The following is a 222,352-nucleotide window of genomic DNA, read 5'->3' as shown; positions in this document are numbered from 1 at the left end:
CGTGGTGCTCGCGCACCGCGCGGATCAGCTCGCGCGGGTATTCATGGTGGCGCTCCAGCAGCAGCGCGGAAATCAGCGGGTGCGAATACAGCTGGCGCCGCTGCTCGGGCGTGAGTTCCCCCTTGGGCTGCAGCAGCACGTGGTCGATGTGCATCATGCCCAGGTCCTGCAGCAGCCCGGCCGCCATCGGCATGATGGTGTCGTAGCGCACCATGCCGGGCCGCAGCACCAGCCAGCCGGCGAGCAAGGCCGTGCACAAGGCGTACTGGAACAGGGGAGGGTGCACGTCGCGTGCCACGCTGAGCTGGAACGCCACGGGCGCAGGCAACGGAATGGCTTCCAGCGCATCGAGCAACTGGGCCTGGTGGCCCCCGTGCTGCAGCAGCGCGGCCAGCACGGGCCGGCGCTCGATCAGGTCCTCGGCCGCGCCGCGCAGGGCCTTGCCGTTGATGCTGTCCTGGGCTTGCAGGGCATCTTCGAGCGGGGCAGACAGCTGGTGGCGCATCAGGCGCTCGTACAGGCGGGGGTCCACCTTGGCACCGCGCTCGATCAGCTTGATGCCCTGCGAACTGTAGATGGCGTTGACAGCCGTCGGTGGCCGGTCGTCCACGAGTTGCTGGACGGCTTCCTGGAAGTTTGACGACATTGGTGAGAGATTTGTGTCAGATCGCAACCAAGACTTGTAGCACAGCCCGACCTTTTGTGCCCTTACGCGGGCAGGAAGATGGCGCTCCCGCCTAAAATCGCGCCTTCCCCCGCCTGCCGTCCCGCTCCGAGGACAACCCCCACCTGATGAACGCCCCCGTCGACGTTTCCTTTTTCGCGCGCGCCGCCAAGCCGCTGACCAGCTACCGCAAGTACTGGGCGGCCCGCTTCGGCACGGCGAAATTCCTGCCGACCTCGCGCGAGGAGATGGCGGCCCTGGGCTGGGACAGCTGCGATATCGTGCTGGTGACGGGCGACGCCTATGTCGACCACCCCAGCTTCGGCATGGCCGTGATCGGCCGCATGCTGGAAGCGCAGGGCTTTCGCGTGGGCATCATCGCCCAGCCCGACTGGACCAGCGCCGAGCCGTTCCGCGCACTCGGGAAGCCGAACCTGTTCTGGGGCGTGACGGCCGGGAACATGGATTCCATGATCAACCGCTACACGGCGGACCGCAAGATCCGCAGCGACGACGCCTACACCCCGGGCGACGTGGGCGGTGCGCGGCCCGACCGCGCGGCCATCGTCTACTCGCAGCGCTGCCGCGAGGCCTTTCCCGAGGTGCCCATCGTGCTGGGCGGCATCGAGGGCAGCCTGCGCCGCATCGCCCACTACGACTACTGGAGCGACAAGGTGCGCCGCTCCATCGTGGTGGACGCCAAGTGCGACCTGCTGCTGTACGGCAACGCCGAGCGCGCCATCGTCGAGGTGGCGCACCGGCTGGCCGCGCGCCAGCCCGTGGCCGAGATCACCGATGTGCGGGGCACCGCTTTCGTGCGCCGCCATGGCGACGAGTCAGCCCAGGGCTGGTTCGAGATCGATTCGACCAGCGTGGACCTGCCAGGCCGCGTGGACGCGCACGTGAACCCCTACCTGATGGTGTCCGAGCAGGCCAAGGCCAACGGCGCCACCTGCGCCAAGGAAGACGAGGCCCAGGCCGTGGCCGACCAGGCCAACGCCGGTGCGCCGGTCAACCCGCCGATCCAGACCATCCAGTTCGTCGCCAATCCCAGCGTCAAGCTCAAGGTTCCGCCGCGCGACAGGAGCGTGATCCGCCTGCCGAGCTACGAGCAGGTGAAGTCGGACCCCATCCTCTACGCCCATGCCAACCGCGTGCTGCACCTGGAGACCAACCCCGGCAACGCGCGGGCGCTGGTGCAGGCGCACGGCGAGGGCCACACGGCGCGCGATGTGTGGATCAACCCGCCGCCGATCCCGTTGACCACGGCCGAGATGGACCACGTGTTCGACCTGCCGTATGCGCGCAGCCCGCACCCGCGTTACGCGGACGAGCAGGGCAGCCACGATGGCGCGACCAAGATCCCGGCGTGGGAGATGATCCGCTTCAGCGTGAACATCATGCGCGGCTGCTTCGGCGGCTGCACCTTCTGCTCGATCACCGAGCACGAGGGCCGCATCATCCAGAGCCGCTCGGAGGAATCGATCATCAAGGAGGTCGAGGCCATCCGCGACAGCGTGAGCGGCTTCACCGGCACCATCTCCGACCTGGGCGGCCCCACGGCCAACATGTACCGGCTGGGCTGCAAGAGCCCCGAGATCGAGGCCGCCTGCCGCAAGCCCAGCTGCGTCTACCCGGGCATCTGCTCCAACCTCACCACCAACCACGACCCGCTCATCAAGATCTACCGCCGGGCGCGCGCGCTCAAGGGCATCAAGAAGATCCTGATCGGCTCGGGCCTGCGCTACGACCTGGCGGTGCAGTCGCCCGAGTACGTCAAGGAGCTGGTGCAGCACCACGTGGGCGGGTATTTGAAGATTGCGCCCGAGCACACCGAACAGGGCCCCTTGTCGAAGATGATGAAGCCGGGCATCGGCAGCTACGACAAGTTCAAGCAGATGTTCGAGAAGTACTCGGAAGAAGCAGGCAAGAAGCAGTACCTGATCCCGTACTTCATCGCTGCGCACCCGGGCACCAGCGATTCGGACATGATGAACCTGGCCATCTGGCTGAAGAAGAACGGCTTTCGCGCCGACCAGGTGCAGACCTTCTACCCGAGCCCCATGGCCACGGCCACGGCGATGTACCACAGCAACCGGAACCCGCTGCGCAAGATCACCCGCGCCGGCCTGGGCGAGCACGAGGGCGTGGACATCGTGCGCGGCGAGAAGCGCCGCCGGCTGCACAAGGCCTTCCTGCGCTACCACGATCCCAACAACTGGCCGCTGCTGCGCGATGCGCTCAAGGCCATGGGCCGGGCCGACCTGATCGGCAACGGCAAGCACCACCTGATCCCGACCTGGCAACCGCTGAACGACTGCGGCTACCAGAGCGCGCGGCGCAAGAATTCCACGCCGGCGCCGCAGGCCAAGGCGGTGGCAGGCAAGACCGTGTCGGACAAGGTGGTCAAGGGCCGGCTGCTGACGCAGCACACCGGCCTGCCACCCCGCGCTGGCACCGCGTCACGCGCGTCCGGCAAGCCCGGCAAGCCGCGCTGAGTTTCCTGCCCCGTCAGCCCTGGCGGCGGGTGACCTTCACGGCCACGTCCATGCCTTCGTAGGCGTCGGGCTCGCCGAACCAGCTGCCGCTGATCGGCGTGGCCAGGGCTGGGTCGCGCGCCACGCCCACGCGCAGCAGGTGGCCGCTGCCCATGAGGTCGTTGGTCGGGTCGAAGGCCACCCAACCGGCGCCGGGCAGGTAGGCCTGCAGCCAGGCGTGCGTGGCGCCGGCGCCCACCATGCTGTCGCCGGCCTGCTGGCCCGCGGCGTCCAGCGCCGGGTCGTACAGGTAGCCGGAGACGAAGCGCGTGGCGATGCCCAGGCGGCGCACGGCCTCCATCATGAGCAGCGCGTAGTCGCGGCAGCTGCCGCCTTGCGCGGCCAGGGTCTGCAGCGGCGTCTGCGTGCCTTCCTCGTCGCGCGACTGGTAGCTGAACTCGGTGTGGATGTGCGCGTTCATGCGCTGGAGCGTCTCGCGCGTGCTGACCGGCGCGTCGCTTTGCAGGAACTGGTGGGCCCAGCGCAGTAGCGCGCCGTCGGGGTCTTCGTGGTGCGGACGCAGGTAGTGCTCCAGGTCCAGCCGGTCCTGCAGCGAATAGGCGAACGGCAGGAACTCGGCCGCCGGTGCCAGGGCCAGCAGATCGCCAGGGGAGGGCACATGCTCGACCGTGAACGCGCAGACGATGGTCAGCTCGGTCGCCTCATCGCCGGGCTGCACCAGCGCCACGGAGTTGGAGTGCGGGTCCTGGATCAGGCGCACGGTGGAGGCGGGGCTGACCTGCAGGTCGGTCGCCAGCACACGCAGGTCGTGGCTGTCGCGCGGACGGAACATCACGCGGTGCAGGCCGAAGCGGACCGGCGAGCGGTAGCGGTAGGTGGTGGTGTGGTGGATGTCGTATTGCGTGGCCATGGCGGGATGCCTCAACGAGGTGGTGGCACGCAGGCGGCCCGCGTTGCACGGGCCGCTTGAGGGGCGGTCAACTGCCGATCAGCCGCCTTTGTGCGGGCGCTTGCCCGGGTTCTTCTTGCTGCGCGTGGCGACACCGCGCTCCAGGCTCACGCGCTGGCCGTTGCCGGCACGGCGGGCGCTCAGGCCGCCTGCGGGCGTGGGTGCGGGGGTGGCGCGGCGGTCGGCTTCGGTAACGAGTTTGTTGCCCATGGTGTTCTCCAGATCGGACGTTGACAAACCCGGGATGATCGCACATCGGCCAGGCTGGCCGTCCTGCGGGCTGGTCAGGCGGCCGTCAGCCTCGCCAATTTGATAATCAGTCGCATCTAGAATCGCAGCTTGCCTGCAACTCCGAAAAGCACCGACGTGAAGCACACCACCATTGCCTGGATTCTTGCCGCCTCCGCCGCGGCCTGCGCACCGGCTTGGGCCCAGAGCCCTGCCGCCAAGCCGGCCGCCGCCAGCAAGACCGTCGCTGCCGACGTGGGGCCGGCCGTGCGCCACCACGCCGTGCTCGTGAGCGCTGCTTACGACGACGCATTGGCCGGCGCACAGGCACTGCAGGCCGCCATCCACGCCTTCCTCGGCAAGCCCTCGCAGGAGGGCCTGGACGCCGCGCGCAAGGCCTGGCTCCAGGCGCGCGAGTTCTACGGCCAGACCGAGGCATTCCGCTTCTACGGCGGCCCGATCGACAGCGACGATGGCCCCGAAGGCCGCATCAACGCCTGGCCCATGGACGAGTCGTATGTCGACTACGTGGTCGACGCGCCCGACGCCGGCATCATCAACAACCGCAAGGTGCAGATCGGCAAGAAGCAGTTGTCCTCGCTCAACGAGCGCGACGGCGAAGAAAACATCGCCACCGGCTGGCACGCGATCGAATTCCTGCTCTGGGGCCAGGACCTGTCGGAAACCGGCCCGGGCGCACGCCCGTTCTCCGACTTCGTCGATGGCGGCAAGCCCAACGCCGACCGCCGCCGCCAGTACCTGCGCGTGGTGACCGATCTGCTGGTCGACGACCTGGGGTCCGTGGCCCGCGCCTGGGCGCCGAACCAGGCCAGGAACTACCGCGCGCGCTTCGAGCGTGGCGGCATGGAGTCGGTGCGCAAGATGCTCGTGGGCCTGGGCTCGCTGTCGCGCGGCGAACTGGCCGGCGAGCGGCTCGAGGTGGCGCTCGCCAGCCAGGACCAGGAGGACGAGCACTCCTGTTTCTCCGACAACACCAACCGCGACGCCGTGGCCAACGCCACGGGCATCCAGAACGTCTGGCTCGGCCAGTTCAAGCGCCGCGACGGCAGCCAGTTGCAGGGCCCCGGCCTGCGCGACCTGGTGGCCGCGCGCGACGCCGCCGTTGCGGAGCGCACCACCAAGCAGATCGCGACCTCCGTGGCCGCGGCCGAGGCCATCCCCGCGCCGTTCGACCAGGCCATCAAGGTCGGCAACCCGGGCCGCGCCAAGATCCAGGCGACCATCGACAGCCTGACGCAGCAGTCCAAGGACATCGTGGACGCCGCCAGCGCGCTGGGCATCACCAAACTGACCCTGGTGCAACCTTGACCCCGCTTCGCTTTGCAGGCGCAGCGGCCGGCATCACCCTGGCCTCGCTGGGCCTGGCCTGGGCCGCCAGCGACCCCGCGCCCGGCGACGACGTCGCCGTCGGCGGCGCGACCACCGTCTACGCCACCGGCCAGAACGCCTTCTCGTTTCCCGCTGCCAACCTCAGCGATCCGGAGCGCACGCGCTTCGTGATCGGCAATTCCTTCTTCAAGCGCAACTGGGTGCAGGCACCGGCCTCGACCAAGGCGCGCGACGGGCTGGGCCCGCACTTCATCGCGCGCTCCTGCGGCGGCTGCCACACGCAGGACGGCCGCGGCCAGCCGCCCGACTTCACGAAGGGCCTGTCGGACCAGCCCGTGGGCCTGCTGCTGCGCCTGTCGGTGCCGGGCCGGGACAAGGCGGGCGGCCCCTTGCCGGACCCGGTCTACGGCGACCAGTTCTCCAACTTCGCGGTGAACGGCGTCCAGCCCGAGGGCAGCATCACGATCCGCTACGAGCCCCAGCACGGCCGCTTCGCCGATGGCACGCGCTACACGCTGCAAAAACCCCTCTACGGCTTCAAGGGCCTCCACTACGGCCCCATGGCCAAGGACGTGATGGTCAGCCCGCGGCTGGCGCCGCAGGTGATCGGCATGGGCCTGCTCGAAGCCATCCCCGAAGACGAGATCCGTGGCAATGCGCGCGCCCAGGCGGCGGCCGGCGGCCCCATCCGCGGCCAGGCCAACGAGGTCTGGGACCAGCCCTCGCAAAAGACGATGCTGGGCCGCTTCGGCTGGAAGGCCAACGTGGCCACCGTGGCGCACCAGACGGCCGGCGCCTTCCACGGCGACATGGGCATCACGTCCAGCCTGTTCCCGGACGAAACCTGCATGCCGGCGCAAAAGGACTGCCTGGCGGCCCCGCGCGGTGCCCAGGGCAAGCAGCCCGAGGTGGACGACAAGACTTTCGACGAGGTGGTCTTCTACACCGCCACGCTGGCACCGCCCGCACGCCGCAACGCCGGCGACGCGCAGGTGCTGCGCGGCCAGCAGCTGTTCGCGCAAGCGCAGTGCGCGGTCTGCCACCGGCCCAGCTACACCACGGCCGAGGGCCCGTTCCCGCGGCTGACCAGCAAGGCGCTGTCGGGCCAGACCATCCATCCCTACACCGACCTGCTGCTGCACGACATGGGCGAGGGCCTGGCCGACGGCCGGCCCGACTTCCTGGCCAATGGCCGCCAGTGGCGCACGCCGCCGCTGTGGGGCATCGGCCTCATCAAGGACGTCAACGGCCACACCCGGCTGCTGCACGACGGCCGCGCCAATGGCGTGCTCGAGGCCGTGCTCTGGCATGGTGGCGAGGCCCAGGCCAGCCGCGATGCGGTGCTCAAATTCACGGCCGAAGAGCGCACGGCGCTGGCCAAGTTCGTGGAGTCGCTGTGATGCATTGCAATGTGGCGCGCAGGCGCCTCGTCCTGAGCGGCCTGGCGGCGCTGGCGCTGCCTGCCGCAGCCCAGCATGTGCCGGGCAACGTGGCGCTGCCGTTCTACGCCCCGCCGGATTTCATGCAGGGCGCCTGGCGCCGCTGGTACGCGCCGCGCGCGCAGGAATTCGTGCAGTGCGCGCAGGCGCTGGTGGCGGCGCTGTCGGCCCAGTGCGCGGCACCCGCCGGCGACAGCGCCGCGCTGGCTGCGGCGCGCAATGCCTGGGGCGAGGCCGCACTCGCGCTCGGCCGGCTGTCGTCGGTCTCGGTCGGCCCGCTGCTGCAACGGCGCACGCTGCGCCAGATCGATTTCGCGCCCACGCGGCCCGAGCTGATCCGCCGCGCCATCGCCGCTGCGCCGCTCGACGCCGCCGCGCTGGAGCGCATCGGCACGCCGGCCAAGGGCTTGCCCGCGCTCGAATGGCTGCTCTGGACGCAGCCTCCAGCGCCGGGCACGCCGGCCTGCCGCTATGCCCAGCTGCTGGCCGAGAACGTGCTTGCTGAGGGCCAGGCCTTGGCCCAGGCGTTCACCGCGCTGGCCAGCGCCCAGCCCGGCCCCGACGACGAGGATGCCGACGAGGCCGCCGCCGTCGCCATGGCCGAGCTCGTGAACCAATGGGTCGGCGGCGTCGAGCGCCTGCGCTGGCCGTTCATGGACAAGCCGCTCAAGAGCGCGCCCAAGGGCAAGCCACCGGCGTACCCGCGCGCGGCCAGCGGCCTGTCGCGCGAAGCCTGGGCCGCGCAATGGCAGGGCCTGCGCACGCTGGCCGTGGCGCCCGACGACAGCGTCGCGCAACCGGGCCAGGACCTCGTGGCGCTGGAGACCTACATGCGCGGCCGCGGCCTCAACCCGCTGGCCGACCGCTGGGCCGCCACGGTGCGCAAGGTCGACGCGGCCGTGGCCGCCGCGCGGCCCGACGCGCCGGCCAGCGTGCAGGCGGCGTCCAAGGCCGTGGCCGGGCTGAAGCAACTCGCCGAGGCCGAACTGGCACCGGCACTGAACATCCGGATTGGGTTCTCCGATGCCGATGGCGATTGAGTCCGTGCTCTCACGCCGGCACTGGCTGGCCCTGGGCGCCGCCGCGCTGGCCGGCCCTGCCTGGTCTGCCCTTCCACCCGCTGCGCGCCTGCTCGCCGCCTGGCAGTGCGCGCCGCGCGACACCGCCGAAGCCGCGCGCTACCAGATCGGCCTGCTGGCCGCCCAGGCGGACGCGTTGGTCGTGGCCCGCGCGCTCGACGTGCCCACGCGCGCCCACGGCCTGCTGGTCGAAGCCGGCGGCACGGTGCTGGCCGTGGCGCGCCGCCCCGGCGACTGGCTGCTGCGCTGGAAGCCCGGCGAAGACGAGCCGCAGACCGCCTGGATCGAGCCCGACCGCGCCTTCAACGGCCATGTGATCGCCAGCCGCGACGGCCAGCGCCTGTACACCACCGAGACCGACCTGGAGACAGGCGCCGGCCTCATCGGCGTGCGCGACGCCACCACGCTCGAAAAACTGGCGGAGTGGCCGACCCGCGGCATGGACCCGCACGAGCTGCTGCTCGATGCCGATGGCAGCCTGATCGTGGCCAACGGCGGCATCCCCACACTGCCCGAGACCGGGCGCCTGAAGATCGGCCTGGAGCGCATGGACGCGTCGCTGGTCCGGCTGGACACAGGCGATGGTGCCGTGCGCGGCCAGTGGCGCCTGCCCGATCCGCGGCTGAGCCTGCGCCACATCGCCTGGGGTGGCCAGGGCGGCCGCCTGCTCGGCATCGCGCTGCAGGCCGAGCACAGCGACCCGGCCGCCAAGCGCGCCGCGCCGCTGCTGGCCCTGTTCGATGGCCAGTCGTTGCGCGCTGTACCAGCGCCCCAGCCGCTGGGCGGCTACGGCGGCGACATCGCCTGGGCCAATGGCGCCTTCGCCGTCAGCACGCCCAAGGTGGACGGCTTTGCGCGCTATGGCGCGGACGGCCGCTGGCAGGGCTTCACGCCGCTGGCCGAGGCCTGCGCGCTGGCGGGCGAGCCAGGCCGGCTGTGGGCCGGCGGGCGCGACGCGGCCTTGGTGTCGGAGGCGGGTGCCGTCGCCTCCCGGCCCGTGCCGGCGCTGCGGCTGGACAACCATTGGTTGCGGCTGGGCTGACAAGCCCTGGACGGCTTCCCGGCTGCAGCAGCACCGGCGCGCAGCGCTTCCAGCGGCGCTGGGTGCAGCAGCGCGGCTGAGCGGCCGCGGAAAGTGGTTGGACAGGGCAGGGGCGCGGTCTACAATGCGAACGGTTCTCGTTTATATGGCCAGGCCCAGGCCGTTCGATGCCCTTCGCTCCACCGCTGCCCATGCCCGCCGAGCCTGCTCCGCACAGCCCAATCCACGCGCTCTACGCCGACCACCACGGCTGGCTGCAATCGTGGCTGCGCAAGAAGCTGGGCAACACCTTCGACGCCGCCGACCTGGCGCACGACACCTTCGTGCGCATGCTGGCCGGGCAGCACCCGCCCACCATCGCCCAGCCGCGCGCCTACCTGACGCGCATCGCCCAGAACCTGCTGGCCAACTGGTGCCAGCGCCAGGCGCTGGAACGTGCCTACCTGCAAGCCCTGGCCGCCATGCCCGAGGCGCTGTCGCCATCGCCCGAGCAGCGGCTGCTGATCCTGCAGACGCTGCACGAGGTCGACGCCATGCTGGACGCGCTCAAGCCGCAGGCCCGCCGCGCCTTCCTGCTGTCGCAGATCGACGGCCTGAAGTACGAAGACATCGCGCGTGAATTGGGCGTGTCGCTGGTCACGGTCAAGCGCTACATGCAGCAGGGCTTCCGCGGCTGCCTGGCCTTGATGACCGACTGATGCAGCCCGTCGCCTTCCACACTGCGGCGCAGGCGCTGGACCCGCACGTGCTCGACGCCGCAGCCGCCTGGCTGGTGCGCCTGCACGACAGCGCCGCCACTGACGACGACCGCCGTGCCTGCGAACGCTGGCGCCAGAGCGACCCGGCCCACGCCCGTGCCTGGGCCCGCGCCGAGGCGCTGGTGCACAAGCTGGGCGGGCTGCCGCCCGGCCTGGCGCTGCCGGCACTCGGCCGGCCCGTGCGCGCAACACGCCGCGCCACCCTCGCCAAGACCGCGGCGCTGCTGGCACTCGGGCCTTCCCTGTGGCTCGGCTGGCGCGCCACCGACGCGCAGGGCTGGCTGGCCGAGCACCGCACCGCGAACGGCGAGCAACGCGCGCTGCGCTTGCCCGATGGCACGCGCGTGACGCTGAACACCGCCAGCGCGCTCGACCTGCGTTTCGACGCGGCACAGCGGCTGCTGTGGCTGCGCGCCGGCGAGATGCTGGTGGAGACCGCGCCCGACCCCGCGGCCACGCCGCGCCCACTGCGCGTGGCCACGCGCGAGGGCGTGGCCCAGGCCCTCGGCACGCGCTTCACGGTGCGCCAGGACGATGGCCGCACGCGCATCGCCGTGCTGGAGGGCGCGGTGCGCATCGTGCCGGCGCAGGGCGGCGAGGCCGTGGTGCTGGACGCAGGCCGGCAGACGCGTTTCGGCGCGCAGCAGGTCGACGTGCCGGTCGCCCTCGACGCGGCCGGCACGGCCTGGACCCGCGGCATGCTGCTGGCCGACGGCATGCGCCTGGCGGATGTGGTGGCCGAACTGGCGCGCTACCGGCCCGGTGTGCTGCGCTGCGATCCGGCCGTGGCCGAGCTGCGCGTCTCGGGCGCGTTCCCCGCCACCGACACGGACCGCGCGCTGGGCATGCTGGTCTCCACCTACCGGGTCGATGCCGTGATGCGGCTGCGCGGGCATTGGGTCACGCTGGTGCCGCGCAGCGATGGCTGAAAAGAATTTCGCGCGGCGCTGATACCTTTTTCGGTTTCGGCTGGCAACAGGGGTGAACGCACTTCTGCTTGTCCATCCGAAAGGCCCGTCTCTCCCATGTCCGCACGTTTCCCCCGCGCCGCCTTCCGGCGCAGCCTGCTGGTGCTCGCACTGGCCGCCGCCACGCCGGCCTTCGCCGCCGACCCGGTGGCGCTGGACGCCATTCCCGCGCGCAGCTACGACATTCCCGCCGGCCCGCTGGGCCGCACGCTGTCTGCCTTCGCGGTCGAAGCCGGCGTGGCGCTGTCCTTCGATCCGGTGCTGACCGAGGGCCGCAGCAGCCCGCCCGTGAAGGGCCGCCACACCGGCCGCGAGGCCATGGCCGCGCTGCTGGCCGGCAGCGGGCTGGAAGCCGTGCCGCGCAGCGACGGCAGCTACGCGCTGCGCCAGCGCGCAGCGGCCGCGCCCGCGTCGGCCAGGCCTGCGGCGGACGTGCTGCCTACGGTCACGGTCAGCGCCGACGCCGACCGCAGCGGCACCACCGAAGACACGGGCACCTACACCACGCGCGCCACCGCGGCCGCCACCGGTTTGGCGCTGTCGCTGCGCGACACGCCGCAATCGGTCAGCGTGCTCACGCGCCAGCAGATCGAGGACCAGGCCCTGGTGTCGCTGGACCAGGCCATGCGCAGCGTCACCGGCATCTATGTCGCCAGTTCGGACAGCGACCGCTCCGACTTCTACGCGCGCGGCTTCTACATCGACAACCTCCAGTACGACGGCGTGCCGACCTCGCTCGGCCTGTCCTTCTACGGCGACTCGGGCAACGACACCACCATCTACGACCGGGTCGAGGTGGTGCGCGGCGCCACGGGGCTGCTGACCGGTGCGGGCAATCCCTCGGCATCGATCAACCTCGTGCGCAAGCACGCCGACAGCAAGGTGTTCACGGGCGCGGCCTCGGTCGGCATCGGCTCCTGGAACCAGCACCGCGCGACCGTCGACCTGAGCACGCCGCTGACCGCCGATGGCCGCATCCGCGGCCGGTTCGCGGCCATGGCCGAAGAGCGCGATTCGCATGTCGACCTGTACCACACGCGCAAGCAGGTGCTCTACGGCGTGGTCGATGCCGACCTCACGCCATCCACCCGGCTCAGCGTGGGGGCGGACTACCAGTCCAACCGGCCCACCGGCTCGACCTGGGGCGGGCTGCCGCTGGTGTACAGCGATGGCTCGCCGACCGACTGGGACACCTCCAAGACCACGGCCGCCCGCTGGACGCGCTGGAACAGCAGCAACCGCACCGTGTTCGCCAGCCTGGCGCACCGCTTCGACAGCGACTGGGCGCTCAAGGGCAACCTGTCGCACCGCCAGAGCGACTACGACGCCAAGCTGCTGTACCTGTACCGCCAGCCCGACCGCACCACGGGAACGGGCATGGCGGCGCTGCCCAACTACTCCGAGTACGACTTCCAGCAGAACAGCGCCGACCTGCAGGCCACCGGCCCCTTCGCGCTGCTCGGGCGCCGGCACGAAGCGGTGCTCGGGTTCAGCAGCAGCCGCGCCCGCGAGGTGCAGGGCGGGCACGGCCGCACCAGCGCGCTGCAGGACACGGGCGACTTCAACCAATGGGACGGCAGCTACGCCGAGCCGACCTGGGGGCCGCTGGCCATCCACACGGCGAACCGCACGCGGCAGGACGGCCTGTACGGCGCGCTGCGGCTGTCGCTGGCCGAGCCGCTCAAGCTCATCGTCGGCGGCCGCCAGAGCCGCTGGCAGCTGAAAGGGCTGGAGGATCCGCGCGACCACGAGGTGTTCACACCCTATGCCGGCCTGGTCTTCACGCTGAGCGACAGCCTCTCGGCCTACGCCAGCTACACCGACATCTTCCAGCCGCAGAACTACCGCGACCGCACGGGGGCCACGCTGGACCCGGTGACCGGCAAGAGCTACGAGCTCGGCCTCAAGGGCGAGCACCTGAATGGCCGCCTGCACAGTTCGCTGGCGGTGTTCCGCATCGCGCAGGACAACGTGGCGCAGCAGGACGGCCAGAACGTGGTGCCGGGCTCCACGGACTTCGCCTACGTCGGCGCGAAGGGCGTCACCAGCAAGGGATTCGAGGCGCAGCTGACCGGCGAGATCGCCAGCGGCTGGATGCTCTCGGCCGGCATCTCGCACACCATCGCGGACGACGCGCAGGGCGTTGCCATCAACACCTGGGCGCCGCGCACGCAGGCCCAGCTGTTCAGCGCCTACCGGCTGCAGGGCGCCTGGAGCCAGCTCACCGTGGGCGGCGGGCTGAACTGGCAATCGCGCACGTCGGCGGCGTTTTCGACGGGCACCGCCGACGTGGCCTACGTGCAGCAGTCCCTGGCCCTGGTGCAGCTGATGGCCCGCTATGCGTTCAGCCCGCAGCTGTCGCTGCAGGTCAACCTGAACAACGTGACCGACAAGAAATACTACGTCAACATCGATGGACAGGGCCAGTTCGGCACGCCGCGCACCGCGCTGGCCACGCTCAACTACAAGTTCTGACGCGGACCCACCGGCGTGATGCGGTACACGCAGCGCGCGGCGCCGGCCAGCAGGTGCTGCTCGCGTGCGACCGTCGCGCCGGGGCCTGCGACCTCCTGGAACAGCTGCAGCTCGGAACGGCAAAAGCCCTGGCAGCTGCGGGCTGCGGCGCTGATGGGGCAGTGGTCCTCGGCCAGCAGCCAGGCTCCGCCGTCGCGCTCCACGCGTGCCATGTAGCCCTCGTCGCTGCGCACTGCGGCCAGCTGCTGCAGCCGCTGGCCCAGCGTCTTGCCGGTGCAGGCGCGGCGGTAGGCCGCGCGCGCCTCGTCCTCGCGCTGCGCGATCAGGCGGTCCAGCCCGTCTTCGCCGAACAGCTGGCGGATCGAGCCGATCAGCTGCACGCTGAGCTGCGCATGCGTGTCCGGAAACCGGCGGTGGCCGGCCTCGGTCAGCACCCAGTTCTGGCGCGGCCGGCCGACGCCCGCGGCAGCCTCCTGCTGGCCCGCGATGAGACCGGCCGCCAGCAGCTTGTGCACCTGCTGGCGCGCGGCTTCGGGCGTCATGTCCAGGGCCTGGGCGAGCTGCGCCGTCGACACCGGGCCGCGGGTCTTGACCTGGAACAGCATGCGCTCGCCGGCCGAGCTGGTCGCCGGGTTATCCAAGTCATTGCTAGGAGAAGTCATGGGGTTCCGCTAATATCCAAACAACTACTTGGATATTAAGGCGTGCCTGCCGCGCTGTCGAGAACCCCCATGTCTGCTGTTGCATCTCCCGTTTCGTCGCCTGTTCCGCCGCCCGCCACCGCGTCCTGGGGCGATCTGCTGCGCGGGCGCAATGGCCTGCTCGCCGTCGCGTTGACCGGCGGCGTGGCGCTGCACGCCATCAACGTGCACATCGTCACCACCGTGTTGCCCTCGGTCGTGCAGGACATCGGCGGACTGGCCTGGTACGCCTGGAACACCACGCTGTTCGTCGTGGCGTCCATCGTGGGCGCTGCGGTGTCGGTGCGGCTGCTCGCCGCATTGGGGCCGCGCGGCGCCTGCCTCGCGGCATTGGGTGTGTTCGCGCTCGGCTCGGCCGCGTGTGCCAGCGCCATGTCCATGCCCTGGATGCTGGCCGGGCGCAGCGTGCAGGGCCTGGGCGGCGGCATGCTGGCCGCGCTGAGCTACGCGCTGATCCGCGTGGTGTTCGCGCCGCCACTGTGGCCGCGTGCCGTGGCGCTGGTCTCGGGCATGTGGGGCGTGGCCACGCTGTGCGGGCCGGCCGTGGGCGGGCTGTTCGCGCAGGCCGGGCATTGGCGCTGGGCGTTCTGGACCTTGTTGCCCGTCTCGGCTCTGCAGGCGCTGCTGGTCGCGGTGCAGTTGCGCCCAGCGGCGTCCCAGGAAGCCAGCCCGGCCATTCCGGTGCGCCAGATCGCGCTGCTGGCGGCCTCGGTGCTCGCGGTCGCGGCTGCCAGCCTTTCGCCGAAGCTGGCCTGGCAGGGCGCAGGTGTGCTGCTGGGGTTGGCACTGGGCGCCGCGGCCATCGCGCTGGACCGGCGCGCGACCGTGCGCCTGTTGCCGCATGGAGCGACGGCGCTGGCATCGCCACTGGGTGCGGTCTACGGCTGCGTGGCGCTGCTGCTGGTCGGCACCACGACCGAGATCTACGTGCCGTACTTCCTGCAGACCCTGAACGGCTACGAGCCGCTGGCGGCCGGCTACCTGACGGCGGCGATGGCGGCCGGCTGGAGCGCGGGCTCGCTGCTGTCCTCGGGCCGCGCCGGCGTCGGCGCGGCGCGCTTGCTGCGCGCCGGCCCCGTGCTGTGCGCGCTCGGCCTGGTCGCCCTGGCCGTGCTGATCGCGCTGGGCGAAGGCCTTGCCGCAGGCGCGCACATGCTGCTGTGCGGCCTCGCGCTGGCCAGCGTGGGGGCAGGCGTGGGGGTGGGCTGGCCACATTTGCTCACGCGCGTGCTGCGCCTGGCCCCCCCCGGCGAGGGCGGCCTGGCTTCGGCCGCCATCACCACCGTGCAGTTGTACGGCATGGCCATCGGCGCGGCGGTGGCCGGCCTGGTCGCCAATGCCGCGGGGCTCACGGTACCGGGAGGCGTGGCGGGTGCGCAATCGGCCGCGGTCTGGCTGTTCGCGAGCTTTGCCCTGGCGCCGGCGCTGGCCGCGTGGCTGGCGCGGCGCGCGAGCCGGGCCTGAGCTTCAGTCGCGCCCGAAGCGCCGCTCGGGCAGCCCGGCGACATCGACATCGATGGCCAGCAGCGAGCCGGCCCATGGCTGCTCGCGCAACTGCGCGCGCGTGAGAAAGCGCTGCGCCGTGGTGATGAACAGCGTGCGCAGCTCCGGGCCGCCGAAGCACACGCAGGTCGGGTTGCTCACGGGCAACTGCAGCACCCGGTCGACCGTGCCGTCCGGTGCGTAGCGCACCACGCGCCCGCCGCCGAAGATGGCGTTCCATACATAGCCTTCGCTGTCGGTGCAGGCACCGTCCGGGCGGTCGCGCTGCGCCGTGTAGTCGACGAACACCTCGCGTGGCCTCAGCGTGCCGGCGGCCACGTCCAGCCCGAAGCGCCAGGTGGTGTAGCGGCGCGTGTCGGAAAAATACAGCGTGTCTTCCAATGGCGAGAACGCCACCGTGTTGGCGACGATCACGTCGCCGAACTGGTGGTGCACGCTGCCATCCGGGTCCACGCGGTACAGCGCGCCGTTGCCGCGCGACAGCTGGTTGTCCATGGTGCCCACCCAGAAGCGGCCCCGGCTGTCGCAGCGCCCGTCGTTGAGCCGGTTGTCGGTGCCGGCGGGTTCCACCTGGCACAGCTTCTCGCGCGCGCCGGTGCCAAGGTCGAAGATCTCCAGCGCCAGGTCGATGCCCAGCAGCACGCGGCCCGGCTGGCGCAGCAGCGCGAGCGATCCGACATGGCGTTCGTCGAACTGGTAGACGTCATGGCGGCCGCTGGCCGGGTGGAAGCGCTGCAGCTTCGCCTCCTCGATGTCCAGCCACAGCACGCTCTGGGTCTGTTCGCACCACAGCGGCGTTTCGCCCAACACATCGCTGCCGGGCACGACGCAGCGCAGCCCTTCGGTTGTTTGCATGGAATCTCCTGGAAAATGTTTTCTGATCTGAAAGACGTTCAATTCTGCCGCCTAGAATCGCCGCCGAACCTTTTGGAGGAGACCGTTTTGAACGTGAAGAAGCACATCGTGTCGCTCGCGCTGCTGGCCGCCTGCGCCGCGGCCACGGCGCAGGACATCCAGGAACGCGTGATCAAGTTCGGCCACGTGAATCCGCAGGGCCACCACCTGTCCATGGGCGTGCAGAAGTTCGCCGAGATCGTGGCGGCCCGCAGCGGCGGCAAGATCACGGTGAAGGAATTCGCCGCCAGTGCGCTGGGCGGCGAGCAGCAGCAGTTCAGCGCCACGCAGGGCGGCGTGCAAGAGATGACGGTGCTGTCGGCCACCGTCACCGGGGCCACGGTCAAGGAATTCACGCTGCTGGACATCCCGTTCTCGTTCGCGCGCGGCGAGCAGGTCGATGCGCTGCTGCAGGGCCCGTTCGGGCAGGCTTTGCTCAAGCGGCTGCCCGACAAGGGCCTGGTCGGCCTGGGTTTCTGGGAGGCCGGTTTCCGCCAGTTCACCAACAGCCGCCGGCCGATCCAGACGGTGGACGATCTCAAGGGCCTGAAGGTCCGCGTGATCCCGAACCCCATGTTCGTCGAGAGCTTCGCCGCGCTCGGCACCAACCCCGTGCCCATGGCGTTCCCGGAGCTGTACGGCGCGCTCGAGTCCAAGGCCATGGACGCGCAGGAGAACCCGTTCGCGATCACGCTGAGCGCCAAGCTGTACGAGGTGCAGAAGTACCTGAGCGTGACCAACCATGTCTACACCGCCAGCCCGGTGCTGGTCAGCAAGCGCTTGTGGGACAAGCTCAGCACCACCGAGCAGAAGATCCTGCAGGACGCCGCTGCCGAAGCCGGCGCCTACCAGCGCAAGCTGAGCCGCGACACCTCGGTCGCCGCGCGCAAGGAGCTGGAGGGCAAGATGCAGGTCAACGACGTGCCGCCCGCCGTGCTGACGCGCATGCGCGAGTTGACGGCGCCGGTGGCCGAGAAGTTCGCGGCGAGTTATGACCCGGCGATGGTCAAGCTGTACCGGGAGGAGCTGGAGAAGGCGCGGGCGACTACGCGCTGAGCGTCCGTCTACTCTGTTGCTGTGTACCAATGGATGCGATCCATTGGTAGCATGTCGCCTCTAACCGCACGGAGGACCGCCATGACCAGAAACACATCCATCTCGCTGGGCGACCACTTCGGCGACTTCATCGACGCGCAGATCGTTCAGGGCCGCTACGGTTCGGCCAGCGAGGTCGTGCGGGCGGGTCTGCGCCTGTTGGAAGAGCAGGAAACCCGCCTCAAAGCGTTGCGGCAAGCGCTGGAGGCCGGCGAACGCAGCGGGCCGTCCAAGGCGTTCGACTTCGACGAGTTTCTGGCGGGAAAGCACCAGGCCCTGCGGGAATCCGAATCGCCATGACGACCGCACCCCGCCGCCCTGCGCGTCCGCGCGGCACGAAGGGCGGCGCGGAGAGCTCAGCAGGTGCGTATCTGCTGTCGCCCCAAGCGATCGCCGATCTCTCGGAGATCTGGGACTACTCGGCGCGCGAATGGGGCACGGCGCAAGCGGACCGCTATGTGATGGCTTTGCGCGATGCCTGTGGTGCGCTGGCCAGCGGGCCGATGCGTGGGCAGAGTGCGGAACACATCCGCGCCGGATACCGCCGGCAGATCGTCGGCACGCATGTGATGTTCTTTCGCGTCGGGGTGAACGGCGTGATCGACGTGGTGCGCATCCTGCACCAGCGGATGGACGTGGGCGCGCAGTTGGCACTTGTCCCGCCCGGGCCCCGACGCTGACCGTCTTCGAGCCCGCGAGGCGCCCGAGCCCAGCCGGCTCAGCGTTGCATCAGCGCGGCAAGCCGTGCAGCGGAATGTCCTGTTCGTGGCCGAGCTTCTCCAGCTGCTTGCGCGTGCGCGTGGCGAAGAAAGCGGCCACGGCAGCGTGCGTGGACGCGGACAGCATGCCCTTGCGCGACGCATCGGCCACGCCAGCGGCCGTGCACAGCGCCTTGGCGAAATGCGGCTCCAGCGCAGCCACGGCCACGCGGCCGTCCTTGCAGGGATAGACGCGGTAGCCCGCATGCGCGCCGCCGACCGAGCCCTGCGGCGTGGTGAGGCCCCAGGCGCGCGGCAGCGCGAGGTAGGCCGCCGCATCGGCCAGCGCGACCTCCAGGAACACCCCTGAGCCCTTGGCCGCGCGCAGCAGCTGGGCCTGCAGCACGGCCTCGCTGGCAGCCAGCGAGCCGCCCATGTCGGCGTACAGCGTGGGCGGCAGCTCCAGGCCGTTGACCAGGCCGTGCTCGGCCACGTAGGTCAGGTCGTGGCCGGGCTCCTCGGCGCGCGCGCCGGTGGCGCCGACGATGGCCGCTTGCGACAGCTGCGGGTACAGCTTGTGCAGCCTGCGCCAGCCGAGGTCGAGCTTGGCCAGCGCCGAGGGGCGGAACGAGGTCAGCAGCACATCGGTGCGTGCCAGTTCGCGGTGCAGCGCCTTCTGGCCCGGCTCGGTTTTCAGGTTGGCCTGTAGCACCCGCACTCCCTCGTGCAGGGTGGCGTAGGCGCCGGGTGCGTAGGTGGCCATGGGGTCGCCCGGGCCGCCGTCGGGCCCGGGCGGCTCCAGCTTGACGCAGGTCGCACCCATCGTGCGGCAGCGCATCAGCGCTGCAGGACCGGGCAGGTTGAGCGCCAGGCTCAGGATGCGCACGCCGGCCAGGGGGCGCGGCGCGCGGGCGGAACGGGTGGTCGTGCTGGTCATGCGGGTGAAGGCGGCCGAAAGGGCCGCAATCTACCGCACGGTGGGCAGCAGATCCTCGCGCGTGTGTCGCTCACGCGGCTCGGTGTGCGTCTGCACGGCACGGTGGTTCAACAGCTTGGCGTAGGTCAGCAACTGCTGGTCCGCCTGCTCGGACTCTGCGCGCACGAGCCGGCCCTGGACGGTCGCCACCGTGGTCGCGCCGCGGCTCTGGTCGTCGATGTCGGTGCGGTGGTAGTTGCCGCCCTTGAGATCGATCTCGGCCTCGCCGAGCGCCCGCAGGACTTGCGCCTGCAGCACGGCGCTGCGCGTCTGCGTGACGGTGATGTCGCCCGTGGGGCCAGTGTTGCCCGTGCGCTGCACGCTGGTCTGCTGCGCGACCTCGTAGCGGGCCTGGCTGACCTCGGTCAGGTAGCCGTCGTCGTTGGTCTTGCGGAATTCGCCCGCGATGCGCAGTTCGAAATCGGCCAGCCCGCTCAGCAGCGGTGCCACCTGGTTCTGCAGCGCCTGCGGCGTGCCGTCCAGCGCCTGCGCCTGGCCGCCGCTCGTGTTGTGCGCACCGTGCAGCTGCGCGAAGGCCTGGCGCAGCTGGTCCACGAGTTCGGCGCCGATGTGGCCGCGTTGGCCGGCCGCCTCGAACTGCGCGAGGTACTGCGCGATGCTGGCCTGTCGCACCTCCTCGCGCGCGGTGGCCAGCGGCTGGGCGTTGTCCAGGCGCAGCGACAGCGTGCCGGCCACGCCCTGCATGTCGATGCGTTTCTCGCGCGCGCTGGCCTGCAGGCTGAAGCTGCGCAGCGGATCGTCCGCCCGGGGGCTGCGCACCGTGAGTTCGATGGACGACAGCTGCTTGTCGTCATAGGCCAGCAGGCCCGACAGGTCCAGCTGCGGCTGGTCCGCACGGCCGAGGCCCGCGAGTGCCTTGTCCAGGCCCTCGGCCAGCGCGCCCAGGGCCTTGCGCTCGGCATCGGTCAGAGCGCCGCTGCTGCGCATGTCGACCTGCAGCGCGCCCTGGATCTGCCCCGATCCGCGGCTGACGGCGATGGACAGCTCCACCGTCGCACCCGACTGCGTGCGGATGCGCAGCTGCAGCGTCACCGCGCTGTCGCGTGCGCTGGCCAGCGCGTCGCTGGCGGCCACGCCGCTGGCGTGCTGCACCAGGGTCTGCCGGTAGTCGCCGCCTTGCTCGGCCAGGCGCGTGAGCAGTGCGCCGCCCAGGCCGCGCCATTGGGACGCCAGGCTGCCCGTGCCGTTGGCGGCGTTGCGCTGCATCAGGCTGCTGATCGCATCGCCGGGCGCGCTGGCCCAGCTGCGGGTCGGACCGGTCGGGCGTTCGTAGACCGTCGGCGCGGGTGCAGTGCGCGCGAGCTCCAGCACGGTGGACGGGGGTGCGGCGGTGGCCTCGGCCACGGGCGTGCGCGCCAGGGCCGTGCTGGCGGTCCATGCCGTGCTGCCGATGGCGGATACGGTGGTCATGCGGGTCGGGCGCCTCGGTGGGAGAGGGCGCCCGGATGGCGCGCCCGTTCACGCCGTATCGGCATTTCCCGCGGTTTCTGTAGCCTGCAGTTCGGCCCATTCCGCATCCGTGAACAGCCGCGAGCGCGTCAGGAAGCGCTGCCCTGTCGGACCCTCCAGCGAGAACATGCCGCCACGGCCCGGCACCACGTCGATGATGAGCTGCGTGTGCTGCCAATATTCGAACTGCGGCCCGCTGATGTAGAACGGCATGCCGCCGATATGGCCTAGCAGCCGGTCGTAGTCGCCCACGATGAACTCGCCCTGCGCGTAGCACATGGGCGCGCTGCCGTCGCAGCAGCCGCCCGACTGGTGGAACATCAGCGGGCCGTGCTGCGCGCGCAGTTGCGCGATCAGCACCAGCGCGGCGGACGTGGCGGTGACGCGGTCGACCGTCATCCGAACACCAGCTTGCCCTTCATCACCGACCAGTGGCCGGGGAAGGAGCAGAAGAAGCTGTAGTCGCCGCCCTTGGCGAGCTTGGCGGTCGAGAAGCTGATCTTGGTGCTGCCACCGCCGCCGACCACGGGCGTGGCGGCCAGCACGCGCTCGTCGCCAGGCTTGACGTAGTTCGCCGCGGCGCCGGCGTTCATGCCGGCCAGCGCGACCGAGCGCATCGCGGCGGTCGCGGTCAGCACCCAGTTGTGGCCCATGGCCGTGGCCGGCAAGCTGCCGGTGTGCTTGAGCGTGAGCTCGACCGTGGTGCAGTCGCCCGCGACCTTGAGCTCGGCCTGGTCGAACTGCATCTGGTCGTTGGAGGCGATGGTGAGCGCGCAGGTCTTGGCCTGCGCGGCGCCGGCCAGCAGCAGCCCGGCGAATGCGATGAGTGTGTGTTGCATGGAGGCCATTTCTTACCAATCGACAGGGCAGCCGGTGCAGCCCTCGAAGTCCACATCGGAGAACACCGCGAAGCGCAGCTTGGTGCCGCGCATCGAGGCATTGCGGAAGGTCGACGTGCTGAACTTGGTCTCCTGCACGTCGGCGCTGTCCAGCCGCGCGCCCTCGTAGCGCGTGCCGATGGACCAGGCGCCCGAGAGGTTGGCGGCCGTGAGGTCGGCCTGCGCGAAGTCGGACTTGCTCATGCGTGCCGATTCGAAGTCCGCGCCAATGAGCTTGGCGCGCACGAAGCGCGATTGCGCCAGGTAGGCCTTGCCGAACTGCGCGGCCAGCGCGCTGGCGTCGGTGAAGTCGGCGCCGACCAGGTTGGCCGCGCGCAGGTCGGCGCGGTCCAGGTTGGCGCCGCGGAAGTTCGCGCCCTGCAGGTCGCGGCCCACGAGGTTGGCGAAGCGCAGGTCGGCGCCGGCGCACTGCGCGCGCGGGCCGGGGGTGCAGGCGGAGGCTATCGTGGTGGTGGTCTGCGCCGCGGCACCCAGGGATGCCGCGAGCGCCGCCACGCCGATCAGGGTGCGCAGCGCGTGCATGGTCAGACCTTCGGCAGCTTGAACACCCAGAACGAGCCGCCCTGCGTGACGGTCTTGGTCAGGTCGGCCATGTCGCCGCCCCACAGCGGCACGGCGCCGCCGTAGCCCGAAGCGATGCCGATGTACTGCTCGCCGTCCTGCTCCCAGGTGGTCGGGATCGCAATGATCCCCGAGCCGGTCTGGAACTTCCACAGTTCGGTGCCGTCCTTGGCGTCGAAGATCTTCACGTAGCCGTTGGAGGTGCCTGTCACCACCAGGCCGCCGGCCGTCGCCAGCGTGCCGGCCCACAGCGGATAGACCTCCTTCTTCTCCCAGGCGATCTTGCCGGTCTGCGGGTCGAGCGCGCGCAGCGTGCCCACGTGGTCGTCGTGCAGGCGCTTGATGCGAAAGCCCATGCCCAGGTAGGCCGAGCCGGGCTTGTAGGCCAGGTGCTCGGCCCAGTAGTCCATGCCCCAGTGGTTGGCCGCGATGTAGAACAGGCCGGTCTCCGGGCTGTAGCTCATCGGGTTCCAGTTCTTGCCGCCCAGGAAAGGGGGCGAGACGAACACCGACTCGCCCTTGTCCTGTCCCTCGGGCGGCTGCTTGGGCCGCTGGTTCGGGTTCTCGATCGGCCGGCCGGTCTTCAGGTCGAAGCCCTTGGCCCAGGTCACGCCATCGACGAACGGGAACGCGGCCAGCAGCGCCGTGGGCTTGTTGGGGTAGCCCGCGCCCGTGGCCAGCTTGTTCACGTCGGTCACGAAGAAGAAGCCGTTGCGGTCGGCGTGTCCGCCGGCCTTGATGGTCTTGCCGTTCTTGTCCTTGTAGTCGAACAGCACGATCTCGTTGTTGCCCGAGAAGTCCCAGGTGTCGTTCGGCGTGTGCTGGAAGAAGCCCTTGAGCTCGCCCGTCGTCGCATCGACATACGCCTGGCCCGAGGTGAACAGGCTGTCGTACTTGGCCGGGTCGCCGCCCTGCGGCGTGCGCAGGTTGCCGTTCCAGGGCGCGGGGTTGCCCGCGCCGATCACGATGGTGTTGGTTTCGGGGTCGAAGGTGGCACTCTGCCATGGCGCGCCGCCGCCCTGGCTCCAGGGCTGGACCTTGCCGGTGGCGCTCTTGGGGTCGCTGGGCCAGGACGGCGCCTTGGGGTCGCCGGTGTGGGTCCCGGGCTTGCCATCCAGCCGGCCCTGGTGGCCCTCGACCAGCGGCCGGGCCCAGACCTCCTCCCCGGTCTCCGGGTCGCGGGCGAACAGCCAGCCGACCACGCCGAATTCGTCGCCCGAGCTGCCGTGGATCAGCAGCACGCGGCCGTTCTTCTCCTTCACCAGCGTGGGAGCGCCGGTCATGGTGTAGCCCACCTTGTGGTCGCCGAACTTCTTGTTCCAGACCACCTTGCCGGTGTCCTTGTTGAGCGCCACCACGCGCGCATCCAGCGTGCCGAAGTAGACCTTGTCGCCGTAGATGGCGGCGCCGCGGTTGACCACGTCGCAGCACGGCCGAATGTCGTCGGGCAGGCGGTGCTCGTAGGCCCAGAGCTGCTTGCCGGTCTTGGCGTCGAGCGCAAAGATGCGCGAGTACGAGGCCGTCACGTAGACCACGCCGTTGTGCACCAGCGCCTGCGTCTCCTGGCCACGCTGCTTCTCGCCACCGAACGAGAAGCTCCAGGCCGGCGCCAGCTTGGCCACGTTGCTGCGGTCGATCTGCTTGAGCGTGGAGAAGCGCTGGCCCTTCAGGCCCATGCCGTAGCTCAGCACGTCCTTGGGGCTGGCGTGGTCGTTGGCGATCTCGTCCCAGCTGACGCCGGGGCTGTCGGTCTGCGCGTGGGCCGCCGTGGCCAGCAGCAGGGCTGCGGCGATGGCGATGGTGGTCTTGTGCATGGGTGGTCTCCTCGGTGGTTGGATGGGTGCCGTGTCAATCGGGCTTCTTGCTGTCGACGTAGCTGCGGATGGCCCAGATGGCCTCCTGCGTGAAGATCTCCTTGAACGGCGGCATGTACACGCGCCCGTCGCGCGTGCGGCCCTGCATCACGGTGGTGAAGAAGTACTGGTCCATCTCCACCATGCAGGCCTTGTCTGGCTTCTTCGCGTCGCCGCAGTCGGCGTTGAGCTTGCGCAGGTCGGGCGCGATGCCGCCCGACTTGGCCTCCAGCCCATGGCAGCGTGCGCAGTTGGCGTTGTAGGCCGAGCTGCCGATGCGCACGGCCTCGCCATTGGCTGCGGCCTTGCTGCCGACCACGCTGTAGGGGTTGTCCTCCAGCGGCTTGTCGCCGAGGGGCGGCAGGGTGTGGGTGTCCACGGCCTGCGGGGCCATGTCGCCGTGGGCGAAGGCGGGCCCGGCCTGGCCCAGTGCCAGGGCCAGCGCTGCGATCAGGGTGCGTACGGTTTTCATGGGGTGTGTCTCGTCGTTCGGGCATGCAGCGGCCCGGCCTGCTGCGTTGCGCAGCAGGCGAGGGCGTCGTCGTGGGGGTACTAGCGGCTCAGAAGAAGCCCAGCTTGTTCTCGCTGTAGCTGACCAACAGGTTCTTGGTCTGCTGGTAGTGGTCCAGCATCATCTTGTGGTTCTCGCGGCCGATGCCCGATTGCTTGTAGCCACCGAAGGCGGCGTGCGCCGGGTACTGGTGGTAGCAGTTGGTCCACACGCGGCCGGCCTGGATGCCCTTGCCCATGCGGAAGGCGCGGTTCATGTCGCGGCTCCAGACGCCGGCGCCCAGGCCGTACAGCGTGTCGTTGGCGATGGCCAGCGCTTCGTCCTCGTCCTTGAAGGTGGTGACCGAGACCACCGGGCCGAAGATCTCTTCCTGGAAGATGCGCATCTTGTTGTGGCCCAGGAACACGGTGGGTTGCACGTAGTAGCCGCCGGCCAGCTCGCCCTCGAGGTGGCTGCGCGCGCCACCGGTCAGCACGGCCGCGCCCTCCTGGCGACCGATGTCCAGGTAAGACAGGATCTTCTCGAGCTGCTCGCCCGAAGCCTGCGCGCCGATCATGGTCGACATGTCCAGCGGGTTGCCTTGCTTGATGGCATTGACGCGCTGCAGCGCGCGTTCCATGAAGCGGTCGTAGATGGATTCCTGGACCAGCGCACGGCTCGGGCAGGTGCAGACCTCGCCCTGGTTCAGCGCGAACATCGCAAAGCCCTCGAGCGCCTTGTCGAAGAAGCCGTCGTCCTGGTCCAGCACGTCGGCGAAGAAGATGTTGGGGCTCTTGCCGCCGAGCTCCAGCGTGACCGGGATCAGGTTCTGGCTCGCGTACTGCGAGATCAGCCGGCCCGTGGTGGTCTCGCCCGTGAAGGCGATCTTGCCGATGCGGTTGGACGAGGCCAGCGGCTTGCCGGCTTCCACGCCGAAGCCGTTCACGATGTTCAGCACGCCGGGCGGCAGCAGGTCGCCGATGATCTCGGCCAGCACCAGGATGGAGACAGGCGTCTGTTCGGCGGGTTTGAGCACCACGCAGTTGCCGGCGGCCAGCGCGGGCGCCAGCTTCCAGATCGCCATCAGCAGCGGGAAGTTCCAGGGAATGATCTGGCCCACGACGCCGATGGGCTCGTGGAAGTGGTAGGCGTAGGTCTCGTGGTCGATCTGGCTGATACCGCCTTCCTGGGCGCGCACGCAGGCCGCGAAGTAGCGGAAGTGGTCGATGCCCAGCGGCAGGTCGGCGGCCATGGTCTCGCGGATCGGCTTGCCGTTGTCCCAGGTCTCGGCCGTGGCCAGCAGTTCGATGTTCTCCTGCATGCGGTCGGCGATCTTGTTCAGGATGTTGGCGCGCTCGGTGGTGGAGGTCTTGCCCCACGCGGCCTTGGCCTTGTGGGCGGCATCCAGTGCCAGCTCGATGTCGGCCGCCTGGGAGCGCGGCACTTCGCAGAACGGCTTGCCCGTGATCGGCGTGACGTTCTCGAAGTACTGGCCGTCCACCGGTTCCACCCAGGTGCCGCCGATGAAGTTGCCATAGCGCTTCTTGAAAGGCACTGCTGTGGCGAATTTGCCGGGTTCGAGCATGTCCATTGTTGACTCCGTCTGTGTGTGATCCGCCCCGCGACATGCGGTGGCTGGCCTGGACCAGTGCAAGCGGCAGGCCCGCCGGCATGGACACAAACACCGGGGGGGTGTTCAGAGGGAGACGGTGCTGACGCGGGCTGGCATGCCGCGAATTGCGACAGCCGCGGCGTGCAGGCGGCGACGCGCTTGTCGCGCCTTGCGACAGGCGCGGGTTTGCCTAGTACAGCCGGATCGCGATGTCGAAGTGCCAGGTGCGGCGGATCTCCACCACATCGAAGTCGCGCGCCAGCCGCGGCGGAAACGCCGGGTAGTTGGCCTGGCCCTGCACGATGCCGCGCACCGCATCGTCGATGGCCGCAACGCCGCTGGAGCGCACGAAGGTGATCGATTCGACCGAGCCGTCGCGGCGCACGGCGACCGTCACGACGGGTGGCTGGTGCGGCTGTCGGAGCAGTTCACGCACCGGCTCGATCGTCATGTTGAGTTCGATCTTGCGGCTCCAGGCGTCGCCGTACAGGCGCAACTCCTCGTTCGGATCGCCGCGCGCGAGGTTGCGGCCGCGCCTGGCATTGCTCCACGACGAGGGCAGGTCGGGCGCCGCGCGCGCCGCGGCTTCGGCGGCGGCACGCTGGTCGGCCTCGGCGTTCAACTGCCGGCCGATCGCACGCAGCCGCTCTTCGCGCTGCGCCTCGTAGGCGCGGGCGGCCTCGCGTTTGGCGGCCTCGGCCAGGGCGGCCGCCGGGCGCTGCTCTGCAGCCTGCGGTGCAGCCGCGTCCTGGGCTGTGGCGCGCCGGGCGCTGTCCTGCTCCGCGGCCTGCTGGGCTGCGGCCCGCTGGGCGGCTTCCGCTTGGGCTTGTGCCTGGGCTGCGGCCTGGCGGTCGGCCGCCTCCCGTGCGGCTGCGGCTTGCGCAGCTTGTTGCCGCTCAGCCTCCTGGCGGGCTGCTGCGGCCTGGGCGGCCTCGCGGCGCGCGGTCTCCTGTTGCGCAGCGGCCTGGCGTTCCGCGTCCTGCCGGGCGGCCTCCCGGCGTGCAGCCTCTTCCTGGCGTGCAGCCTCTTCCTGACGTGCGGCCTCTTCCTGGCGCGCAGTCTCTTCCTGGCGTGCCGCGGCTTGGCGCCTTGCTTCCTGGCGCTCGGCCTCGCGCCTGGCCGCTTCGGCGAGCGCAGCTTCTTCGCTGGCCGCTAGCTGGCGTGCTGCCTCCTGCCGCTGCGCGGCCTGGCGTTCCGCCTCTTGCCGGGCGGCATCCCGCCGCGCAGCCTCTTCCTGCCGTGCCGCGGCCTGGCGCGTTGCTTCCTGCAGCCGGGCCTCGCGCTCGGCGGCTTCGGCGCGCACGGCTTCTTCGCGGGCGACGCGTTGGGCTGCCTCCTGCTGTGTGGCCTCGCGGCGCAAGGCTTCGGTGCGCTCGGCTTCCTGTTGCGCCGCCGCCTGTTGCACCTGCACCTGCGCCTGCACCTGCGCTTGCCGTTCAGCTTCGGCGCGGACGGCTGCCCTGCGAGCGGCCTCCTGGCGCGCCGCCTGTTCCTGTGCCGCAGCGTCCGCGGCGGCCTCGCGGCGCTCCAGCGCCAGCCGCGCAGCCTCGGCCTGCGCCGCCTGCTGGCGCGCCATGTCCTGCTGTGCTGCCTCTTCCCGTTCGGCTTGCGCATGCAGGGCCTCGCGCTGCAGGACTTGCTGGCGTTCGACCTCGCGCTCGGCGGCCTGGGCCTGCGATGGCTGCTGTTGTGCGGCATCGCGCTGCGCCTGTTCGGCCTGCAGGATGGCCTGGCGTTCAGCCTCGATGCGGGCCGCTTCGGCCTGCGCGGCCCGGGCGCGTGCCGCGTCCCGAGCGGCTTGCTGCACGGCCTGTGCGCGTTGCTCGGCCTGCTGCTGCTCCTCGGCCTGCCGGGCAGCGGCTTCACGGTCTGCCTCTCGCTGTGCCAGGGCCGCCCGTGCGGCGTCCTGCTCGGCGGTGTCGGCGGCGGGTGTGCCCGCGTCGGCGGATGGCATGGCCAGCACGGCAGGCTTCGGGCTCGGCGCTGGCGCAGGTGTCGGCGCAGGTAGAGGTTGAGGCGCGGGAACCCTGACGGGTGCCACGACAGCAGGTGCCGGGGCCGCTGCCGTTGCGGGCGCCGGCGGCGTCTGCGCTGCGGGTGCGGCGGCGGCCGGGGCCTCTGCTTGCAGCACCACGCGCAGTTCCGGCAGCGCACCGCGCCGTTCCTGCCACGGAAAGACCAGGCCCGGCAGGCCGTACTCCGCGCTGCCGAAGGTCAGGCTCAGCACCAGCGCATGCACCAGCAGCGAGCCCAGCACGCCGCGCAGCAGCCCGGCACCCGGACGCAGCCTGGGCCGCCGCAGCCACTGGTTCTCGATGGAAAGGGAATCCGCTGGGACCGGCACGTGCTCTGGTTGCGCCACCGTGCGAGGCTCGCCGGGGCTTGTGGATCAGGCCGCGACTGTAGTGCAGCGCGCGCCCCGTCCAGCGCTTCAGGCCACGGCGCCGATCTGCTGGAGCGTCGCCAGCGCAGCGGCAGGCAGCACCAGCGACGCCGCCGCCAGGTTCTCGTGCAGGTGTGCCACCGACGAGGTGCCCGGGATCAGCAGCAGGTTGGGCGAGCGCTGCAGCAGCCAGGCCAGTGCCACCTGCATGGGCGTGGCACCGAGTGCGCTGGCGACGTCGGACAGCGCCGTCGACTGCAGCGGCGTGAACCCGCCCAGCGGGAAGAAGGGCACGTAGGCGATGCCCGCGGCCGCCAGTTCGTCGATCAGCGCATCGTCGCCGCGGTGCGCCAGGTTGTACTGGTTCTGCACGCAGACGATGGGGGCGATGCTGCGGCCCTGCGCGACCTGGGTGCGCGTGACGTTGGACAGACCGATGTGGCGCACCAGACCCTGGCGTTGCAGCTCGGCCAAGACCGTCAGCGGCGGCTCGAGGGATCCCTCGGCAGGCCCGTGCACGTCGAACATGGCCCGAAGGTTGACCACCTCGAGCACGTCCAGGCCGAGATGGCGCAGGTTGTCGTGCACCGCGGCCTTCAGCGCTTCGGCCGAGAACGCGGGCTGCCACGAGGCGTCCGCGCCGCGCACGGCGCCGATCTTCGTGACGATGGTCAGCGCCTGCGTGTAGGGCTGCAGCGCCTCGCGGATCAGCTGGTTGGTGGTGTGCGGGCCGTAGAAGTCGCTGGTGTCGATGTGGTCCACGCCCGCGTCGACGGCTGCGCGCAACACCGCCAGCGCGGCCGCCCGGTCCTTCGGCGGTCCGAACACGCCGGGCCCGGCCAGCTGCATGGCGCCGTAGCCGAGCCGGCCGACGCGGCGGTCGCCAAGAAGATAAGTGCCTGCTGCGGCAAGGTTCGAAGAGGTCATGCAAGTGCTCGATGGGTTGGGTTGAAGGCCAATGTAGGCGGCCGGTCGGCGTTCGACAATCCGTGCAATCGGCACAGGTTGTGCGGAATCGTGAACAATCAACCGCATGACCACCGAGCTTGCCGACATCCACGCCTTCGTCGCCGTGGCGCGCGCCGCGGGCTTTCGCGAGGCCGCCCGCGCCACGGGCAGCAGCGCCTCGCGCCTCAGCGAGGCCGTGCGGCGCCTGGAAGACCGGCTGGGCGTGCGGCTGCTCAACCGCACCACGCGCAGCGTGGCGCCGACCGAGGCCGGCGCGCAGCTGCTGGAGCGGCTGGAACCTGCACTGAAGGAGGTGCACGCCGCGCTCGACCTGGCCAACGGATTCCGCGGCAAGCCCGCCGGCACGCTGCGGCTCAATGTGCCCGTCAGCGCATCGCGGCTCGTGCTGCCGCGCATCGTCCCGGCGTTTCTCGCGGCCTATCCGGACATCCGGCTCGAAGTGGTCGCCGAAGACGGCTTCGTCGACGTGCTGGCCGCCGGCTGCGATGCCGGCATCCGCTACGACGAGCGGCTGGAGCAGGACATGATCGCCATCCCCATCGGACCGCGCGAGCAGCGCTTCGCCGCGGCCGCTTCGCCGGCCTACCTGGCGCAGCGCGGGCGGCCCAGGCACCCGCGCGACCTGCTGGCCCACGCCTGCCTGCGCGGCCAGTTCGCCAGCGGGGCCAAGCCGGCGTGGGAGTTCGAGCGCAGGGGCGAGCAAGTCAAGATCGAGCCCACCGGGCCTTTGCTGGTGCGCATCGGCGCGGCGGCCGACCTCGCCGTGGATGCGGCCGTGGCCGGCGTCGGCGTGATCTACCTGTTCGAGGACTGGCTGCGGCCCTACATCGCACGCGGCGAACTCGAGCCCGTGCTGGAGCCCTGGTGGCCGCGTTTCTCCGGGCCCTTCCTCTACTACCCTGGCCGGCGCCACCAGCCGGCCCCGCTGCGGGCCTTCGTGGACTTCGTCAAGGCGCTGCCGCCTTGGCAGGTGGGCTGAGCGCTGCCTGGGGGAAAGCGACAGGAAGATTCGCAACTTGCGACAAACCGGCCGGCGCGCTGCCCGCTACGATCCTGGCCAGCACCCCGCACTACGGAGACAAGCCATGACGGAGGCCCCCGCCCCGGCCCACCCGCTCGACGGGTGCGATCCGATCGACCTGGCCCGCGACCTGTTCTTCCGCCAGGGCCGCGAGGCCACCGGCATTGCCGAGCCCATCGCGCGCTCCTGGCTGCGCAGCCGGCACCTGCCCTGGCAGCACCACCAGCTGGAGCCGATCACACTGGGTGAACTGGACGAGCGGCGCGAGCAGTCGCTGCGCCTTCTGGCCTGCGCCCAGCCGGAGCTCGACGGCCTGGCCGAGCATGCGGCGGGCAACGGCTGCGTGGTGATCCTGACCGATCCGAGGGGGCTGATCCTGCACGAGATCGGCAGCCCCGATTTCCTGCCCAAGGCCGAGCGCATCGCGCTCAAGCCCGGCGTGGAGTGGTCCGAAGGCCTGCGCGGCACCAATGCCATCGGCATGGCGCTCGTCGAGCGCCATGCCGTCATGGTGCTGGGCGGCGAGCACTACCTGGCCCCCTATGCGCAGCTCGGCTGCGCCGCCGCGCCCATCCTGGACGGCCGCGGCGCGGTGGCCGGCGTGCTGGACATCTCGGGCGACACGCAGCGCGTGAACCAGCATGCGCTGGGCCTGGTGCGCATGTCGGCCCAGCAGGTCGAGCACCGCATGCTGCTGGCCGGTGCCCAGGGCCATGTGCTGCGCTTCCATGCCCGCCCCAGCCTGATCGGCACGCCGCGCGAGGCCATGCTGGTGATCACCGATGGCCGCATCGCCGCGGCCAACCGGCTCGCGCTGGAGCTGTTCGACAGCGACTGGCTCGGCCTGCTGGACCGCGACATCCGCAGCCTGCTGGGCCGCGACTGGGGCCGGCTGGAGCACCAGCGCGGCCTGCTCACGCTGCCGGGCGGCCGCCAGATCGCCGGCGTGGTCGAGCGCCTGGGCGCACCCCTGCATGCCGCGCCGCGCCGCCGTGCCGACGAGGTGCAGGACATCGGGCCCGACGCCGATCCGCTGGCACCGCTGCTGGCCAAGGCGGCGCGCGTGCTCGACCAGGGCGTGCCCGTGCTCGTGACCGGCGAGACCGGCAGCGGCAAGGACGTGTTCGCGCGGCGGCTGCATGCGGCCAGCCGGCGCAGCGCCGGCCCCTTCGTGGCGCTGGACTGTGCCTCGCTGCCCGAGAACCTGATCGAGGCCGAACTGTTCGGCTACGAGGACGGCGCCTTCACCGGCGCGCGCAAGCGCGGCAGCCCGGGCCGCGTGCGCGAGGCCGATGGCGGCATCCTGTTCCTGGACGAGATCGGCGAGATGCCGCTCGGCCTGCAGAGCCGGCTGCTGCGCGTGCTGGAGAACCGCGTGGTGGTGCCGCTGGGTGGCGGGCGTCCCGTGCCGGTGGATTTCGACCTGGTCTGCGCCACGCACCAGAGCCTGGAGGCCATGGTGCAGGCCGGCCGCTTCCGTGCCGACCTCATGTACCGCCTGGCCGGCTTCACGGCGAGCCTGCCGGCGCTGCGCGAGCGTGCCGACCGGCGCGCCCTCATCGCACGCTTGTTCGATGAGCTGGGCGGCCGGCAGCGCCGCCTGCGGCTCTGCGCAGAAGCGCTGGACAGGCTGGCCGCGCACAGCTGGCCCGGCAATGTGCGCGAACTGCGCAGCGTGCTGAAGTCGCTGGTTGCACTGGCGGAGGAGGGCGACGCGCTGGGGCTGGACGCATTGCCGGCGGCCCTGTGCGCTGCCATGCCGGCGGCTGCTGCGCCCGCGGTGCCTGCCGGCGCGGTGGGCCGGCCGGCCGCTGCCACCGAGTCGCTGCGCGATGCAACCCGGTCGGCCATCGCGCAGGCGCTGGAGGCCACGGGCAACGACGTGGCGCAGGCGGCCCGGCTGCTGGGCGTGCACCGCAGCACCGTCTACAGGCACCTGGCACGGCAGCAGCCGTAGAAAGCGCGGAAGAGGGCGGGCAAGGGCAGGACGAGGGCGGCGCGCTGTGCCTGCCTCAAACGCCGAATGTTGGAGGGTCTGGGGGACGTTTCCGAGGGCGGTGCCTCAAACCACGACTGCCGCCTCGTGGTTTGAAGCAGAGGCGGCTCAGGCCGCGAGCGGGGCTTCGACCACCGGCATGTGCGGGCGGCGCAGCACGTGCACAGTTTTGGTCTTGGTGTCGTAGATGAAGTCGGAGATCAGCCGGCGTTCCTTGAGCACGTCCAGCGCCTCCAGCAGGTTGCGGCGAAAGCCCGACAGGCAGGTGGCCGTCGAGCCGCTGAGGCCGAACAGGGTCTCGACCTTGTACGGAAACGGCGTCTCGTGCGTGCTGAAGAAGCCGTAGATCCACTGCGCCAGCGGCGTCAGGCCCAGGCGTTCTTCGCCATTGAGCAAGGTGAAGGCATCGGGCTGGAACAACTCCAGGATGTTGGGGTCGAGGTAGAGCCGCCACTTCTCGCGCGACTTGGAGCCTGCATCGGACCACTCCAGCCGCATGATCAGGTTGCCCGAGAAGCCCTTGCCATTGGGCTTGTCGACCCAGACGGAGCCTTCTCGCATGCGGGCGATGGAGTCGCGCAGGCGCTTGTAGGTGTCGCCGCTGTTGCCCCAGCCGATGGCCACGCCGAGCGAACTCGCAGACACCTCCACCTGGTCGCCGATGGGCTGCATGCGGGCCAGGTGGACGACCTGCAGCCACACGGTCAGGTCGTCCTGGCGCAGTTCCTTGCCGGTGTAGCGGATCTCCTGGCCGGCCACGGAGACGATGACCTGGCGGTCGAAGCTGCGGCGCGGCTTGCGCTTGTCGGCGCAGGTGAACAGGGCCGAGCGGGCCAGCGCGTTGGGCGCGCCACGCACGCGTTCGCCCCACAGCGGCAGCTGGGTGGGCCCGGCGAGCAGCATGCCGTGGGACTTGCGTTTGGACTTGGGAAGGGTGGCGAGGTCGGTCATCGGGCCGCGACGATATCAGCCGCCTGTCGTCGCTTGACGCAGGAGTCTCGTGGTTTGAATCAAGCTGTTCGTGCCTTGATGCAGCCGGCGGGTTGGCTGGCCAGCGTGTGCAGCGCCCTGGAAACGGCATCTGTCGTCGTTTGAGGCAATGATCGGGGCGTTGCAGGCCTGCAGACCCGCTGGATCGTGGTTTGAAGCAGGCCTGTTTGTCGTGGTTTGACACCGATGCGGCGACCAGCGGGATTCGTGGTTTGAGACAGCTTCTTGCGCACCCGGTCGCGCGGGCCCATGCGCCAGGAACCACCCGGGGCCAGCCCCGGACCCCTTCCGCCATCGATTCCGGCAAGCCGGAATCGACGGCGGCTGCGTTCACTGATTAAGAATTTGATTAATCAACAAGGATTAGAGACGGATTAGAGAGTGATTAGTGGGGCGCCAATGTCCATGCAAGTCGTTGATCTGCATGGAACTTTTCGAAACCCCTCCGATTCATTCGCCGAGTGGTGGCGCCTCATCAGACGAGTGCAGCGGCTTCATCCCGCGATGCGGCCGGCGTCATCCCACGACACGGGCTGATTCATGTCCCGATGGGCGGCCTGTGCCTCGGCGTGATTCAAACCCCGACAGAGGCGCGTCGGTACCGTGCCTCAAACCACGATGGGCTTGTCGCCAACGCGTGCGTCATGCCACGAGAAGCGTTCCGCGGCAGCGTGCGTCAAACCACGACGATGGGTTGCTCCAGCCGTGCATGCGGCGATTCGTGGTTTGAGACAGCTGCGGCCCGCGGCATGGCAGCCCCTACCATGGCTGCATGAGACAGCCCATCGGAAAGCGCGTGCACTCCACGCCGGTGCAGCGGTGCCGCAACTGAACGCCGGCGCAAGGCTGCAGGGCACGCGCACGACGACGGTGCTGCTGGGCCTGGCGCAGACGCTGGCCTGGGCCTCGTCGTACTACCTGCCGGCCATTCTTGCGGGTGCCATCGGCCAGGACCTGGGCATGTCGCGCGCCACCGTGTTCGGTGCGTTCTCGGTGGCCTTGCTGGTGGCTGCGGCCACGGGGCCGTTCGCAGGCCGGCTGATCGACCGGCACGGCGGCCGGCCGGTGCTCGTGGCCAGCAACCTGGTGTTCGCCGCGGGGCTGGGGGCCCTGGGCCTCGCGCAGCAGCCACTGCAGGTGTTCGGGGCCTGGGCCGTGATGGGCCTGGCGATGGGCAGCGGCCTCTACGAAGCCGCGTTCGCCACCGCGGTGCGGCTGCATGGAGCGCAGGCCAGGCGCACGATCACGGGGATCACCTTGTTCGCCGGCTTCGCCAGCACCGTGGGCTGGCCGCTCACGGCCTGGCTGGAAAGCAGCCTGGGCTGGCGTGGTGCCTGCCTGGTGTGGGCAGGCCTGCACCTGCTGGTGGGCCTGCCGCTCAATGCCATGCTGCCTGCGGCTGCGCGCGCGCCTGCCGCCCCTGCAGAGGCCGCAAGCCCGGCCAGCCCACCGGCCGCCCTGGCCCCGCCGCAGCAACGCGCTGCGGCCCTGCTGCTGGCCTTCGTGTTCGCCGTGACCTGGTTCATCAGCACGGCCATGGCGGCGCATCTGCCGCAACTGCTGCTGGCCGCGGGGGCCGGCATGGCGGCAGCGGTCGGCACGGCCGCGCTGGTGGGGCCGGCGCAGGTCGCTGGGCGTCTGATCGAATTCGCATTCCTGGCCCGGGCGCATCCGCTGCTGTCGGCGCGCCTGGCCACGCTCGGCCATCCGCTGGGCGTGCTGTGCATCGTGCTCATCGGCAGCCCCGCGGCGGCGGCCTTCGCGGTACTGCATGGGCTGGGCAACGGCATCCTGACCATCGCCATCGGAACGCTGCCGCTGCTGCTGTTCGGCGCCAGGGGCTATGGCGAGCGGCAGGGCCTGCTGATGGTGCCGGCCCGCATCGTGCAGGCCGGCGCGCCCTTCCTCTTCGGGCTGGCGGTGCAGCGGCTGGGTGCGGGCGCGCTGTGGCTGTCGGCCGGGCTGGGCCTGGCCGCCTGCCTCGCACTGGGCCGGCTGGCGCGCGAGCTGCGCCGCTGAAGCCCGGTGTGCCCGCTCAGCGCATGCGCGCGGTGTAGCCGCTGTCGATCCAGGCCTGCGCCTTGTCCGTGTTGAGCTTGAAATCGGCCGCCACGCGGGCCTGGCCCAGCGTCTCGCCCGCTTCGTCCTGCGCCGTGAGCACCGCATAGGGGTACTCCTCGTCCGGCACGATGGTCAAGGCGACGCGGATGCGCTCGGAGCCTGCGCCCACGCTGACCTCCTTGTGCAGCCGCGCATGCAGTTGCTGCTCGTGCCGGCGCAGCACTTCATTGGCGGTCTTCACCAGCGTGTGGAAGGCGGGTGCGTCCAGCGGCTTGGGGTTCTTCTTGTCGCGGCCCATGGTCCAGGGGCCTGTCAGTGCGGGTTCGGATTCGCCGTGCAACGTCATCGACACGGCCCAGCCGTCGTCGTCCTCGTTCTTGATCACGCGGGCCGTCCAGCGTTCATCGCGCCACAGGCGGGGCTCCTGGATGGCAGTGTCGGCAGCTTCGCCGTGAGGTGCATCGTCGGGAATGTCGGTCATCGCGCCATTGTCCGGCACGCGTGCGGCCGCGGGCCCCGGCAGTTCCCTTCGCCGCGGGCGCAGCCGCTGCTGCGCCCGTCATCGATGTGGCGGGGCCGCCCACTCCCGCTTGAGGTAGTGCACTTTCGGATGCTCTCGCAGGAACACGCAACACTGCACCCAGGTCGATGCGTCCCGGTGGGTGTCCGCCGCGCGGCCAAGATGGTCGGACACCGTCTGCATCATGGCCGCGCACATCTCGGGCGGCCGCGGGTTGGTGAGCCAGAGGGTCGCGACGAGTTGCTGCGCGTGCGGATCGGTGCCGCTGAGCGCGACGGCAATCGGTGTCACGCGTGACTTGAGGTCCGCCAGCGCAGCCCAGCCGGGCTCCGCCAGCGCCAGGTGGAGCGACTGCAGGACCGGCGCCCAGGGGATCGCGGCCAGCAAGGGCGGCGAAGCCTCGATGACGATGTGCGGCATGGGCCTCGTCCCTCAATCGGGCTTGATGCCGACGTCGCGGATCAACTTCTGCCAGCGCGAACGCTCGCTCGCCATGAGGCTGGCGAAGGCCTGCGGCGAGTTGTCGATGCGCACGGACCCGAGTTCGGCCAGCTTGTCCTGCGTGGCCTGCTGCGCCAGCGCCGCGCGCATCTGCTGGACCAGCCAAGCGGTGCGGTCGGCCGGTGTTGCGGCCGGTGCGAGAAAGCCGTACCACCCGCCGATCACCGCGTCCACGCCGGCGGCCTTGAGCGTGGGCACCTGCGGCAGCGCCGGGATGCGTTCGGCCGACGTGACGGCCAGCGCCTTGAGCCGCCCGCCCTGCACATGCTGCAGGATTGCCGGTGACGCCTCGAACACCATCTGCACCGTGCCGCCCAGCACGTCGTTGAGCGCAGGGGCCGAGCCGCGGTAGGGGATGTGCAGGATGGACGTGCCGGTCTGCCGCTTGACGAGTTCGCCCGCCAGGTGTTGCGGCGTGCCGTTGCCGGCCGAGGCGTACGAGAACTTGCCGGGCTGCGCGCGCAGCAGTGCCAGCGCCTCCTGCACCGTCGTGGCGGGAAACGAGGGGTGCACGGCCCAGACCAGCGGCACGGAGGCGGCCAGCGCCAGCGGCGTGAAGTCCTTGGCCGGGTCGAAGTTCAGCTTGGGATACAGCGCCGGGTTGGCGGCCATCGGGCCGAGCGCGCCCAGCAGCAGCGTGTGGCCGTCGGCCTCGCCGCGTGCGACCGATTCGGTGCCGATGTTGCCGCCGGCGCCGCTGCGGTTGTCGACGATGACGGTGGCGCCGCTCTGCGTTTGCAGCGCATTCGCCATCAGGCGGGAGACGGCGTCGGTGGTCGCTCCCGCCGGATACGGGCAGACGATGCGGATCGGCCTGGACGGAAAGGCCTGGGCGTGTGCGGAAGGCGCGGCACCGAGTGCCGGGGCGGCGGCCGCGGCGCTGGTGTACTGCAGGAAATGGCGTCGTTGCATCGGGGTTCTCGCTGGAAGTTGTCTCGCGAAGAGCAGTGTCGGACCGTCCCTGCGCCGCCACAATCCGCTTTTTCTGGGCGGTGCTATCGGACAATCCGATCACCATGACCCGACGCCAGCGCGACCCGCTCGATCTCGTTTCGCTGCGCCAGCTGCGCTACTTCACGGCCGCCATGCGCGCCCGCAGCTTCAACGCCGCATCGCGCGATGCGGCGATCTCGCAGGCGGCCCTGTCGGAGCAGATCGCACTGCTGGAGGCGACGCTCGACGTGCAGTTGTTCGACCGCGCGAGCGGGCGCGCCGTGGCCACCGCGTCGGGCCACGAACTGGACCGGCGCGTCGCGGCCTGCCTCGGTGAACTGCAGGCCGCGCTGCGCGACGCGCAGGCGCGCGCCAACACCGTGGCAGGGCTGGTGCGGGTCGGGCTCGTGCAGTCCTATGCGGGTTGCTGGGTGCTGCCCGTGGTGCGCACGGCACAGGCCCTGGTCGAGGGCGTGTTGCGCGGCGACTTCGACCTGGCGGTCAGTTTCGACCCGGAGCCGCATGCGGACCTGGAGATCCTGCCGTGCTTCGTCGAGCCGGTGGTGGCCGTCGGCGCGGTGCCCGGGAAGGGGCGCGCGCTGCGGCTGGCCCAGCTCGCTCCGTGCCGCCTGGCCTTGTTGCCCAGCGAGTACGCGATGCGGCGCCAGCTCGATGGGGCGTTCGCCGCGCTCGGCCTCAAACCCCAGGTCCGCCTGGAGTCCGATGTGCTGGAGGATCTGGTGCGCGCCACGCAGGACGGCGGCACGGTGGCCCTGCTGAACGGCGCTGCTGCGTTGAGCCTGGGGGTCGACGGCGCCATTCCGATCCTGGACAAGACCCTGCGCCGCCAAGCCTGCCTCGTCCGCTCGCGCACGCGCCACCATACGCTGGCGGTCCGCCAGGTGTGGGACGCGCTGGTGGCCGCCACACCCAGATTTCCGAAGCCCTGGATGCGCTCCGCGCAGGCTGCTTAGGTCCGCGTCGACGCAGGGGCGGCGATGCCGCCTGGCGACATCTGCACGTTCTCCTGCGGGACCGACCATGCTTGCCACCGGATTTCAGCGGCGGGACCGGTTTGCACCTGCGTGGCACGCACCTGCTGTCGGCCGCGGGCCAGCACCTGCGTGTCGCCACGGGCGCCGCGGGTGCCGACCAGGTCCTGCAGGTCGGACGCCGCTCAACGGCCCTGGGCCGCCAGCAGGGCATCGAGCCGCGGATAGACGCGGCGCGCATTCAGTTCGAACACCTTGTGCAGGTCCGGCGCCGCCAGTCCGTGCACCGCATCGACATAGCGCCGCGTGTCGTCGAAGTGGAAGCCGGTCTGCGGATCGACGCCCTTCACGGCACCGTGGATCTCCGAGGCGAAGAGCACGTTCTCCACCGGGATCACGTCCAGCAGCAGGTTGATGCCGCTCTGGTGGTACACGCAGGTGTCGAAGAACACGTTGCGCAGCAGCTCGGGCATCGGCGGGCGGCCCAGTTGCTGCGCCAGGCCGCGGTACCGGCCCCAGTGGTAGGGCACGGCGCCGCCGCCGTGCGGGATGACCAGGCGCAGGGTGGGGAAGTCCTTGAACAGGTCCGACAGCACGAGCTGCATGAACACCGCCGTGTCGCCGTTCAGGTAGTGGGCGCCCGTGTGGTGGAAGTTCGGATTGCAGGAGCAACTGACATGCACCATGCCGGGCACATCGAGTTCCACCATCTTCTCGTACAGCGGATACCAGTGGCGGTCTGTCATCGGCGGGTCGGTCCAGTAGCCGTCCGACGGGTCCGGATTGATGTTGCAGCCGACGAAACCCAGTCCGGTCACGCAGCGTTCGAGTTCCGCGACACAGTTCGCCAGGCTGGCGCGCGGCGACTGCGGCAGCTGGCACACGCCCGCATATTCCAGCGGGTACAGCTGCGTCACGCGGTGCACCAGGTCGTTGCAGGCCTGGGCCCAATGCGCGCTGGTCTCGGCGTTGCCGACGTGGTGCGCCATGGCGCCGGCAGTCGGCGAGAACACGGTCATGTCCACACCGCGCTGGCGCTGCGTGGCCAGCTGGTGCGGCTCCAGGCTGTCGCGGATCTCGTCATCGCCGATGCGAAAGTCCAGGCGCAGCGCGGGCGCACCCGGCTCGCCAAGGCGCGCGGTCTGCCGCTGGCGGTAGTCGCCCAGGGCCTTGGGCGCGGTGGTGTAGTGGCCGTGGCAGTCGATGATCATGGGCGTTGGCCGCCAAGTGGATGGGCCGGCATCAGTTCAAGTGGATGCCGGAGTCGCGGATCACCTTGTCCCAGGCGGCCGTTTCCTTGCGCGTGCGATCCGCCAGCTCCTCGGGCGTGCTGACGTGCAGGTCGACGCCCTGTTCGCGCAGGCGCCCCTCGAAGCCCTTGTCCGCCGCCAGCTTGGACAGCGCGCCACCCAGCCGCTGGACCACCGCCGGCGGCAAGCCGGCGGGGCCGTAGACCCCGTACCAGGTCATGTACTCGAAGCCGGGAACCCCGGCCTCCTTGATCAGCGGGATGCCCTTGTAGGCGGGGGAGGACGATGCCGACGTGAGGCCGATGACGCGCAGCAGCCCCTTGTCGATCATTCCCTTCATCGAGGGCTGGCTGCTGAACATGGCCTGCACCTGGCCCGAGACCAGGTCCGTCATCGCCTGCGAAGAGCCCTTGTAGGCCAGGTGGCGGGCGTCGATGCCGGCGTCCCGCATGAACAGCTCGGATGCCAGGTGCGCCAGGCCGCCCACGCCTGCCGAGGCGAAGTTCACGCTGCCGGGGTGGGCCTTGGCGTAGTCCGTGAACTCCTTCACCGTGCGCACCGGCAGCTTGCTCGACACCACCAGCACGTGGGGGCTGCTGGTGACCATCGCCACCGGCGACAGCTGGCTCAGGATGTCCACCCGCTTCTTCGCCAGCAGGGGCTGGATGACGACGTTGCCCGAGGCCGCGAACAGCAGCGTGTAGCCATCGGCGAGTGCCCGCGACACCGTGTTGGTGGCGGGCACGCCGGCACCGCCGCCCATGTTCTCGACCACCACCGTCTGGCCGAGATCCTGGCCGAGCGCGATGGACATTTCGCGGGCGACGACGTCGGCAGGCCCACCGGCGGCGAACGGAACGATGAGGCGGATGGTCTTGTCGGGATAGCTGGCCGGTTGGGCGAATGCCAGTGGCACGGTGAGGGTGGCACAGGCGCACAGGGCGGCGCGGAGCAGGGCTCGCTTGCTGGTCATGGATGCCTCCGAAGGCTGGAACCCTCAACACGGGGTTGCCGGCTCCATGGTAGGAACCATTGCCACCTGGGGGGAAGACCGTTACGGCTGGCGTAACGGCCGCGCCTCAGCCCGGATGCCAGCTGGAGCGCAGCGCCGCCACGGACACGCCGCCCAGCTTCCAGGAAATCTGTGCCGCGGCCTGCACGGTGGCCGGCGCGTAGGAGTGCAGCAGTGCCTGCGTGAGCCGCTCGATGGGACCGGACACGCCGACCGAGCCCAGCACCGCCCGGTTGGCGCCGTGCACCGCTGCCGAGATGCTGGCGGCACCGGCGCTGCGTTCACCGCGCGTGACGCTGAAGCCTTCGCGGCGGATGTCGTCGTACGCCGCGCCGGGTGCGCCGAGCGCCGCCAGGATCACGCGCCCCGCGGAGCCCCTGTCCAGGGGCAGCAGCTCCCCGGAACGCACATGGCGGCGGATGCCGCGCGGTCCCTCGCAGCGCAGCAGGCAGCTGCGGATGTTGTCCTCGTAGACATAGAAGGAGGCGCTTTCGCCCGTCGCAGCCGACAGTGCCATGAGCTGCGGCTCGATGATGTCGTTGACGTCGAACTGCGCCTGGTAGCGCGCGCCGAGGGAGCCGGCGCTCGGTCCCAGGCGCCATGCGCCATCGGCCCGGTAGACCAGGAAGCCTTCGGCTGCCAGCGTGCGCGCCAGCCGGAGCACCGTGGGCTTGTGCATGCCGGTGCGGCGTGCCAGCTCGGCCAGCGAAACGAAGCTCTCGTCGCCCGAGAACGCCTTGAGCACCCCCAGCGCGCGCGCCACCGACGCGACCTGCGGCGCCTGCTCCGCAGGAACCTTTGTCATCGCCGCGGCCAGCGCCGTGCGCGCAGGACCGAACCGTCCGCGGCCCGCTGCGCAGGCAAGGCTGCTGCCTGGGCCGCGGCGTTGGCCGAAGACGGCGCGCGCATCGACGGCATCGCCAGAGGGTGGCCGTCACGCCGCCATCCACGTACAGGAGGTGCCCGTTGACAAAGCGCGAGGCATCGCTGGCCAGCCAGATCGAATGGCGCCGGCGCGCTACGGCTGGGGTCGGCAGTCACGGGGCAGGTTCCTTCAAAGTCGGGATGGGGGCGGCCGCCAGCTGCTGCAGTACCGCGTCGCGCTGGGCGTCGATGTCCAGCAGGGCGTCGACACGGAACACGCCCGGCTCGCCCAGCGGCGGCTGCAGCGCCGCGAACTGGTCGGCCACCAGTTGCGCCGGGAAGAAGTGGCCTTGGCGTGCACCCACGCGCGCACGTGCCTCGGCCTCGTTGATGTCGATGAAGACGAACTGCAGGCCGGGCGCCAGCATGCGCAGCCGGTCGCGGTAGCTGCGCTTGAGCGCGGAGCAGGTCAGTACCACGCTGCGCGCAGTCTCGCTGTGCACCATGGCGCCGAGCTGGTCGAGCCAGGGCCAGCGGTCGGCATCGGTCAGCGCGACACCCTGCTGCATCTTGTCCTGGTTGGCCTGCGGGTGGTAGTCGTCGCCCTCGATCAGCCGGCTGCCCAGCGCCTGCGCCAGCGCGGCGCCCAGCGACGACTTGCCGCAGCCCGACACGCCCATCACCACCAGTTTGCTGCCCATTGCCATCTCCCGTTGATGGGCGCGATCTTGGCACGGCGCCGGCCCGGTCAGACTCAGACGAAGGCCCAGGTCTTCCCGTTGAAGCGCTGCAGCTTCATGTACTCCACCACGCGGAAGTCGGTCGGGCTGGTGCTGATCAGGCTGCCCGGCAGCAGCGCGGGGTTGCGCCACTCCTTGAGGTTGGCGGCCTGGCGCATGATGTTCTCGCGCGTGAGATCGTCGCCGCACTGGCGCAGCACCTGCTCCAGCGTCAGCGCGATGGCCCAGCCCATGATGTAGAGCGCGTCGTCCAGGTTGGCGTCAGGCTGGTACTTCTTCATCGTGGCGATGAAGGGGGCCAGGTCCGGGTCCTTGGCCCATTGCGGGTCGGTGATGTCCTTGATGAAGCCCGCGGTGCGCACCTTGGTCGCGTTCTCCAGCCCGGCCGGCGCCAGCGTGGCGCTGACCGAGGCCGAGCCCAGGTGCAGGTAGATGTCGGGCTGCCAGCGCAGGTCCGCCGCCTTGCGGATGCTCTGCGCGGAGTGCCGCGCGTAGGCGAACAGCATCAGCGTGTCGGCGCCCTTGTCCTTGAGCGTGATGAGCTGCGAGTCCACCGTCGGGTCGGTGGCCTGGAAGCTTTGCGCGGAGACGATCTGCTTGGCCTTGTCGCCCAGGCCATCGGTCAGGCCGGCCAGGAGTTCCTTGCCGAAGTCGTCGTCCTGGTAGAGCACGCCGATCTTGGCGTCGGGCCGCTCGGCGAGGATGCTGCGCGCGTAGAAGCGCGCCTCGGCCCGCAACGTGGGCTGCCAGCCCATGGTCCAGGGGAACTGCTCGGGCTGGGCGAAGGTGTCCGAGCCGGCAGAGATGAAGAGCTGCGGCACCTTCTTCTGGTTCAGATAGCGGCGCGTGCCGACGTTCACGGCCGTGCCCAGCACGCCGAAGATCAGCGCCACCTCGTCCTGCTCGACCAGCTTGCGCGTGAGCTCTACCGCCTTGGGCGGCGCGTAGCCGTCATCGAGCGACATGAAGTTGATCTTGCGGCCGTTGATGCCGCCGTTGTCGTTCAGGAACTTGAAGTGCGCGGCCTCGGCCCGGCCCAGTTGCGCGTAGGCGGAGGCCGGGCCGCTGTAGGGCAGGGTCTGGCCGATGCGGATCTCGGTGTCGCTGGTGCCGGGGCCGTACTTCTTGGCCTGGGTACGGCCTGCGAGCGGTGCGGCAGCCAGCGCGAGCACCAGGGCACGGCGCTGAATGGGGTGGTGCATGTCGTCTCCTTCGTTGTTGGAGCGGCCACGGTAGTGACCGCTCCCGGGAGGCGGCATCGTCGGAAGCGACTATTTCGGGCGGTGCATACCCGGGCAAACTGAATGCCTTGCACTGGACCGCCGTGGCCAGGCCCGTTCTATGCGGGCCTCACAGCTGGCGCCGCAGCGCCTCGAAGAACAGTTCGGACTGCAGTCTCTCGCCCAGTGTCTGCGCGCAGACGCGCGCTGCCAGCGCCGGGTCGGCGCTGCGCAGCGGCCGGCCGCTGGACTGGGCCAGCACCTGGGCCATGCAGGCGCGCTCCAGATAGTAGAGGTCGTCGTAGGCGTGGTCGATGCGCGCGCCGCAGACCACCACGCCGTGGTTGGCGAGGAAGGCCACGTCCGCGCCCTGCATGGCATCGGCGATGCGTTCGCCCTCGGCCGCGTCGAGCGCCAGGCCGTTGTAGCGGTGGTCGACCGCCACCCGGCCGTGGTAGCGCATGGCGTTCTGCGACAGGCAGGTGTCCAGCGCGCCATCCGTCGTCAGAGCCAGTGCAGTCGCGTAGGGCATGTGCGAATGCAGCACCACGCGGTGGCCGCACAGGCGATGGATTGCGGCGTGGATGAACATGGCGGTGGGCTCCACCGCGTGTCGCCCAGCCAGGCGCTCGCCATGGGCGTCGATCAACACCACATCGTCGGCCTGCACCTCCGACCAGAGCAGCCCGCGCGGGTTCAGCAGGAAGCGGCCGCTGCCGTCGGGCACCTCCACGCTGAAATGGTTGCACACACCTTCTCCCAATCCGTGGTGCGCGGCAGCGCGCAGGGCCAGTGCCAGATCGGTGCGCAGGGCGGTGACGGTGGGATTGTCGAAGTCGTCGGAACTCATGGGGGATCTCACGGGTTGGGGAGCGTACAGGCGCGGCCGGCCCGGCGGGCTGGCTGCACCCGTGCGCAAGCAGTTGTTGGATGGTGTGCGTTTGCGCAGCTTGCGCCGGCCAGGCCGGCCGGCACCGCAGTCCGCGCAGCCTGCGGCGCCGCTTCAGGCCGTGGACTTGCGCCGCAGCCAGTCGAGCAGGCGCTTGCCTTCGCTTTCGCTGTGCTGCCAGGCCTCGTGCGCGGCGCGCTCGGCATCGCCTGCCAGCAGCGCCTCCGCCATCGGCCGGTGCTGCTGCACGATGTCGTCCGGGCCTTCGGCCACGTTGTTGCTGGTGACGATGTACAGCCGCACCTGCTGCTCAACCAGCTGGTACTGGCGTTCCAACCGGGAGTGGCCTGCCGACTCCACGATCGCGCGGTGCAGGGCAAAGTCGCAGTCGCCGATCTTCTTCATGTTGCCGCGCCGGCAGGCGGCGAGCAGGTTCTCGTAGGCCTCGGCGATGTGCTCGCGCACGCCCGGCTCGGTGCTCTGCGCGGCCAGCTTGGCGGCCAGGCTTTCCAGGCTGGCGCGCAGGGTCCAGAGTTCCCACACATCGTTGGCGCTGAGGTCGGCCACCTGCCAGCCGGTGTAGGGTATCTGCACCACGATGCCTTCGCTGGCCAGGCGCTGCAGGCCGGTGCGCAGCGTGGCGCGGGCCACGCCCATCTGGTCGGCCAGCGCGACTTCCGTGAGGCGCGTGCCGGGTCGCACCGCGCCGGACAGGATGAACTCGCGCAGGTTGTCGGTCGTCTGGTTCTCCACGGACTGCTTGGCAACAGGACGTGGCTGGGAGGAGGGTTTCATGTTGGAGTGCTTGCGTGGTGACGCCGAAATTCGGTTGATTGTCGACAATCGGCGGGTGTTGTCAATGCGCCTTGCCGAGATAGGCTTCGCGCACGGCGGGGTCGCCCTTGAGCTGGCGCGCCGGGCCATGCAGCGCGATGCGGCCGTTCTCCATGACGTAGGCATAGTCCGCCAGCTCGAGCGCGGTGGCCGCGAACTGCTCGACCAGCAGCATGGTCATGCCGGCGCCGCGCAGTTCGGCGATGGCACCGAACACGTCGTCCACCAGCTTGGGCGACAGGCCCATGGAAGGCTCGTCCAGCAGCAGCATGCGCGGGCGGCCCATAAGGGCGCGACCCATCGCCAGCATCTGCTGCTCGCCGCCCGACAACGTGCCGGCCAGCTGCTGGCGCCGCTCCTTGAGCCGCGGGAAGTAGCCGAACACGCGTTCCAGGTCGTCGTGCACGTCCGGCCGCAGGCCGAACCGCGCGCGGCGGTAGGCGCCGACCTCCAGGTTGTCCAGCACGGACAGCGAGGGGAACACGCGGCGGCCCTCCGGCACGTGCGAGACGCCCAGGCGTTGCACGTGGTGCGCGGCCAGGCCGTCCAGCGGCTGGGCGTCGAGCGCGAGGCGGCCAGCGCGTGGCGCCAGCATGCCGGAGGCCACGCGCATGGTGGTGGTCTTGCCGGCGCCGTTGGAGCCGATCAGGCAGACCAGTTGGCCGCGCGGCACATCGATCGAGACGCCGTGGAGCACGCTGGTGCGGTTGTAGCCGGCATGGATATCGGTGAGTTGGAGCATGTCGGTTCCTCAGGCTGCGGCCGTGCCCAGGTAGGCGGAAATCACGCGCGGATCGTTGCGCACCGTGTGCGCCTGGCCCTCGGAGATCTTCTGGCCGAAGTCCAGCACGGTGACCGCATCGCACAGCGCCATCACTATGTCCATGTGGTGCTCGATCAGGACCATCGTCACGCCGAAGCCCTTGACTTTGCGCAGCACCTGCATGAGCGCCGCCACATCGGGTGCGGTCAGCCCCGCGGCCGGCTCGTCCAGCAGCAGCACGGCGGGCTGCAGCGCCAATGCCCGGGCGATCTCCAGCAGTCGCTGCTTGCCGTAGGGCAGGTCGCGCGCGTCGGTGGCGGCGTCGCCGGCCAGGCCGACCAGCTCCAGCAGCGCCATGGCCTGCGCGTCGGCACCGGCCTCGTGCTCGCGCGCGGCCCGTGTGTCCAGCGCCAGGGCCAGCAGGCCGCTGCGCATGCCGCGGTGCAGGCCCACCTTCACGTTCTGCAGGGCCGTCATTTCCCAGAACAGCTGCACATTCTGGAACGTGCGCGCGATGCCCTGGCTGGCGATGCGCGCGGGGCTGGTCCCCTGAATCGGCCGGCCGGCCAGCAGAACGCGGCCGGCGGTCGGCGTGTACACGCCGGTCAGCACGTTCATCATGGTGCTCTTGCCCGAGCCGTTGGGCCCGATCAGCCCGTGGATGGTGCCGGGCTGCACGTCCAGGCTCACGCTATCGAGCGCCGTCAGGCCGCCGAAGCGCATGGTGACATCGCGAATGCCCAGCGCCTTGGGTTCGGATGCGATACGCAGTAGCGCACTGCTCGGCGCGGTCGTCGCGCGGCCCTGCGGCCGGGCCTTGAACAGCCCCATCAGCCCGTCGGGCAGGTAGAACACCGCCAGCAGGATCAGAAGGCCGAAGATGCTCAGGCGGTGCTCGTTGAGGTTTTGCACCTGGTACGAGAACACCAGCATGCCGGCCGTCACCAGCAAGGGAGGGCCGGCGCGCCGCAGCGCGGCGGCACCGTCGCCACGCAGGCTGCGCACGGCGAAGTACAGCGCCGCCGCCGTGGCGCCGGCGGCCAGCCAGCGGAACATGGCCATGCTGTCCAGCAGCGTGGGCAGCATCACGACCACCGTGGCGCCCAGCAGCGAGCCCGCGCGCGACTTGCGGCCGCCGAAGATCACGCCCAGCAGGAACAGCAGGCTCAGCTCGAAGTTGTAGGTGTTGGGCGAGATGTATTCCTCCGACACCGCGTACAGCGCGCCGCCGATGCCGGCCATGGCCGCGCTGAGCGCGAAGGCGATGGCCTTGTAGCGCGCCACGCCGATGCCCATGCACTCGGTGGCGATCGGGCTGTCGCGCAGGGCCTCGAAGGCGCGGCCCAGGTGGCTGCTGGCCCAGCGGCCGGTGCACACCAGCGCCAGCGCGACGAAGCCCCAGACCACGTAGTAGTACTGCGTGGTCGTCAGCTTCTCGCCGAACCAGCGGGGCTTGTCGACCGCCAGCCCGATGGGGCCCAGGGTCAGCCAGTCCATCTCGTTGATGAGGATCTGCACGATGGTGCCGAACGCCAGCGTGACCATGGCCAGGTAGGGGCCGGACACGCGCAGCGCCGCCGCCGCCAGCAGCACGCCGAAGCCGGCTGCAATGGCTGCCGCGGCCAGCAGCGCCAGGCCGAACGGCAAGCCCAGCCGGGTCATCAGCAGCCCGGCGGCATAGGCGCCGATCCCGAAGAACGCGGCGTGGCCGAGCGACACCTGGCCGGTGTAGCCCACGAGCAGGTCCATGCCCAGCAGCACGATGGCGTAGATGCCGACGATGATGGCCAGGTGCAAGTAGTAGGGGAGCGGCACGGCCAGCGGCAGCGCCACGGCGCTGAGCGCCAGCATCGCCCAGGGCAGACGGGTTCTCTGGAACATGGTGGTTTCCTAGACTTTCTTGATCGCGGTCTTGCCGAACAGGCCGGTGGGCCGGATCGCCAGCACCGCCAGCAGCATGAGCAGGCCGGGCACGTCCTTGTAGCCCGTGGAGATGTAGAAGGCGGTGAACTGCTCGACCACACCCAGCAGCACGCCGCCCACGATGACGCCCAGGCCGCTGTTGAGCCCGCCGATGATGGCCACGGCGAAGGCCTTGAGCGCCAGCGAGACGCCCATGGAGGCACCGGTGAGCGTGAGCGGCGCGACGAGCACGCCGGCCAGCGCGGCGACGGCCGAGCTCAGACCGTACGACAGCGTGATCATGGAGCCGGTGTGGATGCCCATGAGACTGGCGGCCTCGCGGTCGTCGGCGGTGGCCACGACCGCCTTGCCGACCAGGGTGCGCCGGCTCAGGAACTCGATGAGCAGCATCATCGACAGCGCGCCGGCCAGCACCAGGATCTCCATCGGCATGACGCGCAGCCCGTCGCCGAAGACGATGGGCGTCTCGGGCAGCGGCGACGGGAACTTGAGGTCGTCCTTGCCCCAGATGGTCTCGGCAAGGTTCTTGCCGATGATGCCGATGGCGATGGTGGCCATGATCCAGCCGAACTCAGAACGGGTCTGGAGCGCGGGCCGCACGCCCAGCCGCTCGACCAGCGCGCCGTGCGCCAGGCCGAACAGCAGGACCAGGGGCAGCATGGCCCAGTAGCCGACCCAGGCGGACAGCGACAGGCCGACCAGCGCGCCGAGCGCCAGGGCTTCCCCCTGGCCGAAGTTCAGCGTCTTGGAGGTGACGTAGGTCAGTTGGTAGCCGAAGGCGATGACCGCGTAGATCATGCCGAGCGACACCCCGCTGATGCACAGCTGTAGAGCGATTTGCACGTGGACTCCTGGTGCGCGGCGCGCCGTCCGGGCAGGGCTGCGCCGGGCGTGCCGCGGGGGCGCGCCTTGGTGCAGTGCCGGGGGGGGGCGCGTTGCCGCGGGGGGATGGTTACTTGGACGAGGCAGCCGTGCTGCCCGCGTTGCCCGCACTGCGTTCGTGTGCGTAGGCATAGACGACGCGGCCGTCGCGGACCTCGCCCCAGACGATCATGCCGGCCGGCGTGGCATCGCGTTCGTTGGCGTCGAAGGGCCGCGTGTAGGTGCCGATCACGCCGGCCACGGGCTGGCGCAACTGCTCCAGCGCCTCGCGGACCTTCACGCCGTCGGTGGAGCCGGCCTGCTGCAGCGCCGCCGCGAGCAGCAGCACGGCGTCGTAGGCCTGGGCGGCCGAACTCGGCGAGGGAATGCGCTCGAGCTGGTAGTCGCGCGCATAGCTGGCGATGAAGGCCTGTTTGCGCTGATCGGTCGCCTCCTGGATGAAGGTCTGCGGCATGCGCACGCCGTTGCCATTGGCCTGGGCCGTGTCGATGAAGTTGCTCATTGCCGAGTTCCAGCTCGTCACCAGCGGCACCTTCCAGCCCAGCTTGGCCATGCTGTTGGCGATCTGCGCCAGTTCGGGGCCGATTCCGTAGGCGACGATGATGTCGGCACCGGCCTGGCGGGCCTTGAGCAGCTGCGGCGTCATGTCGACGTCGCGCACGTTGAACTTCTCGACCGCCACCGGCTTCATGCCTTTGGCGATGAGCGCTTTTTCCACGTCCGCGCGGCCGAGCTGGCCGTAGTTCGTCGAGTCGGCCAGGATGGCCACGCGTGCCTTGCTCTGCCGCAGCGTCTCGTCCACGAGCATGCGGGCCTGCAGTTCGTCGCGCGGGCCGACGCGAAAGACGTAGGAGGGCGCGGGGAACTGGCGCGTGACTGCCGTGCCCGTGGCGACCGGATCGAACACCGGGATGCGGGCTTCCTGGAAGTACTTTTGCGCGGCCAACGACACGCCGGTGTTGCAAAAGCCGATGCCGGCCGCGACCTTCTCCGTCTGGATCAGTTCCTGCGCCAACTGCACGCCGCGCTCGTTCTTCGATTCGGTGTCGCGCTCGGCCAAAACCAGCTTGCGACCGAGCACGCCGCCCCGGGCGTTGATTTCCTTGACGGCGAGGCTTGCACCGTCGCGCGCCGAGACGCCGAACGGTGCCGAGCCACCGGTCAGCGGGCACATGAAGCCCAGCTTGATGTCCTGGGCGAGCGCGGTGCCGGCGGCGGTGGCCAGCAGCGCCGCGGCGATGAGTTTGGATGCGTTCATGAATGGACTCCTGCGATGGGGTTCAGCCTACCAGCCGAGGTTCTTGAAAAGGACCGGCACGCGGTCCAGGCGGGACAGGATGGCGTCGGGCGTGTAGTCGGGCAGGGGCCGGCGCGCAGTGGCGCGGTCGATCCATACGCAGCGAAAGCCGATGTCCCGCGCGGCCTGCAGGTCCAGGTGCGGGCTGGCGCAGATGTGGACGACATCTGCGTGTGTCACCCCCAGGGCCTGGTGCGCGTGGGCGAAGATCTCGCGCGTCGGCTTGTAGGCCTGGGACTGCTGGGCGGTGATCACGTGATCGATGTGGCCGCCGAGCTGGGCGACATTGCCCGCGATGATGTCGTCGTCGGTGTTGGAGACGACGCACAACCGAAAGCCCATGCGCTTGAGCTGCGCCAGCGCCGGCACCACTTCCTGGAAAGGCGGCATGGCGGCGATGCGACCGGTCAGCAGTTCGATGTCGGCCGGCGTGTAGGGCAGGCCCAGGTCGCGCAGGGCCAGGCCCAGGGCGGCGCCGGCCACGTCGCGGAAGTTGCGATGGGGACGCTCGGCTTCCAGCGCGTGTTCATGCGTGTCGTAGGCGGTGATGAGCTGCTGCGGCGTGACACCGGCGGCGCCGGGCTTGGTGGCGAGGATCTGGCGCACGGCCTCCACCAGCCCCTCGTCCCACTGGATCAGCGTGCCATAGCAGTCGAAGGTCAGCCACTGGGGCTTGCTGCCGAAGTTGCTTGCGAACATCTGGGTACTTCCTTTCTCGATCATTAAGATTGATTGTCGACAATCAATCATTATCAAGCAGGGAGCGTGCCAGAGGAAGCGTCCCTCGATGCCAGGGAAATCTTGGTGGAGGGAATGAAAAACCTCGGCTGCAGAGCGCCGGGTTGGTGCGCCGTGAAGTGGGCTCCCCGCATTGGCGCACGGCGGGGAGCGTCTTTGGTGCGAGCTGTTGCTGTTAACAGTCAGCCCGCTTGCGTGGGGCTCACCACTCGGTCGGCAGCCCCACGTAGTTCTCGGCCAGCGCGGTCGAGGCCGCGTGCGACTTCACCAGGTAGTCGAGCTCGGCCTCCTGGATCTTCTGGCCGAAGGCGCCGGTGTCCGGGAACCTGTGCATGAGCGAGGTGAACCACCACGAGAAGCGCTCGGCCTTCCAGACGCGGCGCAGGCAGGTGGCCGAGTAGTGGTCGATGCCCGCGGTGCTCCTGTCGGCATAGAACTCGCGCAGCGCATGCCAGAGGTAGCCCACGTCCGAGGCCGCCAGGTTCAGGCCCTTGGCGCCCGTGGGCGGCACGATGTGGGCCGCATCGCCGGCCAGGAACAGCCGGCCGAAGCGCATGGGCTCGGCCACGAAGCTGCGCAGGGGCGCGATGCTCTTCTCCAGTGAAGGGCCGGTGATGAGCCGCTCGGCGGCCTCGGGGTCGAGCCGGCTGCGCAACTCGTTCCAGAAGGCCTCGTCGCTCCAGTCCTCCACCTTTTCATCCAGGCTGCACTGCACGTAGTAGCGGCTGCGCGTGGCACTGCGCTGGCTGCACAGCGCGAAGCCGCGCGCGGTGTTGGCGTAGATCAGCTCGTGCGAGACGGGCGGCACATCGGCCAGGATGCCGAGCCAGCCGAACGGGTAGACCTTCTCGTACTCGGTGATGGCGCCGGCCGGCACGCTCTGGCGGCTGATGCCGTGGTAGCCGTCGCAGCCGGCGATGAAGTCGCATTGCAGCGTCTGGCGCTGGCCGTCCTGCGTCCAGCTGACGCTGGGACTGGCGCCGTCGAAGTCGTGCAGCTGCACGTCGCCGGCCTGGTAGATGGTGGCGAGGCCGGCGGCGGCCCGCGCTTCCATGAGGTCGCGCGTGACCTCGGTCTGGCCGTACACCGTCACGCGCTTGCCGCCCGACAGGCCATGCAGGTCGATGCGGTGCCGCTGGCCCTTGAACAACAGCTCGATGCCGTCGTGCGGCAGGCCTTCGGCGCGCGCGCGCTGGTCCACGCCGGCGGCCGCCAGCAGGTCCATGGTGGTCTGCTCCAGCACGCCGGCGCGGATGCGGCCCAGCACGTAGTCGCCGCTTTGGCGCTCCACGATGACGTTGTCGATGCCGGCCTGGTGCAGCAGCTGGCCGAGCAGGAGGCCCGAGGGGCCGGCGCCGATGATGGCGACTTGGGTGCGCATGGGATGTCTCCGCGGGTCCGAAAAAGGATGCCGTGAGCGTAGGGCGGCAGCCTCCTGCGCGGGGCGGTTGGTGTGCGCCGTTGTGCGATCATCGGCCTGGCTGCGCGATGATCGCGCAGTTCTGCAGAACTCTGGAGGGATCGCATGACCATCGCCAAGGCGGACCTCATCGAGGGCATGGCCAAGGGCATGGCCGTGCTGGAGAGCTTCGACACCGAGCGCCAGCGCCTGAACGCCACCTTGGCGGCCCAGCGCGCCGGCATCACGCGCGCCGCGGCGCGGCGCCACCTGCTCACCCTCGCGCACCTGGGCTACCTGGAGACGGATGGCAGCCACTTCTGGCTGGCGCCCAAGGTGCTGCGCTTCTCGGGCAGCTACCTGGCCTCGGCGCGGCTGCCGCGGGCGATCCAGCCGACGCTGAACCGGCTCGCGGCGCAGACCGGCGAATCCTTCTCGGCGGTGGTGCGCGATGGCGACGAGGTGGTGATCGTGGCCCGCAGCGGCACCCTGCGCATGCTGGCCTACGGCCTGCACCTGGGGGCGCGGCTGCCGCTGCACGCCACCTCCACTGGCCGGGTGCTGCTGGCCGCTGAGACGCGCACGGCGTTCGGGGCGTGGATGAAGGGCAGGGCGCTGCAGCGCCTGACCATGCACACCGTGACCGAGGCCAAGCGCTTCCGTGAACTCATCGCCGAGGTGCGCCGGCTCGACCACTGCGTGGCCATCGAGGAGCACGAGCTGGGCGTGCACGCGCTGGCCGTGCCGCTGCGCAACATGCAGGGCCGCACGGTGGCGGCGCTCAACGTGGTGGCCTCGCCCGCGCGGACGGGCCGCGAGGCGATGGAGCGCGAACTGCTGCCGCCCATGCTGGACGCGGCGCGGGAGTTGCGCGGGCTGTTGTAGCGCAGCGTGTTGGCTTGATCCGGGTCAAGCTACGATGGGTGCCGCCTGGATCCCGGGCGGACGCGCCATGACAACCACAAGATCGCTCCTACTTGCCTGCCTGCTCGCATGCGCAGCCTGGCTCACTGGCTGTGCTGCACTGCCCGACCGCCAGCAGCCACCGCCGACCCATGCCCTGGCCGACGTGGGCGGCACCACCCTGGCCCGCCTGGCCGCCGCCAGCACGCCCGCGGAGGCGGGTGGCAAATCGGGCCTGCGCATGCTGCCCGAGGGGCCGTTCTCGCTCGACGCGCGGCTGGCGCTGGCCGCTGCGGCGCAGAAGTCGCTGGACGTGCAGTACTACCAGCTGCAGAGCGACAGCGTGGGCTTTCGCCTGCTGCAGGCGCTGCGCGATGCGGCCGCGCGGGGCGTGCGCGTGCGCCTGCTGGTCGACGACTTCTACACCGCAGGGCAGGACGAGCTCTTCAGCACACTGAACGCGAACCCCAACGTGGAGGTGCGGCTCTTCAATCCGCTGCCCGAACGCAAGGGCAGCTTCGTCGGCCGGTTCATCGGCTCGGCAGGGGCGTTCAAGCGCATCAACCACCGCATGCACAACAAGCTGTTCGTGGCCGACAACAGCATCTCGGTGTCCGGTGGGCGCAACATCGGCGACGAATACTTCATGCAGAGCGAGACGGCCAACTTCATCGACGCCGATGTGCTGGCCACCGGGCCGGTGGTGCGCGAGCAGTCTGCCGCGTTCGACCTGTACTGGAACAGCGCGCACGTCTGGCCCATCGCGCAGGTGGTGCCGCCGTTCCTGGCCCCGGCGCAGTTGCGCGCGCGCTTCGACGAGATCGTCGGCCCGACGCAGCCCGACATCGTGCTGCGCCCGCACGACGCGCTGGGCAAGACGGCGGTGAGCAAGCAGCTGGCCGACGGCCGGCTCGACCTGATGTTCGCCAAGGCCAGCGTGCTGGTGGACGACCCCGACAAGATCACGCGCACCGATCCCGATGCGCGGCTGGCCGGCAGCGTCACGCTGCGGGTGATGGAGCTGATGGATTCGGCGCGTTCGCAGGTGCTGATCATCTCGCCGTACTTCATCCCGGGCCGGCTCGGCATGCAGCGCCTGGGCCGTGCCGTGGGCAACGGCGTCAAGGTGACGATCTACACCAATTCGCTGGCATCGACCGACGAGCCGCTGGTGTACCTGGGCTATGCGCGCTACCGCGACGACCTGCTCAAGCTGGGCTTCGAGATCTACGAGGTGGCACCGCACCGTGGCGGCGCCACGAACCTGGGCGCGTTCGGCACCTCGATCTCTCGGCTGCACGCCAAGATCGCCGTGATCGACGACGACCGCATCTTCGTCGGCTCGATGAACTCGGACAGCCGCTCCGCCCGCATCAACACCGAGATCGGCCTGGTGGTGGAAAGCGCCGAAGTGGTGCGCGAGTTCCGCCGGCTGATCCCGGCACGCGGCTTCCAGTCGGCCTACCGGCTGCGGCTGTCCGACAGCGGCCGCGTGGAGTGGCTGGAGCCGCGCGATGACGGCGGCTTCACCGTGCACCACGACAACCCCGGCACCAACTGGATGGCCGAGATCTGGAACTGGTTCAGTTCGCTGTTCGTCGGCGAAGAACAGCTCTAGCCGTTCAGCGGCCCGCCATCGCCATGTAGTCCACCGTCAGGTGCGACAGCGTGCGCACGCCGACCAGCAGGCTGGCCTCGTCGACGAAGAAGCGCGGCGAATGGTTGGGCTCGGCCTTGGCCGCGTCCTGGCCCGGCGGCGTGGCGCCGATGAACACGAACAGCCCCGGCACGGCCTGCGCGAAGAACGAGAAGTCCTCGCCGCCGGTGCTCTTGGGCACGGTCTCGGCGCGCGCGCCCGGCACGCGGCGCAGGCTCGGGGCCATCTTCTCGGTCAGCGCAGCGTCGTTCACGGTGGGCGCGTAGCCATCGGGCTCGAAGTGCACATGGGCCTGGCCGCCGCCGCTCTGCGCGATCAGCGAGGCCGTCTCGCCCATGCGCTGCATGATGAACTTGCGCATGTCCTCGTCGTAGGTGCGCAGCGTGCCGCTCATCTTCACCTCGTCGGGGATGATGTTGTAGCGCGTGCCGCCGTTGATTGTGCCCACGCTGAGCACCGAGGGTTCCTTGGTCACGTTGACCTGCCGGCTCTGGATGGTCTGGAAACCCAGCACGATCTGCGAGGCCAGCACGATGGGGTCGATGCCGGACCAGGGCTGCGAGCCGTGCGTCTGGCGGCCCTTCACGTCCACCTTGAAGGCATCCGAGCCCGCCAGGATGGGGCCGGCCTTGTAGCCGATGGTGCCGGTGTTGCCGCCCGACATCAGGTGCAGGCCGAACACCACCTCGGGCCTGGGTGCGTCGAAGGCACCTTCGGCCAGCATGCGGCGCGAGCCGCCGATCTCGCCATTGGGCAGCTTCTCCTCGGCCGGCTGGAACAGCAGCTTGACGGTGCCGGGCAGCTGCGCCTTCATCGACGCCAGCACCTCGGCCACGCCCATGAGGATGGCCACATGGCCGTCGTGGCCGCAGGCGTGCATCACGTCGACCTCCTTGCCGTCCCAGACCGCACGGGCCTTGGAGGCGAACGGCAGGTCGACCTGCTCCTTGACCGGCAATGCGTCCATGTCGGCGCGCAGCGCCACCACCGGGCCGGGCTTGCCGCCCTGCAAGGTGGCGACCAGCCCGGTTACGGCCACGCCCTCGCGCACCTCGAAACCCAGCTGCCGCAGGTGCGCCGCGACCAGTGCAGCGGTGCGCTTTTCCTGGTTGCCGAGCTCGGGGTGCGCGTGGATGTCGCGGCGCCAGGCGATGACCTTCTGCTCGATGGCCTGCGAGCGCTGCGCGATCAGCGGATACAGCGCCTGGGCGGCAGCCGGCGGCGGCGGGGTCTGGGCCGCGGCGCAGAAGGACAGCGTGGCGAGCAGCGCGGGCAGGAGCCGGCGTGCGGGGAGGGGCAGGGCGGTGGTCATGGGGGTTTGGGAGAGGAGAAGGCCCCCAGCTTAGGCGGCGCTACGATAGGCGTCCAATCCAATATCGATGCCTTGATAAGCATTGCCTATCGATGAGCGCCAGCCCGCCCACCACCGGCCCCGTGCTGCACGAGCGCCTGCTCGCGCGGCTGCGGCTGCGCCACCTGAAACTCATCGACGCGCTGGCGGCCCAAGCCCATCTGCGCCGCGCCGCCGAGGCCGTGCACATCAGCCAACCCGCCGCAACCCAGCTGCTGCGCGAGCTCGAAGACCTGCTGGGCCTGGCGCTGTTCGAGCGCCATGCGCGCGGCATGCGCATCACCGAGGCGGGCCGCGTGCTGGCCCGCCATGCGCGCGTGGCGATCGAGGCGCTGGCCAGCACGGCCGAGGCACTGGCGCAGCACGCCGCCGGGCAGCAGCGGCCGCTGCGCGTGGGGGCCATCCTCGCGGCGCTGAGCCTGGTGCGGCCGGCGCTGCCGGCCCTGCGCGCCCAGCATCCGATGCTGCGGCTGGCGATCGAGGAGGCCAGCATCGAACGCCTGCTGGCCGGCCTGCAGGGCGGCGCGCTCGACCTGGTGCTGCTGCGCCAGCCGGCCACGGTGCCCGAGGGCTGTCGGTTCGAGGCGCTGCGGCCGGACCGCATGGTGGTGCTGGCCGGCGCCGGCCACCCCTGGACCGGCCGCAAGCGCCTGCGGCTGCGCGACCTCTCCGGGGCGCGCTGGGTGCTGCCGCCGCCGCACTTCGCGGTGCGCCAGGCGCTGGACGCGGCGTTCGCGCGGGAGGCGGCCCCGCCGCTGGTCCATGCCATCCAGGTGCTGGTGCCCGAGCTGCTGCCCACGGTGCTGGCCGAGGCCGGCGTGCTGGCACCCGTGCCGCAATCGGCGCTGGACCGGCTGGACGGCGCGCTGGTGCAGGTGCTGCCGCTGGACCTGCAGGCGCCACTGGAACCGCTGGGCATGCTGTACCGCCGCAGCGACGCCGAAGGCCCGCTGGCACCCCTGGTCGCCTTCCTGAGCACGCAGGCCGCCGCATAATCCTGCCCCCGGCGGCGCACTGCGCGCTGCCGCACTGCATCCCGAGCGATTCTTATCCCGTCCCCCGATCCATCCCCCTCCCTGCACGCGGACGCCGCAGCGGCCGTCGGCGCCTTCGACCGCGTGCTGGCGCGCAACGCCGGCCTGCGCGCGCGCGAGGGCCAGCGCCAGATGGCCGAGTGCGTGGCGCGCACCTTCGCCACCGGCCAGCTGGGCCAGGTCGAGGAGGGCGAGGAGCCCGAGCGCGCTATCGCTGTGATCGAAGCCGGCACCGGTGTGGGCAAGTCCTTGGCATATGCGGCGCCGGCCATCGCGCTGGCCCTGTCGCGCAAGACCCGCGTGCTGATTTCCACGGCCACCGTGGCGCTGCAGGAACAGCTCGTGCACAAGGACCTGCCGGCGCTGGCCGCCGCCATGGACGAGCCCTTCCGCTTTGCGCTGGCCAAGGGCCGCGGCCGCTACGTCTGCAAGCTCAAGCTCGCGCGCCAGGCCGGCGAGGAGGGCGGCGGCGAGGACGACCTGTTCGCCGACGAGGCCGGCGACGACGGCAGCGGCCTGCCGCCCGGCTCCGATGCCGAGCGCCAGGCGCGGCTGCAGTTCTACGGTGCACTGTCCAAGAGCCTGGGCCGCGACTGGGACGGCGACCGCGACAACCTGGCGCAACAGCCCGCGCCCGAGGCCTGGTGGCCGGTGGCGGCCGAGGCCAGTTCCTGCACGGGCAAGCACTGTCCGGCATTCAACGGCTGCACCTACTTCGAGAAGCGGCGCGAACTGGTCGGCGCCCAGGTCATCGTGGTCAACCACGACCTGCTGCTGGCCTCGCTGGGCGGGCGCAACCTGCCGGCGCTGGACAACAGCCTGCTGGTGCTCGACGAAGCGCACCACCTGCCCGCGGTGGCACTGGAGCGCTTCGCCTGCAGCATGGACCTGGCGGCGACGGCCTGGATCGAGACGCTGGGCGCGCGCTGCCGGCGCATCGGCGGCCTGATGCTGGTGTCCGAGGCGGCCGACGCGCCGCGCCAGGCCGCCCAGCTGCAGCAGAGCCTGGCCGACCTGCAGCGCCTGGTGCTCGATGTCTACGCGGCCGATTTCGCCGAGGCCCGCGAAGGCCCGGACGGCAGCCGCGTGCGCGTGCCCGACAGCCGGCTGCCCGACGTGCTGGTCGAGCCGCTGGAGCTGGTCAGCGCCATGGCCGACAGCTTCCTGGCGGCGTTGTCGGGCGTGGCCAAGGCGCTGCGCGCGCAGATCCGCGACCTGCCCGACGAGGCGCGCCGCCTGTCCGTGCTCTACGCGCAGCTGGGCATGCTCACCCCGCGGCTGGAGCAGGTGCACGCCACGGCGCAGCTGCTGCTGCAGGAGTCACCGGGCACCTCCGCCCCCGTCGCCAAGTGGTTCAGCCTGCACGGCGGCGGTGTGCGCGGACCACGCGTGCGTGCCCATGCCAGCCATGTGCTGCCGGGCGGCAGCCTGCGTGCCCAGCTGTGGAGCGGCGCGCGCGCCGTGGTCATGAGTTCGGCCACGCTGCGCGCCGGCGATGCCTTCGACTTCTTCCTGCGCGAGGCGGGCCTGGCCGGCGATGCGGCCGTCACCACGCTGGCCGTGGCCAGCCCCTTCGACTACCCGCGCCAGGGCCGCTTCATCGTCGTGGAAACGCGGGCCGATCCGAAGGACGCGGCGCGCTTCACGCCCGAGATGGTGGGCCTGCTGCTGGCCGACCTGGCCGAGGTGCGGCGCGGTGCGCTGGTGCTGTTCACCTCGCGCGAGCAGATGCGCCAGGCCGTGGCCGCGCTGCCTGCGGCACTGCGCGCGCTGGTGCTGGTGCAGGGAGAGCTGCCGCGCACCGTGCTGCTGGAGCGCCACCGCGCGGCCGTGGCGGCCGGCGGGCCGTCCATCGTGTTCGGCCTGCAGTCCTTCGGCGAAGGCATGGACCTGCCCGGTGCGCAGTGCGAGCAGCTGTTCATCACCAAGCTGCCGTTCGCCTCGCCCGACGACCCGGTCGGCGAGACCCGCGCGGCCTGGCTGCGCAGCAACGGGCGCGACGCCTTCTCCGAACTGGTGCTGCCGGCCACGGCGATGCGGCTGGCGCAATGGGCTGGCCGTGCCATCCGCACCGAGGACGACCAATGCAGCATCCACTGCTACGACCGGCGCCTGGTCGGCACGGCCTTCGGCCGCCGGCTGCTGGCCGCGCTGCCGCCATTCGCGCGCTGGCGGCGCGACGCGCAGGGGCGCATGCACGCGCTGGAGTGAGCGCCCTCAGGCGCTGCGCCGCGCCAGCAGCAGCAGCAGCGCGCCCATCAGCGCGAAGAGGCTGCCGCAGACCCGGTTGATCCAGCGCGCCGGCCCGCTGCGCACGAGCCAGGGCGCCAGCCGCGCCACGCCGAGGGCGCAGGCGGTCAGCACGGCGAACTCGATCAGCACGAAGCTCAGCGCCAACAGCGCGAACTGCGGCACGATGGGCGCGGCCGGATCGAGGAACTGCGGGAAGAAGGCCGCGAAGAACAGGACGGCCTTGGGGTTGCTGGCGCCCACCAGGAAGCCTTGCAGGTAGGACGAGCGGCGCGAAGGCAGGGCCGCGGCATCGACCTGGAGCGCCGGTGCCGGGCTGCGCAGCGTCTTGATGCCCAGCCAGACCAGGTAGGCCGCGCCCAGCGTCTTGGCCACCGTGAAGGCCGTCTCGGAGGAGGCCAGCAGCGCCCCCAGTCCCATGGCCGACAGCAGCATCACGCACAGCACGGCGCTGACCGACCCGGCCACGCTGGTCATCGCGGCGCGCGGGCCGTGGTGCAGCGCGCGCGTCATGCACATGAGCATGGTGGGGCCGGGCGTCACCACCAGCAGCAGCACGGCAGCCAGGTAGAGCAGGTAGGTCGACAGCGTCATGGCCCGGGCTTCAGTGGAGGGCTTGGGCGAGCCAGGCGCGGCACCAGTCCACGCCGGCCGTCTCGGCATCCTCGTCGCCACTGGCGTCGTGGGTGAAGACCTCGCCGATGCGCTTGGCGCCCAGGTCCTGCAGCGCCGCGTCGAACCGGAGGCCGCCTTCGGCGAAGGTGGCGGCATGCGCACCCGCGTCGCCGAGCGCGATGAGGCCGTAGCGCACCGCGCCCAGGTAGCGCGGTTCGTTCAGCAGCGAGGCGAACAGCGCCTGGGCGTTGTCGGGCACGTCGCCCGCGCCGGTGGTGGAGGTGCAGACCAGGAACAGCGCGTCCTGTTCGAACACGCCGATGTCCAGCCCGTCCATGGGCAGGACGGCGATGTCGGCCACGAGGTCGGTGCAGGACAGCGCGATGGCCTGGGCCACCGACATGGCGTTGCCGGTCACGGTGCCGACGAGGATCTTCAGTTGCATGGCGCCGAGCATAGCGCCGGCCAATCAGCCCGCGCGCACGGTGCGGTGCAGGGCACGGATCAGGTCGGACTGCGTGATCACGCCGACCACGCGCCGCTCTTCGTCGAGCACTGGGATGTGGTGGTGGCCGGCCTCGGAGAACAGCGGCAGCAGTTCGCTGATGTAGCGGTCGGCGCTAGCGATGCGCACCTGGCGCGTCATGATCTGCCCAACCACATGCGGCTTGTCGTCGTGCGTGAGGCCGCTGGCACGGATCAGGCTGCGCAGCCGCGCACCCAGGCCCTCGATGGACGCGAAGTCCGCATGCTTCATGAAGTCGGCCACCGTCACGATGCCGACGATGCGCTGGGCGCGGTCGACCACCGGCAGGGCCTTGATGCGGCGCTCGCGCATCAGCCGCCAGGCTTCTTCCAGCGTGCAGCCGAAGGGCACCGTGAGCGGCGGGGTGGACATCACGTCGCGGCAGCGCAGCTCGCCGAACTTGCGCTCGTAGGCGGCCGATTCGGCGAACTGCAGCAGCTGCTCCAGGTCCTGCCGGCTGATGTCCAGCACCTGGTCGTAGTGGGCCAGCGCGGCGTCCAGGTCGGCGGCAGAAAAGCGGGCCGGCGCGCCCGCAGGCGCGGGCGCGGCGGGCCGCAGGGGCAGCGTGTGCGGATAGGCGCGGCCCGTGAGCCGGTTGTAGGCCACGCCGACCAGCACGATGACCAGCGTGTCCATCAACACGGGCGACAGCGCGAAGCTGGGCTCCACGCCCGACAGCGCGGCCAGCAGCGCCGTGGCGCCGCCCGGCGGGTGCAGGCACCGCAGCGCGAACATGGCCGCGATCGCCAGGCCCACGGCCAGCGGCGCGGCCAGGCCCAGGTCGCCGGCGTAGCGCGCGCACAGCGCGCCCACCAGGGCCGACACGGTGTTGCCCGCCACCGCCGGCCAGGGCTGGGCGAGCGGACTGGCCGGCACCGCGAAGACCAGCACCGCCGTGGCGCCCATGGGCGCGATCAGGCCCAGCGCGGGCAGGCCGGGCGCCAGCGCATGCGCCACCAGCGAGGCGACGAGGATGCCCACCGCGCTGCCGAGTGCGGCGCGGCCGATCTCGCGCGAACTGACGCGGCCACCCGCGACCAGGCCGGTGGTCCAGAAGCCGTGGGCCAGGGCCTTGAGGCGGGCGAGAAGCGGGGAGGGTGTCAAGCGCGATGCCAACGCGGGCGGCACATCCGGGAAACCGCAAATCCTATCATGACGTGATGTTTTCAGCCGATGGCAGCGCCACGCGCGGCCAGCAGCTCGCGCAGCAGCGAGCGGTGGCAGCGCGCCTCGTGTTCGCAGTAGCAGCCCACCGACAGGTTGGTCCCGTGTGAGAGCGCCGCCAGCAGGTCCAGGTTGCGGCTGGCCTCCGGCTGGTTCATCTCGCGCAGGTACTGCCTGCGAAAGCCGGCCCAGGCCTTGGCATCGCCCGAGCCCTGGGCCGCCTGGCCGAGCGCCATGGTCTCGGCGCTGGGCGCGAGGTTGGGGTACCAGCAGTCGTACCAGTCCTGGCTGGCGAACGCGGTCTTGGGCACGCCGCGCGGCGGACGGCGGACCGTGCCGATGCGCAGGCCTTCGTCGGCGGCGCGCGGCGAACCGAGACGAACGATGCGGATGCTCATGTTGTTTGTCTCCGTTCTACGGGAACGCCCGCCCTTCCAGGCTAGAATGGTGGGCTTCGGAGCGTAGCGCAGTCTGGTAGCGCATCTGGTTTGGGACCAGAGGGTCGTAGGTTCGAATCCTATCGCTCCGACCACATGAGACGGCGAAGGGCGTCCGGCAGACATGCCGGACGCCCTTTGTCATTGGGCGTCCGGCACGCGTCATCGCGCAGTCATCACGCAATCGTCACGCAGTGGTCGACGGGCCCTCAGCCCGGCTTGCGCGCCGTGTACTCGGAGAACACGCCCAGTTCGGTGTGCCGCTGCACCTGCTCGAAGCCGGCCTCGCGCAGCGCGGCCAGCACGGATTCCGGCGCAATGCAGGCGTCGATGGTGTCCCAGTAGTAGCGCCACAGTTCGGCCGTGTCGCGCCGGCGACCGACCACGCGCGCCACCAGCGGCACGAAGGCACGCATGTAGGCGCGCAGCAGCGCGCGGCCGACGCGGTGCCCGGGCCGCGTGATCTCCAGGATCACCAAGCGGCCGCCCGGGCGCAGCACGCGCTGGAATTCGGCAAAGGCCGCATGCACGTCGGCGATGTGCCGCAGCGCATAGCCCATGCTCAGGAAATCGTGGCTGGCATCGGGCTGCGGCAAGGCCTCGGCGCGGCCCTGGATCAGCTCCACGTTGGGCAGGCGGACCTCGCCCATCATGCCGGGACTCGGGTCGACGCCGACCAGCCGGCCCTCGAAGCCGATCAGCCGCAAGGCCTCGCGTGCCACGAGGCCGGTGCCGATGCCCACGTCCAGCACCTGCGCGCCACTGCCGAGCCCGGCGCGCTGCAAGGCCATGCGCCGGTACCAGGGGCCGGAGCCCAGCGCCAACAGGCGCTCGATGCGGTCGTAGTCGGAGGCGGTGGCGTCGAAGATGCGGCGCAGGTAGCGGTCGCGTTCGGATTCGTCCGCGTAGTAGGCACGCAGCGGTGCGTGCGGCGCCAATGCGCTGGGCGCCTGTCCTGTTGGATGCATGCGGGCATTATTCACGCGGCGCGGGTCGTCCGGGCGTGACAGCTGGTAGCAGGCAGCGGCTGAGGGGCGTCGGCGCCGAGAAAAAACCAGGGAGAATCACGCGCTTCGGGACGGGAGCCCCCACCCAGCCCTCCGGAGATTCGCATTGACAGATCCAATAATGCAACGCACCGACGCCATGTCCGGCGCGCCGGCCTGATGCGCGCGCGCGCGTTCCTGGCCCCGCGCCTGCGGCAGGCCGCCGTGCTGGCCGCGGCCCTTCCCGCCGCGCTGTTGGCAGCCGAGCCCATCGCCGCCGGCCCCGGTGTCGGCGACGGCCCGGGCGCGGCCCAGCGTCCGCTGTGGGAGCTGGGCCTGGGCGTGGCCGCATTGCGCCTGCCGGACTACCGCGGTGCCGACCAGGGCCGCAACTACCTGCTGCCCTTGCCCTACATCGTCTACCGCGGCGACTGGCTCAAGGCCGACCGCGACGGCGCACGCGCCGTGCTGCTGGACACGCCGCGTGTGAAGTTCGACCTCAGCCTGGCGGCCTCGGCCCCCGCGCGCAGCAAGGACAACGACGCACGCCGCGGCATGCGCAACCTCAAGGGGCTGGCCGAGATCGGGCCCAACCTCAACCTCGGCCTGGCCCGCTCCGAGAGCGAGCGCTGGAAGCTGGACCTGCGGCTGCCCGTGCGCGCCGCCTTCACGCTGGAGAAGTCGCCGCGCTTTGCCGGCACCACCTTCTCGCCGCACCTGAACCTGGACCTGGCCAACGTGGCTGGCGGCTGGAACCTCGGCATGCTCACAGGCCCCGTGTTCGGCGACCGCAAGAACCACGCGTACTTCTACGGCGTCGGCGCAGGCGATGCCACGGCGAGCCGGCCGGCTTACCAGGCCCGCGGCGGTTACGGCGGCTGGCAGGCGCTGGCCTCGACCTCGCGCCGGCTCGGCAACACCTGGGTCGGCGCCTTCGTGCGCTACGACCGGCTCGACGGCGCCGCCTTCGACGACAGCCCGCTGATGCGGCGCAGCGCGGCGCTGTCGGCCGGCATCGGCGTGTCGTGGATTTTGGCCACCTCGTCCGAGCGGGTGGCGGCCCGGGATTGAGCTGGAACGTGCCGAGGACTCTCCGGGAGCCGTCGTTGCGGCGCAGCGGCGGCCGCGCATGAGCATGCTGCGCCGGCTCTGGCAGTGCACGCTGTTCTACCTGCTGCTCGCACACCTGGGCGCCATGTCGCTGACATGGAACCTGGTCTGCGTGCTGCTGTATCCGCTGCTGCCGCGCGCGCATGGCACGGTGATCGGCCGCGCGGCCATCTCCTCGGTCTACCGCGGCTTCTGGACCTGCGCGCAGTGGCTGGGCCTCATGCGCATCGACTACGAGGCGCTGGACGTCCTGTCGCGCGACCAGGGCCTCATCATCGCGGCCAACCACCCCTGCATGCTGGACGCGCTGCTGATCGTGGCGCGGGTGCCGCGCGGCATTTGCATCATGCGCGCCAGCCTCATGCGCAACCCCTTCCTGGGGGCCGGTGCGCGCATGGCGCGCTACATCCGCAACGACCCGCCGCGCGGCATGGTCCGCGGCGCCGTGCAGAATCTGCGCGCCGGCGGCCAGCTCGTGCTGTTCCCGGAGGGCACGCGCACGGTGCAGCCGCCGATCAACCCGTTCCGCCCCGGCATCACGCTGATGGCCCACCTGGCGCAGGTGCCGATCCAGACCGTGTTCATCGAGACCGGCACCGATTACCTGCGCAAGGGCTGGCCGATCTGGCGCGCGCCGCAGTTCCCGATGGCGTTCACGGTGCGGCTGGGCCAGCGCTTCGCGCCCGAGGCCGACCATGCCGGGCTGCTCCAGCGGCTGGAACACTACTTCGCCGAGGAGCTGCGTCCATGAACGCCGTCCGGCCGCCCGCAGCCCGAGAGGGCGAAGGAGTCTTGATGCGCACTGCATCGACCACCCATGTCCTGCTGATCCCCAGCTACAACACCGGCCCGAAGGTCTACGAGACCGTGGCCGCCGCGCGCGCGCAGTGGAACCCGGTCTGGGTCGTCACCGATGGCAGCAGCGACGGCACACCCGCCGGCCTGCAGGCCATGGCCGCGAAAGACCCGGGCCTGGTCGTCATCGCGCTGCCGGCCAACGTGGGCAAGGGCGCGGCGCTGCTGCACGGGCTGCAGCGGGCGCAGGCCGCCGGCTTCACGCACGCGCTGACCATGGATTCGGACGGCCAGCACCCGGCGGCGCTGATCCCGGCGTTCATGCAGGCCTCGATCGCGCGGCCCGAGACCATGGTGCTGGGCCGGCCCGTGTTCGACGCCTCGGCCCCGCTGCTGCGCGTGCGCGGGCGCCGCGTGTCGAACTGGTGGACCAACCTGGAGACGCTGGGCGCCGGCATCGACGACTCGCTGTACGGCTTTCGCGTCTACCCGATCGCCGACCTCGTCGCCGTGATGCGCCGCCAGCCCTGGATGCGCCGCTTCGACTTCGACACCGAGGCGGTCGTGCGCCTGGCCTGGCGCGGCGTCAAGCCCGTCAACCTGGCCGCGCCCGTCAAGTACCTGACGGCCGCGGAGGGCGGCGTCTCGCACTTCCGCTATGGCCGCGACAACGCGCTGCTGAGCTGGATGCACTTTCGGCTCATGCTCGAGTTCGTGCTGCGCCTGCCGCTCCTGGCCTGGCGCCGTGCCACGCGGCGCGCGCCGTTCCAGCCCTGATGCCCGGCCCCGCGCACCCCGGCTGGCGGTCCGAGCTCTGGTTCCGCATGCGCGAGCTCTTCTGGCTCAAGCTGCTCGGCACCATGCTGTGGACCACGCTGTTCTTCATCGGCTACTTCGAGCTGCTGCGCAACCCGGTGCATCCGGTCACCGTGATGCCGCTGACCTGGGTCGATGCACTGGTGCCGTTCCAGCCGGCCATGCTGTGGCCCTACCTGTCGCTGTGGTTCTACATCGGCATCGCGCCCGGCCTGCAGCGCGGCTTCCCGCAACTGCTGGTATACGGCCTGTGGACGGTCGTGCTGATGGGCGGCGGCCTCGTCATCTTCCATTTCTGGCCGACGGCCGTGCCGCCGCTGACGCTGGACCGCACCTCTTACCCGGGGTTCTCGCTGCTGGAGGGGGTGGACGCCGCCGGCAATGCCTCTCCGTCCATGCACGTGGCCTCGGCCGTTTTCACCGGCATCCGCATCCACGCCGTGCTGCGCGAGACCGGCTCGCCCGCGGTCCTGCGCCTGGCCAACCTGGTGTGGGCCGTGCTGATCGCCTGGTCCACCATGGCCGTGCGCCAGCACGTGGCGCTGGACGTGCTGGGCGGCGCCTGCCTGGGGCTGCTGGTCGCGCTGGCCTCGCTGCGCTGGCGCCCCAGCCCGGGCTATCATGCCCACCGCCCGTAGAAGACCGCCCAACATGAGTTCCCTGCCTGCTCTCCAGGAGCTGATCCACAGCAAGTTCGGCATCGACGCCGCCACCTTGACGCCCGACACCTCGATGCGCGAATCGGGCTTCGATTCGCTGGCCCTGGTCGAGTTCGTGTTCGCCGTGGAAGACCAGTTCCAGATATCCATTCCCGACGACAACACCAGCATCGACACGCTGGCCGAATTCGCGGCACTGGTCGACCGGCTGGTCGCTGCCAAGCAGGCCACGGCGTGAGCACGGCGGTCGCCGTCACCGGCCTGGGTGTGGTCTCGCCCCATGGGTCGGACGCCGACACCTTGTTCGATGCACTGCTGCAGGGCCGCTCGGCCATCGCACCGGTGTTCCCCGAGCTGGCCAAGCCGGCCTGCGCCGCCACCGTCGATTTCGATCCGCTCGCCTGGTTCACCAAGCTGCAACTGACTGGCGTCGACCGCGTCAGCCAGCTGGCCGTGGCTGCCGCCGACCTGGCGCTGCGCGACGCCGGCGCGCTGGGCGATGTGGCGCCTGAACGCCTGGGCGTCTACGCCGGCTGCGGCATGGGCGGCGCCGCCGCACTGGAGGCCGCCTACCGCAGTGGCGGGCGCGTGCCGCCGCTCACCATCCCGGCCTTCATGCCCAACGCGCCGGCCGCCCACGTGGCCATGCGCCACAAGGTGCTGGGGCCCGTTCTGACCTATTCCGTGGCCTGCGCCTCATCGGCCGTGGCCATCGCCGAGGCCGCCGCCGCCGTGCAGCGCGGCGACCTCGACGTGGCCATTGCCGGCGGCAGCGAGGCCCTGGTCGTGCCCGGCGTCGTGCTGGCCTGGCAGGCCATGCACACGCTGGCGGCCTTCGACGAGGGCATGGCGGCATCCTGCGTGCGCCCGTTCGCTGCCGACCGCAGCGGCTTTGCGCTGGGCGAGGGCGCGGCCTTCGTGGTGCTCGAATCGGCCGAACGCGCGCGTGCGCGCGGCGCCCGCATCCATGCCCGGCTGGCCGGCTGGGGCATCAGCAGCGATGCGACCCACCTGACCAAGCCCGACGCCGCCGGCCAGGCCCGCGCTTTGAGCGCCGCGCTGCGCCGCGCCGGTCTCGCGCCGCGCGACGTCGGTTACTGCAATGCCCACGGCACGGCCACGCGCGCCGGCGATGTGGTCGAGTGCGAGGCGCTGGCCCAGGTCTTCGGCGCTGCGCTGCCCGGCCTGGCCGTCAGTTCCACCAAGGCCTTGCACGGCCACCTGCTGGGCGCGGCCGGTGCGCTGGAGGCCGTGGTCACGGTGCAGGCGCTGGCCCGGCGCCGGCTGCCGCCGAACGCCCATGGCAGCGCGCCCGACCCCGAGTGCCGCGTGCCGCTGGTGCCCGCCGGCGGGGCAGAGGCGCCGCAGCTGTCGGCCGCCATCAGCAACTCGTTCGCTTTCGGCGGCACCAATGCGGTGCTGCTCTTCACGCGGGACTGAGGTTCGGGAACAAGAGGTCGTGCGCTGCAGGCGCGGCCGGCCGCTGCGCCATCACCGCGCGCAGTGCCTCGGCCGCCAGGCCCGGGTGCTGGCGCAGCGCGCGGTCCATGAGCTGCTCGGCGAGCTGGTGCAACAGGTGCAGATTGGCCTGCAGTCGCGCATCGAAGGCGGCCTGGTCCAGCCGGTCCGTGAGGCCGCGGTTCATCTCGGCGAACCACGCCAGGCTGGCCTGGTCCAGCATGCGGCGCGGCCGTGCGCCGTCGTCGACCTCGCCCCAGGCCCGCAGGAAGTCCTGCACCGCCATGTTCATCCGGTGCGACCAGGCCAGGTCGTCCTGCAGCCGTGCCATGGCCTGCACGTCCACCAGCCGGTTCTGGAAGAACAGCTGGCACATCACGCCCCAGTAGAAGGTGTAGTCCCAGAGCACCTTGAGCGGCATCACCTCGGCGCTGTGGAACAGCGGGTACTGGCCGGTGTAGATCGGCAGCATGGCCTCGTACAGCGAGAAGTAGATGCGCTCGTACATGGGTGCCAGCATGCCGACGGGGGCCTTGGCGCGGTCGCGTTCGACCATCTCCGTCACGAAGCTGTTGGAGATCGCGATGAAGTCGCCGCCCGGCGAGTAGAACGGGTCCAGGAACAACCCGGCCTCGCCCGTCAGCGCCCAGCGGTCGCTGCCGCTCCAGACCTTCTTGCAGCCGTACGAGAAGCGCTTGAAGAACGCGAAGTCCTGCAGCCCGTCGCGCTTGGTGTCCAGGTCGGCATGGAGCTGTGGCTGGTGGACCCTGAGCCAGTTCATGGCCTTGTCGAAGCTGTTGAGCGTCTCCGGGGGGTGCAATGCCGGGTCGGCCACGATGCCGACCGAATGCGAGCCCGAGGCCAGCGGGATCAGCCAGACCCAGTAGCCCGCGCCGACCAGATGGTTGGTGGACAGCCAGCGGTTGGGCGGGTTGCAGCGGGCCAGCCACTCGGCGTCATCGGTCCAGTCGGCCACGTCGATGCGGCGGTCGATGCGGAACCAGACGGCGTGGGCGGTGTGGTCGTTGGGCTGCGCCAGGTCGAGCCGGCGCTTGAGCAGGCCGGCGCGGCCGCTGGCATCGACCAGCCAGTCGGCCGTGGCTTCGTGTGCGCTGCCGCCGTGTTCGTAGCGCACCGCGTGCCGTTCGCCCTTGCGGCCCAGTGTGAAGTCGCGCACCAGCGCGCCGTCGCGGTGGTGTACGCCTTGGTCCTGCACCATCTGCGCCAGGTCGTTCTCCAGCATGCCGCGGTCCAGCTGGTAGCTCTGCGTCGGCAGGAAGGTGCTGGCGCCCAGCTCGGTGACCTGCGTGAGGTCGGGCGCGGCGTCGCTCCAGAAGAAGCGGAAGCCGAACTTCTTGAGCTGGCGCCGCTCCAGGTAGTCCTGCAGGCCCAGCACCTGCGACAGGTAGTGCGCCTGGATCTCGACCGAGGATTCGCCGACCTTGTGCGCGGCCTCGGGCAGGGGATGGGTGCGGCGCTCCAGCACCAGCACATCCAGGTCGGGCATGCGCCGGCGCAGCTGCAGCGCCAGTGTGAGGCCGGCCAGGCCGCCGCCGAGGATCACGACATCGTGGTGTGGCGTGGACATGTCGGCTTGCCTCACACCATGCCGCCATTGATGGAGATCACCTGGCCGCTGATGTAGCTGGCCGCGTCCGAGGCCAGGAAGCCGACCAGGGCTGCGACTTCCTCGCCGGTGCCGGCCCGCTTCATGGGCACGATGCGTTCGATGGTGGCCTTGTCGAAATCCTGCGCCATCCCGGTGTCGATGATGCCGGGGGCCACCGCGTTGACGGTGATGCCGCGGCTGGCCAGCTCCAGCGCGAGCGACTTGGTGGCGCTGTTCAGCGCGCCCTTGGCCGCCGCGTAGTTGACCTGGCCGCGGTTGCCGGCCACGGCCGACATCGAGGAGATGTTGACGATGCGGCCCCAGCGCGTGCGCACCATGGGCATGGTCAGCGGCTGCGTGACGTGGAAGAAGCCGTTCAGCGAGACGTCGATGACCTGGTGCCACTGCGCCGGCCGCAGCGCCGGGAAGGCCGCGTCGTCGTGCAGGCCCGCGTTGTTGACGAGGATCTGCACCGGGCCGACGGCGAGCAGCTGCGCGCAGGCTGCGGCGCTGGCCTCGGCGTCCGTCACGTCGAATGCCACGGCCTCGGCGCTGCCGCCCGCGGCCACGATCTCGTCGGCCAGTGCCTGGGCCGCGGCCAGCCGCCGGTTGGCGTGGGCGATGACATGGTGGCCATCGCGCGCCAGCTGCAGCGCGATGGCGCGGCCCAGCCCGCCGCTGGCGCCAGTGATCAGTGCGCGTCTCGGTGTGGTGGTGGTCATGCGGCAAGCGGCGTGTTCAGCACGACGGCAGCCCGGCCTTCGGCCACGGGCTGGCCCGCGTGCTGCACGCGGAAGTGGTAGAGGATCTGTTGCGCGTCGCCGGCCTGGCGCTGCGCCTCGATGGTGAGTTCGCCGGCCAGGTCGTCCAGCCGCAGCCGGTGGAACTGCACGCCGCGCGCACTGGCCAGGAAACCTGGACTGGCCACGCCGCCGGCTTCCTGCCCGATCAGTGCGCCGTGCAGCGCCATGGCCTGGGCCGCGTACTCGATGGCGCAGGGTGCCAGCAGGCCCGAGGCCGTGCGCAGCGGATGGGCCGCATCGCGGTGGCTGGTCGCGCTGCAGACGATGCTGTCGGCGTCCCAGCGCTCCAGCCGCGCCAGCAGGCACATGCTGCCGCTGTGCGGGATCAGCCGGGCGATGCCGGCCGCGTCTAGCAAGGTGCCACCTCGACCTGCAGCGCGAGGTCGTCCAGGCAGTGCAGCTGCAGCGTGGCCGTGGCGCGCAGGGCCAATGCCTGCAGCAGCGGGAGCGCCGCGGCGGCCGGGATGCCGCTGCGCAGCGCCTCGAGCGAAGCGTCGGCGCATGCGCTCTGCGCGCTGCCGGCCGCGACCGGTTGCACCCGCAGTGCAGCCAGGCTGCGCGGCGTGCGCATGGGCGCCAGCAGCAGCGCCAGGCCGAAGTTCTCGGCGATCGGCCGCTTGGCGTGCAGCGGCTGGGGGTAGGGCAGGTCGTAGGCCACCAGCAACAGCGGCTGGCCGTCGGCATGCACGCTGGCCGCCGCCTCGAGCAGGCCGGCGCCGAAGCTGCCATCGTGCGCGCACAGGCTGGTCGAACTGGCCTGGCTGGCCACGGCGATGTGCCAGTAGCCGGCCGCCGCGTTGTGCACGGAGTTGGTGAAGCGTGTGGGCGAGATCAGCGGGTTCGGCACGGCCAGCGCCTCGCACAGCGAGTGGCAGTTGGCCCCTTCGCCACCGGAGGAGGTGAAGACCGTGGCCAGCGTCGAGGGGTCGGCGCCGGCGTGGGCGACGGCCGCATCGGCCACACCCATGGCCAGCCGGATCACCGGTCCGGCGCGGCGGCGCTCGGCCGGCGGCAGGCGGGCGGGCGGGGCCAGCTGGGTCGGCGCGAACTGGTGGGCGGCCTCGCCGCGCAGCACCGGCTGCGCCGCGTCCCAGTCCGGCAGGCCGGGGCCGAGCAGGCCGATGCCTTCGACGTACAGCGGCAGGGCCGAATTCATTGGTGCCCCCTTCGGCCTGCGGCCTGTCCCCCCGAGGGGGAGTGAGCTTGCTGGGGGCGGCCCGGCGCGTCGCTCGCGACCTCCTTGGCCAGCACCAGGCTGGCGTTGGTGCCGCCGAAACCGAAGGAGTTGCTCAGCACGTGGCGCAGCGGCGCAGCGCGGTTGGCATCCAGGTACTGTGCGTGCAGCTCCGGGTCGGGCTGCTGGCGGTTCAGGCCACCGGGCATGAAGCCATGTTGCAACGCCAGCAGGCTGATCGCGGCCTCGATGCCGCCGGCCGCGCCCAGGGTGTGTCCGGTCGCGCCCTTGGTCGAGCTGCACGGCGGCGTGCTGTCGCCGAACACGCTGCGCACTGCGCGGTCTTCCGAGCTGTCATTGGTCGGCGTGGCGGTGCCATGCAGGTTGATGTAGTCGATGTCGCCAGGCTGCAGCCCCGCGGCGGCCAGCGCGGCGCGCATCGCAGCGATGGCGCCCGTGCCTTCGGGGTGCGGCGTGCTCATGTGGTGGCCGTCGTTGGTCTCGCCCACGCCCAGCACCCAGCCCTCGGTGGCCTCGGCCTCGCGCTCGACAAGCATGAACGAGGCGGCTTCGCCGATCGACAGGCCGCGCCGCGCCGCATCCCAGGGCCGGCAGGCTTCGGGCGCCAGCAGTTCCAGCGCATTGAAGCCGTACAGCGTGGTCAGGCACAGGCTGTCGACACCGCCGACCACGGCCGCGTCGATCCAGCCGGCCTGCAGCATGCGTTGGGCGTTGCCGAACACCTTGGCGCTGGACGAGCAGGCCGTGGACACCACGCAGCGCGGCCCGGCCAGCTGCAGCGCATCGGCCGCGAAGCCGGCCAGCGAAAAGGTGTTCTGCGTCTCGGCGTAACGAAAGCCCTCGGGCAGCGCGCCGTCGCTCTGGCGGTTGCGGTAGGCCAGCTCGGTCTGCAGCAGGCCCGAAGTGCTGGTGCCCAGGAACACGCCCACGCGCGCTGCGCCCCAGCGGGCCCGGGCGCGGGCCACGGCGTCGATGAAGCCGTCCTGCAGCATGGCGAGCCAGGCCAGCCGGTTGTTGCGGCAATCGTGGTGGGCCAGGGCCGCGGGCAGCAGGGCCTGCTCCAGGCCGGCGACCTCGCCGGCCCAGGTGGCCAGCGGCAGGTCGAGAAAGCGCAGCGGCGCCAGGCCCGAGCGCTGCGCGCGCAGCGCCTCCAGTGTGGCGGCGCGGCCGGCGCCCAGGGCGGTGGTCAGCGTGAAGGCGGTGACGGCCAGCGGCTTCATGCGCGCGCCTCCGCCACCAGCAGCACGTTGGCGAAGGGCGTGCCGGCGCTCATCGGCAGGCTGCGCACGGCAAAACCCAGCTGCTCCAGCTGCGCCGACCATTGCGCCAGCGTGCGGCCGTACTGCGGCAGAACGCGGTGGCCGCGGATGCGCGTGACCACGGCGTCCACCCACTGGCTGACCGCGAAGCCGCGCCGCGCGCTGGCGTCGCCCACGCGCAGCAGCAGGCGTCCGCCGGTCGGCAAGGCAGCGCGCACGCGCGCCAGCACCTGGTTCTGCTCGACGATGCCGATGTAGTGCAGCACGTCCAGGATCACCACCGCATCGACCGGCGGGAACGGGGTGTGCCGCATGTCGCCGCAGACGAACTGCGCCGCATCGCCCAGCGGTGCCAGGGCGGCGCAGGCACGCGCCACATCGCGCGGCATGAGCTCGATGCCGGTCACATGCGCGGGCACTGGCGCCGGCGGCCAGGCGCTGGGCCAGCGGCCCGCGCGCACCAGCGCGCCGCTGCTGGCCAGCAGGCTGGCGAGCAGGCCCTGGCCGCAGCCGATGTCCAGCACGCGCGCGCCCGGGCGCAGATGGCCGGCCTCGATCAGGTGGCGGAACACCGGGTCCATGGACAGCTTGCCGCGCGCGAAACGCCAGGCGAAGCGGCCGGCCGCGCGGTAGGGCGCGCTGGCCTGGTCGAGCAGGGAAGTCCAGGCTTGGGAGGGATTCAAGAGTGCAGTGCCTCTGGCAGGGTGACGGCGTGCAGGCCGGCGCCGCGCAGCCGCGCCAGCAGCAGCGGCAGGGCCTGCAGCACCACGGGGCGGCCGTCGGCCATGGGGGCGCCATGGCGGTCGTGCAGCAGCACGATGTCGCCGGCGGCCAGGTTCTGGGTCAGTCGCGCGAGCACGGTCTGCGGGTCGGCCTCGCGGGTGTCGAAACCCCGCCGCGTCCAACTCACGAGCCGCAGGTCCAGCGCATGCAGCACCGGGTCGAGGAACAGGTTGCGCAGGCCGGCCGGCGCGCGAAAGCAGGTCGGGCGCTGGCCCGTGGCCTGGGCCAGCTGGTCCTGCGCCTGGCCGATCTCGCGCTTGAGGCCGGCCGGCCCCAACAGCGAGAAGTTGTGGCGGTGGCGCAGGCTGTGGTTCTGCACGCTGTGGCCGCGCCGCACGATCTCGCGCGCAAGCGACGGATGGCACGCGGCCTGCTCGGCGATGCAGAAGAAGGTGGCGCGTGCGCCGTGCGCGTCGAGGATGTCCAGCACCTGCGGCGTGACGGCCGGGTCGGGCCCGTCGTCCAGCGTCACGGCGATCTCGCCGCGCGCGGCGGCGGCAGCGGGCAGGCGCAGCAGGTTGGCGCCCAGCCAGGTCGAGCGCGGCCACAGGCCGGTGGCGGTCAGCAGCGCGTGGTCCAGCGCCACGGCGCCGAGCGCCCAGGGCCACAGCGGCGGCGCAGTTGCCACGAGGCCCGCCGCGCCCAGGTGGCATGCCGCGCTGGCCTTGAGCAGCAGCGGCGCACGCCAGCGCTTGGCAGGGGCAGGGGAGGAGGCGGTGGCGTGCATGGCGGCGAGCAATTTACACGCGACGTGTGGCCTGCCGTGTAGGAATGAAGGCCGCCGACAGCAGCAGGCACAGCACGATGCCGGGCGCCACCACCTGGCCCAGCGCGTTCAGCGTCGGGATGTCCGAGAGCGCGAGCAGGAAGAACGAGGTGGCGGCCGTCACGTTGGCCAGTGCCAGCGAGGCCAGCATGTCGTGGTCGATCGGCTGCGCCTCCTGGTCGGCACGCAACTGGTCGAAGAACAGCGCGTAGTTGGAGCCGATGGCCACGGTGAGCAGCAGGCCGACCAGGTGCAGGATACCCAACTCGACGCCGGCCAGCGCCAGCGCGGCGATGACGATCAGCGCCGCTGCGCCCACGGCCTGGGCGATGCGCCACAGCCGCGCCCAGGAACGCAGGTGCGCCAGCAGCACCAGGCACAGCGCCAGCGCGCCGAAGCCGGCCTGCACGCCGGCCTCGTGCAGGTAGCGCGCGTACATGCCGCGCAACTCGCCCGTGATGTCGACGATCTGCACCTGCGGCATGTCGGCGAAGGCGGCGCGCAGTGCGGCCTGGTCGAGTGCGCGCTGGCCCTGGTTCAGCGTCAGCATGCCGCGCCAGGGGCGCTCGCCATTGCCCGGCACGGTCAGCGCGTCGAAGGCGGCGGCCAGCGCCGTGCCGTCCAGTGTGGCGCGCGTGAGCAGCGGCTGGGTGCGGGCCTGGGCCACGTCGTCCAGGAAGGGCTGCAGGCGGGCGGCCGCGATCGGGCCGTCGGCCGTGGCCTCCTGCAACCGCGTGCGCAGCGCGTCGGCCGCGGGCAGCGCGTCGCGCCGCGCCTGCTGCACGGCGGGGCTGGGCAGGATCCGCGCGGGCGAGGTATAGCCGGCCAGCTGGCCGTCGGCCACCAGCCGGTCCAGCCGCTGGCCGGCGGCCTCGGCCGCCCGCAGCACACCGGCCTCGTCGGCGGCGGACACGGCCACCACCACGCCCGGGTCGCTGGCGCCCAGGTCGGCGCGCAGCGCGGCGTCCAGCGCCATCTTCTCGTCGCCCACCGGGCTCAGCGCGGCCAGGTCGCCGCGCCAGGGCGAGGGCATCCAGGCCAGCGCGAGCGCAGCCGCCACGGCCAGCGCAGCCAGCGGCCAGCGCAGGCGCTGCAGCACCGGCATGGCGGCGGCCACGGCGCGGCCCAGGTGGCGGCGCAGGCCCATGCCCGGCGCGCCCTCGGGCGCGATGGTGGTCAGCACGAAGCGCGTGGTCAGCGCCGCGCCGGCCAGCCCGGCGATGGAGAACAGGCCCAGCTGGGCCAGTCCCGGAAAGCCGGAGAACAGCAGCGCCGCGAAGCCGCACAGCGAGGTCCACAGGCCCAGCCGCACGGTCGGCCAGCTGGCGCGCAGCCAGAGCGGGCCGCCACCGGCGCGGGCCTGGATCAGGTAGTAGATGGCGTAGTCCACGGCCTCGCCGATCAGCGTGGTGCCGAAGCCCAACGTGATGCCGTGCACGTTGCCGAACACCAGGCTCACGGCCGCGATGCCGGCCAGCACGCCGGTGCTGACGGGCATCAGCGCCGTGAACAGCGTGCGCAGCGAGCCGCCGAAGGACAGCAGCAGCAGGCCGACCACGATCACGCCGCCGGCCAGCGCGAGCCGCTCGACCTCGGACTTGATCTGCGCGCGCGAGGCGACCGCGAAGCTGCCCGCGCCCGAGACCTGCAGTTGCAGGCCGGCCGCCGCATCGGGCGCGAAGCTGCTGCGCACCAGGGCCAGCGCGCGCTCCTGGCCGTCCAGGTCGCTGCCACCGGCGTGGGTGGTGGCCAGCAGCACGGCGCGCGTGCCGTCGCGCGAGACCCAGACGCCGGCTTCGCTGCGCGGCGCCTGCGCCGGCAGCATGGACTCGGCCATGCGCAGCGTCTCGCCCGTGGGGTCGCGCAGCAGGATGGGCTTGATCAGGCTGCCGGCCGGCGTGCCGAGCAGGCTGGTGGTCTCGTCGATGCCGCCACGCAGGCCTTCGGCCGTGAAGCGCTCGGCGTCCACACCGGGGCTCAGCAGGTAGCGGTGCGCGAACAGGAACTGCGCGGTGTCGGCCAGGCTGCTGTTGTCGCCGTTGTGCACGGCGTCGAAGCTGCCGCTGGCGCGCAAGGCCTGGCCCAGCCGCAGCGAGGCCTGGGCACGCTGCTCGGCGCTGCCGCCGTCGATGCCGACCAGCACCAGGCGCGAGGCCACGCCGCTTTGCAGCTGGTCCAGCAGCACGGCTTGCTCGGCGCTCGGGTCGCGCGGCAGGAAGGCCGACAGGTCGGCCACGTAGTGCGTGCGCGCGGTGATGGCCGCCGCGGCCAGCACGAACACGAGCCAGAGCAGGAGGGCGGTGTGGCGCAGCTTGCGCATCAGCACGGGGCCTGTGCGCTCATTGCGGTGTGATCCGCATGATGGAGTAATCGCCGTCGGCCATGGAGATGGTGATCTCGCGCGGCGCAGACTGCCGGCCCTGGATCGCGACCTGCACGACGAGCTTGCGCAGGCCGGCGTCACGCGGCGCCAGCAGCAGCTGCCAGCCGTTCGGCCCGCCGCCGACCTGGGCCTCGAAATGGCGGTCGATGGCCTCGCGGTTGCCGGTCAGCGTGCCGCGGATGGCTTCGACAATCACGGCGGCCTCGGGCACGCTGTCCAGCTGCACGGTGCGGCTGCGGCTGCCCTGGCGCAGCGTGACCTCGTTGCCGACCACGCTGATGCTCTCGCTGCGCGGCTTCAGCGTCTCGCGCGTGAAGCGGTCCGGCGCCTGGAACGACAGCCGGCCCGTGCTTTCGACCGGCCGGTCGAGCACGCTGGAGTGGCGCTGCTCGGTGAACGTGGCCTGGCCCGACTGCACCTGGGCCAACAGGCGCATCAGCTGCGCGAGGTCGAAGACCTGGGCGTGTGCCGCCAGCGGCAACAGGGCCAGCGCCAGCAACAGGCCCCGGCGTTCAATCCGGTGTGGCGGAAGTGGATGCGGCATCGCTCGCCCAGAAATCATAGAAGTTGAACCAGTTGTACGGCGCTTCGCGGCAAATGGATTCCAGCAGCGCCACATAGCGCTGCAGCGCGGCCTCGACCTCGGCCTCCAGCGCCGGGCCGGCGGTGGCGCGGAAGTCGGCCAGCGGCTCGAAGCGCAGGCTGTAGCGCGCACCGCCGTGGTAAAGCCCCGCCATGAAGAACACGCGCTGGCGCAGCAGCGCGGCCAGCCGCAGCGGGCCGTCGGAGAAGGGTGCCGGCTGGCCGAGGAAGGGCAGCATCAGCGTGCGCGAGCGGCCCGAATGGCCGGGCAGCGTGCGGTCGGCCAGCAGGCCCGCCATGCCGCCACCGTCCAGCCAGCGGCGCAGCGCGAGCATGGCGCCGGGCCGGCCCAGGGCGATGGTGTGCAGCTGCACATCGGGCGCGATGGCGCGCAGCGTGGCGGTGATGAGGCGGGCGTTGTCCTCGTACATGAGCATGGCGGCGCGCGTGCCTACGCTCTGCGCGCCGGCGCGCAAGGCCTCGAAACTGCCCACGTGCGCACCCAGCAGCATCACGCCCTGGCCCTCGGCCAGCACGGCCTCGACCGCGGGCACGTTGCGGCTGTCGATCTGGAACTGCGCCAGCCGGTCCTGCAGGAAGTAGACGCGGTCCAGGACCGTGGCGGCGAAGCTGTGGATGTGGCGGTAGCTGTCGCGCCAACCGGCCGGGCGCTGCAGCGCGCGCGCCAGGTAGGCGCGCGAGGCGCGCCGTGCCGGGCCGTTGGCCAGCAGGAAGTACAGCGTGATGGGATGCAGCACCAGCCGCGCCAGCGGGCGTCCGGCGTACACCGCGATGGCGCCCATCAGCCGCAGCACCCACAGGTTGCTGCGCTCGCGCTGGGTCGCCCAGTCGGCCGGGGGGGCGGGGGACGTGGCCGCCGTGCTGGCCGCCGTGCGGGCTTCGCTGCCGCCTGAGGGCGGGCGCGCTTGCCTGGGACGGTTCTGCGTTTCGCTCATGGCGCGACCTCGAACAGGCCGCTGGCCGCCACGCGCGCGCCCACGGACAGATCGCGCACCTCGAAGCGCAGGCCGCGGCTGCTGCCGTCCAGCCGGATCTCCAGCTGCGCACCGGGCCGCACGGGCGCCAGGAACTTGGCATGGCCCAGGCGCGGTGCGGGCCCGACGCGCGCCGCCAGGGCCGCGTCGGCCAGCACGGCCTCCAGCACCGCGGCCAGCAGCGCCACGCCCGGCAACAGGGGCTGCCCCGGGAAATGGCCGGCGAAGGCCGGGTGGTCGGCCGGGATGTGCAGCGCCAGGCTGCGCGGCGTGGCGGCGTCCGTCATGCGGCCAGCTGGCGCTGCGCCCAGGCGCCGAAAGCGATGGCCGGCAGCTTGCCGGTGGAGGGCTCGCGTGGCAGCGCCGGCACGGCCACGATGCGGCGCGGCAGGAACACCGGATCCACACGCGGGCGCAGGCCGGCCAGCACGGCCTCGTGCAGCGCCGCCTGCGAGAGGCCGGGGGCGACCACGAAGACCACCAGCCGCGCGACCGTGCCGTCGGCCGCGTCGGGCGGCAGCCAGAACGCGCCGTCGGCCACGCCGGGCGTGCTGTTGAGGTGGAAATTGAGGTGCGCCCGCGAGTTGCGCTTGCCGGCGATATTGATGAGGTCGTTGGAGCGGCCCAGCAGCCGGAAGCGGCTCGGCTCCAGCACTTCGAGGATGTCGGCCAGCGGCGTCGGCACGACCACGTGGCCGCCCAGTACCTGGCTCTGCTCGCCGTCGCCCGACAGGGCCAGGCCCGCGTAGGTGCGCCATTCCGGGCCGTCGGTGGTGCGGCGCGTGGCGACCTGGCCGGCCTCGGTGCAGCCGTAGATCTCGACCAGCTGGCCTTGCAAGGCGGCCTCGGCGCGGGCGGCGAGCTGCGGCGACAGCGGCGCCGTGGCGCTCAGGATCAGGTCGACAGTGGGCAGCGCGATGCCGGCTTCCAGCAGCATGCGCAGGTGGAAGGGCGTGGTCACCAGCATGCGGGGGCGCGGCAGCCGGGCCAGCGCGGCGGCGATGTCGGCGGGATAGAACGGCCGCTCGGCATCGAAGGCTGCGCCGCCCAGCATGGCGATCAGCACGGTGGATTCGAAGCCGTACATGTGCTGCGGCGGCACCGTGGCCACGAGGCTCAGGCCCTCGAGATCGGGCCGCCCCAGGTGCTCGGCCAGGCGCTGCGCGCCGGCCACGGTGCAGTCCACGAGAGGGCCCCAGCGCTTGGGGTGCGGCACGGGCTGGCCGGTGGAGCCCGAGGTCAGCACGTGGGCGGCCAGCTGCGCCCGCGGCAGGGCGGGCGGTTGGCTGTCCACCGGTGCCGTGGCATCGGCTGCATCGGTATAGCGCACCTGCGGCAGCGCGACCTCGTCGCCCGTGGCGTCGACCAGCGCGTAGGCCTGCGGGATGAGGCTTTGCAGCCGCGCCACGGTCTCGCGCTGGTGGTTGGGCGGCATCAGGTTGGGCTGGCCGCGCAGCATGGCCGCGCCCAGGCCCACGGCGAAGCGGTAGCGGTCGCCCGAAAGGTTCAGCATCGCGCCCTCGGCCGGCAGCCGCGCGGCCAGGGCCTGCACGTCGGCCAGGTAGCGGCGCCGCGCGATCGGTGCACCGGCGCGCCAGGCGATGGGCGCGTCCAGGTCCGATCCGAAGATCAGCGCGGCCTGCGTCATGGTCGGTTATCGGGCCGGTGCTGCGCCACGGCGCCCGGTTTGTCGCCATGCATGTAGCTGCGGATGGCGTCGACCAGGCTGGCGCGTTCGAATTCTGGGTGCAGCCGGTAGCGCAGCCAGTACTCGCCGCCGAACATGGTGGCCACAGCCAGCGGCGTCAGCACGTTGGCGAACAGCGCCCAGGTCTCGAAGCGCGCGAAGGCATACAGGCCCAGCGACAGCAGCGCCATGGCGACGAAATAGACGGTCCAGGCGAGGGTGAGCTTGCGCGTGTAGGCCGCCATGTCGGGCGTGAACTGGCGGTGCACGCGCGCGGCCAGCGTGGTGATCAGCGCCTGCTGGCCCGCGCGCAGCGTGCCGCCGAAGCCAACCGCCAGGAACAGGTTGATGCCCACGTGCTGGACGAGGTACAGCACCTGGGTGGAGAGCGGCTTGGGCAGCCTGGCCTGCACGCACAGGGCCACCACCGACAGCGCGCTCAGCGCGGCCAGCGGCCGCTGGCCGCCGCGCCAGGCGCCCCAGGCGATGGTCAGCAGCATGGGGGCCAGCACCAGCACCGCGTTCCAGGGCGTCGCCGGGGCGGCCGTCATGAGCCAGTGCGATGCGGCGATATAGGCCAGGCTGAGCGACAGCACGGCCACGATGCGAACGGGCATGGACAAGGCGCGCGGCATGGTGCCGCGCCTCTCAGGCAGCGGGCGCGCGGTGCGCGGCGATGTGCTCGGCCAGGCTGGCCAGCGAGGCGAAGATGCGCACGTTGTCTTCGTCGTCGGAGCGCAGCTGGAACCCGTAGCGCTGCGACACCACCAGGGCCACCTCGAGGATGTCGATGGAGTCCAGGCCCAGGCCCTCGCCGTAGATCGGAGCGGCCGGATCGATGGTCTCGGGCGCCATCTCGAGGTTCAGCGCCTCGACGAGGAGCGCCGCGACTTCGCGTTGCAGGTCGGTTTGTGTGGGGTTCATGCGGTCACGGATCGGTTGGCGGCACAGGGCTTGGCGCCGGCCCTGCGGCAACCCTGTGGCGGGCGGGAAGTATAGCCACCGGGGGGCGGGCGCCCAGCAGGTTCAGCAGCGGGCCGGTCAGCGCCGTGGTGGCCAGCGCCATCAGCAGCAGCATGGTGAAGAGGGTGGGCGTGATCAGGCCGGCATCCAGGACCATCTCGCCGACGACCATGGGCTGGCCCAGCGTACGCAGCGCCAGGGCGCACAGGCGCGCCGCGACGAGGACCACGGTGAGTTGCAACAGCAGCAGGAGAACCGTCATACGGAAAGGGGAGCCGGCGCTGCAGGCCTGGCCAAAGCGGCGACACACCATCTTATGATCCCGCTCCTTTGCCCAGCCCCCTTGCAGCGATGCCGTTGTCACCTTCTGTTTCCACTTCCGAGCCGACCGATGCCTGCGACGTGCTGGTGATCGGCGGCGGACCGGCCGGCTCCACCATCGCCACGCTGCTGGCCCGCCAGGGCCGCGACGTGCTGCTGGTCGACAAGGAGCAGCACCCGCGCTTTCACATCGGCGAGTCGCTGCTGCCGGCCAACGTGCAGCTGTTCGACCGGCTCGGCGTGCGCGAGCAGGTCGAGCGCATCGGCATGCCCAAGTACGGCATCGAGTTCGTCTCGCCCGAGCACGAGCACTGCAGCTATGTCGACTTCGCCGATGCCTTCAACAAGGACATGCCGTTCGCCTGGCAGGTGCGCCGCTCGGAGCTGGACGAGCTGCTGTTCCGCAACGCCGCCGCCTGCGGCGCGCGCACGCTGGAGCGCTGCCAGGTGCGCAGCGTGGCCTTCGACGCTGACGGCGCCACGGCGCAGGCCCAGCTGGCCGATGGCACGCAGCGGCGGTTCCGCGCGCGCTATGTGGTCGATGCCAGCGGCCGCGACACGCTGCTGGCCCACCAACTGGGCAGCAAGAAGAAGAACACCGCGCACAACAGCACCGCGCTGTTCGGCCACTTTCGCAACGTGCGCCGGCTCGAGGGCAAGCGCGAGGGCAACATCAGCATCTGCTGGTTCCCGCATGGCTGGTTCTGGTTCATCCCGCTGGCCGACGGCACGACCAGCGTGGGCGCGGTCTGCTGGGCCTACTACCTGAAGGCCCGGGGCGCCAAATCGCTGCAGCAGTACTTCCGCGAGACCATCGCGCTGGCCCCGGAGCTGGCCGACCGGCTCAAGGACGCGACGCTGGTCGACGATGCCGTGCACGCCACCGGCAACTTCTCGTACAGCAGCACGCACGCCACCGGCCCGCGCTACGTGTTGCTGGGCGATGCGTTCACCTTCATCGACCCGATGTTCTCTTCGGGTGTGTACCTGGCCATGCACAGCGCATTCGACGGTGCAGAGCTCGTCGCCAAGGCGCTGGACGCGCCGGCCGCGTACCCGGCCGCCTGCCAGGCCTTCGAGGCCATGATGCGCAAGGGCCCGCGCGAGTATTCGTGGTTTATCTACCGCGTGACCAACCCGACCATCCGCGAGATGTTCATGTACCCGGCCAACCCCTTCCGCGTGAAGGAGGCGCTGATGTCGCTGCTGGCCGGCGACATCTACGGCAAGACGCCGCTGTGGGGCCCGCTGCGCATGTTCAAGGCGATCTACTACATGATCTCGCTGAGCCATCCCGTGCGCACCTGGCGCGGCTGGCGCCGGCGTGGCGGCAACATCCAGGACCATGGCCTGCTGGCCGGCGAGACGATCCAGCAGGTGAAGTGAGCCGCATGCACCGTCACGCCGGTGCCACCAGGTCCCGGCGCTGTCCGACAGGGCTGTGCCGGCACCGCCGCTAGAGTGCGGCGCATGAAAACACCCCGCCTTTCCTCCTCCTGGCTGCGCCCGCCGGCATGGGCCTTGTGCGTGGCCCTGGCCGGTTGCGCCGCGAACGTCGAGCGCCCAGGCGGTGGCGGCGCCAGTGCCTTGCAGGTGCCGGCGCGCGCGCAGGGCGGCGTGACGCTGGTGGTGCGCGCGGCCAGCCCGGAGCTGGCCCGGTCCTCGGACTGGCAGGCCCTGCGCGGCGCCTGGCGCGACGCCATGGCCGAGGCTGCGAAGGCGGCGGGCAAGCAGTTCCAGTACCTGGAGAACGAGCCACAAAGCACGCCGGCCGGCAGCACGCTGGTGGTGGTGCAGGTGAAGGACTACCGCTACCTCAGCACGGGCGCGCGTTACGGCCTGGGCGCGATGACGGGCAACGCCTATGTGAACGCCGACGCCGCCTTCTACGTGGGCCCGGGCCGCACCGCCGCGGGGCAGCGCAGCTACAGCACCTCCAGCAGCGCCTGGCAAGGCATCTTCTCGGCCATGACGGACAAGCAGCTGGCCAGCATCTGCGCGGCCATGCTCAAGGACATCGACGGGGGCTGAGCTTCAGCGCATCGGCTCGGGGGCCGGCGTGGGCGGACCCACGCGCAGGAAATTGTGGATGCAGTGCACGCCCTCGACCTCTGCCGCGATGTTCAGTGCCAGCACGATGAGCTGCGGGCTGGAGACGCCACCGGACAGCGTGGCCACGCCATTGCTCACGCGCGCGTCGATCTGCTCGGACAGCAGCTTCTTGCGGAACTTGAGCTTGCTGGCCAGCTTCATGCCCAGGCCCTGGTCGCGGAAGAAGCCGCTGTCGCCGCTGCGGCAGCTGGCGCTGGTCTTGGCACGCGCGGCGGCCGACAGGGCGGTCTCGGACGGCTCGTCGGCCAAGGCTGGGGCGCAGGCCAGGCCGGCGCAGACAAGGACAGAACACGCGAACTTCATGCGGTGGGCCTCCTGGTGGGTCGGGCCGCAGTGATAGCACGGCGTGCGCACCTCGTCGGTCGGACGGCGCCGCATCGTGCCGATGCCGTTCACACCCCTCGCATGGGGAACAATGGCGCGATGGGTGCCGCCGACTTCCTTCTTTCCCCCGCCGTCCAACAGCTGCTGCAGCGCACGCTCGCCGACCCCGGCAAGCAGTTCGCCGCTGCCGACCTGGCCAAGGCGTGCAAGCTCGAGCTGCCCCAGGTGCAGGAGACATTGGCCCACCTGCTCGACAACGGCGTGCTGCTGCGCGGCGAGGCCAGGGAAGGGCAGCCCGAGACCGTGGGCATCAACCAGGGCTTCGTGTTCTACCCCGAGCTGCGCCGCATCGCGCTCAAGTCCTTTGCCGGCGCCGAGCCGCTGCGTGCAATGCTGCAGTCCAAATTCCGCGCTTCGGTGCAGCGGGCCTTCCTGCTGGGCGAGGACGCCGAGACCGGGGCGCTGAACCTGCTTCTGGTCTACGCCGAGCTCGCCCCGGAGCGCGAGGCGCTGGACCAGGCCTTGCGCAAGCTGTTGAAGTCGGGCGCGCTGCGCCAGCATGTGCAGGCCGACGTGGTTTCTGCACGGCGCTTCGAGGCGCTGAAGCGGGGCGACGCGCTGCACGCCAGGCTGGCGGCGGACGGCTGCATCGACATCTCGCCCACCGGGCCGAAGAAGTCCAAGGCGGCACCGGCGCCGCCCCTGGGCTTCCTGCAGCGGGCGCGCCAGCGCCTGGGCGGCTTGCGCAACTGAAAGCCGTCGTCTGTAGGACCAGCGGCCCGCGTGCAGGGGGTGGCCGCTGACAGCGCTGCGCCACCGCCGGCCCTACCGTGCAGCCATGCTCCTCGACACCCGCGCCACGATCACCGTTGAATGTCCCCATGCCTGCCCGGTCGTTGCGATGCTGCGTCCGCGCAGTGGCGCCGCGCAGTGGGTGGTGTCCGAGCACTACGGCATCGCCCCCTGGATCCGGCCGCGCGAATACGAGGATGCCTTCGGCAACCTGTGCCAGCGCTTCACCGTGCCGCCGGGCCGCACTGCGCTGGACGTGCAGTCGCAGGTGGAGGTCGATGCGGAGCTCGCTGTCGCGCCGGATGCCGCACCGACCCCGATCGACCTGCTGCCCGACGAGGTGCTGGTCTACCTCCTGCAAAGCCGCTATTGCCCGTCCGACAAGCTCGAGGCGCAGGCGCGCGAAATTGTCGCGGGGGCAGCCCCGGGCTACGCCCAGGTGGAGACTATCCGGCGCTGGATCCACGAGAACCACGAATACCGCTACGGCGTGAGCCAGGAGAGCACGGATGCGCTGGACACCATGCAGGCCAAGGCCGGCGTGTGCCGCGACTTCGCCCACATCGGCGCGGCACTGTGCCGCAGCCTGCGCATTCCGGCCCGCATCGTCGTAGGCTACCTTTACCAGCTGGACCCGATGGACCTGCACGCCTGGTTCGAGGCCTACGTGGGCGGGCGCTGGTACTGCTTCGACGCCACCCAGACGGCGCCACGCGGCGGCCGCGTGGTGATGGCCTACGGGCGCGACGCGGCCGACGTGGCCTTCCTGTCGAACTACGCGGACATGTCGGTGGTGGACATGCAGGTCAGCGTGGCGCTGGCCGACGAGAAGCGCACGCACGTGCCGTGAAACCCTTTGGCAGCACGGATTCACACACACAACCGCAGAAGCGGTTACACTCGCCCGCCTGCCGTGTATTTGCTCTCCACCACGGCAGACATCGTCTGACATGCACGCGCCTCTACCGGGGCGCCTGCCACGCTCCATGACCGGGCCCCACCCGGTACCCCGCGGTCGTCGAAATCTCCGCGGCGAGCATCACCGCTCCGGCCCTTTGGCTGGATCTCACACGCGTTGCGGCCAGGCTGGCCGAAACGCTGTTCATGTCCGATTTTTCAAGCAAAACCCTCACGCTCGGCAGATACCTCATCTCGCCACTGATCCGCAGCACCGACTGCGGCGACTACAGCGCCTCCGTCTCGATCAAGAGCGGCCGCGGAAGCGCCACCCACGACCGCGTGTTGCGCCTGGTCGGCCGTTTCCGCACTGCCGAAGGCGCCCAGTCCCACGCACTGGCCAAAGCCATCGAATACATTCGCCCACGCTTCGGTGCCGCGGGTGTTCTTTTTCCACATACCCAAGGAGCCGAATGAGCAAGGAAGAACTGATCGAGATGCGCGGCAAGGTGGACGAAGTCCTGCCTGACTCGCGTTTTCGCGTGACCCTGGAGAATGGCCACTCGCTGGTGGCTTACACCGGCGGCAAAATGCGCAAGCACCGCATCCGGATTCTCGCTGGCGACAACGTCTCGCTCGAACTTTCCCCCTACGACCTCACAAAGGGCCGGATCACCTTCCGGCATCTGGAACCCCGCGCTGGCGGCGCCCCGGCCCGTCCGCAATACCGACGCTAATCTTCACACTAGGAATCTCTCCATGAGCACCCGTATCTACGTTGGCAACCTTGCCTACAGCATCACCTCCGACTCCCTGCGCGAGAACTTCTCCGCCTACGGCGAAGTCAAGTCCGCCCAAGTCATGCAAGACCGCGACAGCGGCCGCTCCAAGGGCTTCGGCTTTGTCGAAATGGGCTCTGCCGCAGAAGCCCAGGCCGCCATCACCGGCCTGAACGGCGCCATGGCCGACGGCCGTGCCCTGACCGTCAACGAAGCCCGCCCCCGTGAAGAAGGCGGCGGTGGCCGCGGCTTCGGCGGTGGCGGCGGTGGCGGTGGCCGTGGCGGCTACGGCGGCGGCGGCGGCGGCGGCGGCTACGGCGGTGGCCGCAGCAACTACTGATCGCCCAGGCGCCTGCGCCTGCGCATCGACAGAACCGCCTTCGGGCGGTTTTTTCGTTTGTGGGGCGCCGAAGCTTGTCCCACTTTGCCGTGGGCAAGGCTGTGGACAAGGGCAGGGGAATCTCCGCAAAGCCAAGCCTGGCGCGGCCTGCGACGCGGTGCCTGCGAAACAGGCAGCGCTCAGTCGAGCGTGATGTTGCCGGCCTTGATCAGCGCGGCCCATTGCGCTTCCTCGCGCGCGAGGAAGGCGTTGATTTCTTCCTGCGGTTGCGGCTTGCGCACGATGTTGCCCTGTGCCTCCATGGCCTGGCGCAGCGCCGGGTCGAGCAGAGCCTGGTCCACCGCCGCCTTGAGCCGCGCGGCTGCGGCCGGCGGCGTGCCCTCGCGCACGATCACGCCGAACCACAGGGCGGCGTCGAAGCCGGGCAGCGTCTCGCCCACCGTCGGCACGTCGGGCAGCAGCGGCATGCGCTCGCGGGTGGTCACCGCCAGTGCCTTGAGCTTGCCGGCCCTGACCTGCGGCAGGCTGGTGGCCGGCGCGTCGAACATCAGCTGCACCTGGCCGCCGATCAGGTCGGTCACCGCCGGCACGCTGCCTTTGTAGGCCACGTGGGTCATGGCCACGCCGGCCTTCTGCGCGAACAGTTCGCCCGCCAGGTGCAGCGAGCCGCCCACGCCGACCGAGGCGTAGTTGACCTTGTCAGGATTGGCCTGCACATAGCGCCTGAACTCGGCCACGTTGTTGGGGGGCAGGGCGGCCGGCACCACCATGAGCATGGGCGTGTCCACCACCACCGAGAGCATCCGCAGGTCGCGCCGCGGCTGGTAGGAGAGCTTCTTGATCAGCAACGGGTTCAGCACCATGGTGGAGCCCGCGCCCATCAGCAGGGTGTTGCCGTCGGCCGGCTCGCGCATCAGCGCGTCGACCGCGATGATGGTGTTGGCGCCCGGCTTGTTCTCCACGACCACGGGCTGGCCCAGTTGCGCGGCCATGCTGCCGGCCACCAGGCGGGCCAACTGGTCGGTCACGCCCCCGGGCGCGTAGGGCACGAGCAGCTTGAGGGGGCGGTCGCCCTGCGCGGCAGCGGGCAAGAGCGCCGAGGCCAGCGGCAGGGCAAGGGCGGCGGCGCACAGCGTGCGGCGCGCGCGCGGAAAGGAAATGGGCATGCGGTCTCCGGTGCGGCGCGCCGGACCTGCGGCGCGCATCGTTGAGGGGCGGGCGGTGTTCGCGCGTGGATTCTGGTGGGCGCGCCCGGCCGGGCGGTGTCGCCTGTGCAACTTGCATAAGGTTCTAACGATTGGTTCGTTCCCTTCTCGCAAGGGCTTGCACACAATCCGCCCGTTCTTTGCGACGGCCTGCCTGGCCGCCGTCTCTTGCAGGAGTTGTTCCCATGGCCCATGCCGTGACCTTTTCATCCGACCAGACCGCCGCGCCAACCGACTGGGCCACGCGGGTGCTGGACGTGACCGCCCGTGCCTGGCGGCTGGCGCCGCGCTCGGCCCAGGCCCTGGCCCGCCGCGCACCCCACGGCTACGTGCCGCGCCGTGCGCGCCTGCGTGCCGCAGCCTTGGTTGCGCTGCGGCCGGCCATGCCCAGCTTGCTGGCGCATTCCTGGTGAGCGCGGGCATGGACATCCAGGCCATCAACCGCGTGCAGCTGCCCTTTCCGCCAGCGCTGGCCAGCGCAGTCACGCATTTCTATGGCGAGTTGCTGGGCCTGACGCTGATGCCGCAGCCGCCCGGCCCGGTGTTGCGCTTCGCCGCGCGTGGGCAGCGCGTGGACCTGGTCGCCACCGAGCAGTCTGCCGCCGCTGCGCCGGGGCTCACGCCACTGTCCTTCGAGGTGCAGGGCCTGCCGCAGCTGCGCAAGCGCCTGCTCGACGCCGCGTTCCCGCTGGAGGAGAACCAGCCACTGCCCGGCTACCTGCGCTTTTTCGTGCACGATCCGGCCGGCAACCGGCTTGAATTCGTCGAGCCGGATGTGAACTGACCATCCCAAGGAGACACATGTCCAAAGACTGGAAATTCGAGACCCTGTCGGTGCACGCCGGCTATTCGCCGGACCCGACCACGCGCGCCGTGGTGCCGCCGATCTACCAGACGGCCGCCTATGCCTTCGACAGCGCGCAGCACGGCGCCGACCTGTTCGACCTCAAGGTGCCGGGCAACATCTACACGCGCATCATGAACCCGACGCAGGACGTGCTCGAGCAGCGCGTGGCGGCGCTGGAGGGTGGCATCGCAGCGCTGGCATTGGCCTCGGGCCAGGCGGCCGTCACCTACGCGATCCAGACCATCGCCGAGGCCGGCGACAACATCATCAGCAGCACCGCGCTCTACGGCGGCACCTACAACCTGTTCGCGCACACGTTGCCGCTGTCGGGCATCACCACCCGCTTTGCCGACCACCGCGACCCTGCCAGCTTCGACAAGCTGTTCGACGAGCGGACCAAGGCCGTGTTCGTCGAATCGCTGGGCAACCCGGCGGGCAACGTGACCGACATCGCCACCATCGCCGCCATCGCGCACCGCCACGGCGTGCCGCTGATCGTGGACAACACCGTGCCTTCGCCCTACCTGAGCCGGCCCATCGAGCACGGCGCCGACATCGTCGTGCACTCGCTGACCAAGTACCTGGGCGGCCACGGCAACAGCATCGGCGGGGCCATCGTCGATTCCGGCAAGTTCCCGTGGGCCCAGCACAAGGAGCGCTTCAAGCGCCTGAACGAGCCCGACGTCAGCTACCACGGCGTGGTCTACACCGAGGCCCTGGGCCCGGCCGCCTACATTGGTCGCGCGCGCGTGGTGCCGCTGCGCAACACGGGCGCGGCGATCTCGCCGTTCAACGCCTTCCTGATCCTGCAGGGCATCGAGACGCTGGCCCTGCGCATGGACCGCATCACGGCGAACACGCTGGCCATCGCCCAATACCTGCAAGGGCATGCCAAGGTCGGCTGGGTCAACTACGCAGGCCTGGAGGACCACCCCGAGCATGGGCTGGCCCGCAAGTACCTGCGCGGCACGGGCTCGGGCATCCTGACCTTCGGCGTCAAGGGCAACGGCGGCGGCCGCGAGGCGGGTGCGCGTTTCCTGGATGCCCTGGGCCTGTTCACCCGCCTCGTCAACATCGGCGACGTGCGCTCGCTGGCCACGCACCCGGCGTCCACCACGCACCGCCAACTCTCGCCCGAGGAACTGGCCAAGACCGGGGTGACCGAGGAAACGGTGCGCCTGTCGGTCGGCATCGAGCACATCGACGATCTCCGGGCCGACCTGGAGCAGGCGCTGGCAGCCGTCTGATTGCACAGGGCGCGGCAACGGGCCGCACGCGGCCCCCGGCAGGGGGCTGCGTGCGGCCTTTTGCTTGGGCGCGCGCTTATGCATTGGGGTTCTTTGAAAACCAGAAAACAGTCGTTTGCCGTGCAGTGCATGCGCCCTACATTCGTTTTCACCCCATTCCCAACGCCCCGTTTCCCAGGAGTTTCCAATGCCGTCCGATCTCGCTGAAATCGTTTTGCCCGCCGCCCTGGAGCATGCCCGCGCGCAGGCCGCCGAACAGGGGCTGTCCTATGCAGGCGGCGTGACGCCGCAGCAGGCCTGGGCGCTGCTGCAGGAGGGCGCCGCACAGCTGGTCGACGTGCGCTCGGCCGAGGAGCTCAAGTTCGTCGGCCAAGTGCCCGGCAGCCAGCACGTGGCCTGGGCGACAGGCACGGCCCTCACGCGCAACCCGCGCTTCGTGCGCGAGCTCGAGGCCAAGCTGGCCAAGGCCGGTGGCAAGGATGCCGTGGTGCTGCTGCTGTGCCGCAGCGGCAAGCGCTCGGTGCTGGCGGCCGAGGCCGCGGCCAGGGCCGGTTTCACCAACGTCTACAACGTGCTCGAAGGCTTCGAGGGCGAGATCGACGCCCAGGGCCAGCGCGGCCATGGCGATGGCTGGCGCTTCCACGGCCTGCCCTGGCAGCAGGACTGAGCGGCGCCTGCCCCCGACCCGCCAACACCAACAAGGAAAAGAATTGGCCCAGTTCGAAGTTGCAGACATCGTGCGCGCGTTGCATGGCGTGCGCGACGAATGGCGTGCCGCGCAGAAGCGCTCGCGCGAGCCCGGTGGTCGCGAGTTCCCCTCGCGCGATGCGCTGGCGCGCACCGTCGAAGGCCTCAAGGGCGTGCTGTTCCCGATGCGGCTGGGTCCACCGGACCTGCGCGTGGAGAGCGAGGACTACTACGTCGCCCATGAGCTCGACACCGCACTGCACGCCTTGCTGCAGCAGGCCCGGCTCGAACTGAACTACGCGCACCGCCACGCGCCGCTGGCGGCCGAGCAGATCGACCGGCGCGCCCACGAGGCCGTGACCGCCTTCGCTGCGAGCCTGCCCGCCACGCGGCGCCTGCTCGACAGCGACGTGCTGGCCGCCTTCCATGGCGACCCGGCCGCCGGCAGCGTCGACGAGGTGCTGCTGTGCTACCCAGGCGTGCTGTCCATCATCCACCACCGGCTGGCGCACACGCTGTACGGCCTGGGCCTGCCGCTCTTGGCGCGCATCATCGCCGAGCTGGCCCATGCGCAGACCGGCATCGACCTGCACCCGGGCGCCAGCATCGGCGCGGGCTTCTTCATCGACCACGGCACCGGCGTCGTGATCGGCGAGACGGCTGTGATCGGCCAGCGCGTGCGCATCTACCAGGCCGTGACGCTGGGCGCCAAGCGCTTCCCGACCGATGGCGACGGCAAGCTCAGCAAGGGCCTGCCACGCCATCCGCTGGTCGAGGACGACGTGGTCATCTATGCCGGCGCCACGATCCTGGGCCGCGTGACCATCGGCGCCGGCGCCGTCATCGGCGGCAACGTCTGGATCACCGACGACGTGCCGCGTGGCGCCAGCGTGACCCAGGCCAGCCTGCAGAACGCGCCGCTGCCGCGCTGAGGCCCTGCGCCATGAGCACCCTGGTCGAGCATTTCGGCATCGCCGTGCGCCAGTTGCGCGAGCAGCGCGGTTGGTCGCAGGAGCACCTGGCCGCGCTGTCGGACCTGAACCGCAGCTATGTGGGCGAGATCGAGCGCGGCCGCGTGATCGTCTCCATCGTCACCGTGCAGAAGCTGGCGGTGGCGCTGCAGCTGGCGCCGGCCTCGCTGCTGGCGCGCGGCGAACACGTGGCTTCCGTGCGGCGTGCACACCACGACGCCTTGGCGGCTATAGGCGGTTGAGGCCGCCGCAGGTGCGCCAGACACTGGCCGCCGTTCTGTTGTGCACACCCTGGAGTTCGAATGACTGCAACCGTAGGCGGCACCACCGCCCTGGGCGATGGCGCCGCGCGCCAACTCGCCAATGCCACCAAGACCGTTCCGCAGCTGGCGACGATCTCGCCACGCTGGCTCACGCACCTGCTGCAATGGGTGCCGGTCGAGGCGGGCATCTACCGCCTGAACAAGGTCAAGAACCCCGAGGCGATCAAGGTCACCTGCACCGCCCGCGGGAGCGAGAACCAGCTGCCGCGCACCTGGGTCGACTACGAGGAGCACCCGCGCGAGTACTTCCTCAATGCCGTCAGCACCGTGCTGGACGTGCACACCCGCATCTCCGACCTCTACAGCAGCCCGCACGACCAGATCAAGGAGCAGCTGCGCCTGACGATCGAGACGATCAAGGAGAACCAGGAGAGCGAGCTCATCAACAACCCGGACTACGGCCTGCTGGCCCAGGTCACGGACGAGCAGCGCATCTTCCCGCTCACCGGCGCCCCCACGCCCGACGACCTGGACGAACTGCTGACCAAGGTCTGGAAGGAACCCGCCTTCGTCCTGGCCCACCCGCTGACGATCGCCGCCTTTGGCCGCGAGGCCACGCGCCGCGGCACGCCGCCGCCCACGGTCAGCCTGTTCGGATCGCAGTTCATCACCTGGCGCGGTGTGCCGCTGATCCCGTCCGACAAGGTGCCCGTGGCGGATGGCAAGAGCAAGATCATCCTGCTGCGCGTGGGCGACAAGCGCCAGGGCGTGGTGGGCTTGTTCCAGCCCGGGCTGCCGGGCGAGCAGGGCCCGGGCCTGTCGGTGCGCTTCATGGGGATCAACAACCACGCCATCGCGTCCTACCTGATCTCGCAGTACTGCTCGCTGGCGGTGCTGACGCCCGATGCGCTGGCCGTGCTGGACGACGTGGAGATCAACCGCTACCACGACTATTCGGTCCTGGACACGTACAAGTAAGAGCGCCGGCCCATGACCATTGCATCTCTGCCCGCAGGGCCGGAGGCGCCGATCGACCCCGCGGTGCTCGCGCGCATGGCCAACGCCCTGTTCGCGGCCCTGCCGGGCACGCCACCGTCGTCGGTGCCTGCCCTGGGCTCGGCGGGCTCGCCTGCGGGTGTGCAGGCGCCCGTGAACATCGCGCCACCCGGCTCACCGCTGGTCAGCCCGGCGGGCTTCGGCCCGTCGGTGCCCGGCACGCCGATTCCGCAGGGCATCGCGCCAGGCGCGAACCTGCTGCCGGCTTCGCCCACGCCGCTGGCATCGTTGGCGCACCGCGCGCCCGCGCTGCTGCCGCACGCGCAGGCCGGCAATGGCGTGCCCGACACCGTCGTCAGCGCGCTGCCGGCCTACGAGCCGCGCCTGGGCGGTGCCGTGCTGGGTGTGCCCGAGGCCTCGGGCGCGAGCGCCCATCAGGCCGCGACGCACCCGGCCACGGGCGCTGCGCCGTTCTACTTCCTGAGCCCGGGCTACGGCGCGCCTTCGGCCGGCGGCGTGGGCACGGATGCCAGGCCTTCGGCCGACGCGCTGGACGGCCTGGCCCATGCACCGTTCGCTGCGCCCACCGCGCCGCGTGCCACGGCGCCGGTGGCAGGCACCGCCACGCCACAGGCCGCGCCGGCCACCGAGCCGAAGTTCTACTTCGTCGATGCCGTCGTCCTGCCCAGCGGCCACGTGACGCCAGCCAAGCCCCATCCCCATGGGGCGCAGGCTGCGGTGCCGCAGGCCGGTGCGGGCCGCCACCCGGCCTTCGACGTCAACGCCGTGCGGCGCGACTTCCCCATCCTGCAGGAGCGTGTCAACGGCCGGCAGCTGGTGTGGTTCGACAACGCGGCGACGACGCACAAGCCGCAATCGGTGATCGACCGCATCGCGCACTTCTACGCGCACGAGAACTCGAACATCCACCGGGCCGCGCATGCACTGGCGGCCCGCGCCACCGATGGGTACGAAGGCGCACGCCAGCGCGTGAAGACCTTCATCAATGCGCCCGACGTGAACGAGGTCATCTTCGTGCGCGGCACCACCGAGGCCATCAACCTGGTGGCCAAGAGCTGGGGCGGCCAGCACGTGGGCGAGGGCGACGAAATCATCGTCTCCCACCTGGAGCACCACGCCAACATCGTGCCGTGGCAGCAGCTGGCGTCCGCCAAGGGCGCCAAGCTGCGCGTGATCCCGGTCGACGACTCCGGCCAGGTGCTGCTGGACGAATACAAGAAGCTGCTCAACGACCGCACGAAGATCGTCGCCGTGACCCAGGTCTCCAATGCGCTTGGCACCGTGGTGCCGGTCAAGGACATCGTGGCGCTGGCCCACCGCGCCGGCGCCAAGGCGCTGGTGGACGGTGCGCAGTCGGTCTCGCACATGCGCGTGGACGTGCAGGACATCGGCGCCGACTTCTTCGTGTTCTCCGGCCACAAGGTGTTCGGCCCCACCGGCATCGGCGTGGTCTGGGGCAAGCGCGAAGTGCTCGAAGACATGCCGCCCTGGCAAGGCGGCGGCAACATGATTGCCGACGTGACCTTCGAGAAGACCGTGTTCCAGCCGATCCCGAACAAGTTCGAGGCCGGCACCGGCAACATCGCCGACGCGGTGGGCCTGGGCGCGGCGATCGACTACGTGAACAGGGTCGGCATCGAGAACATCGCGCGCTACGAGCACGAGTTGCTGGTCTACGGCATGGCACAGTTGCGGACCATTCCCGGTGTGCGACTGATCGGCACGGCCGACGACAAGGCCAGCGTGATGTCGTTCGTGCTCGAGGGCTACACGACCGAAGAGGTCGGCCGGGCCCTCAACGACGAGGGCATCGCGGTGCGCACGGGCCACCACTGCGCCCAGCCCATCCTGCGCCGCTTCGGCGTGGAGACCACGGTGCGGCCCTCGCTGGCCTTCTACAACACCTTCGGCGAGATCGACCAGCTGTTGGCGGTAGTGCGGCGGCTGGCCTCGCAACGCCGCGCGGGCTGAGCCGGCGCGCGGCGGGAAGCGGGCGCCCGGCAGCGCCCGGCTCCCCGCATCAGCCGCGGCGGCGGCGGGCCGTGCCTGCCAGGCCGGCGATCCCGGCCAGCATCAGCGCCCAGGTGCCCGGCTCGGGGACCTCGGCGGCGCTGCTGACGCGGAAATCCGAGATGTCCAGCGTGGAGACGAGGTCGGTGGAGTTCACGTCCAGGATGCCGAAGGCCAGCGCGTGCTCTCCCGCGCCGAAGGTGTGGCTGAACCGTCCGTTGACGGCCGTGAGGGCCACGTCGGCCAGGGACTCGAACAGGCTGCCATCGATCACGACGAAAGCGCGGTCGAGGTAGTCCGCATCGAACAGGGCGGTGCCCAGCGTCCAGGCAAAGCTGATGGTCGTGGCCTCCGGCGCGCTGAAGCTGAACTGCAGGCCTGATCCCTCGATGGTGTCCGCTGGCAGCAGCCCGGGGGCCAGCGCCAGGGCCGGCTCCAGTTCGTAGAAGAGCAGGGCGCCCGACGCGCCCGCAGGCTGCTCGCCGGATTCGACGGCGGCCGTCGTGATGCGGGCCGAGGTGGCCGAGCCCACGCTGACGTCGCCGGCCGATGTCCACTGCGCCAGATCGGCGAAAACGGGCGCGGCCGATGCGCTGGCGGCCCAGAGGCCGCCGACCAGCGCGGCGAGGAGGAGTTGCTTGTGCATGGTGGTGTTCCTGGGCGGGTTCATTGCACGCCGAGATCGCGGCTGGGCGAGAGGCTGGCGGGGTTCACATTGCGCAGCGTGGCCAGCGTGCGGGCGGCGACGGGGCCGGCGCTGCCGTCGATGTCGATCTGCAGCAGCGTGTCCGCACCGGAGGCCACCAGCTTGACCACGCCCGCGCCGTAGGCGTTGCCGCCGGCACCGATCGAGGCCAGCAGTGCGCCGAGGTCGATGCGGTCCTTGCCCGGCACGAAGTCGGTGATGGCGTCGCCCAGGTCGCGCATCGACTGGTACACGAACACGTTGTTGCCGCCACCGCCGGTCAGCGCGTCCGGGCCGGGGCCGCCGATCAGCACGTCGTTGCCCGCCGTGCCGACCAGCACGTCGCGCCCGGCCGTGCCGGTGAAGGTCTTCGCATAGTTCAGGCCGACCACCACCGGATCGTGGTCCGAGGAGCGGTACGGCGAGACCTGGTACGGATCGGCCGGGCAGCTGGCGCCGTTGCACGCCTGCGGCGCCTTGAACTCCAGGTTGTAGTCGGCCAGCGCCGTCTCGTCGGCATTGATGTGCCAGTGCACCGCGCGGTTCACGCGGGCAGACAGCGTGCCGCTGGCGAGCGCGTGGTCGAGCCGGCCGGCCGCGCCATCGAACACATACGAGTAGCCCGAGGCGTCGAAGCGGCCGATCTGGTCGACGAAGCCGCTGCCCGTCAGGTGGGCGATCGGATCTTCCTGGGCGTAGGCGTTGAAGTCGCCCACCAGCAGCGCGTCGTTGCTGCCCGAGGCCGTCTGGCGCTGTGCCACGAACATGCCCAGCCGGCGGGCCTGCTGCACGCGCTGCGCATTCCAGCAGCCCTGGCCGTCGCCGGTGTCGGTGTTGCCCGCGGCATCGGCGTCGCCCGCGGCCGGGCAGCTGCCCTTGGACTTCAGGTGGTTGACGAACAGCGTGAAGCGCTCGCCGCTGGCCAGTCCGAAGGTCTGCGCCAGCGTGGGCCGGTTGTTGACCGGGTCGGCATCGCTGACGGCTGGGCCGACCGCCGTGAGCTTGGCGGGCTTGTAGATCACCGCGACGCGGATGGCGTCGGTGCCCGTGCCTTCGGCCGGCACGGACGTGGTGCGGTAGGTGTTCGCACCCATGCGTGCGTTCAGCGCATCGACGAGGTTCTGCGTGGCCACGTTGCCGTTGTTCTGGATCTCCATGAGGCCCAGCGCGTCGGCGTCGATCGCGGCCATGGCCTCGACGATCTTGGCGCGCTGGCGCAGGAATTCCTCCAGGTTGCTTGCGCCGCGGCAGTTCGCCGCGCTGACGGCGCTGCCCAGTGCGCAGCCTTGGCCGGTCTGGCCGCTGGCCGTGGCGCCGTTGGTGAAGGTGGTGAAGTAGTTCAGCACGTTGAAGCTGGCGACCTTGATGCTGCCGCCCACGTCCTGCGGTGCCGCCGTGCGCGGGTTGGCGGTGCTGAAGCTCGGCGCCGTGGTCGGATGGATCTTGTAGTCGCCGAACCCGGTGTTGCTGTTGGTCGCCAGGCCGTAGTCGATCACGCCGGTGATGGCGCCGGCGAGGTCGCCCGCGCGCGGCAGCGCGTCGTTGCCGAGGTAGGGGGTCGGGTTCGGGTTCTGCAGGCTGCTGCCGTCGTCCAGGATGATGCGGCGCCGCGCGTTCTCGTCGGCCAGCGCCTGGGCCTGCGGGCCCGGGCGGAAGCGGTTGGTCGGTGTCTCGATGCGGCCGCCCACCGCCAGCGTCAGCTGGCCGTAGCGGCCCTGGAAGAAGTTCTGCTGCACCGTGAACGGGCCGCTCAGCGTGACCAGCATGCCCTCGTAGCGCTCCAGCTCGCCGTCCACGCTCTCGGGCAGGTTCACGGCGGTCGGCGCGATCGCGAGGCCGCTGTTGAGGAAGCTCACGGCGTTCACGCCGCCCAGCTGGGTCACGGTGTGGGCCAGCGTGTCGGCGTTGCTGGCGGCGCCGGTGTTGAACTCGGCGACGGTGGCCGTCACCTCGACCAGGTTGCCGACTGCGGCAGACGGGAAGGCGGCCTGGCCCGTGAAGACGAAGATGCCGTCCGAGGTCAGCGGGTTGTTGTCGCCCGTCTGGTCCTGCATGAAGAAGCCGTTGTTCATGGTCTTGGTCACGACACCGCGGGTGCGCACGAGCCGGCCGACCAGCGGGCTCTTCGCGCCGTCGCCCTGGACCGCGTAGATCGCCGCGGCGAGCGGCTGCGCCGGGCCCGGGTCGCCGCTGCACACCGCGGCGGCCGTGGCGCTGTTGCGCGGCGCGGGCGCGGCAATGGTGAAGTCGCTGGCGTTGTTGCCGGTGTCGGCGCAGCCGCCGGCATTGCGCAGGGCCGCGGTGGCGTTCGACAGGGCCTGCGTCGGGCTGCCTTCGGTCGGCGTCGCGCTGCCGAAGCTCATGATGTCCACCAGCGCGCCGCCGGTGGGTGCGCTGCCGGACAGCGGGCCGGCGTTGGCGACCAGCGCGACCTTGCCGTTGCTGCCCGACATCGCGATCGTGCCGGCCAGGTCGGCGGCCACGTCGACCGTGCCGCCGTTGCCTTCGGCCTGGCGCACCAGCAGGTAGCGGCCGGGCTGCAGCACCGTGCCGGCCGGAATCGGCGTGAGCAGCCAAGCGGCGCCGGCGGCCGATGCGTATTGCACCGACCAACCGCCGATGTCGACGGGCGCGCTGCCGTTGTTGAAGATTTCGATGAAGTCGTTCTTCAGCGTCGCGCCGGAATTGCCGCCGCCGCCGTAGACCTGGCTGATCACGACCGCGTGGGCCGGCGCCGTGGTTGCCGCCAGCGCCGCCAGGCCGAGCGGAAGTGCGAGTGTGAGCGCGGCGGGCAGCCGGCGCAGGGGCGAGCACTTGGGCATGTGCATGTGTTCCCGTGGTACCGAGTGGAGGGCTGGCCGCGGGCGACCAGGCTGGCGGGATGCTAGGAACGCTGCGTGAAGAACGGATGACATGCGCATGCGGCGCCGCGGTGCAGCGCGGCCTGTTGCCGGTCTTCAGCGGGAGCAGGCCGCCTTGATGCTGCGGTTCATGCGGATCTCCATCACCACCGACTGGCCCTGGCGCGCGACCGCGATCGGGTTCATGTCGATGGTGTCGGCGTCCGGATCGGCGCGGTCGCCGACGATGGTGAACCAGGGCACCTCCGCCCGGGCAGAAGCGGCCAGGCAGGCCAGCACCAGCACGAGACGCTTCATGCAGGTCCGTCGTGGCGCAGCGCGCTGGCTGCAGAGGGCTCCGGCGTGAGCCAGCGGCCCAGCAGTTCGAGCAGGTCGTCGGGCGCCACCGGCTTCGTGAGGTGGGCGTCGAAGCCGGCCGCCGCCGTCTTCTCGCGGTCGCGCCGGGTGCCCCAGCCGGTCAGCGCCACGATGCGCGCCTGGGCGAGGCCGAGATCCTGGCGCATCCGCGCCGCCACCTCGTAGCCGTCCATCTGCGGCAGCCCCAGGTCGAGCAGCACGATGTCCGGCCGCCACTGCGCCGCGGTTTGCAGCGCACTGGGACCGTCGGGCGCGCCCCGCACGGCATGGCCCTCCGTTTCGATGAGTTCCACCAGGGCAGCCAGTCCGTCGACGTTGTCTTCGACCACCAGGACGCGCCCCTTGGGCTGCGCGTTGCCGCGGGCCCCTTCTGCCGCCGCGGCAGCCTGTGGCGCTGCAGTCAGCGGCAGTTCGATCCAGAAGGTGCTGCCCTGGTGGAGCCCGGCACTGCGCACGCCGACGGCACCGCCGTGCATGTCCACCAGGCGCTTGACGAGCGACAGGCCGATGCCCAGGCCGCCATGGGCCTTCTTGCCGGTGTGCGGCAACTGCGTGAACATCTCGAAGACGCGGTCGTGGTCCGCCGGGTCGATGCCCAGGCCGTTGTCCGCCAGCGCGATGTGCGCCTTGTCGTCCGCCAGGCTCACCGACAGGCGGATCTCGCCCTGGTCCGGCGTGTACTTGGCGGCGTTCGTCAGCAGGTTGGTCACGGCCTGCACCACGCGCGCCGGGTCTGCGTCGATCCAGGCGGGCGCGTCCGCAATCTGCACGGAGAGCCGGTGCCGGGCGCGCTCCATGGCCGGCGTGACGGCTTCCAGCGCCTGGGCCACGAGCGGCCCGAGCGCGACGACCTCGCGCTTGAGCTCGACCAGGCCGCGGTTGATGCGCGAGACATCCAGCAGGTCGTCGATCAGCCGCACCAGGTGCCTGGCCTGCCGCTCGATGACGGCGCGCGAGCGCGCCTGGTCCTCGGCGGCCTGTGTGCGCTGGAGCAGGGCGAGGGAGAACAGCATCGGGGCAATGGGGTTGCGCAGCTCGTGCGCCAGCGTGGCCAGGAACTCGTCCTTGCGGCGGTCCTGGTCGCGCAGGGCCGCGGCGTCGCGCACGCGCTCGATGTGCACCCAGCAGCGGTCGACCACGTCCGTGATGATGCGCAGGTCGTCCTCGGTCCAGCGGCGCGGATGCGCCTGGTGAACGGCCATCATCGCCACCAGCCGTCCGGCCTTCACCAGGCCGGCGCAGACGATGGCCTTGATGCCGATGGCGTTGAACATGCGGCCGCCGCCCTCGTCGCCCAGCTCGGCATCGACATCGTGCACGACGAGGTGCCTGCCGTTGCGCAGGTTGGAGGTGGCCTGCGGCCCGAAGAGGTCGAGCGTGTAGGCGCCCGCACTGGAGGGCACCCCAGGGCGCGACCAGTCGCTGCGGATGGTGAACCGGTTGTTGTCGGGCTCCACGTCGGCGTAGGCGCAGCGCGTCGCACCGAGGTTTTGGCCGAGGAGCCGGGTGGTCACCTGCATCACCTCGCCGGGATCGGTCAGCATCCGGGTGGCGCGCTCGATGCTGTCCAGCACATGCAGCCGCTGCTGGGCGATGCGCTGCAGGGCTTCGGCCTCCTTGCGCAGGGTGATGTCGATCGCCGTGCCGATCGCCCGCCTGCAAACGCCGGCCTCGTCGAACAGGCCGCGGCCCTTGGCGGCCACCCAGCGCACCCGCCCGTCTTCCTTGCCGACGGTGCGGTACTCCACGTCGTAGATGGCGCGCAGGCCTGGGTCCTGCGCCTCGGCGAAGGCCTGGACGACCGCCGGGCGGTCATCGGGGTGCACGCCGGCGACGAAGTCGTCCAGAGTCGCAGCCGCATGCGCGGAGATGCCGAACATGGCCTTGACCCGCGCCGGCCAGTAGAGGGTGCCGGTGACCACGTCCACATCCCACAGGCCGACTTCGGCCGCCTCGACGGCGAGCCGTAGCTGCTCCTCCCTGTCTTCGAGCGACATGTCGCTGTGCGCGTCACCGGCGCTGGGTGCATTCATGGATTGCGTCTCTCGGGCGTCTTGGTCTGTACCGCGCTGGTTGGCGGGTGCGGGATTATGGGTCGCCTCCTGCGGTGTCGACGCCCCAGCAGGGCGCCGTCTTGTGGACTGCCATGGTCGCTCCTGTTCCAACAGAGATGGGGTTGCGTCGGCGGACGGGCCCGCGCCGCACCGCTGCCTTGCGCACCGCGGGCCGGCCAGCGCCGCCCGGTCGCAGGCAGTCTCTACGGCGCGCAGCGGGCGGGTCTGTAGGACGGCAGGGAACAAGCGCGAGCGCCGAGGGCCACAGCGCAGGCCCCGGCACGCATGCGCGCCGCCGGGGCGCAGCGCCGCTCAGGCCGCCGCAGGGGAGGGCGCGCTGCCGCCGCGCGGCCGCCGGCGCGCCGGCCTGGCGGCCTGCGCGCCGTTGGTGAGCGGGTCTTCCTGCAGCACCAGCCGCGACACGGCCCAGCCGCCCTTGTGGTGCTTGCGCAGCATCTCGCGCAACAGCGGGCCGGCGCGGTCGCGCAGCGCAGCCAGCATGTCTCCATGCTCCTGCACGGCCTGGCGCCAGCGGCCGGCCTGCTGGTTGCCGGCGTAGCGGTAGCGCCGGATGCGTGCGCACTCGGCCGCATAGATGCGCGAGAGCACCGGGTTGCGCGCGGCGTCCACCATGCACTGGTGGATGGCCTGGTTGATCTCGAAGTAGGACATCAGGTCGCCCGCCGCATGCGCCGCCACCATGCGCGCGTGCAGCGCGTCGATGGCTTGCAGCTCGGCATCGGTGACGTGCTCGCAGGCCGGCTCGGCCGCCATGGTCTCCAGCCCAATAAGCACCTCGATGGCGGCCTCCACCTCGGCCAGCGACAGGGCCGTGATGACGGCGCCGCGGTTGGGCTCCAGCGTGAGCAGCCCCTCGGCCGCCAGGATCTTGAAGGCCTCGCGCAGCGGCGTGCGCGAGACGCCTTCCAGCTGCTCGGCAATCACCCGCTCGGACAGGCGCTGCCCTGGCGTCAGCGCGCCCGAGACGATCAGCGTGCGCAGCCGCGCCGCCGCCTGCTCGGTGCGCATGCCATCGCGGCCCGCGGCCTTGCGCGGGGCCGCCACGGGGGTGTCCTGTTCTTTGTCCACATCCATCTTGTACCTCCAAGTACATGCACTTTGATGTCTAGAATCTCAAAACCTAGGGTTTTCCCTCGGCTTCGATGTGCAAAGTGCATGCAAACTTGCGCCATTCTTCTTTCCGGCGCGACCGAAACCCTGTTCTGCGCGCCAACTGCATTCACATGGACCATCTTCACCGATACGCCGGCGTCACCCAGCCCATCGAGGTGTGCGTCGTCGGCAGCGGCGGCTTCGGCCGCAGTTTCCTGGCCCAGTCGACGCGCGTGCGCACCGTCAACACCCGCGTGGCCGTCGACCTGACGCCGGCCATCGCGGCCGACGCCTTCGCCGCCATCGGCGTCGCAGCGGACCGGGTCGCGCAGTGTCACACGCCGGCAGAGGCCGCCGCGGCCTGGGAGCAGGGGCTGTGCATCGCAGCCGGCGACGTGGCCACCGTGCTCGGCCTGCCGCTGCAGGTGATGGTGGAGGCCACCGGCCATCCCGAAGCCGGCGCGCGCCATGCACGCCTGGCGATCGAGGCCGGCCTGCACGTGGCGCTGGCTTCCAAGGAGGTGGACAGCGTGGTCGGCCCCGAGCTGTCGCGCCTGGCGCGCGCCAAGGGCCGGGTGGTCACGCCCGTGGACGGCGACCAGCCTTCGCTGCTGATCGGCTTGGTGACCTGGGCGCAGGCCCTGGGATTCACGGTGCTGTCGGCCGGCAAGTCCAGCGAGTACGACTTCGTCTTCGACGCCGCCACCGAGACCATGCACAGCAACGGCGCGTCGATCGCCGTGCCGGGCTTCGGCGCGCACTTCGGGCTGGGAGAGGGCGCCGTGGGCGCGCGCGTCCAGGCCCGTGCCGAGATCTGCGCCGCGTTGCCGCAGCGCGCCGTGCCCGACCTCTGCGAGCTGCAGGTGGTGGCCAACAGCACCGGCCTGATGGCCGACGTGTCGCCGCTGCACGCGCCGATCGCGCGGCCGGCCGAGGTGCCCGACCTGTTCGCCAGCCAGGCCGAGGGCGGGCTGTTCGCACGCGAAGGCGCCATCGACGTGTTCCACTGCCTGCGCCGGCCCGACGAACTGAGCTTCGCCGGCGGCGTGTTCGTGGTGATCCGCTGCGACGACGCACCGACCTGGGAGCTGCTGCTGGGCAAGGGCCATGTGCTGAGCCGCGACCAGCGCCGTGCCATGGTCTACATCCCGCGCCACCTGCTGGGCCTGGAGGCCATGACCAGCGTGCTCGACGCCGCCGTCCTGGGCGTCTCCAGCGGCGCGCAGTCGCCCGAGCCGCGGCTGGACCTGGTCGCGCGCAGCACGCGCGCGCTGCCGGCCGGCACCGTCTTGGCCATGGGCGGCCACCACCACACCATCGACGGCATGGCGGCCGAGCTGGTGCCGGCCGCGCCGCTGGCCGCCGGCACGCCGGCGCCGTTCTACCTGGTCGGCAACCACCGCCTGGTGCGCGACATCGCGGCCGGCCAGCTGGTCTGCTTCGACGACATCGCCATCGATCCGCGTTCCGAACTGCTGCGCCTGCGACAGCAGCAGGACGCCGCCTTCTTCCCCGCCCGCTGACCCATCACCAGGAGACACAAGCATGCGCACTGCATTCCACACCCTCGCCGTGGCCGCCGCCGTTGCCGGCGCCTTCGCCGCACCGGCCCTGGCCGCCGACTGGAAGCCGACCCGCCCGGTCGAGTTCGTCGTCACCGCCGGCCCCGGCGGCGGCACCGACCAGTTCGCCCGCGTGGTGCAGGCCACGGTGCAGAAGCACAAGCTCATGCCGGTGCCCATCATCGTGACCAACAAGGGCGGCGGCGCCGGTTCGGAGGCCATGGTCTACCTGCAGTCCTCCCAGGGCGACGCGAACAAGCTGGTGTTCTCCACCAACCTCGCCTACCTGATGCCGATGATCACCAAGGTCGGCTACAAGATCGAGACCATGGCGCCCGTGGCCATCATGGCGGCCGACGAATTCCTGCTGTGGTCCAACGCCGAGAGCCCGTACAAGGACGCCAAGGGCTTCATCGACGCCGCCCGCGCCAAGGCCGGCGCCATCAAGATGGGCGGTGCCCAGTCCAAGGACACCGACCACATCCTCACGCGCCAGATCGAGATGGCCACCGGCGTGCAGATGACCTACGTGCCGTTCAAGTCCGGCGGCGAGGTCGCCGCCCAGCTGTCGGGCGGGCATGTGGACGCGAACCTGAACAACCCGTCGGAGAACGTCTCGCACTGGCGCGCCGGCAAGGTGCAGCCGCTGTGCGTGTTCACCAAGGAGCGCCTCAAGATCGCCGGCAAGGTGCATGGCGACAAGGGCTTCGCCGACGTGCCGACCTGCAAGGAGTCGGGCATCGCCATCGACACCTTCAACATGCCGCGCACGGTGTGGGCCGCCGGCGGCCTCACGCCCGAGCAGGTCAAGTACTACGAGAACGTGATGGCCCAGGTGCGCGAGAAGCCCGAGTTCAAGGAATGGCTGGCCCGCGGCCTGCAGACCGAGATGTTCCTGACCGGCGCCAAGCTGAAGGACTACATCGCCGCCGACGCCGCCAAGAACAAAGCCCAGTTCGCCAAGGACGACTGGCTGGTCAAGGACTGAACATGCCCGTCTCGATCCGCCGCCAGGCCATGGAAGTGACCATGGCCGGGCTTCTGGCCGCCTTCTCGGCGGTCGTCATCTACGGCAGCCTGCAGCTCGCATCGGGCTGGGGCGACACCGGCCCGCAGGCCGGCTACTTCCCGCTGCGCCTGGCCGTGCTGCTGCTGGCGGTGAGCCTGGCGCTGCTGGTGCAGGCCGTGCGCCAGCCGGTGCAAGGCACCTTCGCCGACGGCACGCAGCTGCGCCGCGTGTTCTCGCTGTTCGGGCCCACCGTGGTGCTGGCCGTGGCCGCGCCGTTCCTCGGCTTCTACCTCGCTTCGGCGCTGTTCCTCCTGTACATGTGCCGCGTGCACGGCGGCTTCGGCTGGGGCCGTTCGCTGCTGATCGGCTTCGGCGCCGCCATCGTGCTGTACGCCGTGTTCGAGCTGTGGTTCGGCGTGCCGCTGGCCCGCGGACCGCTGGAAGACTGGCTCGACACCCTGCGCACCGCCGCCTGATTCATCTGCCATGCTGGACCAACTCCACTACCTCGCGACCGGCTTCGAGACCGCGCTGACGCTGCACCATGTGCTGCTGATGGCCGGCGGCGTGCTGCTCGGCATCCTGGTCGGCGTGCTGCCGGGCCTGGGCGCACCCAACGGCGTCACGCTGCTGCTGCCGCTGACCTTCACCATGGACCCGGTGTCCGCCATCATCCTGCTCTCGTCCATGTACTGGGGCGCGCTGTTCGGCGGATCGACCACCTCCATCCTGTTCAACATCCCGGGCGAACCCTCGTCGGTGGCCACCACCTTCGACGGCTATCCGATGGCGCGCAACGGCAAGGCGCCCGAGGCCCTGGCCACGGCCTTCCTGTCGGCCGGTTTCGGCGCCATGGCCGGCGTGGTCGTGGTCACGCTGATCGCCAACGCCATCGCCGATTTCGCGCTCAAGTTCGGGCCGCCCGAGTTCTTCGCGGTGTACCTGCTGACCTTTTGCAGCTACCTGGTGTCGGGCGGCTCGCCGCTCAAGACGCTGGCCTCGCTGCTGGTCGGGCTGATCCTGGCCACCGTGGGCATGGACACCGTGTCGGGCGAGATCCGCCTGACCTACGGCTCGGACACCCTGGTCAGCGGCGTCTCGTTCCTGGCCGCCGTGGTGGGCCTGTTCGGCATCGGCGAACTGCTGGTGACGATCGAGGAGGGCCTGAAGTTCAACGGCCTGAAGGCCCGCATGAGCTGGGGCGTGGCGTGGGACGCCGCCAAGAAGATGCCCAGCCATGCCGTCACGCTGGTGCGTTCCACCGTCGTCGGCTGCTGGATGGGGATCACGCCGGGCGGGCCGACGGCGGCCTCGTTCATGTCGTACGGGCTGGCCAAGCGTTTCTCGAAGCGCCGTGCCAACTTCGGCAAGGGCGAGCCCGACGGCATCGTCGCGCCCGAGGCGGCCGACCACTCGGCCGGCGTCTCGGCCCTGCTGCCCATGCTGGCGCTGGGCGTGCCCGGCTCGGCCACCGCGGCGGTGATGATGGGCGGGCTCATGATCTGGGGCCTGCAGCCCGGGCCCATGCTGTTCATCGAGCGGCCCGAGTTCGTCTGGGGCCTCATCTCCTCGATGTACGTGGCCAACATCGTGGCCGTGGTGCTGGTGCTGGCCACCATCCCGTTGTTCTCGTCCATCCTGCGCGCGCCGTTCGCCGTGGTGGGGCCGCTGATCATCGTGGTCTGCCTGATCGGGGCTTACACCATCGGCGGCAAGATGTCGGACGTGTACATTGCGCTCGCGTTCGGCGTGCTGGGCTACGTGTTCAAGAAGCTCGACTACCCGATCGCACCGCTGATCCTGGCCATGGTGCTGGGCGACAAGACCGAGGATGCGTTCCGCCAGAGCATGCTGCTGTCCGACGGCGCCATGGGCGTGTTCTTCGCCAACGGCCTGGTCGGCACCATCACCACGGCCGCGCTGGCGCTGCTGGCCTGGGGCCTGGTGGGCCGCTTGTTCGCCAAGCGCGAACTGCCGGCCGCCGGCTGAACGAGACGACTGGACAAGAAGATGAGCATTTCGACGGAACGCAACAGGGTGCGGCTGGGCTGCATCGCCGACGACTTCACGGGCGCGACCGACCTGGCCAACAACCTGGTGCGCGCGGGTATGCGCGTGGTGCAGACCATCGGCGTGCCGGGCGCTGCGCTGGATGCCCAGGCCGATGCCGTGGTCGTCGCGCTCAAGAGCCGCACCATCGCGCCGGCCGAGGCCGTGGCGCAATCGCTGGCCGCCTTGAAGTGGTTGCAGGAGCAGGGCGCCGAGCAGATCTACTTCAAGTACTGCTCGACCTTCGACAGCACGCCCGAGGGCAACATCGGCCCGGTGACAGACGCGCTGATGCAGGCGCTCGGCACCGACTTCACGGTCGCCACGCCGGCCTTCCCGGACAACAAGCGCACCGTGTTCAAGGGCTACCTGTTCGCAGGCGATGTGTTGCTCAACGAATCGGGCATGCAGGACCATCCGCTGACGCCCATGCGGGACCCCAACCTCGTGCGCGTGCTGCAGGCGCAGACGCAGCACCAGGTCGGGCTGGTGGACTACCAGTCCATCGCCCAGGGCGCGGACGCGGTCCGGGCGCGCTTCGCGGCACTGCGGGCCGAGGGGGTGGGCATCGCCATCGTCGACGCGCTGGCCAATGCCGACCTCGTCACCCTGGGCCAGGCCCTGAAGGGCATGCCGCTCGTCACGGCCGGTTCGGGCGTGGCCATCGGCCTGCCGGCGAACTTCGGCATCGCACCGGATTCGCAGGCCGCTGCGCTGCCGGCGGCCGGCGGCCTGCAGGCCGTGGTCTCGGGCAGTTGCTCGGTCGCCACCAACCGCCAGGTGGCGGAATTCATCGCCACGGGCCGGCCCGCGCTCGCCATCGATCCGCTGCGCATCGCCGAAGGGGCGGATGTGCGCGGCGAGGCGCTGGCCTGGGCGAAGGAGCAGCTCGCGAACCCGCAAGGGGGCCCGGTGCTGGTCTATTCCACCGCCGAGCCGTCTTCGGTGCGTGCCATCCAGGGCCGCCTGGGCGTGGAGAAGGCCGGCGCCATGGTCGAGGAGACCATCGCCGCCATCGCGCGCGGTCTGGTCGAGCTGGGCGTGCGCCAGCTGGTCGTGGCCGGTGGCGAGACTTCGGGCGCCTGCGTGCAGGCGCTGGAGATCGCGCAGATGCGCATCGGCGCGCAGATCGATCCGGGCGTGCCCTGGTGCCACGCACTGAGCCCGGCCGCACCGCAGGGGCTGCACATCACGCTCAAGTCGGGCAACTTCGGCACGCCGGACTTCTTCACCAAGGCCTTCGGCACGCTATGAGCGCGTTCCTGGACGAAGCGACTGCGCGCGCCGAGATCGTGCGCGTGGGCGCCAGCCTGTTCGCGCGCGGCTACGTGCACGCCACGGCCGGCAACATCAGCGTGCGGCTGGCCGACGGCTACCTGATCACGCCGACCGACGCCTGCCTGGGCTTCCTCGATCCGGCGCGCCTGGCGCGGCTCGACGCTGCGGGCCAGCAGACGGCCGGCGACCGCGCCAGCAAGACCATCGTGCTGCACCGGCGCATCTACGAGGCCAGCGCGGCCACCACGCAGCCGGCGCGCTGCATCATCCACACGCACAGCACCCACCTCGTGGCGTGTTCGCTGCGCGACGAGGCGGCCGCCGAACTGCTGCCGCCGATCACGCCGTATTTCGTCATGAAGGTCGGCCGCGTGCCGCACATCGGCTACCGGCGCCCCGGTGCGCCCGAGGCCGCCGAGGCCGTGGCCGAAGCCATCGCCCGGTACCAGCAGGAAGGCCGGCCGGTCCGTGCGGTGATGCTGGCGCGGCTCGGCCCGAACGTCTGGCACGACAGCCCGGCCGCAGCCATGGCCACGCTGGAGGAACTCGAAGAGACGGCGCGGCTCTGGATGCTGACCCGGCCCGGGCCGCTGGGAGACGCGCAGATCGACGAATTGCGGCGCCAGTTCGGCGCCAGTTGGTGAATACACGCCCGTCTAGAATCGCCGGCTGTTTGCAAACCAACCCGGACGAGGAATTCTGAGCATGTACCAAGAAGACAAGGACGACACGCAGCGCGTGGGTCTGTGGATCACCTTCGGCGTCGTGGCCCTGGTGATCATCAGCACGGTCAGCGCCATGGTGGTGCGCCAGCTGCAGAGCATCGACGTGCCCGCACCCGCTGCCGCGGTGGCCGCACCGGCGGCCGTGGTCGTCGTCGAAGAGATCGTGCTGATCGAAGCCCCGCTGGCCGGTGACCTGGCCGCCACGCTGTACTTCGGCACCGCCGAGTCCGCGCTGCCGGCCGAAGCCGCCCCCTTGATCGCCGCCGTGGCCCAGGCCATGGCCGCTGCCCCCGCGCGCAAGCTCGTGCTGTCGGGCTTCCACGACGAGAGCGGCGACGCCGCCAGGAATGCCGAGCTGGCCAAGCAGCGCGCACTGTCGGTCCGCACGGCGCTGGTGGCCTCCGGTGTCGACAAGTCGCGCATCGCGCTGCGCAAGCCCGAGGTGACCACCGGCAGCGGTTCCGACCAGGAAGCGCGCCGCGTGGAGCTGCGCCTGGTGGACTGAGCCCTGCCTGATTGGTTCGAGCCGGGCGATAGCCCGGCTTTTCTTTTGGACCTGCGTGGTCAGCGAAGAGTAGCGGGCTAAAGGCTAGCCCACCAGGGACTGCAAGCTTCGCACTGCACGAGCCAAACTTGGAGAACACGACATTGCGCGGAGCGGGTCCCAGTGCTGGCGAACGAAGTTGCAGAGATGGGCGTTGTACCCTGTTCCAGCCTTGCTGCGGTCGAATGCCGAGACCACCTCTTGGCGAATCAACTGCTCGCGCGACTGGCTCGCAAGATGCAGGACCTCACGCTTTGGGTCGCGCAGTTCATCAGGGCGCGATGCGACCCGCACCTTGGGGATTTTCAGAAACGCGGCCAGCCCCTCGGCATCGGCGAGCAGCCAACTTTCAGCTTCCGTTACAGCTAGTCGTAGCAAAAATCTCTCCGACGCGTGCTTGGGTTTCCAGCGCCGGACCCAGTCCACAGGGCAATGGTGATCAGCGTCCGCCACGCACAGGACCGGATGCACGTGCGCCAGGCCGGCATAGCGCCCAAGATTACCCTGGAGCCTCGTAACGCCTTTTGCATCGACTGGAGGTTGTGCCAGAGTCCACCCGAGCACACGCCGCGTCAAACGCTCACCGAGGGCGCAACATAGAGCGTCCTCGCCGATCACGTAAAGCTGCGTCACACGAAGAGACCCATCTGTTCCACGCCCGTGGGCCGTGTCTTCGGCAACAGCACCTCTGCGGGATTCAATCCGCCCTCCATCGCATCCAATTCCGCGCGATCAGGCGCTCGCGCGACTGAGCCATTGGCGCCGGGCTCCAGCAACAACACCGAACTAGGATCCTGCACTGCCCCGATCAGGTTGTCGCTGTGCGTACTCACCACGACCTGACGCAGAAACGCCCCCTTCTTGCGCCCGCGCAGTACCCGGTCGATCATCAAAGGGATGTACTCGACGATGGCGTCGTTCAGCGAAAGCTCCGGTTCTTCCAGCAGCAGCATGCCGTCGCCCTCCTGCAGCGACCACAGCAAGCCGATAAGACGCAAGGTGCCATCTGAAAACTGGTCCTCCCGCTGCCAGGCGCCGTGCTCACGCCAGTGTCGGAAGCGGGCTTCCAAATGGGGTGCACCGGTGGCTTCATCCTTTGAAAACCGCATCTCGGAGAACTGGGGCACTGCTACTTCCAATGCCTTGCGGATACGTTCCAGCCTTGCCGCTTGTGTCTTCGCCGGTGTTCGGGCAATCCGTTGCAACAAACCCTGGCCGAAAGGGTCGCTTTCAACCAACCTGCCCGCGATCTCGTCGCTGTGCTTGAGCAATTGCGGAACGAGGTGCAAATAGGTGGTTGCAGAAAAGAATTCCGCCAGACCTCGAAACTCTGCGTTGTTGTTGATCTGCTCCAAGTGCGTCTGCGTCAGGCGTACCGGGTCAAGGTCATCGCCTCGGTCTGGCCGTTGCAGCACCCGTTTTCCATCCCGGAACACTTCCTCGCGGGTGATCAGCACACGTTGCTGCCCTTTTCCTTCGGACTTGAACGCAAGCGCGTAGCGCCAACGGGGGACCGTGTCGCCTGGGTCATCGGAAAGTTCGACCTCGATGCTGACTTCGGGGTCACGGCGCGCATGCAAGCTGCGCAATTTGGCAAGATTTCCGCGCTCTTTCAGAGCCTTCTGCAAGCCGCCGCCATCTGCTTGCGCAATGGTGCGAAGGAACCGAAACACGTCGAGGAGATTGGACTTCCCAGCGGCATTCGCGCCGATCACATAACTGCGCGCAGACAGCGAGATGTCCGCATCGCGGAAGTTGCGCCAGTTTTTCAAGATCAAACGGGTGATCAGCACAGCCATTCTCCATTGGTGACAGGCCAGCTGAACGGGCCGTCGATGTCGTTGATCATAAGCACGGGCATTTGGGCCGCGCTTCAAAGGCTGAGTCTGGGCGGCCACAGCTTCGTCTATCGACCCACTGCGTCATGAAGATGACATGCAGCGTTCATAACATTTCCTCACATTTGAGGATGCGCTGTCCATGTCCGCTGCTGCCGAGTACCTGACCGATTCCCGCCCACGCTTTCGCCAGCCCAGTGCCGCCGACCTGTGCACGGCGGTGCCGGCCATGACCACCGACGAGACCAACGAGAAGGTCATGGAGATGTTTAACCGGCACCGCGACCTGGTCAGCCTGCCGGTGGTGGAGGGGGGCCGGCCGATCGGCCTCATCAACCGCAGCATCTTCCTGTCGCAGATGAGCAAGCAGTTCCGCATGGAGCTGTACGGGCGCAAGAGCTGCATCGCCTTCATGGACAAGGAGCCGCTCATCGTCGAGTCCGCGATGGACATCGACACGCTGACCTTCAAGACCGTGGAGCATGGTGAGAAGGCGCTGTCCGACGGCTTCATCATCACCGAGGGCGGCGCCTTCCTGGGCGTGGGCAACGGGCTGCAGCTCATGCGCGTGGTGGCGGACATGCAGGCCTCGCGCAACCGCCAGATCATGCACAGCATCGAGTACGCGAGCGTGATCCAGCAGTCCACGCTGCGCAGCTCGCGCGAGGCGCTGGCGCGCGTTTGCCCTTCGGCCGACCTCGTCTGGGAGCCGCGCGACGTGGTGGGCGGCGACTTCTACCAGTTCAGCGAAGGCGAGGGCGGCTGGTTCGGCGCCGTGGCCGATTGCACCGGCCACGGCGTGCCCGGGGCGTTCATGACGCTGATCGCCTCGAGCGCGCTGACACAGGCGCTGGAGCAGCACGGCCCGCGCGACCCGGCGCTGCTGCTCGGCGCCGTCAACCGCAGCATCAAGCAGACGCTGGGCCAGCAGGGCGGCGAGGACGCCACGCCGGGCTCGGACGATGGCATGGACGCGGCCTTCTTCTGGTACGAACCCGCGCAGCGCCACCTGGTGTTCGCAGGGGCGCGGCTGGCGTTGTTCGTGCTGCGCCCGGGCGCCTGCGAGGTGGAACTGGTCGAAGGCCAGCGCAAGGGCGTGGGCTATGTGGACAGCGAGGCCGGATACGCCTGGCACAACCACGCAATCGCGCTCGAGGCTGGCAGCCTGGTGTTCATCACCACCGATGGCCTGATCGACCAGGTGGGCGGCCCGCGCGCGATCGCCCTGGGCAAGAAGCGCGTGCGCGAAGCCGTGGCCGGCGCGCCCACCCGCACGCCCGCGGCCGTCAACGCCGCGGTGCTCGAGGCGCTGCGCGCCTGGCAGGGCGAACACCACCGCCGCGACGACCTGACCTTCTTCAGCTTCACCGCCTGAAAGCCGCCATGCCCGCCAACGCCATCGCCGACAAGTACGGCTCCTTCTTCCACCTGGCGCGCGAGCACCAGGTCATCTTCTACTACATGGGCTACTTCTCGCAGCACATCGTGGCGGCCATGGCCGACGCGGTGAAGCTGCAGCTGGAAGTCACCGGCGTGGCCGGGCCGACGCGGCGCAAGCTGTTCTCCTGCTTCATCGAGATGGCGCAGAACATCGTGCACTACTCGGCCGACGCGCTGACCTCGCCGACCCAGCGCGAGGGCGAAGTGCGCCACGGCGCGGTCTGCATCCGGCGCGAGAACGACGGCAGCTTCCTGCTGCTGTGCGCCAACCCGGTCGAGGCCCGCATCGCCGAGGAGCTGCGCGGCAAGCTCGAGGCGCTGCGCAGCATGACGCTGGACGAAATCAAGCTGGCCTACCGCAAGACGCTGCGCGAGGAGACGCCCGAGGGCAGCAAGGGCGCGGGCATCGGCCTGTTGACGGTCGCACGCGATGCGCGCGAACCGCTGCAGTTCGACTTCGACGCGGCCGGCGGCGTGCCGGTCTTCTACCTCAAGGCGGCCATCTGAGAAGCTGCGAACAGACACGAGATCACGCATGGACAACTTCTACATCGCCCCGACGCCCAGCTCGCCCGAGGTGGACTTCCGCTTCGACCAGCACCAGTTGCACCTGCGCGGCGAGTCCTATCCCGAGAACGCCGCCGCCTTCTACGGCCAGGTCGTCGCGCAACTGAAGGCCTACCTGGCAGAGCAGGACGGGCGCCAGATCGCCGTGCACATCGCACTGGCCTACTTCAACAGTTCCAGCACCAAGATGCTGTTCAACCTGATCGAGGCGCTGGACGATGCCGTGGAGGCCGGCAACCAGGTGGCGCTGCACTGGTACCACGACGCCGAGGACGACACCATCCTCGAGTTCGGCGAGGAACTGCGCGACGACTTCCCCGCCATCGCCTTCACCAGCCATCCCGTGGGGCCCGCCTGAATGGACGCGCTCGGCGAGGCGCCCGACCTGTTCGAGGCCGAACACCGCGCGCTGCTGGCCGCGCGCGCGGCCCATGCCGGCGGCCCGGACGGCGCGCACGCGGCGCTGGGCGAGCTGCTCGCCGCCTACGAGCGCCTGCTGCGCGAGACACGCCGGCTGGTGCGCCGCAGCGACCGCGCCGAGCTGGAGATGACCCAGCTGAACCAGCGCCTGCAGGACCTGGCCGGCGAACTGCAGTACCGCGCCACGCACGATCCGCTGACCGGCGTGCTGAACCGCGCCGCCATCATCGAGCGCGTGAACCAGCTGTTCGCGCGCGGCGGCCTCACGCTGATCGTGCTGGACATCGACCATTTCAAGCGCGTCAACGACAGCTTCGGCCATCCCATGGGCGACAAGGTCATCCTGGGCGTGGTGGCCTGCCTGAAACAGGCGCTACCGGCGCAAGGCCTGCTCGGGCGCGTCGGCGGCGAGGAGTTCACGCTGCTGCTGCCGCGCGACGACCCCGAGGCCGCCGAGGCCGTGGCCCAGCGTGCCCGCCGCGCCATCGAGTCCCATGCCTTCGGCCTGCCCGACGGCAGCCGCGTGACGGCCAGCTTCGGCGTCAGCTGCCTGGCCCGCGGTGCCAGCTTCGATGCGGCCTACGGCCAGGCCGACGAGGCGCTCTACGCCGCCAAGCGGGGCGGGCGCAACTGCGTGGCGCATGCCAGCGGCGACCTGCAACTCCACGATTGACATGCCTGGACTCGCATCAGCGCCGGCCTGGCCCGGCGCGATCCAGGCCGCGGCTGCGGCGCGCGAGTGGCGCGTGCTCGTGGTCGACGGCGACGAAGACGTGCACGCCGCCGCCCAGGCCGGGCTGCAGGGCCTGGTGCTGTTCGGCGCCGCCGTGACGCTGTTGCAGGCGCGCACCGAAGCGCAGGCCCGCGCCGTCCTGCGCCAGGAGCGCGACCTGGCCGTGCTGCTGCTGGGCGTGGACGCGCCGCCGCACACCGACTTCGGCCTCGTGGAGTTCCTGCGCGAAGGCCTGGCCCTGCGGCACACGCGCGTCGTGCTGCGCACCGAGCAGCCCGATCCGGCGCTGGAGCAGCTGCTGCGCCACGACATCGCCGACTGCCGCAGCAAGGCAGAACTTGCGCCGGCGCGCCTGCAGGCGACCGTGGCGGCGGCGCTGCGCGCCTACGAGCAGCTGTGCAACACCGAAGCCAGCCGGCGCAGCCTGGAGCGCATCGTGCAGTCCGGCACCGCGCTGCTGGAGCAGACCAACCTGCATGCCTTCGCCGGCGCCGTGGTCACGCAGCTGGCTGCGGTGCTGGATGTTCCAGAAGAAGGCCTGGTCTGCCTGCGCGATGCCGGCGCTGCCGCCAGCGGCACGGGCCAGGTGCTGGCCGCGGCCGGCCGCTTCGCCGGCCTGGCCGGCCAGGCACTGGAGGGCCTGCCCGCCAGCCGCGCCGTGCAGCTGCTGCGGCGCGCGCTGGTGCAGGGCGGCAACGTCTATGGCGAGCAGGGCGGCGTGGCGCTCTACCTGGGCCGCCGCGACGGGCAGGACATGGCCGTCTACGTCCAGGCGCCGCGCCTGCGCAGCACGGCCGACCGCCAGCTGCTGGACGTGTTCTGCACCAACCTGCGCACGCTGCGGCACAACCGCGGCCTGCTCGAGAGGCTGCACCGTTCGGCCTACTTCGACACCCTGGTCGGCCTGCCCAACCGCGCGCATTTCATCGAGAAGGTGGACGCCTGCGCGCGCCGCGGCGTGCGCAACCACATCCTGGCGCTGCTGGACATCGACGACTTCAGCGCTGCCAACGACGTGATGGGCCACCGCTTCGGCGACCGCCTGCTGGCGGCCGTGGCGCGGCGGCTGGCCGAGGCCGTGCCGCCTGGCGTGCTGCTGGCGCGCGTGGGCCCGGACACCTTCGGCGCACTCGGCACGACCGACCAGGTGGTGCCGCAGCGCCTGCTGGAATGCGTGCGCCAGCCGGTGCTGGTGGACGGCGTGCCACACAAGGTCATGCTGACCTGCGGCCACGTGCTGCTGCCCCCGGTGGCGCAGGCCGGTGCCGACCTGGTCAAGGACGCCACCATCGCGCTCAAGCGCGCCAAGCGCGACCACCGCGGCCAGGACCTGCGCTACGCCGAGCAGATGGGGGCCGAGGCGCGCGACCGCGCGTTGCTGCTGTCCGAGCTGCGCGCCGCCATCGACGATGCGCGGCTGTACCTGGTCTACCAGCCGCAGCGCGAGCTGCGCACCCAGGCGCTGGTGGGCCTGGAGGCGCTGCTGCGCTGGCGCACCGAGGACGGCCGGCTGATCCCGCCGGACCGGTTCATTCCCGTGGCCGAGCACTCCGGGCTGATCGTGCCGCTGGGCCAGTGGGTGCTGGCCACGGCCTGCGCCACCATGCGCGAGATGCTCGACCTGGGCTGCGCGCCGCGGCACATGGCGGTCAACGTCTCGGTCGCGCAGCTGCGCGACCCCGGCTTCTTCGAGACCGTGCGCGGCGCGCTGGCCGCCAACGGCCTGCAGGGCCACCACCTGGAACTGGAGATCACCGAATCGGTGGCCGTGCTGCCCACGCAGCTGCTGGAGTCCACGCTGTCGGCGCTGCGCGCCGAGGGCATCACGATCGCGATCGACGACTTCGGCACCGGCTACTCCTCGCTGAGCTACCTGGAGCGGCTGCCGCTGGACCGCATCAAGATCGACCGCGGCTTCGTGCGCCAGCTGCGCGAGGCCCAGGGCGCGCGCATCGCCGAGACCGTCACGCAGCTGGGCCGCAAGCTGGGCCTGCAGGTGCTGGCCGAGGGCATCGAGGACGCGGCCACCTGGCAGGCGCTGGTGGACATGGGCTGCCACGAAGGGCAAGGTTTCTACATCGCCGCACCGATGGAGCGCAGTGCCTTGCTGGACTGGCTGCGCTGCCCGGCCCTGGCCTGAGCCATGCCCCTGCGCCGGCCGAGATTCTCGCGGCCTGCCGGGGTCGCGGTGCTGTAATCGTTGGATGGTCGATGCAGGATTCGGAACGCGCGAGACGCCGGGCGCGCGGCTGCTGGTGGTCGGCGGCGGCGTCGCGGGGCTGGAGATCGCCACGGTGCTCGGGCGGCGCTGGCGCAACCGGCCCGGCGCGCCCACGGTCACGCTGCTGGACCGCGACGCGGCCCATGTCTGGAAGCCCATGCTGCACACCATCGCGGCCGGCACGCGCGACATCGCCCAGCAGCAGACCACCTACGTGGCGCAGGCGCGCGATGCGGGCTTCGTCTACCAGCCGGGCGCCTTGAGCGGCCTGGACCGCGCGCGCCGCGTGGTGCAGGTGGCGCCGCTGCACGCCGAGGACGGCCGCTTGCTGGTGCCGGCGCGCGAACTCCCCTACGAACTGCTGGTGCTGGCCTTGGGCAGCCAGGCCAACGACTTCGGCACGCCGGGCGTGGCCGCGCATTGCCATGCCATCGATTCGCGGCTGCAGGCCGACGCCTTCTGCCGCGAAGTACGCCTGCGCATGCTGCAGTGCGTGGCCATGGCGCAGCCCCTGTCCATCGCCATCGTGGGCGGCGGCGCCACGGGCGTGGAGCTGGCGGCCGAACTCGTGCAGCTGACCGAGACCGCCGAGGCCTATGGCGCAAGCGGCCTGGCGGAGCGGCTCACCATCACGCTGCTGGAGGCCGGGCCGCGGCTGCTGGCCGCGTTCCCGCAGGACATCTCGGCCGCCACGCAGCAGCGCCTGCAGTCCCTGGGCGTGCGCGTGCGCACCGGCACCCAGGTCAAGGCCGCGCGTGCCGAGGGCCTGGAGCTGGCGGACGGCAGCCTGCTGGCGGCCACGCTGCAGGTCTGGGCGGCAGGCGTCAAGGGGCCTGCGGTGCTGGCCACGCTGGACGGACTGGAAACCAGCCGCAGCCAGCAGCTGCTGGTCCGCCCCTCGCTGCAGACCACGCGCGACGAGGCCATCTATGCCGTCGGCGACTGCGCCAGCCTGACCTTGCCGGGCAGCGAACGGCCGCTTCCGCCCACCGCGCAGGTCGCGCACCAGCAGGCCCGCCACCTGGTGCGCTACCTGCCCGACGTGCTGGCGGCGGGCCGCACGGTGCCGCCGTTCCGCTTCCGCGATTTCGGCGCGCTGGTCTCGCTGGCCGACTACGACGCCTTCGGCTCGCTGGGCCGGTTCGGCTTCTTCGACGGCGGCATCATCCGCGGCCGGCTTGCGCAGCTGAGCCACGCCATGCTGTACCGCAGCCACCAGGCGCGGCTGCACGGCTTCTGGCGCGGCGGCCTGCTGTGGCTGGTCGACCGCATCCAGGCGCGCGTGCGCCCGCCGATCCGCCTGGACTGAGCCGGCGCCGGCCGTCCGGCAGCGGCCATTGCGTGCAGCCGGTCAGAGGGGGGCCAGCACCTCCTGGGCATGGCGCGCCGCGATCCACTCCTCGTTGGTCGGCACCACCGCCACGCGCACCGCGCTGGCGGGGGCCGAGATCAGCCCGGCATGGCGTGCGTTGGCCGCGTCGTCCAGCGCCACGCCCAGCCAGCCCAGCGCGGCGCAGATGCGCTGGCGCAGCACCACGCTGTGCTCGCCGACGCCGGCCGTGAAGACCAGCAGGTCCAGCCCGCCGAGCGCGGCGGCCATGGAGCCGATCTCGCGCACCGCGCGGCGAACGTACAGGGCCAGTGCCAGCGCGGCGCGCGGCGCGTCGGCCTCGCAGGCCAGCAGCTCGCGCGGATCGGCCGAAATGCCCGAGACGCCCAGCAGGCCCGACTCGTGGTACAGCACCCGGCCCACCTGCTGCAGCGTGAGCTTCTCGATCTCCATGAGGTAGAGCACGGCGCCGGGATCCAGCGCGCCGGTGCGCGTGCCCATCATGAGGCCGTCCAGCGCGGAGAAGCCCATGGTGGTCGCCACGCTCTTCAGGTCCAGCATGCCGCACAGGCTGGCACCGCTGCCCAGGTGGGCGACCACGGTGCGGCCGCGTGCACCGGCGCCGAAGCGCTCGTCCAACGCGAGCGCCATGTACTCGTACGACAGCCCGTGGAAGCCGTAGCGGCGCAGGCCGCGCTCGAAGGCCGCGTAGGGCAGGGGCAGCACCTGCTCCACCAGCGGCAGGCTGCGGTGGAAGGCCGTGTCGAAGCAGGCCACCTGGGGCAGGTCGGGCTGCTCGCGCAGCAGGATCTCCATGGCCTCCAGCGCGAACGGCTGGTGCAGCGGCGCCAGCGGCACCAGGGCCTTGAGCTCGGCCAGCACCTGGGCGTCCACGCGCACCGGGGCCTGGTAGCGGGCGCCGCCGTGCACCACACGGTGGGCCACGGCGGCCACGGGCCGGCCATCCAGCCAGCGCAGGATTTCCTCGCGGATGCGCTGCAGCGCCCGGGTGTAGGGCTGCTCCGTGCCCAGCGCGAGGGGGCCCACCGGCACGGTGCTGGCGCCGAAGTCGGGCGCCGGGCCGCCGATGCCCTGGACCTTGCCGTTCCAGGCGGGATGGCGGTCCGGCGCGGCGGCGTCGAAGAGTGCGAACTTGATGCTCGACGAGCCGCAGTTCAGCACGACGGTGAAGGATGTCATGGAGGTGCTCCGCAAAGGCCGGGCCGGCGTTGCACGCATGCGCCGCCAGCCCCGGTGGGCTGCTGGCATTCTGCCCGCCACGCGAGGGCACGCCCCGGCCCGTGCACGGCGGCGGCGAGAATGGCACCGGCGGGTCACCGCCGCCCCTGGGTCCGCCTCTTCACATGCATACCGTCGAAACCGTGCTGCTGGTGCTCCTGCTCGGAGCCATGACCGGCATCGCGGCGCGCTACCTGCGCGCCATTCCGCTGCCCTTGATCCAGATCGCGCTCGGCGCGGCGCTGTCCTGGCCCCGGCAGGGGCTGCACATCGCCTTCGATCCCGATTTGTTCCTGCTGCTGTTCATCCCGCCGCTGCTGTTCGCCGACGGCTGGCGCATCCCCAAGCGCGAGTTCTTCGCGCTGCACCGGCCGATCCTGCGGCTGGCGCTGGGCCTGGTGCTGTTCACCGTGGTCGGGCTCGGTTACCTGATCCACTGGATGATCCCGGAGATGCCGCTCACGGTGGCCTTCGCACTGGCCGCCGTCATCTCGCCGACCGACGCGGTGGCGGTCTCGGCCATCACGCGCAACCTGGGCATGCCGGCCAAGACCATGCATGTGCTGGAAGGCGAATCGCTGCTGAACGACGCCTCGGGCCTGGTGGCGCTCAAGTTCGCCGTGGCGGCCACGCTGACGGGCGCCTTCTCGTGGGCCGACGCCGGCAAGGAGTTCCTGTGGGTGGCGCTGGGCGGTCTCTCCGTGGGCGCCGGCCTGGGCTGGGCCTTCGCCCTGGGCCGCGAGACCGTCACGCGGCGCGTGGGCGACGTGGCCGCCACGCAGATGGTGCTGCTGCTGGTGCTGCTGCCGTTCGCGGCGTACCTGGTGGGCGAGCACATCGGCGTCTCTGGCATCCTGGCCGCGGTGGCGGCCGGCGTGACGACCAATTTCGCCGACCTGCGGCGCAGCGAGTTCGTGGCCGAGCGCATGCAGACCGAGGGCATCTGGACCATGGTGGAGGCGGCCTTCAACGGCGCCATCTTCCTGCTGCTGGGGCTGCAGCTGCCCTCCATCGTGGGCACCACGCTGGCGGCCGCGGGCGAGGACTGGTGGCAGCCCTCCGGCGAGGCGCTGCTGATCACGCTGGCGTTGCTGGGGCTGCGCTGGATCTGGCTCACGCTGGGTGTGCGGGGCAGCCTGTGGCGCGCGCACGAACGCGGCTCCATGGCGGAGCAGCCCTCGCCGCTGCTGACCCTGGCCACCACGCTGGCCGGCATCCGCGGCGCCGTGACGCTGGCCGGTGCGCTGTCGGTGCCGCTGCTGCTGCCCGGCGGCGCGGCGTTTCCCGCGCGCGACCACCTGGTCTTCCTGGCCACGGCCACCATCCTGTTCACGCTGGTGATCGGCAGCGTGGGCCTGCCGCTGGTGCTGCGCCGGCTGCCGCCGGCCGGCGAGCCGGCATCGCTGCAGGAGGAGCGCAACGCCCGGGTGGCGGCCTGCAAGGCCGCCATCGCCCACATGGCCAGGAAGACCCCGGCGACCACCGACCCCGAGCGGCTGGCCCAGGTGCAGGAGGCCGTGGGCCGGCTCACGCAGGACTACCGCAAGCGGATCGACCTGCTGGAAGACCCGGCCCTGCCGACCACCCCCGAGGCCCAGGCCGAATCGCCAGAGGCCGTGCGCCAGCGCCGCCAGCGCTACCTGCTGGAGATGGAGTTGCGCCTGAACGCGCTGCATGTGGAGCGCAACACCCTGTACGCCGAACGTCAGGCCCACCGCATCAACGACGAGTCGCTGCGCGCGCTGGTGGGCGAGCTGGACCTGTCCGAGATCTCGCTGCGCAAGCGCCTGGCAGTGGCGCGCCAGGCCGCAGCCCGCGCCACGGCCCGGCACGAGGGCGGCTGAACCGGCGCCCGGATAATCCGGCCCGACCATGAACCTGCACCCGAAGACCCGATGATGGGCCGCGCCGCCTGCACCCTGGCGCTGCTGCTGTCCAGCCTGTGGGCCGTGCCCGCGCTGCACTACCGCTTGCCGCTGCCCGCGCCCTGGGCCAGCGTGGTGGCCGGCGCCTGGGCGCTGTTCGCGCTGGCCGCCATCGTGCTGCTGTGGCGCGAGGGCGCGGCCCGGCCCGTGCTGGCCTACGCCGTGGCGTTCGCGCTGCTGCTGGGCTGGTGGGTGCGTATCGCGCCGTCGGACGAGCGCGTCTGGGCCGACGACGTGGCGCGGCACCTGCAGGCGCAGGTCGAGGGCAGCGTGGTGACGCTTGCCAACGTGCGCCACTTCGACTGGCGCAGCGACACCGACTACACCCAGCGCTGGGAGACCCGGCGCATCGACCTGGACCGGCTGCGCACGGTGGACATGGCGCTGTCCTACTGGATGGGCCCGGCCATCGCGCACACGCTGGTCTCGTTCGGTTTCGACGATGGCAAGGGCGGCATCGAGCAGCTCGCCTTTTCCATCGAGATCCGCAAGGAGCGTGGCGAATCCTTCTCGGCCATCGCCGGCTTCTTCAAGCAGTACGAGCTGAGCCTGGTGGCGGCCGACGAGCGCGACATCCTGCGCGTGCGCACCAATGTGCGCGGCGAGGACGTCTACCTGTACCGCGTGCAGCTGGCGCCGGCGGCGCAGCGCGCGCTGTTCCTGGCCTACCTGGCCGAGGCCGAGGCCCTGGCCCGCCGGCCGCGCTTCTACAGCACGCTGACCGCCAACTGCACCACCATCGTCTACGAGATGGCGCGGCGCATCGTCGGCGGCCTGCCGCTGGACTGGCGGCTGCTGGCATCGGGCTACCTGCCCGAGTACCTGCAGGGCGTGGGCGGCCTGGTGCCGGGCCACGCGGTGGAGGAGCTGCGCCGCGCCGGCCGCATCACCGAACGCGCCCGGGCGGCCGATGCAGATCCGCAGTTTTCCCTTGCGATCCGCCGCGGCGTGCCGGGCATGGAGGCCGCACCGTGATGCGCCGCCTGGCCGCCTTGCTGGCCCTGGTGCTGCTGACCGGCTGCGCCGGCGTGACGGTCACCTCGATCTCGCCGGCCAGGTACCTGGCCGAGCGCCGCGGCGACGTGCTGACCACGGGCCGGCTCAGCGAGACCGCGCAGGAGGTGCTGCGCGTGGTCGGCATCGCCGACTGCCGCGAGCGGCCGGTGGCCTGCCGGGGCGCGCTGGGCATCTCGGGCGGCATCAGCGAGGAGCAGCGGCTGTCGGCCCTGGCCGAGCTCTGGCTGGAGAACGCCCTGGCCGCCGACAATGCCCTGGCCGCCGACGAGATCGTGCTGGACGCCTGGCTGGAAACCGCGCGCCATGCCTACGCCTACCTGTTCTTCACGGCGCGCCGGCCTGGCGAGCGGGCCTTCGAAGACCGCCAGACCCAGGTGCGCGACTACTACAACTACGCCGTGCAGCAGACCGTGACACGGCTGTTCAAGGTCTACAGCGCCACACCGGCCGCGCAGCGCGGCGAGACGCTGGCCCTGGGCGGCTGGCGCATCGACAGCCATGCCGATGATCTGGCCCTGCCGCCGGATTCGCCCATGCCCGACGAACTGCTGCCGGCCTCGTCGCTTCGCTTCACGGGCCTGCGCAACAGCTACCGGCGCGACGGCTTCGGCGCCGAACTCGTGGCCGTGCTGCCCCCGCCCGGGGATGCCGACCCGGCCCGGCCGTTCGACACCACGCGCTTTCCGGCGATCACGGCCTTGCTGCGCTTCGAAGGCAGCACGCTGCCCGACGTGCTGGCCGGCCGCGCGGTGCAACTGATGCTGTACGACCCCTACCGCAGCGTGCAGGCGCCGCTGGCGGGCGAGCGCGTGCCGCTGGCCGCCAACTTCACGGCCGGCTACGGCCTGTGGCTGGCGCGCGCGGGCTTTGCCACGCAGTCGCTGCGCACGCTCTTCGGCCTGTCGGATGGCATCGTGCGCCCGCGCATCGAGCTCATGCAGCCCTACGACCCCAAGCGCCGCACCATCGTCATGCTGCACGGCCTGGCCAGCAGCCCGGAGGCCTGGATCAACGTGGCCAACGAAGTGATGGGCGACGAAGTGCTGCGGCAGGGCTACCAGATCTGGCAGGTCTACTACCCGAGCAATGCGCCGCTGGCGCTGAACCAGAAGGCCATCCGCGAGGCCTTGCTGCAGACGCTGGCGCACTTCGATCCGAGCGGCCAGGCCGTGGCCTCGCAGAACATGGTGCTGGTCGGCCACAGCATGGGCGGCGTGCTGGCGCGCTTGCTGGTGTCGTCGGCGGGCGAGCGCCTGTGGTCGCTGTTGCCGGCCGAACCGGCGGCGCGCGAGGCACATGAGCACCTGGCGCCGTTCTTTTCCTTCGAGCCGCTGCCGCAGGTCAGCGAGGCGGTCTTCATCGCCGCCCCGCACCGCGGCACGCCGTTCGCCGGCAGCCGGCTGGCGCGCCGCATCGCCAACTTCGTGACCTTGCCGCTGGCCATGCTGGAGCAGATCGGCGACGTGACGGGCCTGTTCGGCCGCCCGGGGCCAGACGGCAAGGATCCGGGGCCGCAGCGCATCCCCAACAGCATCGACAACCTGCGCGACAGCGACCCTTTCGTGCAGGCCGCCGCCAACCTGCCGATCAGCCCGCGCGTTCGCTACCACTCCATCCTCGGCCAGGCCGACATGGCGCTGCCACGCGCCGAAGCCAGCGACGGCATCGTGCCCTATGCCAGCGCGCACCTGGCGGGCGCCGCCTCGGAGCGCGTGCTGCCGTCCGAGCACAGCGTGCAGGAGCATCCGCTGGCGATCCTGGAGATCCGGCGCATCCTGCGCGAGTCGCTCACCACGCCCCGCTGAGCAGCAGCACGCCCAGCACCACCAGCACGCAGCCCGCGGCCCTGCCCGGGCCGACGCGCTCGCGCAGGATCAGCAGGCCGAACAGCGCGCCCACCATCATCGACATCTCGCGCGTGGGCGCCACCACGCTGAGCGGCGCCCCCATCTCCAGCGCAGCCAGCACCAGGATGTAGGAGAGCGGCGAGAGCAGGCCCACGGCCACCGCCAGCCACCAGTGCCCGCGCATGGCGGCCAGCGCGGGGCCGCGGTTGCGCAGCATCCAGGGCGCCAGGACGCACAGCCGGACCAGGTTGGAACACCAGTCCAGCACCACCGGCCCCACGCCCAGCACCTTCACGCCGTAGGCATCGACCACGGTGTAGCCGGCGATCAGCGCGCCCGTGGCGCCGCCCCAGCGCACGCCAGCCAGCGCGCGCGGCTGGCGGAACATCGCCAGCCGGCCGTCGGTGCAGATCAAACCGATGCCCAGCACGATCGCCGCCAGGCCCAGCAACCCGTGCGCCGAGGGCGCCTCGCCCAGCAGCACGAAGGCGCCGATGGATGACAGCAGCGGCCCGGTGGCGCGTGCCACCGGGTACACCACCGACAGGTCGGCCACGCGGTAGCCCTTCTGGAGGCACATGCTGTAGACGAGGTGCAGCAGGCCGCTGGCCACGATGCAGGCCATGACCGGGCCGTTCAGCGGCATGCCGCCGTGCGTGAGATGCCACAGCACCCAGGGGAGGTAGGCCGAACAGGCCACCAGCGTGCTGGCGGCCACGAAGGCCGTGCCGGCATGGGCGGCGCGCTTGGCCAGCAGGTTCCAGGTGGCGTGGATCAAAGCCGCCAGGACGACCATGGACAGGCTCAGCACGCTCATGGCGCCTCCTGCGGACTGGTGGCGGTGGGCAGGACGACGGGTCCAGGCGGCTGTTGCGCGCGCCTGGGTGCGGGCTTGTCTTGTCTGAGGGGCATGGTCTGCCGGCCGATCATGCGCCAACGCCGCGCGGTCCCCATGCCTGCCCGTGGCCCGTACCATGGCCATCATCTGGCCGCCGGTGCCGGACCGTCTGCGACGGGGCCGGTGCGGCGGCCACGGACGAACCGAGAGGAACACCACATGACCGAAGCCATGCGCCGCAGCGTGCTGCTGGCCACCGACCTGAGCCCGCGCAGCGACCGCGCCCTCGACCGATCGTTGCTGCTGGCGCGCGAATGGCGCGTGCCGCTCGTGGCGCTCACCGTGGTGCCGCCCAGTGCGGGCCTGGTCCTGCACCCGGTGCTGGCGCTGTCGTCCGACGCCGTGGCACAGCGTGCCGCACGCCGCCAGGCCGAGCGCCGGTTGCGTGCCGACCTGGCCGACGCGACCGTGCCGCCCATCGTGCATGTGGAGCAGGGCGAACTGACCAGCACCGTGCTGGCCGTGGCCCAGGCCGAGCGCTGTGGCCTCATCGTGACCGGCGTGGCACGCCACGAGGCGCTCGCGCGCGTGCTGCTGGGCTCGACCGTGGAGGCGCTGGCGCGCCGCGCCCCCGTGCCGCTGCTCGTGGTGCGCGAGCGCGCCCGGGCCGCCTACAGCCAGGTGCTGGTGACCAGCGATTTCTCCGAGCACGCGCGCCATGCGCTGCAGACCGCCGTGGCGCTGTTCCCGCAGGCCAGCTTCACGCTGTTCCACGCCTTCGGCAACCCGTATCCGCTGCTGTCCGGCATGGATGTGGAGCAGGCGCGCCAGGCCGGCCGCGCCGTGGCCGAGGAGCAGGCGCGCCTGTTCCTGGACGCCACGCCGCTGCCGCCCGAGGTGCGCGCGCGCACCACGCTGCGCCTGGCCTATGGCGACCCTGGCCTGCTGCTGCGCGAGCATGGCGCCGAGCACCTGGGCGAGCTCGTGGTGCTGGGCACGCAGCGCCGTTCCGGCCTCACCGGCCTGTTGCTGGGCAGCGTGGCCGAGCGTGTGCTGGAGCTGGCCGAGAGCGACGTGCTCGTGGTGCCGCCCAGGCCCGCGGGCGGCTGAAGCGCGCCAAGGCGCCGCACCCGCGGCCGGTTTCCCGCTGCCCCACAATGGCGCCCGCGCACGCCAGGCGGCGGCCTGCGCGCGACCCTCTCACCAACGACAACAAGGAGATCTGCATGGCCAGCCTGTTCCCGCACTGGACCCTGAAGACCGGCGGCGAAGTCGCCCCCGACGAACGCCTGCCCACGGCCCAGACCATCGCCATGGGCGTGCAGCACGTGGTGGCCATGTTCGGCTCGACGGCGCTGGCGCCCATCCTGATGGGCTTCGACCCCAACACGGCGATCTTCTTCTCCGGCATCGGCACGCTGATCTTCTTCCTGATGACGGGCGGGCGGCTGCCGAGCTACCTGGGCTCGAGCTTCGCCTTCATCGGCGTGGTGATCGCAGCCACGGGCTACGCAGGCAGCGGCGCCAACGCCAACGCCAACATCGGCGTGGCGCTGGGCGGCATCATCGCCTGCGGGCTGGTCTATTTCCTCATCGGCCTGGTCGTGCAGGTGGCCGGCACGGGCTGGATCGAGCGGCTCATGCCGCCCATCGTGACCGGCACCGTGGTGGCGGCCATCGGCCTGAACCTGGCGCCGGTGGCGGTCAAGATGCTCGGCGCCACGCCGGTGGAGACGGGCATCGGCATGCTGACGGCCTTGTCCGTGGGCCTCATCGCGGTGCGCAGCCATGGCGTGGCCGGGCGGCTGCCGATCCTGCTCGGCGCGCTGTGCGGCTATGCCCTGTACTGGATTGCCGCCAACGGCCTGGGCTGGGCCAAGCCGATCGACTTCTCGGGCGTGGGCCAGGCCGCCTGGATCGGCCTGCCCAGGTTCAGCCCGCCGGTGTTCGATGGCACGGCCATGCTGCTGATCGCGCCGGTGGCCGTGATCCTGGTGGCCGAGAACCTGGGCCACGTGAAGGGACTGGCGGCCATGACGGGCCGCAACTTCGACCCGCTGATGGGCCGCGCCTTCATGGCCGACGGCATCGCCACCATGGTCTCGGGCGCCGGCGGCGGCACCGGCGTGACCACCTACGCCGAGAACATGGGCGTGATGGCGGTCACGCGGATCTACTCCACGCTGGTCTTCGTGGTGGCCGCGCTGGTGGCGCTGGCGCTGGGCTTCTCGCCCAAGTTCGGCGCGCTGATCCTGACCTTGCCGGTGCCGGTGATCGGCGGCCTGGCGCTGGTGGTGTTCGGCCTCATCGCGGCCACGGGCGGGCGCATCTGGGTGCAGAGCAAGGTCGACTTCTCGCGCCCGCGCAACCTGATCACGGCCGGCGTGGCGCTGACGGCCGGGGCAGGGGACCTCACGCTGTCGATCGCGGGCTTCAAGATGGGCGGCATCGGCACCGCGACCTTCGGCGCCATCGTGCTCTACCACCTGCTGCGCGAACGCGAGGGCGCGCGCTGAGCGCATGAAGCTCGATTCCACCACGGTGCAGCTGGTCCTCATGGTCGCCGAGGAAGGCAGCATCTCGCGTGCGGCCGACAGGCTGAACCTGGCGGTGGCGGCCGCCTCGCGCCGCCTGACCGACCTGGAATCGCAGCTCGGCACCAGGCTCTTCAAGCGCCAGCCGCATGGCGTGAAGGTGACCGAGGCGGGTGAGCGCCTCCTGGGCCACATCCGCCAGATCGACAACCTGATCGACCGGCTCGCAGGCGATGCCCAGGCGCTGGGCCATGGGCGCGACGGGCGCATCATCATCGGCGCACCCAAGGCCGCGATCATCCAGTTCCTCGCGGCCGACATCGCGCGGCTGCGCGTTGCCTACCCGCAGATCACGCTCAAGGTGCTGGAGGAGAACAGCAAGATCGTGCAGCAGCTGCTGCGCGACCGCGTGATCGACGTCGGCATCTACGAGAAGAGCAGCGGCTTCCTGGACCTGCCCAAATCGGACTACCGGCAGGACCGGCTGGTGCTGGTCTACAGCCGGCGGCATTTCGCCTTCGGGGCCGGGCCGCTCGGGCTGGATGCACTACTGGAGCTGCCCATCGTCAGCCTGGGCAAGGGCTCCGCCGTGCTGGCGGCGGTGCAGCGCGCCTACCGCAGCCGTGGGCGGGCGTTTCCCAACGACTTCTCGGCCAGCGGCTTCGACACCATGCTGGCCCTGGTGCGCCACGGCCTGGGCGTGGGCCTGATGCCGCCCGAGGTGCTGCGCAGCTTCCACCCCGAGGACGCGCTGGGCACGGCGGAGCTCGAAGGCGACTGGCACCGGCGCAGCTACGTGCTGTCCTGCGTCGAGGGCAATGCGCAGGAGCAGACGCTGCGCAACGTGGTGGCCCAGCTGCTGACGCCCTAGCGTTGGCGGCCTGCCGGTTTCGCGGATCGCGAATCCAGGCATGTCCTGCACGCCATTGCCGGCCTCGGGGCGCTACGCAACAGTAGCGCCACCACCAACGAGGAGACCGCGCATGAGACGCCGACACTTCATCGCGGGCAGCATGGCTGTGCTGTCCGCCCCCTGGGCCCAGGCCACTACCGAACTGCCCAAGGGCATCGTCAAGATCTACGTCGGCTGGGCACCCGGCGGCGGCACCGACGTGTTCGCGCGCATCGTCGGCCAGAAGCTGTCCGAGCTGTGGGGCCGCAGCGTGATCATCGAGAACAAGCCTGGCGCCACCGGCGCGCTGGCGGCCGGCTTCTTCGCGCAGACGCGCTTCACCGACGGGCTCAACCTGCTGATGGCGCATGTCAACACGCATGCCATCGGGCCGCACATCTTCAAGGCCATCAGCTACGACCCGCTCAAGGACTTTGCGCCCATCGCCATGGTGGGCGCCACGCCGCACATCCTGGTGACCAGTGCGAACCGGCAGGGCGCGACCACGGTGCGCGAGGTGGTGGAGGAATGCCGCAAGAGCCCCGGCAAGATCAGCTTCGGCTCGTCGGGCACGGGCTCGGTGCAGCACCTGTGCGCGGCGATGTTCAACACGGCCGCGGGCGTGCAGAGCATCCACGTGCCCTATAAGGGCTCGGGCCCGCTGCAGACCGATTTGATCGGCGGGCAGATCGACTACAGCTTCGACACCATGACGGCGGCCACGGCGCAAATCAAGGCGAAGAAGACCGCCGCCATCGTGCAGACCCGCGTCAAGCGCGCCAAGGGCTTCCCGGAACTCGCGACCATGGACGAGCAGGGTTTCAAGGGCTTCGACGTGTCCAGCTGGTACGGCGTTGTCGGCCCCAAGGAGATGTCCAGGGACCTGGCCGCGCAGATCAACGCCGACATCAACAAGGTGCTGGCCATGCCCGACGTGGTGGCGCGCTTCGACGGCTTCGGCGTCGAGGACGGCGGCGGCTCCGTCGACAAGTTCGCCGGCTTCATGGCCAGCGAGTTCAAGAAATGGGGCGATGTGGTGCGCACCGCCAAGATCACGGAAGAAGGCTGACATGACTGCAACCCGCCCCCTGCCGCTGCAAGGCATCCGCGTGCTCGACGTGAGCCAGGTCATGGCCGGCCCCTTCGCCTGCATGATGCTGGCCGACCTGGGCGCCGACGTGATCAAGGTCGAGCCGCCCGGCGGCGACCAGACGCGCGGCGCCATGGGCTTCAAGATGAAGGGGCCCGATTCCATGGGCTTCCTGAACATGAACCGCAACAAGCGTTCGCTGACGCTGGACCTCAAGACCGAGGAGGGCCGCGCCGACTTCTACAAGCTGGCCGAGACGGCCGACGTGATCGTCGAGAACTACCGCCCCGGCGCGGTGCAGCGCCTGCGCATCGACTACGCATCCATCCAGAAGATCAACCCGAAGATCGTCTACGTGAGCATCTCGGGCTTCGGCCAGAGCGGGCCCTGGGCCACGCGGCCGGGCTTCGACCTCATGGCGCAGGCCATGTCCGGTGTCATGAGCGTGACCGGCTACCCGGGCGAGAAGCCGGTCAAGGCCGGCGTGCCGGTGGCCGACATCGGCTGCGCGCTGTTCGCCACCTACGGCCTGCTGGCCGCCTACATCGGCGCGCAGAAGACAGGGCAAGGCCAGCACATCGACGCCTCGCTGTTCGACGCGGCCATGGCCTTCTCGATCTGGGACATGTCGGAGTACTGGGGTACCGGCGCCGCGCCGACCAAGCTGGGCACCAGCAACAAGATGAGCGCGCCCTACCAGGCGGTGCAGGCGCGCGACGGCTATTTCGTGATGGGCGCGACCAACCAGAAGCTGTGGGCCAAACTGTGTGCGCTGCTGGACCGGCCCGACCTCGTGGAGCATGCCGACTACGCGACCGTGTCGCTGCGGCTGAAGCACCGCGAGGCGCTGATCGTGGCGCTGGAGCAGGAGTTCGCCCAGCGCGACAGCGAAGACTGGATCGATGCCATGCTGGCCGCCGGCATCCCGGCCGGGCCCATCCTGAGCTACCCCGAGGCCTTCGAGGGCGCGCACGGCAGGCACCGGCGCATGTGCATGGAGATCGACCACCCGATCGAGGGCAAGGTCAAGAACATCGGCTTTCCAGTCAAGCTGCTGGGCACGCCGCAAGAGGTGCGCCGGCATCCGCCACTGCTGGGCGAGCACACCGACGAGATCCTGGCCGAGATCCGGGCGACGGCATGAGTTCCGCGCAATCCGTGAAGCTCAGCATGCACGCCTCGGGTGCGGCCGAGATCCTGATCGACCGGCCCGAGCGCCACAACGCGATGACGCACGCCATGTACGACGCGCTGCTGGAATGCATCGCCGCCTGCGGGCGCGACGCGGCCGTGCGCAGCGTGCTGTTCAAGGGCGCGGGCGGCAAGTCCTTCATCTCGGGCACGGACATTGGCCACTTCAGGGACTTCGCCGACGGCGGCGAGGGCATCGCCTACGAGGCTTTCGTCGAGCGCGTGATCGACGCGGTCGAGCGCATCGCGGTGCCGACCGTGGCCGTCGTGGACGGCTGGGCCGTGGGCGGCGGGCTGGCGCTGGCCACCGCCTGCGACTTTCGGATCTGCAGCGAGGGCGCACGCTTCGGCGCGCCGATCGCCAAGACGCTGTCGAACACCTTGTCCTCGCGCAACATCGCGCGGCTGGTGGCGGCGCTGGGCGTGCCGCGCGTCAAGCGCATGCTGCTGCTGGCCGACCACCTGACGGCCGCCGAGGTCCAGGCCTGCGGCTTCGTGCATGCCGTGGTGGCGCCCGATGCGCTGGACGCGGCGGCCCATGCGCTCGCGCAGCGGCTCATGGCGCTGTCGCCGGTCACGCACCGGGCGGTGAAGGAGAGCCTGCGCCGCATCGTCAGCGAGCAGCGGCTGGACGACGAGGACATCGTGCGGGAGGTCTACGGCAGCCAGGCCTTCCGCGACGGCGTGGCAGGCTTCCTCGGCAAGACCTGAGCGGGCCGCATCTCGCGGACTTGTCCTGCGCCGCACGCGCGGGCCGCGTGGCATGCTGCGCCCCAATGAAAAAGGCGCTGCAGACCTGGTTCACCGCCCGCGGCTGGAAGCCGTTCGCGTTCCAGCGCGAGGTCTGGCAGGCGTTGGCCGCGGGCGAGAGCGGCCTGCTGCATGCGACGACGGGGGCCGGCAAGACCTACGCGGTCTGGCTCGGCGCATTGGGCGCCTTGGCTGGCAAGCCACCTGCGCGCGGCGCCGCGCCGCTCACGGTGCTCTGGCTTACTCCCATGCGCGCATTGGCCGCCGACACCCTGCGGGCGCTGCGCGAGCCGCTGGCCGACCTGGCGCCGCACTGGACAGCCGGTGCACGCAGCGGCGACACCACCTCGGCCGAACGCAGCGCGCAAGACCGGCGCCTGCCCACGGTGCTGGTGACCACGCCCGAGAGCCTGTCGCTGCTTCTGGCGCGGGCCGGTGCGCGCGAGTTGTTCATGCACCTGCGCCTGGTGGTCGTGGACGAATGGCACGAGCTGCTGGGCAACAAGCGCGGCGTGCAGGTGCAGCTGGCGCTGGCGCGGCTGCGCCAGTGGCGGCCGGCGCTGGGCACCTGGGGCATGTCGGCCACGCTGGGCAACCTCGAGCAGGCCATGGCGGTGCTGCTGGGGCCGCAGCAGCCAGGGCACCTGGTGCGCGGCGCCGTGCCCAAGAAGCTCGTGATCGACACGCTGCTGCCGCCGCGTGCCGAGCGCTTTCCCTGGGCCGGCCACCTGGGCCTGGCGATGCTGCCGCAGGTGGTGGCGGAACTGGAGACGAGCAGTACGGCCCTGGTGTTCACCAACACGCGCTCGCAGTCCGAGATCTGGTACCAGGCGCTGCTGGAGGCGCGGCCCGAATGGGCGGGCAGCATCGCACTGCACCACGGCTCGCTGGACCGGGCCGTGCGCGAGTGGGTGGAGGCTGGGCTCAAGGCAGGCCAGCTGCGCGCCGTGGTCTGCACCTCCAGCCTGGACCTGGGTGTGGACTTCCTGCCCGTGGAGCGCGTGCTGCAGATCGGCTCGCCCAAGGGCGTGGCGCGGCTGCTGCAGCGCGCCGGCCGCTCGGGTCACGCGCCTGGCCGGCCTTCGCGCATCACGCTGGTGCCCACGCACAGCCTGGAGCTGGTGGAGGGCGCGGCCGCGCGCACCGCGGTGCTGGCCGGCCTGGTCGAGGCGCGCGAGCCGCCGCGGCAGCCGCTGGACGTGCTGGTCCAGCACCTGGTCACGGTGGCGCTGGGCGGCGGTTTCGTGCCCGACGCGCTGTATGCCGAGGTGCGCCAGACCCATGCCTATGCCGCGCTCGATGCGCAGCGCTGGCAGTGGTGCCTGGATTTCGTGCGCCAGGGCGGCGCGGCGCTCAGCGCCTACCCGGACTACCGGCGCGTGGTGCCGGACGAGGAGGGCGTCTGGCGCGTGCCCGAGGCACGGCTGGCGCGCCGCCACCGGGCGAACATCGGCACCATCGTGTCGGACGCGAGCATGACCGTGCAGTACATGGGCGGGGCGCGCATCGGCAGCGTGGAGGAGGGGTTTGCGGCACGGCTCAAGCCGGGCGATGCCTTCATGTTCGGCGGGCGGCTGCTGGAGCTGGTGCGCATCCACGACATGACGGCCTGGGTGCGGCGCGCCAGCGGGAAAAAGGCCGCCGTGCCGCGCTGGAACGGCGGGCGCATGCCGCTGTCCTCGCTGCTGGCCGACGCCGCCGTGATCGAGCTGGCCGAAGCCGGCCAGGGCCGCTATGACAGCCCCGAGATGCTGCGTGCCCGGCCGCTGCTCGACGTGCAGCAGAAGTGGTCTGCGCTGCCGACACCCGACACACTGCTGGCCGAAACGCTGAAGTCGCGCGAGGGCTGGCACTTGTTCCTTTACCCCTTTGCCGGCCGCCAGGTGCACCTGGGCCTGGCCAGCCTGCTGGCCTGGCGCGCCGCACAACAGGCCCCGCGCACCTTTTCGATCGCCGTCAACGACTACGGCTTCGAGCTGCTCAGCGCCACCGAAGTGGACTGGCCCGCGCTGCTGCCCGTGCTGTTGCACCAGGCCAGTGAGGGCCCGGCGCTGCTCGCCGAGGTGCTGGCCAGCCTCAACGCGGGCGAACTCGCGCAGCGGCGCTTTCGCGAGATCGCGCGCGTGTCCGGCCTGATCTTCCAGAGCCATCCCGGCGAGCGCCGCAGCAGCCGGCAGCTGCAGGCCTCCTCCTCGCTGTTCTGGGAGGTGTTCCGCAAGTACGACCCGGCGAATCAGCTGCTGCTGCAGGCCGAGCAGGAGCTGCTGGCGCAGGAACTGGAGGTGGGCCGCCTGCAGGCCGCGCTGCAGCGCATGCGCGCGCGCCAACTGGTGCTGTGCGCACTGGCGCGGCCCACGCCGTTCGCCTTCCCGCTCATGGTGGAGCGCTTTCGCGAGCAGTTGTCCAACGAACGCGTGGCCGACCGCATCGCGCGCATGCTGGCCCAGCTCGAACGTGCCGCGGGGGGCGGGGCCCCAAGCGAGCGCGAGGACGAACTGGCGCAGGTGCAGGCTGGCTTGCAGTTCGGGCAGCAGACCGATCTGGGCAAGACTGCGCGCAAGCCGCCCCGCCGGAGGCACGGCCTGTGACTCCAGGCCATGGCGTGGTGTGGGCCGGCGAGGCGCTGGTGCTGCTGCCCGAGCGGGCCCTGTGGTGGCCGGCACGCCGCACGCTGTTCATCGCCGACCTGCACCTGGGCAAGGCTGCGACCTTCCGCGCCGCCGGCCAGCCGGTGCCGGCCGGTACCACGCAGCGCAACCTGGCCCGGCTCGACGCGCTGATCGAACGGCACGGCGCGCACAGGCTCGTGGTGCTGGGCGACTTCCTGCACGCCGAGCAGGCGCGTACGCCGGCCCTGCTGGATGCGCTGGCGCTCTGGCGCGCGCAGCACGCAGCGCTGGCCATCACGCTGGTGCGCGGCAACCACGACAGCCATGCGGGCGACCCGCCGCCGGGCCTGTCCATCGCCGTGGTCGACGAGCCGCACCTGCTGGGCCCGTTCGCCTGTTGCCACCATCCGCAGCGGCATGCCACGCACTTCGTGCTGGCGGGCCATGTGCACCCGGTGTGCGTGCTGCACGGGCCGGGCCGCGACCGCCTGCGGCTGCCCAGCTTCGTGGCCGAGGCCGGGCAGGCCTGGCTGCCGGCCTTCGGCGAGTTCACCGGCGGCTGGCGCGTGGAGGCCGCACCCGGCCGGCGCTGCCATGCGGTGGGCGACGGGCAGGTCTGGCCGCTGCCCTGAGCGTCTGCGGGAATCCGCGGGTTACGTCACGCCGCCGCGGCCCCGATGATGCGGCCCGGCGGCCGTGTCCCGCGCGCCGCGCACCACCCCACACAGGAGGAAGACAAGCATGCACCCGACCCCCGACCTCTCGCGCCGCCGCACCCTGCAGGGCATGGCCACGCTCGCCGCCGGCGGCCTGGTTCCAGGCCTGCATGCGCAGGCCGCGCGCTGGCCCGACAAACCGCTGCGCGTGGTCGTGCCGTTCCCGCCCGGCGGACTGACGGACGCCTATGCGCGCCTGTTCGCCGACCATTTCAGCCAGACGTTGGGACAGCCCTCCGTGGTCGACAACCGGCCCGGTGGTGGCGCCATCATCGGCATCAGCCAGGTGGCCAAGGCGCCGGCCGACGGCTACACGCTGCTGGTCTCCACCTCGGGCACGGTGTGGCAGAACCGCGTGCTCTACAGCAAGCTGCCCTACAACCTGGACACCGACCTCACGCCGGTCGCCGTGTTCCCTTCGGGGCCGCTGGCCGTGGCGGTGGCGCCGGACGTGCCGGCCAGGACCATGCGCGAGTTCATTGCCTGGGCGCAGGCGCCACGCCAGACCAACATGGCCAGCTATGCGCCGGGCTCGTACCCGCACATGGTGGCCGACCAGCTGAACCGCCACGCCGGCACGAAGATCCAGCCCGTGCAGTACAAGGGCGAGTCGCCGATGTGGATCGATGTGGCCGGCAATTCCGCGCAGATCGGCATCGGCAGCTACCAGGCGTTTGCCACCGTGCAGGGGCGCGGCGTGCGCGCCATCGGCGTCACCGGCAACTACCGCTCGCCCAAGCTGCCCGACGTGCCCACGCTGGCCGAGCAGGGCATCGACACGCCGCTGGTCAAGCTGGAGGGCGGCCTGGCCCTGATGGCGCCCGCCGGCACGCCCGAGGCCGTGCTGCTCGCGCTGAACAAGGTGGCGCTGGCCTGCGTGGAGACCGAGCGCGGCAGCAAGCTGCGCGAGAACTTCGGCATCCCCAACAAGCCCAAGAACCTGGCCGCCACGCGCAAGGACTGGGACACCGAGGTGCCGGTCTGGATCAAGCTGGCGGTGGAGCTGGGCATCAAGCTCGATTGAGCCGGCCGTGCGGGGCGACAAGGCTGGCCCGTGGGAAGCAACGGTCCAGGCCGAGGTCAGCGGATGCCGTGCTGCCGCCGCGGTCGGCCGGTCTGGCGAGACGCCGCCGGGCCGGCCTCGGCAGGTCGGTCCGACGCGCGCAGGAACTCGACAAAGCGCGACAGCACCGCACCCATGCCACTTGGCCGCCACACTGCTTCGGTGGTGATGAGGTCGTCCACATGGGCCAGCGGCAGGATGACCACACCGCGGCATACGTAGTTCCGTGCGCATTCCAGGTGGATCGTCACGCCCATGTTCGCGCTCACGAGCCCGAAGATGCTTTCGGTGTTGTAGGCTTCCTGCACGACTCTGGGGGTGAAGCCTGAGCGCAGGCACAGCGCGTCGACGTGGCGCCGGAAATGCAGCCACCGTGACATCACCCCGAAGATGAAGGCTTCGTTCGCCAGCGCGCGGATGTCGACCGCGGCGCCGCGGCTCAGCGGATGGCGCTCCGGCAGCACCGCAACGTAACGGTCGTGCTGGACCGGCACGCTGACCAAACTGTCGGAACCGGCCGGGCCGATCAGGAAACCCACATCGATCTTTCCCGTCCGCAGATCCTCCAGTTGCTGGTGCGTCGGGCCGTAGAGCAGGTCGAGCGCCACCTCGGGTTGTGCGCGCCGGAAACCATCCACCAGCTGAGGCAGGGCGCCCGAAATGGCGAAGTCGGTATAGCCGATCGTGAGCGATCCCAGCCCACCTTCCTGCGCCTTGCGTGTGCGGCGCACCGTCTCTTCCAGGTCCTTCATGAGGCTGCGACTGCCCTTCAAGAAGGTGCGCCCCGCCTCTGTCAGCTCGACGCGGCGGTTGTTGCGAAGCAGGAGCTTGACGCCGAGTTGATGTTCGAGGGCCTGGATGCCCCGGCTCAGGGCGGGCTGCGCCACGTCCAGGTGCTCGGCTGCACGGCTGAAGCTCAAGGCTTCGGAGACGGCAATGAATTGCCGAAGCTGACGCAGTTCGATGCTCATGAATTCATCCAAAGCATCATTCAATGCCTGAATGATATTTTACAAGTAAGAACGGCCCGCATAAGGTGGCGCCGATGCCGCCGCAGGGGTGGCTTCCCTGAGGGGCGTCCGACGCCGCCGGCCGCGCCCCATCACAGCACGAGGACAGCAGTCCCTACGGAGAAGGTCGACATGGAAAACACGTTTCACGGCATCATTGCCTTTGCCCTGATGGTCACCATGCTGCTGGCGGGCACTCTGCTCAGGAAGTGGGTCCCGCTGCTGCGCAATGCGCTGGTGCCGGCCAGCGTCACCGGGGGGGTCATCGGGTTCGCCGTTCTGTCGATGGACCTGGTGCCGGGCTACTCGGCATCGGACTTCGTCGCGCTCACGTTCCACTTCTTCACGCTGAGCTTCATGTCGCTCTGTCTGACAGGCAGCAGCAAGAACACAGCGCTGTCGGGCGGCAGCATCGTCATCGGCGGCTTGTGGCTGACCGTGATCTGGACCATCAGCCTGGGCGCCCAGGGCGTCCTGGGCTATGGGGTGATCGTGGCCTACGACCAGGTGACCGGCTCCGATCTGAGTGCTTTCCTCGGTGCCATCGTCACCCATGGCTTCACACAAGGGCCGGGGCAGGCGTTGACCTACGGTGGCATCTGGGAGAAGGAGTTCGGCATCGAGAACGCGGCTCAGGTGGGCCTCATCTACGCTTCCCTGGGCTTCATCGTCGCCTTCGTGGTCGGCGTGCCGATGGCGAAATGGATGGTCCGCAAGGGCCTGAACGCGAACAAGGCTTCGAAGATCGACGGCGAATTCCTGTCGGGCTTCTTCTCGCCCCAGACGCAACCCGAGGCGGGGCGCCAGGTGACCCACCCAGCAAACCTCGATTCGCTGGCTTACCACATCTGTCTGCTGGGCCTCGGCTACCTGCTGACGCACCTCTGGCTGGTGTGGATCCGGGACCTGGCCGCAGGGTTCACGCCCTGGGGCTTGAACCTCGATGTGCTGTTCAGCCACAACCTGTTCTTCCTGCACGGACTCGTCATCTGCGTGATCATCCGCTGGTGCATCGACCGGGCCGGGCTGGCCCGCTATGTCGATGACGAGTCCATGAAGCACATCACGGGCGGCGCTGTCGACTTCATGGTCGTCGGGACCTTGATGAGCATCAAATTCTCGGTACTGGGTGCCTTGCTGGTACCGATCCTGCTGGTCACCGTCGCCATCACGGTCTTCACCGCGGCACTGTGCATGCTGCTTGGCCACAAGAGCGGCAAGCTCGGCTACGAGCGGGCCGTGACGATCTTCGGATGCTGCTGCGGATCGACAGGCAGCGGCTTGTTGCTGCTGCGCATGGTCGATGCCGACTTCAGCACCTCGGTCGCCAAGGAGCTGGCCTTCTACAACATCGCGATCGTGGTGGCCACGTTCCACCTGCTGTTCATCTTCGCGCCCATCGCGCCGTCGATGAGCGCGGGAATGTATGTCGCGGTGTTCGGCGGTACCGCCCTCCTGGCCCTTGCACTGGTTCCCGTGCTGGCCCGGTGGACACCAGCGCCTGCGGCGCGCGCGTCCGAGGCGCAACTGCCGGGCGGCTTGAGCGGCTCGTAGCCAGTGCTGCGAGGCCCGGGCCGACAGAGGTGGCCAGCACCGCCCGGATGTCGGCCGCGGACCCGGCCAGCCCGGACACGTCGCCGAACAGGGAGCGGAACCGAACCGCTATTTCACCTGCTGCTTCTCCAGCTTGCGCGCCAGCGTGCGCCGGTGCATGCCCAGGCGCCGCGCGGTCTCGGAGATGTTGAAGCCGGTCTCCGCCAGCATCTGGTGGATGCGCTCCCACTCCAGCGTCTTGATGGAACTCTGGCGGTTGGTCAGCTCGACCTCGGTCGTGCCCGCGGCGCGGCCGAAGGCGGCCTCGATGTCATCGGTGTTGGAGGGCTTGGCCAGGTAGTGGCAGGCGCCCAGCTTGATCGCCTCCACGGCCGTGGCGATGCTGGCGAAGCCGGTCAGCACCACGATCAGCATGGCCTCGTCGCGCGCGCTGAGCGCCTGCACGCAGGCCAGGCCCGAGGCTTCGCCAGCGAGCTTGAGGTCGACGACGGCATGGGTGGGCGCGAAGTCCTGCAGCTGCACGAGCAACTGCTCCAGGCCCGTGGCCACGCGCACCGCGTAGCCACGGCGCTCGAACGAGCGCGCCAGTGTGCGCGCGAAGGCGGCGTCGTCCTCGACGATCAGCAGGCGGCGGTCCAGGGGCTCATCGGTCATCGACAACATCTTCCTCCAGCAGGGCAATTGCCGACAGCGGCAGGGTGATACGCACCTCGGCGCCGCCGCCTTCCAGGTTGCGCGCGGCCACATGCCCGCCCAGCGTGCGCGCCACGTTGACGACCAGGAACAGGCCCAGACCGCGGCCGGGCTGGCCCTTGCTGGACTGGTAGGGCTTGCCGAGCTGCTGCAGCATCTGCGGCGCAAAGCCGGGGCCGCGGTCGCGCACCGTCAGCACCAGGGTGTCGCCGCTGCGCGCGGCCTGCAGGTGCACGTCGTCGGGCGAGACCTCGGCGGCGTTGTCCAGCACGTTGCCCACCATCTGCTGGATGGCCGAATCCGCCACCATGGCGAGGTCGTCGCCGAGCTGGTTGTCGAACACGAAGCCGGGGCAAGGCCGACGCTGGCGCCAGCGCGAGACGACGTCGTCCAGGAAGGCGTTGAGCGTGGTGGCGCGCGAGGATTCGCCGCGCGCCTCGCCGGCCGACAGCAGGATGCCGCTCACGATGGCCTTGCAGCGGGCCACCTGGGCCTGCATCTCGGCCACGTCGTCGGCCAGTTCGGGTTCGGAACTGAAGTGCGGCAGGTGCTGCCAGTCGCCCAGGATCACGGCGAGCGTGGACAGCGGCGTGCCGAGTTCGTGCGCGGCGCCGGATGCGAGCAGGCCCATGCGCACGATGTGCTCCTCCTCGGCCGCGCGCTGGCGCAGCGCGGCGAGCCGCTCGTCGCGCTCGCGCAGGTTGCCCACGATGCGCGTGATGAAGGTCACCAGCAGCGCGGCCGTCAGCGCGAAGCTGGCGAGCAGGCCCATCACGTAGGGGCTGGCCAGGCCGCGGTGGTGGTCGGGCTGCAATGCCAGCGGCTGGGCCCACAGGGCCAGCGCGGCGAAGCAGGCCGAGGTGACGCCGACCATGGTCCAGGTGGCCCAGGCCGGCAACAGCACGGCGCCCAGGATCACCTGCAGCAGGTACAGGAACACGAAGGGATTGGTGGCACCGCCGGACAGGTAGAGCTGGGCCGTGAGCGTGGCCACGTCCACCAGCAGCGCCACCAGCAGTTCGACGCTGGTCACGCGCCGGCCCGTGCGTGCGCGCAGCAGCGAGAGCACGTTGAACGCCACCAGGCCGGCCAGCACGGTCAGCATGGGCTCGACCGGGATCGCGATGCGCAGGCCGTAGTGCACGACCTCGATGGTCAGCACCTGGCCGAACACGGCGATCCAGCGCAGCTGGATCAGCTGCTGCAGGTTCTTGAGGCCGGCGGCCTTGTCGGGGCCGGCCGGGCGTGCAGCGGGAGGTGCCTTGCCGGCGGCGGAAGCAAGCATGGGCCGGATTGTCAGTCCGGCGCGCGGCGCGCCGTGCGCAGCACGAACCAGCCGCCCGCCGCGGCCATCCCGGCGAGGGCATACCAGGTCAGCGCGTAGACCAGGTGGTTGTCGGTGAAGCGCACCACCGTGAGCCCGCCCACGGGCCATTGCGGCGCCGTGTTGCCGGGCGGCGTGGCCTCGGCGTCGACGAAATAGGGCGCCACGCGGTCGGCCGGAAGGCGGCGTGCGGCGGCGATCGCCGCCACGTCGCGCGAATGCCAGCGGTTGGCCGCCGGGTCGTTCTCGCGCAGGAAGCCGCCGTGCGGCTCGCTGATGCGCAGCAGCCCGGTGACGGTCACGGCGCCGGCCGGCGCGGGGGCACCGCGCGTGGCCGGGTCGCGTCGCTCGGGCGGTACGAAGCCGCGGTTGACCAGCACGATGCTGCCATCTGGCAAGCGCAGCGGCGTGAGCACCCAGAAACCGGCGCCCAGGGCCGTGCTGGCCTGCACCAGGGCCTCGTCGGCGTGCAGGAACTCGCCTTGCAGGCGCATGCGGCGGTACTCGAAATCGACGGGGGCGGCCTGGATCGCGGGCCAGGCCCGCAGGTCCGGCGGTGCGACCGGTGCGGCAGAGACGCGCGCCTCGGTGCGGGCGATCAGGCCCTTCTTCCAGCCCAGGCGCTGGACCTGCCAGGTGCCCAGCGCGACGAACACCGCGCTGAGCAGGGCGGCGGCCAGCAGCACCCAGAGCAGGCCGCGCGCAGGCCTCATTGCGTGTGGTGCTGGTGTGCGGCAGCGGGTTGCTGCTGGTGCTGGCCGTGTGCCGGCATCATGTTGGTGTTCATGTGGAACATGACCCACAGCGTGCCGGCGATCGCGATCGCGACGAACACCACCGTGAAGATGGTGGACAGCATGGTCCAGCCGCCTTCGGCCTTGCCGTTCATGTGCAGGAAGTACACCATGTGCACGAGGATCTGCACGACGGCGAAGCCGCCCAGCACCAGCACGGCGGTGGTGCGGGTCTCGATCACATTGGTCATGACCAGCCAGAACGGGATGGCCGTCAGGATGACGGACAGCACGAAGCCGATCACGTACTCGCGCATCGAGCTGTGCGGGCCGACATCGCCGTGGTGGTCGTCGTGGTGGTGGCCGTCTTGGTGTGCGTGGGTGTCAGAGGCCATCACAGCACTCCCATCAGGTAGACGAAGGTGAAGACGCCGATCCAGACGACGTCCAGAAAGTGCCAGAACATCGACAGGCACATCAGGCGGCGCTTGTTCTCATGGATCAGCCCGTGCTTGGCGATCTGCACCATGAGCACGACCAGCCAGATCGAGCCGAAGCTCACGTGCAGGCCGTGCGTGCCGACCAGCGCGAAGAAGGCCGACATGGCGGCGCTGCTCTGCGGGCCGGCACCGGCATGGATCAGGTGGTGGAACTCATACAGTTCCACGGCCAGGAAGGCCAGGCCGAAGAGGCCGGTGACGGCCAGCCAGATCAGCGTGCCGCTCTTGTCGTTGAGCTGCTTGCGCAGCATGGCGAAGCCGAAGGTGATGGACGACAGCAGCAGGAAGGCCGTGTTGAGGGCCACGAGCTTCAGGTCGAACAGTTCGGCGCCGCCGGGGCCACCGGCGTAGCTGCGGCCCAGCACGCCCCAGGTGGCGAACAGCGCGGCGAAGATGAGGCAGTCGCTCATCAGGTACATCCAGAAGCCCAGCGCGGTGCCGTTCTCCGGATGCGGTTCATGGTCCAGGTGGTAGGCGCGCTCGGCGCCGGCGCTGGCAGGGTGTGCGAGATCAGACATGGCGGGCCAGCAGTTGGGTGCGTGCGTTCTCCGCGGCGATCACGTCGGTCGCCGGGATGTGGTAGTCGCGCTTGTAGTTGAAGGTGTGGACGATGGCCACGAGGACGATGGCCGCGAACGAGGCGATGGCCAGCGGCCACATGTGCCAGATCAGCGCGAAGCCCCAGACCAGCGAGAGCACCGAGATGACCACGCCCGAGCCGGTGTTCAGCGGCATGTGGATGGCCTTGAAGCCGGCCAGCGGACGCTTGTAGCCATGCTTCTTCATGTCCCACCAGGCGTCCACTTCATGCACCACGGGCGTGAAGGCGAAGTTGTACTGCGGCGGGGGCGAGGAGGTGGCCCATTCCAGCGTGCGGCCGTCCCACGGGTCGCCCGTGTGGTCGCGCAGCTGGTCGCGCTTGAGGAAGCTCACACCCAGCTGGACGATGAAGGCACCGATGCCCATGGCGACGATGCCGGCGCCGCAGGCGGCGATGACGAACCAGATCTGCAGCGAAGGATCCTCGAAGTGGTTGGCACGGCGCGTGACGCCCATCAGGCCCAGCACGTACAGCGGCGTGAAGGCCACCCAGAAGCCGACCAGCCAGCACCAGAACGACACCTTGCCCCAGAACTCGTCGAGCTTGTAGCCGAAGGCCTTGGGGAACCAGTAGTTGATGCCGGCGAACATGGCGAACACCACGCCGCCGATGATCACGTTGTGGAAGTGGGCGATCAGGAACAGGCTGTTGTGCAGCACGAAGTCGGCCGGCGGAACGGCCAGCAGCACGCCCGTCATGCCGCCGATGGCGAAGGTGACCATGAAGCCCACCGTCCACAGCATCGGCACCGTGAAGCGGATGCGGCCGCGGTACATGGTGAACAGCCAGTTGAAGATCTTCGCCCCGGTCGGGATCGAGATGATCATCGTCGTGATGCCGAAGAACGAGTTCACGCTGGCACCCGAGCCCATCGTGAAGAAGTGGTGCAGCCACACCAGGTACGACAGGATGGTGATACAGACCGTGGCGTACACCATGGAGGTGTAGCCGAACAGGCGCTTGCGGCTGAAGGTGGCCACGACTTCGGAGAACACGCCGAAGGCCGGCAGGATCAGGATGTAGACCTCGGGGTGGCCCCAGATCCAGATCAGGTTCACGTAGAGCATGGGGTTGCCGCCCAGGTCGTTCGTGAAGAAGTTCGTGCCGACGTAGCGGTCCAGGCTCATCAGCACCAGGGCGGCCGTCAAGACCGGGAACGAGGCGACGATCAGCGCATTGGTGCACAGCGCCGTCCAGGTGAAGATCGGCATCTTCATCATGTCCATGCCGGGGGCCCGCATCTTGACGATGGTCACCAGGAGGTTGATGCCCGACAGCGTCGTGCCCACCCCCGCGATCTGCAATGACCAGATGTAGTAGTCGAGCCCGACCCCGGGGTTCTGGTGCCCCAGGTTGGACAGCGCCAGCCAGCCGGAGGTGGAGAACTCGCCGAGGAACAGCGAGACCATCACGAGGATGGCGCCGGCCGTGGTCATCCAGAAGCTGAAGTTGTTCAGGAACGGGAAAGCCACGTCGCGCGCGCCGATCTGCAGCGGCACGAGGTAGTTCATGAGGCCCGTGACCAGCGGCATGGCCACGAAGAAGATCATGATCACGCCGTGCGCCGTGAACACCTGGTCATAGTGGTGCGGCGGCAGGTAGCCCATGTTCTCGCCGAAGGCCATGGCCTGCTGCAGGCGCATCATGACGGCGTCGGCGAAGCCGCGCAGCAGCATCACGATGCCCAGCACCATGTACATGATGCCGATCTTCTTGTGGTCGATGCTGCAGAACCAGTCGCGCCACAAGGGGCCCCACAAGCGGAACTTCGTCAGCAGCGCAAGCACGCCGATGCCGCCGATCACCACGGCGATGAAGGTCCACAGCAGGATGGGTTCGTGGGACATGGGAATCGAGTCCCAGGTCAGGCGCCCCAGCAGCCAATGGGCGGGCGCGGTCGTGTGTTCGGTCATGGCCATGGATCAGAATTCCTGGAGATCGGTGCGCGTGGCGGCGGTGCAGAGCGCGTCCTCGGCCGCTGCGTCGAGCTTGCGTGCGGCCGCATGGGCCTGGTTGCGCTGGGCATCCTTGGCCATCACGTCGTGCATGCAGGGCTTGCCTTCCTCGACGCACAGGTTCAGCACCCGCTGGTACAGCCCGTTCTCGACGGTGGAGAAGCGCGCGACCGGGTTGCGCTCGCTGGGCTTGGCCAGCTCGGAGTAGGCGGCGCGGGTCAGCGGCTGGCCTTCTGCCTTGGCCTTGGCCACCCACTTGTCGAAGTCCTCGTTGGACAGACCATGGAACTTGAAGGTCATGCCCGAAAAGCCCGCGCCGCTGTAGTGCGAGGACATGCCGTGGTACACGCCGGGCTTGTTGATGACCGCATTGAGCTCGGTTTGCATGCCGGGCATGGTGTAGATCATGCCGGCCAGGTCGGGCACGTAGAACGCGTTCATGGTGTGGCTGGACGTCAGCTTGAAACGGATCGGCCGGTCCACGGGCGCCGCCAGTTCATTGACGGTGGCGATGCCCTGCTCGGGGTAGAAGAAGAGCCACTTCCAGTCCAGCGAGACCACCTGCACCTCCAGCGGCTTGACGCCCTCGGGCACCGGCTTGCCGGCGGCGATGCGGTCCAGCGGGCGGTAGGGGTCAAGCTGGTGCGTGCTGATCCAGGTCAGCGCTCCCAGCGCGATGATGATGACCAGCGGCGCCGACCAGATCACCAGTTCGAGCTTGGTCGAGTGGTGCCATTCGGGGTCGTAGTCGGTCTCGGCCAGCTTGCCGTTCTGGCGGTAGCGCCAGGCAAACAACAGGATCAGGAAGATCACCGGCACGACGATCAGCAGCATCAGCACGGTGGCGATGACCACCAGGCGACCTTGCTGGGCGGCGATGTCGCCGGCGGGGAAGAGCACCACCATCTTGCTGCAGCCGGCCAGCAGGGCGGCCAGGGCAAGTAGAAGCGGTCCTCGGGCGATGTTGAGTAGACGACGCATGCTGTTGGGCGAGGCTTTCGGGTGAACCCTGTGCGGGTTACTCCGGGTTGCAGATCACCCGCGAATGTATCCGGGCTTCGGTCGCCGGGCGATTGGACGTTTTGTCCTACGTCAACCCTGGTGCGCTGATGCGACGGTATATAGTGCCTTCACGTTAAGCAAGGGGCAACCCACTGGAGACCGCTCGATGTCCAGCATCAGCCAAGCAGCAAGCCTTCCCCTCTCGTTCGACGAACGCCAGCATGGCCGCTTTCCGGAGACCGAGAACCACGTCGATCCAGGCGACATCGCCGTCGGTGTCGTGATCGGCCGGACCTCCGAGTACTTCGACTTCTTCGTCTACGGCATCGCCTCGGTGCTGGTATTCCCCGCGGTGTTCTTTCCGCAGATGCAGCGGCTGGACGGCACTTTGTGGTCGTTCGCACTGTTCGCACTGGCCTTCATCGCGCGCCCGATCGGCACCGTGGTGTCGATGTCCATCCAGCGGCGCTGGGGCCGCGCCACCAAGCTGACCATCGCGCTGTTCCTGCTCGGCTCCTCGACGGCCGGGATCGCCTTCCTGCCCGGCGCCGCGAGCCTGGGCGTCACGGCGGTCTGGCTGCTGGCTGCGCTGCGCGTCGGCCAGGGCCTGGCCCTGGGCGGCTCCTGGGACGGCCTGCCTTCGCTCCTGGCCCTGAATGCACCCAAGGGCAAGCGTGGCTGGTACGCCATGCTGGGCCAGCTCGGCGCGCCGATCGGCTTCATCCTGGCCAGCGCGCTGTTCGCCTACCTGTACGGCTCGCTCTCGCATGCCGACTTCCTGGACTACGGCTGGCGCTACCCGTTCTTCGTGGCCTTCGCGATCAACGTGGTGGCACTGTTCGCCCGGCTGCGGCTGGTGGTGGCCGAAGACGTGGAGGAGCAGCTGACGCAGCGGGAGCTGGAGCCCGTCTCCGCCACCGAGTTGGTGCGCACGCAGGGCGCCAACGTGTTCATCGGCGCCTTCGCCGCGCTGGCCAGCTACGCGCTGTTCCATCTGGTCACGGTGTTCCCGCTGTCCTGGATCCAGCTCTACACCGAGCAGTCCATCGTCGGCTTCCTGCTGATCCAGGTGCTGGGTGGCTTCCTGTGCGCTGCCAGCATCGCGATCTCGGGCCGGCTGGCCGACCGCTACGGCCGGCGCCGCACGCTGGGCACCTTGGCCGCCATGATCGCCGTGTTCAGCGGCTTTGCGCCCACGCTGCTCGATGGCGGCACGCTGGGCCAGGACGTGTTCATCCTGCTGGGCTTCATCCTGCTGGGTCTGTCGTATGGCCAGTCGTCCGGCACGGTGACGGCCAACTTCGCGCCGCGCTACCGCTACACGGGCGCGGCGCTGACCTCCGACATCGCCTGGCTGTTCGGTGCGGCCTTCGCGCCACTGGTGGCGCTGGGCCTGTCGGCGCACTTCGGCCTGGGCTACGTCAGCGTCTACCTGCTGTCGGGCGCAGCCTGCACGCTGGGTGCGCTGGGCTTGAACCGCGCGCTCGAAGACCGCGAGCGCGACTGATCCGCCGGGGCGGGGCGCTCAGCCCTGCAGCGCGACGTCGATGTAGTAGACGCCCCACGGGCACAGCGCAAAGCGCTCGTGCACCGGCTTGTCCTTGAAGGCGGGCAGGTTGTCGGCGTCGTATACCGCCCATTGCGGTCCTAGGCCGCCCAAAGCCATGGGCTGGTCGTCCAGGTGCGTGGCCACCACCATCCGGTAGGCCTGCACGTCGGCCAACGAAATGATCGCGTTGTAGCCGTCGACCGCGCGCAAGCCCACGCGCAGCGGGGCCTTGAGGTCGGCGCCGGCCTTGGCCAGCACGGTGCTCAGCAGCGGGCCGCTCAGCTTGTGCTTCTTGTTGTCGTACTCCAGCGTGGGAGTGATGTGCACGCGCGGCAGGCGCTGCAAGGCGGCGGCATCGAACGCGTAGGCCGTGCCGAACTGCACCTTGTGCTTGGCCATCATCTGGTCCAGCGCCTTGTCCAGCGGGCCGCGGTTGCCCTTGGCGATCGCGCCACCGACCGTGAGCAGCGTGGGCTGGCCGCTGGTGGCCGGTTTGGCGGTGCTCTGGGCCTGGGCGGCGCCGGCGGCGGCCAGCGCGGCGCTGGCCAGGAACTGTCGCTTGTGCATCTCTTCTCCCGGGGGTTGGTGGCGGGCGGATTATGTGGGGGCGGACCGCCTCCTGCGGCAAGCGGCAAGGCTTGCCTGGTGCAGCCACCGGCCGGGCCAAGCGGACCGCATCCGGGACAACAGGATCTCGGCCGGCGACCAGATGTTCCGAGCGACGGCGGCCGCCTGCGTGTGACCGCGGCAGCCTCGGCGGTGTACCGGGAACCGCCGGAGTTGGTCCACAATGCCGCCCGGCCGACCCGTCGGGCGGCGTTCCATGTTCTTGTTCCCGAAGTTCATCCATGTCTGCACGCCGTCTTCTCATCATCCCCGCCAGCGCACGCACCGGGTCTTTGAATGTCCAGCTGGCGCGGCATGCAGCACGCATGGCACAGGCGGGCGGCTGGCAAGCGCAGCTGCTGGACCTGCGCAGCCTGGCGCTACCGGTCTACGACGGCGACCTGGAGGCGGCAGAGGGTGTGCCGGCGGGCGCACTGGCCCTGCAGCAGGCGATTGCCGAAAGCACGGCGGTGCTGGTCGTGACACCCGAATACAACGGCTTTCCGACGCCGCTGTTCGTCAACGCCTTCGACTGGCTGTCGCGCATCCAGGCGGCCGATGGCCATCCCGCGGGCCTGGCCAGCACGGCCGACAAACCGGTGGGCTTACTCTCGGCCTCGCCCGGGCCGCTGGGCGGCCTGCGCGCCATGAACTTCGTGCGCCAGTACCTGCAGATGGCCTTTGCCATGCTGGTGGTGCCGCAGCAGTTCGCGCTGGGCCGCGCGAACGAGGCCTTCGATGCCGAGGGCGGCCTCTCCGATGCGCGCGCGGCCCAGTCGGTGGCGCGTGTGCTCGACGCGCTGGCCCGGCTGGTGCCGGCGGGGCGCTGAGCCTTCAGCCGGCGCGGGCCGCCAGGTCGGCCTGCAATCCTGCAGGCAGGCGCGCCAGCAGCCAGCGCAGGGCAAGCGGCAGCAGCACGAGGTCGTCGACCACGCCGAGGAACGGGATCGCGTCGGGCAGCAGGTCGACCGGACTCAACAGATAGACCAGCAGGCCGACCGCGGCCAGCTTGAACCAGCGCGGCGCCCGCGGATCGCGCAGCGCCCACCAGAACCTGAGCAGGTCACCCCGGACCAGGGTCCACAGCAGCGACACACGTTTGAACATCGGCGGAGCTCCTTCAGCCGGCCAGGACGGCCGTTGCTCCCAGGACATGGGGCCCGGCACCGGCTGCGCAAGGCCGCCGGACGCTTTGTTTCAAATCGGCTTCCTGCCGGAGCGCTTGGCGGCGTACATCGCGCTGTCGGCACCGGAGAGCAGTTCGTCGGCCGACGTGCCACAACGCGGCTGGTAGACGGCGCTGCCGATGCTGACGGAGACCTGCACCGTGGCCGTCTCGAGCACGAAGGGCGTGGCGATGGTCGCGTCGATCTTGGCGGCCACGGCGGCGGGGTCGGCCAGCGGATCGCTGACCGGCTCGAGCAGCACCACGTATTCGTCCCCCGCCAGCCGCGCCACCGTGTCGGTGACGCGCACGGCAGCCACCAGGCGTTGGCCGACCTGGCGCAGCAGTTCGTCGCCCGCCTCGTGGCCGTGCGTGTCGTTGACGGCCTTGAAACCGTTCAGGTCGAGGAACAGCAAGGCCAGGCTGTGGCCCTGGCGCTCCGAACGCGCCAGCGCGGCGGGCAGGTTGCGTTGCAGCAGGCGGCGGTTGGGCAGGCCGGTCAGCGCGTCGCGGGTGGCCTCGTTCTCCAGCCGCAGTTCCAGCTCCTTGCTGGCCGTGGTGTCGAACACCAGCGCATGGAAGCCATCGATCTGGCCTTGCGTGTCGCGGTAGGGCAGGTAAATGGCCATGCTGTGCTGGCGCTGGCCGCGCACCACCATGCTGCGCTCGAACTGCACGCGTTCACCCTGCAGCACGCGGGCCAGTTCAGGCTGCCACAGGCGCACCGCGGCCTCGCCGTACAGGGACTCCATCGTCTCGCCGATCAGCTCGTCCGGGTCTTTGCCGAACCAGTCCAGGTAGGCGCGGTTGGCAAAGCGGTAGCGCAGCGTGCGGTCGACATCGGCGACCAGCGCCGGGATGTTGTCGGTGATGGTGTGCAGCTGGGCCTGGCTGGCGCTGATCTGGGCCGTGCGCTCCTGGATGCGTGCTTCCAGGCCGGCATTGACCTGTTCCAGTTCGGCGCGGTCGCGCGCCTCGCGCGCATCGGCGTCGGTCAGCGCGCGCGACAACAGCTCGACCTCGCGGTAGGCCGTTTGCAGCGGAATCGGATCGGCCTGGCCGGCGGCGCGCGCGCCGACTGCCTGCGTCAGCCGGTGCAAGGGGCGCGTCAGGCGCCGGGCCGCCAGCGGTGCGCACAGTGCGGCCAGCAGGCAGACGGCCATGCCGCCGATGGCCATCTCGCGCTGCAGCTGGTGGTAGTCGGCGAAGGCGACCTGTTCGGCCTGGCGCACCACGACCACCCAGCCCAGGCCAGGGTAGTTGTCCTGGCCCATGGTGGGCACGATGGCCGTCGCATAGTGCTGACCGTCACCCCAGTCGCGCATGGCCGCGCCCGCGGCGGCACGCAGTTCGCCGACGGCAGGCAGGTCGAGCGGCTTGCCTTCGGTGCCGGCCGGCCCCAGCAGCACCGTGCGCTTGGCATCGACCACGAAAAGCTGCGCCTGGTACACGGATTCGGCCTGCGACAGCAGGTTGCGCTGCAGGTCGCGCGCCCATTCCCAGCTCAGGTGGGCGCCCAGCACGGCGTGCAGCCCGCCGTCCGCATCCCGGACAGGCATGGCGACGTCGACGAAGCGCCAAGGCTCCTGCTGCTGCGGCAGCAGCTTTTCCAGCAGCAGGGCAGGGTGCACATCTCCGACAAACGCCCCCTGCACGCCGCCCTGGAACCACGGCCGCTTGGACACTTCCTGGCCTTCGAGCAGCCCGCCGGTGGCCGCCTCCACACGGCCGTCACGGCGCGCATAGCCAATCCACGCGTACAGCGGAAAGCTCTGCTGCACGCGCTCCAGCACGGCGCGCCGCTGTTCGGGCACGCGGCCGGGCTGCATGTCCTGCAGGCCCGAGAGGATGCGCAGCTCCTCGTAGCGGTAGGCCATGCCGCGGTCCAGCTGGTCACGCATCTGCCAGCCGATCTGCGCCAGCGCGGCAGTGGCGGTGCGCGTGGCATGGCGTTCGGCGAAGCGCTCCACCAGGAACAACAGCACCACCACGGCCACCAGCACGGCCCAGGCCAGGGCGATCGCAATCCAGTACGCGAGGCCGCGGCGGCGGGCTGGCGGTGCAGGCGGGGCCGTGGAGATCATGTCCTGCATTTCACCCATGTTGAGGATAAGGCACTCGACATTCTGGACGATCTGGTGTCGTGTGGCTGCGTGCGCCACGTCGCAGCACGGGCGCTGGGCCAGAATGCTGCCCAGCCATGCCGCCCGACGATCCGCGCCCCAGTGACACCCCCTCAGCGGGCGTGCCGGCCGTGCAGCCGCTGCCCGCCCCGTGGCGCTGGTTGTTGCTGCTCCTGGCCTGTCTGTCGCTGGCCACTGGCGTGGTCGGTCTGTTCGTGCCGGGCCTGCCGACCACGGTGTTCGTGCTGATCGCGGCCTGGGCGGCTGCGCGCAGTTCGCCCAGGCTGCACCGCTGGTTGCTGGACCACCGGATGTTCGGCAAGCTGATCCGCGACTGGCAGGCCGGCGGCTGCGTGAGCCGGCGCGCCAAGTGGAACGCCACGGTTGCGATGGCCGCCTGCGCCGGCATCCTGGTGTGGGTGGGCAGCCGCTGGTGGGTCAGCGCGCTGGCCTGCACCTGCATGGCTACGGTGCTGTGCTGGCTGTGGTTGCGGCCAGAGCCCGTGCCTGGCTGAACGGCCTGCGGCTCCTGCCCACGCCGTTCGGGCCCCGCCGCTCGGCCGCAGCGTCGTCCGTACATCCCTTGTAGGGGGGCCTGGTTTCGGCGCGGCCGAAACGGGCCCGGCGGTGGCTCAGCACGCCGTTGCCGGTGCGCACGGCCGCGCAGCCCGGGTCGCCGGGCTGCGGCTGGAAGGCGTCGTGGTTGGCGGCCGTTGCCAGCGCCAGCGTCTTTCCCTCAGGAAGCACGGCCCTGGCGTCGCTCGGGACAGGCAGCTGGACACACGAGACCTCGGAAACCAGCACCCCTCGACAGAACCATGATGACTTGGGGTGGCGACAGCGCGGCGCGCGAACGTCTAGGGCTGCTTCGCTGCGTTCAGCGCCATGAGCTTCAGGTACTTGTAGAAGGTCGTCTCGGCGTTGTAGACGGCGATCAGGAAGCCCTCGCGCCCATCGCGAAAGCCCTGGCGAACCAGGTAGGTCCGCACGAAGGCCCACACACCGTGCGCGATGGCGCTGCCCAGCGAAGCCTTCTTGCCGCGCGCGTGCATGTCGCGTGCGCCGACTGCGGAATAGCGGTTGAGCTTTTCCAGCACGTCGTCCAGGTCCTGGTAGCTGTAATGGACCAGGCTGTGGCGCAGGTCCTGGCGCGTGCCGTCCACGGTCATGTGGGCGTGCAGCAGGTGGGCGGTGAAACCAGCCTTCTCGCGCCGCACGAGACGCAGCGTGTAGTCCGGCCGCCAGCCGCTGTGGTGGATGAACTGGCCGCAGAAGCTGGACAGGCGGGGCAGCCGGTAGCCGTCGGCAGCGCCGGAGGCGATGGCCGCGCGGATCTCGGCCTGCAGCTCAGGGCTGATGCGCTCGTCCGCATCGAGCGACAGCACCCAGTCGCTGCGCGCCATGGCGATGCCACGCTGCTGCTGTGGGCCGTAGCCAGGCCAGTCGGTCGGAATGACGCGCGCACCCTGCGCGGCCGCCAGGGCAGCGGTGGCGTCGGTGCTGCCGGAGTCCAGCACGAGGATCTCGTCGGCGAAGCTGGCAGAGCGCACGCAGTCGGCGATGTGGTGGGCCTCGTTCTTGGCGGCGATGACGACGCTGAGGGTAGGGGAGGGCGAAGACATGCCCGGATTGTCGGCGGTCAGTCGCGCGCTGCGGTCATGCGCCAGGCCAGCAGTGCACCGGCGACGCAGCACAGCCCGGTCAGCGCCCAGGTCCATTGCCAGCCGCCTGCCAGCCGTGCGACCCATCCGACCAGCGGCGGCAACGCGAACTGTCCCACTGCCGAGCATTGCTGCATCCAGCCCACGGTGGTGGCGACGGTATCGCTGCCCGGTGCCAGCCGCACGCACAGCGCGAACAGCGTGGCCGGGACCAGGCCACCGACCAGCGAGAACAGCAGCACCGCGCCAGTGCGGACGGCGGGGCCGGCACCCAGCGCCGGCAGGAAGGCCAGCATGGCGCCCAGCGCCATGGCGGCGAAGCCCGTCCACAACAGGGTGCGCGGGGCGGTTCCCCGGCGCAGCAGGCGGCCCGCGGCGATGTTGCCGCCGATGTTGACGGCCGCCACCAATGCCGTCAGCGCTCCGGCCAGCTGGGGGCCGACATGGGCCTGCGCGAACACCGTGGGCAGGAAGCCGACCACGGACAGCCACTGGCCCGCGTACATGGCGAAACTGGCGCCCAGCAGCCAGGGCCCGGGCGCAGCCAGCGTGCGGCGCAACCTTTCAGACCAGGTGTCGCGCCCTCGGGCCGCGCTGCGCGCGTCGGCCGGCAGTGCCAGCCAGAGCAGGACCGCCATGGCGAGCGAGGGGGCGGCCAGCAGCCACCACCAACCGGACCAGCCGAGATGCGGCAGCAGCCAGGGGCCGGCCAGCAGCGCCATGGCCGTGCCCAGCGGCATGTAGGCCCCCCACAGGCCCAGCTTGGCGTCGAGCTCGCCCGGCGCCGCGACCCGGCGGATCAGGCTGGGGCCGGGCGTCACGGCGAGCAGGAAGCCGAAGCCCTCCAGCGCACGCAGGCTGAGCAGGGCCGGCGCGTCTTGCGCAAAGCCACCGGCCAGGCTGGCCGCGCTCAGCAACACCAGCCCCGCGGCCATGCAGCGCTTGAGGCCCAGGCTCTCGCCAGCCAGGCCCACCACGAGACCCAGGCCCATGCCGGCCAGCTGCACCAGCGAGAGCAGGAAGCCGGCCTGCACCAGCGACAGCTGCAGCGCATCACGCAGCACGGGCAGGGCCGGCGGCAGCTTGCCCACATGCAGGGCCGCCGCCACGCCCGCCAGCACCACGGCCAACGCCGGGTCGCTGCGGCGTCCTGTCACCCGGGCAGGCCCAGGCCGTGCAGGCGGGCGTAGGCGCCGTCGCGCGCCAGCAGTTCGGCGTGGGTGCCGGTCTCGACGATGCGGCCGGCTTCCATGACGACGATCCGGTCGGCGTGCTGCACGGTGGACAGCCGGTGGGCGATGACGAGGGTGGTGCGCCCCTGCATCAGCCGCTGCAGCGCAGCCTGCACGGCGCGTTCGGATTCGGTGTCCAGGGCAGAGGTGGCTTCGTCCAGGATCAGCACGGGCGCGTCCTTGTAGAGCGCGCGGGCGATCGCCAGGCGCTGGCGCTGGCCACCGGAAAGCTGGGCGGCGTTGTGGCCGACCAGGGTGTCCATGCCCTGGGGCAGTTCGGCGACCAGTTTGTCCAGGTTGGCGTCGGCCAGGCAGCGTGCCAGCCGCTCGCGGTCCAGCGGCTGGCCCAGTGCCACATTGGCGGCCACGCTGTCGTTGAGCATGACCACGTGCTGGCTGACGACGGCGAACTGGCGCCGCAACGCCATCACGTCCCAGTCCTGCACCGCTTGCCCGTCCAGCGCCACGCGGCCCGCGGTGGGTTCCAGAAAGCGCGGCAGCAGGTTCACCAGGGTGGTCTTGCCGGCACCGGAGGCGCCGACAAGGGCCACGGTCTCGCCGGCGGCGACGTGCAGATCCAAGCCGTCGAGGGCCGGCTGGCCGGTGCCGTCGAACTGCACGGTCACGCCCTGCAAGGCGATGTCGCCGCGTGCCCGCTGCACGCTGAAGCTGCCGCCGCGCTCGTCCTCGGTCTGCTGCATGAGCTCCAGTGCACGCTCGATCGCGGCCAGCCCGCGTGTGATCGGGTTGGCGACCTCGGAGAGGTGCTTGATCGGGGACACGAGCAGCAGCATTGCGGTGATGAAGGCGACGAAGCTGCCGACCGAGGTGCCGCCGTCGGCGCTCTGCACGAGTGCGATGGCGATCACGGCCGACATGGCCACGGCCACCAGCATCTGGGTGAGCGGCGACATGGTGGAGGAGGCCACGACGGACTTCATCGACAGCTGGCGCAGCCGCTCGCTCAGTTCGTTGAAGCGCTGCTGCTGCAGCGCCTGCGCAGCCTGCAGCCGCACGTCGCGGTGCGCGAGCACGTTCTCTTCGACCACGTAGGCCAGCGCATCGGTGGAGTTCTGGCTCGCCCGCGTGAGCTTGTAGAGCCGGCGCGACAGCACGCCCATGACCCAGGCAACCGCCGGAATCAGCAATGCCACGATCAGCGTGAGCTTCCAGTTCAGGTAGAGCAGGTAGCCGACCAGTGCCAACAGCGTGAGGCTGTCGCGCGAGAAGGCCATGATGGCGCCGACCAGCACCTGCGAGCCGGTCTGCACCTCGTAGACCACGGTATTGGCCAACGAGCTGGCCGACTGGTTGCGGAACAGCCGCAGGTCGCCGGACAGGATCTTGGCGAACAGCTCGCGCCGCAACTGCAGCAGGCCTTGGTTGGCGATGCGGCCGAGCGCGTAGTTTGCCGTGAACGCCGCCAGCCCGCGCAGGCCGAACAGCCCCAGCAGCGCGACGGGAATGGCCCACAGCGGCAGGCTGTCGCGCTGGAAGCCGCGGTCCAGCAGCGGCTTGAGCAGCGCCGGAATCATGGGTTCGGTCGCGGCGACCACAGCCGTGGCCAGCACCAACAACACCCAGCCTGCGCGTGCTGCGCGGAAATAGGGCCAGACGCGCCGCAGGCGTTGGCCGATCGAAGCCTTGGGTTCGGACGTGGTCGCAGCTGCGGTCATGCGGCGCTGTCCCGTGCCTGCACCACCTCGGGGGCGGTGCGCAGACTCAATGCCATCAGCAGGCCGATGGTGACGCAGAAAAAATCGCCGATGGCCGCGTCGAACAGGATGGAATTGAACATGCAGGAAATCAGCAGCGCGGCCATGGCCGAGGCCCCGGCACGCACGACGGGCCGTTCGCCCAGGCACAGGTCGCGATAGAGGCAGTACAGCAACGCGCACAGGAGCAGCATGGCGCCGACGCCGGCCTCCACGCCCCACAGCAGGAACTCCTGGTGCGGGTTCCTGACACCGAAAGTGACGGGGTTGCCGCGTCCAGCATCCAGGCGCCTGTACTGCTGGTTGAAGCTGCCGACGCCGAAACCGGTCCAAGGGCGCTCGCCGATGGCCTGGAGCGAGCGGTGCCAGAAGTTCAGCCGCTCGCCGGAAGACGACCGGGTTTCGGCCCGCTCTGCGAACGCCTGGCTTTCGTCCACCACCAAAGTGGCCCGGTAGCGCACGGGTTCGGAAACGACCAGCAGCAGCGCTGCCACGGCAACGGGCGCCAGCAGGCCGGCAAAGCGCATCCGCCGCGGCAGCATCCACAGCAGTGCCAGCGAGATCATGGCGATCGCGACCAGGTGGCCGGTGCGGCCCGGCATCACCAACAGCGTGCTGGCCAGACCGAGCGCTGTCACCGCGACCGCGGCCCGACGCATCCATGGCCGCGGCAGATAGCCGCGCAGGTGCCAGCTGATGGCCGCCAGCGTGGCCGTCATGATGGACTGGCCCAGGTAGTTCGTGAAGACGGCGTGGTCGAGGGTGGCCGTGTCGGCCGTGGCCCAGGGCACCGGCACGCCCAGCACCAGCAGCCAGGAACTCAGCAGCAGGAACACCTGCGCGCCGACGAACCAGGCCAGTGCGACCAAGGCCTCGCGCCGGGTGCGCAGGAACAAGACGAGCACGGGAATCATCAGCAACTTGGCATGCTTGCCCAGTGCGCCGAGTGCCTCGCCGCTCGGCACCGTCGTCCACAACAGCGACAAGGCGAGAAAAGCCAGTGCCGCAAGCATGACCGGTGGGGAGCGCAGGCGCGCCGCCGCGAGGTCACGCCGGCCCTGCAGCGCCGGCCACAGCACCAGGCCCAGCGCGCTGACCAGGAGCAAGGCTTTGGAGATGCTCACCACCGCCATCGGAAGCCCGACCGCCATGGCCATCAGGCATGCAAAAACAAGACGTAGATTCAAAAACGGTCCATCGAGAGCAGGGCGGTGTACGGGCGCGGACGCGGCACGACCGCGGGCGCGGCATTATCGGCGCCAAGCCGCGCCGGACTGGCTCCCCGACCTCTGCTATCCTCGCAGGCTGTGGCGCCACCGCCACCATCCCTGTCACCGTTTCCCGTGCCAAGCCACCTCACATCCCTGTGCCTGCCGGCAAGCGGCGAGTGGATGCTGCTCGTGTGACGGCTCGGCGCATACCGGTTTCGTCGGCCTTGTCGGGCATGAAAATGCGCAGCAGTCCTATGACCTTCTGGCCCCGAGGCTCCGATCATCGGCCCTGGCGGCACCTTCAACATTTTGAAACCTTGAGCGGGAACTTCCTGGGGCTGATCTGACCCGAGTGGGGCGCGTTCACTACATTCCTTCCATGCCATCTGAGTTTTCTCCCCGACGCCGGCACTGTGTCGCAGGCCTGGCGCTCGCCGGGGCCTTGCCCGCCTGGGCCCAGTTCCGCGTTGAAGTCACTGGCGTGGGCCTGACCCAGTTGCCCATCGCCGTCGCCACCTTCCGTGGCGACGAGCAATCGCCCCAGAAGATCGCCGCCATCGTGCAGGCCGACCTCGAGCGCAGCGGTCAGTTCCGCGGCGTCGATGTGTCCGGCGCCGCGCTCGACGAGGCGTCGCGGCCCGACATGGCGCAGTGGCGCCAGCGCGCCGCCGATTCGCTGTTGACCGGCAGCGTGACACGGCTGGCCGACGGCCGGTTCGACGTGCGCTTTCGGCTTTGGGACGTGGTGCGCGGACAGGATCTGGGCGGACAGAGCTACAGCGTGGTGCAAGCCGACCTGCGCCTGTCGGCCCACCGCATCGCCGACTACGTCTACGAAAAGCTGACCGGTGAGCGCGGGGTCTTCTCCACGCGCATCGCCTACGTCACGCGGGCTGGCCAGCGCTACACGCTGTGGGTGGCCGATGCCGACGGCGAGAACAGCCAGACTGCGCTGGCCAGCCCGGAATCCATCATTTCGCCGGCCTGGTCGCCGACGGGCCAACAACTGGCCTACGTGTCCTTCGAATCGCGCAAGCCCGTGGTCTACGTGCACGACGTGGCCAGCGGCCGGCGCCGGCTGGTGGCCAACTTCCGCGGCTCCAACAGCGCACCGGCCTGGTCGCCGGACGGGCGTACGCTGGCCGTCACGCTCACGCGCGACGGCGGCTCGCAGCTCTACGCGATCGACAGCAATGGCGGCGAACCGCGCCGGCTGACCCAGTCCAGCAGCATCGACACCGAGCCGGCGTTCTCGCCCGACGGCAAGAACCTGTATTTCGTCAGCGACCGTGGCGGCGCGCCGCAGATCTACCGCATGCCGGCTTCCGGCGGCGCAGCCGAGCGCGTGACCTTCAGCGGCAGCTACAACATATCGCCGGCGCTGAGCCCGGATGGCCGCTGGCTGGCGTACGTGTCGCGCATTGGCGGCGCATTCCGCCTGCAGGTGATGGAACTGGCGACCTCGACCGTGGCCGGCATCACCGACACCACGGCCGACGAGCGCCCGAGCTTTGCGCCGAACAGCAAGCTGCTGGTCTACGCCACGGTACAGAACGGCCGCGAGGCGCTCATGACGAGCACGCTGGATGGCAAGATCAAGGCGCGCCTGGCCGGCCAGGCAGGCGACATCCGAGAGCCCGACTGGGGCCCGTTCCTGAAGGCTTGAGTACCGGTTTTTTTGTCAAAAAGGGGAGTGTGTAAATGAAGCAGTTCGTATTGACCGCGATCGTCGCCGCCGCTCTGGTGGGTTGCAGTTCGCCCGTGAAGCTGGACGATGTGCCGGTGCAGGACAAGGCCGGCACCTCGGCCTCGACCATCGGCTCGCAGGGCGCGGGTTCGGGCAACGTGGGCCAGAGCAGCGTGGCGCCCGTGGACTTGAGCAAGTCCAACGACCTGGCTGCTGGCCCGGCCGGTGCCCGCACCGTCTACTTCGGCTACGACAGCTACAGCATCGAAGCCAACGAGCAGACCACGGTCGAAAACAATGCGCGCTTCCTGCGTGCCGACCGCAACCGCAAGAGCGTGGTCGAAGGGCACACCGACGAGCGCGGTGGCCGCGAGTACAACCTGGCCCTGGGCCAGAAGCGCGCCGAAGCCGTGCGCCGCTCGCTGGTCCTGCTGGGCGTGGGCGACAACCAGGTGGAAGCCGTGAGCTTCGGCAAGGAGAAGCCGGCCGTGCAGGGCTCCGACGAGGCGGCCTACGCCAAGAACCGCCGCGCCGAAATCACCTACCGTTGAAGCGCATGCGCACGACAGCAGTGATGCGTGCCAGTGCGCGCGCGGCCGCGGCGGCGTGCCTGGGCACGGCACTGCTGGCCAGCATGCCGGCGCACGCGCTGTTCGGCGACGACGAAGCCCGCCGCGCGATCCTGGAGCTACGCCAGCGCCACGATGCGCTGCAGGCTGCGCAGCAAAAGGCCGGCGAAGAGCTGCGTCGGGTGAACGACGAGAACACCCAGATGCGGCGCAGCCTGCTCGACCTGCAGACCCAGATCGACGCGCTGCGCGCCGACCTGGCGAAGTCGCGCGGGCAGGAGGAGCAACTGGCCCGCGATGTCGCCGAGGTGCAGCGCCGCCAGAAGGACATCGCCCAGGGCGTGGACGAGCGTTTGCGCAAGTTCGAACCGACCAAGGTGACGGTCGACGGCCGCGAGTTCCTGGCCGATCCGGCCGAGACGCGCGACTACGAAGCTGCGCTGGCGGTGTTCCGCAAAGGCGACTTCGCGCCCGCCGGCATCGCCTTCACCGAGTTCATGAAGCGCTACCCGCAGAGCGGCTACCGCGCGCTGGCCTTGTTCTGGCTAGGCAATGCGCAGTACGCGACGCGTGATTACCAGGCTGCCATCGGCAACTTCAAGAACATGCTGACGGTGGACGCGAACCACCCGCGCGCGCCCGAAGCCGCGCTGTCGATCGCCAACTGCCAGTTGGAGCTCAAGGAAGTGCGCGGCGCGCGCAAGACGCTGGAAGACCTGATCAAGGTCTACCCCCAGTCCGAAGCGGCTGCGGCTGCCAAGGACCGTCTGGCCAAGATGCGCTGAGACGACCGCCCTGCCTGCAGACCGTTCACGTGGAAGGGTGCAGGCGGGCGGGTCCCGCTTCGCTGACCCCCGGCCCGCTCCATGCGCCACATCGTCTACAACGCGAAGTCGGAGTTGGCGGCCTTCGTCTTCGAAGGCTACCGCGACAAGGACACCAGCCTCATTGCGTACCGCGAGATGCCGGGCAACTGGGTGGGGCGGATCGGCCGAGGCGTCGAGTCGAGCTTTCGCCGCACCCGGCTGGGGCTGTATCCCGATGCTGGCACGCGCAGCCAGCTCCGTGGGATCGCCGCCACGGATGTGGTGCTGTTCTTCGCGATGGAGAACCTCAACAACATCGCCAGCGTGGCGAAGTACATGCCGGCGCGAACGCGCCATGTCTTCCTCTGGAACCCGGTCGCCAGGATCAAGCGGGACCTGGACCACAGCCGGCGCCAGCTCGACAAGCTCAAGCAGATCGTCGACACCGTCCACACCTTCGACCAGCACGACGCCGCGACCTATGGGTTGCAGTTCACGCCCCAGCCCTACCGGCATGTCACGGCATCTGCAGACGCAGACATCTGGCAGGCCTTCTACTTCTCCGGCGTGGACAAGGGCCGGCTCGGCCTGCTGCTGGAACTCAAGGCCGCCATCGCGCAGCTCGGGATGGTCCCGCAATTCCACGTGGTCGCCGACAAGGGCAAGGACTACGCGCCGCAGCTGCAGGCGCACCTGCAGGCGCGCTGGATTCCGTATGCGCGCAATCTGCTGGAGAGCCAGCATGCCGAGTGCCTGGTCGAGATCGTTCAGGAGCACCAGTCCGGAGCCACGCTGCGCAGCATGGAGGCGCTGTTCCTGCAGAAGAAGATCATCACCAACCGGGCTTCTGCGCGCGAGGATGCGTTCTTCGATCCCGACCGGGTGCTGGTCGTCGAGCGTGTCGACGCCGCAGAGATCGGGGCCTTCATGCGCAGGCCGTTCAAGCCCGTCGATCCGGCCCTGCTCGCACCGCATGAGATCCACGCGTGGGTCCGGCGCGTAGCGCCGCTGTCGCACCGCGCAGGCAGGTAAGGCGCTGGTCTCCCTAGAATCGCGCCGATGCAGTCTCTCGACATGTCGTTGTTGACGCGCCAGGTACTCCTGGCGCGTGCAATCGTCGCGCCGCGCGGCCACAGCTTGCGCCTGGAGCACGTGCCATGAACGCAATGGACGAGCCGAACCTGGCGCGTCGCTTCGGGGGGCTGGAGCGGCTCTACGGCCTGGCCGGCGCCGGCGCCATCCGCCACGCGCATGCCGTGGTAGTGGGCATCGGCGGCGTCGGTTCCTGGGCTGCCGAAGCCCTGGCCCGCAGCGGCGTGGCACAGCTCACGCTGGTCGACATGGACCACATTTCCGAGTCGAACATCAACCGCCAGATCCACGCACTGGACAGCACGGTGGGGCAGGCCAAGGTGCTGGCCATGCGCGAGCGCATCGCGCAGATCCATCCGGGTTGCCTGGTCCATGTGGTCGACGACTTCGTGACGCCTGACAACTGGACCGTTGTGCTGCCGGCCGATGCCGACGCCGTGATCGATGCCTGCGACCAGGTGGCCGCCAAGACAGCCATGGCGGCCTGGGCCCGCAGTGCGGCCGCAGGGCGGCGTCTGTTCATCGGCGTGGGCGCAGCAGGCGGAAAGCGGCTTGCACACGAGGTGCAGATCGACGACCTCGCCGCCGTCACCCACGATCCGCTCCTGGCCCAGGTGCGCCAGCGGTTGCGCAAGCACCACCAGGCGCCGCGGGACGGCAAGCGCATGCGCGTGGCATGCGTGTTCAGCCGTGAACCGGTGGCACCGCCCGATCCATCCTGCGCGGTCACTGGGGATGGCAGCCTGAACTGCCATGGCTACGGGTCCGTCGTCAGCGTGACGGCAACCTTCGGCCAGTGCGCGGCGGGTTGGGTTCTCGATCAAATTGCAAGGCGCGCACAAAAAGCCTGATTCGTCTGGCTATAATCGTCGGCTTTGCTGCACACAGCAGTGGGACGTTAGCTCAGTTGGTAGAGCAGCGGACTTTTAATCCGTTTGTCACTGGTTCGACCCCAGTACGTCCTACCACCCATCTGCTCCCTTGGGACATCCGCCATGCCGTCGATGCTCAAGCTTCTCCCCCGTTCCTGCGCCGCCTTCGTTCATGACGGACGATGAGGCCATGGCGCTCGCGCTGGAGCAGGCGCGCACCGCGGCTGCGCAGGGCGAGGTGCCGGTCGGCGCGGTGGTGTTGCACCAGGGCAGGGTGGTCGGCACCGGAGCCAATGCGCCGATCGCGCTGTGCGATCCCACGGCGCATGCGGAGATCGTCGCCCTGCGCGCGGCGGCCCAGGCCCTAGGCAACTACCGTCTCGATGACTGCGAACTGTTCGTCACGCTGGAGCCTTGCGCGATGTGCAGCGGCGCCATGTTGCATGCGCGGCTGGCGCGCGTGGTCTATGGCGCGCCAGATCCGAAGACCGGCGCTGCAGGGTCGGCCGTCGATCTGTTTTCCCAGGGTGCGTTGAACCACCACACCACGGTGCGCGGTGGGGTCCTCGGCGAGGCTTGCGGCGCGCTGTTGCGCGATTTCTTTCTGCGACAGCGCCAGGCCCAGGCCGATGCGCGCGTGCCCCTGCGCGAGGACGCCCTGCGCACGCCGGTCAGATGCTTCGAGGGGCTGGAGGGCTATCCCTGGCAAGGGCGGCACATCCGCAGTCTGCCGAGCCTGGCTGGCTTGTCGATGCACTACCTGGACGAGCGGGGGCAGGGCGGGTCCGCGGGGCCGACGCTGCTGTGCGTGCACGGCGCCCAGGGTTGGAGTTACGACTTCCGCACGCTGCTGCAGGCCTGGCTCGACGCTGGACACCGCGCCGTCGCAGTGGACCTGCCCGGCTTCGGCATGAGCGACAAGCCCAAGAAAGAGCGTGCGCACAGTCCCGCCTGGCACGGCACGGTGCTCGATGAGTTCGTGCGGGCGCTCCAGTTGCACGACATCGTTCTCGTGCTGCAGGGGCGGGGAGGGTTGCTGGCGTTGGAGTTGCCACGGCGCGCGCCCGCACGCTACCGGGGCCTCGTCGCTGTGGATGCCAGCCTCTCGGTGGCTGTCGCGATGCGCCCGGATGGTGGGTCATGGCCAACGGCATGGCAGCCCGTACCGACGCGCCACGCCGTGGAACTGCTGCAGCAGGACCCACGCGGGGATGCGGCGGACGCGCCATTCCCCGACGCGGGCCACCGTGCCGGGCCGCGTGCCTTCCTGCGCTGGACGATGGACGCGTGCAAGGCGCCCGACTGGGCCGCGGCACAACCGCCGCCAGCCGCCGATGGAGGCGCCTCGCTCGCCCGCCTCCTGCTCGAAGGATTCGGGGTGGGATACTCCCGCCCGTGAATCCGAAGCACATCTATATCTACTCCCCCGCCGGCGCTGTCCGCGACAAAGCCGCATTCAAGCGTGCCGTGCAACGCCTGCGCGGACAAGGCTACGCAGTCGAAATCGATGAGGCCGCACTCAAGAGCCACATGCGCTTTGCCGGCGACGACGACACACGGCTCGCCGCCCTGCACCGCGCTGCGGCGAGCGGCGCGGACATCGCCCTGATCTCGCGCGGCGGCTATGGCCTCACGCGCATCCTGGACCGCATCCGCTACCCGGTGCTGGCGCGTGCTGCGGCGCGCGGCCTGCGCCTTGTCGGCCACAGCGACTTCACGGCCCTGCAACTGGCGCTGCTGGCGCGCGCCGGCGGCATCAGCTGGGCCGGGCCCGCGCTGTGCGGCGATTTTGGTGGCGAAGAGGAACCCGACGAGATCATGCAGGCCTGCTTCGATGATCTGCTGCTGGGGCAGGGCGAGGGCACCGGCTGGCGCATCGGCCGCGAGGATCCGATGCCGGCATCGCGCGCGCGCCGAAGCACGGCGGCCGCCGAGGATGTGCCGCCGTCCTGGACCGTGCGCGATGCCACGCTGTGGGGTGGCAACCTGGCCGTGCTGAGCGGGCTGGTCGGCACGCCCTATCTGCCCGAGGTGCGCGGCGGCATCCTGTTCCTGGAAGACGTGAACGAGCACCCGTACCGGATCGAACGCATGCTCACGCAGCTGCTGCACGCCGGCGTTCTGGCCCGGCAAAAAGCCGTGGTGCTGGGCCAGTTCACGGGCTACCAGACGGTGGCGCACGACCGCAACTTCCGTCTGGCCACCGTGGTCGCCTGGCTGCGCAGCCAGACCAAGGTCCCGGTGTTCACGCAGCTGCCGTTCGGCCATGTGCGCACCAAGGTGCTGTTGCCAGTCGGCGCCAAGGTGCAGATGGTGGTGGAGAACCGCGAAGCGCTGCTGTTCTGGGGCCACCTGGATGGCGACCACAACGACCATGGTCACCATGCGCATCACGCGCACGAAGGGCACGGCCACACGCATTGAGCCTGCGGCCTGCGCTTCCCCTACACTGCTGGCCTCTTCCCGTCACCCACCCGTAGCACCATGGGCGTTCAGGCCACGGTTGTTTTTGCAGATCTTTCTGACAGCACGGCGTTCTTCGAGACGTTCGGCAACGAGAAGGCGACTGCGACCATCACACGGCTGACGCAGTGGATCGGCGCGATCTGCGAGGCCCACCGCGGCCGCGTGGTCAAGACGTTGGGCGACGGCATCCTCGCCGTGTTCGAACAACCCATCGATGCCGTCGACGCAGTCATCCAGATGCAGCGCGGGCACCGCATCCGCCTGGAGCAATGGCCGCAGCCCCTGCGCATGGAGATCAAGGCCGGCGTGGCACGTGGCGACGTGGTGGAGGTCGATGGTGACTGCTACGGCGACGCCGTGAACGTGGCCGCGCGGCTGAGCGATCTGGCCGGGGGCAGCGAGATCTGGGCTACCGCGTCCGTGGTCGATGGCGTTGATGACGGCCATGGCTTGCGCTTTCGCAGCCTGGGCTCGGTCACGCTGCGCGGCAAGGCCGAGCCGCTCACGCTGTTCAAGGTGGAATGGGAGGAGGATATTGCCTCCGATTTCCTGACCCAGCAGGCGGTGCTCGCCCGGCCAGTCTCGGCCGACACGGCGGCGCCGACCCGCATCCAGTTGCAGCATCTGGATCTCTCGCTGGGTTTTCACGCGCGCGAGTTGCCGGTGCACCTGGGCAGGAACGAGCACGCCGAGATCGTCGTCAACGACCCGCGCGTGTCCCGTCTGCACGCGCGCATCGAGGCGCGCAGCGGCGTCTTCGTGCTGGTCGACCTCAGCAGCTTCGGCACCTGGGTCCGGTTTGCCGGCAGCGATTCGGACGTTGCACTGCGGCGCGACGAATGCCAACTCCACGGGGCAGGAGAGATCGCACTGGGCGTGCCGCATGGCGATCTCGGCGCGCCGACGGTGGCGTTCTCCATCAACGGCGGCACACAACGCTGACCTGGGTACTTCGGGGGATCTGTGATGCGATGGTTCAAGCGCCTCGGCGCCGTTCTGCTGTTTGTCGTCCTGGCCGGCATGCTGGTCCTGGGCATGTACGTGTGGCGCAGCTTCCCGCAGCTGGATGGCACGCTGCGCGTGCAAGGACTCCAGAGCGCCGTCACCGTGGAGCGGGACGCCTCCGATGTCACGCACATCAAGGCGGCCACTGCAAGGGACGCCTGGTTCACGCTGGGCTTCGTGCATGCCCAGGAGCGCGGCTGGCAAATGGAATTCAACCGGCGCGTGATGCGCGGCACCTTGTCCGAGGTTCTGGGCGAAGCCACCCTGGAGACCGACAAGCTGCTGCGCACGTTGGGCATCATGCAGGCGGCCCAGCGCCAGCTCGAGCGCATGCCGCCTGAGGCGCGCGCTGCGCTGGAAGCCTACAGCGAGGGGATCCAGTCCTTCTACACGAACCGCCCGCAGGCATTGCAGCCGGAATTCCTGTTGCTGGGTGTGCGCCCGGGCCAGAACAGCAAAGCGTGGGAGGCCGTGGACAGCGTCGGCTGGTCGTTGATGATGGCGCTGGACCTGGGTGGCAACTGGGGGACCGAGTTCGCGCGGCTGTCCGCCGCCCAAGTCGTTGACACGCCCCGGCTGTGGGAGCTGTTTCCGCCATATCCTGGAGAGCCGCCGGCCTCCAAGGTGGATCTCGCGGCGCTGTACCGCCAGTTGGGTGTCTACCGCACCGAGCCGCAGCAGAACCCGAAGACCTCGGGTGCGACAGGCGGCGTCCCTTTCGCGGCGCGCTTGCTCGATGATGCAGCGCGCCGCTGGTCGGCAGCCTTCGTGCGCGATGCCGGCCTGTCCGAAGGCAAGGGCAGCAACGCCTGGGTCGTGAGCGGCAGCAACACGGCCTCCGGCAAGCCGCTGCTGGCGAACGATCCCCACCTCGGGCTCAGTGCGCCGGCCATCTGGTACTTCGCACGCCTGCAGGCACCCAAGCTGGACGTGATCGGTGCCACGTTGCCGGGCTTGCCCTTCGTCGTGCTCGGCCGCACGCGCACGGCCGCCTGGGGCTTCACGAACACCGGGCCCGATGTGCAGGACCTGTACCTCGAGCAGATCAAGCCGGACGATCCGACGTCGTACCGGGTGGAGGACGTCCAGGGCCAAGCAGCATGGGCCCGGTTCGATCAGCGCATGGAGACCATTCGGGTCAAGGGGCAGCCCGATGTCCAGCACACCGTGCGCAGCACGCGCCATGGACCGGTCCTCAGCGACGCACAGAGCGCACAGGCCAGGCTGATCGACTTGAACCGCTACGTGCTGGCACTGCGCTGGACGGCCCTGGAGGCGGACAACAAGACAGCCCTGGCCATGCAGCGCGTGAACGAGGCGGGCACCGTCGGCGAGCTGCTGGCCGCCTTCTCCGACTACCACTCGCCGATGCAGAACGTGATGATGGCCGACACGGCAGGCCGCATTGCCTACAAGGCCGTGGGCCGTGTGCCATTGCGCCGGCCTGACAACGACATCCGGGGCATCGCGCCCGCACCGGGATGGGACCCGCGCTACGAATGGGCCGGCTGGCTGCCCTATGCCGACACCCCGGCGCACGGAGCAGGCGAGGGCAGGGGCGAGGGCGAGAGCGCCCAACCTGCCTGGATCGCGAACGCCAACCAACGCGTGACACCGCCGGGCTATCCGTACTTCATCGGGCAGGACTGGGCGGTGCCCTACCGTTTCGACCGCATCGTCGACCGGCTGGCCGCAACGCCGCACCACGACGCCCGCAGCATGGCGCTGCTGCAGGGCGACACCGTTTCGCTCGCCACGCAGCGCCTGTTGCCGTACTTGCGCCAGGCCCCGTCCAGCCACCCGTTGGCCGTGGGCGTGCAGCGCATGCTGCAAGGGTTCGACGGCGACATGCGCGGCGACGGCGCAGCCGCGCTGGTGTTCTCGGTATGGGTCGATGAATTGACGCGGAGCCTGCTGGTGCCCCGCCTTGGGCAGGAGCGCTTCGATGCGCTGTACGGAAAACGCCATTTCCGCAGCACGGTCGAAATTGCGCTCGCGGCGGACGATGCCTGGTGGTGCGCACCGCGCGGTTGCGCCGACCAAGCCGGCCAGGCGCTCACGCGGACCCTGGACAGGCTGTCAAAACGCTATGGAGACGACCCCTCGCGCTGGCGCTGGGACGTGGCCCACATGGCGCTGAGCGCCCACCGGCCTTTCGGCAACGTCGATCTGTTGGCGCGCTGGTTCGATGTGCGCGTTCCCACGGGCGGCGATACGTTCACCGTCAATGTGGGCCAGTACTGGCCCAACGACGCCAAGAACCCGTTCGCCAGCCGCCATGCGGCATCGCTGCGTGCGATCTATGACCTGGCGGACCTCGAGCGCAGCCAATTCATGTACCAAACCGGGCAGAGCGGGCTCGTGTTTTCAAGCCGCTACCGTGACATGGCGAAGGAGTGGTCGCACACGGAGTATCGACTTTTGCGCATGGCGCCCGAAAGCATTCCGCATACACTCCAACTAGTACCATGAACTGTTCGACACTTGCGCATAAACTGCGTGGTTTTTGAACAGATGGCGGTGCAAGGCGGTCTCAGGCGGCTCCACCCAAATTTCCACATCGAGATGAGTAAAAAGGCAAAGATCGAGTTCGAGGACATGAACCTGCAGGTTGGCGTCCGCCTGCAAATCATGCCAAAGCAGGCGAGCAGTCCCACGGTGCAGTACACATCGCTGATCGGCTTTGTCGCAGACGACTATCTTCTGATGCAAGTGCCGCAGCAAGATGGCAAGCCCGTCGAAACGGCCGCCGGAACGGAGGTCGCGCTCCGCGTCTTTTCCGGGGTGTCGGTGTTCACGTTCGATGCGCGCATCGAGGCCGTGCTCAGCAAACCGCGGCCCTTCATGCTGCTGTCGTTTCCGACGAACATCCAGAAGGTCGGGTTGCGCAAGGCGGTGCGCGTCAAGGCCAACATTCCGGTGCGGGTGGTCAATCCGACGAACCGCGAACTGGTGAAAGAGGCGACGCTCTCGGACATCAGTTTGTCAGGTGCACTGGTGTCGACGCCCAATCCGTTGGGAGCGGTCGGGGACGCCATCGAGATCAGCTTCTCCGTTCTTGTTCAGTCGCAGAACGAGGAAGTCGGCATTTCCACGACGGCCTCCATCCGCAGCGTGCAGCAGGCTGTCGGTACGGCGCCCGACGGCGGGGCGTTCTATACCGTCTACACCTACGGCATCAACTTCCTCGACATCGACGCCACGCACCAGGCCTTGTTGCAGAACTATGTCTATGAGACGCTGCTGATCCACCGCAACTGAAGCAGAGCAGGATATGAATCCTGCTTTTATTGGCCGCCGTTTATTGACATAATATACATCGTATAAAGTCAACCGGTTTCGTTGCGAGGTGAATCAGTGCCCAACGGCGCGCCCCTGAGCAGCCGCCGTCAACCTTCCCCGGCCCGCTCCCGGTCGGCTCGCTTGCCTTCCAGCCACTTGCGGTGCAACTGGTTGCCACGGCGCATGGCCTCCTGCGCCTTGCGGTACTGGCGTCTCGCCAAGTAGCGCCACACGCTCACGATCACCAGCGGCACAAGAATGCTTGTTGCGAGGAGGTAGACCGCCGTCAAATGGTGCTCAGGAGTGTTCATTGCCTTCCGACACGGTTCAAACAGCCGCGACTATAGGTCGTACGCTGCGGAAATGGTCTGGAGAACCGCGTCAGTCACCCGTCAGCCGTTCGTCAGCAATTCTCACCACTTTCCTCTGGGCTGACGTTGTCGCACCGCATCTCCGATGAGCTTCGCAACATCGGCCCGGTTGACAGAGTTCGCAAAATCGATGGCGGTCATGCCTTGTTCGTTCTTCAGCAGGGGCTCCGCGCCTTCCTGCAGCAACAGCCTCGTCGCCTCCTGGCTGCCGTAGCGCGCAGCCATCATCAAGGGCGTGGTTCTGTTCGGTGATTCCGCGTCGATGAAGGCATGCTCCTCGAGCAGGAGGCGCATCACCTCCACGTGCCCGCTGGTCGCGGCGTAGTGCAACGGTGCCCAGCCCGTCTTGTTGACAGCCGCGCCGCGGGCAATCAGCTTCTTGCAGAGTTCCAGTTGGCCATCCAGCGCCGCCGCCATCAGGGGGCTCTCGTCGGCCTTGTTCAGCGATTCGACCTCGGTCTTCGGCCAATCGATCAAGGCCTGCGTCACGCGGGACGACCGCGCACGGATGGCAAGGTACAGGCCGTGCTGGCCGTTCGGGTCACGCGTGTTGGGGTCAAAGCCGCGCCGCAGCAGATTCACCACGGCCGCCGCATCGTCCGCGGCAATGGCGGCGAAGAAGTCGTCGTACGAGCCCGCAGTCGCCATGCCCGCTGCGCCCAGCAGCAAAACGGCCATGCAGCGCCGGCGTTGCACATCCATCGTCATGCCGCCTCCGGCCGGAAAAGTGCGTCGAAGTTGGCGCTGGTCTGCGCGGCGACCGCCTCTACGGCCAAACCGCGCACCGCCGCGATCTGGGCCGCGACATGTGGCACCCAGGCGGGCTGGTTGGTCTTGCCCCGGTGCGGTATCGGCGCCAGATACGGGCTGTCGGTTTCGATCAGCAGGCGGTCCAGCGGGACGAAGCCTGCGATGTCGCGCAGGTCTTGCGCGTTCTTGAAGGTGATGATTCCGGACAGTGAGATGTAGAAACCCAGGTCCAGCGCCGCACGGGCCACTGCTTCGGTCTCGGTGAAGCAGTGGAACACGCCACCGGCGGCCCCGCCCGAGCCATCCTCGCCCTGCTCCCGCAGGATCGCCAGCGTGTCGTCCGAAGCGGCGCGGGTGTGGATGACCAGCGGCTTGCCGAGGTGCTGCGCGGCCAGGATGTGGGTGCGAAAGCGCTCGCGCTGCCACTGCACATCGGCCACGCTGCGCTCGCCCAGACGGTAGTAATCCAGGCCGGTCTCGCCGATCGCCAGCACACGGGGCAGGCGGCCGCGGGTCAGCAAGTCGTCCAGGCCGGGCTCCTGCACATCCTCTTCGTCGGGATGCACGCCCACGGTCGCCCAGATCTGCGGGTGCGCCATGGCGATCCCGTGGACGGTCTCGAACTCTTCCAGTGTGGTGCAGATGCACATCGCGCGGTCGACCTGCGCGGCGGCCATGTCGTCAAGAATCTGCGGCAACCGGGCCAGCAGCTGGGGGTCGCTCAGGTGGCAATGCGAATCGGTGTACATGCGCGGGGCAGCGCCGGCGCGCGGCCGGCGTGCGTATCAAACGGTTTGGGTGGGCCGATCGGACATGAGATGCCCGCTCAGCAGGTCCTCGATCTTTTCCTTGAGCTGGCGCGACTTCTCGTCCCGGGGGAACTGGATGCCCACGCCCTGCGTCCGGTTGCCCGACGCGCGCGAAGGCGTGACCCACGCCACGCGCCCGGCGATCGGGTAGCGCTGCGGGTCTTCCGGCAGCGACAGCAGCACATAGACGTCGTCACCGAGCTGGTACTCGCGCGAGGTGGGGATGAACATGCCGCCTTCGGCGAACAAGGGAATGTAGGCCGCGTACAGGGCGGCTTTTTCCTTGATCGCCAGCTGGATGACGCTGGGGCGCGGTGCCGGGGCGGGACTGCTCATGGTGAGCGCGAGTTTAGGGCGCTTTTCGCCAGCGTAACGAGCGACTCCAGCATCAGGCCGGCGTTCAAGGGGTGCTCGGCGATCCGGGCGCTGTCCTGCAGCTTGCGCGACCATTGCAGCAAGGCATCAATCCGCGCCGGCGGCGGCAGGTCAGCGCCTGCGAAGAAGCGCGGTGCAGCGCCCTGCCCCACGCGCAGCAGGTCGTGGCAGAGCTTTTGCATGGCATCGATGAGCTCGACGGGCGCCAGGCCGCTGACCGCCCCCATGTCGCCGCGCGCCAGTGCCTGCGGCAGGGCGCTCCAGGCGCGCGCACTGCGGCCGGCCTCGTGCATGCGCAGGGCCTCTTCGGGCCGGCCACCGGCGGCCGCCAGCAGCACCGGGACGTCGGCCGCCACGACGCCGTCCTGCGCCTGCAGCCAGTCCTGGGCCTCCTGCGGCGCAGGCCAGGCCATCTGGTGGCCCATGCAGCGGCTGCGGATGGTGGGCAGGAGCAGGTGCGCTGCGCCTGTCGCCAGCACGAAGCGCACATCGCCGGGCGGTTCCTCCAGCGTCTTGAGCAAGGCGTTCGCGCTGATGGTGTTCATGCGTTCGGCCGGAAACACCAGGACCGCCTTGCCCCGTCCCCGGGCACTGGTCCGCTGCCCGAACTCCACCGCTGTGCGCATGGCCTCGACGCGGATCTCGCGGCTGGCCTTGCGCTTCTTGTCGTCGATCTCGGCCTGGGCCTTCTCGTCCAGCGGCCAGCCCAGGGCCAGCATTTCCACCTCGGGCAACAGCACGCACAGGTCGGCATGGGCTCGGACATCGATGGCGTGGCAGCTGCCACAGGCGCCACAGGCGCCCTGCCCGTCCGCGCGCTCGCACAGCCAGGCCCGCGCCAGCTCCAGTGCCAGCTCGTACTGGCCCAGGCCAGAGGGCCCGTGGAGCAGCCAGGCATGGCCCCGCTGGGCCAGCAAGCTGGTGCGTTGGCGTTGCAACCAGGGCGCCAGGCTCATCGGGGCACCTGTGGGCCTGCGGCCTGTCCGGCCGGGCAGCGGAGAACTGGCCTGGGGCGAGCCGGCGCGGCACTCATCGCGGCCCCGCCTGCGCGGCCACCATGATGGCCAGCCAGCCGCGCCGCACCATGGCCGCGGTGATCTGCTGCCAGACCGCATGCCGTGTGGCATCGGCCGCGATGCGCACGAAGCGCGCGGGCGCCGCTTCGGCACGCTGTGCATAGCCCGCGTGCACGCGGGCGAAGAAGGCGGCGGGCTCGGCCTCGAATCGGTCCGGTGCGCGCGCCGCGGCCAGCCGCTGCGCCGCCACCTCGGGCGCCAGCTCGAACCACAGCGTCATGTCAGGCTGGCGCAGCTGCCCGGCCGGCTGGCGCTCGTCGCCCTGCACCCACTGTTCGAGCGAAGCCAGCACGCCTGTATCGAAGCCGCGGCCGGCGCCCTGGTAGGCGAAGGTGGCGTCGGTGAAGCGGTCGCACAGCACCACCTCGCCCCGCGCAAGTGCCGGTTCGATCACGCGCCGCAGGTGGTCGCGCCGGCCGGCGAACACCAGCAGCGCTTCGGTCAGCGCATCCATGTCCTCGTGCAGCACCAGTTCGCGCAGCCGCTCGGCCACGGGCGTGCCGCCGGGCTCGCGCGTCTGCGTGACGGTGCGCCCCTGGGCACGGAAGGCATCCGCGAGCGCCGCGATGTGGCTGGACTTGCCCGCCCCGTCGATGCCTTCGAAGCTGATGAAGAGTCCGCGTGGTGTCTGCATGTGGCTCAACGCCCGCGTATGTAACGGTTGACGGCGCGGTTGTGCTCGTCCAGCGATTGGCTGAAATGGCTGGTGCCATCGCCGCGCGCCACGAAGTACAAGGCCTTGGAATCGGAAGGCTGCACGGCCGCCAGCAGCGAGCGCGCGCCGGGCATCGCGATCGGCGTGGGCGGCAGGCCGGGCCGTGTGTAGGTGTTGAAGGGCGTGTCGGTGCGCAGGTCGCTGCGGCGCAGGTTGCCGTCGAAGCGCTCGCCCAAGCCATAGATCACAGTCGGGTCGGTCTGCAGCAACATGCCGATGCGCAAGCGGTTGTGGAAGACGGCGGAGATGTCGGAACGGTCCTCGCCATGGCCCGTCTCCTTCTCGACGATGCTGGCCAGCACCAGGGCCTGCTCGGGCGTCTTGAGCGCCACGCCCGGCAGGCGCTGCGACCAGGCCGCGTCCAGCTGCTTGTCCATGGCCTGCAGGGCCTGGCGCAGCACCGCCAGGTCACTGCTGCCCTTGGCGTAGCTGTAGGTGTCTGGGAAGAAACGGCCCTCGGGCGCGATGCCGGGCCGGCCCAGCGCGGCCATCACCGCCGCATCGTCGAGCGTGCGGCTGTCGGCCTTGATGCGATCGGCCTTTGCCAGGGCCTGGCGCATTTGGCGGAAGGTCCAGCCTTCCACGAAGGTGACCGCGCGCAGGGCTTGTTCGCCGCGGACCAGCTTGTCCAGCAGCGTGCGCGGCGTCGTGCCGGGCGCGAACTCGTAGCTGCCGGCCTTGATCAGGCGCGACTGGCCCGACAGCCGGAACCAGCCGAACAAGGCCCAGTCCGGTGCCTGCACGCCGGCCTCGGTGGCAGCGCTGGCGATGGCGCGCGCGCTGGTGCCGGGCGCAACGTTCAATTCCACCGGCGCGCGGGACAACCGCAGGGGCTGGTCCAGCCACCACCAGCCACCCGCCGCCGCCGCGCAGGCCAACACCAACAACACCATCAGCGCACGACGCACAGCAGCCCTACAAGCCAGGAGAACAAGAGCCGGCCATGATAATTCAGCCCATGCACCCCAATCCCGAAAGCCGCAATGGCCTCGCGCCGCTGACGCACCTGGGCGTGATCGCCGTCCAGGGCGAGGAAGCCGCCAAGTTCCTGCACAGCCAGCTGACCCAGGATTTCGTGCTCGTGGCGCCCGACCAGGCCCGCCTCGCGGCGTTCTGCTCGCCCAAGGGCCGCATGCAGGCCAGCTTCGTCGGCCTGCACTGGACCGATGGGCAGGTGCTGCTCGTCTGCGCGCGCGATTTGCTGGCGCCCACGCTCAAGCGCCTGTCGATGTTCGTGATGCGCGCCAAGGCCAAGCTGCGCGATGCAACCGGGGAGTTCCAGCTGCTGGGCGCCCTGGGCTCCACCGCCGCCACGCTGCTGGACGGCGAGCCTGCGCCCTGGCACCGCCGAGAGGTGGCCGGCGGAGTGGCGGTGGCGCTGCATCCGGCCGACGGCCAGCCGCGCGCGTTGCTGGTGCTGCCTGTGGACGCTGCCCTGCCCGACGCGGTGGCATCGGCGCCGGCACTGTCGCTGGCGGATTGGCAACTGTCCGAGGTGCGCAGCGGCGTGGTGCTGATCACGCAGCCCTTGTTCGAGGTCTTGGTGCCGCAGATGCTGAACTACGAGTCGGTTGGCGGCGTGAGTTTCAAGAAGGGCTGCTACCCGGGCCAGGAGATCGTTGCGCGCAGCCAGTTCCGCGGCACGCTCAAGCGCCGGGCCTACCTCGTGCATGCCGCTGCAGAACTCGCGCCGGGCCAGGAGGTATTCCAGGCCAGCGATGCGGAGCAGCCCACCGGCACGGTGGTGCAGGCTGCGGCCAACCCCGTTGGCGGCTGGGACGCGCTCGTCTCGGTGCAGATCGCCGCGGCCGAGGCTGGCCAGCTGCGTGCCGGCAGCGCCGCCGGCCCTGCCCTGCAACTGCAGCCCCTGCCCTACGCGCTGCTGGCCGACGTCTGAGAAGCTGTGAACGAACCCCTCACGACCACGCCAAGCCCGATGACCCGTGTTCTCCAGCACCATCGCCGCGTCCAGGGCCTGGCCCTTCGGGCCGGGGTGCGCCGGGCCACATGCGGGCGTTGCAGGCCTTGCCCGGGCACGAGCCCGGGCGGCGGCCTGCGCCTACGCCTGTGGCCCGGCGCACCCCGTCGTGGCCGCGAACGGTTCATTCACAGCTTCTGAGCCGGAAGCGGCAGCACCATCTCGACGTGGGCGATGCCCACTTCGTCGAAGGGCTCGCCGCGCACCGCGAAGCCGAGCCGGCGGTAGAAGCCCTCGGCGCTGCGCTGGGCGTGCAGCACGACCTCGTGGTCGCCGCGCGCGGCTGCGGCCTGCACCAGGGCCTGCAGGATCTCGGCGCCCAGGTTCGCGCCGCGCAGCATGTGGCGCACGGCCATGCGGCCGATCTTGGCCACGCCAGGGGCGTGCTGCAGCAAGCGCCCTGTGGCCAATGGCTGGTCCAGCCGGTTGTAGAGCACTGCGTGCACGGCCGCGGCGTCGGCTTCGTCCCACTCATCTTCGCGCGCGATGCCCTGCTCTTCGATGAAGACCTCGGTGCGCACGCGGCGTGCGTCGGCCTGCAGCGCGTCCCAGCTGTTCAGCCGCAGTTGCGTCACGCGCTGGCCGGCCTCGTAGTCCAGCAGCAGCGCCCGCAGCGCGTCCGGCACCGGGCGCGACTTCTGCTCCGTCGGGTCGGCGAACACATAGACCAGTTCGCCCGTGACCAGCAGCTGGTTGCCGCGGAAGACCCCGCCGACGAAACGCATCGAGCTGCGGCCCACGTGCTCGCACTTGAGCGCCACGTCGAGCTGATCGTCGTTGCGCGCCGAGGCGTGGTACTCCACGGTTGCCTTCTTGACGTAGAGCTCGCCGCCCAGCGCCGCGAAACCTTCTTCGTAGGGCAGCGCCAGCGCACGCCAGTACGCTGTGACCGCCGTGTCGAAGTACATGAGGTAGTGACCGTTGAAGACGATCTTCTGCATGTCCACCTCGACCCAGCGCACGCGCAGGCGGTGAAAGAAGCGAAAGTCCTGGCGTTTCATGCGGTGTCTCCTGCGGTCTGCAATGCGATGGCGAGCGCGCGCGCCGCGTCGGCATGGGCCAGCCGCGCCTGTGGAATGGCGCGGCCCATCTTGATGAACTCGTGTACCACGCCGCGGTAGATCTCCAGGTCCACCGCCACGCCGGCCGCACGCAGCTTGTCGGCATAGAGAACGCCCTCGTCGACCAGCGGGTCGCATTCCGCCAGGCCGATCCAGGCGGGCGCCACGCCATCGACATCGGGCGCGTTGAGCGGCGCGAAACGCCAGTCTGCCCGCGCCGCCCGGTCGGGCTGCACCTGGTCGAAGAACCAGTCGATGCTGGCGGACTCGAGCACGAAGCCTTCGGCGAAGCGCTGGTGCGAGGGCGTGTCCTGGAAGGCCGCGCAGCCAGGATAGAACAGCAGCTGCAGCGCCAGCGGCAGGCCTGCGTCGCGCGCGGCGATGGCGCAGACCGCGGCCAGCGTGCCGCCAGCGCTGTCGCCGCCGACGGCTAGGCGCGTGGTGTCCAGGCCCAGGGCCGCGCCCTGCGCGGCCAGCCACTGCAAGGCATCCCAGGCGTCGTTCTGGGCGGTCGGAAAACGGTGCTCGGGCGCGAGCCGGTAGTCCAGCGACAGCACGGCGCAGCCGGCCTGGTACGCCAGTTCGCGGCACAGCGTGTCGTGCGTGGCCACCGAGCCGATGGTGAAACCGCCGCCATGCAAATACAGCAGCACCGGCAGCGGTGCCGCGGCGCTGGGTGCCACCAGGCGCGCCGGCAGGCTGGCGCCGTCACGCGTGGGCAGCAGCAGGTCCTGCACGCGCGCCAGCGGCCGCAGCGCGATGTCCAGCACGCCGGCGCCCAATGCATAGGCAGCGCGCGCCTGTGCCGGCGGCAGGCTGTGCAGCGGCGGGCGGGCGGCACGGTGCATGCGCTCGATCACGCCGCGCATGGTCGGTGTCAACAGGTCCTGGGGGTTCTTTTGCATCAGATGTGGACGGGGCCACCGCCGCCCCAGTCGATCGGGTCCTGCTGCAGCACCATGTCGATGTCCAGGCCCAGGGCCAGGCCCACTTCACCCGGGAAACTGGTCGCCAGCGCACGCTCGTCGTAGCGCGATTCCTGGGCGCGCACGCGCCAGGCCGCCAGGTGCACCAAGCCGGCCAGTGGCTCGTAGACCTCGTTCTCGAACGGCGCGAGCTGGTAGCGCAGCGCATCGACCAGAGGGCCGGGAAACTGCCATTGCTGCGCCAGCGTGGCACCGGCCGCGGCATAGGTGGTGTCCAGCATGCGCTGCTGCAGCTTGGCGCGGCGCACGTCGCACAGGCCGGCGACCAGGTTGACGGAGGCCATGTCGTCCTGCACCGCGGCGTGCAGCACGAGCTCGCCCACGGCATGCAGCAGGCCTGCGGTATAGGCGACGGCCTGGTTCTGCCGCACGCTGGCGGCCAGCGCGCGCGCGAGCTTGGCCACCTGCAGGCTGAAGCGCCAGAACTGCGGCAGCGACAGTCCCGGCACGGCATTGGGCACGCTGGCCCGCGCGGCGGCCTCGGCCAGCGGACGCAAGGATTCGGTCGGCAGCAGGGCCAGTGCCTGCGCCACGCTGATGACGCCGCGGGTGTCCTCGCGGTGCACGGCATTGGCCAGCCGCAGCAGCCGCATGGCCAGCGCCGGATCGCCGCAAAACAGCTGGCTGGTGCGGCGCAGGTCCGGCGCGGGCCGGGCCAGTTCGGTCAACAGCAGCGCGATGAGCCTGGGGCTGCTGGGCAGCTCCGCGTCGCGCGAAGCGGGTGTCTGGGCGCTGGTCGCCTGCATGGTGTCTGCCTGCCGCGTGCGCCCTGCTTCAGCGCTTGCCGGCCTGCAGCTTGGCGAAGGCGGACGCCATGGCCGAGGGCGCCGCAGCCTCCTGCCGACCACCGCCGCCGCCGTGGCGCTGTCGCGCGCCGCCGTGCTCGAAACGGTTCTCGCGCGGGGCATCGCGGCGCGTCGGCGTGGCGTCGAGCTTCATGGTCAGGCTGATGCGCTTGCGCGCAACATCCACTTCCAGCACCTTGACCTTGACGATGTCGCCGGTCTTGACGACCTCGCGCGCATCGGTGACGAACTTGTTGGACAGCTGGCTCACGTGGACCAGCCCGTCCTGGTGCACGCCCAGGTCGACAAAGGCGCCGAAGGCGGCCACGTTGCTGACCGTGCCCTCCAGCAGCATGCCTTCCACCAGGTCCTTGATGTCCTCGACGTTGTCGTTGAAGCGGGCCACCTTGAAGTCCGGGCGCGGGTCGCGGCCGGGCTTTTCCAGTTCGGACATGATGTCCTTGACGGTGATGACACCGAACTTCTCGTTGGCGAACAGCTCGGGCTTGAGCGTCTTGAGCATCTCGGCGCGGCCCATGAGTTCCTGCACGGGCTTGCCGGCGCGTTCGAGGATGCGCTCGACCACCGCGTAGGTTTCCGGGTGCACACCGGTCATGTCCAGCGGGTTGGCGCCGCCGCGGATGCGCAGGAAACCTGCGCTCTGCTCGAAGGTCTTGGGCCCCAGGCCGCTGACTTCCAGCAGCTGCTGGCGGCTGGCGAACGCGCCATGGCTCTCGCGCCAGCGCACCACGGCCTTGGCCACGCTGGGCGACAGGCCCGAGACGCGCGACAGCAGTGGCACGCTGGCGGTGTTGAGATCCACGCCCACGGCGTTGACACAGTCCTCGACCACGGCCTCCAGCGTGCGCGCCAGTTCGCCCTGGTTCACGTCGTGCTGGTACTGGCCCACGCCGATCGACTTGGGGTCGATCTTGACGAGCTCGGCCAGCGGGTCCTGCAGACGGCGCGCGATGCTGGCCGCGCCGCGCAGGCTCACGTCCACGTCGGGCATCTCCTGCGAGGCGAATTCGCTGGCCGAGTAGACCGATGCCCCGGCTTCGCTGACCACCACGCGCTGCAGCTGCACGTCGGGCGCCAGCTTCTCCAGCCGCTTGATGAGGTCGGCCGCCAGTTTGTCGGTTTCGCGGCTGGCGGTGCCGTTGCCGATCGCGATCAGGTTCACCCCGTGTTTGACGCACAGCTGTGCCAGGGTGTGCAGCGAGCCTTCCCAGTCGCGCCGCGGCTCGTGGGGGAACACCGTCGAGGTGTCGACCAGCTTGCCCGTGGCGTCGACCACCGCCACCTTCACGCCAGTGCGGATGCCCGGGTCCAGCCCCATCACCACGCGCGGGCCGGCCGGTGCAGCCAGCAGCAGGTCCCGCAGGTTGTCGGAGAAGACCTTGATGGCGACCTTCTCGGCGTCCTCGCGCAGCCGCGTGAACAGGTCGCGCTCGGTCGACAGGCTCAGCTTGACGCGCCAGGTCCAGGCCACGCACTTGCGCAGCAGATCGTCCGAGGGACGGCTCTGGTGGCTCCAGCCCAGGTGCAGCGCGATGCGGCCCTCGGCCAGGCTGGGCACGGGCTGGCCGGGCTTGGCCGGCGCCGCGTCGGTCTCGGGCAGCACCAGCTTGGCGTCCAGAATGTCCAGCGCGCGGCCGCGGAACACAGCCAGCGCGCGGTGCGAGGGCACGCGGCCGATCGGCTCGTCGTAGTCGAAGTAGTCGCGGAACTTGGCGACGTCGGCGTTGTTCTCGTCCTTGCCGGCGGCCAGCTTGCTCTGCAAGAGGCCCTCGTCCCAGAGCCAGGCGCGCAGCCCCCGCACCAGTGCGGCGTCTTCGGCCCAGCGCTCGGACAGGATGTCGCGCACGCCGTCCAGCACCGCGGGCACGGTCGTGAAGTCGTCGCCGTTCTCGCCCTTCTCCGCCTTGACGAAGGCGACGGCCTCGTCCGCCGGCACCAGCTGAGGGTCGGCGAACAGCTTGTCGGCCAGCGGCTCGATGCCGGCCTCGCGGGCGATCTGGCCCTTGGTGCGGCGCTTGAGCTTGTACGGCAGGTACAGGTCCTCGACCTCCTGCTTGGAGCCGGCGGCCTCGATCGCCGCGCGCAGCTGCGGGGTCAGCTTGCCCTGCTCCTCGATGCTCTTGAGCACGGCCTCGCGCCGGTCCTCCAGTTCGCGCAGGTAGGCCAGGCGGGCCTCCAGTTCGCGCAGCTGCACGTCGTCCAGGCCATTGGTGACCTCCTTGCGGTAGCGGGCGATGAAAGGCACGGTGGCGCCGCCGTCGAGGAGGTCGACGGCCGCCTTGACCTGGTCTTCACGGATCTTGATTTCGGCGGCGAGCTGGCGAAAGATTTTCTGGAGCATCCTGGGAAGCGGTTGCAGAGGGAGAAGGGGCGGCAGTTTGCCATAGGCCCCTGCCTCGGATCGGACCCGCCATCCAAGGGAAGTCCGTGTCTCCGAAACACCTACACGCGCTTCAGCCAAACCGGGACTTCTGTTGGCTGAAACGAAAAATTACATTCATTCACATGTCAACGGAGGGTTCAGGCGGGCGGTTGTCGCAGCGCGGGCCAGCTGGGGGAGGATTGCTGTGAATTTGAATGAACAACATGGTCGGTCGGCCCCTTCTGGCTGGTCGCGCACCCAAGAGCTGCTGGCCCTGCCGACACAGACTGAGCGGCTGCCTTTCAGCGTGCGCGTGGTGCGTTCCGAGGCCGACCTGCACAAGGCCGTGCATGTGCGCCACAGCGCCTACGCCCGCCATGTGCCGGCGTTTGCCGAAAGCCTGCGCTTGCCCGAGAGCTACGACACCATGGACGGCACCGTCGTGCTGCTGGCCGAATCCAAGCTCGACGGCACGCCGCTGGGCACCATGCGCATCCAGACCAATGCGTTCGCGCCGCTGCCGCTGGAACACTCGCTGACGCTGCCGCCCAGGATGCGGCACAGCCCGCTGGCCGAGGCCACCCGCCTGGGCGTCGGCGAACCGGCGCAAGGACGGGCCGTCAAGACCGTGCTGTTCAAGGCATTCTTCCTCTATTGCCAGCAACAGGGCATCGACTGGATGGTCATCACGGCCCGTACGCCCATCGACCGCCAGTACGAGCGGCTGCTGTTCACGGATGTCGACCCGGCACTCGGCTACGTTCCGCTGGCCCACGTTGGCAATTTGCCACACCGCATCATGTGCCTGGAGGTCAGCGGCGCCGAGCAGCACTGGGCCGAACTGCAGCATCCACTCTTCCAGTTCGTGTTCCGCACGGACCATGTGGACATCGATCTGGGCCAGCCGGCCGCCCGCAACGGGCTGAAGCCCCAAGCGCTGGCAGCAGCGCTGCCACGGATGCAGATGTAAAGGCCAGGAAGGGCGTGAGAAAAGCCCGGAGTGGCCCCCGGATTTGCCCGGGGAGTGCGCGATTTGTTTCAGCAGCCGCCGAATTAGCTTCATAATTTGTTTCAATTTGTGGCCGGCTTACACCATGCCGGCTCGGCTCGGGCAATTGGCGGACTGAGAACAACATGAACGGCAGCGTGCTGCGGCTTTCTCGGCTGAACACAGGTCTCGACAAGGCCTTGTATGCGATGGGGATCTATGCACTGCCGGCTGTGCTGCTGGTGGTGAGCCTGCTCGCGCTCCTGTCCTGGTCCAACCAGTACGGCAGCGCGGGTGCGCGCAGCCTGTCCTTCCAGGTGGTCGAAGCGCCCGTGGACAAGCCCGGCCTGTCGCCGCAGGAGGCACTGGCGCTGCTCAAGTCGGCGCCCTCCCCCGTCGTGCTGCAGGACACGCGGCTGTCCGAGGCGGCTTTCTGGCTGCTGGTCCCTCTGGTCGATCAGCGGGTGGATGCCGCCACCGACAGCATCGAGTTCGCTTCCCGCCACGCCACCGACCTGCGCTGTTGGAACGCCGCAACATTGCAGCCGCTCGGCAGCGCCAGCCGCACGTCCAGCGAGGGCCACCTGTCTGCGGCCAAGGCCGGCTTCGCCATGCCGCTGGACGCCGCTGGCAAGCCGGCCGCCCTGCTTTGCGAAAGCCATTTCGTCGGGCCTGCGCGCATCACCGTGCTGCAGTGGCCCACTGCGGCCCTGGCCAACTCCGGCTTCGAGTTCCACCGCAACGCCGGCCTGCTGGATGGCGGCCTCATCGTGCTGGCGCTGTTCGTGATGACCACGGCGCTGGTCAACCGCAGCGGCATGTACGTGCTGTTCGCAGTCTGGCTGCTCGTGAACCTGCGCATGGGCGCACTGTCCGCCGGCTGGGACGCCCAGTGGCTGGGCCGGACCGTGCCGACGGAATGGATGCCGCGCATGCGGCTGTTCACGATGTCGCTGTACTACACGCTGACGGCCACGCTGTTCCGCGAGCTGTTCCGTGAAGACCTGGCCAAGGTGGGCTACACACCGCTGCTGCGCGTCATCATGTGGCCCGCGCCGCCGTTGCTCGTGATGTCGGCCTTCCTGCCTTACGCCACGGTGCTGCCCTATATCTGGGCCGCCACCGGCGTGGGCACCTGCATCGCGGTGTTCCTGCTGGGGCAGATCCTGGTCCGCACGCGCTCGCGCGTGGCCATGTGGTACAGCGCCTCGCTGGCGGTGACGCTGGCCGCCAGCCTGTACGAGGTGGTGTCGGCCGCGGTCGGCATGCGCGGCCTGATCGGCGCGGTCAACAGCGTCACGGCCGCGCTGTCGTCCAGCCTGCTCGCCTCGCTGGCCATTGCCGAGCAGATGCGCCAGGAGCACAACCAGCGCCTGGAGGCCCAGGCCCAGCTGGAGCACACCTTCGAGGCCATGCCCATCGGCCTGTTCACGCTGGACCTGCAGGGCCGCTTCACGAGTGCCAACCCGGCCCTGCGCGCCATGCTGGGCACCGATGTGCTGGCACCGGGCCGAGAAGACTGGGACCGCTATTTCCACGACGGCGCCTGGCTGCAGTTGCTGCAGCTGCTGCAGAACCAGGGCAACGTGTCGCTGGAGCTGCGTGGCCGCAAGCCGGACGGCGGCGGCGTGCACAAGCGCTTCCTGGTCAAGGCCGCCCGCGCACGCGAGAAGGTCGAAGGCTCGCTGCAGGACGTGACCGACTCCTCGCGCGCGACCGAGGAATTGCAGTTCATGGCCAACAACGACGCCTTGACCAAGGTGCTCAACCGCCGCGGCATCGAGCGCGAGCTCGAGCGCGCGTTGGCCGGCATGGACACCAGCCATCCGCTCGCCCTGGCCTACCTGGACCTGGACCGCTTCAAGCTCATCAACGACCTGTTCGGCCACAACGCCGGCGACGAGGTGCTGCAGCAGGTCTGCGCACGCGTGGGCAACATGCTGTCGGGCAGCATGGCGCTGGGCCGCATGGGGGGCGACGAGTTCCTGATCCTGATGCCCGACACGCGCATGCCGCTGGCCGCCGTGATCTGCCAGGGCATCGTCTCGGCCATCGGCGGCACGCCCTACCGCGTGGGCGACAAGGCCTTCCATGTGCGCGGCTCCATCGGCCTGATCGAGGTCAGCCCCGGCACGCGCTTCAAGGACGCCGTCTCCACCGCCGACCGGGCCTGCCGCGAAGCCAAGACGCGCCACAACGAAGGCCTGGTGGTCTACGAGAAGAACGCCCAGGCGTTCCAGGACCACCATGCCGAACTGCAACTGGTCGAACGGCTGTCGGGTGGCCGTGCCACCGAGGGCCTGTTCCTGCAGATGCAGCCCATCATGTCGCTGTCCGCGCCGCACGCCTCGTTGAACTTCGAGGTACTGCTGCGCATGCGCGATCCGGATGGCAATCTGGTGCCGACCGACCGCGTCATCTCGGCTGGCGAAAACAGCGGCCGCATGGGCGTGATCGACCGCTGGGTGCTGTCGGCCGCGCTGACCTGGCTCAACACCCACCTCACGCGCCTGCGCAACACCCGCTTCGTCTGCATGAACCTGTCGGGCGCCTCGCTCAACGACGAGAAGTTCATGAACGACGTCTACACCCTGTTGGCGCAGAACATCCACGTCGCGAGCTTCCTGTGCTTCGAGATCACCGAGAGCGTGGCGCTGCACGACCTGGACAACACGCGGCGCTTCATCGACAAGGTGCGCAGCTACGGTGCCAAGGTGGCGCTGGACGACTTCGGCGCGGGCTACACCTCCTTCTCCTACCTGAAGGAACTGCCGGCGGACCTGCTCAAGATCGACGGCAGCTTCATCGTCAACATGAACAAGCACCCGGCCAACGTGGCCATCGTCGAGGCCATCGTCAACCTGGGCCGCAACCTGGGCATGCGCACCGTGGCGGAATGGGCGGAAGACCTGGCAACCGTGCGCACGCTGGTGGAGATCGGTGTGGACTACGTGCAGGGCTACGCCATCGCGCGGCCCCAGTCGGCCGAGCGGCTGCTGGCGGCCTCGTCCTCCGCAAGCTTCATCGAGGACGCCGAGCTGGCGCGCTACACGGCCTCTCTGGAGCGCACCGACGACGCCGTGCTGCAGGTCGATCTGTTCGAGCAGAACCGCACGCGCCGGCTCCACTGAGCCGGGAGGCGGGGGCTTCAGCCGCGCAGGGCCTTGCGCAGTTCCATGCCCAGCTCGGGCTTGTGCGCAAACGGGTCGGTCGGGTTGCGCTGCTGCAGGATGTCTTCCATGCGCACCTGCACCGCGCCGATGGCGCGCGGGTGGCTGTAGATGTAGAACTGCCCCGCGGCGACCGCATCGAAGACCTTCTGCGCCACCTCGGCGGCCGACACCTTGCCGGCTCCGACGGCCTTGTCCATCATGGCCTGGCCGACCTGCTTGCTGCGCGTGGCGGCGCCGGCTGCGAGGTCCGCTGGCCGGTTGCGCTCACTGGCGTGGATGCCGGTGGCCACGAAGTACGGGCACAGCACCGACGCGCTGACCTGCTCGGTGACCAGCGCCAGGTCCTGGTAGAGCGTCTCGGTCAGCGCCACCACGGCGTGCTTGCTGGCGTTGTAGATGCCCATGTTGGGGGGCGTCAGCAGGCCAGCCATGCTGGCGGTGTTGACGATGTGGCCACGCCAGGCCGGGTCGGCCTGGGCCGCCTCCAGCATCATCGGCGTGAACACGCGCACGCCATGGGCCACGCCCATGACATTGACGCCGAACACCCACTCCCAGTCGCTCGCGCTGCTCTCCCAGAGCAGCCCGCCCGCCCCCACCCCGGCGTTGTTGAAGACCAGTTGCGGCGCGCCGAAGCGCGCCAGCGTGGCCGTGCCCAGCGCCTGCACCTGCTCTGCCTTGGACACATCCACACGCAACGGCAGCACCTCGGCGCCCAGCGCCTGCATTTCGGCCGCTGCGCGGTCCAGCGCGTCCTGCTGCACATCGGCCAGCACCAGGCGCATGCCCAGCCGGGCGCCGATGCGCGCGCATTCCAGGCCGAAGCCCGAGCCGGCGCCGGTCAGCACGGCGGTCTTGTTCTTGAAGTCGGTGATCACGCGGTTCCTGCTCCGGTCAAACGGGTTTCAACACATAGCCGATGCGCGGGAAGTGCACATGCACCGTGCCCGCGCGCGGGTCCTCGCGCCTGAGCGTGTAGTGCATGCGCGTGGCCGCCACGAGTTCGCCCTCGGTCGGGTCGGTGCCGAAGCTCTCGGCCGCCACCGTCACACGGCTGCCCAGCGCGATGCCGTGCTCGTCCTGGAAGGTCTGGCCCGCAACAGCCAGCGGCTCGGCCGCTGCTGCGATGGCCACCGCATCGGCGCCCGCAAGCTTGTCGGGCAGGCCGTGGCCGATCGCGGCCATGCGGTCCATCCAGGCCAGCACGGAGGGGAAGGCATCCAGCACGCCGGCCATGGACGGTGTGCGCACGCGAATGAACCACAGCGGGTGGTAGGCCGCGAAATCGGCCAGTCCCGGCGTGGCATCGATGAGGTAGTGCTGCGTCTCCAGCGACTCGGACAAGCGGCGCAGGTAGGACTTGAGCGCGGCCGTCGCATCGGCCGGCCGCAGCCGCGTCATGTTCTGGCTCATCGCACGGCGGTCCTCGCCGAAGGCCTTGGCCGCTTCGGGCGGCAGGCCGCCGAACATGTCGGCCAGGCCGGCCGGCTGCGTCGCATGGGCCATGGCGGCCCAGAACAGGCTGGTGTCGGCCCACTGCGCCAGGATGCGTGCCAGGCCTTTGTGCTGCGGCGGGTACAGGCTGGGCAGGGGCTGCCGGTGCTCGAGCACGTCGCAGATCAGCGCCGTGTCGCAGTAGATGTCGGCACCGATCTGCAGCAGCGGCGTCTTGCGGTAGCCGCCGGTGAGCGCCAGCACATCGGGCTTGGGCAGGATGGCGGGGATGTACACCGAACGGTAGGCCAGCTGCTTGAAGCCCAGGACGAGCCGGATCTTCTCGGCAAAGGGCGAGGTGGGGTAGTGGTGCAGGATCAGGTCGGACATGGGGCGCTCTCTTTCTTCAATGAGGGGTCGCACGCGCGATGATGGCGTCGAAGTCGCAGGCCGAAGGCAGGCTGCCGAAGCTGCGGCCCCAGTCGCCGTCGACGCGCGAGGCGCAGAAGGCATCGGCCACGGCGGGTGTGGAATGCCGCACCAGCAGGGCCGCCTGCACTGCGAGGGCGATGTCTTCGGCCAGGCGCCGGGCTTGGGCCTCGCCCTCGACCTGCGCGATGCGCTGCGGCAGCACGGTGGCCAGCCGGTCGAGCGCCTTGTTGCCACGCGCGGGCGCGAGTTCGGCAGCCAGCGCCTCGCCCACATCGCCCTTGCGCAGCACGCGCAGCAGATCCAGCGCCATGATGTTGCCCGCGCCTTCCCAGATGGAGTTGAGCGGCATCTCGCGGTAGATGCGGGCCATCACGCCTTCGCCGCCCTCCTCCACGTAGCCGTTGCCACCCAGGCATTCCATGGCCTCCTGGCCGAAGGCGCTGCCGCGCTTGCAGATCCAGAACTTGGCGACGGGCGTGAGCAGGCGCGCCATCAGCTGCTCGTGCGCATCGTCGGGCCGATCGAAGGCGTGGGCCAGGCGCAGTGCCAGCGCCGTGGCGGCCTCGGACTCCAGGGCCAGGTCGGCCAGCACGTTGCGCATGAGGGGCTGCGACGCCAGTGTCTTGCCGAAGGCCGTGCGTTCGGCCGTGTGGTGCAGCGCCAGCGCCAGCGCCTGGCGCATGAGGCCGGAGGTCCCGAGCGCACAGTCCAGCCGCGTCATGGTGCCCATCTCGAGGATCTGCGGCACGCCGCGGCCCTCCTCGCCGACCAGCCAGGCCTGCGCGCCGTGGAATTCGACCTCGGAACTCGCATTGGCCTTGTTGCCCAGCTTGTCCTTGAGCCGCTGGATGCGGACCGCGTTGCGCGTGCCGTCGGGCAGCACCCGGGGCAGGAAGAAGCAGGAGAGCCCGCTTGGGGCCTGCGCCAGCACGAGGAAGGCATCGCACATCGGTGCCGAGAAGAACCACTTGTGGCCCGTGAGCGCGTAGCGCTCGCCCCAGCCGTCGCGTCCATCGTGCAGCGCCTGGGTGGTGTTGGCACGCACGTCCGAGCCGCCCTGCTTCTCGGTCATGCCCATGCCCATGGTCACGCCGGGTTTGTCCGCCACGAAGCGCAGCACCGGGTCGTACCAACGGCTCTGCAGCTTGCGCGACCAGTCGGCGTGGACTGCCGCGTTGCCGCGCAGCGCGGGCGCTACCGCATAGGTCATCGAGACCGGGCACAGCACGGAGGGCTCGAGCTCGGTGAACAGCATGAAGCCGGCGGCACGCTGCAGGTGGGCATCGGCGCCACCGGCCCAGGGCGTGCCGTGCAGGCCGGCGCCGACAGCGGCTGCCATCAGTGCGTGGTAGCTCGGATGGAACTCCACCTCGTCGACCCGCCGCCCGAAGCGGTCGTGCGTGTGCAGCTGCGGCCCGTGCACATTGGCCAGCCGCGCATGGCCCTGCATGGTGGCCGTGCCCAGCGCCTGCCCCAGGGCCTGCAGCGGCGCCAGCTGCAGGCCGGGGGCATGGAACGCCAGCGCATCGCGCAGGCCGCGGTTGGTGGCGAACAGGTCGACATCGACCAGCGCCGAACTCTGGTTGAAGACTTCGTGCGTCTGGTCCATGGCGACCTCCTGAAGCGTCAGGCGAGTTGTACCAGCTGCTTGCCGAAGTTGCGACCCTTGAGCAGGCCCAGGAAGGCCTCGGGCGCCGCTGCCAGGCCCTGGGCAATGGACTCGCGTGGCCGCAGCTTGCCGCTCGCGACCAGGCCGCCGAGTTCTGCCAATGCCTCGGGCCAGACCTCCATGTGCTCGCTGACGATGAAGCCTTCGAGCCGGATGCGGTTGATCAGCAGCAGCGAAGGGTTGGCCAGCGGCAGCGGTGCGCCGTCGTAGCCGGCGATCATGCCGCACAGCGCGATGCGGGCGAACGCATTGGTGCGCAGTAGCACGGCATCCAGCACCATGCCGCCCACGTTCTCGAAGTAGCCGTCGATGCCCTGCGGGCAAGCCGTCTTGAGCGCGGCCGACAGGCTCTTCACGTCGCTGTGCACCTTGTAGTCGATGCAGTCGTCGAAGCCGAGTTCGTCCCGCACATAGGCGCACTTGTCGGGCCCGCCGGCGATGCCGACCACGCGGCAACCGCGCGCCTTGCCCAGCGCGCCGAAAGCGCTGCCCACGGCGCCGCTGGCCGCACTCACGACCAGCGTCTCGCCGGCCTTGGGCGCGATCAGCTTGACCAGGCCGTACCAGGCCGTGACGCCCGGCATGCCGACTGCGCCCAGGTAGTGCGACAGCGGCACCTGGCTGGTGTCGACCTTGCGCAGCACGCCGGGCAGGTTGGCGTCGACCACGCTGTACTGCTGCCAGCCGCCGAAGCCGACCACCTTCTCGCCGACGGCGAAGCGCGGGTTGCGGCTCTCGACGATCTCGCCCACGGTGCCGCCCTGCATGACCTGGCCCAGCGGTTGCGGCTGCGCGTAGCTCTTGCTCTCGTTCATGCGGCCGCGCATGTACGGGTCCAGACTCATGAAGTGGTGCCGCACCAGCACCTGGCCGTCGGCCAGCGCGGGCGTGTCGGTTTCCACCAGCTTGAAGTTGCTGGCCTGGGCTTCGCCCTCGGGGCGGTTGTCGAGCAGGATCTGCTGGTTGCGTGGCATGGAAGTCTCCTCTTGCGTTGGATTCGGTCGCTGGTGTCAGTCGCTGGGGGGGGCCGGCATCGACGGCGTGCGCGGGATGTACTTGAAGGTGCCGGTGGCATGGGCGCAGAGCCGCCCTTCCTGGTCTTCGATGCGCGCTTCGGTGAAGGCCATGCGGCCGGTGGCCTGCAGCACGCTGCCGAGGGCGACCAGCGGGCCGCGCGCGCTCTGCATGAAGCTGGTCTTCATCTCGATGGTCAGCACGCCCATCTCGGGCCGCAGGCTGCGTGCGGCCGCGGCCATGGTCACGTCCAGCAGCGTCATGCAGGCACCGCCATGCGTGACATGGAAGTTGTTCAGGTGCTCGGGCTTGGCCTCGTAGCGCATCTCGGATTGCCCGTCCTCGAAGCGCGTCAGCGTGATGCCCAGGTGGTCGATGAAGGGCACGGCGAAGAGTTGCTGGATCGGCGTCGTCATGCTGCGCCGAGCACCACGCTCACGCCGCCGTCCACGGCCAGCCACTGGCCGGTGATGTGCTTGCCCGCATCGCTCGCATACAGCAGCGTGATGCCCTTGAGGTCTTCGTCGTCGCCCAGGCGCTGCAGCGGCGCGCCGGCTTTCATGTGGTCCTCGCCCAGGCTGTCGATCAGGCCGTTGGACAGCTTGGTGCGAAAGAAACCCGGGCAGATCGCGTTGACCGTGATGCCATAGCGGCCCCACTCGGCCGCCAGCGTGCGCGTGAAGCCGATCACCGCCGTTTTGGAGGTGTTGTAGGCCAGCGTCTTCATGCCGACCGGATTGCCGTTCAGCGCCGCGATCGAGGCGATGTTGATGATGCGTCCGCCGCGCTGCTTGATCATGCAGCCGTTGGCGATCTGCTGGGCCAGGATGAAGTAGCCGCGCACGTTGAGGTTCATGACCTTGTCCCAGGCGGCGACAGGGTGCTCCTCGGCCGGCACGCCCCAGCTCGCGCCGGCGTTGTTGAGCAGGATGTCGACGCGGCCGAAGCGCGCCAGCGTCTGGTCGGCCAGGCCGCGCGTCTCGTCTTCCTTGGCGCAGTCGGCGGCGATCCAGTCGGCCTGGATGCCGGCCGCCTGGAGTTCCGCCGCGGCCTGTTCCAGGTCCTCGGCCTTGCGCGAACTCAGCATGACGCGGGCGCCCGCCTCGCCCAAGGCATGCGCCATCTGCAGGCCCAGGCCGCGCGAGCCGCCGGTCACGAGGGCGGTCTTGCCCGTCAGGTCGAAAAGTTGCTGGATCTTGCGGCTCATGTTGCTCCTTGTTTCTTCTCTGGATGGTGGGTGTTCAGGGCGTGGACTTGAGCCGCGCCCGCACGAAGATCAGCACCACGCCGATCGCCGCGACGATGCCGCCGCCGACGACCAGGCGGTGACCCAGGGCAGCATCCGCGCCCCGCCCGACTGCGAGGCCAAAGACCAGCGTCAACAGGCCGCCGTAGACCAGGATCCAGACCAGGTTCTGGAGCCGCTTGAGATTTCGGGGTGTTGCCATGCGTGCACTGTACCCAAGGCCGTCGGCCCGGGTGTCACGTGCGCAGACTCAAAAGGCATCCTCGGGCAGGTCCAGACAGGTGCTGTCGCAACGTGCCACCACTGCCAGCCAGGCGCCGATCTTGGGCAGCTCGTAGCGGTAGAAAAAGCGCATGGCGGCGAGCCGGCCCTGCGCTGCTGCGCCGCCTGTCCCCTTCGCGCCCACGCTGCAGGCCACGTCCAGCCAGATCCAGGCCAGTACCGTGTGGCCGAAGGCCTGCAGGTAGGGCACGGCATTGGCCAGCGCGCGCTCCGGCTCGCCGCCGGACCAGGCCGCCTGCGTAGCCTGTAGCACCTGGGCCCAGGCGTCCTTCAGCGCGGCGGCCTCTTCGGCCAGGGCGGGCTGCGCGCCGGCGCGCACGATGGTCTGCTCCAGCCGCGCGCCCAACAGCTGCAGCCCGCGGCCCCCGTCCATGCGCACCTTGCGGCCCAGCAGGTCCATGGCCTGGATGCCGTGCGTGCCCTCGTGGATCATGTTCAGGCGGTTGTCGCGCCAGTACTGCTCGACCGGGAAGTCGCGCGTGTAGCCGTAGCCGCCATGCACCTGGATGGCGAGCGAATTGGCCTCCAGGCACCATTCGCTGGGCCAGCTCTTGGCGATCGGTGTCAGCACCTCCAGCAGCAGGCCGGCCTCGTCCCGGGCTTCGGCATCCCCCGTGCGCTGTACGTCGACCAGGCGCGCGCAGTACAGCTCCAGCGCGAGTGCGCCCTCCCCGTACGACTTCTGCGCGAGCAGCATGCGCTTGACGTCCGCGTGCTCGATGATGCGCACCTGCGGCGCGGCCGCATCCTTGCCGGCCTTGCCCTGGGGCCGCCCCTGCGGCCGGTTCTTCGCGTAGTCCAGCGCGGCGTAGTAGCCGGCCAGCCCCAGCATGGCGGCCGAGGTGCCGACCGCGATGCGGGCCTCGTTCATCATGTGGAACATGCAGCGCAGGCCCTCGTGCGGCTGGCCGACCAGGTAGCCGATGGCGCCCGCACGGCCACGCACCGGGTACTTGCCCTCGCCGAAGTTCAGCAGCGTGTTGGTCGTGCCGCGCCAGCCCAGCTTGTGGTTCAGGCCGGCCAGCGCCACGTCGTTGCGCTCGCCGGTCAGCTGGCCCTCCGTGTCGACCAGCTTCTTCGGAACGATGAACAGCGAGATGCCACGCGTTCCGGCGATCGGCTTGCCGTCCGGACCGGGAATCTTGGCCAGCACCAGATGGACGATGTTCTCGTTGAGCTCGTGCTCGCCCGAGGAAATCCACATCTTGTTGCCCGTGAGCCGGTAGCGCGCCCCCAGCGGATCGGCCTCGAAGCCATCGCCATCGGGCACGGCACGGGTGGCCACGTCCGACAGCGAGGAGCCGGCCTGCGGCTCGGACAGACACATCGTGCCCGAGAAGCGGCCATTGAACTCGTTGCGCGCGAACACGGCCTTCTGCAGGTCCGTGCCGTGCACCAGCAACAGATTGGCGTTGCCTTTGGTCAGCAGCGCCGAGTTGATGCTGACCGAGGCCAGCGCAAAGAAGGCGTTCGCCGCGGCCTCGACCGTGAACGGCAACTGCATGCCGCCCTCGTCGTGGTCCTGCGCAGCACTGAGCATGCCGGACCCGGCATAGGCGCGGCTCGCCGCCTGCGTGGCGGCCGGCAGGATGACCTTCTCGCCGTCGAAGCGCGGCTCCTCGGTGTCCACGAGCCGGTTGAACGGCGCGTACTTCTCGCGCGCGATGCGCTCGCAGGTGTCCAGCACGGCGTCGAAGGTCTCGCGCGAATGCTCGGCATAGCGCGGAGCGCCAGTCAGGTCCTCGGCCTGCAGCCAGTCGTACAGCAGGAAGTCCACCAGGGGGCGCAGGCTCATGTCTCGGCTTTCTCGGGCAAGGCGGCAATCGTGCCCTGCGCCAGCGCACAGAGCTTTTCGGCACCGTCCTGCAGCGCGAACACCTCGCAGCTGCAGACGGCCTGGGAGCGGCCCACGTGCACGGCGCGCGCACGCGCAACCAGGCGCTCGCCGATACCGGGCCGCAGGTAGTTGATCTTGAATTCGGCGGTCACGACAGGCACACGCAGGGCCGTGCCGCCAGCGAAGGTCAGCGCGTTGTCGGCCAGGTAGCTCAGCACGCCACCGTGGGCGAAGCCGTGCTGCTGCTGCAGCTGCGCGGTGAGCGGCAGCTGCAGCTGCAGCTCGACCACGCCGGCCTGCAGCGCCGTCAGCTCCGCGCCCAGCAATTGGCTGAAGGGCTGCGATGCCAGTGCCTGGCGGCCGAACGCGAGGAACTCTTCGGCCGATGGCACCGGCTCCGCCATCACAGCACCTCGAACACGCCGGCCGCGCCCATGCCGCCGCCGATGCACATGGTCACGCAGACCTTCTTGGCGCCGCGGCGCTTGCCTTCGATCAGCGCATGGCCGGTCAGGCGCTGGCCCGACACGCCGTAGGGATGGCCGACCGCGATGGCGCCGCCGTTCACGTTGAGCCGCTCGGCCGGGATGCCGAGCTTGTCGCGGCAGTAGATCACTTGCACGGCGAAGGCTTCGTTCAGTTCCCACAGGTCGATGTCGTTCACCGTGAGCCCCAGGCGCTTCAACACCTTGGGGATCGCGAACACCGGGCCGATGCCCATCTCGTCCGGCTCGCAGCCCGCCACGGCAAAGCCCAGGAAGCGGCCCAGCGGCTGCAGCCCCTTCTTCTGCGCCAGCGACTCGTGCATGAGCAGGCACGCGCCTGCGCCGTCGGAGAACTGGCTCGCATTGCCGGCCGAGATGAGGCCGCCGGGCAGCGCCGAGCGCAGGCCGTGGATGGCATCGAAGGTGGTGCCGGGGCGGATGCCCTCGTCGTTCTCCACCGTCACCTTCTTCGTGATGAGCCCCAGCGTCTTGTCGGCCACGCCCATGGTCACCGTGATCGGCGCGATCTCCTGCTTGAACAGGCCGGCTTCCAGCGCGGCGGCGGCTTTCTGCTGGCTGGCGGCGCCGTATTCGTCCATGGCCTCGCGGCCGATGTTGTAGCGCTTGGCCACCTGCTCGGCGGTCTGCAGCATGTTCCAGTAGATCTCGGGCTTCATCGCCTTGAGCTCGGGGTCGACAGCCATATGCTGGTTGAGCTCCTGCTGCACGCAGGAGATGCTCTCCAGGCCGCCCGCCACCAGCACGTCGTTCTCGCCCGCGACGATGCGCTGGGCCGCCAGTGCGATGGCTTGCAGGCCCGAGGAGCAAAAGCGGTTGATCGTGAGGCCGGAGGTCGTCACGGGCAGGCCGGCGCGGATGGCGATCAGGCGCGCGACGTTGCCGCCTGTCGTGCCTTCGGGCAGGGACATGCCCATGATCACGTCCTCGACCTCGGCACCTTCGACGCCGGCGCGCTGCACGGCGTGCTGCACGGCATGGGCACCCAGCGTCGGGCCGTAGGTCATGTTGAAGGCACCCTTCCAGCTCTTGGCGAGCGGTGTGCGGGCGGTGGAAACGATGACGGCGTTGGTCATGGCAATTCCTTGGGTATCGGGGTGATCAGTTGAAGGTCTTGCCTTCGGCGGCCAGGCGCGCGAGCAGCGGCGCGGGCTGCCAGAACGCGGCATCGTCGAGCGGGTTCTGCGCGAAGCGCTGCATGGCCTGGACCACGTTGAACAGGCCGACCTGGTCGGCATACAGCATGGGGCCGCCGCGGTGCACCGGGAAGCCGTAGCCGAAGATGTAGACCACGTCGATGTCGCTGGCCTTGTTGGCGATGCCTTCTTCCAGGATGTGGGCGCCCTCGTTGACCAGTGCGAACACCAGGCGCTGCACGATCTCCTCGTCGGAGATCTTGCGCGGCGTGATGCCCAGGCTCTTGCGGTGCTCCTCGATCATCTTCACGACCTCGGCATTCGGGATCGCGTCGCGCTTGCCGGCCTGGTAGTCGTACCAGCCCGCGCCCGTCTTCTGGCCGAAGCGGCCGCGCTCGCAGAGCAGGTCGGCCGTCTTGCTGTACTTCATGCCTGGCTTCTCGACGCTGCGGCGCTTGCGGATGGCCCAGCCGATGTCGTTGCCGGCCAGGTCGCCCATGCGGAAGGGGCCCATGGCGAAGCCGAACTTCTCGATCGCCTTGTCGACCTGCTCGGGCGTGCAGCCCTCGTCGAGCAGGAAACCGCCCTGGCGGCCGTACTGCTCGACCATGCGGTTGCCGATGAAGCCGTCGCACACGCCCGAGACCACGGCCGTCTTCTTGATCTTCTTGGACACCGTCATGACCGTGGCCAGCACGTCCTTGCCGGTCTTGGCGCCGCGCACGACCTCGAGCAGCTTCATGACGTTGGCCGGGCTGAAGAAGTGCAGGCCCACCACATCCTGGGGACGCTGCGTAAAGGCCGCGATCTTGTCCACGTCCAGCGTGGAGGTGTTGCTGGCCAGGATGGCGCCGGGCTTCATCACGGCGTCCAGCTGCTTGAACACCTGCTCCTTGACGCCGAGTTCCTCGAACACGGCCTCGATCACGAGATCGGCGGCGCCCAGGTCGGCGTAGCTGAGCGTGGTGGTGAGCTGGGCCATGCGCTGCTCGTACTTGTCCTGCTTGAGCTTGCCCTTCTTGACCTGGGCTTCGTAGTTCTTGCGGATGGTGGCCACGCCGCGGTCCAGCGCCTCCTGTTTCATCTCCAGCATGGTGACCGGGATGCCGGCGTTCAGGAAGTTCATGGCGATGCCGCCGCCCATGGTGCCGGCACCGATCACGGCCACGGCCTGGATGGCGCGCTGCGGCGTGTCTTCGGGCACGTCGGGAATCTTGGACGCGGCACGCTCGGACACGAACAGGTGGCGCAGCGCGCGCGATTCGGGCGTCCACATCAGGTGGATGAAGGCCTCGCGCTCGGCCGCCATGCCGGCGTCGAACTTCTGCTTCGTCGCGGCCTCCACGGTGTCCACGCACTTGGCCGGCGCCGGGAAGTTCTTGGCCATGCCCTTGACCATGTTGCGCGCGAACTGGAAGTAGGCGTCGCCCTTGGGGTGCTTGCAAGGCAGGTTGCGCACCAGCGGCAGCGGCCGCGCATCGGCCACCGAGCGCGCATAGGCGAGCGCCTCCTCGGCCAGTGACTCGGGGGATGCCGCCATCTTGTCGAACAGCTTCTGGCCGGGCACCGCGGCGATGAACTCGCTCTTGACCGGCTCGCCGCTCACGATCATGTTGAGGGCAGCCTCCACGCCCAGCACCCGCGGCAGGCGCTGCGTGCCCCCGGCGCCCGGCACCAGGCCCAGCTTGACCTCGGGCAGCGCGACAGCGCAGCCCGGGGCGGCGATGCGGTAATGGCAGCCCAGCGCCAGCTCCAGTCCCCCGCCCATGCAGACCGAGTGGATAGCCGCGACCACCGGCTTGGCCGAGTTCTCCACGGCGAGGATCACGCTGAGCAGGTTGGGTTCCTGCAGCGCCTTGGGCGAGCCGAACTCCTTGATGTCGGCACCGCCCGAGAAGGCCTTGCCAGCGCCGGTCAGCACGATGGCGCGCACGGCGCCGTCGGCATTGGCCTTGGCCAGGCCATCGGCGATGCCCTGGCGGGTTGCGAGCCCGAGTCCATTGACCGGTGGGTTGTTCAGGCTGATGACGGCGACGTCACCGTGGACTGCATAGGCAGCGGTCATGCTGGAGCTCCTCGTTGGACATGAAAAGAACGACCGTTCACTTTTCATTCTAGGGGTGAAGTGGTTGCGGCCTGATCGGTGTTGTCCCGGTCGGGACATGATTCCGCGCCTGGCGTTACACCTTGTTTCGACGTGAGATGTGGCCGCGGACGGCCACGCCGAAACGTGACGCAACGCATGGCATGTTCGGTGGCGGGCTGGCTGGTGCACCATGCGGTCGGCGTCCCCCCGCCCCGCTGGGCTACACCTCCAGCCACTCCTTGCGGACATAGGCATCCGCGCGCAGGGCCTCGGGCGTGCCCTGGAACACGATGCTGCCATGGCCCATGACCAGCGCGCGGTCAGAGATGCTCATGGCGATGGTGAGCTTCTGCTCGATCAGCAGCACGGAGATGCCACGCGCCTTGAGCGCCTTGAGGTATTCGCCGACCAGCTCGACGATCTTGGGCGCCAGGCCCTCGGTCGGCTCGTCGATGATGATGAGGTCGGGGTCGCCCATCAGCGCGCGGCACAGCGTCAGCATCTGCTGCTCGCCACCGGACAGCACGCCCGCCTCGGTGTGCTGGCGCTCCTTGAGCCGCGGGAACATGCCGTACATGTCGTCGAAGCCCCAGCGGCTGCCCTGCCCCTTGCCCTTCTGCCCCAGCATGAGGTTCTGGTGCACGGTCAGCGTGGGAAAGATGTCGCGGTTCTCGGGCACGTAGCCGATGCCCAGGTGCGCAATCTCGTAGGCCTTGCGGCCCAGGATGTCCTGGCCCTTCCAGGCGATCTGGCCGGTGCAGTCCACCAGGCCCATGATGGCCTTGGCCGTGGTGGAGCGGCCCGAGCCATTGCGCCCGAGCAGCGCGACGATCTCGCCCTGGCCGATGTCCAGGTTCACGCCATGCAGCACGTGGCTCTTGCCGTAGTAGGCGTGCAGGTTGTCGATCTTGAGCATGTTCAGTGTCCACCTGCTTGCTGTTCTGCGAGCACCGAGCCGAGATAGGCCTCCTGCACGCGCGGATTGGCGCGCACCGCGTCGGGCGTGTCGAAGGCCAGCACCTCGCCATAGACCAGCACGGCGATCTTGTCGGCCAGGCCGAACACCACGCCCATGTCGTGTTCCACGGTCAGCAGCGTCTTGCCCACGGTCACGTCGCGGATGAGCTGGATGAAGCGCGTGGTCTCGCTCTTGCTCATGCCGGCCGTGGGTTCGTCGAGCAGCACCACGCTGGAGCCGCCCGCGATGGTCAGGCCGATCTCCAGCGCGCGCTGCTCGGCATAGGTCAGGTTCATGGCCAGCGTGTCGCGACGCTTGTCCAGCTTGAGCATGTGCATGAGCTGCTCGGCGCGGTCGTTGGCGTCCTTCAGGTCGGCCAGGAACTTCCAGAATGCATAGCGGTAGCCGAGCGACCACAGCACCCCGCAGCGCAGGTTCTCGAAGACCGACAGCCGCGTGAACAGGTTGGACACCTGGAAGCTGCGCGACAGGCCGCGCCGGTTGATCTCGTACGGCGCCAGGCCGTCGATGCGCTGGCCGTGGAGCCGGATCTCGCCGCTGGTGGGGCCGAAGCGCCCGCTGATGAGGTTGAACAGCGTGGACTTGCCTGCGCCGTTGGGGCCGATGATGGCCACGCGCTCGCCGGCCGCGACCTTGAGTTCGGCGCCGCGGATGATCTCGGTCTTGCCGAAGCTCTTGCGCAGGTCGACCAGTTCGAGCGCATAGCCCTGGGTGGATGACGATTCGCTCACGCGGCCTCCCGCCGTTTGATTTCCTTCTCGATCGCGACCTGGGCCTCGCCCCAGTCGTGCATGAAGCTGCGGCGCGCCACCTCGAACAGGCCGATGCCGGTCAGCAGCACGAAGATGCAGCCGAACCAGCTGTCCACGCTCGCCACGTCGAGCGTGGCGCCCAGGAAATGCAGTTCCGAGCCCATGGCCGCACCGAGCTGCAGGTGGTAGACCATCTCGACCATCGCTGCCGCGCCGGCCAGCAGCACCAGTGCCGTGCCGCCCAGCGCAAGGTAGGAGGTCCACAGGCGGCGCAGCTGCCCGAAGGCCGCCACGCGCAGGTTCATCATGATCAGGCTGGCGATGCCACCCGGCGCATACATGACCATGAACAGGAACACCAGGCCCAGGTACAGCAGCCAGGCCTTGGTGAACTCGGACAGCAGCACGAAGGCCAGCACCATCAGGATGCCGCCGATGATGGGGCCGAAGAAGAAGGTCGCCCCGCCCAGGAAGGTGAACAGCAGGTAGCCGCCCGAGCGCCCCGCGCCCACCACCTCGGCCGTCACGATCTCGAAGTTCAGCGCCCCCAGGCCGCCCGCGATGCCGGCGAAGAAGCCGGCGATGATGAAGGCGATGTAGCGCACGCGCCGCGTGCTGTAGCCGATGAACTCCACGCGCTCGGCGTTGTCGCGCACGGCGTTGAGCATGCGGCCCAGTGGCGTGCGCGTGAACGCGAACATGGCGGCCACGCAGACGAAGGTGTAGACGGCGATCAGATAGTAGACCTGGATCTGCGGCCCGTAGGTGATGCCGAAGAAGGGCTTGCCGGCCACGCGGTCGCCGCTCACGCCGGCCTCGCCGCCAAAGAAGCCCGAGAACATCAGCGACATCGCGAACACCAGCTCGGCCATGCCCAGCGTGATCATCGCGAACGGCGTGCCGGCCTTCTTGGTCGTGACGAAGCCGAACAGCACGGCGAAGAACATGCCCGCGATGCCGCCGACGATGGGCAAGAGGCTGACCGGAATCGGCAGCTGCCCCTTGGTCAGCATGTTCAGCGCGTGGATCGCGACGTAGGAGCCCAGGCCGGTGTAGACCGCGTGGCCGAAGCTCAGCATGCCGCCTTGGCCCAGCAGCATGTTGTAGGAGAGGCAGGCGATGATGGCGATGCCCATCTGCGACAGCATGGTCGCCGACAGGTTGCTCGTGAACAGCAGCGGCGCCACCGCCATCACGAGCGCGAACAGGCCCCAGACGACGAGGCGGCCGACGTTCCAGGGCTTGAAGCTGTAGTGGGTCTTGTGCATGGTCAGCCCTCCCGGCTTCCGAGCAGGCCCTTGGGCCGGAAGATCAGGATCAGCACGAGGAACAGGTACGGCAGGATGGGTGCCACCTGCGAGACCGTGAGCGTGAGCAGCGAATTGCTGCTGGCGGCGGGACCCGGCTCCATGCCCATGCTGCGCAGCAGGCCCAGCAGCGAGCCGTCCATCGCCACGGCGAAGGTCTGGATCACGCCGATCAGGATGGACGCGAGGAAGGCGCCCGACAGCGATCCCATGCCCCCCACGACGACCACCACGAAGATGATGGAGCCCACCGTGGCCGCCATCGCCGGCTCGGTCACGAAGGTGCTGCCGCCGATCACGCCGGCGAGGCCCGCCAGCGCGGCGCCCGCACCGAACACCAGCATGAAGACGCGCGGCACGTTGTGGCCCAGCGATTCCACGGCCTCGGGGTGCGTCAGCGCGGCCTGGATCACGAGGCCGATGCGCGTGCGCGTGAGCAGCAACCAGACCGCCACCAGCATGAACACGGCCACCAGCATCATGAAGCCGCGCGTCGCTGGGAACGGCGAGCAGACCACGCGCACGGCGGCGTCCGCCGCCTGGCACATGGCGGCCGGCGCAGCGCCCCAGACCACGCCGAGCCCGTCGACGGAGTGTTGGACCAGCGTGAACGCCGGCCCCTGCAGCACGGGCGGCGGCGTGAAGGGCACGGCCGTGCGGCCCCAGACCAGCTGCACGATCTCCAGGACCACGAAGGACAGGCCGAAGGTCACCAGCAGTTCGGGCACATGCCCGTACTTGTGGACCTTGCGCAGGCACAGCCGCTCGAATAGCGAGCCCAGCACGCCCACCACGATGGGCGCCAGCACCAGCGCCGGCCAGAAGCCGACCAGCTGCGACACGGTGTAGCCCGCGTAGGCGCCCAGCATGTAGAAGCTGGCGTGCGCGAAGTTGAGCACGCCCATCATGCTGAAGATCAGCGTCAGCCCGGAACTGAGCAGGAACAGCAGCAGGCCGTAGCTCAGCCCGTTGAGCATCGAGATCGTGAAGAACTCCATCACCTCACCTTAACGGCCACCTGGGCCGCACTGCAAAAAAAGGCCCGAACCAGAACCTCTGGGTCGGGCCGCTGGGCGGCATCAAGCCGCCCGCAACACCACGCACACCTCAGCCGGGCCGCTTCATCTGGCAGCTGGTGGGCGTGCTGGACACGTACGACTCGAAGGTCTGCACCGGCGCCAGCGTCATGCCGGTGTTCTCGGGGCTGTAGGGATACTTGGTGTCCGCCTTCTGCCAGACGCTGAGGTACAGCGGCTGCTGCAGCTGGTGGTCGCTCTTGCGCATCTCCACATCGCCGTTGAAGCTCTTGAACTTGAGGCCCTCCATGGCGGCCGCCACCTTCACCGGATCGGTCGACTTGGCCTTGGCCATGGCCTCGGACAGCGCCGAGTAGATGTGGATCACCGAGCCGGTGTAGAAGTCGTCCTTGAACTTGGTGTTGAACTCGGTCATCCACTTGCCCATCTGGCCACCCATGTTGTAGTGGTTGTAGGCGACCTGGTAGACGCGGCCCGCACCGCCCTGGCCCAGCGCCGTGGGGGTGCCGGTGACGCCGGCGTAGTAGGTGTAGAACTTGCCGTTGTAGCCGCCTTCGTTGGCCGCCTTGATCAGCAGCGCGAGGTCGGAACCCCAGTTGCCGGTGATCACGGTGTCTGCACCGGAGGCCTTGATCTTGGCGATGTAGGGCGCGAAATCGCGCACCTGGGCCAGCGGATGCAGGTCTTCACCGACGAACTGCACATCGGGCCGCTTGCGCGCCATGATCTCCTTGGAGAACTTGGCCACCTGCTGGCCGTGCGAGTAGTTCTGGTTGAGCAGGTAGACCTTCTTGATGTCCGGCTGGTCCTTCATGTAGGTGGTCAGCGCCTCCAGCTTCATGGAGGTGTCGGCATCGAAGCGGAAGTGCCAGTAGTTGCACTTGCTGTTGGTGAAGTCCGGGTCGACGGCCGAGTGGTTGAGGTAGATCACCTCCTTGCCCGGGTTGCGTGCGTTGTGCTTGTCGATGGCGTCGATCAGCGCGGCGGCGACGGAAGAGCCATTGCCCTGCGTGATGTAGCGCACGCCCTGGTCGAGCGCGGCCTTCAGTGCGTTGAGGCTTTCGGCCGGGCTCAGCTTGTTGTCGAAGGGAATCACTTCGAACTTCACGCCGGCCGGGTTGCTCTGGTTGAACTTCTCGGCGAAGAACTGGAAGCTCTTGACCTGGTTGTTGCCCACCGGGCCCATCAGGCCCGACAGCGGGTCGATCCACGCGATCTTGACCGTCTCGCCCTTCTGGGCGAAAGCGCCCATCGCACAGGCCATCAGCACGGTGGCTGCAACGATTCGTACAACAGGCTTCATTCGTTTGTCTCCTAGTGGTCTGAAAAAAGTGCGGGCAGATTACAAGTCTTCGTTTGCACCACCGCTGAGGGATTGCCCTAGGCGGTGTCGTGCGCGGCTCACCAAGCCGTCACAGGCCGGGCAGACGGTAGTCCTTCAGCTGCTCGCGCAGCCGCGTCTTGAGCATCTTGCCGGTCGCGCCCAGCGGGATGGCATCGACGAAGACGACGTCGTCCGGGATCTGCCACTTGGCGGTCTTGCCTTCGTAGAACTTGAGCAGCTCGTCGCGGCTCACCTCGGCATTGGGTTTCTTGACGACGACCACGATGGGCCGCTCGTCCCACTTGGGATGGAACACGCCGATGCAGGCCGCCATGGCCACGGCCGGATGGGCGACAGCGATGTTCTCGATGTCGATCGAGCTGATCCACTCCCCGCCAGACTTGATCACGTCCTTGCTGCGGTCGGTGATCTGCATGAAGCCGTCGGCGTCGATGGTGGCCACGTCGCCGGTCGGGAACCACTCGACACCCTGGGCGTCGCGCACCAGCGGCGAGCCGCCCTCGCCCTTGAAGTACTCGCGCACCACCCAGGGGCCGCGGACCAGCAGGTCGCCCGCGGCCTTGCCGTCGAACGGCAGGTCTTCGCCATTGGCGCCGACGATCTTCATGTCCACGCCGTAGATGGCCCGCCCCTGCTTGAGCAGGATCTTCATCTGCTCATCCTTGGGCAGGTCCAGGTGCTTGTTCTTGAGCGTGCACAGCGTGCCCAGCGGCGACATCTCGGTCATGCCCCAGGCGTGCAGCACCTCCACGCCGTAGTCGTCGCGGAAGGCGTTGATCATGGCCGGCGGGCAGGCCGAGCCGCCGATCACCGTGCGCTTGAGCGTGGAGAACTTGAGCCCCGCGGGCTTCATGTGCATCAGCAGCATCTGCCAGACGGTGGGCACGCCGGCGGCATAGCTGACCTTCTCGGCCTCGATCAATTCGTAGATCGACTTGCCGTCCATGGCCGGGCCGGGGAACACCAGCTTGGCGCCCGTCAGCGCGGCCGAGTACGGAATGCCCCAGGCATTGACGTGGAACATGGGCACGACCGGCAGGATGGCGTCGCGTGCGCTGATGCCCATCACGTCGGGCAGCGCGGCGGCGTAGGCGTGCAGCGTGGTCGAGCGGTGGCTGTACAGCGCGGCCTTGGGGTTGCCCGTGGTGCCGCTCGTGTAGCACATGCTGGAGGCGGTGTTCTCGTCGAACACCGGCCATTGGTAGGTGCTGGCCTGGTCGGCGAGCCACGCGTCGTAGCTCTTGAGGCCGGGAACGCCGCTGCCGGCGGGCAGCTTGTCCGCATCGCACAGCGCGACCCAGTGTTTGACGGTGGGGCAATTGGCCTGGATGGCCTGCACGATGGGCAGGAAGCTCAGGTCGAAACACAGCACCTGGTCTTCGGCGTGGTTCACGATCCAGGCAATCTGCTCGGGATGCAGGCGCGGGTTGACGGTGTGCAGCACCCGGCCCGAGCCGCTCACGCCGAAGTACAGCTCCAGGTGGCGGTAGCCGTTCCAGGCCAGCGTGGCGACGCGCTCGCCGAAACCCAGGCCCCAGCTGTCCAGGCCGTTGGCGACCTGGCGTGCGCGCTGTGCCACGTCGCGCCAGGCGTAACGGTGGAAATCACCTTCGACACGGCGCGAGACGATCTCGCCATCGCCGTGGTGGCGCTCGGCGAAGTCGATCAGCGACGAGATCAGGAGGGGTTGGTTCTGCATCAGACCCAGCATGGCTTTGGCTCCCAGGAACGCTTGTTTTCAAAGGCCTGCATCGTAATGGCACGACCGTTCGGTATTTACCCGTACGCCTTGCCGCGCCGATGGTCACTGCGCCCGGGTGTTGAGCGCGGTCGGCGTCGCATCCAGCAGCAGCTTGGACGGCCAGGGCGACCAGGCCGCGCCCAACGCGCTGGCGTTCGGATCGCCCGTGCGCATGAAGGCCCCCAGGCTGGCCATCATGGCGTTCGACAAGGCGAGCCGGCCCGCGCGGTTGGCGTTGCCCCCGACCACCTGGCCGACCACCGATGGGCCGAAGTTGCCGAATAGGAAGGCCAGGTCGAAGGCATGGGCCGCGCCGTAGACCTCGTTCCAGGGATAGGCTTCCTGCGCCCAGTCGAATCGGTACTGCCAGAGCTTGGGCTGCTGCGCGGTCAGCGTGGACAGCAGGTTCTGGCTGTTGGCCTCGAACAGCGCCTGGGTGATGAGCCTGGTCCTCGCGTCATAGCCGGTGACGGCGGTGGCCACGGGCAGGTAGGCCGCGTGGACGATGTCGGCGGTGGTGAGCGTGGTGGCGGCATCGGGATTGAAGCGCGCCATCATCAGGAAGCGCGCGGCGTCGTCCACGATGTAGCCGGCGGGCAGCCCGAAGGCCGGCAGCAGGCCGGCGAACAGCTTGCCCTCGTCGCGCGTGTTGCCGATCAGCGTCGGTACGTTGACATGCTGGCCCGCTGCGATGGCGGCGATCGGGTCGAGTGGCACCACCGTGCCGTCGGGGATCGGATTGCCGGTGTTCAGGCCCTTGGCCAGCGCGGTGGTCAGCACCGTACCGCCATCCTTGGCGCGCAGGTAGTCGGCGATTTGCGCTGCCGTGCGCGTGGCCACGTGCGCCCTGGCTGCGGCCAGGTCGCCGGCCGTGCCGTCGGCCACGAGCAGGTTCAGCAGCACCGACTCGCCATGGGCCTGCCAGGTCGCCAGCGGGTTCAGCGCCGGCGAGGCGCCGGCCGGCAGGTCGCTGGCCAGCGAGATGCCACCGCTCAGCGCCACGATCTTGTGGAACAGGCCCCGGGCCATGGGCGAGGTCATGACGGCCAGCACGTTGTTCGCGCCGGCCGATTCGCCCGAGACCGTGATGTTGTCTGCATCGCCACCGAAGGCCGCAGCGTTGCTGCGCAGCCAGCGCAGCGCGGCCATGTTGTCGAGCAGCGCGAAGTTGCCCGAGTCGTCGCCGCCCGTGCCGCCCACCTTGAGCTGCGCCAGGTTGAGAAAGCCCAGCACGCCGAGCCGGTAGTTTGCTGTGACGACCACGGCGTTGGCGGCCTTGGCCAGCGCCGCGCCGTCGTACAGGGGGTCGGCCGTGTAGCCCGAGATGTTGCTGCCGCCGTGGATGAACAGCAGCACGGGGAGCTTGGCGTCTTCCGTGGCCGGCCGCCAGATGTTCAGCGTCAGGCAGTCCTCGCTGCCCAGCGGCTGCCCCATGGTGGTGGCGATGGTCTCGTCGAAGCGGTTGTTGGCACCCGGGCCGAACATGCGGCCGATCTGCAGGCAGGCCGGGCCGAACTGGTCGGCCTGGCGCACGCCGGTCCAGGCCTCGGGGGCGAGCGGCGCACGCCAGCGCAGCGCGCCCACGGGCGGCTGGGCATAGCGCACGCCCTTCCAGGCCCAGGTGCCGTTGCGCGCGCTGTCGTCCACGCCCTGCAGCTTGCCTGCCGCGGTGCTGCGCACGGTGGGCGCGTCGTCGTCGGAGCCGCCGCAGCTGGCGAGCCCCGCGCAGGCCGCAAGAACCAGCACCGCGGCGGTGCGCTGCACACACGCGGGTGTTGCTGAAAAAGCTGTACGCATGCTTGTCTCCTTGTCCCGTGCTTCGGGGGTTATTCGGAATGCGCGCGCAGCGGAGCCTCGTCCATACTGCGCCGCTTCGGGCAGTTGCCAAGAGAAAGTCTAGAAGCGGTCCGCACGAACACCGCTATCGCAAGCGAGCCAAACCGATGACTTCAGGAGCCACTCTCCCCTACCTGCCCGTGCGCACGAGTTCGGCCGCCTGGCTCACGGGCGTGCTGACCATGTTCGAGGCCGAAGGGCTGGACGTGCCCGGCTTGCTGCGCGACGCGGGCTTCGACGCCGCCACACTGCACCGGCAGAACGCGCGCATCCCGGTCGACCAGATCACGCGGCTGTGGCAGTTGGCCGTGGCGCGCGCGGGCAAGCCCACGCTCGGCCTGCAGCGCCATTTGGCCGCCACCCACAGCAACACTGGCACCGTGGGCCACGTGATGAGTTGCAGCCCCGACCTGGGCCGCGCGCTGGCCCACCTGGCGCGCTACATGGCCGTGATCTCGGACGCGACAGGTTTTTCGCTGCAGCTGGAGGCACGCGGCATCTGGCTGATCACGGTGCACACGGGCGGCACGCTGCCGATCCCGCGCCAGCGCGTGGAGTACGCCATGCTCGCCACGCTGATGCTGTGCCAATGGCTCACGCGCCAGGAATTCGATCCACTGCTCGTGGAACTGGCCGACGCCCAGCCCGCGGACGACACTGCCCAGCGCGCCGCCTTCGGCTGTGCGCTGCGCTTCGGCGCGCCGGCCAACCGCATGCTAATCGCGCGCAGCGACCTGGACCGCCCGGTTCCAACCTACGACGCCGAACTGGCCGGCATGCTGGAAGCGCTGCTGGACAAGCAGCTCGCACAGCTGGGCCAGACCAGCACGGCAAGCCGCGTGCGCAGCGAGATCGCGCGCCTGCTGAACCAGGGAGAGCCGCGCCGGGAGGTGGTCGCCAAGGGTCTGGGCCTGGCCGAGCGCACGCTGCAACGCCGGCTGCAGGAGGAACAGGTGTCCTACCAGGCCCTGCTCGACAGCACGCGCCACGAACTGGCCCAGCAGTACCTGGCCGAGCAGCGGCACAGCCTCGCCGATGTGTCCGATCTGCTGGGCTATGTGGACAGCAGCAACTTCCACCGCGCCTGCAAGCGCTGGTTCGGCGTGCCGCCGGCCCAGTACCGCGCCCAGATCGGCTGCTGAACTCCCTCGGTAGCCCCAGGCGGCCGGGGTTTACCGGCCTGGCCGACAATCGGGCCATGCGCTCTTCCACCGAGGCCGTCCTGGCCGACCCCGCGCCCATCGCCTGGCGTACAGGCTTTGCCGATCTGGGACCGGCCTTCCTCACGCGCCTGCAGCCCACGCCTCTGCCGGCCCCCTACTGGGTCGGCCGCAGCGCGGAGGTGGCCGCGCAGCTGGGCCTGGATGCCGACTGGTTCGCGTCCGACGCCGCGCTGCAGGCCTTCACGGGCAACCAACTGCTGCCCGGCAGCGCACCCTATGCCTCGGTCTACAGTGGCCACCAGTTCGGCGTCTGGGCCGGCCAGCTGGGCGACGGCCGCGCCATCGCGCTCGGGGAGACCGCCGGTGGCCTGGAACTGCAACTCAAGGGCGCAGGACGCACGCCCTACTCGCGCATGGGCGATGGCCGTGCCGTGCTGCGCTCGTCGATCCGGGAATTCCTGTGCAGCGAGGCCATGGCGGGCCTGGGCGTCGCCACCACGCGCGCGCTGTGCGTGACGGGCTCGGACGCGCCGGTGCGCCGCGAGACGCTGGAGACGGCGGCCGTGGTCACGCGCGTGGCGCCCAGCTTCATCCGCTTCGGCCACTTCGAGCATTTCGCCGCCAATGGCGACCACGCCTCGTTGCGCGCACTGGCCGACCATGTCATCGACCGCCACTATCCTGCGTGCCGCGACCAGGCCGCAGAATTTGGCGGCAATGCCTACGCCGCGCTGCTGCGGGCCGTGACGCAGCGCACAGCCGCGATGCTCGCGCAATGGCAGGCCGTGGGCTTTTGCCACGGCGTGATGAACACCGACAACATGAGCATCCTGGGCCTGACCATCGACTACGGCCCGTTCCAGTTCCTCGATGCCTTCGACCCCGGCCACATCTGCAACCACAGCGACAGCCAGGGCCGCTACGCCTTCAACCGCCAGCCCAATGTGGCCTACTGGAACCTGTTCTGCCTGGGGCAGGCGCTGCTGCCCCTGATCGAGGACCAGGACCAGGCGCTGGCCGCCCTGGAGACCTACAAGGCCGATTTTCCGCAGGCGCTGGAGACGGCGATGCGCGCCAAGCTCGGCCTGGCGCAGCCGCTGGACGACGACCGCGCGCTGATCGAAGCCACGCTGCAGCTGCTGGCGCGCCAGCGCGTGGACTACACCATCTTCTGGCGCCGCCTGTCCGGCGCCGTGGCCGCCGGCATGGCGCTCGCACCTGTGCGCGACCTGTTCCTGGATGGCGCGGCTTTCGACGACTGGGCCGTGCTGTACCAGCGCCGCATGGCCGGTGGAGACCTGGGGCAGGCCGGTGCGCGCATGCACGCCGTCAACCCCAAGTTCGTGCTGCGCAACCACCTGGCCGAGCAGGCCATCCGGCGCGCCCAGGAGAAGGACTTCTCCGAGGTGGAACGCTTGCACCGGCTGCTGCAGACCCCATTTGACGAACACCCCGGCTCCGAGGCCGATGCCGACTTCCCGCCCGCTTGGGCTTCTTCCATCGAGATCAGCTGCTCATCATGACCCGCCCTGTTGAAAAGACCGACGCCGAATGGCGTGAACTGCTCGCACAGAAGGGGGCCGAGCCGGCCGCCTACCAAGTCACCCGCCATGCGGCCACGGAGCGCCCGTACACCGGAAAGTACGAGCAGCACTGGGCCGACGGCAGCTACCACTGCGTTTGTTGCGGAGCCAAGCTGTTCGACTCGGGCACCAAGTTCGACGCCGGCTGCGGCTGGCCCAGCTTCTCGCAGGAGGCCGTGCCCGGCGCGATCGAGGAGATCGTGGACCGCAGCCATGGCATGGTGCGCACCGAGACCGTGTGCGCGAACTGCGGGGCGCACCTGGGCCATGTGTTCCCGGACGGCCCCACGCCGACCGGCCTGCGCTACTGCATGAACTCCGCCTCGCTGCAGTTCGAGGACAAGTGAGCCCATGAAGATCCTGCTCGACTTCCTGCCGATCCTGTTGTTCTTCGGCGCGTACAAGCTCTATGGCATCTATGTCGGTACGGCGGTGCTGATGGCCGCCACCCTGGTGCAGATGGGCGTGACCTACGCGCTGGAGCGCAAGCTGCAGACCATGCAGAAGGCCACGCTGGCACTGGTGCTGGTGTTCGGCACCCTGACCCTGGTACTGCAGGACGAACGCTTCATCAAGTGGAAGCCCACGGTGCTGTATGCCGCCATGGCGATCGCGCTGGCGGTGACGGTGTGGGTCTTCAGGAAGAACTTTCTGAAGCTCGTGCTGGGCAGCCAGCTGGAACTGCCCGACGCCGTGTGGATGCGGCTGAACTGGCTGTGGGTGGCCTACTGCCTGTTCATGGCGGTGGTGAACGGCTACGTGGCCTACTACTTCAGCACCGACGCCTGGGTCGACTTCAAGCTTTGGGGCTATGTGTTCCCGCTGGCCTTCATCATCGGTCAGGGGCTGTACGTTTCGCGTTACCTCAAGTCCGACGGCGATGTGGTCGAGGTCGAATCCAAGGAGCGCCGCTGATGGTGGCGACCGCCGACGACATGGCGCAGGTTCTGCGTGCGGCGCTGGCGCCCACACAGCTGGAAGTGCTGGACGAAAGCGCCGCGCATGCCGGCCATGCGGGTGCCGGCCCGCACCCTTACGGCACACATTTCCGCGTGCGCATTGCCTCGCCGCAGTTCGCCGGACTGTCGCGCGTGGCGCAGCATCGCCTTGTGTATGATCCGCTGCGCCAAATGATCACCCAGGGCGTGCACGCCATCGCCATCGAAGTTCTGCCTCCCGTGCACCCGGCCGCGACGCCGTCGTCGCTCCAGGCCCCGCCCTCCCAAAACTCTTGAGGAAACACATGAAGAAATCCCTGTATTCCGCAGTTGCGGCAGCGCTCGTGCTGGGTGCCGCCAGCATGCCCGCGTTCGCGCAGAACGTGGCGGTCGTGAACGGCAAGGCCGTTCCCAAGGCGCGCGTGGATGCGCTGGCCGAGCAGATGGCCCGCGCCGGCCGCCCGGTCACGCCCGACCAGGAAGGTCAGCTGCGCGAGGAAGTCATCATGCGCGAGGTGTTCATGCAGGAAGCGCAGAAGCGCGGCCTGGACGCCTCGCCCGACTTCCAGGCCCAGATGGAATTCGCCCGGCAGTCGCTGCTGGTGCGTGAACTGCTGGTGGACTACCAGAAGGCCCACCCCGTGACCGACGCTGAAGTCCAGGCCGAGTACGACAAGGTCAAGGCGGCCAATTCGAGCGAAGGCAAGGAATACAAGGCGCAGCACATCCTGGTGGAAAAGGAAGCCGACGCCAAGGCGATCATCGCCAGCCTCAAGAAGGGCGGCAAGTTCGAAGACATCGCCAAGAAGCAGTCCAAGGACCCCGGATCCGGCGCCAATGGCGGCGACCTGGGCTGGGCGAACCCGGCCGGCTATGTGAAGGAGTTTGGCGACGCGCTGACCAAGCTCAAGAAGGGCCAGACCACCGATGTGCCGGTCAAGACCCAGTTCGGCTACCACATCATCCGCCTCAACGACGAGCGCCAGCAGGAGTTCCCGCCGCTGGAGCAAGTCAAGCCGCAGATCGCCCAGCAGCTGCAGCAGCAGAAGATGCAGCAGTACCAGCAGGAACTGCGCGCCAAGGCCAAGGTCGAGTAAGCACCGCCCGGCCCCGCCAAACGAAAAAGGCTTCCCGCGGGAAGCCTTTTTGCTGCGCGGCGCGCCGTCAGCCCTGGGCGGCGACGCGTTCGGCCTTGCTGTGCAGCTTGTTCAGCGCCGACAGGTAGGCCTTGGCGGACGCCACGACGATGTCGGGATCGGCGCCCACGCCGTTGACCACCCGGCCGCTGTTCTGCAGCCGCACCGTGACTTCGCCCTGGCTCTCGGTCGAGCCGCTGATGGCGTTGACCGAGTACAGCACCATCTCGGCGCCGCTCTTGACATGCGACTCGATGGCCTTGAGCGAGGCATCGACCGGGCCATTGCCGTCGGAGGTGCCGCGCACCTCCTGGCCCTGGGACGTGAACACCACTTCGGCCTGCGGCCGCTCGCCGGTCTCGCTGTGCTGCTTGAGCGAGACGAAGGCGTACTGTTCCTGCTCATGCGCAACGCTCTCCTCGCTCACCAGGGCCAGGATGTCCTCGTCGAAGATGTCGCTCTTGCGGTCGGCCAGGTCCTTGAAGCGCAGGAATGCGGCGTTGATGTCGGTCTCGCTCTCCAGCTGCACGCCGAGATCCTGCAGGCGCTGCTTGAAGGCGTTGCGGCCCGACAGCTTGCCCAGCACGATCTTGTTGGCGCTCCAGCCCACGTCCTCGGCGCGCATGATCTCGTAGGTGTCCCGCGCCTTCAGCACGCCGTCCTGGTGGATGCCCGAGGCGTGGGCGAACGCGTTGGCGCCGACCACGGCCTTGTTGGGCTGCACCACGAAGCCGGTGGTCTGGCTGACCATGCGGCTGGCCGGCACGATGTGCTCGGTGGCGATGTTCACGTCCAGGCCGAAGTAGTCCCTGCGGGTCTTCACGGCCATCACGATTTCTTCGAGCGAGCAGTTGCCGGCGCGCTCGCCCAGGCCGTTGATGGTGCACTCCACCTGCCGGGCCCCGCCGATCTTCACGCCGGCCAGCGAATTGGCCACGGCCATGCCCAGGTCGTTGTGGCAGTGCACGGACCAGATGGCCTTGTCGCTGTTCGGGATGCGCTGGCGCAGGTCGAGGATGAAGTTGCCGTACAGCTCGGGGATGGCGTAGCCCACGGTGTCGGGCACGTTGATCGTGGTTGCGCCCTCCTTGATCACCTCTTCGATCACGCGGCACAGGAAGTCGGGGTCGCTGCGGTAGCCATCCTCGGGGCTGAACTCGATGTCGCCGACGAGGTTGCGCGCAAAGCGCACCGACTGGCGCGCCTGCTCGAACACCTGGTCGGGCGTCATGCGCAGCTTCTTCTCCATGTGCAGCGCCGAGGTGGCGATGAAGACGTGGATGCGCGCCCGGGCCGCATCCTTGAGGGCTTCGGCCGACCGCGAGATGTCGCGGTCGTTGGCGCGCGAGAGCGAACAGATGGTCGACTCGCGCACCGCCCGTGCAATCGCCTGCACGCACTCGAAGTCCCCGTTGGAGCTGGCCGCGAAACCGGCCTCGATCACGTCGACCTTGAGCCGCTCCAGCTGGCGTGCGATGCGCAGCTTCTCGTCGCGCGTCATCGAGGCGCCCGGCGATTGCTCGCCGTCGCGCAAGGTGGTGTCGAAAATGATCAGTTGGTCGCTCATCGTGGTCTCCTTGTTCGTGCGGGCGCTGCGCTCAGCGTGCCGTGGCGGCGTCCAGCTCCGCCGGGGCATTGTCCTCCGCACGCGTGCCGCGCTGCAGGCCGGACACGATGGCCTTGAGCGAGGCGGACACGATGTTCGCGTCGATGCCCACGCCGAACAGCGTGCGGCCGTCGTCCACGCGCAGTTCGAGGTAGGCCACGGCCTTGGCGTTGGCGCCGGCACCGATGGCGTGCTCGTGGTAATCCATCACGCGCACACTGCGGCCGGTGGCTTGCTGCAGGCCGTCGACGAAGGCGTCGATGGGACCGGTGCCGCGGCCCTGGATCTGCACCGGCTGGCCGGCGAAGACGAGGTCGGCCAAGAGTTCGACCTCGGTCGTCTCACCGGCACCGCGTTGCTCGGTGAGGCGGTGCTGGGGTGCCGCCACATCGTGCAGGCCGTACTCCTTCTCGAACAGCGTCCACAGGTCGTGCGCGGTCAACTCCTTGCCTTCGGCGTCCATGACGCCCTGCACCACCTGGCTGAACTCGATCTGCAGGCGGCGCGGCAACTCCAGGCCGAACTCGCTCTCGAGCAGGTAGGAGATGCCGCCCTTGCCGGATTGGCTGTTCACACGGATCACCGCCTCGTAAGTGCGGCCGAGGTCCTTGGGGTCGATCGGCAGGTAAGGCACGTTCCAGATGTCGCCTTCCTTGCGCGCCGAGAACACCTTCTTGATCGCGTCCTGGTGCGAGCCCGAGAACGAGGTGTAGACCAGGTCGCCAACGTAGGGATGGCGCGGGTGCACGGGCAACTGGTTGCAGTGCTCGACGACGCGGCGGATCTCGTCGATCTCGGAGAAGTCGAGCTGCGGCGGCACGCCTTGGGTGTAGAGGTTCAGCGCCACGTTGACGATGTCCAGGTTGCCGGTGCGCTCGCCGTTGCCGAAGAGGCAACCTTCAAGGCGGTCGGCACCGGCCATCACCGCAAATTCAGCAGCTGCCGTGCCGGTGCCGCGGTCGTTGTGCGGGTGCACGGACAGCACGATGGCGTCGCGGCGCGCCAGGTTGCGGTGCATCCACTCGATCATGTCCGCGAAGATGTTGGGTGTGGAGTGCTCCACCGTGGAAGGCAGGTTGATGATGCACTTGCGCTCCGGCGTGGGCTGCCAGACCTCGGTCACGGCATCGACGACGCGCTTGGAGAAGGCGAGTTCGGTGCCGGAGAACATCTCGGGCGAGTACTGGAAGGTCCACTGCGTTCCGGGCTGGCGCGCGGCCAGATCCTGGAACATGCGGGCCTGCGAGGTGGCGAGTGCGACGATGCCATCTTCGTCCATGCCCAGCACCACGCGGCGCATGATGGGCGCACAGGCGTTGTACAGGTGCACGATGGCGCGCTTGGCGCCTTGCAACGATTCGAAGGTGCGTTCGATCAAGTGCTCGCGGGCCTGGGTCAGCACCTGGATCGTGACGTCCTCTGGAATCAGGTCCTCCTCGATGAGCTTGCGCACGAAGTCGAACTCGGTCTGCGACGCGGAGGGGAAACCGACCTCGATCTCCTTGAAGCCAATCTTCACCAGCGCCTGGAACATCTGCAGCTTGCGCGCGCCGTCCATGGGCTCGATCAATGCCTGGTTGCCATCGCGCAGGTCGGTGGACAGCCAAATCGGCGCCTGGGTGATCTGGGCGTCGGGCCAGGCGCGGTCCGAGAGGCGCACCGGTTGAAAGGCGGCGTACTTGCTGGCGGGGTTCTTCAACATCATGCGGATCCTCGAGAGTGGTCAACAACACCAGCAAACCCAAAAAGAAAAACGGCCCGTTGCTGGTGCAAACGGGCCGTTTCGACAAAAGTTGCGCGCGCGCTACCGTCTCCGCCCGTAGGGGTTGATTAGTAGGGCTAGCGCGAAATTCTGCATGGCGCGGACTCTAGCACAGACGCGCGGCGCGCTTTGCAAGCAACTGTCTCATTTGTGCAGGCCGCGTTCGTCCGGCTCGTCGGTCGAGGTGCTGATCACGCTGGTCTGGTGGCCCTTGGCCTTGCGCCAGGCGTAGACGGCATAGCCACTGAAGCCGTACACCACGAACAGGCCGAACATGACGATGGGCGGATGGATGTTGACGATGGCGATGCCCAGCGCGATCAGCACGATCACGACGAAGGGCACGCTCTTCTTCATCTGCACGTCCTTGAAACTGTAGAACGGCACATTGGTCACCATGGTCAGGCCCGAATACAGCGCCAGCGCGAACATGAACCAGGTCACGTCGGCGCGCGCCACCTCGAGCTCGGTCATGAGCCAGATGAAGCCCGTGACCAGGGCCGCGGCGGCCGGCGAAGGCAGGCCCTGGAACCAGCGCTTGTCGACCACGCCCGTGTTGACGTTGAAGCGTGCCAGCCGCAGCGCGGCGCAGGCGCAGTAGACGAAGGCCGCGATCCAGCCCCAGCGGCCGGCTTCGCGCAGCGTCCACTCGTAGGCGATCAACGCCGGCGCAGCACCGAAGGACACCATGTCCGACAGCGAATCCATTTGCTCGCCGAAGGCGCTCTGGGTGTTGGTCATGCGGGCCACGCGGCCGTCCAGGCTGTCCAGCACCATGGCACAGAACACGCCAACCGCCGCGAGGTCGAACCGGTTGTTCATGGCCATCACGACGGCGTAGAAACCGCCGAACAAGGCTGCCAGCGTGAACAGATTCGGCAGGATGTAGATGCCTTTGCGCCGCTTGCGCGGCGTCGGCTCGTCCTGGACGATCAGTGCGGATTCGTTGCCATCATGCATGCGGCGAGTGTAGTGGAGCGATACCAATGGAAATGGGCCTCCACGCTCCCCGCTGCGCGTGGTCGCTGCCGCCAACGGGGCGCTTTCGTCTTTGGCCCGCCCGGCAACGAAAAAGGCCACCGAAGTGGCCTTGCGAGACGCGTGGAAAGGCGCTCAGTTGCGGGTCTGGTCGACCAGCTTGTTCTTCTTGATCCAGGGCATCATGGCGCGCAGCTGCTCGCCCACCACTTCGATCTGGTGCTCGGCGTTCAGGCGGCGGCGGCTGATCAGTGCGGGCTGGCCAGCGGCGGCTTCGAGCACGAAGCTCTTGGCATATTCGCCGGTCTGGATGTCCTTCAGAACCTGCTTCATGACCTTCTTGGTTTCGTCGGTCACGATGCGCGGACCCGTCACGTACTCGCCGTACTCGGCGTTGTTCGAGATCGAGTAGTTCATGTTGGCGATGCCGCCTTCGTAGATCAGGTCCACGATGAGCTTGAGCTCGTGCAGGCACTCGAAGTACGCCATCTCGGGCGCGTAGCCGGCTTCCACCAGCGTCTCGAAGCCGGCCTTGATCAGCTCGACGGTGCCGCCGCACAGAACGGCTTGCTCGCCGAACAGGTCGGTCTCGGTCTCTTCGCGGAAGTTGGTCTCGATGATGCCGGCACGGCCGCCGCCGTTGGCCATGGCGTACGACAGGGCCAGGTCACGCGCCTTGCCCGACTTGTCCTGGTGCACCGCCACGAGATGGGGCACGCCGCCGCCTTGGGTGTAGGTGCCGCGAACGGTGTGGCCGGGAGCCTTGGGCGCGACCATCCACACGTCGAGGTCGGCGCGCGGCTGGACAAAGCCGTAGTGCACGTTGAAGCCATGGGCGAACACCAGCGACGCGCCTTGCTTGATGTGCGGCGCGACATCGTTCTTGTAGACGTTGGCGATCTGCTCGTCGGGCAGCAGGATCATGACGACGTCGGCGGCCTTGACGGCTTCGGCGACTTCGGCGACCTGCAGACCAGCCTTCTCGACCTTGCTCCAGGATGCGCCACCCTTGCGCAGGCCGACCAGCACCTTGACGCCGCTGTCGTTCAGGTTCTGCGCATGCGCATGGCCCTGGCTGCCGTAGCCGATGATGGTGACGGTCTTGCCCTTGATCAGGGAGAGGTCACAGTCCTTGTCGTAGAAAACCTTCATTGTCTTTTCTCCAAATGGTTCGGGCGAATTGCCGACGGCAGCCTCGCAAATCGCGATCCGCCGCGCCGAGCCTGCCAGCACGCGCGCGCGGATGCTTGGTAATCAAACGCGCAGGATGCGCTCACCGCGGCCGATGCCGCTGGAGCCGGTGCGCACGGTTTCCAGGATGGCGCTGCGCTCGATGGCTTCGAGGAATGCGTCGTTCTTGCCCTGGTCGCCCGTGAGCTCGATGGTGTAGCTCTTCTCGGTCACGTCGATGATGCGGCCGCGGAAGATGTCGGCCATGCGCTTCATCTCCTCGCGCTCCTTGCCGACCGCCCGCACCTTGACCATCATGAGCTCGCGCTCGGTGTAGGCGCCCTCGGTCAGATCGACGACCTTGACCACTTCGATGAGCCGGTTCAGGTGCTTGGTGATCTGCTCGATCACGTCGTCCGAGCCGGTGGTCTGGATCGTCATGCGCGACAGGCTCGGGTCCTCGGTGGGCGCGACGGTCAGCGATTCGATGTTGTAGCCGCGGGCCGAGAACAGGCCGACGACGCGTGAAAGTGCGCCGGCTTCGTTCTCCAGCAGCACTGCGATGATGTGTTTCATGGATGCAGATTCCTCTTTTCGCCGCCCTCCCCCGCGCACGGTAATGCGCGGACTCGGCGGGCAATAGATTCGTCGTTGAAGAAGCCCGGCCCAGGTGGGCCGGGCGATGCGACCTTTACAGGTCTTCGGAGCCCAGCAGCATCTCGGTGATGCCCTTGCCGGCCTGGACCATGGGGAACACGTTCTCCGTCGGATCGGTACGGAAGTCCATGAACACCGTGCGGTCCTTGAGCTTGCGGGCTTCGCGCAGCGCCGGCTCCACGTCCTGCGGGCGCTCGATCAGCATGCCGACGTGGCCATAGGCCTCGGCCAGCTTCACGAAGTCGGGCAGCGCGTCCATGTAGCTGCTGCTGTAGCGGCCGGCGTACTCGACCTCTTGCCATTGCCGCACCATGCCCAGGTAGCGGTTGTTGAGCGAAAGGATCTTGATCGGCGTGTTGTACTGCAGGCAGGTGGAGAGTTCCTGGATGCACATCTGCACCGAGCCTTCGCCGGTGACGCAGAACACCTCGGCTTCGGGCTTGGCCAGCTTGATGCCCATGGCGTAGGGGATGCCTACGCCCATGGTGCCCAGGCCGCCGGAATTGATCCAGCGGCGCGGCTCGTCGAAGCGGTAGTACTGCGCGGCCCACATCTGGTGCTGGCCGACGTCGGAGGTGACGTAGGTCTCCACGTCCTTGGTCATGTTCCACAGCGTCTCGATGACGTACTGGGGCTTGATCACGTCGCCGGCGCCACGGCTGTACTTGAGGCAGTCGCGCTTGCGCCAGACCTCGATCTGTTCCCACCAGTTGGCCAGCGCGCCACCGTCGGGCTTGATCTCGGACTCGCGGATCATCGCGATCAGCTCTGTCAGCACGTCCTTGACATCGCCGACGATGGGGATGTCCACGCGCACGCGCTTGGAGATGCTCGACGGGTCGATGTCGATGTGGATGATCTTGCGTTCGTTCTGCGCGAAGTGCTTGGGGTTGCCGATCACGCGGTCGTCGAAGCGCGCGCCGACGGCCAGCAGCACGTCGCAGTTCTGCATCGCGTTGTTGGCTTCCAGCGTGCCGTGCATCCCCAGCATGCCCAGGAACTTGCGGTCCGACGCAGGATAGGCACCCAAACCCATCAGCGTGTTCGTGACCGGGTAGCCGAGCATGTCCACCAGCGTGCGCAACTCATTGGTGGCGTTGCTCAGCAGCACGCCGCCACCGGTGTAGATGTAGGGGCGCTTGGCCGTCAGCAGCAGCTGCAAGGCCTTGCGGATCTGGCCTCCGTGGCCCTTGCGCACCGGGTTGTACGAGCGCATTTCCACGGTCTCGGGGTAACCGCTGTACAGCGCCTTCTTGAAGGAGACATCCTTGGGGATGTCGACCACGACCGGGCCTGGCCGGCCGGTGCGCGCGATGTGGAAGGCCTTCTTGACCGTCATGGCCAGGTCGCGCACATCCTTCACTAGGAAGTTGTGCTTGACGATGGGGCGCGTGATGCCCACGGTGTCGCATTCCTGGAAGGCATCGAGGCCGATCGCCGGCGTCGGCACCTGCCCGGTGATGATCACCATCGGGATGCTGTCCATGTAGGCCGTGGCGATGCCGGTCACGGCATTGGTGACGCCGGGACCGGAGGTCACCAGTGCGACGCCCACGTCGCCCGTGGCGCGCGCATAGCCGTCGGCAGCGTGCACGGCAGCCTGCTCGTGGCGCACCAGCACGTGCTGGATGGTGTCCTGCTTGTAGAACGCGTCGTAGATGTAGAGCACCGCACCGCCGGGATATCCCCAGATGTGCTTGACGTTCTCGGCCTGCAGGGACTTCACGAGGATCTCGGCGCCCATCAATTCCTGGGGACCGGATTGCGCGAGGGGGGAGGATGCAGCAGCTGCCGATTTGATTTCGGCTTTGGAGATTTCCATGATCAACCTTTGCGAATTTCTCTGACGAAATACCTTGGGTGCCCCTTCGCACCCTCTTGTGGAGAGGCATCAGGACTTAAGGCCAGGACCATGGGCGAGATGCTTGCAGCGCCGGATCGTGACCCGTTTGCTTTTTTGACGAGCGGCCGGATTATCAACGATTTTTCGAACCATCCGGCATCGATGCCATAATCTTTGGCTTTCCTCGCGGTGCCCTACCTGCGAGCGCGCAGCCTCACCGCAGTCGTCTTGGCCACCGACAAAGAACTGTCCGACTTCCTCAAAGGTATAGAGAAACGCGCATTCAAGCGCTGCCTGTACCACGTGCGCAATGAGGAATCGGCGCTGGACATCGTGCAGGACAGCATGATGAAGCTCGCCGAGCACTACGGCGACAAGCCGCCCGCCGAACTGCCGCTGCTGTTCCAGCGCATCCTGTCCAACTGCACGCTGGACTGGTTCCGTCGGCAGAAGACGCGCAATGCACTGTTTTCCAACCTCAGCGACTTCGAGTCGGCTGGCGAAGACGGCGATTTCGACCTGTTGGAGGCCCTGGCGCCCCAGGATGGCAGGGAGGGACACGAGAGCGCGGAAGACACGACGCGCCGGGCACAGATCCTGCGGGAGATCGAAACCGAGATCCAGAGGCTGCCGGGACGTCAACGCGAGGCATTTTTGCTGCGTTACTGGGAGGAGATGGACGTCGCAGAGACGGCTGCTGCCATGGGCTGCTCCGAAGGGAGTGTCAAAACCCATTGCTCGCGCGCCGTCGCCAGCCTGAGTCGCGCCCTGACGGCCAAAGGAATCCACCTATGAAGCAAGTACCTCCCATTGCCATGTCGACCGACCGCCTCGGCGGCTTGATTGCAGGCCGCCTGTCGGAATCCTGCACCAACCTGGACCACGACATCGCGGAGCGCTTGCGTGTGGCCCGGCAACAGGCCGTGGCTCGCCGCAAGGTGGCGGCGTTCGCGCCCGCGGTGAGCACGGTCAGCACCGTTCGATCCGGACGCGCGGGCGCGCTTCAGCTGGGCGGACCGGACGAGCCCGGGCTATGGACCCGGCTGGGTGCCATGCTGCCGCTGCTGGCGCTGGTTGCCGGGCTGCTGGCGATCTATGTGGTGCAGAACGACAACCGCGCCAGCGAGCTTGCCGAAGTGGACGCGGCATTGCTCACCGACACCCTGCCGACCGACGCTTACACAGACCCTGGTTTCCTGCAGTTCCTCAAGGCCGGTGACAACGCACCGCAGAACTGACACAGGGCGTCCCACTTTGCTCGAACCCTATCGCCCTCACTGGGTCCAGGTCGCCGCAGGCGCAAGCCTGTGCTGCGCGGTGGCGCTGGCCTGTGCGCAACCGGCCACCAAGGCCGCAAACAGTCCATCCGCGGAAAAGGCAGAAGCCCCCAGTCCGCGCTGGTCGGGCCTGAACAACTCCCAGCGCGAGGCCCTCAAGCCACTGGGGCCGAGCTGGAACAGCCTGGGCGAAGGCCAGCGCCGCAAGTGGATCGCGCTGTCGCGCAACTTCGAGAAGCTCCCGGCGGAAGAGCAGCAGAAGCTGCACGAGCGCATGGGCGAATGGGTCAAGCTCAGTGCGGCGGAGCGCAGCCGCGCGCGGCTGAACTTCGCGGAAACCGAACGCCTGGCCAGCGAAGACAAGCAGGCCAAGTGGGAGGCCTACCAGGCGCTCAGCGAAGAGGAACGCCGCAAACTTGCCGAACAGGCACCGCGCCGGGCCCTCCCCGGCATGGCCACTGCGATCCGCCCGATTCCGCGCCAGCGCCTGGCCACCATGCCGGTTGCCCCCGAGAATCAGCGCACCATGCCGCGGATCAGCACCTCCCCCCATCTCATCCATCCGCACACCCTGCTTCCGCAGGTCGACGCCCACGCCACCGAGCCGGACACGGCCACGCACCAATGAAGGCCCAGGTACCCGAGCCGGCCGCCCTTTTGCAGGCGCCCGGCCTGTGGCGCCGCATGGCCTGCTGGCTCTACGAAGGCATGCTGATGTTCGGCGTGGTCTTCATCGCCGGCTACCTGTTCGGCACGCTGAGCCAGACACGCAACGCGTTGGACAACCGCACGGCCTTGCAGGCCTTCCTGTTCGTGGTGTTCGGCATCTATTTCACCTGGTTCTGGTCCAAGGGCCAGACGCTGGCCATGAAGACCTGGCACATCCGCGTGGTCGACCGCGCAGGCCGTCCGGTCAGCCAGGCCAAGGCCTTCGTGCGCTACCTGCTGAGCTGGCTGTGGTTTCTGCCACCGTTGGTCCTCGTCGCGCCGTTGCAGCTGCCGGCGGGCGAATCCTTCGTGCTGCTGCTGGGCTGGGTTGCGGTGTGGGCCATTGCCAGCCGCTTCCATCCGCAATCCCAGTTCTGGCACGACGCCCTGGCCGGCACGCGCCTGGTCACGGCCTTGCCACGCATCCGATGAAGCCCGCTTTCTCGCTCTGTGTCTACTGCGGCTCCCGTCCCGGGGCGCATCCCGCCTACGGCGCTGCAGCGCGCCAGGTGGGCCGCTGGATCGGCGAACACGGCGGGCAGCTCGTCTACGGCGGAGGCCACAACGGGCTCATGGGCATGGTGGCCGACGCCACGCTGGCCGCAGGCGGCCAGGTCATCGGCGTGATCCCCAAGGCCCTCGTCGAGAAAGAATGGGCGCACCGCGGCTGCACGGAGCTGCATGTGGTCGACACCATGCACGACCGCAAGCGCATGATGGCCGAGCGTGCCGATGCCTTTCTGGCGCTGCCCGGTGGCATAGGCACCTTCGAGGAGTTCTTCGAAGTCTGGACCTGGCGCCAGCTGGGCTACCACGACAAGCCCGTAGGCCTGCTCAACATCGAAGGCCTGTACGACGGGCTGGAGAGCTTTTTGAAAGCCACCGTGCGCGCTGGCTTCGTCAACGATTGGCAGATGGACCTGATCCGCACCAGCCGCGATGCGGAGGGTCTGCTCCAGAATCTCATCAACGATGCGGGTCTGGCGCCCGCGCCGCAGTTGGGCCAGATCTGAAGAACCGGCCTCAGACGGCCGACTCGTCCTCTTCGCCGGTGCGGATGCGCACCACGCGTTGCACGTCGGTCACGAAGATCTTGCCATCGCCAATCTTGCCCGTGCGCGCCGCGCGCACGATGGCGTCCACGCAGCGGTCGACGTCGTCGTCCTTGACGACGATCTCGACCTTCACCTTGGGCAGGAAGTCGACCACGTACTCGGCGCCGCGGTACAGCTCGGTGTGGCCCTTCTGGCGGCCAAAGCCCTTGACCTCGGTGACGGTCAGCCCGGTCACGCCGCACTCCGCCAGCGCTTCGCGCACTTCTTCGAGCTTGAAGGGTTTGAGGATGGCGGTGATCTGCTTCATCTGAGTCTTTCTGGAGGCTGGCCAATACGTACTGGCAATAGGATAGCGTCATTCACCCGCGATCCCGCGGCATGTCGCCCGAATTCGCCTGGCACATTGGGGCCAAGCCGTCGGGCGCAGCGGCTGGCAGCAGCTCGCCGGCATCATTCGAACCACAGCATGGCAGAAGACGACACCACCCTCCGCATCGTGGCGGACATCTCCGAGATCGACGCTGCCGCCTGGGACGGCCTGCTGGCGGCGCAGGCGGACGCCAGCCCCTTCATGCGCCATGCCTATCTGCACGCCATGCAGGCCAGCGGTAGCGCCGCGAGCGACACCGGGTGGACGCCCCGCATCCTGAGCCTGTGGCGCCAGGACGACCTGCAGGCCGCCTGCGCGCTGTACCTCAAGATGCACTCGTACGGCGAGTACGTCTTCGACTGGGCATGGGCCGATGCCTACCAGCGTCATGGCCTGGCCTACTACCCCAAGGCTGTCATCGCCCCACCCTTCACGCCCGTGCCGGGGGCGCGGCTGCTGGCGCGCGACGCCGCCAGCCGGGCCCTGCTGCTGCGCGCGGCCGTGGCGTGGTGCGAGGAGCAGGAGCTGTCTTCCCTGCATCTGCTGTTCGGCAACGAAGCCGACATGGCCGCCTGTGCCGGCGCGGGCCTCATGCTGCGGCACCAGGTCCAGTTCCACTGGCAGAACGTCCGCGCAGCCGATGGGCAGCCCTTTGATGACTTCGACGCCTTTCTGGCCAGCCTGGCCCAGGAGAAGCGCAAGAAGATCCGCCAGGAGCGGCGCAAGGTTGCCGAAGCCGGTGTCCGCTTTCGCTGGGCGCAAGGGCGCGACATCGCTGCGGCGGACTGGGAGTTCTTCTACCGCTGCTACGAGCGCACCTACCTGGAGCATGGCAACGCACCCTATCTCGCGCGCAGCTTCTTCACGTCGATGGCGCGTGACATGCCCGCGCACTGGCTGCTGTTCGTCGCCGAGCGGGATGGCGAGCCCATCGCCTGCAGCCTCGTGGCACTGGAGCCCGACCAGCGCGTGGCCTACGGCCGCTACTGGGGGGCACTCGCGCGGGTGGACTGCCTGCACTTCGAGGCCTGCTATTACCAGCCCCTGCAATGGTGCATCGCCCAGGGCTACCAGCGCTTCGAAGGCGGCGCCCAGGGCGAGCACAAGATGGCCCGTGCACTGATGCCGGTGCGCACCAGCAGCGCGCATTGGCTGGCGCACCCGGCCTTCGCCGAAGCGGTGGAGCGCTTTCTGGAACGCGAAGGCCAGGGCGTAGACCACTATCTGGAGGAGCTGGCGCAGCGCACGCCATTCCGCCAGGCTGCCTCTTAGCGCAGCGCCTGATCGAAGTCCGCCAGCAGATCCGCGCTGTCTTCCAGTCCGACCGACAGACGGATCAGGCCGTCGGCAATGCCCATGGCGGCGCGCACCTGCGCGCCGGCTTCCCAGAAGATCGTCGGCGCGACGGGGATCACCAGCGTGCGCGTGTCGCCCAGGCCAGTGGCCTTGACCGCCAGCTGCAGCCGATTGATGAAGGCCAGGCAGGCGGCCGTGTCGGCCAGCTCGAACGACAGCAGCCACGAGCCCGCACTGAACAATTGCTTCGCCAGCGCATGCTGCGGATGGGACTCCAGCATCGGGTAGCGCACCGACACCACGGACGGATGCGACTCCAGATAGCGCGCCAGCGCCAGCGCCGTGGCACTGGTGTGCGCCACGCGCAGGGCCAGCGTCTCGGCGCCCACGCTGATCTGGTGCGCGTGCTCGGACGACAGCGTGGCGCCCATGTCGCGCAGGCCCTTCTTGCGCACCTGCGCCAGCCCCCATTGCCTGGGGTCGCCCTTGCGGTAGGCGGCGAAGATGTTGGGGTGGTTCTGCCAGTCGAAGCGGCCGGTGTCCGTCACCGCGCCGCCCAACGCATGGCCGTGGCCCGAGATGGTCTTGGTCAGCGACTGCACGACCAGCCCGGCGCCCACGTCGACGGGGCGGAACAAGGCCGGCGAGGTGATGGTGTTGTCGACCACGAACAGCACGCCGCGCTCGGCGCACAACTGGCCGATCGCCGGCATGTCCGCCACCTGGGTGCCGGGATTGGCGACGGTCTCCACGAAGACCATGCGCGTGTTCGGCCGGATGGCCGCGGCGACCTGGCTGGCGTTCGTGGCGTCCACCGTCGTGATCTCGATGCCGAA

211 protein-coding genes, 2 tRNA genes and 1 pseudogene (2 of these 214 only partly in view) are annotated in these 222,352 nt (G+C 69.6%); 97 read left to right on the top strand and 117 right to left on the bottom strand.

The window, feature by feature from the left end; translation table 11 throughout:
• Positions 1 to 646, bottom strand: the 5' portion of a protein-coding gene (locus DES41_RS14235) for an HD-GYP domain-containing protein (protein ID WP_114468288.1). It extends 638 nt beyond the left edge of the window; 646 of the gene's 1,284 nt are visible here — the first part of the coding sequence; the start codon lies at positions 644 to 646; the stop codon falls past the left edge of the window.
• Positions 647 to 792: 146 nt separating this feature from the next.
• Here DES41_RS14235 and DES41_RS14230 point away from each other — a divergent pair, with 146 nt between their 5' ends.
• Positions 793 to 3,162 carry a YgiQ family radical SAM protein gene (locus DES41_RS14230; protein WP_114468287.1) on the top strand — a complete coding sequence of 790 codons (2,370 nt, stop codon included), beginning with the start codon at positions 793 to 795 and terminating at the stop codon, positions 3,160 to 3,162.
• Between the two features lie 13 nt (positions 3,163 to 3,175).
• On the opposite strand, the gene DES41_RS14225 is transcribed toward DES41_RS14230, so the two are convergent.
• Both DES41_RS14225 and DES41_RS38410 read right to left on the bottom strand, forming a co-directional pair.
• Complete coding sequence (locus tag DES41_RS14225) at positions 3,176 to 4,072, bottom strand: transglutaminase family protein (protein WP_114468286.1); 897 nt, start codon at positions 4,070 to 4,072, stop codon at positions 3,176 to 3,178.
• 78 nt (positions 4,073 to 4,150) lie between these two features.
• On the bottom strand, positions 4,151 to 4,321 hold the full coding sequence (locus DES41_RS38410; RefSeq protein ID WP_170168181.1) for a hypothetical protein: 171 nt from the start codon (positions 4,319 to 4,321) through the stop codon (positions 4,151 to 4,153).
• A 156-nt stretch (positions 4,322 to 4,477) separates the two neighbouring features.
• Here DES41_RS38410 and DES41_RS14220 point away from each other — a divergent pair, with 156 nt between their 5' ends.
• The 7 genes from DES41_RS14220 (at position 4,478) to fhuE (ending at position 13,450) form a co-directional block, all read left to right on the top strand.
• A complete protein-coding gene (locus tag DES41_RS14220) occupies positions 4,478 to 5,668 on the top strand; it encodes an imelysin family protein (RefSeq protein WP_114468285.1) in 1,191 nt (396 codons plus the stop codon).
• Positions 5,665 to 7,089, top strand: a complete 1,425-nt coding sequence (locus tag DES41_RS14215) for a di-heme oxidoreductase family protein (RefSeq protein WP_114468284.1) — start codon at positions 5,665 to 5,667, stop codon at positions 7,087 to 7,089. The genes DES41_RS14220 and DES41_RS14215 overlap by 4 nt, the downstream gene beginning before the upstream one ends.
• Positions 7,089 to 8,168 (top strand): imelysin family protein, encoded by a 1,080-nt coding sequence (locus tag DES41_RS14210; RefSeq protein WP_114468283.1) that lies wholly within the window; start codon positions 7,089 to 7,091, stop codon positions 8,166 to 8,168. The genes DES41_RS14215 and DES41_RS14210 overlap by 1 nt, the downstream gene beginning before the upstream one ends.
• Positions 8,152 to 9,249 carry a DUF1513 domain-containing protein gene (locus DES41_RS14205; RefSeq protein ID WP_114468282.1) on the top strand — a complete coding sequence of 366 codons (1,098 nt, stop codon included), beginning with the start codon at positions 8,152 to 8,154 and terminating at the stop codon, positions 9,247 to 9,249. The genes DES41_RS14210 and DES41_RS14205 overlap by 17 nt, the downstream gene beginning before the upstream one ends.
• 191 nt (positions 9,250 to 9,440) lie before the next feature.
• On the top strand, positions 9,441 to 9,947 hold the full coding sequence (locus DES41_RS14200; RefSeq protein ID WP_114468431.1) for a sigma-70 family RNA polymerase sigma factor: 507 nt from the start codon (positions 9,441 to 9,443) through the stop codon (positions 9,945 to 9,947).
• Positions 9,947 to 10,936 carry a FecR domain-containing protein gene (locus DES41_RS14195; RefSeq protein WP_114468281.1) on the top strand — a complete coding sequence of 330 codons (990 nt, stop codon included), beginning with the start codon at positions 9,947 to 9,949 and terminating at the stop codon, positions 10,934 to 10,936. The genes DES41_RS14200 and DES41_RS14195 overlap by 1 nt, the downstream gene beginning before the upstream one ends.
• 96 nt (positions 10,937 to 11,032) lie before the next feature.
• Positions 11,033 to 13,450 (top strand): ferric-rhodotorulic acid/ferric-coprogen receptor FhuE, encoded by a 2,418-nt coding sequence (gene fhuE / locus DES41_RS14190; RefSeq protein WP_114468280.1) that lies wholly within the window; start codon positions 11,033 to 11,035, stop codon positions 13,448 to 13,450.
• Here fhuE and DES41_RS14185 read toward each other — a convergent pair.
• On the bottom strand, positions 13,438 to 14,112 hold the full coding sequence (locus DES41_RS14185) for a helix-turn-helix transcriptional regulator (RefSeq protein WP_114468279.1): 675 nt from the start codon (positions 14,110 to 14,112) through the stop codon (positions 13,438 to 13,440). The genes fhuE and DES41_RS14185 overlap by 13 nt on opposite strands.
• A 69-nt stretch (positions 14,113 to 14,181) precedes the next feature.
• On the opposite strand from DES41_RS14185, the gene DES41_RS14180 reads away from it, so the two are divergent.
• Positions 14,182 to 15,615, top strand: coding sequence for an MFS transporter (locus DES41_RS14180; RefSeq protein WP_114468278.1), 1,434 nt, complete (start codon positions 14,182 to 14,184; stop codon positions 15,613 to 15,615).
• Between the two features lie 3 nt (positions 15,616 to 15,618).
• Here the strand turns inward: DES41_RS14180 and DES41_RS14175 are convergent, their stop codons facing one another.
• The gene (locus DES41_RS14175) at positions 15,619 to 16,509 is read right to left on the bottom strand and encodes an SMP-30/gluconolactonase/LRE family protein (RefSeq protein WP_114468277.1); all 891 of its coding nucleotides are present in this window, start codon (positions 16,507 to 16,509) and stop codon (positions 15,619 to 15,621) included.
• A gap of 93 nt (positions 16,510 to 16,602) precedes the next feature.
• Here DES41_RS14175 and DES41_RS14170 point away from each other — a divergent pair, with 93 nt between their 5' ends.
• The 3 genes from DES41_RS14170 to DES41_RS14160 all read left to right on the top strand — a co-directional run bounded on the left by DES41_RS14170 (position 16,603) and on the right by DES41_RS14160 (position 18,323).
• The gene (locus DES41_RS14170) at positions 16,603 to 17,604 is read left to right on the top strand and encodes a TRAP transporter substrate-binding protein (protein WP_342769658.1); all 1,002 of its coding nucleotides are present in this window, start codon (positions 16,603 to 16,605) and stop codon (positions 17,602 to 17,604) included.
• Between the two features lie 81 nt (positions 17,605 to 17,685).
• Positions 17,686 to 17,943, top strand: coding sequence for a type II toxin-antitoxin system ParD family antitoxin (locus DES41_RS14165; RefSeq protein ID WP_114468275.1), 258 nt, complete (start codon positions 17,686 to 17,688; stop codon positions 17,941 to 17,943).
• Entirely contained in the window at positions 17,940 to 18,323 is a 384-nt protein-coding gene (locus DES41_RS14160; protein WP_114468274.1) for a type II toxin-antitoxin system RelE/ParE family toxin, read from the top strand. The genes DES41_RS14165 and DES41_RS14160 overlap by 4 nt, the downstream gene beginning before the upstream one ends.
• A 49-nt stretch (positions 18,324 to 18,372) precedes the next feature.
• On the opposite strand, the gene DES41_RS14155 is transcribed toward DES41_RS14160, so the two are convergent.
• The 10 genes from DES41_RS14155 to DES41_RS14110 form a co-directional block, all read right to left on the bottom strand.
• Complete coding sequence (locus DES41_RS14155; RefSeq protein WP_114468273.1) at positions 18,373 to 19,278, bottom strand: CoA transferase; 906 nt, start codon at positions 19,276 to 19,278, stop codon at positions 18,373 to 18,375.
• Between the two features lie 30 nt (positions 19,279 to 19,308).
• On the bottom strand, positions 19,309 to 20,748 hold the full coding sequence (locus DES41_RS14150) for a hypothetical protein (protein ID WP_114468272.1): 1,440 nt from the start codon (positions 20,746 to 20,748) through the stop codon (positions 19,309 to 19,311).
• 48 nt (positions 20,749 to 20,796) lie between these two features.
• The gene (locus DES41_RS14145) at positions 20,797 to 21,186 is read right to left on the bottom strand and encodes a DUF779 domain-containing protein (RefSeq protein WP_114468271.1); all 390 of its coding nucleotides are present in this window, start codon (positions 21,184 to 21,186) and stop codon (positions 20,797 to 20,799) included.
• On the bottom strand, positions 21,183 to 21,626 hold the full coding sequence (azu, locus tag DES41_RS14140) for an azurin (protein ID WP_114468430.1): 444 nt from the start codon (positions 21,624 to 21,626) through the stop codon (positions 21,183 to 21,185). Before azu ends, DES41_RS14145 begins: the two co-directional genes overlap by 4 nt.
• Positions 21,627 to 21,638: 12 nt before the next feature.
• Complete coding sequence (locus DES41_RS14135; RefSeq protein ID WP_114468270.1) at positions 21,639 to 22,208, bottom strand: pentapeptide repeat-containing protein; 570 nt, start codon at positions 22,206 to 22,208, stop codon at positions 21,639 to 21,641.
• Positions 22,209 to 22,210: 2 nt separating this feature from the next.
• Positions 22,211 to 24,061, bottom strand: coding sequence for a methanol/ethanol family PQQ-dependent dehydrogenase (locus DES41_RS14130; RefSeq protein WP_114468269.1), 1,851 nt, complete (start codon positions 24,059 to 24,061; stop codon positions 22,211 to 22,213).
• A gap of 34 nt (positions 24,062 to 24,095) precedes the next feature.
• Positions 24,096 to 24,572 (bottom strand): cytochrome c-550 PedF, encoded by a 477-nt coding sequence (gene pedF / locus DES41_RS14125; protein WP_114468268.1) that lies wholly within the window; start codon positions 24,570 to 24,572, stop codon positions 24,096 to 24,098.
• Between the two features lie 88 nt (positions 24,573 to 24,660).
• Positions 24,661 to 26,181, bottom strand: coding sequence for an aldehyde dehydrogenase (gene adh / locus DES41_RS14120; RefSeq protein WP_114468267.1), 1,521 nt, complete (start codon positions 26,179 to 26,181; stop codon positions 24,661 to 24,663).
• A gap of 211 nt (positions 26,182 to 26,392) precedes the next feature.
• Positions 26,393 to 28,546, bottom strand: a complete 2,154-nt coding sequence (locus DES41_RS14115; RefSeq protein ID WP_114468266.1) for a TonB C-terminal domain-containing protein — start codon at positions 28,544 to 28,546, stop codon at positions 26,393 to 26,395.
• A gap of 87 nt (positions 28,547 to 28,633) precedes the next feature.
• Positions 28,634 to 29,512, bottom strand: a complete 879-nt coding sequence (locus DES41_RS14110; RefSeq protein WP_114468265.1) for an aldo/keto reductase family oxidoreductase — start codon at positions 29,510 to 29,512, stop codon at positions 28,634 to 28,636.
• 106 nt (positions 29,513 to 29,618) lie between these two features.
• Between DES41_RS14110 and DES41_RS14105 the strand changes: the two genes are divergently transcribed.
• Positions 29,619 to 30,533 (top strand): LysR family transcriptional regulator, encoded by a 915-nt coding sequence (locus tag DES41_RS14105; RefSeq protein WP_114468264.1) that lies wholly within the window; start codon positions 29,619 to 29,621, stop codon positions 30,531 to 30,533.
• 106 nt (positions 30,534 to 30,639) lie between these two features.
• Positions 30,640 to 32,532, top strand: a complete 1,893-nt coding sequence (locus DES41_RS14100) for a sigma-54-dependent Fis family transcriptional regulator (RefSeq protein WP_114468263.1) — start codon at positions 30,640 to 30,642, stop codon at positions 32,530 to 32,532.
• Positions 32,533 to 32,679: 147 nt separating this feature from the next.
• On the opposite strand, the gene trfA is transcribed toward DES41_RS14100, so the two are convergent.
• Complete coding sequence (gene trfA, locus DES41_RS14095; protein WP_114468262.1) at positions 32,680 to 33,522, bottom strand: plasmid replication initiator TrfA; 843 nt, start codon at positions 33,520 to 33,522, stop codon at positions 32,680 to 32,682.
• Positions 33,523 to 34,380: 858 nt separating this feature from the next.
• On the opposite strand from trfA, the gene DES41_RS14090 reads away from it, so the two are divergent.
• Positions 34,381 to 35,580 carry an MFS transporter gene (locus DES41_RS14090; protein ID WP_425466362.1) on the top strand — a complete coding sequence of 400 codons (1,200 nt, stop codon included), beginning with the start codon at positions 34,381 to 34,383 and terminating at the stop codon, positions 35,578 to 35,580.
• 16 nt (positions 35,581 to 35,596) lie between these two features.
• Here DES41_RS14090 and DES41_RS14085 read toward each other — a convergent pair whose 3' ends face one another.
• The 3 genes from DES41_RS14085 to DES41_RS14075 all read right to left on the bottom strand — a co-directional run bounded on the left by DES41_RS14085 (position 35,597) and on the right by DES41_RS14075 (position 37,555).
• Positions 35,597 to 36,103, bottom strand: a complete 507-nt coding sequence (locus tag DES41_RS14085) for a hypothetical protein (protein WP_114468260.1) — start codon at positions 36,101 to 36,103, stop codon at positions 35,597 to 35,599.
• A gap of 78 nt (positions 36,104 to 36,181) precedes the next feature.
• A complete protein-coding gene (locus DES41_RS14080) occupies positions 36,182 to 36,562 on the bottom strand; it encodes a 5-carboxymethyl-2-hydroxymuconate Delta-isomerase (RefSeq protein ID WP_114468259.1) in 381 nt (126 codons plus the stop codon).
• Between the two features lie 12 nt (positions 36,563 to 36,574).
• Positions 36,575 to 37,555, bottom strand: coding sequence for a Bug family tripartite tricarboxylate transporter substrate binding protein (locus tag DES41_RS14075; RefSeq protein WP_114468258.1), 981 nt, complete (start codon positions 37,553 to 37,555; stop codon positions 36,575 to 36,577).
• A 104-nt stretch (positions 37,556 to 37,659) separates the two neighbouring features.
• On the opposite strand from DES41_RS14075, the gene DES41_RS14070 reads away from it, so the two are divergent.
• Positions 37,660 to 38,550 carry a LysR family transcriptional regulator gene (locus DES41_RS14070; RefSeq protein ID WP_245965699.1) on the top strand — a complete coding sequence of 297 codons (891 nt, stop codon included), beginning with the start codon at positions 37,660 to 37,662 and terminating at the stop codon, positions 38,548 to 38,550.
• Positions 38,551 to 38,753: 203 nt separating this feature from the next.
• Here DES41_RS14070 and DES41_RS14065 read toward each other — a convergent pair whose 3' ends face one another.
• The 14 genes and pseudogenes from DES41_RS14065 to pobA all read right to left on the bottom strand — a co-directional run bounded on the left by DES41_RS14065 (position 38,754) and on the right by pobA (position 52,361).
• Positions 38,754 to 39,779 (bottom strand): amidohydrolase family protein, encoded by a 1,026-nt coding sequence (locus DES41_RS14065; protein ID WP_114468257.1) that lies wholly within the window; start codon positions 39,777 to 39,779, stop codon positions 38,754 to 38,756.
• A 31-nt stretch (positions 39,780 to 39,810) separates the two neighbouring features.
• Complete coding sequence (locus DES41_RS14060) at positions 39,811 to 40,791, bottom strand: Bug family tripartite tricarboxylate transporter substrate binding protein (protein ID WP_114468256.1); 981 nt, start codon at positions 40,789 to 40,791, stop codon at positions 39,811 to 39,813.
• Positions 40,792 to 40,897: 106 nt separating this feature from the next.
• A complete protein-coding gene (locus tag DES41_RS14055; protein WP_114468255.1) occupies positions 40,898 to 41,635 on the bottom strand; it encodes an IclR family transcriptional regulator in 738 nt (245 codons plus the stop codon).
• Positions 41,636 to 41,753: 118 nt separating this feature from the next.
• Positions 41,754 to 41,834: pseudogene (locus DES41_RS39060) on the bottom strand (gluconate 5-dehydrogenase); the annotation flags it as partial.
• Positions 41,835 to 41,867: 33 nt separating this feature from the next.
• A complete protein-coding gene (locus DES41_RS14045; protein ID WP_245965698.1) occupies positions 41,868 to 42,395 on the bottom strand; it encodes a gluconokinase in 528 nt (175 codons plus the stop codon).
• Positions 42,396 to 42,448: 53 nt separating this feature from the next.
• Positions 42,449 to 43,636, bottom strand: coding sequence for an ABC transporter substrate-binding protein (locus tag DES41_RS14040; RefSeq protein ID WP_114468254.1), 1,188 nt, complete (start codon positions 43,634 to 43,636; stop codon positions 42,449 to 42,451).
• A 148-nt stretch (positions 43,637 to 43,784) separates the two neighbouring features.
• Positions 43,785 to 44,504, bottom strand: a complete 720-nt coding sequence (locus DES41_RS14035) for an aldolase (RefSeq protein WP_114468253.1) — start codon at positions 44,502 to 44,504, stop codon at positions 43,785 to 43,787.
• 153 nt (positions 44,505 to 44,657) lie between these two features.
• Positions 44,658 to 45,338, bottom strand: coding sequence for a GntR family transcriptional regulator (locus tag DES41_RS14030; protein ID WP_170168180.1), 681 nt, complete (start codon positions 45,336 to 45,338; stop codon positions 44,658 to 44,660).
• Between the two features lie 61 nt (positions 45,339 to 45,399).
• A complete protein-coding gene (locus tag DES41_RS14025) occupies positions 45,400 to 46,119 on the bottom strand; it encodes an ABC transporter ATP-binding protein (protein WP_114468251.1) in 720 nt (239 codons plus the stop codon).
• A gap of 9 nt (positions 46,120 to 46,128) precedes the next feature.
• Complete coding sequence (locus DES41_RS14020) at positions 46,129 to 48,021, bottom strand: branched-chain amino acid ABC transporter ATP-binding protein/permease (protein ID WP_114468250.1); 1,893 nt, start codon at positions 48,019 to 48,021, stop codon at positions 46,129 to 46,131.
• A 9-nt stretch (positions 48,022 to 48,030) separates the two neighbouring features.
• Entirely contained in the window at positions 48,031 to 48,906 is an 876-nt protein-coding gene (locus DES41_RS14015; RefSeq protein WP_114468249.1) for a branched-chain amino acid ABC transporter permease, read from the bottom strand.
• A gap of 109 nt (positions 48,907 to 49,015) precedes the next feature.
• Complete coding sequence (locus DES41_RS14010; RefSeq protein ID WP_114468248.1) at positions 49,016 to 50,203, bottom strand: ABC transporter substrate-binding protein; 1,188 nt, start codon at positions 50,201 to 50,203, stop codon at positions 49,016 to 49,018.
• Between the two features lie 27 nt (positions 50,204 to 50,230).
• Positions 50,231 to 50,941, bottom strand: a complete 711-nt coding sequence (locus tag DES41_RS14005; RefSeq protein ID WP_114468247.1) for a haloacid dehalogenase type II — start codon at positions 50,939 to 50,941, stop codon at positions 50,231 to 50,233.
• 241 nt (positions 50,942 to 51,182) lie between these two features.
• Entirely contained in the window at positions 51,183 to 52,361 is a 1,179-nt protein-coding gene (pobA, locus tag DES41_RS14000; protein ID WP_114468246.1) for a 4-hydroxybenzoate 3-monooxygenase, read from the bottom strand.
• 144 nt (positions 52,362 to 52,505) lie between these two features.
• On the opposite strand from pobA, the gene DES41_RS13995 reads away from it, so the two are divergent.
• Together DES41_RS13995 and DES41_RS13990 are read left to right on the top strand one after the other, a co-directional pair.
• Complete coding sequence (locus DES41_RS13995; RefSeq protein ID WP_114468245.1) at positions 52,506 to 53,264, top strand: IclR family transcriptional regulator domain-containing protein; 759 nt, start codon at positions 52,506 to 52,508, stop codon at positions 53,262 to 53,264.
• Between the two features lie 67 nt (positions 53,265 to 53,331).
• The gene (locus DES41_RS13990) at positions 53,332 to 54,900 is read left to right on the top strand and encodes a phospholipase D family protein (protein WP_147282855.1); all 1,569 of its coding nucleotides are present in this window, start codon (positions 53,332 to 53,334) and stop codon (positions 54,898 to 54,900) included.
• Between the two features lie 4 nt (positions 54,901 to 54,904).
• Here DES41_RS13990 and DES41_RS13985 read toward each other — a convergent pair whose 3' ends face one another.
• The gene (locus DES41_RS13985) at positions 54,905 to 56,251 is read right to left on the bottom strand and encodes an amidohydrolase (protein ID WP_114468243.1); all 1,347 of its coding nucleotides are present in this window, start codon (positions 56,249 to 56,251) and stop codon (positions 54,905 to 54,907) included.
• Between the two features lie 92 nt (positions 56,252 to 56,343).
• Between DES41_RS13985 and DES41_RS13980 the strand changes: the two genes are divergently transcribed.
• Complete coding sequence (locus tag DES41_RS13980; protein ID WP_114468242.1) at positions 56,344 to 57,285, top strand: LysR family transcriptional regulator; 942 nt, start codon at positions 56,344 to 56,346, stop codon at positions 57,283 to 57,285.
• Between the two features lie 81 nt (positions 57,286 to 57,366).
• The gene (dinG, locus tag DES41_RS13975) at positions 57,367 to 59,535 is read left to right on the top strand and encodes an ATP-dependent DNA helicase DinG (RefSeq protein WP_114468241.1); all 2,169 of its coding nucleotides are present in this window, start codon (positions 57,367 to 57,369) and stop codon (positions 59,533 to 59,535) included.
• 6 nt (positions 59,536 to 59,541) lie between these two features.
• Here dinG and DES41_RS13970 read toward each other — a convergent pair whose 3' ends face one another.
• The 4 genes from DES41_RS13970 to DES41_RS13955 all read right to left on the bottom strand — a co-directional run bounded on the left by DES41_RS13970 (position 59,542) and on the right by DES41_RS13955 (position 62,277).
• On the bottom strand, positions 59,542 to 60,168 hold the full coding sequence (locus tag DES41_RS13970; protein WP_114468240.1) for a LysE family translocator: 627 nt from the start codon (positions 60,166 to 60,168) through the stop codon (positions 59,542 to 59,544).
• Positions 60,169 to 60,178: 10 nt separating this feature from the next.
• Entirely contained in the window at positions 60,179 to 60,634 is a 456-nt protein-coding gene (locus tag DES41_RS13965) for a flavodoxin domain-containing protein (RefSeq protein ID WP_114468427.1), read from the bottom strand.
• 24 nt (positions 60,635 to 60,658) lie between these two features.
• Positions 60,659 to 61,819 (bottom strand): HPP family protein, encoded by a 1,161-nt coding sequence (locus DES41_RS13960; RefSeq protein ID WP_245965697.1) that lies wholly within the window; start codon positions 61,817 to 61,819, stop codon positions 60,659 to 60,661.
• 62 nt (positions 61,820 to 61,881) lie between these two features.
• Complete coding sequence (locus DES41_RS13955; RefSeq protein WP_114468239.1) at positions 61,882 to 62,277, bottom strand: DUF488 domain-containing protein; 396 nt, start codon at positions 62,275 to 62,277, stop codon at positions 61,882 to 61,884.
• A 57-nt stretch (positions 62,278 to 62,334) separates the two neighbouring features.
• Between DES41_RS13955 and DES41_RS13950 the strand changes: the two genes are divergently transcribed.
• A tRNA-Pro gene (locus tag DES41_RS13950) sits at positions 62,335 to 62,411 on the top strand.
• Between the two features lie 114 nt (positions 62,412 to 62,525).
• On the opposite strand, the gene DES41_RS13945 is transcribed toward DES41_RS13950, so the two are convergent.
• Positions 62,526 to 63,284 carry a class I SAM-dependent methyltransferase gene (locus DES41_RS13945; protein ID WP_114468238.1) on the bottom strand — a complete coding sequence of 253 codons (759 nt, stop codon included), beginning with the start codon at positions 63,282 to 63,284 and terminating at the stop codon, positions 62,526 to 62,528.
• A gap of 198 nt (positions 63,285 to 63,482) precedes the next feature.
• Between DES41_RS13945 and DES41_RS13940 the strand changes: the two genes are divergently transcribed.
• From DES41_RS13940 to DES41_RS13915, 6 genes are read left to right on the top strand one after another with little or no spacing between them, the layout of a single operon-like run.
• The gene (locus DES41_RS13940; RefSeq protein ID WP_114468237.1) at positions 63,483 to 64,373 is read left to right on the top strand and encodes a MipA/OmpV family protein; all 891 of its coding nucleotides are present in this window, start codon (positions 63,483 to 63,485) and stop codon (positions 64,371 to 64,373) included.
• Between the two features lie 58 nt (positions 64,374 to 64,431).
• Positions 64,432 to 65,163: a lysophospholipid acyltransferase family protein gene (locus DES41_RS13935; protein ID WP_114468236.1), complete on the top strand. Its 732-nt coding sequence runs from the start codon at positions 64,432 to 64,434 to the stop codon at positions 65,161 to 65,163.
• 44 nt (positions 65,164 to 65,207) lie between these two features.
• The gene (locus DES41_RS13930; RefSeq protein WP_114468235.1) at positions 65,208 to 65,984 is read left to right on the top strand and encodes a glycosyltransferase family 2 protein; all 777 of its coding nucleotides are present in this window, start codon (positions 65,208 to 65,210) and stop codon (positions 65,982 to 65,984) included.
• Between the two features lie 47 nt (positions 65,985 to 66,031).
• On the top strand, positions 66,032 to 66,661 hold the full coding sequence (locus tag DES41_RS13925; protein WP_245965696.1) for a phosphatase PAP2 family protein: 630 nt from the start codon (positions 66,032 to 66,034) through the stop codon (positions 66,659 to 66,661).
• A gap of 13 nt (positions 66,662 to 66,674) precedes the next feature.
• Entirely contained in the window at positions 66,675 to 66,920 is a 246-nt protein-coding gene (locus tag DES41_RS13920) for an acyl carrier protein (protein ID WP_114468233.1), read from the top strand.
• A complete protein-coding gene (locus tag DES41_RS13915; protein WP_114468232.1) occupies positions 66,917 to 68,122 on the top strand; it encodes a beta-ketoacyl-[acyl-carrier-protein] synthase family protein in 1,206 nt (401 codons plus the stop codon). Before DES41_RS13920 ends, DES41_RS13915 begins: the two co-directional genes overlap by 4 nt.
• Here the strand turns inward: DES41_RS13915 and DES41_RS13910 are convergent.
• Genes DES41_RS13910 through DES41_RS13850 form a run of 15 tightly spaced genes read right to left on the bottom strand, consistent with a single transcriptional unit; the run spans position 68,109 to position 81,427 of the window.
• The gene (locus DES41_RS13910; RefSeq protein WP_114468231.1) at positions 68,109 to 69,728 is read right to left on the bottom strand and encodes an NAD(P)/FAD-dependent oxidoreductase; all 1,620 of its coding nucleotides are present in this window, start codon (positions 69,726 to 69,728) and stop codon (positions 68,109 to 68,111) included. The two genes, DES41_RS13915 and DES41_RS13910, sit on opposite strands and share 14 nt — an antisense overlap.
• An 11-nt stretch (positions 69,729 to 69,739) precedes the next feature.
• Positions 69,740 to 70,471 carry a 3-oxoacyl-ACP reductase FabG gene (gene fabG / locus DES41_RS13905; protein ID WP_114468230.1) on the bottom strand — a complete coding sequence of 244 codons (732 nt, stop codon included), beginning with the start codon at positions 70,469 to 70,471 and terminating at the stop codon, positions 69,740 to 69,742.
• Positions 70,468 to 70,908 carry a hotdog family protein gene (locus tag DES41_RS13900; RefSeq protein ID WP_114468229.1) on the bottom strand — a complete coding sequence of 147 codons (441 nt, stop codon included), beginning with the start codon at positions 70,906 to 70,908 and terminating at the stop codon, positions 70,468 to 70,470. The genes fabG and DES41_RS13900 overlap by 4 nt, the downstream gene beginning before the upstream one ends.
• Positions 70,902 to 71,708: a beta-ketoacyl synthase chain length factor gene (locus tag DES41_RS13895; RefSeq protein WP_114468228.1), complete on the bottom strand. Its 807-nt coding sequence runs from the start codon at positions 71,706 to 71,708 to the stop codon at positions 70,902 to 70,904. The genes DES41_RS13900 and DES41_RS13895 overlap by 7 nt, the downstream gene beginning before the upstream one ends.
• Positions 71,705 to 72,967 (bottom strand): beta-ketoacyl-[acyl-carrier-protein] synthase family protein, encoded by a 1,263-nt coding sequence (locus DES41_RS13890; protein ID WP_114468227.1) that lies wholly within the window; start codon positions 72,965 to 72,967, stop codon positions 71,705 to 71,707. Before DES41_RS13890 ends, DES41_RS13895 begins: the two co-directional genes overlap by 4 nt.
• Positions 72,964 to 73,689, bottom strand: a complete 726-nt coding sequence (locus tag DES41_RS38760; RefSeq protein ID WP_245965695.1) for an SAM-dependent methyltransferase — start codon at positions 73,687 to 73,689, stop codon at positions 72,964 to 72,966. The genes DES41_RS13890 and DES41_RS38760 overlap by 4 nt, the downstream gene beginning before the upstream one ends.
• On the bottom strand, positions 73,686 to 74,516 hold the full coding sequence (locus DES41_RS38755; RefSeq protein ID WP_211332975.1) for a polysaccharide deacetylase family protein: 831 nt from the start codon (positions 74,514 to 74,516) through the stop codon (positions 73,686 to 73,688). Before DES41_RS38755 ends, DES41_RS38760 begins: the two co-directional genes overlap by 4 nt.
• A 13-nt stretch (positions 74,517 to 74,529) precedes the next feature.
• The gene (locus DES41_RS13880; protein ID WP_114468424.1) at positions 74,530 to 76,875 is read right to left on the bottom strand and encodes an MMPL family transporter; all 2,346 of its coding nucleotides are present in this window, start codon (positions 76,873 to 76,875) and stop codon (positions 74,530 to 74,532) included.
• Positions 76,876 to 76,894: 19 nt separating this feature from the next.
• On the bottom strand, positions 76,895 to 77,482 hold the full coding sequence (locus DES41_RS13875) for a LolA-related protein (protein WP_147282854.1): 588 nt from the start codon (positions 77,480 to 77,482) through the stop codon (positions 76,895 to 76,897).
• Entirely contained in the window at positions 77,451 to 78,476 is a 1,026-nt protein-coding gene (locus tag DES41_RS13870; RefSeq protein WP_114468225.1) for a lysophospholipid acyltransferase family protein, read from the bottom strand. Before DES41_RS13870 ends, DES41_RS13875 begins: the two co-directional genes overlap by 32 nt.
• A complete protein-coding gene (locus DES41_RS39055) occupies positions 78,473 to 78,802 on the bottom strand; it encodes an ApeI family dehydratase (RefSeq protein WP_245965694.1) in 330 nt (109 codons plus the stop codon). Before DES41_RS39055 ends, DES41_RS13870 begins: the two co-directional genes overlap by 4 nt.
• The gene (locus DES41_RS13865) at positions 78,799 to 80,163 is read right to left on the bottom strand and encodes an AMP-binding protein (protein ID WP_245965693.1); all 1,365 of its coding nucleotides are present in this window, start codon (positions 80,161 to 80,163) and stop codon (positions 78,799 to 78,801) included. Before DES41_RS13865 ends, DES41_RS39055 begins: the two co-directional genes overlap by 4 nt.
• The gene (locus DES41_RS13860; protein ID WP_114468224.1) at positions 80,160 to 80,837 is read right to left on the bottom strand and encodes a COG4648 family protein; all 678 of its coding nucleotides are present in this window, start codon (positions 80,835 to 80,837) and stop codon (positions 80,160 to 80,162) included. The genes DES41_RS13865 and DES41_RS13860 overlap by 4 nt, the downstream gene beginning before the upstream one ends.
• A gap of 13 nt (positions 80,838 to 80,850) precedes the next feature.
• The gene (locus DES41_RS13855) at positions 80,851 to 81,126 is read right to left on the bottom strand and encodes a phosphopantetheine-binding protein (protein WP_114468223.1); all 276 of its coding nucleotides are present in this window, start codon (positions 81,124 to 81,126) and stop codon (positions 80,851 to 80,853) included.
• A 4-nt stretch (positions 81,127 to 81,130) separates the two neighbouring features.
• Positions 81,131 to 81,427 (bottom strand): hypothetical protein, encoded by a 297-nt coding sequence (locus DES41_RS13850; RefSeq protein ID WP_114468222.1) that lies wholly within the window; start codon positions 81,425 to 81,427, stop codon positions 81,131 to 81,133.
• 89 nt (positions 81,428 to 81,516) lie between these two features.
• Between DES41_RS13850 and DES41_RS13845 the strand changes: the two genes are divergently transcribed.
• A complete protein-coding gene (locus DES41_RS13845; protein WP_114468221.1) occupies positions 81,517 to 82,872 on the top strand; it encodes an NAD(P)/FAD-dependent oxidoreductase in 1,356 nt (451 codons plus the stop codon).
• 84 nt (positions 82,873 to 82,956) lie between these two features.
• A complete protein-coding gene (locus tag DES41_RS13840; protein ID WP_147282853.1) occupies positions 82,957 to 83,517 on the top strand; it encodes a hypothetical protein in 561 nt (186 codons plus the stop codon).
• Positions 83,518 to 83,520: 3 nt separating this feature from the next.
• Here DES41_RS13840 and DES41_RS13835 read toward each other — a convergent pair whose 3' ends face one another.
• Positions 83,521 to 83,901, bottom strand: coding sequence for a BON domain-containing protein (locus DES41_RS13835; protein ID WP_147282852.1), 381 nt, complete (start codon positions 83,899 to 83,901; stop codon positions 83,521 to 83,523).
• Positions 83,902 to 84,021: 120 nt separating this feature from the next.
• On the opposite strand from DES41_RS13835, the gene DES41_RS13830 reads away from it, so the two are divergent.
• The 5 genes from DES41_RS13830 (at position 84,022) to DES41_RS13810 (ending at position 86,730) form a co-directional block, all read left to right on the top strand.
• Complete coding sequence (locus tag DES41_RS13830) at positions 84,022 to 84,675, top strand: hypothetical protein (protein ID WP_114468218.1); 654 nt, start codon at positions 84,022 to 84,024, stop codon at positions 84,673 to 84,675.
• 85 nt (positions 84,676 to 84,760) lie between these two features.
• A complete protein-coding gene (locus tag DES41_RS13825; protein WP_114468217.1) occupies positions 84,761 to 85,564 on the top strand; it encodes a transglutaminase family protein in 804 nt (267 codons plus the stop codon).
• A gap of 254 nt (positions 85,565 to 85,818) precedes the next feature.
• The gene (locus tag DES41_RS13820) at positions 85,819 to 86,088 is read left to right on the top strand and encodes a hypothetical protein (RefSeq protein ID WP_211332974.1); all 270 of its coding nucleotides are present in this window, start codon (positions 85,819 to 85,821) and stop codon (positions 86,086 to 86,088) included.
• Positions 86,085 to 86,348, top strand: a complete 264-nt coding sequence (gene infA, locus DES41_RS13815) for a translation initiation factor IF-1 (protein ID WP_056666238.1) — start codon at positions 86,085 to 86,087, stop codon at positions 86,346 to 86,348. Before DES41_RS13820 ends, infA begins: the two co-directional genes overlap by 4 nt.
• 22 nt (positions 86,349 to 86,370) lie before the next feature.
• Positions 86,371 to 86,730, top strand: coding sequence for an RNA recognition motif domain-containing protein (locus DES41_RS13810; RefSeq protein ID WP_114468216.1), 360 nt, complete (start codon positions 86,371 to 86,373; stop codon positions 86,728 to 86,730).
• 179 nt (positions 86,731 to 86,909) lie between these two features.
• On the opposite strand, the gene DES41_RS13805 is transcribed toward DES41_RS13810, so the two are convergent.
• Positions 86,910 to 87,896 (bottom strand): Bug family tripartite tricarboxylate transporter substrate binding protein, encoded by a 987-nt coding sequence (locus DES41_RS13805; RefSeq protein WP_170168179.1) that lies wholly within the window; start codon positions 87,894 to 87,896, stop codon positions 86,910 to 86,912.
• 224 nt (positions 87,897 to 88,120) lie between these two features.
• Here DES41_RS13805 and DES41_RS38405 point away from each other — a divergent pair, with 224 nt between their 5' ends.
• From DES41_RS38405 to DES41_RS13770, 8 genes are all read left to right on the top strand, one after another.
• Positions 88,121 to 88,348 carry a hypothetical protein gene (locus DES41_RS38405; protein WP_170168178.1) on the top strand — a complete coding sequence of 76 codons (228 nt, stop codon included), beginning with the start codon at positions 88,121 to 88,123 and terminating at the stop codon, positions 88,346 to 88,348.
• Positions 88,349 to 88,356: 8 nt separating this feature from the next.
• Entirely contained in the window at positions 88,357 to 88,719 is a 363-nt protein-coding gene (locus DES41_RS13800; protein WP_114468214.1) for a VOC family protein, read from the top strand.
• Between the two features lie 17 nt (positions 88,720 to 88,736).
• On the top strand, positions 88,737 to 90,029 hold the full coding sequence (locus tag DES41_RS13795) for an O-acetylhomoserine aminocarboxypropyltransferase/cysteine synthase family protein (RefSeq protein ID WP_114468213.1): 1,293 nt from the start codon (positions 88,737 to 88,739) through the stop codon (positions 90,027 to 90,029).
• Between the two features lie 187 nt (positions 90,030 to 90,216).
• The gene (locus tag DES41_RS13790) at positions 90,217 to 90,696 is read left to right on the top strand and encodes a rhodanese-like domain-containing protein (protein WP_114468212.1); all 480 of its coding nucleotides are present in this window, start codon (positions 90,217 to 90,219) and stop codon (positions 90,694 to 90,696) included.
• Between the two features lie 43 nt (positions 90,697 to 90,739).
• Complete coding sequence (gene epsC, locus DES41_RS13785) at positions 90,740 to 91,648, top strand: serine O-acetyltransferase EpsC (protein WP_114468211.1); 909 nt, start codon at positions 90,740 to 90,742, stop codon at positions 91,646 to 91,648.
• Between the two features lie 11 nt (positions 91,649 to 91,659).
• Entirely contained in the window at positions 91,660 to 91,929 is a 270-nt protein-coding gene (locus DES41_RS13780) for a helix-turn-helix domain-containing protein (RefSeq protein WP_114468210.1), read from the top strand.
• A 60-nt stretch (positions 91,930 to 91,989) separates the two neighbouring features.
• Positions 91,990 to 92,928: a family 2A encapsulin nanocompartment shell protein gene (locus tag DES41_RS13775; protein WP_114468209.1), complete on the top strand. Its 939-nt coding sequence runs from the start codon at positions 91,990 to 91,992 to the stop codon at positions 92,926 to 92,928.
• Between the two features lie 12 nt (positions 92,929 to 92,940).
• Positions 92,941 to 94,938, top strand: a complete 1,998-nt coding sequence (locus tag DES41_RS13770) for a family 2A encapsulin nanocompartment cargo protein cysteine desulfurase (RefSeq protein ID WP_114468208.1) — start codon at positions 92,941 to 92,943, stop codon at positions 94,936 to 94,938.
• Between the two features lie 49 nt (positions 94,939 to 94,987).
• Here the strand turns inward: DES41_RS13770 and DES41_RS13765 are convergent, their stop codons facing one another.
• The 5 genes from DES41_RS13765 to DES41_RS13745 form a co-directional block, all read right to left on the bottom strand.
• Positions 94,988 to 95,623, bottom strand: a complete 636-nt coding sequence (locus DES41_RS13765; RefSeq protein ID WP_114468207.1) for a PEP-CTERM sorting domain-containing protein — start codon at positions 95,621 to 95,623, stop codon at positions 94,988 to 94,990.
• Between the two features lie 20 nt (positions 95,624 to 95,643).
• Positions 95,644 to 98,490 carry an ExeM/NucH family extracellular endonuclease gene (locus DES41_RS13760; protein WP_245965692.1) on the bottom strand — a complete coding sequence of 949 codons (2,847 nt, stop codon included), beginning with the start codon at positions 98,488 to 98,490 and terminating at the stop codon, positions 95,644 to 95,646.
• A 129-nt stretch (positions 98,491 to 98,619) separates the two neighbouring features.
• Positions 98,620 to 98,820, bottom strand: coding sequence for a hypothetical protein (locus DES41_RS13755; RefSeq protein WP_114468206.1), 201 nt, complete (start codon positions 98,818 to 98,820; stop codon positions 98,620 to 98,622).
• Positions 98,817 to 100,913, bottom strand: a complete 2,097-nt coding sequence (locus tag DES41_RS13750) for a hybrid sensor histidine kinase/response regulator (RefSeq protein ID WP_114468205.1) — start codon at positions 100,911 to 100,913, stop codon at positions 98,817 to 98,819. Before DES41_RS13750 ends, DES41_RS13755 begins: the two co-directional genes overlap by 4 nt.
• Before the next feature lie 333 nt (positions 100,914 to 101,246).
• Positions 101,247 to 102,029, bottom strand: coding sequence for a GntR family transcriptional regulator (locus DES41_RS13745; protein ID WP_211332973.1), 783 nt, complete (start codon positions 102,027 to 102,029; stop codon positions 101,247 to 101,249).
• A 149-nt stretch (positions 102,030 to 102,178) separates the two neighbouring features.
• Here DES41_RS13745 and DES41_RS13740 point away from each other — a divergent pair, with 149 nt between their 5' ends.
• From DES41_RS13740 to DES41_RS13710, 7 genes are all read left to right on the top strand, one after another.
• Positions 102,179 to 103,570 carry an NAD(P)H-dependent oxidoreductase gene (locus DES41_RS13740; RefSeq protein WP_114468204.1) on the top strand — a complete coding sequence of 464 codons (1,392 nt, stop codon included), beginning with the start codon at positions 102,179 to 102,181 and terminating at the stop codon, positions 103,568 to 103,570.
• Positions 103,571 to 103,592: 22 nt separating this feature from the next.
• A complete protein-coding gene (locus DES41_RS13735) occupies positions 103,593 to 104,597 on the top strand; it encodes a tripartite tricarboxylate transporter substrate binding protein (protein ID WP_114468203.1) in 1,005 nt (334 codons plus the stop codon).
• Between the two features lie 2 nt (positions 104,598 to 104,599).
• On the top strand, positions 104,600 to 105,094 hold the full coding sequence (locus tag DES41_RS13730; RefSeq protein ID WP_170168177.1) for a tripartite tricarboxylate transporter TctB family protein: 495 nt from the start codon (positions 104,600 to 104,602) through the stop codon (positions 105,092 to 105,094).
• Positions 105,095 to 105,107: 13 nt separating this feature from the next.
• On the top strand, positions 105,108 to 106,607 hold the full coding sequence (locus DES41_RS13725; RefSeq protein WP_211332984.1) for a tripartite tricarboxylate transporter permease: 1,500 nt from the start codon (positions 105,108 to 105,110) through the stop codon (positions 106,605 to 106,607).
• Between the two features lie 21 nt (positions 106,608 to 106,628).
• On the top strand, positions 106,629 to 107,921 hold the full coding sequence (gene otnK / locus DES41_RS13720; RefSeq protein WP_114468200.1) for a 3-oxo-tetronate kinase: 1,293 nt from the start codon (positions 106,629 to 106,631) through the stop codon (positions 107,919 to 107,921).
• Positions 107,922 to 107,929: 8 nt separating this feature from the next.
• Positions 107,930 to 108,589, top strand: a complete 660-nt coding sequence (locus tag DES41_RS13715) for a class II aldolase/adducin family protein (protein WP_114468421.1) — start codon at positions 107,930 to 107,932, stop codon at positions 108,587 to 108,589.
• A 61-nt stretch (positions 108,590 to 108,650) separates the two neighbouring features.
• Positions 108,651 to 109,175, top strand: coding sequence for an OmpA family protein (locus DES41_RS13710; protein WP_114468199.1), 525 nt, complete (start codon positions 108,651 to 108,653; stop codon positions 109,173 to 109,175).
• 84 nt (positions 109,176 to 109,259) lie between these two features.
• Here DES41_RS13710 and DES41_RS37765 read toward each other — a convergent pair whose 3' ends face one another.
• On the bottom strand, positions 109,260 to 109,685 hold the full coding sequence (locus tag DES41_RS37765; RefSeq protein WP_211332972.1) for a hypothetical protein: 426 nt from the start codon (positions 109,683 to 109,685) through the stop codon (positions 109,260 to 109,262).
• 158 nt (positions 109,686 to 109,843) lie between these two features.
• Positions 109,844 to 111,007, bottom strand: coding sequence for an AAA family ATPase (locus DES41_RS13705; protein ID WP_114468420.1), 1,164 nt, complete (start codon positions 111,005 to 111,007; stop codon positions 109,844 to 109,846).
• A gap of 187 nt (positions 111,008 to 111,194) precedes the next feature.
• On the opposite strand from DES41_RS13705, the gene DES41_RS13700 reads away from it, so the two are divergent.
• From DES41_RS13700 to DES41_RS13675, 6 genes are all read left to right on the top strand, one after another.
• Complete coding sequence (locus tag DES41_RS13700; RefSeq protein ID WP_114468198.1) at positions 111,195 to 112,427, top strand: SpoIIE family protein phosphatase; 1,233 nt, start codon at positions 111,195 to 111,197, stop codon at positions 112,425 to 112,427.
• An 8-nt stretch (positions 112,428 to 112,435) separates the two neighbouring features.
• Positions 112,436 to 112,999 carry a SiaB family protein kinase gene (locus tag DES41_RS13695; protein WP_114468197.1) on the top strand — a complete coding sequence of 188 codons (564 nt, stop codon included), beginning with the start codon at positions 112,436 to 112,438 and terminating at the stop codon, positions 112,997 to 112,999.
• 28 nt (positions 113,000 to 113,027) lie between these two features.
• Complete coding sequence (locus DES41_RS13690; RefSeq protein WP_114468196.1) at positions 113,028 to 113,417, top strand: DUF1987 domain-containing protein; 390 nt, start codon at positions 113,028 to 113,030, stop codon at positions 113,415 to 113,417.
• Positions 113,418 to 114,152, top strand: a complete 735-nt coding sequence (locus DES41_RS13685; protein WP_114468195.1) for a GGDEF domain-containing protein — start codon at positions 113,418 to 113,420, stop codon at positions 114,150 to 114,152.
• Between the two features lies 1 nt (position 114,153).
• Positions 114,154 to 116,352: a putative bifunctional diguanylate cyclase/phosphodiesterase gene (locus DES41_RS13680; RefSeq protein WP_245965690.1), complete on the top strand. Its 2,199-nt coding sequence runs from the start codon at positions 114,154 to 114,156 to the stop codon at positions 116,350 to 116,352.
• Between the two features lie 64 nt (positions 116,353 to 116,416).
• The gene (locus DES41_RS13675) at positions 116,417 to 117,742 is read left to right on the top strand and encodes an NAD(P)/FAD-dependent oxidoreductase (protein WP_114468193.1); all 1,326 of its coding nucleotides are present in this window, start codon (positions 116,417 to 116,419) and stop codon (positions 117,740 to 117,742) included.
• Positions 117,743 to 117,784: 42 nt separating this feature from the next.
• On the opposite strand, the gene DES41_RS13670 is transcribed toward DES41_RS13675, so the two are convergent.
• The gene (locus DES41_RS13670) at positions 117,785 to 118,963 is read right to left on the bottom strand and encodes an acetate/propionate family kinase (protein WP_114468192.1); all 1,179 of its coding nucleotides are present in this window, start codon (positions 118,961 to 118,963) and stop codon (positions 117,785 to 117,787) included.
• A gap of 164 nt (positions 118,964 to 119,127) precedes the next feature.
• Between DES41_RS13670 and DES41_RS13665 the strand changes: the two genes are divergently transcribed.
• Genes DES41_RS13665 through DES41_RS13655 form a run of 3 tightly spaced genes read left to right on the top strand, consistent with a single transcriptional unit; the run spans position 119,128 to position 123,749 of the window.
• A complete protein-coding gene (locus DES41_RS13665) occupies positions 119,128 to 120,846 on the top strand; it encodes a Na+/H+ antiporter (protein WP_114468191.1) in 1,719 nt (572 codons plus the stop codon).
• A 51-nt stretch (positions 120,847 to 120,897) separates the two neighbouring features.
• Positions 120,898 to 121,902 carry an Lnb N-terminal periplasmic domain-containing protein gene (locus DES41_RS13660; RefSeq protein ID WP_114468190.1) on the top strand — a complete coding sequence of 335 codons (1,005 nt, stop codon included), beginning with the start codon at positions 120,898 to 120,900 and terminating at the stop codon, positions 121,900 to 121,902.
• Positions 121,902 to 123,749, top strand: a complete 1,848-nt coding sequence (locus tag DES41_RS13655; RefSeq protein ID WP_114468189.1) for an esterase/lipase family protein — start codon at positions 121,902 to 121,904, stop codon at positions 123,747 to 123,749. The genes DES41_RS13660 and DES41_RS13655 overlap by 1 nt, the downstream gene beginning before the upstream one ends.
• Here DES41_RS13655 and DES41_RS13650 read toward each other — a convergent pair.
• Positions 123,733 to 124,608 carry an EamA family transporter gene (locus DES41_RS13650; RefSeq protein WP_114468188.1) on the bottom strand — a complete coding sequence of 292 codons (876 nt, stop codon included), beginning with the start codon at positions 124,606 to 124,608 and terminating at the stop codon, positions 123,733 to 123,735. The two genes, DES41_RS13655 and DES41_RS13650, sit on opposite strands and share 17 nt — an antisense overlap.
• Positions 124,609 to 124,848: 240 nt before the next feature.
• Here DES41_RS13650 and DES41_RS37760 point away from each other — a divergent pair, with 240 nt between their 5' ends.
• The 9 genes from DES41_RS37760 (at position 124,849) to DES41_RS13600 (ending at position 135,435) form a co-directional block, all read left to right on the top strand.
• Positions 124,849 to 125,739 carry a universal stress protein gene (locus DES41_RS37760; protein ID WP_170168176.1) on the top strand — a complete coding sequence of 297 codons (891 nt, stop codon included), beginning with the start codon at positions 124,849 to 124,851 and terminating at the stop codon, positions 125,737 to 125,739.
• A gap of 116 nt (positions 125,740 to 125,855) precedes the next feature.
• A complete protein-coding gene (locus tag DES41_RS13635; protein ID WP_211332971.1) occupies positions 125,856 to 127,145 on the top strand; it encodes a solute carrier family 23 protein in 1,290 nt (429 codons plus the stop codon).
• 4 nt (positions 127,146 to 127,149) lie between these two features.
• Positions 127,150 to 128,034 carry a LysR family transcriptional regulator gene (locus DES41_RS13630; RefSeq protein ID WP_114468185.1) on the top strand — a complete coding sequence of 295 codons (885 nt, stop codon included), beginning with the start codon at positions 127,150 to 127,152 and terminating at the stop codon, positions 128,032 to 128,034.
• A gap of 112 nt (positions 128,035 to 128,146) precedes the next feature.
• Positions 128,147 to 129,124: a Bug family tripartite tricarboxylate transporter substrate binding protein gene (locus DES41_RS13625; RefSeq protein ID WP_114468184.1), complete on the top strand. Its 978-nt coding sequence runs from the start codon at positions 128,147 to 128,149 to the stop codon at positions 129,122 to 129,124.
• 1 nt (position 129,125) lies between these two features.
• Positions 129,126 to 130,289, top strand: coding sequence for a CaiB/BaiF CoA transferase family protein (locus tag DES41_RS13620; RefSeq protein ID WP_114468183.1), 1,164 nt, complete (start codon positions 129,126 to 129,128; stop codon positions 130,287 to 130,289).
• Positions 130,286 to 131,047, top strand: coding sequence for an enoyl-CoA hydratase (locus DES41_RS39050; RefSeq protein WP_114468182.1), 762 nt, complete (start codon positions 130,286 to 130,288; stop codon positions 131,045 to 131,047). Before DES41_RS13620 ends, DES41_RS39050 begins: the two co-directional genes overlap by 4 nt.
• A gap of 65 nt (positions 131,048 to 131,112) precedes the next feature.
• Complete coding sequence (locus DES41_RS13610) at positions 131,113 to 133,674, top strand: ligase-associated DNA damage response DEXH box helicase (RefSeq protein WP_114468181.1); 2,562 nt, start codon at positions 131,113 to 131,115, stop codon at positions 133,672 to 133,674.
• Positions 133,671 to 134,327, top strand: coding sequence for a ligase-associated DNA damage response endonuclease PdeM (gene pdeM / locus DES41_RS13605; RefSeq protein WP_114468180.1), 657 nt, complete (start codon positions 133,671 to 133,673; stop codon positions 134,325 to 134,327). Before DES41_RS13610 ends, pdeM begins: the two co-directional genes overlap by 4 nt.
• Before the next feature lie 109 nt (positions 134,328 to 134,436).
• Positions 134,437 to 135,435, top strand: coding sequence for a Bug family tripartite tricarboxylate transporter substrate binding protein (locus tag DES41_RS13600; RefSeq protein ID WP_114468179.1), 999 nt, complete (start codon positions 134,437 to 134,439; stop codon positions 135,433 to 135,435).
• A gap of 56 nt (positions 135,436 to 135,491) precedes the next feature.
• On the opposite strand, the gene DES41_RS13595 is transcribed toward DES41_RS13600, so the two are convergent.
• Entirely contained in the window at positions 135,492 to 136,445 is a 954-nt protein-coding gene (locus DES41_RS13595) for a LysR family transcriptional regulator (protein ID WP_114468419.1), read from the bottom strand.
• Here DES41_RS13595 and DES41_RS13590 point away from each other — a divergent pair.
• A complete protein-coding gene (locus DES41_RS13590; RefSeq protein WP_211332969.1) occupies positions 136,416 to 138,038 on the top strand; it encodes a sodium/glutamate symporter in 1,623 nt (540 codons plus the stop codon). The two genes, DES41_RS13595 and DES41_RS13590, sit on opposite strands and share 30 nt — an antisense overlap.
• A gap of 108 nt (positions 138,039 to 138,146) precedes the next feature.
• On the opposite strand, the gene DES41_RS13585 is transcribed toward DES41_RS13590, so the two are convergent.
• The 7 genes from DES41_RS13585 to cyoA are packed head-to-tail and all read right to left on the bottom strand — an operon-like array spanning position 138,147 to position 144,826.
• On the bottom strand, positions 138,147 to 138,692 hold the full coding sequence (locus tag DES41_RS13585; protein WP_114468177.1) for a response regulator transcription factor: 546 nt from the start codon (positions 138,690 to 138,692) through the stop codon (positions 138,147 to 138,149).
• On the bottom strand, positions 138,682 to 140,016 hold the full coding sequence (locus DES41_RS13580) for an ATP-binding protein (RefSeq protein ID WP_114468176.1): 1,335 nt from the start codon (positions 140,014 to 140,016) through the stop codon (positions 138,682 to 138,684). The genes DES41_RS13585 and DES41_RS13580 overlap by 11 nt, the downstream gene beginning before the upstream one ends.
• Positions 140,017 to 140,027: 11 nt before the next feature.
• Complete coding sequence (locus tag DES41_RS13575) at positions 140,028 to 140,768, bottom strand: SURF1 family protein (protein ID WP_114468175.1); 741 nt, start codon at positions 140,766 to 140,768, stop codon at positions 140,028 to 140,030.
• Complete coding sequence (cyoD, locus tag DES41_RS13570) at positions 140,765 to 141,184, bottom strand: cytochrome o ubiquinol oxidase subunit IV (protein ID WP_114468174.1); 420 nt, start codon at positions 141,182 to 141,184, stop codon at positions 140,765 to 140,767. Before cyoD ends, DES41_RS13575 begins: the two co-directional genes overlap by 4 nt.
• Positions 141,184 to 141,807: a cytochrome o ubiquinol oxidase subunit III gene (gene cyoC / locus DES41_RS13565; protein WP_114468173.1), complete on the bottom strand. Its 624-nt coding sequence runs from the start codon at positions 141,805 to 141,807 to the stop codon at positions 141,184 to 141,186. Before cyoC ends, cyoD begins: the two co-directional genes overlap by 1 nt.
• Positions 141,800 to 143,803 (bottom strand): cytochrome o ubiquinol oxidase subunit I, encoded by a 2,004-nt coding sequence (gene cyoB / locus DES41_RS13560; protein WP_114468418.1) that lies wholly within the window; start codon positions 143,801 to 143,803, stop codon positions 141,800 to 141,802. Before cyoB ends, cyoC begins: the two co-directional genes overlap by 8 nt.
• A gap of 9 nt (positions 143,804 to 143,812) precedes the next feature.
• On the bottom strand, positions 143,813 to 144,826 hold the full coding sequence (cyoA, locus tag DES41_RS13555) for a ubiquinol oxidase subunit II (RefSeq protein ID WP_114468172.1): 1,014 nt from the start codon (positions 144,824 to 144,826) through the stop codon (positions 143,813 to 143,815).
• Positions 144,827 to 145,013: 187 nt separating this feature from the next.
• On the opposite strand from cyoA, the gene DES41_RS13550 reads away from it, so the two are divergent.
• Entirely contained in the window at positions 145,014 to 146,354 is a 1,341-nt protein-coding gene (locus DES41_RS13550) for an MFS transporter (protein WP_114468171.1), read from the top strand.
• Positions 146,355 to 146,372: 18 nt separating this feature from the next.
• On the opposite strand, the gene DES41_RS13545 is transcribed toward DES41_RS13550, so the two are convergent.
• On the bottom strand, positions 146,373 to 146,963 hold the full coding sequence (locus tag DES41_RS13545; RefSeq protein WP_114468170.1) for a putative pterin-binding protein: 591 nt from the start codon (positions 146,961 to 146,963) through the stop codon (positions 146,373 to 146,375).
• Positions 146,964 to 147,244: 281 nt separating this feature from the next.
• Here DES41_RS13545 and DES41_RS13540 point away from each other — a divergent pair, with 281 nt between their 5' ends.
• Entirely contained in the window at positions 147,245 to 147,832 is a 588-nt protein-coding gene (locus DES41_RS13540; protein ID WP_114468169.1) for an NADPH-dependent FMN reductase, read from the top strand.
• 4 nt (positions 147,833 to 147,836) lie between these two features.
• Here the strand turns inward: DES41_RS13540 and DES41_RS13535 are convergent, their stop codons facing one another.
• Together DES41_RS13535 and DES41_RS13530 are read right to left on the bottom strand one after the other, a co-directional pair.
• The gene (locus tag DES41_RS13535) at positions 147,837 to 148,109 is read right to left on the bottom strand and encodes a YkvA family protein (RefSeq protein WP_114468168.1); all 273 of its coding nucleotides are present in this window, start codon (positions 148,107 to 148,109) and stop codon (positions 147,837 to 147,839) included.
• 90 nt (positions 148,110 to 148,199) lie between these two features.
• On the bottom strand, positions 148,200 to 150,251 hold the full coding sequence (locus DES41_RS13530; RefSeq protein WP_170168175.1) for a diguanylate cyclase domain-containing protein: 2,052 nt from the start codon (positions 150,249 to 150,251) through the stop codon (positions 148,200 to 148,202).
• A gap of 116 nt (positions 150,252 to 150,367) precedes the next feature.
• Here DES41_RS13530 and DES41_RS13525 point away from each other — a divergent pair, with 116 nt between their 5' ends.
• Positions 150,368 to 150,805, top strand: a complete 438-nt coding sequence (locus DES41_RS13525; protein WP_114468166.1) for a YbaN family protein — start codon at positions 150,368 to 150,370, stop codon at positions 150,803 to 150,805.
• Between the two features lie 342 nt (positions 150,806 to 151,147).
• On the opposite strand, the gene DES41_RS13520 is transcribed toward DES41_RS13525, so the two are convergent.
• From DES41_RS13520 to DES41_RS13505, 4 genes are read right to left on the bottom strand one after another with little or no spacing between them, the layout of a single operon-like run.
• Complete coding sequence (locus tag DES41_RS13520; RefSeq protein ID WP_114468417.1) at positions 151,148 to 151,912, bottom strand: glycosyltransferase family 2 protein; 765 nt, start codon at positions 151,910 to 151,912, stop codon at positions 151,148 to 151,150.
• Between the two features lie 17 nt (positions 151,913 to 151,929).
• The gene (locus DES41_RS13515; RefSeq protein WP_114468165.1) at positions 151,930 to 153,108 is read right to left on the bottom strand and encodes an MFS transporter; all 1,179 of its coding nucleotides are present in this window, start codon (positions 153,106 to 153,108) and stop codon (positions 151,930 to 151,932) included.
• On the bottom strand, positions 153,105 to 154,859 hold the full coding sequence (gene msbA / locus DES41_RS13510) for a lipid A export permease/ATP-binding protein MsbA (protein ID WP_114468164.1): 1,755 nt from the start codon (positions 154,857 to 154,859) through the stop codon (positions 153,105 to 153,107). The genes DES41_RS13515 and msbA overlap by 4 nt, the downstream gene beginning before the upstream one ends.
• Positions 154,856 to 156,049, bottom strand: coding sequence for an O-antigen ligase family protein (locus tag DES41_RS13505; protein WP_170168174.1), 1,194 nt, complete (start codon positions 156,047 to 156,049; stop codon positions 154,856 to 154,858). Before DES41_RS13505 ends, msbA begins: the two co-directional genes overlap by 4 nt.
• Before the next feature lie 439 nt (positions 156,050 to 156,488).
• On the opposite strand from DES41_RS13505, the gene tolB reads away from it, so the two are divergent.
• From tolB to DES41_RS13450, 11 genes are all read left to right on the top strand, one after another.
• Positions 156,489 to 157,775, top strand: a complete 1,287-nt coding sequence (gene tolB / locus DES41_RS13500; RefSeq protein ID WP_114468162.1) for a Tol-Pal system beta propeller repeat protein TolB — start codon at positions 156,489 to 156,491, stop codon at positions 157,773 to 157,775.
• Between the two features lie 35 nt (positions 157,776 to 157,810).
• Positions 157,811 to 158,347 (top strand): peptidoglycan-associated lipoprotein Pal, encoded by a 537-nt coding sequence (pal, locus tag DES41_RS13495; RefSeq protein ID WP_114468161.1) that lies wholly within the window; start codon positions 157,811 to 157,813, stop codon positions 158,345 to 158,347.
• 5 nt (positions 158,348 to 158,352) lie between these two features.
• Positions 158,353 to 159,150: a tol-pal system protein YbgF gene (gene ybgF / locus DES41_RS13490; RefSeq protein WP_114468160.1), complete on the top strand. Its 798-nt coding sequence runs from the start codon at positions 158,353 to 158,355 to the stop codon at positions 159,148 to 159,150.
• Between the two features lie 81 nt (positions 159,151 to 159,231).
• Positions 159,232 to 160,203 carry a WaaS/CpsH family glycosyltransferase gene (locus tag DES41_RS13485; RefSeq protein ID WP_114468159.1) on the top strand — a complete coding sequence of 324 codons (972 nt, stop codon included), beginning with the start codon at positions 159,232 to 159,234 and terminating at the stop codon, positions 160,201 to 160,203.
• A 125-nt stretch (positions 160,204 to 160,328) separates the two neighbouring features.
• Complete coding sequence (locus tag DES41_RS13480) at positions 160,329 to 161,114, top strand: tRNA threonylcarbamoyladenosine dehydratase (RefSeq protein ID WP_425466361.1); 786 nt, start codon at positions 160,329 to 160,331, stop codon at positions 161,112 to 161,114.
• A gap of 41 nt (positions 161,115 to 161,155) precedes the next feature.
• Positions 161,156 to 161,231, top strand: a tRNA-Lys gene (locus DES41_RS13475).
• Between the two features lie 76 nt (positions 161,232 to 161,307).
• A complete protein-coding gene (gene tadA, locus DES41_RS13470) occupies positions 161,308 to 162,534 on the top strand; it encodes a tRNA adenosine(34) deaminase TadA (RefSeq protein WP_114468157.1) in 1,227 nt (408 codons plus the stop codon).
• The gene (locus DES41_RS13465; RefSeq protein WP_245965688.1) at positions 162,531 to 163,559 is read left to right on the top strand and encodes an LD-carboxypeptidase; all 1,029 of its coding nucleotides are present in this window, start codon (positions 162,531 to 162,533) and stop codon (positions 163,557 to 163,559) included. The genes tadA and DES41_RS13465 overlap by 4 nt, the downstream gene beginning before the upstream one ends.
• Positions 163,560 to 163,619: 60 nt before the next feature.
• The gene (locus DES41_RS13460; RefSeq protein WP_114468156.1) at positions 163,620 to 164,543 is read left to right on the top strand and encodes an adenylate/guanylate cyclase domain-containing protein; all 924 of its coding nucleotides are present in this window, start codon (positions 163,620 to 163,622) and stop codon (positions 164,541 to 164,543) included.
• A gap of 24 nt (positions 164,544 to 164,567) precedes the next feature.
• Entirely contained in the window at positions 164,568 to 167,078 is a 2,511-nt protein-coding gene (locus tag DES41_RS13455) for a penicillin acylase family protein (RefSeq protein WP_114468155.1), read from the top strand.
• Between the two features lie 27 nt (positions 167,079 to 167,105).
• Positions 167,106 to 167,867 carry a flagellar brake protein gene (locus DES41_RS13450; RefSeq protein WP_147282849.1) on the top strand — a complete coding sequence of 254 codons (762 nt, stop codon included), beginning with the start codon at positions 167,106 to 167,108 and terminating at the stop codon, positions 167,865 to 167,867.
• Between the two features lie 128 nt (positions 167,868 to 167,995).
• On the opposite strand, the gene DES41_RS13445 is transcribed toward DES41_RS13450, so the two are convergent.
• The 7 genes from DES41_RS13445 to mltG form a co-directional block, all read right to left on the bottom strand.
• On the bottom strand, positions 167,996 to 168,199 hold the full coding sequence (locus DES41_RS13445; protein ID WP_114468153.1) for a hypothetical protein: 204 nt from the start codon (positions 168,197 to 168,199) through the stop codon (positions 167,996 to 167,998).
• A gap of 102 nt (positions 168,200 to 168,301) precedes the next feature.
• On the bottom strand, positions 168,302 to 168,961 hold the full coding sequence (locus DES41_RS13440) for an ankyrin repeat domain-containing protein (protein WP_114468152.1): 660 nt from the start codon (positions 168,959 to 168,961) through the stop codon (positions 168,302 to 168,304).
• 2 nt (positions 168,962 to 168,963) lie between these two features.
• Positions 168,964 to 169,758, bottom strand: coding sequence for a TatD family hydrolase (locus DES41_RS13435; RefSeq protein ID WP_114468151.1), 795 nt, complete (start codon positions 169,756 to 169,758; stop codon positions 168,964 to 168,966).
• Between the two features lie 36 nt (positions 169,759 to 169,794).
• The gene (locus tag DES41_RS13430; protein ID WP_056660337.1) at positions 169,795 to 170,154 is read right to left on the bottom strand and encodes a PilZ domain-containing protein; all 360 of its coding nucleotides are present in this window, start codon (positions 170,152 to 170,154) and stop codon (positions 169,795 to 169,797) included.
• Positions 170,151 to 171,149, bottom strand: a complete 999-nt coding sequence (locus tag DES41_RS13425) for a DNA polymerase III subunit delta' (RefSeq protein WP_114468150.1) — start codon at positions 171,147 to 171,149, stop codon at positions 170,151 to 170,153. The genes DES41_RS13430 and DES41_RS13425 overlap by 4 nt, the downstream gene beginning before the upstream one ends.
• Before the next feature lie 73 nt (positions 171,150 to 171,222).
• The gene (gene tmk / locus DES41_RS13420; RefSeq protein ID WP_114468149.1) at positions 171,223 to 171,903 is read right to left on the bottom strand and encodes a dTMP kinase; all 681 of its coding nucleotides are present in this window, start codon (positions 171,901 to 171,903) and stop codon (positions 171,223 to 171,225) included.
• 5 nt (positions 171,904 to 171,908) lie between these two features.
• Entirely contained in the window at positions 171,909 to 172,877 is a 969-nt protein-coding gene (gene mltG / locus DES41_RS13415) for an endolytic transglycosylase MltG (RefSeq protein WP_114468148.1), read from the bottom strand.
• A 65-nt stretch (positions 172,878 to 172,942) separates the two neighbouring features.
• Between mltG and ygfZ the strand changes: the two genes are divergently transcribed.
• The gene (gene ygfZ, locus DES41_RS13410) at positions 172,943 to 173,881 is read left to right on the top strand and encodes a CAF17-like 4Fe-4S cluster assembly/insertion protein YgfZ (RefSeq protein WP_211332968.1); all 939 of its coding nucleotides are present in this window, start codon (positions 172,943 to 172,945) and stop codon (positions 173,879 to 173,881) included.
• A 209-nt stretch (positions 173,882 to 174,090) separates the two neighbouring features.
• Here the strand turns inward: ygfZ and DES41_RS13405 are convergent, their stop codons facing one another.
• From DES41_RS13405 to DES41_RS13390, 4 genes are read right to left on the bottom strand one after another with little or no spacing between them, the layout of a single operon-like run.
• Positions 174,091 to 174,963 (bottom strand): YbgC/FadM family acyl-CoA thioesterase, encoded by an 873-nt coding sequence (locus DES41_RS13405; protein WP_114468146.1) that lies wholly within the window; start codon positions 174,961 to 174,963, stop codon positions 174,091 to 174,093.
• Positions 174,960 to 175,928, bottom strand: a complete 969-nt coding sequence (locus DES41_RS13400) for an alpha/beta hydrolase (protein WP_245965687.1) — start codon at positions 175,926 to 175,928, stop codon at positions 174,960 to 174,962. Before DES41_RS13400 ends, DES41_RS13405 begins: the two co-directional genes overlap by 4 nt.
• A complete protein-coding gene (locus DES41_RS13395) occupies positions 175,928 to 176,755 on the bottom strand; it encodes an HDOD domain-containing protein (protein WP_114468144.1) in 828 nt (275 codons plus the stop codon). The genes DES41_RS13400 and DES41_RS13395 overlap by 1 nt, the downstream gene beginning before the upstream one ends.
• Positions 176,756 to 176,783: 28 nt before the next feature.
• Positions 176,784 to 179,156: a Tex family protein gene (locus DES41_RS13390; protein WP_114468143.1), complete on the bottom strand. Its 2,373-nt coding sequence runs from the start codon at positions 179,154 to 179,156 to the stop codon at positions 176,784 to 176,786.
• A gap of 226 nt (positions 179,157 to 179,382) precedes the next feature.
• On the opposite strand from DES41_RS13390, the gene DES41_RS13385 reads away from it, so the two are divergent.
• Together DES41_RS13385 and DES41_RS13380 are read left to right on the top strand one after the other, a co-directional pair.
• Complete coding sequence (locus DES41_RS13385; protein ID WP_114468142.1) at positions 179,383 to 180,147, top strand: N-acyl amino acid synthase FeeM domain-containing protein; 765 nt, start codon at positions 179,383 to 179,385, stop codon at positions 180,145 to 180,147.
• 164 nt (positions 180,148 to 180,311) lie between these two features.
• Positions 180,312 to 183,296, top strand: a complete 2,985-nt coding sequence (locus tag DES41_RS13380; RefSeq protein ID WP_114468141.1) for an EAL domain-containing protein — start codon at positions 180,312 to 180,314, stop codon at positions 183,294 to 183,296.
• A gap of 17 nt (positions 183,297 to 183,313) precedes the next feature.
• Here DES41_RS13380 and DES41_RS13375 read toward each other — a convergent pair whose 3' ends face one another.
• The 18 genes from DES41_RS13375 to DES41_RS13290 all read right to left on the bottom strand — a co-directional run bounded on the left by DES41_RS13375 (position 183,314) and on the right by DES41_RS13290 (position 203,935).
• Positions 183,314 to 184,216, bottom strand: a complete 903-nt coding sequence (locus DES41_RS13375) for an SDR family oxidoreductase (protein ID WP_114468140.1) — start codon at positions 184,214 to 184,216, stop codon at positions 183,314 to 183,316.
• 16 nt (positions 184,217 to 184,232) lie between these two features.
• A complete protein-coding gene (locus tag DES41_RS13370) occupies positions 184,233 to 185,162 on the bottom strand; it encodes a glutathione S-transferase family protein (RefSeq protein WP_114468139.1) in 930 nt (309 codons plus the stop codon).
• Between the two features lie 16 nt (positions 185,163 to 185,178).
• Positions 185,179 to 186,813, bottom strand: coding sequence for an isovaleryl-CoA dehydrogenase (locus tag DES41_RS13365; RefSeq protein WP_114468138.1), 1,635 nt, complete (start codon positions 186,811 to 186,813; stop codon positions 185,179 to 185,181).
• Positions 186,814 to 186,830: 17 nt separating this feature from the next.
• Positions 186,831 to 187,847 carry an NADP-dependent oxidoreductase gene (locus DES41_RS13360; protein WP_114468137.1) on the bottom strand — a complete coding sequence of 339 codons (1,017 nt, stop codon included), beginning with the start codon at positions 187,845 to 187,847 and terminating at the stop codon, positions 186,831 to 186,833.
• Positions 187,848 to 187,883: 36 nt separating this feature from the next.
• On the bottom strand, positions 187,884 to 188,303 hold the full coding sequence (locus DES41_RS13355; RefSeq protein WP_114468136.1) for a PaaI family thioesterase: 420 nt from the start codon (positions 188,301 to 188,303) through the stop codon (positions 187,884 to 187,886).
• Positions 188,300 to 189,094, bottom strand: coding sequence for an SDR family oxidoreductase (locus DES41_RS13350; RefSeq protein ID WP_114468135.1), 795 nt, complete (start codon positions 189,092 to 189,094; stop codon positions 188,300 to 188,302). Before DES41_RS13350 ends, DES41_RS13355 begins: the two co-directional genes overlap by 4 nt.
• Before the next feature lie 34 nt (positions 189,095 to 189,128).
• Positions 189,129 to 189,335 (bottom strand): hypothetical protein, encoded by a 207-nt coding sequence (locus tag DES41_RS13345; RefSeq protein ID WP_114468134.1) that lies wholly within the window; start codon positions 189,333 to 189,335, stop codon positions 189,129 to 189,131.
• A 48-nt stretch (positions 189,336 to 189,383) separates the two neighbouring features.
• Positions 189,384 to 191,210, bottom strand: coding sequence for an acyl-CoA dehydrogenase (locus tag DES41_RS13340; RefSeq protein WP_114468133.1), 1,827 nt, complete (start codon positions 191,208 to 191,210; stop codon positions 189,384 to 189,386).
• Complete coding sequence (locus DES41_RS13335) at positions 191,207 to 191,656, bottom strand: PaaI family thioesterase (RefSeq protein ID WP_211332967.1); 450 nt, start codon at positions 191,654 to 191,656, stop codon at positions 191,207 to 191,209. The genes DES41_RS13340 and DES41_RS13335 overlap by 4 nt, the downstream gene beginning before the upstream one ends.
• Positions 191,656 to 192,831 (bottom strand): acetyl-CoA C-acyltransferase, encoded by a 1,176-nt coding sequence (locus DES41_RS13330; RefSeq protein ID WP_114468132.1) that lies wholly within the window; start codon positions 192,829 to 192,831, stop codon positions 191,656 to 191,658. The genes DES41_RS13335 and DES41_RS13330 overlap by 1 nt, the downstream gene beginning before the upstream one ends.
• Positions 192,832 to 192,856: 25 nt before the next feature.
• Positions 192,857 to 194,956, bottom strand: coding sequence for a 3-hydroxyacyl-CoA dehydrogenase NAD-binding domain-containing protein (locus DES41_RS13325; protein ID WP_114468131.1), 2,100 nt, complete (start codon positions 194,954 to 194,956; stop codon positions 192,857 to 192,859).
• A gap of 241 nt (positions 194,957 to 195,197) precedes the next feature.
• On the bottom strand, positions 195,198 to 195,893 hold the full coding sequence (locus DES41_RS13320; RefSeq protein WP_114468130.1) for an ABC transporter ATP-binding protein: 696 nt from the start codon (positions 195,891 to 195,893) through the stop codon (positions 195,198 to 195,200).
• 2 nt (positions 195,894 to 195,895) lie between these two features.
• On the bottom strand, positions 195,896 to 196,687 hold the full coding sequence (locus DES41_RS13315; protein WP_114468129.1) for an ABC transporter ATP-binding protein: 792 nt from the start codon (positions 196,685 to 196,687) through the stop codon (positions 195,896 to 195,898).
• A complete protein-coding gene (locus DES41_RS13310; protein ID WP_114468128.1) occupies positions 196,684 to 197,976 on the bottom strand; it encodes a branched-chain amino acid ABC transporter permease in 1,293 nt (430 codons plus the stop codon). The genes DES41_RS13315 and DES41_RS13310 overlap by 4 nt, the downstream gene beginning before the upstream one ends.
• A gap of 2 nt (positions 197,977 to 197,978) precedes the next feature.
• Entirely contained in the window at positions 197,979 to 199,013 is a 1,035-nt protein-coding gene (locus tag DES41_RS13305) for a branched-chain amino acid ABC transporter permease (RefSeq protein WP_114468127.1), read from the bottom strand.
• A gap of 109 nt (positions 199,014 to 199,122) precedes the next feature.
• The gene (locus tag DES41_RS13300; protein WP_114468126.1) at positions 199,123 to 200,355 is read right to left on the bottom strand and encodes a branched-chain amino acid ABC transporter substrate-binding protein; all 1,233 of its coding nucleotides are present in this window, start codon (positions 200,353 to 200,355) and stop codon (positions 199,123 to 199,125) included.
• Positions 200,356 to 200,464: 109 nt separating this feature from the next.
• Positions 200,465 to 202,108 carry a 3-(methylthio)propionyl-CoA ligase gene (locus DES41_RS13295; protein WP_114468125.1) on the bottom strand — a complete coding sequence of 548 codons (1,644 nt, stop codon included), beginning with the start codon at positions 202,106 to 202,108 and terminating at the stop codon, positions 200,465 to 200,467.
• Positions 202,109 to 202,201: 93 nt separating this feature from the next.
• Positions 202,202 to 203,935 (bottom strand): carboxylesterase/lipase family protein, encoded by a 1,734-nt coding sequence (locus DES41_RS13290; protein WP_114468124.1) that lies wholly within the window; start codon positions 203,933 to 203,935, stop codon positions 202,202 to 202,204.
• Between the two features lie 146 nt (positions 203,936 to 204,081).
• Between DES41_RS13290 and DES41_RS13285 the strand changes: the two genes are divergently transcribed.
• Genes DES41_RS13285 through DES41_RS13260 form a run of 6 tightly spaced genes read left to right on the top strand, consistent with a single transcriptional unit; the run spans position 204,082 to position 208,755 of the window.
• Positions 204,082 to 205,116 carry an AraC family transcriptional regulator gene (locus DES41_RS13285; RefSeq protein ID WP_114468123.1) on the top strand — a complete coding sequence of 345 codons (1,035 nt, stop codon included), beginning with the start codon at positions 204,082 to 204,084 and terminating at the stop codon, positions 205,114 to 205,116.
• A gap of 56 nt (positions 205,117 to 205,172) precedes the next feature.
• The gene (locus tag DES41_RS13280; RefSeq protein ID WP_114468122.1) at positions 205,173 to 206,660 is read left to right on the top strand and encodes a protein adenylyltransferase SelO; all 1,488 of its coding nucleotides are present in this window, start codon (positions 205,173 to 205,175) and stop codon (positions 206,658 to 206,660) included.
• A complete protein-coding gene (gene msrB / locus DES41_RS13275; RefSeq protein ID WP_114468121.1) occupies positions 206,657 to 207,067 on the top strand; it encodes a peptide-methionine (R)-S-oxide reductase MsrB in 411 nt (136 codons plus the stop codon). The genes DES41_RS13280 and msrB overlap by 4 nt, the downstream gene beginning before the upstream one ends.
• 4 nt (positions 207,068 to 207,071) lie before the next feature.
• Positions 207,072 to 207,635: a septation protein A gene (locus DES41_RS13270; RefSeq protein ID WP_114468120.1), complete on the top strand. Its 564-nt coding sequence runs from the start codon at positions 207,072 to 207,074 to the stop codon at positions 207,633 to 207,635.
• Complete coding sequence (locus DES41_RS13265) at positions 207,635 to 207,955, top strand: BolA family protein (protein ID WP_114468119.1); 321 nt, start codon at positions 207,635 to 207,637, stop codon at positions 207,953 to 207,955. Before DES41_RS13270 ends, DES41_RS13265 begins: the two co-directional genes overlap by 1 nt.
• An 8-nt stretch (positions 207,956 to 207,963) precedes the next feature.
• Positions 207,964 to 208,755, top strand: coding sequence for a peptidylprolyl isomerase (locus DES41_RS13260; protein ID WP_114468118.1), 792 nt, complete (start codon positions 207,964 to 207,966; stop codon positions 208,753 to 208,755).
• A 67-nt stretch (positions 208,756 to 208,822) separates the two neighbouring features.
• Here the strand turns inward: DES41_RS13260 and DES41_RS13255 are convergent, their stop codons facing one another.
• The 6 genes from DES41_RS13255 to DES41_RS13230 form a co-directional block, all read right to left on the bottom strand.
• Positions 208,823 to 210,361, bottom strand: a complete 1,539-nt coding sequence (locus DES41_RS13255) for a 2-isopropylmalate synthase (protein WP_114468117.1) — start codon at positions 210,359 to 210,361, stop codon at positions 208,823 to 208,825.
• A gap of 31 nt (positions 210,362 to 210,392) precedes the next feature.
• Positions 210,393 to 212,102 carry a 2-isopropylmalate synthase gene (leuA, locus tag DES41_RS13250; protein WP_114468414.1) on the bottom strand — a complete coding sequence of 570 codons (1,710 nt, stop codon included), beginning with the start codon at positions 212,100 to 212,102 and terminating at the stop codon, positions 210,393 to 210,395.
• Between the two features lie 204 nt (positions 212,103 to 212,306).
• Positions 212,307 to 213,122, bottom strand: a complete 816-nt coding sequence (pssA, locus tag DES41_RS13245; RefSeq protein WP_114468116.1) for a CDP-diacylglycerol--serine O-phosphatidyltransferase — start codon at positions 213,120 to 213,122, stop codon at positions 212,307 to 212,309.
• Between the two features lie 153 nt (positions 213,123 to 213,275).
• Positions 213,276 to 214,292 carry a ketol-acid reductoisomerase gene (gene ilvC / locus DES41_RS13240; RefSeq protein WP_114468115.1) on the bottom strand — a complete coding sequence of 339 codons (1,017 nt, stop codon included), beginning with the start codon at positions 214,290 to 214,292 and terminating at the stop codon, positions 213,276 to 213,278.
• 102 nt (positions 214,293 to 214,394) lie between these two features.
• The gene (gene ilvN / locus DES41_RS13235; protein ID WP_056660219.1) at positions 214,395 to 214,886 is read right to left on the bottom strand and encodes an acetolactate synthase small subunit; all 492 of its coding nucleotides are present in this window, start codon (positions 214,884 to 214,886) and stop codon (positions 214,395 to 214,397) included.
• Positions 214,887 to 215,001: 115 nt separating this feature from the next.
• Positions 215,002 to 216,789, bottom strand: a complete 1,788-nt coding sequence (locus DES41_RS13230; protein ID WP_114468114.1) for an acetolactate synthase 3 catalytic subunit — start codon at positions 216,787 to 216,789, stop codon at positions 215,002 to 215,004.
• A 249-nt stretch (positions 216,790 to 217,038) separates the two neighbouring features.
• Here DES41_RS13230 and DES41_RS13225 point away from each other — a divergent pair, with 249 nt between their 5' ends.
• From DES41_RS13225 to DES41_RS13205, 5 genes are read left to right on the top strand one after another with little or no spacing between them, the layout of a single operon-like run.
• Positions 217,039 to 217,605: an RNA polymerase sigma factor gene (locus DES41_RS13225; RefSeq protein ID WP_114468413.1), complete on the top strand. Its 567-nt coding sequence runs from the start codon at positions 217,039 to 217,041 to the stop codon at positions 217,603 to 217,605.
• A gap of 20 nt (positions 217,606 to 217,625) precedes the next feature.
• On the top strand, positions 217,626 to 218,048 hold the full coding sequence (locus DES41_RS13220; protein ID WP_245965686.1) for a DUF3619 family protein: 423 nt from the start codon (positions 217,626 to 217,628) through the stop codon (positions 218,046 to 218,048).
• A gap of 16 nt (positions 218,049 to 218,064) precedes the next feature.
• Complete coding sequence (locus tag DES41_RS13215) at positions 218,065 to 218,715, top strand: DUF3106 domain-containing protein (RefSeq protein WP_170168173.1); 651 nt, start codon at positions 218,065 to 218,067, stop codon at positions 218,713 to 218,715.
• Complete coding sequence (locus DES41_RS13210) at positions 218,712 to 219,227, top strand: RDD family protein (protein ID WP_114468111.1); 516 nt, start codon at positions 218,712 to 218,714, stop codon at positions 219,225 to 219,227. The genes DES41_RS13215 and DES41_RS13210 overlap by 4 nt, the downstream gene beginning before the upstream one ends.
• Positions 219,224 to 219,808: an LOG family protein gene (locus tag DES41_RS13205; RefSeq protein ID WP_114468110.1), complete on the top strand. Its 585-nt coding sequence runs from the start codon at positions 219,224 to 219,226 to the stop codon at positions 219,806 to 219,808. Before DES41_RS13210 ends, DES41_RS13205 begins: the two co-directional genes overlap by 4 nt.
• A 10-nt stretch (positions 219,809 to 219,818) precedes the next feature.
• Here the strand turns inward: DES41_RS13205 and glnB are convergent, their stop codons facing one another.
• Positions 219,819 to 220,157 (bottom strand): nitrogen regulatory protein P-II, encoded by a 339-nt coding sequence (gene glnB, locus DES41_RS13200; protein WP_114468109.1) that lies wholly within the window; start codon positions 220,155 to 220,157, stop codon positions 219,819 to 219,821.
• Between the two features lie 159 nt (positions 220,158 to 220,316).
• On the opposite strand from glnB, the gene DES41_RS13195 reads away from it, so the two are divergent.
• Positions 220,317 to 221,492, top strand: a complete 1,176-nt coding sequence (locus DES41_RS13195) for a GNAT family N-acetyltransferase (protein WP_114468108.1) — start codon at positions 220,317 to 220,319, stop codon at positions 221,490 to 221,492.
• Here DES41_RS13195 and DES41_RS13190 read toward each other — a convergent pair.
• Positions 221,489 to 222,352, bottom strand: partial view of a cystathionine gamma-synthase family protein gene (locus DES41_RS13190; RefSeq protein ID WP_114468107.1) — the 3' portion only. 369 nt of this gene lie beyond the right edge of the window; the window shows 864 of its 1,233 coding nt (coding positions 370–1,233); its start codon lies off the right edge, out of view; it ends in the stop codon at positions 221,489 to 221,491. The genes DES41_RS13195 and DES41_RS13190 overlap by 4 nt on opposite strands.

The sequence above is a fragment of the Pseudorhodoferax soli genome (assembly GCF_003337555.1).
Taxonomy (GTDB): Bacteria; Pseudomonadota; Gammaproteobacteria; order Burkholderiales; family Burkholderiaceae_C; genus Pseudorhodoferax; species Pseudorhodoferax soli.
The sequence above is the reverse complement of the archived record's forward strand: the minus strand, read 5'-3'. Positions and strand labels throughout refer to the sequence as shown.

Excerpts from the sequence above, each read along its gene's own strand:
- DES41_RS14230 (WP_114468287.1), top strand. The coding sequence starts at position 793 with ATGAACGCCCCCGTCGACGTTTCCTTTTTCGCGCGCGCCGCCAAGCCG.
- DES41_RS14225 (WP_114468286.1), bottom strand. The coding sequence starts at position 4,072 with ATGGCCACGCAATACGACATCCACCACACCACCACCTACCGCTACCGC.
- DES41_RS38410 (WP_170168181.1), bottom strand. The coding sequence starts at position 4,321 with ATGGGCAACAAACTCGTTACCGAAGCCGACCGCCGCGCCACCCCCGCA.
- DES41_RS14210 (WP_114468283.1), top strand. The coding sequence starts at position 7,089 with ATGCATTGCAATGTGGCGCGCAGGCGCCTCGTCCTGAGCGGCCTGGCG.
- DES41_RS14205 (WP_114468282.1), top strand. The coding sequence starts at position 8,152 with ATGCCGATGGCGATTGAGTCCGTGCTCTCACGCCGGCACTGGCTGGCC.
- DES41_RS14200 (WP_114468431.1), top strand. The coding sequence starts at position 9,441 with ATGCCCGCCGAGCCTGCTCCGCACAGCCCAATCCACGCGCTCTACGCC.
- DES41_RS14195 (WP_114468281.1), top strand. The coding sequence starts at position 9,947 with ATGCAGCCCGTCGCCTTCCACACTGCGGCGCAGGCGCTGGACCCGCAC.
- fhuE (WP_114468280.1), top strand. The coding sequence starts at position 11,033 with ATGTCCGCACGTTTCCCCCGCGCCGCCTTCCGGCGCAGCCTGCTGGTG.
- DES41_RS14185 (WP_114468279.1), bottom strand. The coding sequence starts at position 14,112 with ATGACTTCTCCTAGCAATGACTTGGATAACCCGGCGACCAGCTCGGCC.
- DES41_RS14180 (WP_114468278.1), top strand. The coding sequence starts at position 14,182 with ATGTCTGCTGTTGCATCTCCCGTTTCGTCGCCTGTTCCGCCGCCCGCC.
- DES41_RS14175 (WP_114468277.1), bottom strand. The coding sequence starts at position 16,509 with ATGCAAACAACCGAAGGGCTGCGCTGCGTCGTGCCCGGCAGCGATGTG.
- DES41_RS14165 (WP_114468275.1), top strand. The coding sequence starts at position 17,686 with ATGACCAGAAACACATCCATCTCGCTGGGCGACCACTTCGGCGACTTC.
- DES41_RS14160 (WP_114468274.1), top strand. The coding sequence starts at position 17,940 with ATGACGACCGCACCCCGCCGCCCTGCGCGTCCGCGCGGCACGAAGGGC.
- DES41_RS14155 (WP_114468273.1), bottom strand. The coding sequence starts at position 19,278 with ATGACCAGCACGACCACCCGTTCCGCCCGCGCGCCGCGCCCCCTGGCC.
- DES41_RS14150 (WP_114468272.1), bottom strand. The coding sequence starts at position 20,748 with ATGACCACCGTATCCGCCATCGGCAGCACGGCATGGACCGCCAGCACG.
- DES41_RS14145 (WP_114468271.1), bottom strand. The coding sequence starts at position 21,186 with ATGACGGTCGACCGCGTCACCGCCACGTCCGCCGCGCTGGTGCTGATC.
- azu (WP_114468430.1), bottom strand. The coding sequence starts at position 21,626 with ATGCAACACACACTCATCGCATTCGCCGGGCTGCTGCTGGCCGGCGCC.
- DES41_RS14135 (WP_114468270.1), bottom strand. The coding sequence starts at position 22,208 with ATGCACGCGCTGCGCACCCTGATCGGCGTGGCGGCGCTCGCGGCATCC.
- DES41_RS14130 (WP_114468269.1), bottom strand. The coding sequence starts at position 24,061 with ATGCACAAGACCACCATCGCCATCGCCGCAGCCCTGCTGCTGGCCACG.
- pedF (WP_114468268.1), bottom strand. The coding sequence starts at position 24,572 with ATGAAAACCGTACGCACCCTGATCGCAGCGCTGGCCCTGGCACTGGGC.
- adh (WP_114468267.1), bottom strand. The coding sequence starts at position 26,181 with ATGGACATGCTCGAACCCGGCAAATTCGCCACAGCAGTGCCTTTCAAG.
- DES41_RS14110 (WP_114468265.1), bottom strand. The coding sequence starts at position 29,512 with ATGACCTCTTCGAACCTTGCCGCAGCAGGCACTTATCTTCTTGGCGAC.
- DES41_RS14105 (WP_114468264.1), top strand. The coding sequence starts at position 29,619 with ATGACCACCGAGCTTGCCGACATCCACGCCTTCGTCGCCGTGGCGCGC.
- DES41_RS14100 (WP_114468263.1), top strand. The coding sequence starts at position 30,640 with ATGACGGAGGCCCCCGCCCCGGCCCACCCGCTCGACGGGTGCGATCCG.
- trfA (WP_114468262.1), bottom strand. The coding sequence starts at position 33,522 with ATGACCGACCTCGCCACCCTTCCCAAGTCCAAACGCAAGTCCCACGGC.
- DES41_RS14085 (WP_114468260.1), bottom strand. The coding sequence starts at position 36,103 with ATGACCGACATTCCCGACGATGCACCTCACGGCGAAGCTGCCGACACT.
- DES41_RS14080 (WP_114468259.1), bottom strand. The coding sequence starts at position 36,562 with ATGCCGCACATCGTCATCGAGGCTTCGCCGCCCTTGCTGGCCGCGATC.
- DES41_RS14075 (WP_114468258.1), bottom strand. The coding sequence starts at position 37,555 with ATGCAACGACGCCATTTCCTGCAGTACACCAGCGCCGCGGCCGCCGCC.
- DES41_RS14070 (WP_245965699.1), top strand. The coding sequence starts at position 37,660 with ATGACCCGACGCCAGCGCGACCCGCTCGATCTCGTTTCGCTGCGCCAG.
- DES41_RS14065 (WP_114468257.1), bottom strand. The coding sequence starts at position 39,779 with ATGATCATCGACTGCCACGGCCACTACACCACCGCGCCCAAGGCCCTG.
- DES41_RS14060 (WP_114468256.1), bottom strand. The coding sequence starts at position 40,791 with ATGACCAGCAAGCGAGCCCTGCTCCGCGCCGCCCTGTGCGCCTGTGCC.
- DES41_RS14055 (WP_114468255.1), bottom strand. The coding sequence starts at position 41,635 with ATGACAAAGGTTCCTGCGGAGCAGGCGCCGCAGGTCGCGTCGGTGGCG.
- DES41_RS14045 (WP_245965698.1), bottom strand. The coding sequence starts at position 42,395 with ATGGGCAGCAAACTGGTGGTGATGGGCGTGTCGGGCTGCGGCAAGTCG.
- DES41_RS14040 (WP_114468254.1), bottom strand. The coding sequence starts at position 43,636 with ATGCACCACCCCATTCAGCGCCGTGCCCTGGTGCTCGCGCTGGCTGCC.
- DES41_RS14035 (WP_114468253.1), bottom strand. The coding sequence starts at position 44,504 with ATGAGTTCCGACGACTTCGACAATCCCACCGTCACCGCCCTGCGCACC.
- DES41_RS14030 (WP_170168180.1), bottom strand. The coding sequence starts at position 45,338 with ATGAAACCCTCCTCCCAGCCACGTCCTGTTGCCAAGCAGTCCGTGGAG.
- DES41_RS14025 (WP_114468251.1), bottom strand. The coding sequence starts at position 46,119 with ATGCTCCAACTCACCGATATCCATGCCGGCTACAACCGCACCAGCGTG.
- DES41_RS14020 (WP_114468250.1), bottom strand. The coding sequence starts at position 48,021 with ATGTTCCAGAGAACCCGTCTGCCCTGGGCGATGCTGGCGCTCAGCGCC.
- DES41_RS14010 (WP_114468248.1), bottom strand. The coding sequence starts at position 50,203 with ATGAACGCATCCAAACTCATCGCCGCGGCGCTGCTGGCCACCGCCGCC.
- DES41_RS14005 (WP_114468247.1), bottom strand. The coding sequence starts at position 50,941 with ATGTTCGCAAGCAACTTCGGCAGCAAGCCCCAGTGGCTGACCTTCGAC.
- pobA (WP_114468246.1), bottom strand. The coding sequence starts at position 52,361 with ATGCGCACCCAAGTCGCCATCATCGGCGCCGGCCCCTCGGGCCTCCTG.
- DES41_RS13995 (WP_114468245.1), top strand. The coding sequence starts at position 52,506 with ATGACCATCGCCAAGGCGGACCTCATCGAGGGCATGGCCAAGGGCATG.
- DES41_RS13990 (WP_147282855.1), top strand. The coding sequence starts at position 53,332 with ATGACAACCACAAGATCGCTCCTACTTGCCTGCCTGCTCGCATGCGCA.
- DES41_RS13985 (WP_114468243.1), bottom strand. The coding sequence starts at position 56,251 with ATGACCACCGCCCTGCCCCTCCCCGCACGCCGGCTCCTGCCCGCGCTG.
- DES41_RS13980 (WP_114468242.1), top strand. The coding sequence starts at position 56,344 with ATGAGCGCCAGCCCGCCCACCACCGGCCCCGTGCTGCACGAGCGCCTG.
- DES41_RS13970 (WP_114468240.1), bottom strand. The coding sequence starts at position 60,168 with ATGACGCTGTCGACCTACCTGCTCTACCTGGCTGCCGTGCTGCTGCTG.
- DES41_RS13965 (WP_114468427.1), bottom strand. The coding sequence starts at position 60,634 with ATGCAACTGAAGATCCTCGTCGGCACCGTGACCGGCAACGCCATGTCG.
- DES41_RS13955 (WP_114468239.1), bottom strand. The coding sequence starts at position 62,277 with ATGAGCATCCGCATCGTTCGTCTCGGTTCGCCGCGCGCCGCCGACGAA.
- DES41_RS13945 (WP_114468238.1), bottom strand. The coding sequence starts at position 63,284 with ATGCATCCAACAGGACAGGCGCCCAGCGCATTGGCGCCGCACGCACCG.
- DES41_RS13940 (WP_114468237.1), top strand. The coding sequence starts at position 63,483 with ATGCGCGCGCGCGCGTTCCTGGCCCCGCGCCTGCGGCAGGCCGCCGTG.
- DES41_RS13935 (WP_114468236.1), top strand. The coding sequence starts at position 64,432 with ATGAGCATGCTGCGCCGGCTCTGGCAGTGCACGCTGTTCTACCTGCTG.
- DES41_RS13930 (WP_114468235.1), top strand. The coding sequence starts at position 65,208 with ATGCGCACTGCATCGACCACCCATGTCCTGCTGATCCCCAGCTACAAC.
- DES41_RS13925 (WP_245965696.1), top strand. The coding sequence starts at position 66,032 with ATGCGCGAGCTCTTCTGGCTCAAGCTGCTCGGCACCATGCTGTGGACC.
- DES41_RS13920 (WP_114468233.1), top strand. The coding sequence starts at position 66,675 with ATGAGTTCCCTGCCTGCTCTCCAGGAGCTGATCCACAGCAAGTTCGGC.
- DES41_RS13910 (WP_114468231.1), bottom strand. The coding sequence starts at position 69,728 with ATGTCCACGCCACACCACGATGTCGTGATCCTCGGCGGCGGCCTGGCC.
- fabG (WP_114468230.1), bottom strand. The coding sequence starts at position 70,471 with ATGACCACCACCACACCGAGACGCGCACTGATCACTGGCGCCAGCGGC.
- DES41_RS13895 (WP_114468228.1), bottom strand. The coding sequence starts at position 71,708 with ATGAATTCGGCCCTGCCGCTGTACGTCGAAGGCATCGGCCTGCTCGGC.
- DES41_RS13890 (WP_114468227.1), bottom strand. The coding sequence starts at position 72,967 with ATGAAGCCGCTGGCCGTCACCGCCTTCACGCTGACCACCGCCCTGGGC.
- DES41_RS38755 (WP_211332975.1), bottom strand. The coding sequence starts at position 74,516 with ATGCACGCCACCGCCTCCTCCCCTGCCCCTGCCAAGCGCTGGCGTGCG.
- DES41_RS13880 (WP_114468424.1), bottom strand. The coding sequence starts at position 76,875 with ATGCGCAAGCTGCGCCACACCGCCCTCCTGCTCTGGCTCGTGTTCGTG.
- DES41_RS13875 (WP_147282854.1), bottom strand. The coding sequence starts at position 77,482 with ATGCCGCATCCACTTCCGCCACACCGGATTGAACGCCGGGGCCTGTTG.
- DES41_RS13870 (WP_114468225.1), bottom strand. The coding sequence starts at position 78,476 with ATGAGCGAAACGCAGAACCGTCCCAGGCAAGCGCGCCCGCCCTCAGGC.
- DES41_RS39055 (WP_245965694.1), bottom strand. The coding sequence starts at position 78,802 with ATGACGGACGCCGCCACGCCGCGCAGCCTGGCGCTGCACATCCCGGCC.
- DES41_RS13865 (WP_245965693.1), bottom strand. The coding sequence starts at position 80,163 with ATGACGCAGGCCGCGCTGATCTTCGGATCGGACCTGGACGCGCCCATC.
- DES41_RS13860 (WP_114468224.1), bottom strand. The coding sequence starts at position 80,837 with ATGCCGCGCGCCTTGTCCATGCCCGTTCGCATCGTGGCCGTGCTGTCG.
- DES41_RS13855 (WP_114468223.1), bottom strand. The coding sequence starts at position 81,126 with ATGAACCCCACACAAACCGACCTGCAACGCGAAGTCGCGGCGCTCCTC.
- DES41_RS13850 (WP_114468222.1), bottom strand. The coding sequence starts at position 81,427 with ATGACGGTTCTCCTGCTGCTGTTGCAACTCACCGTGGTCCTCGTCGCG.
- DES41_RS13845 (WP_114468221.1), top strand. The coding sequence starts at position 81,517 with ATGCCGTTGTCACCTTCTGTTTCCACTTCCGAGCCGACCGATGCCTGC.
- DES41_RS13840 (WP_147282853.1), top strand. The coding sequence starts at position 82,957 with ATGAAAACACCCCGCCTTTCCTCCTCCTGGCTGCGCCCGCCGGCATGG.
- DES41_RS13835 (WP_147282852.1), bottom strand. The coding sequence starts at position 83,901 with ATGAAGTTCGCGTGTTCTGTCCTTGTCTGCGCCGGCCTGGCCTGCGCC.
- DES41_RS13830 (WP_114468218.1), top strand. The coding sequence starts at position 84,022 with ATGGGTGCCGCCGACTTCCTTCTTTCCCCCGCCGTCCAACAGCTGCTG.
- DES41_RS13825 (WP_114468217.1), top strand. The coding sequence starts at position 84,761 with ATGCTCCTCGACACCCGCGCCACGATCACCGTTGAATGTCCCCATGCC.
- DES41_RS13820 (WP_211332974.1), top strand. The coding sequence starts at position 85,819 with ATGTCCGATTTTTCAAGCAAAACCCTCACGCTCGGCAGATACCTCATC.
- infA (WP_056666238.1), top strand. The coding sequence starts at position 86,085 with ATGAGCAAGGAAGAACTGATCGAGATGCGCGGCAAGGTGGACGAAGTC.
- DES41_RS13810 (WP_114468216.1), top strand. The coding sequence starts at position 86,371 with ATGAGCACCCGTATCTACGTTGGCAACCTTGCCTACAGCATCACCTCC.
- DES41_RS13805 (WP_170168179.1), bottom strand. The coding sequence starts at position 87,896 with ATGCCCATTTCCTTTCCGCGCGCGCGCCGCACGCTGTGCGCCGCCGCC.
- DES41_RS38405 (WP_170168178.1), top strand. The coding sequence starts at position 88,121 with ATGGCCCATGCCGTGACCTTTTCATCCGACCAGACCGCCGCGCCAACC.
- DES41_RS13800 (WP_114468214.1), top strand. The coding sequence starts at position 88,357 with ATGGACATCCAGGCCATCAACCGCGTGCAGCTGCCCTTTCCGCCAGCG.
- DES41_RS13795 (WP_114468213.1), top strand. The coding sequence starts at position 88,737 with ATGTCCAAAGACTGGAAATTCGAGACCCTGTCGGTGCACGCCGGCTAT.
- DES41_RS13790 (WP_114468212.1), top strand. The coding sequence starts at position 90,217 with ATGCCGTCCGATCTCGCTGAAATCGTTTTGCCCGCCGCCCTGGAGCAT.
- DES41_RS13780 (WP_114468210.1), top strand. The coding sequence starts at position 91,660 with ATGAGCACCCTGGTCGAGCATTTCGGCATCGCCGTGCGCCAGTTGCGC.
- DES41_RS13775 (WP_114468209.1), top strand. The coding sequence starts at position 91,990 with ATGACTGCAACCGTAGGCGGCACCACCGCCCTGGGCGATGGCGCCGCG.
- DES41_RS13770 (WP_114468208.1), top strand. The coding sequence starts at position 92,941 with ATGACCATTGCATCTCTGCCCGCAGGGCCGGAGGCGCCGATCGACCCC.
- DES41_RS13765 (WP_114468207.1), bottom strand. The coding sequence starts at position 95,623 with ATGCACAAGCAACTCCTCCTCGCCGCGCTGGTCGGCGGCCTCTGGGCC.
- DES41_RS13760 (WP_245965692.1), bottom strand. The coding sequence starts at position 98,490 with ATGCACATGCCCAAGTGCTCGCCCCTGCGCCGGCTGCCCGCCGCGCTC.
- DES41_RS13755 (WP_114468206.1), bottom strand. The coding sequence starts at position 98,820 with ATGAAGCGTCTCGTGCTGGTGCTGGCCTGCCTGGCCGCTTCTGCCCGG.
- DES41_RS13750 (WP_114468205.1), bottom strand. The coding sequence starts at position 100,913 with ATGAATGCACCCAGCGCCGGTGACGCGCACAGCGACATGTCGCTCGAA.
- DES41_RS13745 (WP_211332973.1), bottom strand. The coding sequence starts at position 102,029 with ATGGATGTGGACAAAGAACAGGACACCCCCGTGGCGGCCCCGCGCAAG.
- DES41_RS13740 (WP_114468204.1), top strand. The coding sequence starts at position 102,179 with ATGGACCATCTTCACCGATACGCCGGCGTCACCCAGCCCATCGAGGTG.
- DES41_RS13735 (WP_114468203.1), top strand. The coding sequence starts at position 103,593 with ATGCGCACTGCATTCCACACCCTCGCCGTGGCCGCCGCCGTTGCCGGC.
- DES41_RS13730 (WP_170168177.1), top strand. The coding sequence starts at position 104,600 with ATGCCCGTCTCGATCCGCCGCCAGGCCATGGAAGTGACCATGGCCGGG.
- otnK (WP_114468200.1), top strand. The coding sequence starts at position 106,629 with ATGAGCATTTCGACGGAACGCAACAGGGTGCGGCTGGGCTGCATCGCC.
- DES41_RS13710 (WP_114468199.1), top strand. The coding sequence starts at position 108,651 with ATGTACCAAGAAGACAAGGACGACACGCAGCGCGTGGGTCTGTGGATC.
- DES41_RS13700 (WP_114468198.1), top strand. The coding sequence starts at position 111,195 with ATGTCCGCTGCTGCCGAGTACCTGACCGATTCCCGCCCACGCTTTCGC.
- DES41_RS13695 (WP_114468197.1), top strand. The coding sequence starts at position 112,436 with ATGCCCGCCAACGCCATCGCCGACAAGTACGGCTCCTTCTTCCACCTG.
- DES41_RS13690 (WP_114468196.1), top strand. The coding sequence starts at position 113,028 with ATGGACAACTTCTACATCGCCCCGACGCCCAGCTCGCCCGAGGTGGAC.
- DES41_RS13685 (WP_114468195.1), top strand. The coding sequence starts at position 113,418 with ATGGACGCGCTCGGCGAGGCGCCCGACCTGTTCGAGGCCGAACACCGC.
- DES41_RS13680 (WP_245965690.1), top strand. The coding sequence starts at position 114,154 with ATGCCTGGACTCGCATCAGCGCCGGCCTGGCCCGGCGCGATCCAGGCC.
- DES41_RS13675 (WP_114468193.1), top strand. The coding sequence starts at position 116,417 with ATGGTCGATGCAGGATTCGGAACGCGCGAGACGCCGGGCGCGCGGCTG.
- DES41_RS13670 (WP_114468192.1), bottom strand. The coding sequence starts at position 118,963 with ATGACATCCTTCACCGTCGTGCTGAACTGCGGCTCGTCGAGCATCAAG.
- DES41_RS13665 (WP_114468191.1), top strand. The coding sequence starts at position 119,128 with ATGCATACCGTCGAAACCGTGCTGCTGGTGCTCCTGCTCGGAGCCATG.
- DES41_RS13660 (WP_114468190.1), top strand. The coding sequence starts at position 120,898 with ATGATGGGCCGCGCCGCCTGCACCCTGGCGCTGCTGCTGTCCAGCCTG.
- DES41_RS13655 (WP_114468189.1), top strand. The coding sequence starts at position 121,902 with ATGCGCCGCCTGGCCGCCTTGCTGGCCCTGGTGCTGCTGACCGGCTGC.
- DES41_RS13650 (WP_114468188.1), bottom strand. The coding sequence starts at position 124,608 with ATGAGCGTGCTGAGCCTGTCCATGGTCGTCCTGGCGGCTTTGATCCAC.
- DES41_RS37760 (WP_170168176.1), top strand. The coding sequence starts at position 124,849 with ATGACCGAAGCCATGCGCCGCAGCGTGCTGCTGGCCACCGACCTGAGC.
- DES41_RS13635 (WP_211332971.1), top strand. The coding sequence starts at position 125,856 with ATGGCCAGCCTGTTCCCGCACTGGACCCTGAAGACCGGCGGCGAAGTC.
- DES41_RS13630 (WP_114468185.1), top strand. The coding sequence starts at position 127,150 with ATGAAGCTCGATTCCACCACGGTGCAGCTGGTCCTCATGGTCGCCGAG.
- DES41_RS13625 (WP_114468184.1), top strand. The coding sequence starts at position 128,147 with ATGAGACGCCGACACTTCATCGCGGGCAGCATGGCTGTGCTGTCCGCC.
- DES41_RS13620 (WP_114468183.1), top strand. The coding sequence starts at position 129,126 with ATGACTGCAACCCGCCCCCTGCCGCTGCAAGGCATCCGCGTGCTCGAC.
- DES41_RS39050 (WP_114468182.1), top strand. The coding sequence starts at position 130,286 with ATGAGTTCCGCGCAATCCGTGAAGCTCAGCATGCACGCCTCGGGTGCG.
- DES41_RS13610 (WP_114468181.1), top strand. The coding sequence starts at position 131,113 with ATGAAAAAGGCGCTGCAGACCTGGTTCACCGCCCGCGGCTGGAAGCCG.
- DES41_RS13600 (WP_114468179.1), top strand. The coding sequence starts at position 134,437 with ATGCACCCGACCCCCGACCTCTCGCGCCGCCGCACCCTGCAGGGCATG.
- DES41_RS13595 (WP_114468419.1), bottom strand. The coding sequence starts at position 136,445 with ATGAGCATCGAACTGCGTCAGCTTCGGCAATTCATTGCCGTCTCCGAA.
- DES41_RS13585 (WP_114468177.1), bottom strand. The coding sequence starts at position 138,692 with ATGACCGATGAGCCCCTGGACCGCCGCCTGCTGATCGTCGAGGACGAC.
- DES41_RS13580 (WP_114468176.1), bottom strand. The coding sequence starts at position 140,016 with ATGCTTGCTTCCGCCGCCGGCAAGGCACCTCCCGCTGCACGCCCGGCC.
- DES41_RS13575 (WP_114468175.1), bottom strand. The coding sequence starts at position 140,768 with ATGAGGCCTGCGCGCGGCCTGCTCTGGGTGCTGCTGGCCGCCGCCCTG.
- cyoD (WP_114468174.1), bottom strand. The coding sequence starts at position 141,184 with ATGGCCTCTGACACCCACGCACACCAAGACGGCCACCACCACGACGAC.
- cyoC (WP_114468173.1), bottom strand. The coding sequence starts at position 141,807 with ATGTCTGATCTCGCACACCCTGCCAGCGCCGGCGCCGAGCGCGCCTAC.
- cyoB (WP_114468418.1), bottom strand. The coding sequence starts at position 143,803 with ATGACCGAACACACGACCGCGCCCGCCCATTGGCTGCTGGGGCGCCTG.
- cyoA (WP_114468172.1), bottom strand. The coding sequence starts at position 144,826 with ATGCGTCGTCTACTCAACATCGCCCGAGGACCGCTTCTACTTGCCCTG.
- DES41_RS13550 (WP_114468171.1), top strand. The coding sequence starts at position 145,014 with ATGTCCAGCATCAGCCAAGCAGCAAGCCTTCCCCTCTCGTTCGACGAA.
- DES41_RS13545 (WP_114468170.1), bottom strand. The coding sequence starts at position 146,963 with ATGCACAAGCGACAGTTCCTGGCCAGCGCCGCGCTGGCCGCCGCCGGC.
- DES41_RS13540 (WP_114468169.1), top strand. The coding sequence starts at position 147,245 with ATGTCTGCACGCCGTCTTCTCATCATCCCCGCCAGCGCACGCACCGGG.
- DES41_RS13535 (WP_114468168.1), bottom strand. The coding sequence starts at position 148,109 with ATGTTCAAACGTGTGTCGCTGCTGTGGACCCTGGTCCGGGGTGACCTG.
- DES41_RS13530 (WP_170168175.1), bottom strand. The coding sequence starts at position 150,251 with ATGATCTCCACGGCCCCGCCTGCACCGCCAGCCCGCCGCCGCGGCCTC.
- DES41_RS13525 (WP_114468166.1), top strand. The coding sequence starts at position 150,368 with ATGCCGCCCGACGATCCGCGCCCCAGTGACACCCCCTCAGCGGGCGTG.
- DES41_RS13520 (WP_114468417.1), bottom strand. The coding sequence starts at position 151,912 with ATGTCTTCGCCCTCCCCTACCCTCAGCGTCGTCATCGCCGCCAAGAAC.
- msbA (WP_114468164.1), bottom strand. The coding sequence starts at position 154,859 with ATGACCGCAGCTGCGACCACGTCCGAACCCAAGGCTTCGATCGGCCAA.
- DES41_RS13505 (WP_170168174.1), bottom strand. The coding sequence starts at position 156,049 with ATGGCGGTCGGGCTTCCGATGGCGGTGGTGAGCATCTCCAAAGCCTTG.
- tolB (WP_114468162.1), top strand. The coding sequence starts at position 156,489 with ATGCCATCTGAGTTTTCTCCCCGACGCCGGCACTGTGTCGCAGGCCTG.
- pal (WP_114468161.1), top strand. The coding sequence starts at position 157,811 with ATGAAGCAGTTCGTATTGACCGCGATCGTCGCCGCCGCTCTGGTGGGT.
- ybgF (WP_114468160.1), top strand. The coding sequence starts at position 158,353 with ATGCGCACGACAGCAGTGATGCGTGCCAGTGCGCGCGCGGCCGCGGCG.
- DES41_RS13485 (WP_114468159.1), top strand. The coding sequence starts at position 159,232 with ATGCGCCACATCGTCTACAACGCGAAGTCGGAGTTGGCGGCCTTCGTC.
- DES41_RS13480 (WP_425466361.1), top strand. The coding sequence starts at position 160,329 with ATGAACGCAATGGACGAGCCGAACCTGGCGCGTCGCTTCGGGGGGCTG.
- tadA (WP_114468157.1), top strand. The coding sequence starts at position 161,308 with ATGACGGACGATGAGGCCATGGCGCTCGCGCTGGAGCAGGCGCGCACC.
- DES41_RS13460 (WP_114468156.1), top strand. The coding sequence starts at position 163,620 with ATGGGCGTTCAGGCCACGGTTGTTTTTGCAGATCTTTCTGACAGCACG.
- DES41_RS13455 (WP_114468155.1), top strand. The coding sequence starts at position 164,568 with ATGCGATGGTTCAAGCGCCTCGGCGCCGTTCTGCTGTTTGTCGTCCTG.
- DES41_RS13445 (WP_114468153.1), bottom strand. The coding sequence starts at position 168,199 with ATGAACACTCCTGAGCACCATTTGACGGCGGTCTACCTCCTCGCAACA.
- DES41_RS13440 (WP_114468152.1), bottom strand. The coding sequence starts at position 168,961 with ATGGATGTGCAACGCCGGCGCTGCATGGCCGTTTTGCTGCTGGGCGCA.
- DES41_RS13435 (WP_114468151.1), bottom strand. The coding sequence starts at position 169,758 with ATGTACACCGATTCGCATTGCCACCTGAGCGACCCCCAGCTGCTGGCC.
- DES41_RS13430 (WP_056660337.1), bottom strand. The coding sequence starts at position 170,154 with ATGAGCAGTCCCGCCCCGGCACCGCGCCCCAGCGTCATCCAGCTGGCG.
- DES41_RS13425 (WP_114468150.1), bottom strand. The coding sequence starts at position 171,149 with ATGAGCCTGGCGCCCTGGTTGCAACGCCAACGCACCAGCTTGCTGGCC.
- tmk (WP_114468149.1), bottom strand. The coding sequence starts at position 171,903 with ATGCAGACACCACGCGGACTCTTCATCAGCTTCGAAGGCATCGACGGG.
- mltG (WP_114468148.1), bottom strand. The coding sequence starts at position 172,877 with ATGGTGTTGTTGGTGTTGGCCTGCGCGGCGGCGGCGGGTGGCTGGTGG.
- ygfZ (WP_211332968.1), top strand. The coding sequence starts at position 172,943 with ATGCACCCCAATCCCGAAAGCCGCAATGGCCTCGCGCCGCTGACGCAC.
- DES41_RS13405 (WP_114468146.1), bottom strand. The coding sequence starts at position 174,963 with ATGAAACGCCAGGACTTTCGCTTCTTTCACCGCCTGCGCGTGCGCTGG.
- DES41_RS13400 (WP_245965687.1), bottom strand. The coding sequence starts at position 175,928 with ATGCAAAAGAACCCCCAGGACCTGTTGACACCGACCATGCGCGGCGTG.
- DES41_RS13395 (WP_114468144.1), bottom strand. The coding sequence starts at position 176,755 with ATGCAGGCGACCAGCGCCCAGACACCCGCTTCGCGCGACGCGGAGCTG.
- DES41_RS13390 (WP_114468143.1), bottom strand. The coding sequence starts at position 179,156 with ATGCTCCAGAAAATCTTTCGCCAGCTCGCCGCCGAAATCAAGATCCGT.
- DES41_RS13380 (WP_114468141.1), top strand. The coding sequence starts at position 180,312 with ATGAACGGCAGCGTGCTGCGGCTTTCTCGGCTGAACACAGGTCTCGAC.
- DES41_RS13370 (WP_114468139.1), bottom strand. The coding sequence starts at position 185,162 with ATGTCCGACCTGATCCTGCACCACTACCCCACCTCGCCCTTTGCCGAG.
- DES41_RS13365 (WP_114468138.1), bottom strand. The coding sequence starts at position 186,813 with ATGGACCAGACGCACGAAGTCTTCAACCAGAGTTCGGCGCTGGTCGAT.
- DES41_RS13360 (WP_114468137.1), bottom strand. The coding sequence starts at position 187,847 with ATGCCACGCAACCAGCAGATCCTGCTCGACAACCGCCCCGAGGGCGAA.
- DES41_RS13355 (WP_114468136.1), bottom strand. The coding sequence starts at position 188,303 with ATGACGACGCCGATCCAGCAACTCTTCGCCGTGCCCTTCATCGACCAC.
- DES41_RS13350 (WP_114468135.1), bottom strand. The coding sequence starts at position 189,094 with ATGAGCCGCAAGATCCAGCAACTTTTCGACCTGACGGGCAAGACCGCC.
- DES41_RS13345 (WP_114468134.1), bottom strand. The coding sequence starts at position 189,335 with ATGGCAACACCCCGAAATCTCAAGCGGCTCCAGAACCTGGTCTGGATC.
- DES41_RS13340 (WP_114468133.1), bottom strand. The coding sequence starts at position 191,210 with ATGAGCCTGCGCCCCCTGGTGGACTTCCTGCTGTACGACTGGCTGCAG.
- DES41_RS13335 (WP_211332967.1), bottom strand. The coding sequence starts at position 191,656 with ATGGCGGAGCCGGTGCCATCGGCCGAAGAGTTCCTCGCGTTCGGCCGC.
- DES41_RS13330 (WP_114468132.1), bottom strand. The coding sequence starts at position 192,831 with ATGACCAACGCCGTCATCGTTTCCACCGCCCGCACACCGCTCGCCAAG.
- DES41_RS13325 (WP_114468131.1), bottom strand. The coding sequence starts at position 194,956 with ATGACCGCTGCCTATGCAGTCCACGGTGACGTCGCCGTCATCAGCCTG.
- DES41_RS13320 (WP_114468130.1), bottom strand. The coding sequence starts at position 195,893 with ATGCTCAAGATCGACAACCTGCACGCCTACTACGGCAAGAGCCACGTG.
- DES41_RS13310 (WP_114468128.1), bottom strand. The coding sequence starts at position 197,976 with ATGCACAAGACCCACTACAGCTTCAAGCCCTGGAACGTCGGCCGCCTC.
- DES41_RS13305 (WP_114468127.1), bottom strand. The coding sequence starts at position 199,013 with ATGGAGTTCTTCACGATCTCGATGCTCAACGGGCTGAGCTACGGCCTG.
- DES41_RS13300 (WP_114468126.1), bottom strand. The coding sequence starts at position 200,355 with ATGAAGCCTGTTGTACGAATCGTTGCAGCCACCGTGCTGATGGCCTGT.
- DES41_RS13295 (WP_114468125.1), bottom strand. The coding sequence starts at position 202,108 with ATGCTGGGTCTGATGCAGAACCAACCCCTCCTGATCTCGTCGCTGATC.
- DES41_RS13290 (WP_114468124.1), bottom strand. The coding sequence starts at position 203,935 with ATGCGTACAGCTTTTTCAGCAACACCCGCGTGTGTGCAGCGCACCGCC.
- DES41_RS13285 (WP_114468123.1), top strand. The coding sequence starts at position 204,082 with ATGACTTCAGGAGCCACTCTCCCCTACCTGCCCGTGCGCACGAGTTCG.
- DES41_RS13280 (WP_114468122.1), top strand. The coding sequence starts at position 205,173 with ATGCGCTCTTCCACCGAGGCCGTCCTGGCCGACCCCGCGCCCATCGCC.
- msrB (WP_114468121.1), top strand. The coding sequence starts at position 206,657 with ATGACCCGCCCTGTTGAAAAGACCGACGCCGAATGGCGTGAACTGCTC.
- DES41_RS13270 (WP_114468120.1), top strand. The coding sequence starts at position 207,072 with ATGAAGATCCTGCTCGACTTCCTGCCGATCCTGTTGTTCTTCGGCGCG.
- DES41_RS13265 (WP_114468119.1), top strand. The coding sequence starts at position 207,635 with ATGGTGGCGACCGCCGACGACATGGCGCAGGTTCTGCGTGCGGCGCTG.
- DES41_RS13260 (WP_114468118.1), top strand. The coding sequence starts at position 207,964 with ATGAAGAAATCCCTGTATTCCGCAGTTGCGGCAGCGCTCGTGCTGGGT.
- DES41_RS13255 (WP_114468117.1), bottom strand. The coding sequence starts at position 210,361 with ATGAGCGACCAACTGATCATTTTCGACACCACCTTGCGCGACGGCGAG.
- leuA (WP_114468414.1), bottom strand. The coding sequence starts at position 212,102 with ATGTTGAAGAACCCCGCCAGCAAGTACGCCGCCTTTCAACCGGTGCGC.
- pssA (WP_114468116.1), bottom strand. The coding sequence starts at position 213,122 with ATGCATGATGGCAACGAATCCGCACTGATCGTCCAGGACGAGCCGACG.
- ilvC (WP_114468115.1), bottom strand. The coding sequence starts at position 214,292 with ATGAAGGTTTTCTACGACAAGGACTGTGACCTCTCCCTGATCAAGGGC.
- ilvN (WP_056660219.1), bottom strand. The coding sequence starts at position 214,886 with ATGAAACACATCATCGCAGTGCTGCTGGAGAACGAAGCCGGCGCACTT.
- DES41_RS13230 (WP_114468114.1), bottom strand. The coding sequence starts at position 216,789 with ATGGAAATCTCCAAAGCCGAAATCAAATCGGCAGCTGCTGCATCCTCC.
- DES41_RS13220 (WP_245965686.1), top strand. The coding sequence starts at position 217,626 with ATGTCGACCGACCGCCTCGGCGGCTTGATTGCAGGCCGCCTGTCGGAA.
- DES41_RS13210 (WP_114468111.1), top strand. The coding sequence starts at position 218,712 with ATGAAGGCCCAGGTACCCGAGCCGGCCGCCCTTTTGCAGGCGCCCGGC.
- DES41_RS13205 (WP_114468110.1), top strand. The coding sequence starts at position 219,224 with ATGAAGCCCGCTTTCTCGCTCTGTGTCTACTGCGGCTCCCGTCCCGGG.
- glnB (WP_114468109.1), bottom strand. The coding sequence starts at position 220,157 with ATGAAGCAGATCACCGCCATCCTCAAACCCTTCAAGCTCGAAGAAGTG.
- DES41_RS13195 (WP_114468108.1), top strand. The coding sequence starts at position 220,317 with ATGGCAGAAGACGACACCACCCTCCGCATCGTGGCGGACATCTCCGAG.